Source organism: Algibacter lectus, from assembly GCF_004368925.1.
Classification (GTDB): Bacteria; Bacteroidota; Bacteroidia; order Flavobacteriales; family Flavobacteriaceae; genus Algibacter; species Algibacter lectus.
This window is the reverse complement of record NZ_SORL01000008.1, coordinates 606,697-837,382: the sequence shown is the minus strand read 5'-3', so window position 1 is coordinate 837,382 and position 230,686 is coordinate 606,697. Positions and strand designations below refer to the sequence as shown.

Below are 230,686 nucleotides of genomic sequence, written 5' to 3'. Positions count from 1 at the left end.
AAAAAGCGACACGTTTAAAAGAAGCTGCGGTAGAAATTAAAAATTTGCTAAGTGCTGCTAAAATTGCAGAAATAATATCTAATATACCTGAAGATTGGCTTATAAGCGAATCGGATAGCATGAGTAGCGACGATATGAGAGCAGCTTATATCGAGTTTATAAATTCGAGATATTCTAAGATTGATTTACTAGTTAAAGAAGCTGAAGATGCAAGATAGATATACATTTGAGTACGCCGTTATTAGAGTTGTACCTAAGGTAGAGCGTGAAGAATTCTTTAATGTTGGAGTTATTCTTTTTTCGAAGCGTAAAAAATTTCTTGGTATAAAATATTATATAAACCCAGATAAACTAAAAGCGTTTTCTCCGGAAGTAGAATTGGATTTATTTAATAATTATTTAAAAGCTTGGGAGCTCGTTTGCGCCGGAAACCCAAAAGGAGGCAGAATAGAACAAATGGAACTATCGGATAGGTTTAGGTGGTTAACAGCTTGTAGAAGCACCATTATTCAAAGTTCTAAAACACACTCTGGATTGTGCAATGATCCTGAAAAAATGCTAGAAGATATTTTTAATAGCCATGTGCTATAAATAAGCAAACTCACAAAAACTCATTTAGAAAAACTAGCCTTCGCTAGTGCTCGCGTTAGGGATTGAACGGCCTGTTTGAAATCCTTTTTGTTTTTTCGAAAAAACAAAAAGATTGAGTAGTAAAAGCCCGACCCTTTTCGGGTAACGCCCAAAATATTTTAAAATCCTAGTATAGCTTTCGCGATAAGAAAATAGATAAGTATACCAAAAATATCGTTACTTGTAGTGATAAATGGCCCTGTGGCAATAGCGGGATCGACACCACGTTTATCTAAAATAATAGGCACAAACGTACCGATTAAAGCCGCCATAATAATAACAGTAATTAGCGCGATACCAATAGTCATTGATACAAGATACGAGGTTTTAAAACCAAAGTGACTGATAAGCAAAACAATGAGAGCAATGGCAACACCATTTACTAAACCTAACGAAAACTCTTTAAGCAAACGTTTTAATAATTTACCTTTTATGGTATTGTTTGCTAGACCTTGAACTACAATTGCTGAAGATTGCACACCAACGTTTCCAGCAGTTGCCTGTATAAGCGGTATGAACAACAACAACTCGGTATATTTAAGCATAGCTCCCGTAAAACCACTAATAATACTTGCGGCTCCAAGCCCTCCAAACATACCAATAAGTAGCCAAGGTAGGCGAGCTTTGGTGAGTTCCCAAACACTATCATCGGCCTCTACGTCTTGTGAGATACCGGCAGCTAATTGATAATCTTTTTCTGCTTCTTCTTTTATAACATCTACAATATCATCAATAGTGATACGACCTAAAAGAATTTGTTTTCCATCGACTACAGGAATGGCTTCTAAATCGTACTTTGCCATAACTTGTGCAACAACTTCTACATCGTCGTGCACGTTTACAGAATCTACACTAGAGATATAAATATCGGCGATTTTTTGTTCGTTTTTTGCAACAATAAGGTCTTTTAAAGATAAACGCCCTACAAGTTTACCTTGCTTATTTACAACATAAACGGAGTGTACACGGGTAACCTCTTCGGCCTGACCGCGAATACGACGTAAACACCCTGCAACCGTCCAGGTATCATAAACCTTTACAAGCTCTTTTGCCATAAGTCCACCAGCGGTATCCTCATCGTAGGCTAAAAGTTCATTAATTTCGGCTTTATGCTCTTCGTCTACAATTTGAGAAATTACTTCTTGCTGGCGCGATTCTGGCAGTTCTGCAATAATATCGGCAGCATCATCAGTATCTAGTTCTTCAATTTCTTCGGCAATTTCTTTAGCAGAAAGATTTCTTAGTACTTTTTCTCGATTGTCCTCATCGAGTTCCATTAAAATATCTGAAGTTGTTTCGGAATCTAACAACTTTATAACATACATCGCCTCCTCTAGATCTATTTCATCTAAAATTTCGGCAATATCCGCGTGGTGAAACTCGTCTAAAAGCACCTTAAGTTCCTTATCGTTTTTCTCTGCGATAAGCAGCTCAACTTGTTCGATGAGTTCCTTAGTTAATTGAAACTGTATGTTTTCCGTTTCTTCAGACAAATGAAAAAATTTAAAAGGTTCTACTTGTCGTTTTCCAGCAATTGCGTAAGCTCTAAAAAGGAGGCTACACTTAATTGCTCAGGACGTTGGCCAAATATACTATTTGCTTTTAAATTATCGGACAAATCGAATGTTTTTAAACTGTTACGAAGTGTTTTTCTACGTTGTTGAAAAGCTGTTTTAACAACCTTAAAGAACATTTTTTCGTCGCATGGCAGCGAGTAATCTTCTTTACGCGTTAACCTTAACACACCAGAGTCTACCTTTGGTGGCGGATTAAACACATCTGGTGGTACGGTAAATAAATATTCGGCATGATAAAATGCTTGTACCAAAACAGAAAGAATACCATAAACCTTAGATCCTTCTTTAGAACAGATACGCGCCGCAACTTCTTTTTGGAACATACCAGAAAATTCAGGTATTTGATCTCGCATTTCTAAAGTTTTAAAAACGATCTGTGTTGAAATATTATACGGAAAATTACCAATGATAGCAAAGGGTTCGCCGTTTAAACTTTCATTTAAATCGTATTTTAAAAAATCTTTTTCTATAATTCGAGGCGCCAAGTTTAAGTAATTGGCTTGTAAATACTCTACCGATTCGGTATCGATTTCTACAACATACGTGGTAACTGGCTTTTTAAGCAAGTATTTAGTAAGCACGCCCATTCCTGGCCCTATTTCTAGAACGGTTTTATAATTATTTAGCGTTAAGCTATCGGCTATTTTTTCGGCAACTGTTTCATCATTTAAAAAATGCTGCCCCAGGTGTTTTTTAGCTCTTACTTGATTATTATTTGATTTGTATGCCACGAAATAGAATGTTTTAAGGAAAACACGAAGATATGAAACTTAAAAACAATACTTCTGCCATGATTGAAGTATTGTTTTTACGGGTATAATATTGTTTCTTAGTATCAAGAAATGTAATGTTTCTCAAACCACTTAGACTAAGACCGTATGCAGCAAACATTCACAGAATTTTCGACTAATGCCATTTTAAAAATTGGAGACGAATCGCTTTTAAGTATTTATAAAGAATCTACCCAAGCAGCACTATATACCTTTATTAGAACGCACGATACCAAAGCCGAAATTATTGTAGATAGCATACCTTATACTATAGAAGCTGGAAGTTTGCTTGTACTTACACCTGTACAATACATTCAATTTGTAAAAGGAGAAAACTTAGTAGTTTATCAATTTAACCAGGAGTTTTATTGCATTAAAGATCACGACCAAGAAGTAAGCTGCGCTGGTTTGTTATTTTTTGGCAATGTACATGTGCCTTTAATTGGTCTAAGTACCGAAGAAGCTCACAAATTCTCGATACTTCATGAAGTTTTTATGGATGAATTTGATACTAAAGACAGCATACAAGCCGAAATGTTACGCATGCTTATGGCACGCTTCATTATAATAAGTACGCGTTTACTAAAAGCAAAAGAAGGTTTTGTTGAAACTACAAAAAACACCAAAATAGAATTGCTTCGTGAATTTAACATGCTGGTAGAAACACATTTTAAAGCCGAGCATAGCGTATCTTATTATGCCGATAAACTTTTTAAATCTCCAAAAACATTATCCAACACGTTTTCTAAACTTAATACAAGTCCTTTACAAATTATTCACGATCGTATTATTCTAGAAGCAAAACGCTTATTAATCTATACCGATAAAACGGCTAAGGAAATAGCATACGAAGTTGGCTTTGAAGACGCCTCTCATTTAAGTCGATTATTTAAAAAAAACACCTCTTTTTCTCCTTCAGACTTCAAAAAACAGCTTAAAACTACGGTTTAGGGAAAAATCGACAACTCTTCGGGTAATCTATCCATTCTATAGCACCTCTTATTGCTTCATCTTTGCACTGTATAACAAAAACATCAAAGACATGAAAACTAAAAACACATCCATTTTCAATTTAATTGAAATATTTAGAAGTAACAAGAAAGTAGCGTTAAAGACTATTAGTCCTAAAACACATTGTGAGCAAAATCATTTATCTGATTTTTATTGCGATGCTGAAAAACCATACATCTCTTTCTAATTCAACACAAAAAATAGCAAAGGGCAAAATTGACATGTCAAAAGGAAAAACCTACCTGGTTTAACTCTTAAAACCGTCGCACCTTTGTACCAAGATAATCAAACACAAAAAATAATAATAAAATTTAAAAATATGAGCACATTTAATGTATTAACAAGAGAAGAAGTAAGCGAAAATAACCAAGCTATTTTTGATAACTTAAAAAAAGCAGTTGGTTTTGTACCAAACTTATATGCAGCTTATGCATACAGTGATACTGCATTAGAAAACTACTTAGGCTTCGCCAATGCAAAAACATCTTTATCTGCTAAAGAAAAAGAAGTTGTAAACTTAGCAGTAAGCGAAGTAAACAATTGTATTTATTGCCTATCTGCACATACAGCTATTGGTAAAATGAATGGTTTTACAGACGAGCAAATTTTAGAATTAAGAGCAGGACATTCTTCTGTAAACGATAAACTTAATGCTTTAGCCGCACTAGCTAAAAACATTACAGAAAACCGTGGAAGAACAGACGCGGCAGTTTTAGAAAACTATTTTAACGCTGGTTACACCAAAGCAAACTTAATTGATACTATATCGCTGGTTGGTGATAAAACAATATCTAACTACATACACAGCACAACACAAGTACCAGTAGATTTTCCGGTAGCACAACCACTTGCAGAAACAGTAGCATAATCAAAACTCATAACCTTCGGGTTTCTAACATAAATAATTATTAACAACGCTTTATAAAAATAGAAGCACAATTAAATTTTAAGATGAAAAAAGTAGTAGCAATTTTAGTATTCGTATTAGCATTTGTAGTAAACTCTAATGCACAAGATGTAAAAACAGTATCTCTAGAACAAACTAAAGGAGAATTTACACAAAAGAACTTAACGATTAGTGAAGGTTCTTATATTTTCGAAATCGCAAACAACCATTCTGGTGTAGATGTTGGTTTTGTATTAATTCAAAAAGGAAAAGATGCAGCCAACCCAGAAAACCACATTAAAACAGCTTACGTAACACAAGTAGTTGCAGAAGGAAAAACAGAGAAATCTAATGTAACAACTTTAGAAAAGGGTGAGTACGTATACTTTTGCCCACTAAACAAAACACCTCAGTACACTTTAACTGTGGAGTAATTAATAGTGTTTTTTATTTGTTGTAAAAAGGCAGCCTTATTCCGGCTGCCTTTTTTTGTACTTATATTTTAGCAGAAAAAAAAAACCGTCTAAATATTTCTACCTAAACGATCTCTTGATGCTAAAAAACTAATATTATCTCGATTAAAGAGTGACTAATTCAAATAAATAATTGTTTAGTTTTTGTAGCGTATTAATTTTATCACTAGAGTCTATTAATAGTGAAATATTGTTATTACTACCACCATAAGAAATCATTCTAATTTTTACATCTTGTAAAATCTGAAAAAGCTTAAAAGTATCTTGATGATTAACAACAGTATGCCCAACTAAACAAACAATACTTTGGTTTTTATCGACCTCAATAGATGCTATTTTATCTAGCTCAACCAAAATTTTATCTAAATTTTTATCATCATCAATAGTTAAAGACACAGCCACCTCAGAGGTTGTAATCATATCAATTGATGTTTGATAAGTTTCAAAAATTTCAAATACCTTTTTTAAGAATCCGTGTGCTTGTAACATACGAGCCGATTTAATTTTAATGGCTGTAATATTATCTTTAGCTGCAATAGCTTTTATTCCAGTTTCAGATGTTTTACTAGAAATTAAAGTACCATGCGCCTCTGGATTCATGGTGTTTTTTAATCGTACAGGAATACTATCTGCTCTAACAGGAGTAACAGTTTGTGGGTGTAGAATTTTTGCTCCAAAATAAGCTAACTCTGCAGCCTCATCAAAAGATAAGTCCGAAATAGGATGCGTATTTTCAACATACCTAGGATCGTTATTATGCATTCCATCAATATCGGTCCAAATTTGTACTTCTTCAGCTTTTATAGCCGCACCAATAATGGTTGCAGTATAATCACTTCCGCCACGTTGCAGGTTAGAAATAGCTCCAGAATCATCTAAACAAATAAATCCTTGAGTAATATAAATATCTGCTGGTCCGGCATTATTTAAAACAACCTCTAAATGCTCTTTTATATAATTAATGTCTGGCTCTTTGAAACTATCAATTTTCATAAAATCTAAAGCCGGCAATAACACAGAGCTTACACCTTCTTGCTTTAAAAAACTATTAAACATAAAAGTCGACATTAATTCGCCTTGCGCAACAATTTGATTGTTTAGCAACTCCGAAGACTTCTTATAAGTACACTCTACCAAAAAGTTAAAAACCTCAGATACATATGCTTTTGTTTCTGCATTTAAACTTTCATTTTGAAGTAACGTATCAATAACTTCAAAATAAGTTTCGTGAAGTTTATTTATTTTATCTACAGCTTCATTCGCCGTGTTATTTTCAATATCACTTGCAATAGCAACCAATTGGTTTGTAGTTCCAGACATTGCCGAAAGCACAACAACCTTTTTAGCACCATCGTTGATAATACTTTTAACATTAAGCATATTCTCAACCGACCCGACCGAAGTCCCTCCAAATTTTAAAACTTTCATATGGATAATACTTTTATTTAGTTTATTTCTTAAGCAAAACTAAAACTCTTAAGACCAATAATAGCATTTTTTAAAAAATATGTTTATTTTTGCACAAATTGTTAAATAGTTAACATGAAGACTGTATCTAACTGTGTAGAAGACATTTTAATTTCGCAACCTTATTTGGAGGAAGCGCTTTCTAGAAACATTATTAATTTTAGTGCATTAGCGCTAGAACTTACCGAACCTATTAGTAAAATGCTAAAAAAGGATGTTAAAGCAGGAGCGATTATGATGGCCTTACGCCGTTATAACCCACCAATTACTTTAACAAATTCGGTTAAAATGAAACGCGTAATCCAAAACTTAGGCGATATTACAGTTCGCTCTAATTTAACAGATTACACAGTCAAAAATTCTGAAACCCTTATTGACAATCACGCAAAAATTCTTGCGCGCATCAATCAAGAGTCTAAATTATTTTACACCTTTACTAGAGGTATTCACGAAAGCAACATTATTATCTCTAGCAGTTTAAACGATTTTATAAAAGACTCCCTTAAATTAGAATCTTTTATTGCCGTGCAAGAAGGCCTTTCTGCCATTAGCATTAACTTACCACAAGACAACTCTAAAATCGCAGGGCTTTACTACCACTTCTTCAAACGATTAGCCTGGGAAGGCATTGTACTTTACGAAGTAATTTCTACCACCAACGAGTTTACTATTTTAGTTGAAGATAAATATGTAGACCAAGCCTTTGCCGCCATAAAACGAGTGAAATCTTAATTTTTAAATCTTAAATGATAGAGTATCTTTGCCCGAGATATTGAAATCATGATATTACAACATAAAGGCATTAACATATTTTATACCGACCAAGGTAAAGGCAGCGCAGTAGTTTTACTTCACGGTTTTTTAGAAAACATTTCCATGTGGGATGAACTCACACCTATTCTTTCTAAAAAAAACAGAGTTATTTGTATTGATCTATTAGGGCACGGAAAAACAGACTGTTTAGGCTACGTACACACCATGGAACTTATGGCCGAAGCTGTTACTGCAGTTTTAAAACACTTAAAAATTCGTCGATCTACATTTATTGGTCATTCTATGGGCGGCTATGTAGCGCTCGCTTTCGCGGAAGAAAATCCAGACGCGTTAAAAGGTTTATGCTTAATGAATTCTACAGCCAGTGCCGACACACCAGAAAAACAGCAAAATAGAGATCGTGCTATTTTAGCTGTAAAGCAAAACCATAAAAGCTTTATAAGGATGGCTATTGTAAATTTGTTTAGACCAAAGAACAGAACCTTATATGCTGATAAAATAAAAAAAATAAGAAAAGACGCTCAAGAAACTCCCCTTCAAGGTATTGTAGCCGCTTTAGAAGGCATGAAAATTAGGAACGATCGTGAAGCCCTTCTCCACTTTACTCCGTTTAAGAAAATGTTAGTAGCAGGAAAAAAAGATCCTGTTTTACACTACGATACTCTTGTAGAACAAACACAAAACACAGAGGTTAAATTAGTTACACTCCCGGACGGACACATGTCGCACATCGAGAATAAAGACGAACTTCTGTTAAATTTAACGCATTTCATCGAAAAAATATAGCTTTTCGTCGTGTTTATTTTTTATTTTTACTATATTCACAAAGTAAAAATCAACCCAAATGAATAACACACCCTACAAACCAGCCCTTTTACCTAAAATGTACTGCGGCGTTTTTGGCCACAATTTTAAGGTATCTAAAAAAGTAACCTACCACGTAAGTGAATATACGTGCTCACATTGTAAAAAGCAATTAACCACGAGTAGCAACGGCGCTCTAATAGAGCTAACTCCAAAATTTAAAGAAATAAACAACATTTTGGAACGCATACACACCAGCCGCAAAAACCGCAACAGTAAAAGCGAAATACTGATTGAAAACCTATAACCCCAAAAATCATGTTTTACTACAACCTTCCATCAACATTAATGCGTCCGCACCGCAAAGAAGTGCTTCAATTAATAAAACGCATTGTTTTAGATTACAGCCTAAAGAATAATTAATCGAAGTTTTTCCAACCTTGAGCTATTAAAGGAATTCGAGTGTTTGAGCGCGTTACTAAATGTACACCTTCATTCTCATCCTTCATGTGCCCAATAATACTTAAGTGTGGATTTGCTTTAATTTTAGTAAAATCGTCTTGCGAAATAGTAAAAAGCAATTCGTAATCTTCACCTCCGTTTAAAGCAACGGTTGCGCTATCGATATCAAACTCCTCACAAACTGTAATTACAGTAGGATCTAGCGGAATTTTTTCTTCATATAAATCGCACCCAACCTTACTACTCTTACAAATATGTAAAATTTCTGAAGATAAGCCATCACTAACATCAACCATAGCTGTAGGTTTAACACCTAAATCTTTAAGTAACTTAGCAACATCTTTTCTGGCTTCAGGCTTTAACTGACGCTCAATAATATAAGTATAAGCCTCTAAATCTGGCTGACTATTTGGATTCACTTTATAAACCTCCTTTTCCCGCTCCAAAACTTGCAACCCCATATAAGCCGCTCCTAAATCTCCAGTAACAACTAACAAATCGCCCGGTTTTGCAGTACTTCTATAAACCTCATCACCTTTAACAACCTGCCCTATCGCTGTTACAGAAATTAACAAACCCGTGGTAGACGATGTAGTATCTCCACCAACGACATCAATATTATAAATTTTTGCAGCAGTTTCAATACCAGCATACAACTCCTCTACAGCTTCTAAAGGAAAACGATTAGAAACCGCAATCGACACCGTTATTTGAGTAGCCTCAGCATTCATGGCGTAAACATCAGATAGATTAACAACAACAGCTTTATAACCTAAATGCTTTAAAGGCATATAGCTTAAATCGAAATGCACATTTTCCACCAACAAATCGGTCGTCACTACTATGTTTTTATCGTCAAAATCTAAAACAGCAGCATCGTCCCCAATTCCTTTTACAGTGGAGCTATGTGAAATTTCGAAATTTTTAGTTAAATGCTCAATAAGTGCAAATTCACCTAAAGTGCTTAATGGCGTACGTTGTTGATTTTTATCTTCTATCATGCTGCAAAAATAAGAAGCTAATTTCGTTTTTAATAGAAAAACAAGAGCAAACCTTTTAGAATTACAAATATTAATTCAAGAACCTCTTGCAAAATAAACATTCCATAGTCACCAAAGCTAATCAACTCAATTAGAGCAAAACGCTAAAGCTCAATTGATTTCTTCAAATTAAAAGTACACCAGATTGACCATCCATCGATTTTTTCTCTTTAACGAACTAAATAAAAATGCATTTCATCGATTAATAATAATATTTCATCGATAATTTCGTCAATTTGCTTAAATTCGTAATCCCAAATACTATCAACTTATGGAACATAATTTACCTCTAAATATGTTTTGCGCCTCTTTTGGCCATAACTATTTTCTTATTGAACGTACAAGCTTTGAGATGTCTCAACTTATATGTAAATCTTGCGGTGCACAATTTAATTACAACACCAATGGTGATATTGTAAAAGCAAAAATGAATTACACCAATTTAGACGAGATTATAAAAATTTTACGACCAAGTTAATCTTTAAAATTTTCATTTTTCTTCATACTAAATTCAACTTGCATATTTCAAAAAAACGAATGAATTTCATATCAATTCTGCAATAGATTCATTTAAAAATCAGAACAATATGTAACCAAAAGCTAGTTCATAAAAAAAACCTATCAAGCTATATGCTAATATAATGTTAGGTTCTATGGAAATCCATGACTTATATTGTATATTTGCACTCTATTTAGAGCAAATCTAAATTCAAAAAATATGATAAAAGTTTCTGAAACAGCTAAAAAGAAAGTTATCGAACTTATGACAGACGATGGCTATAATCCTACCGAAGATTTTGTTCGTGTTGGAGTAAAAAGTGGTGGTTGTTCTGGCTTATCCTACGATTTAAAGTTTGATAAAGAAAATCAAGAAGACGATAAAGTTTTTATTGACAATGGTGTAAAAATCATTGTTGACAAAAAGAGTTTCTTGTATTTAATAGGCACTACCCTTGAATATTCAGGAGGATTAAACGGCACAGGCTTCGTTTTTAATAATCCTAACGCAAACCGTACTTGCGGTTGTGGCGAATCGTTTTCATTATAAAAAAATAAGAAAAGAATTATGTCGAAGTATACCGAGGATGATTTACGCGAAGAGCTAAAAACCAAAGAATACGAATACGGATTTTTTACCGATATAGAATCTGAAACATTCCCGATTGGTTTAAATGAAGATATTGTGCGCGCTATTTCTAAAAAGAAAGATGAGCCGCAATGGATGACCGATTGGAGATTAGAAGCATTTAAAGTTTGGAAAGAAATGGCAGAGCCAGAATGGGCGAATGTTAGATATACAAAACCAGATTTTCAAGCTATAGCCTATTATTCGGCTCCAACTTCTGTAGACCCTAACAAAACGTTAGATGATGTAGATCCTGATTTACTTGCTATGTACAAGAAATTAGGTATTTCTGTAGATGAACAGAAAAAAATGAACAATGTTGCTATGGATATTGTTGTAGATTCCGTTTCGGTTGCTACAACTTTCAAGAAAACATTAGGAGAAAAAGGAATTATTTTTATGAGTATTTCTGAGGCTATCAAAGAGCATCCAGAACTTGTAAAAAAACATCTAGGAACCGTTGTTCCTACTAAAGACAATTTTTATGCAGCTTTAAACTCTGCTGTTTTTAGTGATGGCTCTTTCTGCTATATTCCAAAAGGTGTTAGATGTCCAATGGAATTATCTACATACTTTAGAATTAATCAAGCAGGAACAGGACAATTTGAAAGAACTTTAGTAATTGCCGACGAAGGTAGTTATGTAAGTTACCTAGAAGGTTGTACTGCACCTAGCCGTGATGAAAACCAATTGCACGCAGCCGTTGTAGAGCTTATTGCTTTAGACGATGCTGAAATAAAATACTCAACCGTACAAAACTGGTTCCCTGGTAATGCAGAAGGAAAAGGTGGTGTTTACAACTTTGTAACTAAAAGAGGTTTATGCGAGAAAAACGCTAAAATATCTTGGACACAAGTTGAAACCGGTTCGGCTGTAACATGGAAATATCCTTCTTGTATATTAAAAGGAGATAATTCTGTAGGTGAGTTTTACTCTATCGCAGTGACTAATAATTATCAACAAGCCGATACAGGTACGAAGATGATTCATATTGGTAAAAACACAAAATCTACCATTATTTCCAAAGGAATATCTGCAGGTAAATCGCAAAACAGTTACCGTGGTTTAGTACAAATTGGCTCTAGAGCTGATAATGCACGTAACTTTTCGCAATGTGATAGTTTACTAATGGGTAATGAATGTGGAGCACACACCTTCCCATATATTGAAGCTAAAAACAAAACAGCCAAAGTAGAACACGAAGCTACAACAAGTAAAATTGGTGAAGACCAAATTTTTTACTGTAACCAACGTGGTATCGATACCGAAAAAGCAATTGCATTAATTGTAAACGGTTTTAGTAAAGAAGTATTAAACAAGCTACCAATGGAGTTTGCTGTTGAAGCTCAAAAATTATTAGAAATTAGTTTAGAAGGTTCTGTAGGATAACATCTATAAATCGATATAAATGAAAAAATTAGGCATTTTAGTTCTTTGTATTTCACTATTTGTGAGTTGTAAAAACGACAGCAAATCGACTGAAACCATATATCAAGATGATGATTTAACACTATTAAAAGGTGAATTTGTTTATTATGATGGTGCAGCTGTTTTACAAACAAGCACAGAAATTTACGGTGTATTTATTACCGACAAACTAGAAGAACTAAATAAGCAAGCTGAAGCCTTTAAAAAAAACAAAACCGATATGGTTACTGTTGAAATAAGAGGAAAAGTAACGCAAGAACAAGACAAAAAAATTCTTTGGGAAAACAAAGTTGAAGTCGTTAAGATTATTAGCGTAAAACCAGCACATAACGAAAACGAAGGCCTTGTAAAATTAGGCAGTTAAATAATAAAATTAAACACCGAATTCTAATTTGAAAAGAACACTCTTATCAAACAGGATTTAAAATATAAAGTATGTTAAAAATAAATAATTTACACGCAAGCGTAGAAGATAAAGGCATTCTAAAAGGTATTAACCTAGAAGTGAAAGCAGGAGAAGTTCACGCTATTATGGGCCCAAATGGTTCAGGTAAAAGTACACTAGCTTCAGTTATCGCTGGAAAAGAAGAATATGAAGTTACAGATGGTAACATCATTTTTGAAGGTGAAGATATTGAAGAATTAGCAGCCGAAGAGCGCGCACATAAAGGTGTGTTTTTATCGTTTCAATACCCAGTAGAAATCCCTGGAGTATCGGTAACTAACTTTATAAAAACAGCTATTAACGAATCGCGTAAAGCAAAAGGTTTAGGAGATATGCCTGCAAAAGACATGCTTAAACTTATTCGTGAAAAAGCCGATTTATTAGAAATGGATCGTAAATTTTTATCACGCTCGTTAAACGAAGGTTTTTCTGGTGGTGAGAAAAAACGTAACGAGATTTTTCAAATGGCAATGTTAGAGCCAAAATTAGCAATATTAGATGAAACCGATTCTGGTTTAGATATCGATGCATTACGTATTGTTGCAAATGGTGTTAACAAACTTAAAAGTAAAGACAATGCCGTAGTTGTAATTACACACTACCAACGTCTTTTAGATTACATCGTTCCAGATTTTGTACACGTTTTATACAATGGTAAAATTGTAAAATCGGGTGGAAAAGAACTTGCTCACGAGCTTGAAGAAAAAGGATACGATTGGATTAAAGAAGAAGTGAACGCTTAAAAACAGTCTCAGTATTCAGTAACCGTATGCAGTTGCCTACTCAAAACTGATTACTCAAGATTATAAAATATAGTAAACAGTTTAACTCTTAGATTTTCTTTTCCTGAAAAACTGAGACTGCCACTGAAAACTGAAAACAATGGATTTAAAAGAAAAATTAGTATCATCTTTTTTAGCATTTGAGAACAACGTAGATCTTGACACTCAAATACATGATATTAGAAACGAAGCTATAAAAACGTTTGAAGAAAAAGGTTTTCCTTCTAAAAAGGAAGAAGCTTGGAAATACACCTCTTTAAATAGAATTTTAAAAGAAGACTATAGTGTTTTCCCTAAACACGAAAACACAATCGATTATAAAGATGTAAAAAAATACTTTATTCACGATATAGACTCTTATAAAGTTATCTTTATAGATGGAAAATATTCGTCTTACCTATCTGAAACTACTCACGATGGTATAGATGTTTGTTTAATGTCTGCAGCTTTAACTAAGCCAAAATATCGTTTAGTTATAGAAAATTACTTTAACAAAGCTGCTACTAAAGATAGTTTACCATCTTTAAATACAGCATTTTCGCAAGAAGGCGCTTATATCCATATTCCAAAGAATAAATTGGTTTCAAAACCAATTCAAATTATACATTTCTCTACAGGAAGTGAAGCGGCAACTTTATCTCAACCACGTAATTTAATCGTTGTGGACGAGAACAGTCACGTTCAAATTATTGAGCGTCACCAAAGTTTAACCGACAACCCTGTACTTACAAATAGTGTTACCGAAATATTTGCTAACAAGCGTGCGATTGTTGATTATTATAAAATTCAGAATGATAATTCTAACGCATCACTTATTGATAATACATTTATCAAACAAAAAAGAGAAAGTGTAGCGTCTGTACATACATTTTCTTTTGGAGGTAAGTTAATACGTAACAACCTTAACTTTTATCAAAACGGAGAGCGTATTGATTCTATATTGAAAGGCGTTACTATTATTGGAGAAAAACAACACGTAGACCACAACACTTTAGTTCACCATATAGAACCAAACTGTGAAAGCCATCAAGATTACAAAGGTATTTTTGGAGACAGCTCAACAGGTGTTTTTAATGGTAAAATTATTGTAGATAAAGAAGCGCAAAAAACAAACGCTTTTCAATCTAACAATAACATATTAGTAAGCGATAAGGCAACGATAAACAGCAAACCACAATTAGAAATATTTGCAGACGATGTAAAATGTTCTCACGGTTGTACTATTGGGCAATTAGACGAAAGCGCTATGTTCTACATGCAATCTCGTGGTATACCAGAGAAAGAAGCTAAAGCACTTTTAATGTATGCCTTTAGCAACAACGTTTTAAGTTCGGTTAAAATACCTGAAATGAAACAACGTATTACTAAAATTATTGCAAACAAATTGGGTGTAAACATCGGATTCGATTTATAGTCTACATTTTAACCCTTATAATTTAAAAGTAATATTAGGAAAGCTCGTCTTTTGTAATGTTACTTTTTTGTTTAAATCAAACTCGTAGCTAAGCTATAACGTTCGATTTTAAGAAAAAAATAATAAACCCTTTACAGAAGGCACAATAAAGACCTTTTGTATTCAAACGAAAAAAAACATGCTTGACGTATCCAAAATAAGAGCCGACTTCCCTATTCTATCTCGACAAGTAAACAATAAACCCTTGGTGTATTTTGATAATGCAGCAACATCACAAACGCCACAACCCGTTATAGATGTTATTGTAGATTATTATAGCAACTACAACGCAAACATACATAGAGGTGTGCATACATTAAGTCAAGAAGCGACAGATAAATACGAAATAGCGCGCCAAACTATACAAACGCATTTTAATGCGAAGCACGCCCATGAAATCATTTTCACTTCGGGTACAACCCATAGTATAAACTTAGTGGCAAATGGCTTTTCTGCACTTCTTAAAAAAGAAGATGAAATTATTGTTTCTGCCTTAGAGCACCACAGTAATATTGTGCCATGGCAAATGCTTTGTGAACGTACAGGTGCCGTTTTAAAAGTAATCCCGATGAATTTGGAAGGTGAACTTATTATGGAAACTTATGATAATTTACTTTCAGATAAAACAAAACTAGTTTTTGTAAACCACATCTCAAATGCATTAGGTACTATTAACCCTATTGAATATATTATCAAAAAAGCACACGCTGTTGGAGCGGCTGTTTTAATAGATGGCGCTCAATCTTGCCCACATATAAAACCCGACGTGCAAGCTTTAGATGTCGATTTTTATGTAGCATCTGCTCACAAAGTTTGTGGCCCAACAGGTGTTGGTATGCTTTACGGTAAAGAAGAATGGCTAAAAAAACTACCTCCTTATCAAGGTGGTGGTGAAATGATTGCAGAAGTTACATTTGAAAAAACAACTTATGCCGACTTACCACATAAATTTGAAGCAGGAACACCTAACATTTGCGGAGGTATTGCCTTTGGAGCTGCTTTAGATTACATGAACAACATTGGTTTCGATAATATTGCAAGCTACGAAAACGAATTACTAGCCTATGCCACCGAACAATTATCAACCATAGAAGGTTTAAAATTTTACGGTACCGCTAAACATAAAACATCGGTAATCTCTTTTAATTTAGAAGGTATTCACCCGTATGATGTAGGTACTATTCTAGATAAATTAGGTATTGCTGTAAGAACTGGGCACCACTGTGCACAACCTATTATGGATTTTTACTGTATTCCAGGAACCATTCGTGCATCGTTTGCTTTTTATAATACAAAAGAAGAAATTGATGTTTTAGTTGAAGGTGTAAAAAAAGCAAAAATGATGCTGTCTTAAATTAGTTTGGCTTCATTTTTGAAACCAAATTATAAAAAATAAAACATGAAAATATTAAGTACTTTACTTTTCGCGATGCTCGTTATAACATCATGCGGAAACAAACCGAATGCGGAAAAGCTATCAGGTGAATTTCATATTATATCGCTAGATCAAAACTCGGAATTGCCAGAAAACCTAACCATCACTTTTGATGCCGAAGCTAAAAAGATATCGGGTTTTTCAGGATGTAATAATTTCTTTGGTAGCTTTACCGTAACAGATGGTGTTTTACAATTTGGCCAAATGGGATCTACTAGAAAAATGTGTGCTGGAGATGCTAATAAAATTGAAACTGAAATACTACAGATGCTTTCTAAAGTTAATACGTTTTCATTTGAAAATGATACATTGAACTTAAAAGCAGACGACGCTATTTTACTAAAAGCAAAAAAATAATTCAACTTAAGTTTTCTTTTCAGTAATAAAAACCTGAAAGCCCTTTGCACCACTCTAGACCACGTTGTTCTTCTTCCGAAGAAAAAAAATCAACACAGAAAGAGCAACCTATCTTTTAGGAAAACATTGAAAAGCAACTTCTATTATTGTATTTTTGTATAAAAATTTGTTATTGTGACTATTGAAGCTATTCAAAACGAAATAATTGACGAATTCTCAATGTTTGAAGATTGGGAAGAACGTTACCAATACATGATTGATTTAGGTAAAGATTTACCTATAATTAACGATCAATATAAAACTGAAAGCAACATTATTAAAGGTTGCCAAAGTAAAGTTTGGGTACATGCCGAATTAAACGACGATAAAATAGAATTTACCGCAGATAGTGACGCTATTATTACTAAAGGTATTATTGCTATTTTAATTCGTGTTTTTAACGATCAGCACCCAAAAGATATTATTGATGCCAACACTGATTTTATTGATAAAATTGGATTAAAAGAACATTTGTCTCCAACCAGAGCAAATGGTTTAGTAAGCATGATAAAGCAATTAAAATTGTATGCTATAGCTTACCAAACGCAAATAAAATAATAAGATTTCCGTTTTCACGGAAATAAAAACAATTAAAAAATGAGCGAAACAACCATAGATACAGCCGAATTAGGCGAAAAAATAGTTAACGTCCTAAAAACTATTTACGATCCAGAAATACCTGTTGACATTTACGAACTTGGTTTAATTTACGATGTATTTGTAAATGAAGATTACGACGTAAAAATATTAATGACTCTAACAACTCCAAACTGCCCAGTAGCAGAAACATTGCCTTTAGAGGTTGAAGAAAAAGTAAAATCTTTAAACGAAGTAAAGGGTGCCGAAGTTGAAATTACTTTCGACCCACCATGGACACAAGATTTAATGAGCGAAGAAGCAAAATTAGAGCTTGGAATGCTTTAAAATTAGTATTAAGTTTCTACTACATTTTCTAAATAATTATGGCAGACGAAATAATTAATCGCGTTGCGAATAGTAAATTAATCACGGTTAATCTTGAAGATTATTATCCTCAGGGCAACCGTGTTCTTTTTGATATCAAAGATTGGCTTTTTGAAGGCTTTGTTTTGCGTGAAAAAGATTTTAGAGCTCACGCATTAGAATTTAATTGGGAACAATACCAAGGTGCATATATAGCCTTAACATGCAGTACAGATGCAATTGTACCAGGCTGGGCCTACATGCTTTTAAGTATTCACTTAGAGCCTTTTGCTAAAAAAATTATTATTGGTAACTTAGACAATCTAGAAACAGCTATCTATCAAGATGTTATTAACGCTCTAGATGTTAGCGAGTTTAAAGACAAACCCATTATTATAAAAGGCTGTTCTAAAAAACCAGTGCCACAAAATGCTTATATTATGTTGGCCAATAAGTTGCAACCTTTTGCAAAATCTATTATGTACGGCGAAGCTTGCTCTTCGGTACCGCTTTATAAAAAGAAATAATTCCCAAATTTATTGTGACTTTCATATAAAATCTGCGTCTAATTTACGGATGCATTTTGTATAGCCTCCTTATAAACACAGTTTAAATTTAACTTATATTTGCACGAAAATTAAAACAAACTAAAAAATGAAAAAAACGTTATTATTACTTGCACTATCTATCGGAATGTTTTCGGTAAATGCACAAACTAAAGAAGAATTACACGCACAAAAAGCAGAAAAACAAGCTATTGCAGATGCTGCTCAAGGTGAAGCAAATGCTTTACAAGCTCAAATTGATGCACTTCCAGGTTGGAGAAAAGGTGCTTTTGGTACTATTGGTGGTAACTTATCTAACTTTAGCAACTGGTATTCTCAAGGCACACCAAACAACTCTTCGGGAACTATAGGTTTTACTTTAAATGCTTATGCGAACTTAATTGAAGATGATTTTTTCTGGAGAAACTCGTTAAACACAAATTTAAACTGGGTAAAACTAGACGACAAAGATAACGCTACTGATGATGACAGCTTTAACCCAACAACTGATGTTTTTAACATCTCTTCTTTATACGGTAGAAATGTTACTAAAACATTAGCTATTTCTGGTTTAGCAGAGTATAGAACAACTATATTAGATAACTTTAATGACCCTGGATATTTAGACCTTGGTGTTGGTGCTACATGGACACCTATTCAAAACTTAATCGTGGTGATCCACCCATTAAACTACAACTTTGTATTTGCTGATGGTGACTCAGTTTTCGAATCGTCTTTAGGCGCTAAAATAGTTGCAGATTACACAAGACAAATTGGAGCAATAAACTTTAAAACTAATTTATCTACTTTCCAAAGTTATAAATCTGGAGACCTATCTAACATTACCTGGACAAACTCTTTTAGCTACACACTATGGAAAATGATTGGTGTTGGTTTCGATTTTGGTTTAAGAAGCAACAAACAAGAAGCGCTTAACTATTCTATCGAAACGTTAGGTAACACTACTGAAACTTTTGATTCTGTAGATAACAAATTACAATCTTACTATACTGTTGGTTTAAGTTATAAATTCTAATAACTTTTTCCTTAACGGAAGAAACGAAAAACGCACATCGATTGATGTGCGTTTTTTTTGTTTTAACTATTCTTTATTCCCCTTAAATTTCCGTTGTTTCTTTTTACTACTGAAAATTCTTTTTAAGAACCCATCTCGTTTTTCTTCATTACAATCGAGATCGGAAACCACCTGATCGGTAGGTGTTTCAAAACGACTTTTTGTTATACCGTCGTATTTAGAGTCTTTATTCAATTTAGAATAAAACCTAGCAAATATAGGAAGTGCGGAATTTGCGCCTTGCCCTAGTCCTGTTGTTCTAAAACCAATGGCCTGGTTATCATTTCCAACCCAAGTTACCGTTACTAATTTTGGAGTAATACCGACAAACCAACCATCTTTATTATCTTGTGTTGTTCCGGTTTTTCCAGCAATATCATTATTTAATCCATAAGTAGATCTTAATCGAGACGCTGTACCTTTATTAACTGTAGATTGCATGATCTCTAACATAACCTGCCTTGTATAGTCCTTAAAAGCAGGCTCCGCTAATTCTGGCTTAAACTCTGCTATAATTCTACCGTTTCTATCTGTAACTTTAGTAATAGCGTAAGGCGTTACTGGTTTGCTATCGTTTACATAACTAGCATAAGCTCCCGTAAGTTCCTTTAAGTTAATTTCCGCAACACCAAGTGCTATAGAAGGTAAATTGGGTAACTCTTTTTTAATACCTATTCGTTTTGCTTGTTCTAATACCTTCGGAATTCCAACTTCATTTAAAACCTTTACAGCAATGGTATTAACAGAATTACTCAACGCCATTTCTAGATTATAGTTAATGTAGGGATCTTCGTTTTCACCTCCAGAATTTGAAGGCGTCCAATTATTAAAATTACTATAAGTAACCTCAGCTAAAGAAAAATAAGTACAAGGTTTCATTCCATTCTCGATAGCAGCTGTGTAAACAAAAGGCTTAAACGTTGAGCCTACTTGGCGTTCACTCTGCGACACATGATCGTATTTAAAATAACGATAATCAATACCCCCAATATAACTTCTTATCGCTCCTGTTTTTGGCTCAACGCTTAACATACCCGTATTCAAAAACTTTAGATAATGCTGTAAACTATCTATAACACTTGTTTTTTTAATAGTATCTCCTTCCCACTGAAACAATTCAGTATCCTGCTTAATAGAGAGTGAGTCTATAATTTGAGCTTCAGTTAAACCAGCTTCTTTATACAATTTATATTGCGGTGTTCTTTTTAGAGCTGCATCTATTAATTGCTTATTCTTTTGCCATGGCGCTACATTTCCGTAAGAACGCTCAAAACTACTTTGCAACGCTATAAGGTGCTCTTTCATGGCTTCTTCTGCCATTTTTTGCATACCCATATCCAAAGTGGTGTGCACTATAAGTCCGTCCCGATATAAATCGTAAGACTCTCCATTAGGCTTTTTTATACTATCTAAAATAACCGCTAATTCCTTTTTAACCTGCGCTCTAAAATAAGGTGCAACACCCACATCATGGTTAAACGATTTATAATCTAATCCCAAAGGTTTATCGGCATAAAACGCAGCAGTATCTTGAGGCATATTTCCGTATTTAACCATTTGGTTAAGTACAACATTACGTCTATCTACACTTCGTTCTGGATGTAATCTTGGATTGTAATAATTATTAGCTTTTAAAGAACCGACCAAAGCAGCAGCTTCATCTATAGAAAGTTCAAACGCTGGTTTATTAAAAAATTTACGTGAGGCACTTTCAATACCATAAGTATTATCAGGAAAAGGCACCGTATTGAAATACATAGTAAGAATCTCATGTTTAGAGTAAATAGTTTCAATACGTTTCGCTATAATAGATTCTCGAAACTTATTAATCACCATACTAAAAAAGCGATAATTATTTCTACCGTATAGATTTTTTGCTAACTGTAAAGTTATGGTACTTCCGCCTCCAGCAGATTTATCTTGAAGTAAAATGCTTTTTACAAAAACCCGCATTAAACTCACGTTATCAATACCGTCGTGTTCAAAAAAACGAACATCTTCGGTATTAACTAAGGCATCAATAAGATGTTTTGGTAAATCTTCAAAATGCAGCGGTTGCCTATCATAAACATAATATTTACCAATAAGTTTCCCTTCTTGATCTAAAACCTGAGTAGCTTCTTCCTGCTTAATAAAACTTAATTCTGCAGATGTTGGCATTTTACCAAAAGCCCCTAAATAAATACTGATGTAGAGGCCTATAAAAAATACTAAAATGGAAATGAAACCAACAAGAGCCAGTTTCACCCATTTATTTCTAAATAAACTTTTAAGTAATGCCATATGTGGTTTTCTCTATTCCATATCTTCATAATCGTAATCCGGATACAAAAATTGATTGTATGGAAAACGAGTTACATGGATTTCACGAACCTCATCGTAAACGCGCTTTTTAAAATCTTCTAAGTTCTTTTTGTTGAGTGCAGAGATAAAAAGTGCATTGTTACCAACTTTACTCATCCAAGTACTCTTCCACTCATCTAAACTATAGTGTCTTGCACCACGTTCTGTTTCTAAATCATCATCGTCTAAATGTTCTGCACTATAAGCATCAATTTTATTGAAAACCATAATAGTTGGTTTATCGCCACTTTTAATTTCACCTAAAATTTTCTCTACAGAAGCAATATGTTCCTCAAAATTTGGATGAGAAATATCTACAACATGCAACAGTAAATCGGCTTCACGAACCTCATCTAGTGTACTTTTAAAACTATCGACCAGTTGTGTCGGTAATTTTCTAATAAACCCAACAGTATCAGATAAAAGAAATGGTAAATTCTGAATAACCACTTTACGCACCGTAGTATCTAGGGTTGCAAAAAGTTTGTTTTCAGCAAAAACATCACTTTTACTAATCACGTTCATTAAAGTAGACTTACCAACGTTGGTGTACCCCACAAGCGCAACACGAACCATTTTACCACGGTTACCACGTTGCACAGCCATTTGCTTATCTATAATTTTAATACGGTCTTTAAGCAATGCTATTTTGTCGCGAACAATACGTCTATCCGTTTCTATTTCTGTTTCACCAGGTCCGCGCATACCAATACCACCTTTTTGGCGCTCAAGGTGAGTCCACATACCACGTAAACGCGGTAGTAAATATTGGCATTGTGCCAATTCTACTTGCGTACGAGCATAACTCGTTTGTGCACGTTGTGCAAAAATATCGAGTATTAAATTCGTTCTATCTAAAACTTTCACATTTAAGATTTTACTAATATTTCGCTCTTGTGCCGACGATAATTCGTCATCAAAAATAGCTGTGGTTATATCGTTTTCTTCAATAAATACGCGTACATCTTCTATTTTACCTGTACCAATAAAAGTTTTAGGATTAGGCATATCCATTTTTTGCGTAAAACGCTTTATGGCATACCCACCTGCGGTATAGGTTAAAAACTCTAACTCATCTAAATATTCTTTAGATTTTTCTTCGTCTTGTTCTTTAGTAATCACGCCTATTAACACTGCGCGTTCTAAAGAAATATCTTTCTCTTCTATCATAATACAAAGTTACACAATTGCGTTGATTTTATTTTTAATATTTTTAAGCCTATTTTTTAATTTTCAATACTTTTTTAAGTGTTCATTTTAAAGATATCTAGACCAATGGAAGTGCTAAAAAAACTACTGTTCCAGCCGCTTCATTATTTACAGAAACAACATCTCGATACGATAAAGTATAATTGTGCTTTTTGTATTTTACAAAACGATCTAATCGCTCTTTTGTTAATTGTATGCCAACAGACTTTCTTTTGATTGATTTTTCTGCCTTAATTTTAGCTGAAGCTTTTCTACCTATGCCATTATCTTCAATCTTAATTGAAACAAAATGTGTGTTGTATTTTGAAATATCTATTGTTATTTTTTTATCATTTTTTTTAGACGACAAACCATGCCATATAGCATTTTCTAAAAAGGGTTGTAAAATTAAAGGAGGTAATTTCACTTGCTCTAAATTAATAGTATTATCTACAGAAACCAATACTTCTATTTGATTTTTAAAACGAATATTTTCTATATTTAAATATAAATCTATTGTCTCCAACTCTTCTTTTAGAGTAACCTCATTTTTGTTTGAAGCTTCTAAAATTTTCCGAATAAGTTTGGAAAACCTAGTTAAATAATGAGCAGCTCTATCTCTATCGTTATTTATAATGTAAAGCTTAATGGAATTTAAGGCATTAAAAATAAAATGCGGATTCATTTGGCTATGTAAACTAGCTAGCTTTAACTCGTTTATTTCATTCTCAAAAGCATTTTTCAATTGTTCTAATTTAAAAGATTCTTCTCTAAATAGAAAGAACTTATATCCCAAACCTACCGATAGCGCAATAGCCTCTATTAGCACACCAAATATAAAAACATCTATCGGGCTAAAACCCTTAAAGAAAAACCTAGGAAAATAAGAGAATATTATCGCCAACAAGGAAAACCCAACAAAAAAGACCACACCAACAACAAAATAGGTGTTTAATACATCTTTAAATTTACTAATAGTTTTAAGAAAAACAAAAACAATCAATAAGGACACAGGCATAAAAACAGTTATAAAATACCAAACAAAATAGTAATTATCAAAAGCAAATAAATCGATTACATAAACCATTGTAGATATTACAAAAGCACTTTTTATATACCATTTTATAATAGAACTTAGTATTTTGCTCTTTTTACTTATAGATAAAAAGAGTAAGCTAAACCAAGCGTACAAGAGCCAATAATACACCTGAATAATCCAGTTGGCTCTTCTAAAAAACGAGCTATAATAATTAGCCAAAAGCATAGAACTCTCATTATTAGTTTTAGGTATTAGGTACAAAAAAACCAAAAACAAATAAGCCGCATAAACCCCAAGACTTTTATCTTTTGTTATAAAAAAAGCACTTGTATGGTAGACTATTAAAATAAATAAAACGCCTTGAACCCAAGTATTAAAATTTAGAAAAAAAGTAGACATCTATCGCTATAGTTTCCTTAAAAGATCTGTTTTTCGTTGTCTAGACACTGGTATTTTAGCGTTATTTTCTAAAACAATGTATCCATCAACCTTTATAAACTCTTTAACTTTATTTAAGTTAACGATATAGGAGTTATGAATTCTAAAAAATTGTTCGTCGGGTAAGATCTCGCAAAAAGACTTAAGTTTTTTAGTAACAACTAATTTCTTTTGGTTTTTGCAATATATGGTACAATAATTCCCGTCAGATTCTACATAAAAAATATCATCTGGCTCTAAAAAAACTAACTTTCCATCAGTACTAATGGTTATTTTTTTTCTACTCTGGCGGTTATTAAATTTTAATAGCATGATTTCAAAACTCTCCAGACTGTAAAGTTCTGTAACTTGCTTTTCAATCTTATGTATAGCTACTTTTAAATCGTCGGAGTCAATTGGTTTTAATAAATAATCTATCGCTTCCTTTTTCAAAGCTTTTAGAGCATATTCATTATAGGCTGTTGTAATTACTACCGAAAAACTTCTATTAGGTACTTTTTCTAAAAATGTAAAACCATCCATAATTGGCATTTCAATATCGAGAAATACACAATCTATTTGCGCTTCCTTTAAATATTCTAAGGCAAGTTCAGGGTCTGTAAAGGTTGTTACAACTTGTACTTTGTCGCTAAACTTAGAGAGTTCCCATAACAATCCTTCAATAGCATTAGATTCATCATCTACAATAATGGCTTTTATCATTTTAGAAGTTTTCTCAAAGTTAAAGTTAATTAAACATTTTACAACCCACTATGTATGAATCGTTTAAAAACTAATATAACCTGCTGAAAAGTAAACATAACTGGTTAAAAAACTTAAAAACACCATTTATACAGTTTTTATTACAATCTACACAAAAATGTTACAACCTCTTTATTTAAAAATAAATCTTTGTGTTAGCTATAAAAACAATACTTATGAAAACAAAACTACTTTTATTGTGTACGCTTTTAAGCTTCTACACCCATGCACAACTTAGATTAATAAAACAAACAGAAAATAATATTTATAGAAGAGGAGTAACAGGTGTCACAACATTGAATAACGACATATTATTTACTATGACGGAGTCTGGAAGCCCCTATAAAATTGGTGCCTATATAAGCAATGGCTCTAACGAAACTACAAACCAAATCCAAGGCTTAGAAAATAACACATACAGTTTTGAAGGCTTAGACAAAGAAAATTACGCAATAGATAACGATATTTTTTTGTTTAGTAGTCGTTTATTTAACTCACAAAGTGAAGACAAAGCCTACAGAATAAATGATGGTAGAACTAGTGCTACACTAGTAACATCCTCTACTTCGGCCGAAAGTATAACCCGAACAAGCAATAATAAAATTATTAAACAAAGAAGGGAATATTACCCACCATACACATTAAGTGGTAATAGATATGCTGGTGGTTATAATTTTTTTATAAATATATTTAATGGCGATGGTATTTTAGAAAACAGTTATGAATTTGATGGTAATACAGGTATAGGAAACTCCGTAGATGATTTTAATAGTTTAACTCTAATAACAAATATATTTTACTGGAAAGGCACTTATTATTTTATTGGTAACACTACACAAAACAGATCAGACCTATATAAATTTGATAGTCTTAGCAACTATAGAATTACGAAATTATATGTTAATGGAAACTCTAAGACCGATGTTAGTCCAAGTGACATATTATTAGAAGACTCTTATATTTATTTTCAAGGATTATACAGAACTTGGGGTGTTAGTGATGATCCTGATGACTTTATAGATGAAGGACGAGAACTTTGTTATACCAATGGCGACATAATATTTGGGGCTAATCAAACTCAAATTCCACTTTTTATTTTAAATGAAAACAAAGAAAATTATGATGGTACTCGAGGGTATATGGCTAAAAACACTTCTGAAGGCTTTGCAATGTCTAAACCAATTAAAGAATTAAATGGGTCTGTTATTTATATAGATGAAAATAATGATACTTTAAATATAGTAAACCCTGATGGCACTTATTATAATTTAGTAAATTACACTAAAGATACTGATGCTTATTTTACATATAACAATAAATTCTACTATATAGCTAGCGAACTTAACTCAGATTATTCAAGTACATATTATATGTATGAAATAAACGGACATCCTTTAAAAACAATAAGATATGAATTTCCAAAAAGTACAAATGGTGATGATTTTTCACTTGCTTTAAATAATAATTTGGATATTTCTCAAGAGGAAGGAAAAGTATATCTTATCGGAGGATATCATTCCTCTTCCGGCGTAAATGCAGCTATTTTATCTTTCGATTTCTCTACCTTGCAATTCACACAAGAACATGTTTTTGATAATAACGAAATCTCAGGGTATGTAACCAACCTTAACCGATTTAACAACGGTTTTGTTTTCTCAGATTTCGATAAAGTTTACAGTTATAATGTTGAAATAAGAGCAAAATATTTTACACCAAACCAAAGTGGTAAAGGTGCTAACATAGAAAAACTTAATTCTGAAGAAGATATTAGCTACAATAACACCTCTTATAATGTCAGTTTAAAATCAACAAATTTAGCACCAAACGAGACTTTAAAAATAGAATTGCTCGACACTACAGCCATTGCTTTTAAAACCAAAATAGAAAGTCTGCCAAACAATAGCTATGCTAAAACCTATTATAAATTAGTAACACTAAATGAATCTAGTCACCAAAGCACCATAAATTTAACTTACAACAATCTAGATTTTAAAAATGGTATTCTAGATCCCGCACAACTATCTGCGCAAACTTATCAAGATGGAAATTGGATAGACTTAGAAATTACATCTATTAATACTAATGATAAAACAGTTGAAATAACACACAATTTCAATTCAAATACATTAGTTTTTTTTAGAAATAATGCAACGTTAAGTAATAAAAAGTTTAGCACAGAAAATTTATCTGTATACCCAAACCCGACGACTTCTATTTTAAATTTTAAATTAAAAAATAAAGCCACAATTTTAAAAACTACGGTTTACACTTTAGTTGGTCAAGAAGTTTTACAAAGTACCACTGGTAAAAACAAAATAGATCTTAAAAACTTATCTCAAGGCATCTATATTTTAAAAGTAGTGAGTAGCAACGGCACTTACACTAAAAATATTATAAAGGAATAAACAAACAACTTATCAGCTAAACTTATACTATGTTGCCAAATTTTGAAAGTCAAAATCTAGGTTAAATAATTTTAGTATATTTTTGGGATATGATAGAACCTTTTGATGATATTCCTGTTCGTAACGATTTACAAACTGTTGCCTTTTACAATACAGAAAACTTATTTGATACTTTTAATGATAAACTAAAGTACGATAATGATTTTACTCCTAAATCCATTAAAAAATGGACTCCAAAACGATACGATAATAAACTCAGAAAATTAGGTTACGTTATTTCTAATATAGGCAGACGAGAAACAGGTAAACAACCTGCTATTATAGGTCTTGCAGAGGTTGAAAATGCTAAAGTGATAAAAGATTTAATTGCATCCAAACATTTAGAACCTTACAATTACGGCTATGTTCATTATGATTCTCCGGACGAGCGTGGTATTGATGTGGCTTTAATTTATGATAAAGATGTTTTTGAAGTTTTACACTCAGAGCCATTTCTAGTGGAATTAAAAAATGACAAAGGTCTACCTGATTATACGCGCGATGTGCTATTGGTTTCGGGTATTTTAGATGGCGAGAAAATACATGTTATTGTAAACCATTGGTCGTCTAGACGTGAAGGTGAAAAAGAAACGGAACACAAACGCATAGCTTCATCTGATAAAGTAGGTGAAATTATTTCTAGTATAACCTTAGAAGATCCCGAAGCTAAAATTATTACAATTGGCGATTTTAATGATGATCCGCACAATAACAGTATTAAACGTTTGGTTGATAATTACAGCTTGTTTAACCCTATGGAAACGCTACGCTCTTTTAATCGCGGTACCACCAAACATAATAGGCAGTGGAATTTATTCGATCAAATTTTAATTTCAACTAACTTTTTCAAAACCTCCGAGAATTTATACGAGTATAGCCTGTCTAATATTTTTGATGAAGATTTTCTAAAAATATTTGAAGGTAGATACAAAGGCGCTCCATACAGAACCTATGCTGGCAAACGCTACAAAGGCGGTTATAGCGACCATTTTCCGGTATATGCTATTTTCAAAAAATAATAGTAGCCTTTATACAGCTTGCAATAAAACCAATGTTAATGCTAAAATAACTACAGGTAAAAACCATAGCATATAGATATTATAGGTTAGTTTTTTATTTTTAATCATTTTGGCATTTAGCACTTTACGTTTTCGTCCGCCATAATACATCCAGTTTTTAAAGAAGATAAATATTACTACCAAAACAAATAAAGTCCATGCTTTATCTGCCGACATGGTATCCATGTGCATTTTTCTAAAAAACTTAGCAAAAAACACACCTAAAAGTAATAGTAAACTACATTGTAAAAAAGAAACATAAAAAGTAGCAATGCTATTAGCCTTCTTATTTTTCTTTAGTTTGAAGTGATTAAAAAAATGATAAAATAGAATATCGAATGTGCCCATGCGGCGAAATTAGACTTTTTATTTAAAACTTGTTACGTCTAAATAACAAATTATTATTCCACAAAATCCACACTAATTTCATCTAACTCATAAATACCATCAAAGGTATCTTGGCCGCTTCCTGTAAACTTAAAAGCGATATACATGGTTCCACTTTCGCAAGATAAATCTACAGCACCCGAATTAAACCACGGCACAAACGAGTCAGTATCTTTCACCACATACGCATCAGATATTGTACCCCAAGTGGCAGTAGTAATATTAGCTTCATCACCATCCCAATCTAAAGAATACAAAATTTCTAAAAAGCTACTATTTGCTAAACTATTAGACGTTTTAAAACGAAGTGTTTCACCATCCTGCACGTCTAAATTAATAGCCGGTGTAATTAACCAACCTATATTAGAGTCGTCTCCAGAACTAGAACATTGAAACCGTGCCGAACGCCCTAAAGATGCATTTGACGAAGTGGAAGAATAACCTTCCCACGCTTCTGTACCTGCTTCAATATAATTAGTCCAACCTTCAATCTCTATAGGTCTATTATTTCGTTGTGGTTCAAAATCTTCATAAAACAAATTACCTGTTCCCAATGTTTCGGCAATACCACAACCTAGTTCTATGGGGTCGCAACGGGTTTCAGAAGTAAAACTCATATCTGCCGAACTATTTAAAACAAGCACATTAAAATCGTCTCCAAAATCTCTAGCAAAAACTCCTGTAACGCTACCTTGTCCTTGCGGAATAAGTAACGATTTAAAATCGGAAAATGTACTAGTTTGCATACGTATAGAAACACCGGTTTCACAACTTACTAAAGTTCTAATACCATCATACTCATCTATAGATTCGCTAGCAAATGTGGCTCCCAACTCAAAACGGTTTAATTGCATGTTTTCTAACTGAACTAGTGTATTGTGATCCCAACTTGTTAAATCTGTAATATGTGCAACTTTAGGCTGAATATCCACCACTTCGTTACTTCTGATAATAATATTTTTATATTCTGAAGGTTGAATTTGTTCCACACGCGCTCCATCACCTTTTCCTATGGAAATGCCTCCACTACTTTCTCCAATAGTTAATCCTGCCATTTTTAGATATACTTTTTGTCCAAATTGATAAGTATCCGACAAACTAGACACATTGATAGCGACTTGAAATCCCATTCTAGGGTCATTATCTGGGCTAGAGTCATCTATTTTATTCTGAATAATTAACTCTTCAAAAAAGTTTCCCGATTTATCGGAAGACACCACGTAACCTTCAATATATAATTCTGAATCTTCATCAATTCTAGCCGTCGAATTCCCACTATTTATAGCCTGATCGTAAAGCGACCTGATGGTTTTAAAAGTTGTTATTTTATCTTGAGGAATATCGGGTTCTATAATTGATATATCGGGAACGCTATAATCATCATCTTTCACACAAGATATTATAAGTGTTTGCATCAGAAAAATGACAATTAGTATTTTAAAATTTTTCATGATTAATATTTTTATATTATTTGTTGCCGTAAAAAGCTCAGCATGGTACTACACTATCTTTTTTAACCTAGCAGTTTTTTATTTAAAATCTCACATTCAAATTCAAAAAGTAAGTGGTACCACGACCATACCAATATTTCGATCCAAAAACAGGAGTATCTAAAGCTTTATCATCTCTAAGTTCTCTAAAGTTTGCATTTCTTCCTTGCTCAAATCCACCAGATTTATAAACTTGATCTAATAAATTATTAATGCTAGCAAAAAAACCGATGTAATACTCACTAACCTTCCATGATTTTCCACCAATTAAATTCACCACCATATAATCATCAAAACGTTCTTGTTTTAGAAGCTCTCTCGCCAAAACCTCATCGTAATCATTAAAAACATTGCCATCAAAATCGGTTGAAAAATTTGAAGAACGCGTTAACGGGCTCACATCTATATAGGTATTTGCAAAAAAGTTTGCCGTAGCTCCAAACCACCAATAATCGGGATCGCTATATTCAAAACCTACTGAATAAGCATTTTGTGGTCCGGCAGCGAGTTTATAATCTTTTAATTTCGATTGTCCAAAATCTTTAAACCCATCTATAAAACCCGCAGCTAAAGCCTCGTCATCCGGCTCTGTAGACAAAAATAAATTAGGATTATTGTTATACGTAAACTGCCCAATAGCAGCAGCACCTTTTAATTTTATAGTTGGTGTTACTTGGGCTTCAACACCAAACTCAGCACCTATATGTTGCTTTTCAATACCTTGAAGAATTTCTTGTACAAAAGCCAAATTATCGCCACCAATACCATCGGCAAAAAAGAATGAAATTTCATTAGCATCAGTAACCTTTGTGTAATAACCTGTAAGTTTAGCTTTAACCACAGACGACCGGAATACATAACTTGCATCTGCAGACGTTATTTTTTCTTCTGTAATATCTGGTACAACATTATGGTTTTCTCTAGAATTTGAAAACGTGTTTTGCAATGTTGGCGCTCTAGAAATATAACCACCGTTAATATTAAACACATGCTTACCAGATAGCTTATAAGTAAACCCGGCTTTTGCACCAAAGCCCATAAAACTTAACTTATCGCCTTTACCAAATGAGTTCTCTGGAAATCCACCATTTTGATAAATACCTTCACGCTGATATTGTGTGTTTTTCAAACTAGCCGCTACATAGAAATCCGTTTTATTATAAGAAAATTGTGTTTGCGCATATCCTCCAATTTCGTTTGCAAAAATATTATAGTCATATTTAAACTTATCGCCCACTCCAACTATGCGGTTAGGGTTTAATAAATCGTTTTGAGCTTCGTTAATATTTGTTGCAAAACCGTCGATATCCAAATAAGTTTCGGCACCTAAAAGATCTAAAACTTGAGCAAAATTTTCGGAGATTAAACTTTTAAAATTAATACCCGCATTGAAGTTAACATGGTCGTTTATTTCTTTATTTAAAATAGAGTTTACAGTAAGTTGTTTATCATCTACACGATCTTCATACAAGGCATAAGTTGCATTACCTCCATTTTTGGCATTAGCAATATTTGTGCTATACATGGCATTCCAATCAATTTGACCACCATCTTGAAACGTTTGTAAGGCCTGATATGCAAAACCTAATTGATCGGGAAAGTTCCGTTCAAAATAACTTGGTAATTTTTGATAATAGCTTGCACTCGGGTTTGCTCCACCTCCTTGAGGAAAACCATCTATTAAATCTTTTCCGTTATAATCTAATCGGCTATTTCCCATTTTACCAAATTGATAGCCTATGTTGGTATTTAACTTCGTTTTACTATTTAAATTCCAGTAATGATTAAGCATCACAATTGGTTCGCTAACTTCTTTTATTCTAGAATTTCGTTTTTCGCCATCTTGCCAACCCCAATATTCGTTGTATTTAATGCCTTTTAAATCGAAAACCTCTTGTGTGTTTGGTGACGATTTACCTCGTCGATTTGGTGTGTAAATCGCAGAAAAGCTTAAACTATGGGCTTTGTTAATTATTTTTTCCACGGAAGTAAAAAAGGAATTTGAATTATAACTCGTCGCTTCTTGATATCCTTCATTTCCCCATCGGCGACCTAACGTTACTGTATATGCCCAATTGTTTTTTAATAAACCTGAAGCATACGTTGCCATAAGGCGATTGCTATAACTTCGGTTAGACGATGAATAGGTAATGCGTCCACCTGCTCTAGTTTGCGACGCCCTAATATTTATATTATTTGTACCTAAAACACCACCAAAACTATAGTTTGAGGGTGCTAAACCTGTCGATAATTCTTGATTACGTAACACATCATTAATACCTCCCCAATTACTCCATTGTGGCCTACCGTTATAGGTTTTGTTCATTTCTATACCATTAATTAAAAGGGTGCTATTTTTAGAATCTAATCCGCGAAGACGGAAAAAGGATGGACTAAATTCGAATGCTGCTGTACGCTGAAAAACATCGAGAGATGAAGCCAACAGACCTGAAATATTATCCGCACCACTAGAATCATCGTTTAATTCATCATCAGATAATGTGATTGTAAACAAATTGCTAGTAGCCGTAGTATCTAGATCTAAGGTAATACCAGCAATATCAACAGTTTCATTTTCATTTATTATAATCGGGAAACGCTTTGATATATATCCAACTTTTGAAACTCTCAACATTTGCTCTCCTAGCGGTAACTTTTTATCGAATAAAAACTCACCAAGTATATTTGTCTCCATCGATAAATTGCTATTTTCGATAGTTACCGATACGTTTTCTAAAGACTCAAAAGTAAGTGCATCTAGCACGCTACCCTTCACTAAAGTTTGTTGAGAATGGAGGCTAATTGAAAAAATTCCGAATAAAAAAATAAGGGTTATTTTATTCATGCTTATCTTTATTACTTCAATTATAATAAAAAACAATCAATTGACAGTTAAATACTTAAAAGAATTTCAAGCAGTTACATTTCAATTTAGCTACAAAACCCATGTAGTTTCATTCTTATTTAAAAGTAAAAATTGTTTAAAATTCGCGCTTACATCATTGCTTTTATTAGCTTTTTTAAATACAAATGCTCAGGATAAAAAATTTAAAATCCACACAGTTGCTTTCTATAATCTAGAGAATTTATTTGATACTATAAATGACCCGAACAAATTAGATGAATACAGCCCAATGATGGAATTAAAAACTAACAGAGGTCCTGTTTATAAGAAAAAAATAAGGAATATGGCACGAGTTCTTGCCGATATTGGAAAAGGTGTTACAAATACCGCACCAAGTATTATTGGTGTTTGTGAAGTTGAAAATAAAGCCGTTTTAGAAGATTTAGTAAACGATTCGCTATTAGTTGATATAGATTATGGTATTGTGCATTATAACTCTACAGACGTACGCGGAATTGATGTTGCACTACTTTACAAGAAGAATGCATTTACGCCGATAAGCACGAGTTCTCATGAGTTGAAAATTTACGATCCAGAAACTAGTAAACGCGTTTATACCCGAGAACAATTATTGGTTAGTGGGAATCTGGAAGGAGAAACCATCCACCTTATTGTAAATCATTGGCCATCCCGACGTGGTGGTGAAGCTAAAAGTAGACCAAAACGTGTGGCTGCAGCTAAATTAAATAAACGTTTATTAGATTCTTTACAAACTATAGATCCGTATGCAAAAGTACTTATTATGGGCGATTTAAATGATAACCCAAACAATGCTAGCGTTAAAAAAGTTTTAAAAGCTAAGCCAACGAAAAAAGTGGGATTAAAAGGTATTTACAATCCATATATAAATTTCTTTAAAGATGGTATGGGCACAACAGCTTATAGAGATTCTTGGAGTTTATTCGATCAAATTATGGTAACCAAACCATTTTTAGAGAAAGATTACACTTCATTTCAATTTTATAAAGCTGGTATTTATAACAAAAATTACATTATTACTAAACTTGGCGCTTATAAAGGTTACCCGTTAAGAAGCTTTGGATATCATGGCTTTAATAACGGCTTTAGCGATCACTTCCCGGTTTATGTTTATTTGATTAAGGAAGTTAATGAAGAATGAAAATCAAGTTATGAGAAAACAGACTTCTATTGCTTAGCTCGACCCAAGTGATTTCACAAATTCAAAAAAAAAAGACCTTTCAAATTAAATAACTTGAAAGGTCTGACTATATTTTATTTTGGATATACTTTTAATCTACATCCAAGTACTCCAAGGAATTCTTGATAAAAACAATAATAACGCAATACTATAAAAGATTGCTATTGTTTTTAACTTCCCTTTTGAAGTTAATTTCTTTTTATGTTTTGAATAACCAATTGTAATTAAAGCCACTGCGATAATATTAATAAACGGGTGCTCAACAAGGTATAATCTCGCCATAGAGTTACTCATTACTTTTCCGCCTAACTCTCCCCATAACAAAAATTTTGGTGATACAAAGTACAACACAAGACCAATTAATAATTGAATATGAGATACTATTAATGTGAATAATGATCTTCTAAAATCGTTGTTTTCATATTCTTTATCTCCTATTGTTTTTATAACAGCACTTACTGCAGCTATTAATAATACAATAAGCACTAAATATGCCCAATAGGAATGGAGTGATAATACAATGTTGTACATGAATGTTTTGTTTTAATTATAGATGCAAAAATAGTAATTATAATTCACAAAAAAACCGCTTCGATTGAAGCGGTTTAAAAGTTTTTCTAAATTAGAATAATTCTTATTCCCATTTATTTTCTGCAGTCGTACCGCCCCAAATTAAAGTGGCTATGTATGGATTATCAATAAAAGGGTTTCTATTGCCTTGTGCGGCATAAATTACGTTGTTACGTTGTTCTTCAAAGGCTGATACTGGATCGGCAACGTTCCATGCTTTAAAAAGCTCTAAACCACCAACTTTATCAAAATCCTCTCCGTAGCGAATGTTTAAATACATTACCATTCGGGCAACATCACCACGCCAGTCATCACCAGGATACCAAGCTTCTCCAATTAATTTATTAGTTCCGCTTCCATCGATATATGGATAGTTACTTCTATCACTGTTAACAGTTGCATCGGCAGATCTTAAATGGTGTAAATCTGAAACAGCTATGTCTGAACTTAACCTAGACTGTGGAAAAATATGTTCTGTGTTATAAGTTTGTGTTGCATATGGATTATTTCCAGAAGTATACTCCTCCCAATATCTACTTTCACCTGTATACATTAAAATCACATTATCTTGATTTGATAAATCGGCATCGGCATTATATAAATAATCATGACGTTGGGTATATGTTAATATTACGGTATGCATAACTTGAGTATGATTGGATATTTCATCAAACATTAAATCTGAATCCTCGGCAAAAATAACACCATCGTAATAATCTCCAAGACTTGCAGGCATATTAAAGTTAATAGCTTGTAGCACACTAATAGTTACTGTTGCTGTAGAGCATTCTGGAGTAGGCACATCGTCGTCACAAATAGTGTAAGTAAACGTATCATCACCTATATAACCCGATTGAGCCGTGTAAGTCACGGTGCCATCATCATTTAAAGCTACAGTTCCCAATGTCCCAGCATTATCGACAGAAGTAATAACAGCGTTGTCGATAGCCGAATCATTTTCAAGCAAGGTAGATATAACTTTAGAACTATTCGATAATACATTAACAGCATCATTTTCTGCAATTGGATTTCCTTCATCAGTTACTGTAATAGTTACTGTGGCTGTAGAACAATCGGCTGGTGTATCACTATCACATAGTGTATAAGTAAATGTATCATCACCTATAAAACCATCGGTTGGTGTATAAGTATACGTGCCATTTCTATTATCTTCAATAGTTCCTCCGTTTGCACTTGCTGTATCAAACGATGTAATTCTAGCATTGTCTAATACCACATCATTGGCTAAGGGATTTTGGATAACTACAGCTTTATCTTCCGTTGTAACAGCTACATCGTTAACAGCGATTGAAACACCATTTTCGGTATCAGGATCAACTGGAGAATCGTCTCCTCCAGAACTACTACAGCCAAAACATGCCATAATAGATAAATAAATAATACTTTTTTTCATAATTTTTCGATTTTCTTAAAAAGAATAAAACCTCTTGTCGATTATGACAAGAGGTTTTATATTACTTAGATGCTAGCTTTTATTGTAAAACCCAAACACCTCCAATTTTAATAACTGAAATATTTTCTGTTGTATTTGATCCATTATAGATATCAAAAGTTACAGTATATTTTTGATTTTCTTCAGCCGAAGGAGCAACATTGTCCAAAACAACATTAACAGCCTCAACAAGCATATCTGTACTCCAATATGCAGCATTACCAGATCTTCTATCAAAATTTGAATAATTACCAACACTAGCTGTTTCAGAAGGATAAGTTCCCTCTAACGCAGATACAACAGCTGCATAATCGGCAGCTCCCATAATGTAAGTAATAGTATTATCTGGCACCCAATTAGTTCCATCATGACCAAACTGAAGTCTTTTAGATTGAACATTATTATACTCTACCCATTCTGTATCATTAAACATAAAAGCAGTTGTGTAACTTGTAGTTACTCCGCTAGAATATAATTCATACATTACAGATTTAACAGTTCCGAACTCTACATCTTCAGTACTTAAAGCTAAAGGAATTTTAGTTTCTGCTTCTGATTCACTAGAGAAATTAGGGAAAGATTCACCCATAGCCTCGTATTCAGCCTCTGAAAACCCACTAATTTGCATCCAAACACTATCTCCTTGATAAACAAATCCGTTAGCTACTGTACTATTTACTCCATCGCTATAATAATCATATCTTAACGATACAAAATCATCATCTTCCGCATCAGGATACTCTTGATTCAAATAATCTTGAAGGTGACTATTTTCATCAAAGTTACCATAAGTATTTCCCGTTATTGGACTATATTCAGCATATTCCACTTCGCGTATCTCGGCACTATAAGAATTGATTTTATTATAAAGCGCATACGTTACGATAGCTGAAGAAGCCTCATCAATAGTTCCGTCTGCTTTGAAGGCAACACCAAAATAAGGATATTTAGCATTCAAAAAACTAGAAATTAATTCTTTTGCTTCATCATCTGAACTAAAATTAGGATAATTTAATCCTAAACCACCGTCTTCAATTTCATCAGTATAATCCGCTTCCGTTAAAGTGTAATCAAAATCTTTAGCAACAATACCTTCTTTTGCTAAATTTGCATCGATATCAGCATAGATATCTTCCATTGGATTACATGATGTAAACACCAACCCAATTGCCATTAATAAATAAATAAATTTTTTCATCTTTTTCTTTTTTAAAAATTAACTTTAAGAGATACACTATACGTTCTACCGGTACCGTAGTAAACTGCGGCGTCAGATTCCAACCCACCATTATCTTGCGCATCAGAAATATACTCTGTGTTAAATAAGTTATTAATTTTAGTATTTAAAACTGCTTCAAAATCACCAATATCAAAAGTATGGCTTACCCCAACATCAAAAAGACCAAAACCTGGTGCTTCCCATACATCTGGTAAATCTGCAGAACTTCTACTTGTTACATCGAAATCAGCAAACATGTTAGTTGCATAATTATAATCGATATAAGCTTTAGATTTTGGAGCAAAATCGTAGGCTGTACCTAAAGCAAAAGTAGTTTGCGCCGAGTTTCCAACTTTAATACCATCTGCAAAAACCTCAACAGTATCAAATAACTCACCATCTTGTGAAAAGATATCCGCACTTACATCACTTTTCCACTGCCAATCTCCAAGAGAAGCCATACCTGTAACAGTTAACTCATTAGTCGGTCTGTATTTAAAGTCTATCTCTAAACCTTGGTGCAATGCATCAATACCTAAAATATTAGCATAAAACCTCTCACCTGATGTTGTAGACGGTAACTCTCTAGATTCTGCTTTATCCATCCATTTTGTATAGTAAAGATTTACGTTAGCAGAGAATTTTTCACTTCTGTACCCGTAACCTAATTCTGCACTAAACACTTTTTCGTTTACTGCGTCTTCATTATAAGTCAACTCATCTTCTTGTTGGAAAACATTTGTTAAAAAAGGAGCTTTAGAGAAATATCCGATATTTACAAACACATTATTCGTGTCATCTAAATTATAGTTACCTCCACCTTTAATACCGTAACCTACGAAGTTTACGTTATCTGACTTTCTATCAGCAGGAAAAGAAGCATCACTACTCATAAATTCTTTTTTCCAATAGTTGGTATTAGAAACATCAGCAGCCATGAATAAGTTCAACTTCTCATCAACTTGATATTCTGCTTGACCAAAAAAACCTGTTCTAACAACATAACCATCATAATCCTTATTATAACGATCGCCAACTTGTAATGCTTGTCCGAAAGCTTTAGTATCGTCTTCATTATCCAAAAAGAATTGACCACCCAATAAATCATCTACTTGATACCAGTGAGACCCAACATAATAACGACCATCAAATCCTCCTGAAAGCACTAACTTATCAGAAATATCATTTTTGTAAGTAGTTAACAAACCATACCATTTGTGAGAGTTTCTTGAAGAAGAGATAATATCTGAAGAACCAGAAACACCATTTGCAATGTTTTCTTCTATAATAGTATCAAAATCAATTGGTTGATCCACTCCACCAATTCTATAATCATCTGAACCAATTTTAGACCCTTCATCTCTACGACCTCCACCTTGACCGAATGATGCATATAACGCTGTTGATAATACTGAGTTATCATCAATTGTCCATAAGTGATTTAAAGACATTTGAGGTTTGTGATAAAAGTTAAAAGCTGAATTATAAACTTCCCCATTTTTATAACCCCAATCTTTGTTAGATTTTAAAGGTCCAGATTCAGTTTGACGTAATTCTGCAATTGTAGAACGATTAAATCTTTGTCCGTGTTCTTGTTGTGCACCAAATGCAGAAAAAGAGATTGTATGTGCATCATTGATTTCTTGTGTTAAATTAATGAAATAGTTATACCCTTCAAATTCGGTACCATCTACATAACCATCACCAGAAATTTTAGAAGCACTTACTGTTGCAGCAAAACCTTTATCAGACAAACCTGTAGAATAAGTCATTCCATATTTTAAATAACCATTATTACCAATGCCTGTAAAAAAGTTACCTCCTTCTTCAACATCAGTTGTTTTTGTGATAATATTAATTGTACCACCAGTAGAAGGCACAGCCACTTTAGAAGCACCTAAACCTCTTTGCACTTGCATAGTTGAAGTAACATCACCTAAACCCGCCCAGTTAGACCAGTAAACAGCACCATTTTCCATATCGTTAACAGGAACACCGTTTATCATTACAGCTACGTTTTCTGAAGAAAACCCACGAATATTAACCCTAGCATCACCGTAACCACCACCTTGTTTTGTAGCGTAAATACCTGGTGTAGATTTTAAAATCTCAGGAAATTCTTGTGTGCTTAATTTTAAAGCAATATCTGCTGCTTTTACTGTAGATACAGCAACAGGCGTTTTTCTATCAACCGCCACAGATGCAATAATTTGAACTGTTTCTAAACCTACTTGACTAGGCTCTAACACTACTTTACCTAAAGACGAGTCTCCAGAAAAAGAAACTGTTTTAGATGTGTAACCTACGTAAGTAATGACAATTTCACCTGAACCCGATTTTGTGTTAAGAGTGAAATTTCCATCAAAGTCTGTTACAACTCCGTTGGTCGTACCTTTCTCGACAACATTAGCACCAGGAAGAGGCATATTGATACCTTGTTCCAAAACCGTACCTGTAATAGTACTTTGTGCCATAATAACTGTACTGAACAACAGTGCCACAGTTAGTAATAAATAATTTGTTGTTTTTTTCATAATTTTAATTATGTATTAATTATTTGAAATTAGTCGGTGCAAAAATACGTATAAATTGCGGGCCAATATTAAGTAAATGTTAAGAAATTTAACAACTTTAACAAAAAACAAGGCCTTAGTATTTAAAATACTAAGGCCTTTTTACGTTTTCTATAAGAATATTCTATCGTTTTACTCAGATTGGTTATAATAATTCAATAAATTTTGAGTTGAAGAGTCATGTTCATTTGTAACGCTTCCGTTAAATTCTTGTAAAATTTTAGATGCTAGCTGTTTCCCTAACTCTACCCCAAATTGATCGTAACTAAAAATGTTCCAAATAATTCCTTGTACAAATATTTTATGTTCGTACATCGCAATAAGTTTCCCTAAACTTTCTGGCGACAATTTATTTATAAAAATAGTGTTCGTTGGCTTATTACCTTTAAACACTTTAAACGGTGTTATGGCTTCGTTTGTTCCTTCTGCAACAACCTCTGCTTCTGTTTTACCATTTAGCAACGCCTCCGTTTGCGCTAAAAAGTTAGACATTAATTTATCTTGATGATCTTTATTACCATGTAACGACTTAGTAAAACCAATAAAATCTGCCGGTATTAATTTAGTACCTTGATGTATTAATTGAAAAAAGGCGTGTTGCGAGTTGGTTCCAGGTTCACCCCAAATAATAGTACCTGTTTGGTAGTCTATAGCATTTCCGTTTCTATCTACACTTTTCCCGTTGCTTTCCATAATACCTTGTTGTAAATAGGTAGCAAACTGGTTTAAATATTGAGAATATGGAATAACGGCTTCACTTTCTGCCTCAAAGAAATTATTGTACCATATAGTTAACAATGCTAGAACAACAGGAATGTTAGATTCGAAATCTTCATTTTTAAAATGCTCGTCCATTTTATTAGCTCCTTTTAATAAGCTATCAAAATTATCATAACCCACAGCTAAACTAACAGTTAATCCAACGGCACTCCAAAGAGAGAAACGACCTCCAACCCAATCCCACATTGGGAAAATATTATTAGCATCTATACCAAAACCTTGTACTTTTTCAATATTGGTAGATACGGCAACAAAATGTTTTGCAATAGCATCACTATTTGCAGATTTTAAAAACCAATCTTTTAAAGTATTGGCGTTAGATAATGTTTCTTGTGTTGTAAATGTTTTAGAAACAATTACAAATAAAGTTGTTTCTGGATCTAATTTTTTAATAACCTCATTAACATGATCACCATCTACGTTACTCACAAAATGAGTTGTTAAATGATTTTTATAATACTGAAGAGAATCTACCACCATAGCTGGTCCAAGATCCGAACCTCCAATACCAATATTTACAACATCGGTGAATGCTTTTCCGGTGTAACCTTTTCTTTGTCCGCTTACAACTTCATTTGTAAAACCTTCAATTTTTTGCTTTACTTGATATATTTCTGGCATTACATTAACACCATCAACTTTAAAATCGGCATCTTTAGGTGCTCTTAACGCTGTGTGCAAGACTGCTCTACCTTCTGTTTCGTTTATTATTTCACCAGAGAACTGACTCTTAATGGCATCTTTCAGCTTAACATCATCAGCTAATTCTAATAAATACTTTAACGTTTCTTCAGTAATTCTATTTTTAGAGAAATCTACATAAAAATCGTCCCATTTAATAGTGAACTTATTTGCTCTAGTTTTATCTTCAGCAAATAAATCTTTCATATGAACATCTTTTACTGCTTCAAAATGAGCTTGTAATTTCTTCCAAGATTTAGTTGTTGTGGGGTTTATGTTTGGTAATGCCATAGGATTATTAATTGTTAAATGATATTGCGTTAGTGTTTTGTTTTATAGTTGGTTGATCTAGTTTATCATCTTCAAAAACATCTTCTAAGAAATCAATAGCGTCCAATTTCTTTTTTATAGGTGAAATAAATTCTAGATACTCTATTTTAAGTGAATCGGAAATTCCTTTTGCTTCAGGCAGTTTTTGCTTAAACGGATCGACCTGCTTACCATTTTTCCAAAAACGATAGCAGACGTGTGGCCCACCTGTATTCCCCGTCATACCAACCCAACCAATAACATCACCTTGTTTTACAAATTGCCCCGGTTTTACATTACGACTTTTCATGTGTAGGTATTGCGTTTCGTATGTAGCATTATGGCGTATTTTCACATAATTACCATTACCTCCGCGTTTTTCAGATTTCGTTACCGTACCATTTGCTGTAGCCATAATAGGTGTGCCAATTGGTGCAGCAAAATCAGTCCCCTTATGCGGACGCAATTTAAAACCATAAACCGCAATACGGCGTTTTAAATTATATCGCGATGAAATTCTACTAAATTGAACAGGTGCTTTTAAAAAGGCACGACGTAAATTTTTTGCTTCATCATTAAAATAATCTTTAATACCATTTACAGTGTCTGAAACAAACTCAAAAGCATAAAAAGGCTCACTATTATGTTCAAAGTATGCTGCTTTTACATCTTGCACACCAGCATAAATAGTATCATCGATATATTTATCGGTATAAATAACCTTAAAGCGATCGCCTTTTTGTAAACGCCTAAAATCTATGGTCCATGCATAAATTTCATCGGCCATTTTATAAGCTAAACGCTGGCTTAACCCTTGTTCTTCTAAAGTTTGTGAAATATTATTAGTAATAATACCTGTTGCTGTTTTTTCAACATACTTTATAGGTTTTCTACTTGTATATGCATGAATAGAGTCTTGAAAATTAACCACAATATACTCTTCTACATTTGGTTGGTAAACAAAACATTTTGGTGTTTCTAAAGAGTCTTTAGCACACAAAAGCGTGTAAGGTTTACCCGGGCGCAAGCTTCTAACATTAAAACTATCTTTAGCTTTTTCTACTATATTGTAAATCTCTGGGTAAGTTACATGGTTACGATCTAGAATTTTACCAAAAGTATCACCACTTTTAATAGTATCGCGCTTCACAATAAAATCGTCTAGATTAAACCCGAATTCAAAGTTTTCTTCAGGCATTTCTATTACAGCTAAATCCTGCTCCTCTAAATCACTTTGCTTCGCATCGTCTTTACAGCTTGCAAAAAACACAGCGCATGCTAATAGAATTATATATTTGTTCCCCACTCTTGTATCTCTTTCTCTGTCCATAAATCTGGAAAAAATATTCTTTTTTGATATTTAGGGTGCATGTATTTCACCCATTCACTTCCTCCGGTTGCCTCGGCAGTTTTTCCGTTAATATTTAAATAGTGATTTGCGGTATTATAATGTGCCATAACCCATTTAATATTCACCGTATAATCGTAATGCCTCATGGCATTTATTAAATCTTTATTTTCTTGCGATGCTTTAGGCAATCCTTTAAACTTGCTCCACAAGTTATTATGCTGATAGAATTTTGTAAATCTAATAAACTCGTCCTTATATCGACCTTCAAAATCAGATAATGTGTACGTTTTTTTCCCGGTTTTGTAATCCTTACCAGCAGCTTGCCAATACAGGTGTTCAAAAGCGTTTTCGTAAGATGAGTTTTTATCAAACGTATCTCTAAAACGTTTATCAATTAAGTTGATTAACTCTGTAGATGCAAATTCTATTTTACGGTATTGCGCACTCTGAAAACCACTAGCAGGCGTTAACGTAGTTCTAAACTTATTGTATTGCTCCACATCCATACCATCTTTCATGATACTAAAGGAAGACGTTAACACATCAAAATAACGACTAATACGCATTATTTTAGTGGTAAATGTTTCGGTATCAATGGTATCATTTTTGGCAATTTGATCCATTTCAGAAAGCACCATTTTAAACAACAACTCGTTTACTTGGTGGTACATAATAAAAACCAACTCGTCCGGAAACACAGTACGCTGTACTTGCAAATTTAATAAAGCATCGGTTTGTATATAATCCCAATAATTAATGGGTTTACTATGCAACAAGCCTTCTAAATGCGCATCAACATCTTGGTCAATAGCATCAAACTTAGCTTTAATTTGATCCGTAATTTTAGAGTTCAAAATTTATTAGTTTTTAACAACAACATTAAAAGGGTGTTTAAGCCCTCTAAAAGCGTCTAAATCTGCTCTAAGCGAACCCACAGCCAAATCTGCCTTTATACGCAAAGGTAATTTATTTTTATCTTTCGAAACCCATAGGGTTAAACTTTCTTCCTCTTTAAAAACGCGACCTGCCATAACATAAGGCCTAAATTTTAACGCTTCAACATCTCCAAAATCGGTCTCAATAGTTTCTTCACCTAAATACTGTAATTTAAAACCATAATTTTCTTCATCAAAAAACATATCAATCTTTACCTCGCTACCCACTTTTAAATTTTCGGTATCTAAGTGATTACGCAAATAGTAAAACGTAGACACCATATCCTGAATATTCGGCTTAGTATCAACCACTATTTTTTTATTATGCTTTTTATCGTTAATGTGCGCCTTGTGGTTTTTCTGATCAAAATCTATCTCTAAATCCTTAGTATGCCCACCTTCATCAATATTACGTATAAACTTGTATGGCAAAATAGTCTCTTTATCAAAATAAGTTTCATACCTATCCTTCACCTTAAAGAACCACTTAATCATGCCAGTCGTCCAACCTTTACCAACAACATGGTAAACAGGTTTCCCGTTTAAAACCTCGTCATGCACCGCCAACGTGGCATTACCAGCCTTTAACCAATTGCTATAACTCATCCTAAACTTAAACCATTCGCCATCTTCAAAAGCCGATTCAGTTTGCGAAAACCCAGTTTGCGCAACAAAAACCAACGATAATATAAGTAGTATTTTTTTCATCTCTATGTAGGTCATATCATGTAACTTATTAAATGTACAATTATTGTAACAAGCAATAAATTACAATTACTATTCCAAAAATAGAAAAATAATAATTACCGCCCTTATATATTAGAAGCTCTTAACAATAATTTGTTACATAAGCCTACAAATTTCACATATTCACAAAATCTAATAAATCTTTGGGCGTTCCCCGAAAAGGGTCGGGCTTTCCGCAGTCTCTTTTTTGTGTTGCAATAGGTGCAACAACACAAAAAGACCTCCAACAAAGCTACAATCCCTAACGCACGCAACCGCCAAATTCCGTTACAAAAACAACTTTTAAGTTACCTCGTGCATCCTTTGGTGCGATTATTGTTATATTTAGACCACTACAAATGCATTAATGAAAATAAAAAAACCATCACTTCGTACCCGCATATTCCTCTCCATGATTCTCTTGGTTTTACTAGCCTCTGTACTTATTACAGGCATCGCTATTTACCAATACAAAGAAGAAACTAAAGATTACCATACCGAGCGTTTAGAGCGAAAAGAGCTCAACACAAAAACACACATAAAACGCGTACTAAACGGTAGGCAAAACACCTGGGAAGTAAAAACAGAAAACATCCCAATAATATTTAAAGAAGAAATTTATAACATTGCAGACATACACAAACTACAAATAATTCTTTACGATTTAGATGGTGGATTACTCATAGCATCTAGTGCTGGTTTGCAAAAATCGGCCGTAGAAAAATGTTTAAGCGCCGAAGTTTTAAACGCCATATCCAACACGCCAGACCATCGATATGTAGATAAACATATAGAAAATGGACAAACCTTTCAATCCTCTTTTACTTACGTAACCGACAATAAATCGAAACCTATTGCCATTTTAAATATTCCGTATCTAGAAAATGATGATTTTCTAGCTAAAGAACTCGATGAGTTCTTATCTAGAATTATCTATGCTTACCTATTCGTATTACTTATGGCCGTTGGTATTGCTTTTCTATTATCGAAATACATTACTAAATCTCTTAAAAAAATTAGTGATAAAATAAATACCACCCGTTTAGAAAAACAGAATAAACGTATTGAAATAAGCGACACCAGCGAAGAAATTTCAACTCTAGTAAACTCTTACAACAGCATGATTGATGAGCTAGAAGAAAGTGCCGTCCAGTTAGCAAAAAGTGAGCGTGAACAAGCTTGGCGAGAAATGGCGAAACAAGTAGCACATGAAATTAAAAATCCATTAACCCCAATGCGATTAACTGTGCAAAGTTTTCAGCGTAAGTTTAACCCAGAAGATGAAAACATCCACTCTAAATTAGATGAATACAGTAAAACTCTTATTCAGCAAATAGATACCATGAGTTCTATTGCCTCGGCATTTTCAAATTTTGCAAAAATGCCAGCACAACAAAATGAAACTTTAAACGTCGTAGAAATTGTAAAACTCGCTTTAGATATTTTTAATGAGCATTACATTTATTTTACAACCGAAAAAGAAGAAATTATTGCCATTTTCGACAGAACGCAACTTATTCGTGTAATTACCAATTTGGTTAAAAATGCTATACAGGCTATGCCAATTAAAGACGATCCAAAAATAAACGTACACGTTGCCACCAATAACAATAATGTTATTTTAACCGTATCCGACAACGGATCTGGTGTTTTAGAGGAAAACAAAAAGAAACTATTCGAGCCAAAATTCACTACAAAAACAAGCGGCATGGGACTTGGTTTAGCCATGGTTAAAAACATTGTAGAAACCTACAATGGCACAATCTCTTTTGAATCTGAACAAGACAGAGGCGCTGTTTTCAAAGTTGTTTTTCCACAAAAAGCAGAACACTCCAAAAACTTTAGAAATAATCTTTCTTAAAAAACGTAAATTAGCAAGAGTTTAAAAACCATAAAAATATTATGAATTTCGAAAACATATTAACCGAAACCAACAACGGTATTACTCAAGTCACAATTAATCGCCCAACAAAACTAAACGCGCTTAATAAAGATACCATACAAGAATTACATGAGGCTTTTAAAGCAGCCGATAAAGATAAAAACACCAAAGTAATTATTTTAACTGGTAGCGGAGAAAAAGCATTTGTTGCAGGTGCAGACATTAGCGAGTTTGCTAATTTCTCTGAAGAAAAAGGGGGCAAACTAGCTGCTAAAGGTCAAAAAATACTATTTGATTATGTAGAAAATTTAGGCACTCCAGTTATTGCAGCCGTTAATGGTTTTGCTTTAGGAGGCGGACTAGAGTTAGCCATGGCTTGCCATATTAGGCTTGCTAGCGATAATGCAAAAATGGGATTACCAGAAGTATCTCTTGGCGTTATACCTGGTTATGGAGGCACACAACGTTTACCCCAACTTGTAGGGAAAGGTCGAGCTTTAGAAATGATAATGACTGCCGGAATGATTGATGCTGAAACTGCAAAAAACTACGGTTTAGTAAACCACGTAGTAGCACAAGCCGAACTTATGCCGTTAGCCGAAAAAATGGCAAATAAAATGATGAGAAACTCATCTGTAGCCATCGCAAAAGCTATTAAAGCGGTAAACGCAGGTTTAGAAGAAGGTAAAAATGGTTACAAAACCGAAATTAAACAATTCGGAAAAAGTTTTGGAACAGCAGATTTTAAAGAAGGAACTACTGCTTTTTTACAGAAACGCACTGCTGAATTTCCGGGGGAATAATTCTTCTCGAAATAATTTTCAACTAAAAATATTAAGGATAGCTTTTACCAAAAGAGCTGTCCTTTTTTTATTACACTCATCAACAACCTAATCTATTAGATTTTTTTCCAAAAAAAAAGGTGAACCTTACGGCTCACCCTTATCAAGTTGAGTTAGAACTTAATTAATTGTTTTCGTGAAGATTCTACCTTCTGAATGACAAACTATTTCGAATTTACCATCTTTAATATCCTCTAATTTGTAAACTCTTTCAATGATTTTAGAGTTCTCAATTTTTTCTGAATAAACAGATTCAGAGCTTCCATTCACTTCATCAGATTCAAAATAGATATCAATTTCTAAAGGAGCTTCATCTAAAGAAAGCTTAGTTACATAAAGTAAATCTCCTACAACTCTTGTTACAGGCTTGTAAATTACTTTTTCGCCAGCTTCATCAAAAGTCACGCTGTCAGCTTCAACTGTAAACGGTATTATGCTAATTTCCACATCTTTATCTACTTCAAATAAATATGCTCCATTTGGCAATTCCGTCAAATCGAAACCTTTTGTATAGCTTCCAGATCTCTGTATGAATTCTTTATATAATACAATGCCATTTTCATCCTTAATAGATAAAAGATTCCCCTTTTTAACATCTGTTAAAGTTAGTGAGGTTTTGTCGGCTTCATTTTTAATTGTAAAAACTGAAACTTCATTCGCGAAACTTAATGTAGTAGCAAAAATTGTTACCATTAAGATTCCTTTTCTAAGGTGTTTAATTACGTTTTTCATGATTTGGTGTTTTTAACGTTCAACATGTCAAAAATACAACCAAACGAGCCAACCCAAAACATTGATTTTGACGTATTTATATACTATTTTAACCGTTATTATTACATCAAGATAATGTTAAATTAATATACCATATATCGAGGTTAAAACCCCATATAAACACCTAATATTGGAGTATTGCAAATACATGTAAATTAAATGGTTTACACTATGGAGCCATTGTGTTTTAATAAAACCATGTACCAAAGTGAACCACAATATAATTGGCAGATATTTAATAAAACTATTAGGCAAAAAAAACCGACTATATAAAGCCGGCGAGCTTTTATAATTAACTCGTTAAGTTTTAAGCAAAAAAAAGTGGGCTACCACGGCCCACTTTATCAACTAAACTAAATTAAGACATTAACTAATTGTTAATGTAACTTGTATACTCATTATTATCTGAGTTAATCACAATTTTATAACTTCCTTTTTCAAGTTTATAAGCTTTTTCGATAGTTTGTAAGTTTTCAAACTTATCCGATTGAAGCAACTCATAAGTTCCATTGTAGTTACCATAGATGCTCACTTTTAAACTTGCATAATCTGGAGCAAGTTTAGAAATTAACACATAACCATCTTTTTCTGTAACAAAAGGCTTAAAAACAGTAACTTCTTCGTCTTTTTTAAAGACAACTTTATTAGACTTTACTGTAAAAGGAATAGTTTTAACTTCTATTTCTTTATCAACCTGAAATACATAATCACCGTCTGGCAAAGCTGTTAAATCAAAGCCTTTTCTGTAAGTTCCAGACTCTACAATAAATTCCTTATATAAAGTAACACCGTCCTGATCTTTGATCGATAACAAATTACCTTCCTTAACATTGTAAATTGTTAAAGCTGTTTTTATAAGTCCTTTCTTTAAGGCTGAAGATTTTTCTTTTGCATTACCTACTAATACAGTTAACATAGCTACTGCTAGTAGGATTTTTTTGGAATGTTTAATTACGTTTTTCATAATATTGGTTTTAATAACGTTCAACATGTCAAAAATACAACAGACCAACCAAACACAAAGCATTGATTTTGACTACATTATATGTTATTTTAACCAATATAACTGTATTAAATTAACATGAATTAAAATACTACATATCGAGCTTAAACACGCATATATGCCTCTTTTAAAAATTATAAAACCTTAACCTAATTATGCTTAAAACAAATAATTATTGAGAAGTAAAAGAGGCTGAATTTTTAAAAACTAAAACACACCTCATAAAAAAGAAAACTAAACAGGAAATAAACAAAACCTAGAACACCCTAACTATAATCCAGTTAAATTTAGAGCAAAAAAAAGTGGGCTACCACGGCCCACTTTGTCAACTAAACTAAACTAAATAAGACATTAAACTAATTATTAATGAATTTTATATACTCGTTATTATCCGAGCTCATAACTATTTTGTAGCTACCTTTTTCAAGTTTATAAGCTTTTTCAATAGTTTGTAAATTTTCGTACTTATCAGATTGAAGCAATTGATACTCACCTTTATAGTTAGCATAAATATTCACCTTTAAAGCTCCGTAATTTGGAGAAAGTTTAGAGATAAATACAACTCCATCTTTTTCTCTTACAAATGGTTTAAAAACAGTAACTTCTTCACTCTTTTTAAATACCACTGTGTTAGCTTTTACAGTAAAAGGTATTGTTTTAATTTCAACATCTTTATCTACTTCAAAGAAATAATCACCATTTGGCAAAGCTGTTAAATCGAATCCTTTTTTGTAAGTTCCAGATTCTACAATTAACTCCTTATATAAAGTGATACCGTTCTGATCTTTGATTGATAACAAATTACCTTCCTTTACATTGTTAAGTGTTAAGGCAGTTTTTATAAGTCCTTTCTTTAAGGCTGAAGATTTTTCTTTTGCATTACCTACTAATACAGTTAACATAGCAACCGCTAATAGGATTTTTTTGGAATGTTTAATTACGTTTTTCATAATATTGGTTTTAGTAACGTTCAACAGGTCAAAAATACAACAGACCAACCAAACGCAAAGCATTGATTTTGATGACTTTCTGTGCTATTTTAACCATTATTATTACATCAACAAAATGTTAATTAAAATAGCATACATTGAGGGTAAAAAAGCACAAAACAGTATATACAAGTATTATGAAATTAATCACTTATTAAGAGAAACTATTTAAATTCAAAATATGCTGAAAATAAAAAAAGACCATTTAGGTCTTAAAAAATATATTGAAGATAATTTTTGCAAAATATAGATTCTCTGGTTTTAATAAGAAGACAACTTGAGATCTAGTAGTTTAAATTTAAAGCAAAAAAAAGTGGGCCACCACAGCCCACTTTACCAACTAAACTAAACTAAATAAGACATTAAACTAATTAATGAATTTTGTATACTCTCTATTATTAGAGTTTATTATTATTTTGTAACTTCCTTTTTCAAGTCTGTATGCTTTTTGAATTAACTGAGAGTTTTCTATTTTATCTGCATGTAGCAATTCTAACTCCCCGTTATAATTCGCATATATTTCAATTTTTGCTTTTGAAAAATCTGGCAAAAACTGAGAGATATAAATAGCATCATTTTCTTGTCTAACAAATGGTTTATAAATAGTAACCTCAGCGTCTCTATTAAAAACAACCTTATTATTACTAACTGTAAAAGGAATCATTTCTACTTCAAGATCTTTATCAACTTCAAAAATATAATTTCCGTTTGATAAAGCCGTTAAGTCAAATCCTTTTCTGTAAACTCCAGACTCTTCAATGAACTCTTTATATAATGTTATGCCGTTTACATCTTTAATAGATAATAAATTTCCAGCTTTTACATTATTAATAGTTAGCGCCGTTTTAACTAAATCCTTATCTACAAGCATATTATTACTTGCACTAGCATTACTTGCACTAGCATTACTTAAAAGCGTTGTGCAAAACACAGCTGATAAGATAATTTTTTTCGATATGGTAATAGCGTTTTTCATGATTTGGGCGTTCATTCTAACTAACGGTACAAAGATACATGGGTAATACGCTTAAGAAAACATCAATTTTGACCTATTTGTGTGCTAAATTATCTGTTAATACTGTGTTAACAGTGGGTTAAGTTAATTTAACACATATTAAAGGTAATTAAATATACAATGTATGCATAATATGTCGTAATTTTGCAGCAAATATTCCCCTATGATTATTAAAAAACCTACCTTAGAAAAAATTAGCCCAAGTTTCGGGAGCTCTATATTAGTTAGGCAACACGGTGAAAAAGCTGATAAAAACAACGCTTTTTGGCACTTTCACCCTGAATTAGAACTTGTGTATGTAAACAAGGGACAAGGAAAAACACATATTGGTAATCACCTATCTTACTTTAATAATAGTCAACTTATATTAATTGGTGCTAATTTACCACACAATGGGTTTACCGATAGGCTAACAGCCAACGGAACAGAAACTACAGTGCAATTTGCTTCTAATTTTTTAGGTGACGATTTTTTAACAGTGCCAGAAATGGCAAATATTGTTGCTTTATTCGAACGCGCTAAGAAAGGTATCCGTTTTCAAATAGATACTAAAAAGAAAATTGGGCTTAAAATTGAAAAACTTTTAGAGCATGACGGTTTAAAGCGCATGATTAAGTTTTTAGAAATTTTAAACCACTTATCTAAGACAGATGATTATACCTTATTAAATGCCGACGGAATTGCCTTAGAAACCAATCCGCAGGACAGTAATAAGATTAATACTATATATAAGTATATCAATGCCAATTTTAATGAGCATATCGCTTTAGATGATATTGCAAATGAAGTAAGCATGACGGTTCCTGCTTTTTGTCGTTATTTTAAAAAAACTACAGGAAAAACATTTACACAGCTAGTAAACGAATATAGAGTTGTGCACGCCACGAAGCTTTTAAACGAAAGCCAAATGAGTATTGCTGATGTTTGTTTTGAGTGTGGATTTAATAACTTCTCACATTTTAATAAGCAGTTTAATGAAATTACCGGAAAAAGTGCTTCACAATACCGAAAGGAAATTAAGCATATTATTCAGTAGAAATAAATACATCGTTTTATATACAAATAATTATTACTATATAAAACGATGAAAACTTCAACATATATAGCATTAGCAAATTTCTAAAGCTAAAAAACCTTCTATTTTAGAAAAGACTTTATCTTACAAAGAGCGTATACTTCTTTGTTATGGTATCTTTTCCGTCGAGCATAAAATCAAATACACAATAAAGCACTTGCGGCTTTATGTGATCCATACTTACTTTAAGCTTATTATTTCCCGTTTTAAAATTATATCGCTCTTGTTGAGCCGCTACTTTCTGCCCCAAAGCATTAAAAAAGTTTACTTCTAATACCCCAGCATTTAACACACGAAAATTAAGATTTAAATCACCTTCTATTAAAGGGTTCGGATACAATTTAAGTGATAAATTTTCTCCAACTATACTATTATCATTAAGCGTGCTAGTTAAACATGTGAGATCATCAATATTTTTATCCATCACTTTATTTAATAAAATACTATGTCCTGCATCGTTAACATGTGTACCATCTCCACTATCTAAATTTGGCAAAATAGTGCCATCGACTGCCGCTATATCTATCCAAAAATCAAGAGACTTATCTGTATAAGTACTCAAAATAGCATCTCGAACATCTCTTTGTGTTTGAACATCCGCAGGATCAGAAAAATACCTGGGCTGCGTTGTTGTTATCCAAATAGGAACAGCACTATTTGTTGCTTCGGAATTGATCTCTGAAAAATTAGCTAGTTGCGTTGACGTTGAATATCCATTAGATGTATCATTAGACGGTAAATTTAAAATGATTGCTACAGGATTGTACGATAATGCTTTTGTAATATTTCTATCTGTTTTAATAGTTACTCCAGGAGGTAGCACAGTGGAAGATTCAGTTGGTAACAAATCGTAAGTTGTAAGCCCTCCTAAACCCAAATTAACAACATTTAGCATTGTATTCTTTTGAAACAAAGCCTCATTATATTTATACACCCACGAGTTTTCTATTGTAGACGCTCCTAACCCTTCCGCAGTAGAAGATCCGATAACAACAATATTACAGGTTGAATCATCATCTGAAATTTCGAAGACACTATCACTAGCATCTGTTAAAGTTCCCGATGTAACACGCACTAAACCAGCTTTAGACACATCGTTAGGTACGCTCCAGGCGTAACTACTAGTTACATTTGACACAGTTGCTATATTAGTCCATGTACTCCCATCATCAATTGAATATTCTAAAGTAACATCGTTACTCAAATTATTGCTTTCCCAAGAAATACTCGGTATTTTTCCTACTTGCCAAAACTCACCACCGTTAGGAGAAGTTAGAGTTAAATCCGAAAACGTAGAAGGATTTACGAAATCCTTTAGTACAGATTCAGTTTGAGAGTATGCCTTTGGATTAAAACACAAGACAAGTATTATAAAATATAAATAACTTTTCATAAGAGAACACATTACACCCTACAAACATTAAAAGTCATACAGATTAAAGTATAAAAAGCAATATTAGCAAGTTAACTTACAAAACACCTTCCCATTCTTTATCAAACTGATTTAAAAACTGAAGCATAAACTCATGTCTTTCTCCAGCAACCAATTTTCCTGTTTCTGTATTCATTCTATCTTTTAAAAGCAATAACTTTTCGTAGAAATGATTTATTGTTGGAGCAGTCGATTTTTTATATGCTTCCTTACTCATATTTAGATCTGGTTTTATTTCCGGATCGTAAAGTGCTCTATTTTTAAAACCACCATAATTAAAGCAACGTGCAATACCAATAGCTCCAATAGCATCTAAACGATCGGCATCTTGCACCACATTTAATTCTGGAGAAGTAAACTTCTGCTCTATATTTCCGCCTTTAAACGATATGTTTTCGATAATATTAACCACATGCTGAATTGTTTCGTTATCAACATTTAACCTCGATAGAAAATCACGAGCTACTTTTGGCCCCACAGTTTCATCTCCATTATGAAATTTACTATCTGCAATGTCATGAAGCAAAGCACCAAGAGCAACAACAAACCCATTTACTTTTTCTGTTTTCGAAATTAAAAGCGCATTTTTATAAACTCGTTCTATATGAAACCAATCGTGACCTCCCTCGGCTCCTTCAAGTTTTTCTTTTACAAAAACAATTGTTTTATTTATGATGTTTTCTTGATTTGTCATGGTACCTTAAAATAAATTAGACATCTTTTTTCTTAGAATCAATCAACTCAATTAACTTAACCAAAGACAATTTGATTTTTTCGTGATCACTTTTTTTAAGCATTAATTCCGCTTTATTTTTCACTCCTGAATAATTAGCATCTGGGTAAAGTTGTATTAATTGTGAGAAATAAACATCGATACCTTTTGCAAATTTAGATTTACCTGCTTCCGTAAATGCATCTTCATTATTAACCTCATCTAAATAAATTGTATAATTACTTATTAAAGTTTTTTTATTTAGATTCACACTATTTTTAACCCTTATAGAATTAGGATCATCTGCACTTTCAATAATTTCCTCATTACCTAACTTAAAATAATCAAGTTGCAAACCTAAACCAAACTGCCAAACAGCCAACATTTCTATATCATAAACATATTTATCCTTTCGATCGGTTGCTTGATAAATTTGATTCATGTCTTTCCAATGATTGAAAAAATTAGTTGCAACTCTATTTCTATGTTTCATACCTAATTCCTCATCTTTAAGAACAATCTTAAAATTTCCCTCATCTGTTAATTTTTCTACAATCAACATTTGTTCAGGGTTATCAAATGTAGGTTTCTTTTCATCATCCTTGTAACCAAACCTTAACTCGAGAATAGCTTTATCATAATCACTCGTGTCCCAATATCTTTTTTCTAAAGGAAACTCATGTGCTGCTTCTGTTTTACATCCTGTTAGCAATAAACAAATAAATGCTAAAATGAAATACTTAATTCTTATCATTAATTATAATTTTTGGTTTTCGATATTTGGCTAGCGAAGTTAATAAACTATCGACTTCTTTCTCATATCTTTTTTGTTCACTTAAAACATAACTATGAAATGTATCATAATCATATTTTTTCTGAAAAGTCCACTCTTCAGTTCTAACATTGTCTAGAATCTCTTCAATTTCGTCTTTATTAAAAGTGTTTAAATGAGAAATTTTCTTCTTAGCCTTACGAACAAATAATTCTGTTATTTTAATATGGTACTTTTCATGAGTCAAAAGCTCTTCACTATATGCGTTCTTCTTATAAACAAAAGAACGTGAAGGATGGAACAAAGACTGAATAGTAACAGCATTTCTATCAATATTACTTTCTATAGAAGTTACAACATAAGCAAACCTAGTACTCCCATAAAGAGACTTTTTAAAAAACTCAAAGCCTCTAAAATTCTGAAAAGTAATTTGATTATACTTATCATAAGTTAGAGGTTTTTCATAATCCAAAAAATTTGTATGACTTAAAGTAGCAAAAACAACAGAAATAAAAAACAAAATCGAAACACTATACTTTATAAATTTAATAATTCTTTTTAACAGCCTTTTATTTTCAACATTACGCTCTTTTAAAAGAAAAAACAATTGATAAAATACAGGTGAAAAATATAAAATTAAAACTATTCCAATAATTAAATTATCACTCATTCTTAAATATCTGCTTTAACTTAAATCACTTTTAAATTACCGGAATATAAAAATCTACAATAGCTTTACCTTCTGGATGTTCTCGCATATCGTTTTGATATATTTCAAAAGGATTACTATCTGCTTTTGCATAGCCATTATCGTGCATCCAAATAAAGAGACCGCTCCACGATTTTTCAAAATCTTGAGGAGTGATTTCAAATCGGCCAACAATATACTTCCCTGCTTTGGTAGATAAATTATGAATATCACCTTCAACTAAAACGGGTTCTTTTGTTAACACCGAAATACTCATACGTACTTTATTAGCATCTGTAATTTTAAAACTATCATGAAAAACTCTAGCTAATCTCGTTTCAGAATTTTGCATTAACCCCTTAGAAATAGCCCATTTTATAATCCTTTCAAAAGCTTTATCAATATTTTCAACGCCAATATGCGTTAGGCTTGCAAAATGTAATTCGGGTATTTGTTTTACTTCAATGTTTGCATTCATTTCAATCCAATTTAAATGATTATTAATATTGCAAAAATAGCTTTCGAGCATAAAATTCTCTTGTCCAATCTTGCTTTCAACTATACCAATCTTGCTAAATTTATACGGATGTTGATTTTTAAATTCAGAAGGACTAAGGTTGTAAAATTTCTTAAAAGCTCGCGTAAAAGCAGAGTTTGTACTAAAACCAACATGTAAAGCAATTTCTGTAATGGTAAATTCTTTTTTATGAATTAACATAGCAGCAGCACGCTCTAGACGTTTTCTACCAATATAACTATTTAAAGTTTCGCCAACAATACTTTTAAAAATACGATGAAAATGAAAGGGAGAAAACAAAGCTATTTCCGAAACGCTTTCTAAGGATAACACATTGGAGTCTAAATGTGCATCAATAAAAGATAGCGCTAAGTTTACACGCTTTATATAATCTTTATCCTGGTTAAATAATGTCATAGATATAAAAAACCCCTAAAAAACGGAATTCATTTTTTAGAGGTTCATAGAATTTTATTAGTTTTTATTCGGTCTAAATATTTAACCTAAATAAACTATTTAATAATAGCCGGTTGTACCCATTTAAACTCAAAAGAGTTTTCTGGAACTTTCATACGCTCGGCAACACGCGTCATTCTAGACGGAAGTTTCATGAGGTAATCTCTAGCTTTTTCAGCTTCATCATTCAGGTTGGTTATTTTATCAATCTCCCAACGCTTGGTTAATTTCTCTAAAATATCAATATAATCCATAGAAGTATAAACCCCAATACGTTGTGCTGTATTAGAAAACTCTTCGAATGCCGAACCAATTTTACCGCCAGTTTCACGTAAAAAGTGAGCAGGCATGGTAATTTTTTGTTTCATCATGTAATGGAAAGCCATCATCATTTGGTTTGGATCCACTTCAAAAATACGCTCTACAAACTCCGAGTACGCATGGTGGTGTCTCATTTCATCACCAGCAATAATCTTACACATTTTAGCTAAACGCTTGTTACCAAAATCTTTTGCAATTTTAGCCACACGGTTGTGAGATACGTAAGTTGCTAACTCTTGGAAACTTGTATAAACAAAGTTTTTATAAGGATCTCTATCGGTTCCAATATCAAACCCATCAGCAATTAAATGCTGCGTAGTTACTTCTATTTCGCGCATATTTACACGACCAGAAAGATAAAGATATTTGTTAAGCACATCACCATGGCGGTTTTCTTCACCTGTCCATTGGCTTACCCATTTAGACCAACCATTTTTACCATTAACTTGGTCTACGCCTTCTACATCCATTAACCAAGACTCGTAAGTTGGCAGTGCTTCTTCAGTAATCATATCACCAACTAAAACCACCCAGAAATCGTAAGGCAACTCTTTGGCTAACTCTCTAATTTCTTTTACCTCTTCAAAAAATTCTTCATCATTACCTTCTGTATTTGGTAAAAAGTCGGTAGGTTGCCATATTTTTTCAATCGGAATTAAATATTTCTGAACCAAGGCATCAATATCCTTCTCCAAAAAGTTCATTACTTCAATTCGTTTGTTTTTTAACGCCATCGGAATGTGTTTTTAATTTTTTATATGTTCTACAATAGTGGTTTCCACACTATTTATCAAATCTTGTCTATTAGCAAAGGTACTAACTTTTATAGGCTTATGCACGGTAAATTTTATGTGAGTGCCCAAACCCATTGGGAATTTGCCATAACGCAATGTTTTCCAAGAGTTATTTATGGTAATAGGGACAACTAATGCAGAGGGTATTTTTTTAAGTAAAATTTCCAATCCTTTTGTTTGAAAAGGCTTTGGTTTACCATCTACACTACGCGTGCCTTCCGGAAAAATTACCGCGGCACGTTTAGTTTCTTCTATATACTCACCAAACTTCATAATAGCAGGTAAAGATTGTCTTGGATTTTTACGATCTATTAAACAAGAGCCACCGTGTCGCAAGTTGTAAGATACACTTGGTATGCCTTTTCCTAATTCAATTTTACTAATAAATTTAGGATGATGCTTACGCATATACCACATAAGTGGTGATATATCGTACATACTTTGGTGATTAGAAACAATAATTATGGGTTGATCGGTAGGAATATCGTGTGGGTTATCAAAAGTAAAACGTGTACCCAAAATATTTAAGCAGCGCATTAAAAAAAACTGCAAGGCATCCACACTTTTTTTAAGCGCTTGATACCCAAAAACCCTATAGCAAAATGCTTGAATAGGGTGAAATATAACAATGGTTAATAAAAACGCAAAGGCATATATAATAGTTAGCGGATAAGATATCAGTTTTACCATGCCTCAAAAATAAGTAAAAACTTAGTCTTAAAAAACAGGCACGCACTTGTTATTTTCGCAAATTATGTCGCTTGGTGGATTTGGCACAGAACAATCTGATAAAATATTCCATTTTGTATTAAATTCAGCTTCAACCCGATTATAGTTTTCTACCAAAGTCTTTAAGTTTTCTACGTTAATAGAAGTAGAATAAACCAAGTACCCTTGCGGTCCGCCACAGGCTTTACTACCATAAGCCATAAACTCGCAACTGTGAGTACCATCACAAACAGATGCATAAATAATTTCATCAATTTCAATCTTTAACTGAGCGAGTTCTAATCGATCACTCTCTATATCGCCATAATCATCTTCCTCACACTGAAAAGCCATAAACAGCATACTAAACAAAAATAAGCTTGGCAATAAAATAGATTTCCGCATAAAACAGTTTTTATTTTATAGATGCAGAACACAAGAAATGGTTGCGTAAAAATGCAAAAAACCACGATAAATCGTGGTTTTTATATAAATTAAATCAAGTTTTTATAAACTCGACTAGCAATTTGCATTGTAAGCATCAACAAGGTTTTCAGCAATTAATTCTGCTGGACGACCTTCAATGTGGTGACGCTCTAACATGTGTACTAATTCGCCATCTTTAAACAAAGCCATACAAGGTGAACTTGGAGGAAACGGAACCATAAATCCACGAGCCGCATCAACAGCCTCCTTATCAACACCTGCAAAAACCGTAGTAATATGGTCTGGACGTTTTGCGTTTTGCAAACTCATTCTCGCACCTGGACGCGCATTAGCTGCTGCACAACCACAAACCGAATTTACAACTACAAGTGTAGTTCCCGGTTTTGCAATAGCCGCCTCAACCGCCTCGGCAGTGTGTAATTCTTCAAAACCAACGTTGGTTAAATCCTCACGCATAGGTTTTACTAATTCTGCTGGATACATATCTTTTAAATTTTTATGTTTTATAATTAATCTCTGTTACAAAGTTAGTCAAAAATCATGCGATTTAAGACAACTGTCATGTTTAAGTCGTTCATAACCACCAAAACCTGACAAATTTACGTGTAATTCTTTGGGCGTTTCCCTACGGGTCAGGCTATCCGCTATATCTTTTTTGTTCAAACCAAGTTTCATCCTTCATACTAAACCTAAGCGCACAAGTAAAGTTCGAGCTAAAATTAAACCATAGGCAAATCACAAAAAAGGATGCCGCTACTATCCTTAACGCACATATCCGCCAAAATAAATCATAAGTTAAAAGCATCACAAATTCGCCAATGTTGTAACAAAACCCATAAAAATTCAACTAACAATAGTATATTTGAACCATAAAAAACAAACAGTACATGAGTTTTACAAAATGGATAGGCGCCTCTTTAGGTTGGTCGTTTGGCGGACCAATAGGTGCCATAATAGGCTTAGCATTAGGTAGCGTTATAGACGCCATGTCCGACGGAAAAGGAAGTCCTTTTTTAAACCAAGGACAACCTCAACAAGGCCAAAGAACCACATATAGCACACGCACACAACAACGCCCACAAACACAATCGGGAGATTTTGAGGTAAGCTTACTTATTCTAGCTTCTATTGTTATAAAAGCCGATGGCAAACAAGACCAACGCGAACTAGATTACGTACGTCAACAATTTGTAAATATGTACGGTAAAGAGCGTGCAAATACTGCTTTTGCCCTTTTTAAAAACATAAACAAACAAAACAATATTTCTACACGCCAAGTTTGTTTGCAAATTAAACAAATGATGGATCACCCATCCCGTTTACAACTTATGCACTTTCTTTTTGGTATAGCCAAAGCCGATGGTGTTGTAACTGAAGACGAGGTAAAACAAATTTATACCATAGCTGGCTATTTAGGCATAAGCTCTCGAGATTACGAAAGTATAAAAGCCATGTTTTACGATAGTAGTGACAACGCTTATAAGGTTTTGGAAATCACTAAAAGTGCTAGTGTAGACGAAATTAAAAAAGCCTACCGTACTATGGCTAAAAAATATCATCCAGATAAAGTTATTCATCTAGGAAAAGAACACCAACAAGGTGCCGAAGAAAAATTCAGACAAGTACAAGCTGCTTACGAGCAAATACAAAAGGAACGTAGATTTTAATTAGACAGATTAAGCGCTACTTTAAAAAAAGCATTTTTCACCTCAAAAATAATTGGTAATAAGAACTTTAAGTAATAAATTTAGTGCACAACACTACATTAATCCTTCTTTCTTATGAAAAACATGTTCAATTCCAAAGACACACAAGCTATTGTTGAAAGAATTAAAAACTTAGACAATCAAGCCCAACCGCTTTGGGGCAAAATGAGCGTAGACCAAATGCTAGCGCATTGCAACGTAACTTACGAAATGGTTTATGACAATAAGCACCCAAAACCAAACGCTTTTAAACGTTGGATGCTAAAAACCATTGTAAAACCAATAGTTGTAGGAGACAAACCTTATAAAAAGAATAGTCGTACCGCTCCAGAATTTGTAATTACCGATACCAAAAACTTTGATTTAGAAAAAAGCAGACTCGTTGATTTTATTAACAGAACGCAACAGTTAGGCGCAAATCATTTCGAAAATAAAGCATCGCATTCCTTTGGCAACCTAAATAATAAAGAATGGAATACCATGTTTTACAAACACTTAGACCATCACTTAAATCAATTTGGAGTTTAAACCCATAAAAAAAGCCAACTATTAAATAGTTGGCTTTTTAATTTTAATAATATCAATAAGTATTATTTATCGATATAAGTTTTAGTTTCAGTTCCTTTTCCAAAAACCATAACTAATTTATCTTGTTCATCTGTATAAACAGCTTCTAGTTTCCATCCTTCACTTTCAGATGCTTCAATTAAGCACTTACGCACATCAGGATTAAAAAGGTTTAAATTTGTTTTTACTGTATCTGCATTAATATTAACAGAAAATAAAAGCATTGCTGCTACGCTTAATAATTGTAATTTTTTCATTGAGAGAAATTTGTTGGTTAAACATAAAAATTATGTCTGCAAAACTACAATGTATCACACAATTACAACAAAATATTAGTTGACTGTACTTTATTAACGTCAAACTAAATCATGTAACTAAAAACGAAAAACGGGCACTATTATTCGCAATAAAAAACCTTGATAAACTAGAGTGATTTTACTTAAAAACTATAGTAGATTTTTCCTTAGAAACGTTCAAATCAATTGTTCGCCCTAAAATTAAAGCACGATTATCTTTTTCATGTCCTGCAGGCACATTAAAAGCTATTGGAAAATTATAATCTGAAAGGGCATCTATAAACAATTGCTCTATAGAAGTTCCCCAAGGTGTGGTGTTTTTTCTAACTCGGCTAATACCGCCAATAATAACACCTTTACAGTTATCAAAATATCCTGCACGTTTTAAACTTTGTAACATGCGATCTATATGGTATTTGTACTCACCTACTTCTTCTATAAAAAGAATTTTCCCATTGGTATCAATACTTGTTTTAGAACCTAACATGGTATGTAATAAAGTTAAATTACCACCAACTAAAGGTGCCGAAACAGAACCTGCTCGGTTATAAGCTGAACTTTCGAGCGTATAACTTAATGGCTTCCCAAAAATAGCTGCCTTAAAAGTCGCTATAGGTTTCTCTATAGTACTCAAATCATTAGGCAAGCTAACACACATAATACCGTGTATACTTTCTATGCCTTCATTGTTAAATTGATTGTGCAACGCCGTAATATCACTATAGCCTATTAACCATTTTGGATGTTGCTTAAACTTAGTATAATCTAGCTTATCCAAAATTCTAACCGTACCATAACCACCTCTAGCACACCAAATAGCACTAACGGTTGGGTTATCTAAAGCGCTTTGAAAATCGGCACAACGCTCATCATCGGTACCAGCAAAATGATCGGCTTGACTAAATACATGTTCGCCAACAATAGTATGCAAGCCCCAACTTTTAAGCAACACTTTAGCTGCTTCAATTTCTTTAAAGCCGTTTTTTATAACACCAGATGGTGCAACAATAGCAACCGTATCGCCTGCTTTTAAATATGGAGGTTGTATCAATTTAGTAGAGTTTTTTAATGTTGTTTCTTGTGCCAATAGTGTTGTTTTTCCGAAGAAAAAAAAGGAACAAAATAAAATTGTAATAAATGTAATTCGTGTCATAATGTAAATGTACATTTTTTTTCTAAATAGGGCTTAAATTGATTACTTTTACGGCTTGAAAAACACTTATGTTTACGAGTAAAATAGATGTATTTTTCAACACAAACAGTTGATTGTAGTACAGCTAAACCTCAAAAACACACTCATAATATAATTTTAAATTGATGAACACACCAAAACGATATACCATTACAACCGCTTTACCATACACCAACGGTCCAATACACATCGGCCATTTAGCTGGTGTTTATGTGCCTGCAGATATTTATGTACGCTATTTACGATTAACCGGAAACGATGTTGCATTTATTGGCGGAAGTGATGAACATGGTGTGCCCATTACAATTAAAGCTAAAAACGAAGGTGTAACACCACAAGATATTGTTGATAAATATCATGCCATTATTAAAAAATCGTTTGTAGATTTTGGAATTACTTATGATAATTACTCACGTACATCTGCTCCAATTCATCATGAAACAGCTTCGGAGTTTTTCAAAACTTTAGATGCAAAAGGTGAATTTATTGAGGAAACATCGGAACAATTATACGATGCCGCTGCAAATCAATTTTTAGCAGATAGATTCGTGATTGGAACGTGTCCAAAATGTGGTAATGAAGAAAGTTATGGCGACCAATGTGAAAACTGTGGAACAAGCCACAATGCTACCGATTTAATTAATCCTAAATCGGCTATAACTGGTAATGTGCCAACGTTAAAACAAACAAAACACTGGTATTTACCACTAGATAAACATGAAGATTTTTTAAGAGAATGGATTCTTGAAGGTCATAAAAAAGACTGGAAACCTAATGTTTACGGACAATGTAAATCTTGGATAGACGATGGTTTACGCCCAAGAGCTGTAACCCGTGATTTAGATTGGGGAATTCCTGTACCTGCCGAAGGTGGAGAAGGCAAAGTACTTTACGTTTGGTTTGATGCACCAATTGGTTATATTTCGTCTACCAAAGAATGGGCTGCTCGCGAAGGAAAAGATTGGGAACCATACTGGAAAGATAAAGACACAAAATTAGTACACTTTATAGGAAAAGATAATATTGTATTTCACTGTATTATTTTCCCAGCGATGTTAAAAGCTGAAGGCTCTTATATTTTACCAGAAAATGTACCCGCAAACGAGTTTTTAAACTTAGAAGGCAACAAATTATCAACCTCTAAAAACTGGGCTGTTTGGTTGCCAGAATATTTAGAAGATTTCCCTGGGCAACAAGATGTTTTACGTTACGTATTAACGGCAAATGCTCCAGAAACTAAGGATAATGATTTTACTTGGAAAGATTTTCAGGCAAGAAATAACAACGAGTTAGTTGCCATTTTCGGAAACTTTATAAACCGTGTTGTTGTTTTAACTAACAAATATTACGAAGGTGTTGTACCTACCCCTTCAGCATTTGAACAAGTAGACGAAGAAACTTTAGCCACTGTTAAAGCATATCCAGATGTTATTGCCAGCTCGATAGAGCGTTACCGTTTTAGAGAAGCTAGCCAAGAAATGATGAATTTAGCACGTTTAGGAAATAAATATTTAGCCGATGCTGAACCTTGGAAAGTAATTAAAGTAGATACAGAGCGCACAAAAACTATTATGTATGTGGCGTTGCAAATAGCATCGGCATTAGCAACTTTAAGTGAGCCATTTTTACCGTTTACTTCAACTAAATTAAAAAACATATTAAACCATACTGCTCTAGGTACAGAAACCACTTGGAAAGAAGTTGCCATAAAAGAGGTGTTACTTCCTGCAGGTCATAAAATTGGTGAAGCTGAATTATTATTTTCTAAAGTAGAAGATGAAACAATTCAAAAACAACTAGATAAATTAGAAGCTAGTAAAAAAGCTAACGAAGCAGCAAATAAAGTAGTAGAACCACAAAAGGATACTATAAACTTTGATGATTTTACTAAACTCGATATGCGTGTTGGTACTATTATAGAGGCTGAGAAAATGCCAAAAGCTAAAAAACTTTTAGTTTTAAAAGTAGATACAGGTATTGATGTTAGAACTATTGTTTCTGGTATTGCAGAAAGCTTTACGCCAGAAGAGGTTGTTGGTAAAAAAGTTACGGTTTTAGTAAACCTAGCACCAAGAGCTTTACGCGGCGTAGAAAGTGAAGGCATGATTTTAATGACAGAAAGTGAAGATGGAAAACTTGTATTTGTAAATCCGGACACAGATAATGTTGCTAACGGATTAACAATAAGTTAAACAGAATTTACTAACTTTATAAAAAACAAAACCTATGTTATCAAAAGCTATAGAAACCGCATTAAACAATCAAATAAAAATAGAAGCAGAATCTTCTCAAATATATTTAGCAATGGCTTGTTGGGCCGAAGTTAAAGGTTTAGAAGGGGTTGCAAACTTTATGTATGCACAATCTGATGAAGAGCGTGAACACATGCTAAAACTTGTAAAGTTTGTTAACGAGCGCGGTGGTCATGCAAAAATTTCAGAATTATCGGCGCCTAACGTAACTTTTACTTCATTTAAAGAAATGTTTGAGAAATTGTTTGAACACGAAGTATTTGTATCTCAAAGTATAAACGATTTAGTCCATATTAGTTTAGAAGAAAGAGATTATGCATCACACAACTTTTTACAGTGGTATGTTGCTGAACAAATAGAAGAAGAAGCTGTAGCGCGCACCATTTTAGATAAAATAAATCTTATTGGAGATGATAAAGGTGGATTGTACCTTTTTGATCGCGATATAGAAAACCTAACTGTAACTTCCGCATCTGCAGATGGTTTGCAATAATTTTAACATTTAATCTTATTTAGATTTAATAAAAATAGTTATTTTTGCCCAAGATAAATTTGATATCTCTTAAATTTCAGATTCTGTTTTGGGCAAAAAAAAGAAAAAAAAGGCAATTAAAATGTTACGTGAATTAGGAGTAGAACTTCCTGATAAAGTAAAAAGTAGTTGTTGTAAAAAATTTAAAAAAGGAGAAAATAAGCGTTGTAAAAAATGCCCTTGTTTCGACTTGCTTAAAAAAGTGGCATAATCACTCTTAATACCTAAAAATATTCGTTCCGAAAACCATCTGTGTTTTTGGTGTTTACTCAAGTTCAATTCCCGATAACGTTAAAAAAATAATTTATAGTGACTACCTATATCACATAGGGGTCTTAACTTGCGTACATCAAATTGTTTCTTTTTTTTAAGAAGCAATAAATAGTGATAATTTTTAAACCCAAATAGAAACCTAATTAATACATGTAAATGAAAAGAATAGCAATTTTATTAGTGTTAGCATTAACTTTAGCTTCATGCGGCACATCAAAAGTAGTGCGAACTTCAAAAAAAGTAATGAAAGGGAATTGGACGCTAAGTACTATTTCTTATAGTGAAAAAGGCACCTATAATGTATCTCTTTTAGATGATGCTCCAAAAGCATGTTTTGAAGGTAGTGATTGGCAGTTTATCCCGAATAATAATTCAGGAATATATACTATTAACGATACTAATTGTAGCATTGGTGCTCGTAACTTCATTTTTACCATTCAAGAAGTTGATCCTGCTACCGATCTGTATGATTTCTTATTAAAACCTACAGACGAAAAAGGAAAATCGCCAACCAACTACGGTTACAGAATGCAACTTACCCAACTTACAGAAGCTACAATGCAGTGGCAACAAACGCTTAACGTGGAGGGTAAACCATTTACAATTACAATGAATTTTACAAAACAATAAAACATACAGATGAAAACAATATTTAATAAAATCGGATTAATTCTATTAGCACTCGTACTTACAGTAAATATAACAAGCTGTAAATCGGTACAAAATGCAAACAACAAACAAAAAGGTGGCGCTATTGGTGCTGCAGGTGGCGCACTTTTAGGAGCCATTATTGGTAACAACGTTGGTAAAGGTGGTAATGGAGAACTTGGAGCTGTTATTGGTGGTGTTATTGGCGGTGGCGCTGGTGTACTTATTGGTAACAAAATGGACAAACAAGCTCAACAAATTGAAAACGAAATTCCTGGCGCTAAAGTGGAACGTGTAGACGATGGTATTGTAGTAACTTTTGATGAGAATAGTGGTGTATATTTTAAAACAGCAAAGTATAATGTTAACGAAGCTTCTCAAGAAACTTTAAATAAGTTAATTGCAGTTTTTCAAGAATATCCAGATACTAACGTGTTAGTTGTAGGTCATACAGATAGTGTTGGTAGTGAAGAATTAAACATGACGCTTTCTAAAAACAGAGCAAATGCTGTTACCGATTATTTTTTAAGTAAAGGTTTAAGTCGTAGTCGTTTTACAACCAACTGGTTTGGAGAAGCACAACCAACACATGATAATACTACAGCAGAAGGTCGTGCAAAAAACAGAAGAGTAAATATCGCAATTTTACCGAATGAAAAAATGATTGATGATGCTAAAACTGAAGCTGGACAATAAGCTGATTTTTTAGATTAATTAATAATATTAAGGCTATTCTTAAAAAGAATAGCCTTTTTTTATTTTATACACTAACCTATCCGTCGGTTAGTATTTGTTATAAACTTAGGAGGCGGATCGCTATAACGTGGGTCTTGAATAACAGCAAGTTTTTCCATAGTAACAACTTCAATAGTTATACAATCGAATTCCTCTATTACCTTACCTGTAATGGTATAAATACCTTTGCCTCTAAAAGGATATTTACTTGCCACTGGCGGAAAATGAACGGTGTCAATAAAATTCCCATCGTAATCTAAAAACGTTCCAAAATGCATGTATTTGCCACTAGATGTTACCGTGTTTTTTGTGGTTACCAAATAACCCTCAATAGAAATATTACGATTTTTAAATTTTGGGAGTTGCAATGCTCTTAAAGGTTGTACAACTGTTTGCTCCAATAAACTAAACGGGTTGCAAAGCGTAAAGCCTAAAAGCTCTAAAGCATCAAAAGCATCTTCCAAAGCTGAACTTGGCAATTCTGGCGTTTTGTAATCTATACGTTTAGTTTCAAATAAATTAATAACATGGTCTTGAATTACTGTTTTGCTGGTTTTTAAATGGGCTTCCCAAAGTAATTCGCGCTTATTAACCCCCGTAAATCGAAACGCATTTATTTTAATCAGAATGGCGATTTGCTCTACAGATATACTTAGCCGCTCAATACAATCGTCTAGACTTTTAAACGCACCATGCTCCTCTCGGTCTAAAAGTAATTTCTTAATAGTTTTTACTTCCAAACCATGCAAAAACATAAAACCTAAATAAATATGTTTACCAATAATAATAGTTTCATTAAAACTTTTGTTAACACAAGGTGCCTCAATAATACCACCATGCATTCTAGCCTCGTGCACATAAAGTTCTGTACTATAAAAACCACCAAAATTATTAATAGTAGCCACCATATATTCCAACGGGAAATAGGCTTTTAAAAACAAACTTTGGTAACTTTCTACCGCATAAGATGCCGAGTGTCCCTTTGCAAATGCATAACCAGCAAAGCTTTCAATTTGCTTCCAAATTTCTTCAATTAAATGTTCTGGCTCCCCTTTTTGCCTACAATTATTAAAAAAAAGATTTTTCACAGATAGAAATTCATCACGAGACCTAAACTTACCCGACATGCCGCGTCGTAATTTATCAGCTTCAGCTAAAGTTAAACCTCCAAAGTAATGCGCCACTTTAATGACATCTTCTTGATACACCATAACACCATAGGTTTCGGGCATAATACTAAGTAAAACTGGGTGCGCTTGCTTACAACGTTCCGGATCGCGATACCGCAATATATATTCGCGCATCATACCCGATTTAGCAACTCCAGGGCGAATAATAGAACTCGCAGCCACCAACCCTAAATAGTTATCAACCTGAAGTTTTTTAAGCAACATGCGCATAGCAGGCGATTCTACATAAAAACAACCAATAGCCTGAGCGTGTCGCAAAATATGCTTAATCTTTTCATCTGTTTTAAAACCTTTAATATCATGAATATCGATAGATGCCTTTTCTGGATGATTATATTTTACAATATCTACGGTGTCTTTAATTTTTCCTAAACCACGCTGACTCAATATATCGAATTTATAAAGCCCAATATCTTCGGCAACTACCATATCAAAATGTGTGGTAGCAAAGCCTTTCGGTGGAAAAAATGTTGCTGTATAACAATGAATAGGCTTTTCTGAAATAATAATTCCACTAGCATGAATACCCAAATAATTAGGAAACCCCTGAATATACTCACTGTAAATAAGCACTAATTTTGATAGTTTATCTAAGGCATCAATATTGTAGCGGCCTTTGCTGAGCATATCTATTTCTGATTTTGGTAAGCCGAAAACCTTACCCAATTCGCGTACCGACGCTTTAAACTTAAACGTATTATAAACTGCTAAAAGCGCGGTGTTTTTAAATGTTTTAAAAATAAATTGTGTAATATCATCCCGATCGGTCCAAGAAAAATCAATGTCAAAATCCGGCGGATTCTTTCGGTATAGATTTATAAAACGTTCGAAGTACAAATCGAGTTCTACGGGATCAACATCGGTAATTCGTAATAAATACGCAACAATACTATTGGCGCCACTACCTCTACCTACATAATAATAATTTTTACTTCTAGCGTATTTTAAAATTTTCCAATTCATTAAAAAATAAGACACAAACTGCTTCTCTTTAATAATACTTAACTCTTTTTTTATTCGATTAAAGATAACATCATCCGGGTTTTGATAACGATACACCAAACCACTATAGGCAAGTCTTTCGAGCAATTTATAATCTAACTCCTCACTTTTAGTATACGATTTTTGATTATTAGGTGTACTTTTCGAGAAATCGAAATTTATAGAACATCGGCTTAAAATAGCTTTAGTGTTTTTTATAATCTCGGGGAATTCACTATAAACATTGGACAATTTATTAGCAGAAAGCATAACATCTGTTTCTAGACCTTCCTCACTTTTTAACAACTTACTTAATAACGTATTATTATCGATTGCACGCAACAAACGATGGGTGTTAAATCCTTTTTTATTTTCAAAAGAAACCGATTGTAAAACCACTAATTTAGAGACGTCTTTTTTCTGTTTAGAAAACTTAAGTTTATTTAAATCTTGTGGCTTTACACCTAAAAACTCATGTTTTTTTAAGTTAAAACTTCTATCTTGTTTATAAGGATAAATAACAAATGTATCGTCTAATTGAGGAGCACAATCTGGAATTACTAAACTAGCATCATGCAAAAAAGTAGATAAATAGTTATTAATATTATGAAACCCTTTATTGTTTCTAGCTAATAGTATAAATTTTTGTTCTGCGCCATTTCTAAAATCGACACCTAACACTGGTTTTATTTTATATTTTTTGGATAGCCGAACAAAATCTAAGCAAGCCGATGTATTATTAATATCGGTTAGCGCCATCGTTTTAAAGCCATTTTCCGCAGAAATGGCAAGTAGTTTTTCCGGGCTTATTGTCCCGTAACGCAGGCTGAAATATGAATGACAATTTAAATACATAAGTTTTACAAAATTAGCTACATTTAAAAGTAATTGTTGCTTACATTTGTAGTAAACCAAATTAAATATTAAAACGAGTAATGAAATTCATTCAATCCAACATTAAACATTTACGCACTTTGAAAAGTTTTTCTCAGGAACGTTTTGCGGACGAATTAGGTTGGACACGCTCCATTGTGGGTTCTTATGAAGAAGGCCGCTCAGAACCTCCTATAGATCGTTTAATAGAGCTTTCTACCTATTTCAATATACCAATAGATATTTTAGTTAAAAACGATTTAAGGCGCACTAAAAACACTTCTTTCATTGAAGTAGGAAACAAGCGTGTACTGTTTCCGGTAACGGTAAACGACATGGACGAAGATTTAATAGAAATTGTACCTACCAAAGCTTCAGCAGGATATTTACAAGGCTATGCAGATCCGGAATATATTGAACAACTTCAAAAAATAAAACTCCCCTTTTTACCAACAGGAACGCATCGTGCATTTCCGATAAGTGGAGATTCTATGTTGCCAGTAAAAAGCGGTTCGTTTATTGTTGCAAAATTTATCGATACAATAACCGATGTAAAAAACGGACGCACTTATATTATACTCACCAAAGACGATGGTTTAGTATATAAAAGAGTCTATAATAAAATTGAAGAAAAAGACTCTTTAGAGTTACATTCTGATAATAAACTATACGCACCTTACGATGTGAAAACTACCGATATTATGGAAATTTGGGAGTTTACGTGTTGTATTAACACGCAAGAATATAGTGAAGAAGAATTAAAACTAAGCAGCATTGTAAACATGTTTCAGGAACTTAAAGTCGAGCTAAAATCGATTAAAGGCTTGGAAAACTATGATTTTTAATATTACATTAACCAACCGAAATAATGATAAGGGCCTCTATTTTTTAAAAGACCAACGTATCATTAAAAATAAAACCCAAACCCTATGGCTATACAGTTAAAACAATCTGCTCCTTTAACGCTTTTTAATCCTGAAGAAACAGACAATGCAGGTGCGCTTTATTTCGATACAGGTATTTCGGCAGGTTACCCTGCTCCTACCGAGGATTTTAGCCAGCAGCATCTTTCTCTAGATGCTGAGCTAGTTAAAAATAAAGAAACCACATTCTATGCACGTGTAAGCGGGCAATCTATGATTGGTGCAGGACTAGATGATAACGATTTATTGGTAATAGATAGAAGCATAGAGCCCACAAATAATAAAATTGCGGTTTGCTTTTTAGATGGTGAGTTTACTGTAAAGCGTTTAAAAGTGGATAAAGATGAAATGTGGTTAAAACCGGAAAACCCAAACTACCCTATTATTAAAATTACTAGTGATAATAAGTTTCTTATTTGGGGGATTGTAACTAATGTGATTAAAAAGGTGTAAATATTAAGCCACATTATACTTAAATTTAAAGCATAAAAAAATGCGAAGCTAAAGCCTCGCATTTTTTATATAATATAAAATTGATGTTTTAGTCTGCTAAAACAATCAACTTATTGTTTTTTAATTCTAACGTTCCAGAGTTAATTTTTAACAATGTAGCTCCTTTATCGTTTTTGGTAAATTTATCTTGAACCGCTTCATCTAATTCTACGTTCCCTGAAATTTTCACAAAACCTTCTTTTAAAATAGATATAATTGGCACGTGATTATTTAACATTTCAAATTCGCCATTTACTCCTGGAACCGCAACGCTAGTTACTTCTCCACTAAATAAAGTTGCTTCTGGTGATACAATTTCTAAATACATAATTTTCAAGTATTCAGTAATCAGTATTCAGTATTCAGTCGCGTAATGCTGACTGTTGACCTATAACTGCTTACTAGGTTTACGCTTCAGCTAACATTTTATCTCCAGCTTCGATAGCTTCTTCAATAGTTCCTTTAAGGTTAAACGCTGCTTCTGGTAAGTGATCTAATTCACCGTCCATAATCATGTTAAATCCTTTAATAGTTTCTTTAATATCTACTAAAACACCTTTAAGACCTGTAAATTGCTCTGCTACGTGGAAAGGTTGAGATAAGAAACGTTGTACACGTCTTGCTCTACCTACAGCTAGTTTATCTTCTTCAGATAATTCCTCCATACCAAGGATAGCAATAATATCTTGTAATTCTTTGTAACGTTGTAATAACTCTTTAACACGTTGTGCACAGTTATAGTGATCGTCACCTAAAATTTCAGCAGTTAAAATTCTTGAAGTAGAATCTAATGGATCTACCGCAGGATAAATACCTAACTCAGCAATTTTACGAGATAATACTGTTGTTGCATCTAAGTGAGCAAAGGTTGTAGCCGGTGCAGGATCCGTTAAATCATCCGCAGGTACATATACCGCTTGTACAGATGTAATAGAACCTCTTTTAGTTGAAGTAATACGCTCTTGCATAGCACCCATTTCTGTTGCTAACGTTGGTTGATAACCTACCGCAGAAGGCATACGACCTAATAATGCAGACACCTCAGAACCAGCTTGTGTAAAACGGAAGATATTATCTACGAAGAATAATACATCTTTTCCTTGTCCTTCACCAGCACCATCACGGAAATACTCAGCAATAGTTAAACCAGATAATGCTACACGAGCACGAGCTCCAGGAGGCTCATTCATTTGTCCAAATACGAAAGTCGCTTTAGATTCTTTCATTCCAGATTTATCAACTTTAGATAAATCCCATCCACCTTCTTCCATAGAATGCATAAAGTCATCACCATACTTTATAATTCCTGACTCTAACATCTCACGTAATAAATCATTTCCTTCACGAGTTCTTTCACCCACTCCAGCAAATACAGATAAACCACCGTGTCCTTTTGCTATATTGTTAATCAACTCCTGAATTAATACTGTTTTACCTACTCCAGCACCACCAAATAAACCAATTTTACCACCTTTTGCATAAGGCTCAATTAAATCGATTACTTTAATACCTGTAAATAAAACTTCAGTAGAAGTTGATAAATCTTCAAATTTTGGTGCTTGACGGTGAATTGGTAACCCAGCTTCTCCAGCTTTAGGTAAATCTCCAAGACCATCGATAGCATCTCCAATTACGTTGAATAAACGTCCGTAAACATCATCACCAACCGGCATTTGTATAGGTGCACCAGTAGCAGTAACCTCTGTACCTCTGCTTAATCCATCAGAAGAATCCATAGCGATAGTACGCACAGTATCTTCACCAATGTGAGATTGTACTTCTAGTACTAAAAGCGATCCATCTGCTTTTTTAATTTCTAATGAATCATAAATTTTTGGAAGTTCAGCACCAGCTCCGAATTCAACATCGATAACTGGACCTACTATTTGTGCAACTTTACCTGTAACTTTAGACATTACTTATGTGTTTAATATTATGCGTTTTAATTCAGTGAAAACACTTTGAGTTTTCGCGTGCAAATATAGTGGTTTTAATTTAAAATGAAAGTCGTTTTTATAATAAAAAAACGCATTCCATTGGAACACGTTTTTTATATTTTTAATAATTGCGCTTTTATTGTAATGTAGGCGCATAATTTGTTGGGTAATCTCCCGGATTTGGAACATTACCAGAGTCAATAAAATTAGCACCAAAAGAGGTGTCTATAGCTTCTAAAAACTTGTATGCCATATATGAATACCCTCTTGCTGTTAAATGAATTCCGTCTAGACTAACAGCTCCACCAGTTACTAAACTAGCATTTAATGTGTAATCGCCATAAAGAATTCCTGTTGTAGCTAATTCTGATAAAATAGTATTTAAATCTACTAAAGCAATATTATCATTAGCATCTGACACGGCTTTAATTGTTACATTATACGCATCTGTTGCTTCTTTAATAGCTAATTGTTCTTCTGGTGTTAAAACCCATTGATCTGCTAATGGTACGGCAACACCGTTTATACTTTGTGCGTTTCCAGGGATAGCTTCTGTTCCTATAAAAGAAGATGAACTAAGTACAAGTAAATCATCTGCAGTAGCTTGTCTATACTTTGGAATTTCAGCGAAAGCAGAATTAATCGCCCCTAAATCGGTTAAATCCTCATCTATGATAACAACTGCGTTTTGTCCTTCAACAAATTTTATAGTTCTTTTTGCAACTTCTTCAGCTGTAAACAAACCAGAACCCTGCAATGCAGCGTAAGCTTGTTGTAAACCACCATTATATGTGCCATACGCAGCCACACTGTTTAAAAAACTAGCAGTACCAGCATCTAATGGAATTGGATTATAAGGCACTGTTGTAAAATGTGGTAAATCTGTAATATATGGTACATTTGTAACCACACCTTTAGCACCACCACTTGTTAGTGTTGTAACTAAATTACTAAAAACACTAGCAAAAACATTAGGGTCTGTAATATCATTACTTCCGTATGTAGAAGGATCTAAATTCTCTTTTTGATCTACACCACTTCCACCAGAAACCGCAAAACTTAAAACATCATTCGCTCCCATTTCTGATAAAGTAAAAAACGTAGGACTTTGCGCCATAGCGTCTCCTAACATAGTTGCGCTTGGACTTGATGCCATTCTTACAAAGTAAGGATTAGCATAAGAACCTACTCCTGCAAGACTACCGTAAGAATCTGATAATAAATGAAAACTTTTTGCTCCTGGAACACCTAAATTACTAAAAGGCCCGGTTGGGTTGTTTAAAACAATATCTGTAGACACCGTTACTGGGCCAACCACAGACTCTAAAGGCACTGGAGTAGAACCGCCAAAAACAAGTCTTGGTTCTGCTATTCTTGTACCTCCTGCTGCCAAGCCACCAAAATTATCATTGGTTAATGGTTGTGTAAAATCTCCACCGCCTACACCAGCAAATTGATTTGCCAATATATTTGGAAAAGAATTATTTTGCCCCGCCATAAAAAGCGCGCCATCTGTATATCCTGCCGTAAAAGATGCCCCAAGAGACACGTATGTTGTAAAATCTGCCGAGCCAGAAGTTAGTTCTGGCAAAACCTCAGCGGCTTCATCTCTATTAACGTCTTCAATTTCGTTACAACTTGTAAAACCAATTAAAGCTGATAATACTAATATATATTTTGTGTTTTTCATCTTATAAATTATTAATTGTCCATGAAACATAATACATTGATCCAATATGACCTGTACCCACTGCTGTGAAATATTCATCTCCTAAAAGATTAGTTGCACCTGCCTTAAAAATAGATTTCATAGATGGAACCTTTAAGTTAATTTGCGCATCTACAACATGGAATTCTGGAACAACACCATTTGCAAAAGTTGCTTCCCAATAATAATCGTCACTAAATCTATAAGCTATGTTAAATCCGAAGTTTTCAAATAAATCCGTATTACCAAAAGACGCTTTAAATTTATGTTCTGGCGTATTAAAGTTTGTTGCAAAATCTGGATATGCTTCGCTATCAAAATCTAATTTAGCATAAGTATAACTTCCGCTTAAATCGAAATCACCAAATACTTTAGTAGATACTCCAACAGATGTACCGTACGAGTTTACATTAGCTTCAGAGTTTGTATATGTACTATATGCTTGGCTATCTCCATTTGCCAAAGCAGCTATAGATGCACCACCATCACCAACTGTTCCATAAAAAGGAGCAACCACAACTTCTTGAGATATAAAATCTTTATAGCTATTGTAATAAGCACTAACATCTACAGTAATTTTATTAAACTTACCTCTATACCCAACTTCTCCAGATGTTACTTGTTCTGGTTTTACTAAATCTGGGTTTGCAATTTCTAATACCGCAGGGTTTCCTGTAGCAGCTAGTTCTAAAGCAGAACTTGCAGTATATGAATTATTATAAGCCGCAGCTCCTGTTTGAGTAACGCTAGGCGATTGCACAATAGCAGCACCTCCAGGTGATAAATCGTAATTTCTAGTCCATCTATCTAAATTACTAGGAGCAGAACCTACTAAAATTGCTCTACCTGCATTTAGGCCGATAAATAAATCTTGAGTTGTAGGGTTTCTAAATCCTGTTTGCACAGAAGCTCTAACATTATGGTTTTGATTAAGTGTAAGTGCTGCAGAAATTCTTGGAGACACAAAACCATCAAAAAACTCAGACTTATCATAACGAGCAGACCCCGTTAATTTTAATTCCATTTCATCGTTAAGCTCAAGGTTTTTCTGAATTTGAGTATAAATTCCATATTCAGAATATGTAATAGGACCATCAATATCTGTATAAATAGTACCTGAAGAATTTAAACTATATTCTCTAAAAGAACCACCAACTTGAATATCGGCAAAATCGATAAGATGACTAAAATTATAATTAGCATCCGCATGATAATATTTAGAAGCATCTTGAAATTTAGAACCCGTAGTTAAATCCGGATCTGCTATACTTTTGTTAAATGCAGCAACGAACTCATCAGACCCTGGAAGAAATCTTCCTGTATCAGCAACATTTCTTGCTGCAGCGTGTGCTTGAGTTTCATCTGCACCACCAAGGGTTGCAGAAATAAAGGCTCCAGTATACTCACCAAACCATGTATTATTATCTTTCCAAGCACTATTAATATTAATACCTGTAAAAACCATATCATAAGAATCTCCAGCTTTATCTGATACTACGTAGCCTCTAACAAAGAAGTTATCGTTTCTAATTTCAATTTTATGTTGTTCTTGAAAAAAGTTATTAATGTTATATCTGTTTGTGCCTTGGTAAATTGTTGAACCTGTTCCAACCTTACCAACATAAGATATTTCGAAATCATTTTCCCATGGACGGTAGTATAGCCCCCAATCAGATTTAATACTACTAGCATCGTAATTCGTTAAATCTCTTTCATCGTAACCTGTTCTACTTACATCAACAAGTGGCACTAAATTTACTAAAGCTGGATTTGGTAACTGTGCTAAAAAAGTTTCACTTTCTATTACGTTTTTTAAATTCGTAGAAACTTCATCTCCATAAACATTAACACCATCGTAATCTATATTTGCTCTTGTTCCACCTATATTCGTTTTATCGTCTTCATTAACTGCAGCCCAATCGGTTCCTTTTAAGTAACCGAAATTTACTTTAGCTGCAAATTTATTACTGAATTTATAAGCTGCACGAATACTAACATCTGTATACTCATTATCTCCAGAAGCTTCTTGTGACGTAAGACCTCTTTTTACAGACGCACTAATACCTTGGTGATCGAAAGGGTTTTTACTTCGCATAAATAAAATACCATTAAAGGCATTTGCTCCGTATAATGCAGAAGATGCTCCAGGAAGTAATTCCACACTTAAAACATCTGTTTCTGTCATACCTACCAAGTTTCCGATAGGGAAATTTAATGCAGGTGTTGAATTATCCATACCATCAACCAATTGCATGAATCTATTATTAGCAAATGTTGCAAAACCTCTTGTATTTACCGACTTAAAAGTTAAACTATTGGTATTAACATCTACACCTTTTAAGTTCTCTAAACCGTCGTAAAAATCGGCAGATGCAGTGTTTTTAATTTCTTTTAATCCAAAGCGCTCTACTGTAACAGGAGATTCAAATATTCTTTCTGGAGTTCTTGAAGCAGAAATTACAACTTCATCTAAAGAAGTTCCTTCTTTTAAAATAAAATCTACTTTTTGATTCCTTTTGGTTATTTCTACTGTAACCGTTTCAAAGCCTACACTACTGGCTTGAACTGAGAAGGGTGGATTTTGATTGTAGGTTAAAGAAAAGTTACCATCAAAATCTGTAACGTTTCCTGTAGAGGTGCCAACTACAATAATATTGGCTCCAGGAATGGGTTGGCTATTGTCATCGACAACAGTACCAGTAATAGTTGTTTGGGAAAAAGTTATTCCGCAAAAAAACAACATAAAAAATAGGAGAATTGCTTTCATTTATATGAACGAATTTAGATTTAGAATAGCAATATATGTATATTAAGTATTATTTACACATAAAAAAGCAAAAAAATTATGCGCGCATAGCACTTATTGATAAAAAACCATGGTTAAAATTGTGATTTTGACAAAAAAAGAGTGCTATAAATGCAAATCAGCCTGATTTCAAGTTTTGAAATCAGGCTGATTTAATTTTAATTTTAATTTTTATATAAAATATTACTCTACCGTAACAGATTTTGCTAAGTTACGTGGTTGGTCGACATTTTTGTCTAACAACACAGCAATATGATAAGATAATAATTGAAGTGGAATAGTTGTTAACAAAGGAGTAAGCGACTCTAAAGTTTCTGGAACTTCAATAACATGATCGGCTAACTCTTTAACTTGCACATCGCCTTCGGTAACTATACCAATAATTTTACCTTTTCTAGATTTAATTTCTTGAATATTACTTACTACTTTTTCGTAGTGGCCTTTTTTAGTTGCAATAACTACAATTGGCATATTCTCATCAATTAAAGCAATAGGTCCGTGCTTCATTTCTGCAGCAGGATATCCTTCAGCATGAATATATGAAATCTCCTTTAATTTTAGCGCACCTTCTAAAGCTACAGGGAAATTAAAGCCTCTACCTAAATAAAGAATATTTCTAACATCTTTATAAATATCGGCAATCATTTTAATATGTGCATCAGACTTTAACGCCTCTTCAACTTTACTAGGAATCATTTCTAATTCTAATAAGTGCTGACGAAAATCTGAACTACTGATGGTGCCTTTTGCTCTTGCAAGTCTTAAAGCCATAAGCGTTAAAACTGTAATTTGAGTTGTAAAAGCTTTTGTAGATGCTACTCCAATTTCTGGACCAGCATGCGTATAAGCTCCTGCATCAGACTCTCTAGCGATAGATGAACCAACTACATTACAAACTCCAAAAACAAATGCTCCTTTAGATTTTGCTAATTTAATAGCAGCTAAAGTATCTGCAGTTTCACCAGATTGTGAAATAGCGATAACAATATCGTTTTCTGTAATTATAGGATTTCTATATCTAAATTCTGAAGCGTATTCAACCTCTACAGGTATTCTAGCTAAATCTTCAAAAATATATTCTGCAACTAATCCGGCATGCCAAGACGTTCCACAAGCAACAATGATAATACGATTGGCATTTAAAAACCTTTTCATGTTATCTTCAACACCAGCCATTTTAATAATAGCTTCGTTACGTAACAATCTACCTCTGTAAGTATCGGTAATTGCTTTTGGTTGTTCGTGAATTTCTTTAAGCATGAAATGATCGTATCCCCCCTTTTCAATTTGCTCTAAATTTAATTGAAGCTCTTGAACGTATGTGTCAACAATAGAATCATCTTTTATTTTTCTTACTTTAATTCCTTTATGGAATCTAATAACTGCCATTTCTTCATCTTCTAAATAAACAGCGTTTTTAGTATACTCTAAAAAAGGAGAAGCATCACTAGCGATAAAGAATTCATCTTCATTTTCACCAATACCGATAGCTAACGGACTTCCTAAACGAGCCACAACAACTTCTTCTGGCTTATTTTTATCGAAAACAGCAATAGCATAGGCTCCAATAACTTGGTTTAATGCAATTTGAACTGCTTTTCCTAACTTTACTTTTTCCTTCTTTTTTACATCTTCAATTAAATTAATAAGAACTTCTGTATCTGTATCTGATTGAAATGTATATCCTCTTGTAATTAATTCTTGCTTAAGTGAATCGTAGTTTTCAATAATTCCGTTATGGATTATTACTAATTCTCCAGAGTTTGAAAGGTGAGGGTGAGAGTTAACATCGTTTGGCACACCATGTGTTGCCCAACGTGTATGCCCTATACCAACACTACCTGTTTTAGTTATTTCTGCAGTGGCGCATTCTTCTAAATCGGCTACTTTACCTTTTGTTTTAGATACTTTTAGGTCTTTACCATCAAAAAGAGCAATTCCAGCACTATCGTACCCTCTATATTCTAATCGTTTTAAGCCTTCAATTACTATTGGATACGCTTCTCTATACCCAATATAACCTACAATTCCGCACATAAGTTGATGTTTTTAATTATTTGGTTCTGTGTAAAACACTTTAAATTTCATTCTTTTCTCATCATCAACATTTGCATTTGAACCATACAATACTGTTCCTCTTGGCGTAATAACCGATGCTGCTGGTAACCCCGTAACATCCTCATCATCACTATCCGCAATTGCAGAAATATTTGTATAATTCACATTGGTAGATAAAACTAAACCAATTTTTGTATTTGTTGAATCGTTGACCAAGATATTATTTAAATGTTCGGTTAAACGAATTTTATATTTATAAACACCATTTTCATCGACAACACGTTGACCTAAACTAATTATCTTAGAATTAAATGGATCCGTACTGGATTCCACTGGATCAATTTGATAGTCGTAAGTAGACATAATATTATTGATGTCGTAAGCATAAACCCTATTGAAATGACTATAATTATTACCATTAGAATCGTCTGGAAGTGCTTGCATTACCTCATCTTCAGAGATAACAAGTTGCGCATCGTTAACTAACCTACTTAAAATATAATTACCATCTTCATCTTTTTCGTAATCATCATCTCCACTAGGTATTCTAAAACTATCTAAGAAATCCTTTTTAGCTTCATCATTTTCAAACAAATCAACCACAGCCATAGAATTACCAGAACCTTTTAAATACAAAGATTGATCTCCATTAGTTTCATCTCCGTCTGCTAGTGCAACTTCTGTAATTTTATTTACAAAAGTATTTAATGTATTTCCTGTAAAAGATAACGTGTATGTACCCTCAACTGTTTCCCCGGCAGTGGTAGAATCGTAACTATAGTTAATAACTATATTAGCATCTGTAGATGCCATATCGAGTAAAACCATACTTCCGTCATCACCAATTGCTTCAGCTTTAAAAAATAAACCTCTAAAATAGTTAGCAAAATTATTGGCATTACTTAATTCAGCTCCACCCTCTTTATCTATGATAAGCGATTTCCAAAAAGCAGCATCTAATTCTGCGGTAAAAGCAGGTGCGCTTCTAGTTGTTACCTCATCATCAGTTCCCGCATCTGTAACCGTTACTATAGCAGCACTACTAGGGGTTACACTTTCTTGTTCAAAAACCAACTGCTCCTTTAAGTTATCAAAATTAATAACAGAAGTTCCATTATAAGCCATATTATCAGAGCTTCCATCTGAATATGAATAATACTTTTGCGCTGTATCATCAGCATCTGCAAACGGATCAAAGTCTCTTAAAAAATATTCGTTTTTGTAAATAGATAATTTAAAAGGCTTTATAGCGCCTGTATAGTCACCGTATAGAGAATCTTGAATAGTATATTCCGCATTACCTTCCTCATCAAAATCAATAACACGACTGAAGTAAGGAATTGTAAGCACAACTGATGTTATCTCCGGATTATCTCCAAAATCTGGATCATAACTAGACGGTGTTACCTGTGTAACAATACTAGCCGTTGTTTGTCCATAAACTGGATCGTTAAACACACCTAACAAATAAGATGCTAAACCATTGACCTGTACAGATTCTGTTGTTTTATTATAAGCTACAATAGGAATTTCGTAAGAATCTGTGCTAAAGTTAGCATTATCTTTTCCTAAAACTGCACTTTCTAATTCCGTAAATTCTTTATCGCAACCAACAAAACCGGTTAATACAAATAGAAATGCTGCAGATAATTTAAGGGCTTTAAATGTCTTTTTCATAAGTTGTTTTAAATGAATTTTGAGAAGGCTAGCCTAAAACTTCGTTATTAAAGAAGTTTGTATAAGCTTCACCAAATTCATCTTTGCTTTTATACTCTAAAATAGGTTTATTAGATGCTTTTATATAAGCATCTACTTCTTCTGTGATATCTTCAGACCCTACTATTAGCGCATCGGAGTAATCAATAGCAACTTTCATTAAGTTGTTGTACGTTGGTTCTTCGAGCACCTTTATAGCATCTTCATTAATATTGTCAAATTTAACTTTATTAATCATATCTTTATTTAACGTATTGTTAAAACTTTGATTGTATATCGAAGTCACAATTTTACTTTGGTTAAATAAAGGCTCGTCTTTGTAATATTCTTTTAAATAAACTGGTAGTAAAGAAGCTAACCAACCATGTACATGTATAATATCTGGAGACCAGTTAAGTTTTTTAACGGTTTCTATAACACCTTTTGCAAAGAAAATAGCACGTTCATCATTATCAGAGAATAACTTTCCAGCTTCATCTGTTAAGGTTGCCTTCCTTTTAAAATACTCATCATTATCAATAAAATAAACCTGAATACGTTCTTTTGGAATAGAAGCCACTTTAATAATTAACGGCATATCTAAATCGTTAATCACTAAATTGATACCTGATAACCTGATAACTTCGTGTAACTGATGTCTTCTTTCATTAATATTCCCGTATCGAGGCATGAAGATTCTTATTTGCCCTCCTTGTTGATTTACTAATCTTGGCGCTTCGAACGACATTGACGAAATCTCTGTTTCCGGTAAATAAGGAACTACTTCAGATGATACGTATAATACCCTCTTATCTTTCATATGTTTATTTTTGATGACTTTTAACTTATTTTTTAACAAAAAATAGTAGCAAAAACCCTTAGTTTGTTGCAAATTCTCGTTAAAAAACACGCAAAAGTACAAAATTTTATGCAGATTGCTCGTAAAATCTTAAGTTTGCAAGCGTTAAATTTTAAATAAAAGGTGGAAGTTTACTCGGAAAAACAACAAATTACGGCTGCAATCGATGCCGCAAAAGCTAAAAAACTAACTTTAGGATTAGTACCTACCATGGGTGCTTTACACGAAGGACATTTACAATTAGTAATAAAGGCTTTAGAAGAAAACGATCTAGTTGCGGTTAGCATTTTTGTTAATCCAACTCAGTTTGATAACCCTGACGATCTCGATAAATACCCGAGAACTTTAGAAAACGACATCGCATTATTAAAAACAGTAAGCGCAACCAAAATTATGGTCTACGCCCCTACTGTAGATGATGTTTATGAAGGTAATACCGTTTCAGAAACCTTCGATTTCGATGGTTTAGAACATGAAATGGAAGGCAAGTTTAGAGATGGTCATTTCGATGGTGTAGGCACCATTGTAAAACGCCTTTTCGAGATAGTTAAACCACACAAAGCATATTTTGGTGAGAAAGATTTTCAACAACTTCAAATTATTAAAAAATTAGTTGAAAAACATCATATGCCTTTAGAAATAGTAGGTTGCAAAATTCATCGTGAAGCTAACGGCTTAGCAATGAGTTCAAGAAACACGAGGTTAAAACCAGAATTTAGCATCGCTGCCCCCTTCATATATGAAACACTAAAAACTGCCAAAATAAAATTTGGCACAAAAAGTGCTAATGAAGTAAAGGAATGGGTTGAGAAACAATTTAAAAATCATGATTTATTAGAATTAGAATATTTCATAATTTCTGAGGTTGAAACCTTAAAACCTTTAAAACGAAAATCAAACAACAAAGCATATAGAGCATTTATAGCAGTATATGCAGACGATATTAGACTTATTGATAATATCGCACTAAATTAATTATCTTTGTCGCATGCAAATTCAAGTAGTAAAATCTAAAATACACAGAGTAAAAGTAACGGGTGCCGACTTAAATTATATTGGTAGTATCACTATTGATGAAGATTTAATGGAAGCCGCTAATATTATTCAAGGTGAAAAGGTTCAAATTGTAAACAACAATAACGGAGCTAGACTAGAAACCTATGCCATTCCCGGACCAAGAAACAGTGGTGAGATCACCCTTAACGGTGCAGCAGCACGTTTAGTTGCTCCTGGCGATGTACTTATTTTAATAACTTATGCTTTTATGGATATAGAAGAAGCTAAAGTTTTTAAACCGTCGTTAGTTTTCCCTGATGAAGCGACCAACTTACTTAAATAAGCCGTTTGAATAAACAAGAAAAAAATATACTTAAAATTACACTCCCATTATTACTGGGAGTTTTTTTGGTCTGGTATTCACTATCGAAAGTATCGATTAGCAAAATTGTTGAATACGCCCAAAATGCCGATTACACCTATATTATTCTAGGTGTTTTTTTAGGACTTTTAAGTCATTTATCACGCTCTTACCGCTGGATTTTTATGTTAGAACCTATGGGCTATAAAATAAAATTCGGCAATAGCGTTATGGCTGTTTTTGCAACCTACTTAATAAACTACACCATACCTCGCGCAGGCGAAGTTGCCAGAGCCTCTATATTAACAAACTATGAGGGTGTCCCGTTCGAAAAAGGTTTCGGAACCATTGTTGCCGAGCGTATTGCAGATATGCTCGTTATGCTAGGCATTATTGCGATTACGCTTTTTCTACAATTCGATTTTATATATAGTTTTTTAGCTGAAAAGTTTAATCCTGTAAAAATCGGAATTGCCCTAGCTCTATGTGTTTTTCTTGGTTTATTATTTCTAAGATTAATAAAACGAAGTAAATCCAAACTTGCTTTAAAAATTAGAAATTTCGCCAACGGACTTATTGAAGGCGCCTTAAGTATTTTTAAAATGAAGAAAAAATGGGCGTTTATTTTTCACACCCTTTTCATTTGGGGCATGTACCTACTCATGTTCTACGTCACTTCGTTTTCCATAACAGAATTACATGGCATTTCTGCTGGAGCTATTTTAATAGGGTTTATATCAGCTAGTTTTAGCATTGCCGCAACCAACGGTGGTATCGGCTCCTACCCTTTGGCTATTTTTGCGGCCTTTTCAATTTTCGGTATCGCAGAAGAACCAAGTATCGCTTTTGGCTGGATTATGTGGGCATCTCAAACATTAATGGTTATTATTTTCGGAGGTATTTCTCTAATTTATTTACCAATTTATAACAGGAAGAAAACCGAAGAAACGAAACAACCAGCAAATTAAGATTTCGTTTCTCAAAGCCCAACACTTTTCTTTTTTGAATTGTAATCTCTTATTTCATACCTTGCCATAATTAAATCTCAAATCGTTTTTTAAAATGAAGAAACTCATCCTTTTCGTTTTCCTGTTTAGCCTTACTTTTGTAAACATTGAAGCTCAAGTAAAATATGAAACTTTCGAATCTTCTAAACTAGGAGAAACACGGCAAATAAAAATTCAATTACCCCGTGGCTACGACTCTAACAACGATAAAAGCTATCCTATTTTTATAGTTTTAGATGGCGACTATTTATTTGAAGCCGTTGCCGGAAATGTAGATTATTATTCATATTGGGAAGATATGCCAGAATCTATTGTAGTTGGCGTAAACCAAATGGATACAAGATATGATGATTGCTTATACTCTGAACAAAACTCGCTACCCGTTGAAACTGGCGCTGCTTTTTTTGAATTTATAGGTCAAGAACTTGTTCCGTATATAGAAAAAACCTTTAGAACAGTAAACTTTAGGGTAGCCGTTGGCCATGGACTAACAGCAAACTTAATAAACTACTACTTACTAAAACCTCAACCACTATTTCAGGGCTACATAGCGGTGAGTCCAGAATTAGCCCCAGGTATGTTAGATTATATTCCAGAAGGTTTATCTAAAGCAGAATCTAAAATTTTCTACTATTTAGCCAACACAGACAACGATGGATCTTCCATAAAAAAAATGACCAATACTTTAAATACCGATATTGCCGCACTAGATAATAAAAACCTAGTATATAATTTTGATAGTTTTGAAGGACCATCTCATTATTCTGTACCAACACATGCTATTCCAAATGCAATTGAAAAGATGTTTCATGTTTTCCAGCCCATATCAAAAAAAGAATACAAAGAAACCATACTCGAATTGCAAATTTCACCTGTTTTATATCTTCAAGAAAAATATGAAAGTATTAATCAACTATTCGGAATTGATAAAAAAATTCTGATTAATGACTTTAAAGCTATCTCTGCCGCTATTGAAAAAAATGAGCTTTACGAATATTATGAAGACCTAGGAAAATTAGCCCGAAAAGCATATCCTGAAACGCTTTTAGGCACATATTACATGGCACGTTTTTACGAAGAAACAGGCGAACCTAAAAAAGCAATGCGCACCTACCAATCGGCTTACACCTTAAAAGAAATTGCAGGTGTTACTAAAGATGAAATGCTAGAAAAAGCCAACTTAATTAAAGAGGATTTCGGTTACTAAAATCTAAACACAATACTAAATTCCAAATTTGAAAAAATGGCCAAAGTAAAAACCACTTTTTTTTGCCAAAACTGTGGCACGCAATATGCCAAATGGCAAGGGCAATGTAATGCTTGTAAAAATTGGAACACTATAGTTGAAGAGGTGATACAGAAACCAGAAAAAAGCGATTGGAAAACCCCAAGCAATAATGCCAAACGAGTTTCTAAACCTCTACGATTAAAAGAAATTGACTCATCGAAAGAAGCTCGCTTAGACACTTCAGATGCTGAATTTAATCGCGTTTTAGGAGGTGGCATTGTCCCTGGCTCTTTAACACTTTTAGGAGGAGAACCTGGTATTGGCAAAAGTACACTACTACTTCAAATATCATTAAAACTACCATACAGAACACTATATGTTTCTGGTGAAGAAAGTCAAAAACAAATAAAAATGCGTGCGGAACGCATTAACCCAAACAACGAGAGCTGTTACATTCTAACAGAAACAAAAACGCAAAATATTTTTAAGCAAATTGAAGCCTTAGAACCAGACATCGTTATTATAGATTCTATACAAACGCTACATTCCGATTATATAGAATCATCAAGCGGGAGCATCTCTCAAGTAAAAGAATGCACAACCGAGCTTATCAAATTCGCAAAAGAAACCAACACACCAGTTATTTTAATTGGGCACATTACTAAAGACGGAAACATTGCAGGACCAAAAATACTAGAGCATATGGTGGATACCGTGCTCCAATTTGAAGGCGACCGTAACCATGTATTTAGAATTTTACGCGCACAAAAAAACCGTTTTGGTTCAACTCACGAACTTGGTATTTACGAAATGTTAGGTTCAGGATTAAGAGAAGTCTCTAACCCTAGCGAAATTTTAATTTCAAAAAAAGACGAAGAACTTTCGGGTAACGCCATTGCGGCAACACTAGAAGGTATGCGACCTTTAATGATAGAAGTTCAAGCCTTAGTAAGCACAGCTGTATATGGCACACCACAACGTAGCGCCACAGGCTTTAACGCTAAACGTCTTAACATGTTATTAGCCGTTTTAGAAAAACGCGCAGGATTTAGACTAGGTGCAAAAGATGTCTTTTTAAATATTACGGGAGGCATAAATGTTGATGATCCAGCTATAGATTTAGCTGTTGTTGCGGCTATTTTATCTTCAAATGAAGATGAAGCTCTCCCTGCAAATTATTGTTTTGCTGCAGAGGTTGGGTTATCAGGAGAAATCCGCCCTGTGCAACGTGTAGAGCAACGCATACTTGAAGCCGAAAAACTTGGCTTCTCAACAATTTTTGTGTCTAAATACAATAAAATCTCTTTGAGAGATACTAACATTAAAATTCAATTAATTTCTAAAATTGAAGATCTAGTATCAAGCTTAACCTAAAAACCACTAATCTACAGAAAACTGCAATTGAACGACACTAGCTCACTACCCGAACGATTCTCTTTATAATCTGACAATGATTTGTATAGTTTTGTATAACAAATTACGTGAAATAATTGAATTTTGTTCCCTCAGCACAATTCGACTTACTAAAATTCGTTTAGAAAATAAAAAAAAACATATCACAGCGATGTATTTTAACGGTTTTTTAAGCATTAATTATAAAAAAGATGTCTTTAAACGAGTTTTTTAGTTGTTTTAACGATAAAAAAACATTAATATTACCACCAATTTAAATCTCATTTCAGTTTTAAACACCGAAATAAAATTTAAATTGGTGCACGTTTACTTCCCTCGTAAATACATTTTAATATATCCATTAATCAAAAAAATAGTTATAGACAAAAATTTAATAGTCCCAAACTAATTAAAATTTTAATCTATGAGTATAAATTACGCCAACCTATACCCTGTTATAGCACTTTGCTTAACACATACATTTTATACATTCTTAAAGTTATTACATGCACTTAATTTAGCCTCGCTAAACTTAAGCACAAGAAATCCATACGGCACCAATGTAAAAATTCAGGAATAGAAATACTGATTTTTCATTATCCAATAATTCACAACATTTATACAAATTAGCTTTAATACGCTTTTCTCCCTAAAATATAATCTCTCAAATTAATTAAACAATGCGCCTCAATAATTTCAAGTTTAAATTCATTCTGTTTTTTTGTTTTATTTTTTTCAATATGGCAAATGCCCAGTTAAGCGACTTGCATTTCCTACCTCCATTAAAACAAGATGCTAACAACCAAGCTATACAGCAACAAACCATTTATCTATCAACACCTACCGTAAATACTTTTACTGTAAATGTTTATCAAGGCACAAGTACAACACCCCTAACCAGTTTTGCTTTATCTAAAGCAACCCCTGTAACTTATAGTTTAAGTAATGGAGACAACAACATTACCTTGGTAAGCAACAATAATACTGGCGTTGTTTTAAGCACCGCAGGCTTAAGGTTTGAGGCTCCTTCGGGCGATAATTTTTATGTAAACTACAGAGGTAGATCAGGATCACAAGCAGCTTCAATAACAACAAAAGGAAGGGCTGCTTTGGGACAAAAATTTAAATGGGGAGGTGCACCCATTGAGGCTAACCATAATACAATGAGTGCAACTTTAGGTATTATGGCTTCAGAAGACGATACCAATATTACTATCTCAGGTTACAATCCTAATTGCGAGTTTAGACTTCAAAACGATTTAGACGGACTTACGGCCAATACAATTAATATCACCTTGCAAAAAGGACAGTCTTATGTTTTGGAAGCTGCCAAAGATGCTGCATCGGCAAACGTAGATGGCTGGATAGGCGCTTCAATAAATTCAGACAAAGATATTGCTATTAGTAATGGTATGTTAAATTTCGGAGTAAACCCTTCTAGCGCTAGTAGAGATGCCGGAGCCGACCAGCCCGTTCCAGAAGATAAGTTAGGTAAAGATTATGTTTTTGTAAGAGGTCGCGGAGGCAGCTCGAATGAGTTTGTAATCATCATAGGAACTCAAGCAAATACAAACGTCTATGTTAACGGTAATACAACACCTTTTGCAAATATAGATGAAGGAGAGTACGCAGAAATACCTAGTTCATATTTTTCAGGAAATTCAGTTGGAGATAACATGTTAATCACCACTTCTAAAGACACCTATGCTTATCAAGTTATTTCAGGAGATACCGGCATACATACCGTAAGTCTTAATTTTGTAGCACCAGTAAGCTGCCTATTACCAGACACCATGGATTTTATTCCTAATATTAAGGATATATCAGGAGTCACTGCTAATGGCGGAGTTTTCATCATAGCCTCTACCTCTACAGACGACTCAAACATTAAAGTTAAAGATGGTGCCACTGAAGTCGCGCTTCCTGCAGCAAAAGCTGTAGCAGGTTCTTCAGACTGGAAAACATTTTATATTTCAGGGCTTACAGGAGATATTTCTGTTCAATCTTCTGGTCCTATTGCTGTTGGATACTTAGGATACAATGGCGCGCGTGGTATTGCTGGATATTTTTCTGGATTTGATACTGTTCCCGAAGTAACTTTACAAGTTGCAGGTGGAGGCTGTTTGCCAGGAGCTATAGTAGAAGTTATAGATGAAACATTCGATTCCTACCAATGGTTTGAAGATGGAGTCTTAATAGCAGGAGCAACACACGCAACCTATTCACCAACAACATCTGCAGATTATTATGTAAGAGTTGTAAAAGGCGGATGTACTTATGATTCTCAACCACTTTCCGCATACTATTGCAACCCAGATATTGTGCTAACCAAAACGGTTGATAAAGACCAAGTTATTGAAGGTGAAACAGCAATATTTACAATTGAAGTAGAAAACTCTGGTTTAAACCCTGTTACAAACTTAAAAGTTGAAGATAACATCCCTAACGGGTTAACTTTAATAAGCTCTAATACTTCTGTAGGAACTTGGAGTGGTAACACTTGGACAATAGGTACTTTAAATAGCGGAGACAAGGAAACTATTGAGTTAGAAGTAATGGCCGATGACATAAATACCATGGCTACAGCTCTCACAAATACAGCATTTAATTATCAAGATCAAACAGATGATAACATCACTCCCGATAGTCCTTCTGCTGATATTTACATTTACAATTTTGTAAGCAAGGCTTCTATAGATTTTGATGGAGCTGATGATTATTTAGATGGCACACCATTTATAACTGATTGGGACAATGCTACAATAATGGGTTGGATAAAAATTGATCATGATAATGACGGTAATTTACCTGATTCTTACAGTATTGCTGGGCAAGAAAATATGCGAATTTTTGTAACTAACGGTCGCACACCTGCCTTTTCGGTAACTATGCAAGGCGAGGTCACGGCATCATCAAACTATCCAAATAATATTCAAGTACAACCAGATCCATCTTCAGGTGTTAAACTAGAAAATAACCTATGGTATCATGTGGCCGGAGTGTTTGACTCAAGTAATGAATCCATCAAACTGTATCTAAACGGCGAATTAGTAGGCACAACAACAAACTCAAAATTAAATTCAGAATTAATAACTAAAAATTATAATGGTACTCCACATATTTACTCTACAAGAAACTTTACAATAGGTAGATACCCGACCAACACTGGTCCTTCGAAACATTTTAACGGAGACATAGATGAGGTGCGTGTATTCAATACCGCATTAAGCGATGTACAAGTACAACAAATGGTTTACCAAGAAATAGAAGAAAACACCGGTGTTATACGCGGTAGTGTTATACCAAAAAATATTGAAGATCCTAATTTATCAACAGTACCTTGGTCTACTTTACAAGGATATTACCCTATGACGGATATCTATTACGCTACAAATACTGTAACAGATTACTCAGCAAGCGGTCACGATTTAACATTACATAACATTTCAACAATACTCGAGCAAACAGCTCCAATGCCTTTTGTTACAAATAGTGATGGAGATTGGACCAACGAAACAAACTGGCTACACGGTGATGTTTGGGATATAACAGACACCAACGGAAATAGCCCGTGGAGTATTATAAAAATTGAACACAATATTGAAGGAAACCTTTCAACTGAAAATCTTGGGTTAATAATTGACACAGACAAAACGTTAACTATAAATGGCGATAATCTTGTAAAAAACAATTGGTACCTAGAATTAAATGGAGCATTAGATTTAATGAATGATTCCCAATTAATACAAACCGAAATTAGTGACTTAGTAACATCAGAAAACGGTAGAATATTAAGGAGACAAGAAGGTACATCAAATGTATACTGGTACAACTATTGGTCTTCTCCTGTAGGAGCTACAAGTATCACCCCTTTAACCAATAATAACGCCTCAGAAAATAACAGTAATAATTCAACCTTTAATCTAGACATGATTAAATTTAATCCTGGATTAGAAGGAAGATTTACATCAAGTTACAGCGGATCAGGAAGCATTAGCACCTTCTGGCTTTACACTTTCACAAACGCATTAACTTATTGGGATTGGAGAAAACTATCACTATCAACCCCTATACAACCCGGTGTAGGATATACCCAAAAAGGAACAGGTACACCAGAAGATAAGCAAGAATATACGTTTGAAGGAAAACCCAATAATGGCACTATTTTAATTGATGTTATTGATAAAGGAGGAGAAGGGTCCGTAGCAACGGTATCCAAGACAGAATATCTTCTTGGAAATCCTTACCCATCAGCAATTGATATTCATAAATTTATTGATGACAATGTAGGATTAATAGATGGCACTTTGCAAATTTGGCAGCAATGGAGCGGATCTTCCCATAACCTAGCAGATTACAATGGCGGTTACGCACAAGTAAACAAATTAGGATCAACTAGAGCGCGCCAGTTTGTAGGTCTTGCTGATGAAACTACAGGAGGAGAAGCCGGCACACTTTTACCAACAAGATACTTGCCTGTTGGACAAGGATTTATCACAGAAATTACATCAACCGGCCAAGTGGAGTTTAATAATAGCCAGCGTATTTTTATTAAAGAAGCTGATGCAGACGGAACAGAGGCTAGTGGCTCTGTATTCTTTAAAGGTGTTCAAGGAAAAAATTACACAACAAACGAAACCCCTTCCGAAGAAAACAGCATTCAAAAAATCAGATTAGAATTCAACTCTATAACAGGTCCTCAAGCCAAACGCGAACTTTTATTAGGCTTTAGCGAACAAACTTCAGATGCTTATGATTATGGTTACGATGCTGAATCTGACGACACAAACAACAATGATTTAAACCTTGATTTGGATGGTAAAAATATGAATTTACAAGCCTACGGTGAAATTACCGATGATAAGGTTGTATCATTAAATTTTAGATCGTCTGGAGATAATGCTTTCGAAATTAAAATCACTGAAGAAGTTAACTTAGATGAAAACCAAAACGTTTATTTACGCGATAATTTATTAGGAACCTATTTCGATTTAAAACAAGATGCTGCCTACAACTTCACGTCTACACAAGGTATCTTTAATAAAAGGTTCGAAATTGTATTTCAAAATGAAGTACAAACCCTAAGCAACGAAGAGGTTACAGCTACCGAAAACTTTATGTATTTCCAAAACAAGGTAAATACATTTTATGCAAAAAAATTAAATAGCGACGTTAATAAATTAGCATTGATAAACATGAGAGGACAAACCGTTTTAGAACAACAAAACCTGTCGTCTTCAGAATTAAGCAACGGTATCCAATTTAATAATTTAGCAACCGGAACCTATATTGTATGTTTAAGAACAGACATAAATGAAGTGCTTACTAAAAAGATAGTAATCAACTAAAAATTAAACACATACACGATTTTTAAAAAGACCACAACTCTAGTGGTCTTTTTTTATTTCAAAAAATTAATGTTTTAAGTATTATTCCTTAAATTCGCAACCTTACTAGAATTGATGATACATGAGCGCTAAATTTCCTGAATACAAAGGACTTGACTTACCAAATGTTGCAGACCAGATCTTAAACTATTGGCAAGAAAATAACATATTTGAAAAAAGTGTAACCACAAGAGAAGGCAAAAAACCTTTTGTGTTTTTTGAAGGTCCACCTTCAGCAAACGGATTACCTGGTGTACACCATGTTTTAGCACGTGCTATTAAAGATATTTTTCCACGATATAAAACCATGAAAGGTTACCAAGTTAAGCGTAAAGCTGGTTGGGACACACATGGTTTACCTATTGAATTAGGTGTAGAAAAAGAATTAGGAATTACCAAAGAAGATATTGGTAAAACTATTTCTGTAGAAGATTATAATGCAGCCTGTAGAAAAGCAGTAATGCGCTATACAGATGTTTGGAACGACCTCACTCAAAAAATGGGGTATTGGGTAGATATGGACGATCCATACGTAACCTACGAACCAAAATACATGGAAACAGTTTGGTGGCTATTGAAAGAAATATATACCAAAAATTTAATGTACAAAGGCTACACTATTCAGCCTTATTCGCCTAAAGCAGGCACAGGTTTAAGCTCGCACGAGGTTAACCAACCGGGCGCTTACCAAGATGTAACAGACACAACTATTGTCGCTCAGTTTAAAGCCGTAGAAAGTACATTGCCAGATTTTTTACAAAACGAAGGTGATATCCATTTTACAGCATGGACTACAACACCTTGGACTTTACCGTCTAATACAGCGTTAACAGTTGGTCCAAAAATAGATTACGTTTTAGTTGAAACGTATAACCAATATACATTCAAACCTATGAATGTTATTTTGGCAAAAGCTTTAGTTAACAAACAATTTGACGGCAAATTTAAAAGAGTTGAAGAAAAACCAGCACTTTTAGAATATAAAGATGGCGACAAAAAAATACCATACTTCGTTGTAAAAGAGTTTAAAGGAAAAGATCTTGTTGGTATTAAATACGAACAATTATTACCATATACTTTACCAAACGATAACCCAGAAAATGCTTTTAGAGTTATTGCTGGAGATTTTGTAACCACAGAAGACGGTACAGGAATAGTACATACAGCACCTACTTTTGGTGCAGACGATGCCTTGGTTGCAAAGCAAGCCGTACCTGAAATTCCGCCAATGTTGGTAAAAGATGAAAACGACAACTTAGTACCACTTGTAGATTTACAAGGTCGTTTTAGGCCAGAGATGAAAGAGTTTGGCGGCAAGTATGTTAAGAACGAATATTATGCAGATGGTGAAGCACCAGAACGCTCAATAGACGTTGAATTAGCTATTAAATTAAAAGAAGAAAACAAGGCCTTTAAGGTTGAAAAATATAAGCACAGTTACCCACATTGTTGGCGTACCGATAAACCAATTCTATATTACCCATTAGATTCTTGGTTTATCAAAGTAACCGATATTAAAGGGCGCATGCACGAGTTAAACACAGGCATTAATTGGAAACCAAAAGCAACCGGAACAGGCCGTTTTGGAAACTGGTTAGCAAATGCAAACGACTGGAATTTATCGCGTTCTCGCTACTGGGGAATTCCGTTACCAATCTGGAGAACAGAAGATGGTAAAGAAGAAACCTGTATAGGTTCTGTTGAAGAACTTAAAGTAGAAATGCAAAAAGCAGTTGCGGCAGGCGTACTAGCAAAAGATATTTTTGAAGAGTTTGAAGTTGGAAACAATTCCGAAGAAAACTACGCGAAAATAGATTTACATAAAAATATAGTTGACGAAATTACTTTAGTTTCAGCAAACGGCCAACCAATGAAACGCGAAAGCGATTTAATCGATGTTTGGTTCGATTCTGGTTCTATGCCATATGCACAATGGCACTACCCTTTTGAAAACAAAGATAAAATTGACGAAAACAAATCGTTTCCAGCAGATTTTATAGCAGAAGGTGTCGATCAAACTCGTGGATGGTTTTATACGCTTCACGCTATAGCCACTATGGTTTTCGATTCTGTAGCCTATAAAAATGTAGTATCTAATGGATTGGTATTAGACAAAAACGGTCAAAAAATGTCTAAACGTTTAGGTAACGCCGTAGATCCATTTGAAACTTTAGGAAAATATGGTGCTGATGCTACGCGTTGGTATATGATTGCTAATGCAAACCCTTGGGATAATTTAAAATTCGATTTAGAAGGTATAGAAGAAGTAAAACGTAAATTCTTCGGAACACTTTACAACACCTATTCTTTCTTTCAACTTTATGCTAATCTTGATAACTTTAACTACAGCGAAGACGATATTCCGTTAAACGAACGTCCGGAAATAGACAGGTGGATTCTTTCAGAATTACACACTTTAATTCAGAAAGTAGATGCTTTTTATGCCGATTACGAACCAACAAAAGCAGCTAGGGCAATTTCAGATTTTACTCAAGATTACGTAAGTAACTGGTTTGTACGTTTAAGTAGAAGACGCTACTGGAAAGGTGATTACCAACAAGATAAAATTTCGGCATACCAAACACTTTACACCTGCATGGAAACTATCGCGAAACTAGGAGCACCAATTGCACCGTTCTTTATGGATAAATTGTATTTAGATTTAAATTCAGTTACTAAAAAAGAATCTTTTGAGAGTGTACACCTATCAAACTTCCCGGTATTCGATGAGAACTTTGTTGATAAGTCTCTAGAGAACAAGATGGAAAGCGCTCAAATTATTTCATCATTAGTACTTTCATTACGTGCAAAAGAAAAAATAAAAGTAAGACAACCATTACAAAAAATAATGATTCCTATTGATAGTGAATCTCAAAAAAATGAAATACTAGCCGTTGCAGACCTTATAAAATCTGAGGTTAATGTAAAAGAGGTTGAAGTTCTTGAAGATGCTTCGGATATTTTGGTAAAACAAATAAAACCAAACTTTAAAGTACTTGGCCCTCGTTTTGGAAAAGACATGAAAGCCATTGCACAAATAGTTAATAACTTCACTGCTAGCGACATAAAAAACATTGAGCAAAATGGTATTTTGGAAGTCGAAGTAAACGGAAAAAATATTACCTTAGAACGCACAGATGTTGAAATAACATCTCAAGATATCGAAGGGTGGCTAGTTGCAAACGACGGTGCCTTAACGGTAGCTTTAGATGTAACCATTACTGAAGAATTACGTAAAGAAGGTATTGCGAGAGAGTTAATCAATCGTATACAAAATTTACGAAAAGATTCAGGTTTTGAAGTAACCGACCGTATAGATGTTACTTTTCAAAAAGACGAAAATATCGTAAAGGCTGTGGAAGCAAATCTTGCGTATATTAAGTCTGAAACACTAACTAACGAATTAAAAATTATTGATAAATTAGAAGATGGTATAGAAATTGCTTTTGATGAAGTAAATACCAAATTGTCTATCCAAAAAAACTAAAACTATGGCAGAAAATACTGTAAGATATTCGGATGCTGATTTAGCAGAGTTTAAAGTGCTAATAGCCGAAAAAATAAAAAAAGCACAACACGACTTAGCACTTATACAAAGTGCGTATATGAACGACCATAGCAACGGAACTGAAGATACATCGCCTCAATTTAAAGCCTTTGATGAAGGTAGTGCTGTAATGAGTAAGGAATCTAACTCACAATTAGCTATCCGTCAAGAAAAATTTATACGCGATTTAAAAAATGCTTTAATCCGTATTGAAAACAAAACTTACGGTATTTGCAGAGTTACAGGAAAACTGATAAACAAAAAACGTTTAGAGCTTGTGCCACACGCTACATTAAGTATCGAGGCTAAAAACATGCAATAATCGCAATTAAAATTTTATATTTGAAACGTCTCATACTTTTATGAGGCGTTTTTAGTTTTTAATATGTCTTTAAAAAAATCTATTCTACTTATTGTTATCTTATTATTAATCGACCAGATTAGTAAAATATACATTAAAACCAATTTCGCACTTCATGAAAATGTTGAGGTATTTAGTTGGTTCAAAATATATTTTATAGAAAATGATGGCATGGCTTGGGGTACAAAAATTAGTGATTTTATTTCCTTTATAGACGATAGATCTGCAAAAATCGCTTTAACCCTATTTAGAGTTTTTGCTATTTTTGGTATTGGTTATTGGCTTGTAGATGCAACTAAAAAGCAAAGTTCTAAAATATTAATTACAGCTATTGCTTTAATATTTTCCGGTGCTTTAGGTAATATTATAGATTCAGTATTTTATGGAGTTTTATTTGAAGATAGCATGAACCAAGTAGCAAGCTTTTTACCGGAAGCAGGAGGATATGATAGCTTATTACATGGCAAAGTAGTAGACATGCTTTATTTTCCTTTATTTCAAATAAATTTACCGCAATGGCTACCTTTATATGGCGGACAACGCTTTAACTTCTTCGAACCTGTATTCAATGTAGCCGATATGGCTATAAGCACAGGTTTTCTAATGTTAATTGTATTTAATAAGAAAGCGTTCAGTAAAGATTAAGTTTATAATGCTTTACGAAAACTCATAAACACGCTCTGGCGTTACGCAATAATCTAGGCGCACATCACTTTCAAAAACATCGGTAATTTCGGCGGAAGCTTCAAAAAAAGACAAGCCTATTTTAATAGTTTCAGGTTTACATTTGACTAAAAACCGATCGTAAAAACCTTTACCATAACCAACACGGTTACCAAGTGTATCAAAGGCTAAGAGCGGAATAAACACTACTTCAACCTTATCATCTAAAATCTCGATACCATCAATAGGTTCAGGAATATTATAGTTGTTTTTTTTAATAACCATATTATCGGTTAATAAAAAATGCTGCATCCCACCCGTTTTAAAATCGCTTTTAGAAATTAAAATATTTTTATCCTTTCCTGATAAAATGTTCAGAATATAATCGGTGTTTACCTCCTTATGTTCTTCAATAGCTAGAAAAACATGATAAAAAGAAGCATTCCAAACTGGCAATTTTAAAAGCTGATTAGCAATAGCCAAGCTAAAATCGTCTATTTGATTTACAGATAATTCGCTTCTAAGTTTTTTATATGTTTTTCGCAATTCGTTTTTAGTCATTCTAAAATCATATTATCAAAACTTAATGTTTCAAGGTTGTAGAGATGTGAAATAAGGCATCCCCCTGATATACAATAGGCGATTCGTTTACATTAATAATATATCCAGAATTTGGTGCTTTCACAACATATTCAAACTTGCCATAAGGATCTGTAATATTACCCAATACATCACGCCTATCAACATAAGAACCTATGGTAACCTCAGGTTTAAACATACCTGAATATTTAGCACGTTGCCATTTACTATCATCTATAAAAATGGTGCTTTTTCTAGGTGTTGCACTTTTAAAATTAACCCCAAGCATACCTAAATATTTCAATACACGTTTAGATCCATTTACTCCAGAACTGGTTACAGCATCATCAATATGGTTAGATTTTCCACCTTCAAAAAGCAAAAGAGGCTTCCCTAATTTATAGCAAGTTGTTCTAAACGATTTCGATAAGTTTTTAGAATACAAAACAAAAGGTGCTCCAAAAGCTTTCGCTAAATTATTAAGTTCAACATCTTCCTTTGTATAACGCAGTTGCGGTGCATTAAAACGACCAGACCCACCCGTATGAAAATCTAAAATAATATCTACATGTGGTAAAATTTCGTTTACCAACTTAAAAGCAACGCGAGCCGCCAACGAACCTGTTGGACTACCAGGGAATACTCGGTTTAAATCGCGACCATCAGGAAATTCTCGTTTTAAGTTTATAAACCCAAAAACATTAATAACCGGAATACAAATTATGGTTCCTATTTTAGGTTTATTAATACCTTTAGCAATAAGTTGCCTAACAATTTCAACACCATTAACTTCATCTCCATGAATTCCTGCTGTAAAAAGCACAATTGGACCAGGCTTTTTAGCACGCGAAATTATAACCGGTACATTTACTGGTGTTGAGGTATGTAAATTAGCCACATCAAAATTAACCTCTCTACTCTCTCCCGGACCTATATCTTCTCCTAAAATAGTTAAAATGTTGTTGCGTAATTCTGGCATTTATTTCGTGTTTTTTTCAATATAAACAATAATATTCTTTGCAATATTTCGTCCTGTAGCAGCTTCAATACCCTCTAAACCAGGTGTAGAATTCACCTCTAACAATAACGGGCCACGTTCCGACTGTAACATATCTACACCGCAAACAGGCAGCTTTAAAGCTGTAGCGGCATTCATAGCCACCTTTAACTCATCATGATTAAGTTTTACAATTTCGGCCGATCCGCCACGGTGTAAATTAGATCTAAACTCCCCCTCTTTTCCTTGGCGTTTCATAGCACCAACCACTTGGCCATCTACAACCAAGGCACGTAAATCTGCACCTTTAGCTTCCGATATATATTCTTGCACCAATGCACGAGCCTGTAAACCATTAAAAGCCTCTAAAACAGATTCTGCAGCATTTTTAGTTTCAGCTAAAACCACTCCTAAACCTTGAGTACCTTCTAAAAGTTTAATAATAACCGGTGTACCACCAACATGCTCAATAACACGTTCTACATCGCGAGAATAATTAGTAAACACCGTTTTAGGCATACCAATTCCTGCTTTAGACAAACGCTGAAAACTACGCAGTTTATCACGAGAACGAATAATCGCATCCGATGTTACTGTGGTAAAAACCCCCATCATTTCAAACTGGCGCACTACAGCACAACCAAAAAAGGTAACCGAAGTTCCAATTCTAGGTATAATAGCATCAACATAGTCTAAATATCGATCTTTATAAAAAATCGTTGGGTTTTCCTTTTCAATAATAAGGTCACACTTCAACGGGTCTATAACCTCGATTTTATGACCTCTTTTTTTCCCTTCTTCCACCAAGCGATCAGTCGAATACAGTTCCGCATTACGCGATAAAATTACTATGTTCATTGTTATTGTTTTTTCATTTTAAAAGAAACTTGTTCCAAATCCACATCGATCAAAAATTTTTGTTTTAAAAATTGTCTTCCAATCAACACCGGATATTTCATATCGCTTCTCGTGCTTAAAGTTAAGTTAATCTTGTATGTTTTACCAAAGATTACCACCTCAGATTTTACTTTATATCTATTTTCCTTAAAACCGTTACTACTTTTCACATTAGTTCGTGAAAATTCGGTAAACACAATTTCCGTATCACCAAAATTTTGATGTACATCACTACTAAAACCACATTTTAGCACATTATTTTCTTCAATTATTTCCGTACAATGTATTGCCGATGTATAAGCACCAGTATCCATTTTTACATCAATATTAAACAAACCTAATGCAGGAAAATCTAAAACATCGGTTCTACCTAAAATCTTTTTACTCATTTTTCAATTATTTCTTTGGGCGTTACCACAAGGGTCGGGCTTTCCGCAGTCGCTTTTTTGTGTTGCATAGGTGCAACCACACAAAAAGAGCTCCAACAATGCTGCAATCCCTAACGCAAGCCCATCTGCAAACATCAATTTTCGTCAATAAACAAAACACATCCTAGCAAACTAGAAGCGTTTTTAAAAGTGGCGAAAATATACAATTAGTCAATTCAAAAAACATTTTTAAAAAATAATTTCTACCTATAAATTAACAAGCATAAGTTATAACATCTATTCGTATAAATTCGTGAGATTACTATCTAAAAAACATCAATAAAATAATTACCTTTGAAACAATGGATACCCCTGATTTAGACATACAATTAAAGACCCTGCCAAATCAACCTGGTGTTTATCAATATTTTGATAAAGATGATACCATAATTTACGTTGGTAAAGCCAAAAACCTTAAAAAAAGGGTCACCTCCTATTTCACTAAAACCCACGATAACGGTAAAACTCGCGTGTTGGTAAAAAAAATAGCCAACATAAAGCACATTGTGGTCGATACCGAAACCGATGCACTTCTACTGGAAAACAACCTGATAAAAAAGTACAAGCCGCGATACAATGTTTTATTAAAAGATGATAAATCGTACCCATGGATTTGCATAAAAAACGAACGTTTCCCACGCGTGTTTTCTACACGACGTGTTTTTAAAGACGGTAGCGATTATTTTGGACCATACACCAGTGGTAAAACCGTTTATACGCTTTTAGATTTAATAAAAGGCTTGTACAGTTTACGTACCTGTAACTTTAACTTATCTCAAGATAAAGTAAATTCAGGCAAATATAAAGTCTGCTTAGAATACCATTTAGGCAACTGCAAAGGCCCTTGTGAAAACCGCGAAACCGAAGCAGAATACAACAAAAACATAGTAGCAATAAAAGAAATTTTAAAAGGAAATTTTAAAGACTCCTTACAGCAATTTAAACAGCAAATGCGCGATTTAGCAGACAACATGCAGTTTGAAGAAGCCCATAAAATGAAGGAGAAAATTCAGGTTTTAGAAAATTACCAAGCTAAATCTACCATTGTAAATCCAAAAATTAGTAATGTAGATGTATTCTCTATCATGAGCGACGAAGGCTATGGTTACATCAATTTTTTACAATTATCCTACGGCTCCATAATTCGTTCGCATACTTTAGAAATTAAAAAGAAGCTAGACGAAACCGACCAAGAATTACTAGAACTCGCGATTACAGAAATCAGACAACGTTTCGATTCTAATTCTAAAGAAATTTACGTTCCCTTTAAAGTTAATATAGGCGAAAACTTAAAAGTTACAGTACCACAATTGGGCGATAAAAAACATATTTTAGATCTATCACTTCGGAATGCTAAGTATTTCCGTATGGAACGTTTTAAACAAATAAAAATAGTAGATCCAGATAGGCATGCCAACAGAGTTATGGCACAAATGAAAGCCGATTTACGCCTTTCTGAAGAACCTCGCCACATTGAATGTTTCGATAACTCGAATATCCAAGGCACAAACCCTGTAGCCGCTTGCGTTGTATTTAAAAATGGCAAACCCAGTAAAAAAGACTATCGCCACTTTAATATAAAAACCGTAGTTGGTCCAGACGATTTTGCTTCTATGGAAGAGGTTGTATACCGTCGTTACAAACGTTTAGTTGAAGAAGAACAACCTTTACCACAACTAATAATAATAGATGGTGGAAAAGGACAACTATCTTCAGCATTAAAAAGTTTAGACGCATTAGGCTTACGAAATACTATTGCTATTATAGGAATCGCAAAACGTTTAGAAGAATTATTCTATCCAGACGATCCAATTCCCTTATATTTAGATAAAAAAAGTGAAACTCTAAAGATAATTCAGCAATTACGAAATGAAGCCCACCGTTTTGGTATTGAGCATCACCGTAATAAACGTAGTAAGTCAGCTTTAAATACCGAGCTTGAAACCATTCCGGGTATTGGCGATAAAACCATTGTAGAATTATTGAAACATTTTAAATCGGCAAAACGTGTAGCAAATGCTAAACTAGACGAACTAGAAGATGTTGTTGGCGTATCGAGAGCCTCAAAAATTTACACCTTTTATCACGAAAAGGAGACTTAAATAGAATACCAATTATCAGTAAAATATTATTATTAAACATACACCCGTTAAAATAAAAAACATTGATAAAAAAAACCACCATATTACTCCTAATTCTGTTCGTTGGCCTTTCCGCGAAAGCGCAAAACAAAACAGAAAAAAAGACTCCAAAAGTAGGCTTGGTATTAAGTGGTGGTGGAGCAAAAGGGCTTGCCCACATTGGTGTTTTAAAAGTTATAGACAGTTTAGGTATTAAGATAGATTATATTGCAGGCACAAGTATGGGCGCCGTAATTGGCGGACTTTATGCCTCGGGATATTCGGGTAATCAACTAGATTCTATTTTTCATCAAGTAAATTTTGATAAACTTATAAACGATGATTTGCCAAGAGCTTCTAAGGCCTTTTACGAACGTGATAATGCCGAAAGATATGCGGTAAGATTACCCTTCGACGATTTTAAAATTAAATTACCATCTGCACTTTCTCGTGGTCAAAACACTTATAATTTATTTTCAACCTTAACGCTATCTATAAACGAAACTAGCGATTTTAGCAAATTACCTATTCCGTTTTTTTGTATTGGCACAAACGTAGAAACGGGTAACCAAGTGGTTTTAGAATCGGGCGATTTAACACAATCTATTATGGCGAGTAGCGCGCTTCCATCACTTTACCAGCCGGTTATAATTAATGGCGATGTACTTGTAGATGGTGGTGTAATTAACAACTACCCTATTGGAGAATTACGTGCTAAAGGCATGGATAAAATTATTGGTGTAGATGTACAAGACGATCTTTTAAAACGCGACGAACTCACCTCGGCTCCCGATGTTTTGCTTCAAATAAATAATTTCAGAACGGTAAACGACATGAAATTAAAAGCCAAGCTTACCGATATTTACATAAAACCAAATATTAAAGAATACAACGTGGTATCTTTTAATGAAGGTCGAGAAATTATTGAAAGTGGAAAAATAGCCACATTAGCAAACCTAGAAGACTTTAAAAACTTACCTCTAAGAAAAAAAGAACAAAAACTTAAAGAAAGAGTACCAGATAGTATTACCATAAACAACCTATCAATAAAAGGCAATAAAAGCTACACACGCGCCTATGTTTTAGGAAAGTTAAAATTAAAGCAAAGCGGAAAAATAAGCTACACAGATTTTATAGAAGGAGTGAACAATTTAGTAGCAACCAATAACTTCGATTCCTTTCAATATAAATTAAAACATACAGGAGCTTCTGAAACTTACGATTTAGAAACGCATTTAACCGAAACTAAAAACACAACGTTTTTAAAACTTGGTATCCATTTTGATGATTTATACAAAAGCGCCATTCTAGTAAACATCACTAAAAAACGATTACTATTTAAAAATGATATCGCTTCTTTCGATTTTATTCTAGGCGATAATGTGCGTTATAATTTCGATTATTTAATAGACAAAGGTTTTTACTGGAGTGTTGGTTTCCGTTCTAGTTTCAATACATTTAATAAAAACGTAAGCGCAAGTTTATTATTGGAAGACAGTGAAATAGACGCCACCGGGTTAAACAAAATAGCAACAGAATTGGATGATCAAACCAATCAATTTTATCTACAAACATTGTTCAGAAAAGATTTTGCATTCAGTATAGGAGCAGAACACAAGCGTTTAGAACTAAGCTCAGAAACTTTTTTAACAGATAGTCCAGACGAAGAATATGTATTCGAAAAAACAGATTATCTAAGTGTTTTCGGAAACCTTAAATTAGACACCTACGATAACAAATATTTCCCTAAAAAAGGCGTGTATTTTAATGGCGATTTACACACCTACTTATTTGCCTCTAACTTCAATAAAGATTTCGATAACTTCTCTATTGCTAAAGCAGATTTAGGCTATGCCTTTAGCGCATCACACAATTTAGCATTCAATATAAAAACAAGTGGTGGTTTTAAAACCGGTAACAAATCGACCAAAACCTTAGATTTCGCACTTGGAGGATACGGTAACAACCTAATAAACAACTTCATACCATTTATTGGTCACGATTTTATTTCCCTTACGGGGAATAGCTACGTAAAGGCATCTTTTATTGCCGATTATGAAATTTTCAAAAAACATCACATTACGCTAGAAGGCAACTGGGCCAACATAGACGACGATATTTTCGACTCTGGCGAATGGTTCTCACTTCCAGACAATCGCGGTTACGGCTTAGGTTACGCCATGGAAACCCTTATAGGTCCGCTACAAGTAAAATACAGTTATGCGCCCGAGTTAGGCCAAAGCATCTGGTTCTTTAATTTAGGTTTTTGGTTCTAAACCAACGATTACGATTTATTCAAAATAAATTCTATTTTACGAGTTATAATTTAAAATTTTACGATATTTGTGGTAATATGACACTGTTTTGGGCAAATTTACTTCAGCACCTTAATTTTATTATCAAGAGAAATCCTGAATAAGCAGGCATTATTGTATATTTAAATCACTTTTTTAAAGTTTAAAGCCACACGCTTTAAAACGTTTAATTATTAACTTATAATTCTAAAAAGTATGCCTATTTATCATAAACTAGGAAACATTCCTCCTAAACGACACACACAATTTAGAAAACCAGACGGCAGTTTGTACGCCGAACAACTTTTTGGCACCATTGGTTTCGATGGTATGGCAACCAATAGCTACCACGAACAACGACCAACACAAGTAAAAGCAATAAAAAACCAATACAGTGTTGCTCCAAAAATTGCATTAAAAAACAATATAAAATCTTATAGATTAAAAGGCTTTCAAGTAAAACCAGAAAACGATTATCTAGAAAGTCGTAAAACCGTTTTAATAAATAGCGATTGCGCTATTATTCTAGCAGCACCAAAACAATCTACAGAAAACTATTTTTATAAAAATACCGATGCCGACGAGCTTATTTTTGTGCACAAAGGCACCGGAAAACTGCGCACACACTTAGGAAACCTGGATTTTAAATACGGTGATTATCTTTTAATTCCGCGTGGTATTATTTATAAAATAGATTTCGACACCGAAGACAACAGGCTTTTTATAGTAGAATCGCGTCGCCCAATTTACACACCAAAACGTTACCGCAATTGGTTTGGGCAACTTTTGGAACACGCTCCATTTTGTGAACGTGATATTCGCCGTCCGGTAGAATTAGAAACCCATAACGAAAATGGAGATTTTTTAATAAAAGTAAAAAAACAAGACGATATTATAGAAATGGTTTACGCCTCTCATCCTTTTGATGTTGTGGGCTACGACGGCTACAATTATCCGTACGCCTTTTCCATACACGATTTCGAACCCATAACAGGCCGCATACACCAACCGCCACCGGTGCACCAAACTTTTGAAACCGATGCCTTTGTAATATGCAGTTTTGTGCCGCGACTTTACGACTACCATCCGCAATCTATTCCGGCGCCATACAACCATAGCAACATCGATTCCGATGAAGTTTTATATTACGTAGACGGCGATTTTATGAGTCGTAACGATATCGATCAAGGTCATATTTCTCTGCATCCTGCAGGTATTCCACACGGTCCACACCCAGGAGCCACCGAGCGTAGTATTGGCAAAACCAAAACCAACGAACTCGCTGTAATGGTAGACACCTTTAAACCACTCATGCTAACCGAAGAAGCCATGAAAATTGCCGACGAGAACTATTATAAATCCTGGTTAGAATAAAATAATAAGAAGCTAATCCTGCTTTCCGCTATATCTTTTAACAAAGCCACTTGTCTATTATTTAAGTTTTATTACTTTCATTAAAAATTTAGTAAAACACAAAGTTTAGAACATTATAATGCTTTGTAAAAAGGATGTCGCTGCAATCAGGGCTAACCTAACCGCCAATAAAAAGGCTTAACCTAAAAACACTCAAATCCCCTGTTTGAGCACCTTCTAAACAAGAAGTTTAATTATGGGTAAATTATTATGAATTACAGTAAATTACCAGCCGATCCAAGTTCATTAGTATTAGGTATTGTAGCCTTAGTATTAGGTTTTGCAGGCTGTTGTTGTTATGGCATTTTTGCCATTATCCCATTAATAATAGCCATTATTGGTTTAATGAGCGCCAATAGAAGTTTAAAAGAATTTGGCAACAATCCAGATGTCTATACACCACAAACTAGAAGTAACGTCTCAACGGCACGCGTGCTAAACATAATTGCCATTGTTTTTAACGGTATTATAGTGCTTATGTTTATAGGTGCACTTATATTCTACGGCACCATGTGGTCTACAGGTGTTTTTGATGAATTTAAAAACTTTGACAACTTCGAGACAGAGGAAATTTACGAATATGAATCGGATACTATTTTTAGTGATACCGAATACTACGAATCTGAAACTACTATAGACAGCATAGAGGTTGAAGAACTCATAGAACCCAACGATAGCGGTGAATAAAACACAAATCCACAACTAATAAATAAGATATCATGAGTAAAGATATAGAATCAGTAAACTACGGATTAGAAAAAATATTTGAAGGCGCACAAGATTTCTTACCACTTCTTGGTACCGATTATGTAGAATTCTACGTTGGTAACGCGAAACAATCAGCTCATTTTTATAAAACAGCATTCGGTTTTCAATCGCATGCTTATAAAGGTTTAGAAACCGGATCTACAGATTCCGTAAGCTACGTGCTTACCCAAGATAAAATCAAACTAGTTCTAACCACACCTTTAAACAGTAAATCGCCAATAAACGAACACATTGTTAAACATGGCGATGGCGTAAAAGTAGTTGCTCTTTGGGTAGAAGATGCCCGAAAAGCTTACCAAGAAACTACCAGTCGAGGAGCAAAATCGTATATGGAACCAACCGTTGAAACCGACGAACATGGCGAAGTTGTTAGGGCCGGTATTTATACTTACGGAGAAACGGTACACATGTTTGTAGAACGCAAAAACTATAACGGTACTTTTTTACCAGGATTTAAAGCATGGAATTCTGACTACAACCCAAAACCTGCCGGACTTAAATACATAGACCACATGGTGGGCAATGTAGGCTGGAACCAAATGGATACTTGGGTTAAATTTTACGAAGATGTTATGGGCTTTGTAAACTTTTTATCGTTTGATGATAAGCAAATTCATACCGAATATTCGGCCTTAATGAGTAAGGTAATGAGTAACGGTAACGGCCGTATAAAATTCCCGATAAACGAACCTGCGGAAGGTAAAAAACGCTCGCAAATTGAGGAATATCTAGATTTTTATGAAGGTGCAGGCGTGCAGCACATTGCCGTTGCTACAGATGATATTATAAAAACAGTAAGCCAACTAAAAGCTAATGGTGTGGAATTTTTATCGATTCCGCCAGAGGAATATTATAGAGCCGTACCAGGTAGATTAGAGGCTTACAGCCACGAACTTCGTGAAGATATTGAAGGCCTAAAAAAACTAGGTATCATGATTGATGCTGATGAAGAAGGGTATTTGCTTCAAATTTTTACAAAACCCGTGGAAGATAGACCGACCTTATTTTTTGAAATTATACAACGTATGGGAGCTAAAGGCTTTGGTGCTGGTAATTTTAAAGCACTTTTTGAATCTATTGAGCGTGAACAAGCTAAAAGAGGCACACTTTAATTTTAACCTCAACCATACAACGTTTGTTATTATTTAATATTTTTAAAACCCGTCTCTTTCTAGAAAAACAAGACGGGTTTTCTTTTGCGTTAGCGATTGAACGGCCTGTTTGAGCTCCCGACCTTAGGAGGAGCGAGTAGTGAAAGCGCGACCCTTTTCGGGTAACGCCCAAATTAGTATTTTTAAATTGGTAACGTTTTGTTAACTTTGACCCCGAATACAAACAAGCTTTGACGTTGAACTTACAGGATATTCCGCGCGTAAAACATATTACGAAATCGGATTTTATAAAACACTATTTTACACCGCAAAAGCCTGTGGTTATCGAGCATTTTATCGATGACTGGCCTGCGTATTCTAAATGGAGTTTGGAGTACATGAAGCAAGTGGGTGGCAATATTACCGTGCCACTTTACGATGATAGGCCTGTGGATTTTAAAGATGGTTTTAATGAGCCACATGCCAAAATGAAACTTGCCGATTACATTGATTTATTGAAGCGCGAGCCCACTAAATTCAGGATATTCTTGTGGAATGCCTTAAAGGAGATTCCTGTTTTACAGAAAGATTTTACGTTTCCTGATTTTGGTTTACGTTTAATGAAAGGTATACCGATGTTGTTTTTTGGCGGTGAGAACTCGCATACGTTTATGCACTATGATATTGATTTGGCTAACATTTTTCACTTTCATTTTGAGGGTAAAAAGCAGTGTATTTTGTTTGACCAAAAGCAGAATAAGTTTTTATACAAAGTGCCTCACGCTTTAATTACTCGCGAGGATATAGACTTTAATAATCCGGATTTTGAAAAATGGCCTGCGTTAAAAAAAGCAAATGGTTACAAAACGGAACTTAACCATGGCGAAGTACTCTATATGCCCGAAGGTTATTGGCATTATATGCGCTACATAACCCCTGGTTTTTCTATGAGTTTGCGTGCTATTGCTAGAAACCCAAAACACTTTGGCAAAGCGATTTACAATGTATTTATTATGCGTAATTACGATAATTTAATGCGTAGAATTAAAGGGCAAAAATGGATTGATTGGAAAAATGAACAGGCCATACTACGCACAAACAAGCATTTGTAAATTAAACCTTTGATTTTAAAAAAGTTGTAATATCTTTGCCGACTTAAATAAAACTCAAATCATGAATAAAAATTTAATTTTATTAGTATTAGTTGTACTTAGCGTATCGTTTGCACATTCGCAAGCATTTGAAGGTAAAGGTGATAATAAATTCCAAGTTGGTGCTAACTTACAAGATAATGGCACTGGACTTAATTTAAGTTACGATTTTGGTGTTGGCGAAAACATTTCAGTTGGTTTTTCTACTTCATACCTTTTAAGCGTTAACGATGTTATTTTGGATGATGCTTTTGATACACGTTTTGACTTAAGAGCTCGTTTTAATGCTAACCTTGGTAATGTTATTAATGTTGATGAAAACTTTGATGTTTATCCTGGTTTAAGTCTTGGACTTAAAAACTTTGGTGGTCACTTAGGTGCTCGTTATTTTTTCTCTGATGGCTTTGGTGTTTATACAGAATTTAATGCGCCTTTCGCTAAATATAAATCTGGAACGTTAACAGCTTCTGAAACTTTACACAATCAATTTACAGTTAACTTAGGTGCTGTTTTCAACTTATAATATATAGTTTACCCTTACTTTTTTAAGGATAACTTTTATAAAAAAAGCTGATAGAAATAATTTCTATCAGCTTTTTTTTATGCTTTTATTTAATGATTTCGTGTGCTTTCTCGTAAACCAAATGAGACTCCCAACCACGATAAAGAAAATAATCGACAAACTTTTTACGCTTTTTGTAAACGTCGCTCTCTTTTAGAGTTTCTACTTTTTTTTCGGCTAACTCATTGAAAGTCTCAATGTAATCCTCGTTTTCAATTTCTAAAAGTGCTCTATTTATATTTACTTTACTAATATGCTTTTTCTTGAGTTCCATAGATATGCGCACTCTACCCCAACGCTTAATACGGAACTTTCCGCGTGCAAAAGCCATTGCAAATCGTTCTTCGTTAAGGAAGTTGTGTTCTATAAGGTGTACGGCAACCACATCGATAACTTCAGGAATCATATTCATGCTAATTAGCTTTTGCCTAACCTCGTAATGACTACGTTCTTGGTATGCGCAATAATGCTCCATTTTTCTGGTAGCTTCTTCTAAAGTATAAGATTTTGTGGAACGTTGCATAGGTAACAAAAATAACAATTAGATTAAATAAACGTGGCTTTTAGAACAGTTTTAATAATCGCCACACCCAGCTTTAAACTTTCTAGCCTTAAGGAAAACAAGCAACTAAATTTTTATTTTTATCAAAAACATCAAATCACTCATCGACAGCTATTTGCAAATCAACCTAAAAAACAGCTGTTACATCTAGATAAAAAACCTTATTAACTAATAATTCTTTATTTTAGTTCGATTTAATTGCCTAAAAAGCAATGAAGAGAACCTTTTAATCCCTAAGAATTTTGAAAAAATTATTCCTTTTAATATTAATGCTTTTAGCCTTTGATTTTGGCTTTGGGCAAACAACATTAAGTGCTGGCGATATTGTAATTACTGGTTTTAATTCTGATACGCCAGATGAATTTACATTTGTTTTACTCACAGATATTACGAATACAACAACTATTAAATTTACTGATAACGGATGGGACACTTCTGCTTTTCCAGCCCCTGCATTTCGCTCCAATGAGGGCACAATTACTTGGGTAGCAAATACCGATTTACCTTGCGGAACCACAGTAACCATAATTAATAATGGAAGCCTTACACCTTCCACTGGATCATTAACAACATCCGGCAGCTTTGCTTTAGCGACAGCCGGAGATCAAATTTTAGCATATCAAGGTGTTGATTCAAGCCCAACTTTCATCTATGCCATTATATCTGATTCAACTGGTTGGTCTAACTCCACTAGCTCTAACACTTCGGCATTACCACCAGGCTTAAGTAATGGTGTAAATGCAGTCGCTCTGGGAGAAACCAGAAATGCAAAATATGATTGCTCAATAGAATCTAATCCTGCTCTTATTTTATCAGCCGTATCGGATAACTTAAACTGGAATACCTCGAATAGTTTATTAACGTTAGGAGATTGTACTTTCTCTTGTTCGCCATGTGCTTCAACTGTAACATGGAATGGAAGTAGCTGGAGTTCCACACCAGACCTAACCACTGAAGTTATTTTAAACGACGATTATGACACAAATAGTTTACCAAGCTTTCAAGCCTGCAGTTTAACTGTTAGTTCTGGAAATACTTTAACTATTGGTGATGGTACTTTTGTTGAAGTAGAAAACGACTTAACAGTAGAAGCAACAGCATTTATATATGTGGCTTCTCAAGGTGCCTTTGTTCAAAATAGCGATGCCGGTTTAGTCGATGTTTTGGGTACGGTTGAAGTCACTAAAACAACAGCACCATTAAACAATTGGTACGAATACACGTACTGGAGTTCGCCTGTAGCCAATGCCGATATTGATAATGGTTTGAGTGAGGCTAAATCGAACAGACGCTACTCATTCAATGCGCAAAATTTTCTGGATGCTACTGCAGAAACAAACAACAACAATGCAACTGTTGCCGGACAAGATGATATTGACGACAATGGAGACGATTGGTTTAACGTAAATGGGACAACCGTTATGCAACCCGGCGTTGGATACGCAGCAATGCACGACCCTGCTGGTTTTGCGGGTCCAGGAGGGCCTTCTTATCAATTTGATTATATTTTTAGTGGGCCATTTAACAATGGTGTAATATCTGTGCCTATTCACAGAAACGACTCCGAAACTAACGATATTAACTGGAACTTTATTGGGAACCCATACCCATCAGCGATTGATGCCGATTTGTTTTTAGCAGCCAATAGTAATATTTCTACTAGTGTTGCCGGATCAGGATACATAAATGGCGCTATATTTTTATGGTCTCAAAACACACTACCTTCGGCTACCACTAATGGCAACGAACCATTAAACTTTTCTAATGATGATTACTCTATTATAAATGCATCTGGCGAAACTACAGGTGGCGATGGCACAACTGCTGCTACATTATCTAATTCAAACAGAGCAATTTCTTCGGGGCAAGGTTTCTTTGTAGCTTTTTCAGATGGGGCGATACCCATTTCTACTACTGGAGATATATCGGAAGGCGTTATCACATTCAATAACTCAATGCGCGTAACCGATGTAGCAGCTAATAGTGTCTTTTTCAAAGGAACATCATCTAAAAACACAAATATTGCAGATAAGCTATGGATTAACTTAACATCAGAAGTTGGAGTATATAATCAAATTTTAATAGCCTATGTAAATGGAGCAACTAATGAAGATGATGGGTTAACTTTTGATGCTACCAAATACCCAACCAATTCGGGTGCAGCTTTATATTCTACTATCGGTAACTCTAATAAAAAGTTTGCCATACAAGGTAAAGCTGTTGAAAGTATTAATGAAGAAGAGGTTATAAATCTCGGCTTTACTAATTATATTAATAATGAAATACCATATACCTTATCTATCGATAAACTACAAGGTGATTTTCTAAACAATAACACGGTTTATTTAAAAGATAATTTACTAAACATTACCCATAACCTATCGGATGGCAATTACAACTTCACCTCAGAAACAGGAGCATTTACAGATCGTTTTGAAGTAGTGTTCAAAGAAGAAAACACACTAACAGTTGATGATATTATTAATAACGAAAGTGCTTTCCAAATTATTCAACATGACAGCGACCGTGTTACCTTTAAAACAGGAACGAGTGCTACTTTAAAATCGATTGCTATTTACGACTTGTTTGGTAGAAAAGTATATCAATTTAAAGGCGGAAATAGTTCGGAAACATTTAATATTCCAAATATAAAAACAGGTATTTATCTCGCTAAAGCGGAATTATCTACAGGAGTAATAATCACTAAAAAAGCTATAAAAAGATAATTAGGTTTACACCGAAATTACAAGCTATACTTTAATGCTAAAATAACATTTATTCCAGCGGCTGCAATTCCAGACGAATAGGTTTTGTAACGCTGGTTAGTTATGTTTTCTATACTTGCCGAAATTGATGTTGATTTACGCCATTGATATTGCGTTCTTAAATTAAGCGTATACCAAGCTGGCGAGTAGGGATTGCCATCTGCATCTAAAGCATAGATATAATCTTTTTCAATTTCCGAAGGCGCTAATTGATTAAAAGATAATTCGTTATTATAATTTGCAAAAGCATCAACTTTCAACTTGTTTTTAGCCCATGTAATGTGTGTGTTTCCAAAATATGGTGCAACATGCCTAATTGGAACTTCAATGCCTTCATCTTCTTCTGTACCACCTATAATGTTGTATTGCGAAGTAAGCTCGAGTTGTTTAGATAGTTTATACTTCAACCCAACTTCAAACCCGTAAATCCAAGCTTTAGATGCATTTTGAATAGCTTGTACGTTACTTAACTCACCATCGTACATAATTTCAGTTTCACCATTTAAACTATAATCGCGACGCACTAAGGCGTTATCCAGATACGTGTAATACGTGTTTAAATCTAAAATAAGGCTTTCGTTAAAATTCAACTTCAGTCCCACTTCACCACCATAAGCATATTCAGGCTTTAAATTATCATTAGGCACTACAACAGATCCTGGTTCAGAATCGAAAACCTTACCAATATCATCAATATTTGGAGCTCTAAAAGCAGACGATGCATTTAATTTCCATTGCATCATCTTGTTTGGAGTCCAACTCACTCCAGCGGTTCCGGTAAGTGCACCTGCTTCATTATTAGAAACCGTAAAAGGTAAATTTAAATAGACATTATTTTCGGTGAAATCGGCCTTAGAAACCACATGGTTAAAACGTAAACCTGACTGAAATACAAATTTAGTATTCGGCTTATATTTTATACTAGAATACACAGCAGTAGATTGCCATGTTGCTCCATTTGGATAACGCGAAACAGTTAGTTCTAATGTATTACTATCGATATTTTCATCCTCTCCACTAGAAGTTACTTTATTATAAACGTACTCAAAACCATAAAAAAATTGTGTTTTGGAATCTAAAGTTTTTTCTAAATCTAAATTAAAGGAGTAAGCATCTACAGCTTCTTCTCGAATACTCCTGATAGACGATTGAAAATCACGATCCATTCTGCTTTCTTCAAAATTCTGATAAGCTATGGTTGCTTTAATTTTATCATACAAATTCGAATTACTGCTTAATTTAGTAACCTGTAAATTAGACATAAACCAGTTTTGTGGACCATAATTCCATCCTGCAGAACGCAGCGTACCACTACGATATCTGATTAAACGATCGTATCTTGGAATATTTGATGATGTGGTGTAAAACAAACCTAAATCGAAACTTAAATTTTCTAAAGGCTCATACCTCACTTTTTGCATTAAATTAAGCTGATTGTAACCAGAATATTTTTGAACCAAAGGATCGCTATTTCCTTGAACAATATCTCCTTCTGCAGTTGTAACAACATATTCGGGTCTTAAATAATCATCAGGTCCATTTTTTCCCATTTTTAAATCTCCAAAATCAGTATAACTCGCACTAGTAACAAAACCCCAATTTTTGTAACCTAAATTCAAATCGAAATGCCCTGTTTTTTCGTTACTTGCAGAAGCATACCTCGCTACAACATTCGATTTTACTAAAAGTGAATCTGTATAAGACAATTGCGGTTTTTGCGTATAGAAACTCATAACACCACCTACGGCATCACTACCATAAATTACCGAACCTGCACCAAGTGTTACCTCGGTATTTTGAATTGAAAATGGGTCGATAGCTATTACATTTTGAAGGTTTCCTCCTCTAAAAATGGCATTATTCATGCGCACGCCATCTACCGTGATAAGCAACCTATTGGTTGAAAATCCACGTATCATTGGACTACCACCACCCATTTGACTTTTTTGCACATAAACTTGGCCTGTAGTTTCTAATAAATCGGCACTTGTTTGCGGATTAGTAAACTGTATATTTTTACTGTTTAGACTTACTATTTTTTGAGGAATATCTCTTTTGTTTTGCTGAAATTTTGAAGCTGATATTACAATTTCCTGAAGGCCTTCAGTGTTAGATTCTAGATATATTTTGTTTCTAGAACCAATGATAAACTTAGTGGTTTGTTTTAAAACATGCGATAAGTGTTTAAAATAAATGTCTTCACCTTCATCAAACTCACTTAAGGAAGCTTCGCCTCTAAAGTTTGTAATCTCAGATTTCGATTTATCAACATTATATATAGCGACACCAAAAATTGGTTCTTGCGTAGTTTTGTTAAGCACTTTTACGTTTTGAGCAAAGCTTACACAGGTAAATAGAACGAAAAATATAATGTAAAAAGACTTCATGCTTAACTAAAAACTTGATTAAAAATTTTTAAGGATTTTGGTGTTTTAAAACTCCCCAAATGTAGTTCAAAATATAGCAAAATCATATTTAAAAACGATTGCCTTTGCCTTCCGTTAATTTTCACATTTTGCAAGTCGTTAAAGGTTGTTTCTAATAGTTTTTTAAGGAGATTTAAATCTTCACCTGCAATGGTATTTCGAATATCTTGTCTTACTTGAAATTTACCTTCAATTAAATTAAAATGATCTAACTCTCTATCCAAACTATCAGGATAAAAACCAAGGTACTTTGTGAGATTGAGTAGAAATAACAAATGGAAATTAGCATAGTCACTTTGCTCATCTAACCATAATAGTGCTGTTTCTAAATATCTAAAAAGCGTTTCGTTTTGCTCCTCTTCGCGCAAAGCACTGCTTAAAACCTCGGATAAAAACATCACGATAGCACTTTTTAAAACATTGGTATGCAAACTACTATACAAATGATTTAAACGCACCTCGCTTAAGCTTTGTAACGAACGACTATCTTTATAATTTACTGTAATATGTAACTGAGATAATAATTGAAAGTATGCGATTTTAGCCCCTCCTTTTTTGCTTTTTAAAATACCGCGAAGTAAAAAACTAACCACACCAAGTTCTTCGGTATAACATTTAACTATTAAATCGTTGTCTCTATATTTTAGCTTAGAGAGCACAATGGCATTGGTTTTAACTAACATTACCTAACTACCATTAATTTTACAACCTTAGTTTCGAAGGTATCTAAATCGGAAATCATAATTAAATACACACCAGAAGACACAACATTATTCGCCATATTTCTTCCGTTCCAAAATACAGTCCCTCCATCTATTTCAAGGTTGTAATTATTATATCTTAAATTAATTCGCGATTGCGCCTCGGCTACCAAGTTTCCTTCAATATCAGTGATTTTGATATTTACGTTATCGGAAATGTTTTTAATTTTTACCTTTTTTTCGACGATATCAAAATTTGGTCGCACCGGATTTGGATAAGCATAAACGGTTTCTAAATCTTCTGACGAACCCGAACCTCCAGATTTAAAAGACACTAAACCTCTATCGGTTGCTAAATAAATAATACTATTTGTTTCTTCTATAGATATTTCACTTATAGCATTTGAGGGTAACGGTGAATTATCGGTTGTGAAATGATAAATAGTTTCTTGACCATCGGATGATAAGTAAAACACACCAGCATCAATGGTACCAATCCATTTATTATTTGCGCCATCGACCTTTATATCTGTAATATACTGTTCTGAGAGAAGTTCCCGAGCTATACCATCTTCAAGAATTATAACCTCTTCTGCAGTAGAGTTATCATCTGTAAAAAAACCAGATGTATTATACAAAACCCTTAAACCTTTATCTGTACCAATCCATAATTGATTTCTGTCATCTGCCGCCAAAGCTCTTACCGAATTAACAGGTAGGTTACCATCTACTTCATCTATATTCTTTAACAATGGACTTCCATTATTCTCATTAAAACCAATTACACCTTTAGAATAACTAGCTATCCATTTTGTATTATTTCTATCTATAACCAACTTATCAAACCCTAAATTATCGTTTAAAGCATCTTCAATTAAAGATTCAAAACTATAAGAAACCCATTGATTATTTGTAGGATTATAAGATTTTAATGGCTTTTCGACTCTACTTGTAATAGTCCACAACAAACCTGTATTATCAAATATTGACTCTCCAACTCTTATATCTACATAACTTGGGTTAGTAGGAATAACCAAAGACTCTAGTCCGCTATTAGTTTGATTATATAAAACTGTCGGTTCATTATTATTAAATTCCAATAAACCACTAAAAAAAGAACTAACAAAAGCTTGATTTATATTAGACGGATTTACTGATATTGCATTTAAAGATCTTGCTCCAAATAAATCACTATAATCTGTGTTTATCCAAAATCCCTTAGTTAAATGACTAACTCCACGTGCATTTAAAGGGTAAGGGTTGTAATCTAATGTATAATCACCATAGGTAACCCAAACACCATTTACATCTGCCTGAATTGAAAATGGGGTATTTAACAATGGTCCGTCTGGGTGAATTTCTTCATAATTTAAAGGATTTAAAATTGAAGTCGATAACACACCAAAGTTATCTGTACCAATATAGATATTATCAGCATCTATGGTTGCCGCATTAAAGTTTGTATTAAAATCTGCATTATCCGATGCTTTTGCGAGTAAATTAAAATCTACATCGTAAACAAAAACATCGTTTTTTGTGGTTACTATTAACTTCTCATTTAAACTAGTTGTTTTAAGCGGCGTATCGGCAAACACCAATAAACTGGTTAATACATCGTTATTAATCTCGTATAGTCTTTTACCTGTATTTATTGTATATAATTTGCTTTCGTTTGTTTGCACAGACAAAAAATCTCCATTACTTACTTGCTCCCAGTTTTTATAATCGATTAAATTAGGACTTGCAATAGGTGCTTTTTTAAGTCCACCACCATCAAGACATGCCGCATAAATATAATCACCAAAAATAGTTGTTTGACTTACTTCTATTTGAATCCCTCCATCACCAATAAAATAAGTGTCACCAAACTCCAAACGCTCTAAATCGAATACAGATATACCATAACCCGTAGATAGATATACATTATTTTCATTGGCGTTAATATGATTAATTTTTTTATCACCATCTAGAATTGTTGATTTATTCACAATATCTACAACAGTTAATATATCATCATCTTCATCGAAAACAATTTCAATTAATCCATTTTCATAACCAACAACCAATAGCTCGTAAGCTTCACTATAGTATATAGTTGAAATAGTTTCACCAGACAAACCTTGTATTGTGGTAATTTCTTCTAAAGTTTTGGTTTGACTGTCAAAACTAAAGATAGCATTTTCTGAAGCTGCATAGATTTTGTTTCTTCCGGTGACAACCTCGTTTACCTGATTGTATGAAAAGTAACCCTCCCAGAGATTGGAGAAATCTTGTGCAAACTGCACAAGAGGCAACATATAAATAAAAAAACTTATAACTTTCTTAAACATCATTAACCTGTATCATAAAGAGCTAAGCAACTTACTTAAAACCCATATTTACTTTAAAATTGATCTATAAAAAACAATTTAGAACTCATTTCGATTCAAATATATTTATAACTAACGAATTAAGCTTCAAAAAAATATATTATAGCCGTGATTCTTTCATATTAATAAATAAAAAAGCCTTCTGCAAAACAGAAGGCTCTATATTAATAATTATGCTTTTATATTTTAAACTACACCTTGTGCTAACATAGCATCGGCCACTTTTACAAAGCCAGCAATGTTTGCGCCACGAACGTAATCTACATAACCATCTTCATCTTCGCCAAACTCTAAACAAGATTTATGAATATCAGACATAATATCCTTTAACTTGGTATCCACTTCTTCTCGAGTCCATTTAAAACGCAATGAGTTTTGCGTCATCTCTAAACCTGAAGTTGCTACACCTCCAGCATTAGATGCTTTTCCTGGTGCAAATAATATTTTTGCTTTGTGAAATACAGTTATAGCTTCTTTAGTTGATGGCATATTAGCACCTTCACTAACACAAATACAACCATTTTTAACTAGAGTATTTGCATCATCTTCATTTAATTCATTCTGTGTTGCACATGGTAATGCTATATCACATTTAACACCCCAAGGTGTTTTTCCTTTTACAAAAGTTGCATTCGGGTAGCTTTCTAAATACTCGCTAATTCTACCACGCTTAACGTTTTTCAAATTCATAACGAAAGCTAGTTTTTCTTCATCGATACCTTCTTCATCATAAATATATCCAGAAGAATCAGAAAGCGTAAGCACTTTCCCGCCTAATTGTAAAACTTTTTCGGCTGCATATTGTGCAACATTACCAGAACCTGATATTACAACAGCTTTACCATCAAAACTATCATTTTTAGTTTCAAGCATTTTTTGTGCAAAATACACATTACCATACCCTGTTGCTTCTGGTCTAATTAAAGATCCACCCCAAGACATTCCTTTTCCGGTTAATACACCAGTAAACTCATTTCTAAGTTTTTTGTACATCCCGAATAAAAAGCCAATTTCTCTTGAGCCAACACCAATATCTCCCGCAGGAACATCGGTATTTGGGCCAATATGCCTAAATAACTCACCCATAAAAGCGTGACAGAAACGCATAATTTCGTTATCACTTTTTCCTTTAGGATCAAAATCACTTCCACCTTTTCCACCACCCATTGGTAAAGTGGTTAAACTATTTTTAAAGACTTGCTCGAAAGCTAAAAACTTTAAAATACTCATATTTACCGTTGGATGAAAACGCAATCCGCCTTTATAAGGTCCGATAGCAGAATTCATTTGAATTCTATATCCACGGTTTACTTGAATCTCACCATCATCATCTACCCAACAAACTCTAAACGTGATAACACGTTCAGGCTCAACCATCCTTAATAAAATATTTTTACCGTAGTATATATCGTGTTTAACAATGTACGGAATTACAGTTTCCGCAACTTCTTCTACTGCTTGTAAAAACTCAGGCTCATCACCATTTCGTTCTTTTACCAGGTCTAAAAACGCTTTAATGTTATTTTTCATTTATTATAAAATGTATTAAAAATTATATAATATACAATTATAGAGTACAAATATACGTTATCTTTAAAAATATAGCTTAATTTTTTAAAAATTCGCAATAGAATATTCAATTACGCTAGTCCACATGCTACAAACATTTGCTAGTTCCATCAGATTTTCTATATTTGCTTTTATTAATGCCTCAAAAACAGTATCTTAATTATGCTTAACTTAAAGCGTTTAGCTTGTTTTATTTGCTTGTTTGCTACCTATCAAACAGCATTTTCCCAATTGGGATTTTCACATGAAATTGGCGTTATAGCGGGCCCTGTTCAATTTCGAGCAGATTACGGCCAAAGAGATAACTCTAGTACAAATTTTGAAAATTCAGGTTTTGGAATCGGTATTGTGCACTATTTAAATTTTGCATACCGAGCCGACTGTAATTGCTATACCACAGAATCTTACTTTAACGATCATTTTAAATTAAGAAACGAAATATCATACAACAAAAGTAATCTAGAACATGTTGGCAGATGGGTTGATGTCAATAAAAACTCTGATGATACGAACAGACTTAGAGGACACAAAGGTGTTGCCGAAAATTTTGATATCGGTACACAACTTGAATTTTACCCACTAAGCATTCGCGATTTTCAATCTTTTAGTCCAAGAGTAGCACCTTTTGTTAGTTTAGGAATTCACTACACAGCCTTTACACCAAGCGTGACTACAACTTACGCTAATCCAAATCCAACAGCAGTTGGAGATGTAACCGATGCTAGTAATTTTTACTCTCTTTGGGACCCAGGATCTGTAGATGCAACACCAGGCAGTACTTTTTCTACTGTAATGAGTCTTGGTATGCGTTACAAATTAGATCGCGTTTCAGATTTAATGATTGATTTTAGAGGCCAATTTTACTTTAGTGATTGGGTTGATGGGCTTAATCACCAATTAGACTATAATAAAAATAACGATTGGCTTATGTGGTTTAACGTTGGCTATATTTATTACTTAGATTAATAAAACTCAATTTATAAAATATTAAAAAGGCTTATATTTCACGGAGATATAAGCCTTTTTCAATTTAAATCCTCAACATAAGCTTCACTCATATTACAAAACATTTACCATTATGTTTTTATAAATATTAATAGCTTTTAATATGGTGTATTCAAATGCAATAATTATCTTTAATGTTGCTAAATAATACAATCCATGCTTAAAATAAACACGCTACTTACAATTTGTTGTTTCACTCTATTTTTTAGTTGTAAAGATGATGTAAACACCACTTTTGAAGATATAAATATCACGACCGAAAACAATAGCGTTGTTGAAGTTAACATACCTAAAGCGGTTGGTAACAAAACAGTTTCTAGTGTTATTAATTCTGAAATAGAAAAAGAGGTGATAGCCAATTTACATCTTGGAGAACCTAATGCAATTAATGCTAAATCTATAGAAGAAAGTATTAATAACTTTAATAAAGAATTTGAAACTTTCCAAACCGATTTTCCTGAAATTTCTCAACCATGGGAAGCTCAAATTGATGGCGAAATTATGTTCTCTTCTCCCGAAATTATAAGCTTGGCACTAACATCGTATATGAATACAGGTGGTGCACATGGCATGCTTAAAGTTTCTTTCTTAAACTTTGATGCAACTACCGGAAAAACAATTCCGAATAAAAACTTAATAAATGATACTGAAGTTTTTAAACAAATAGCCTTACCTTATTTTAAAGAAGCCACAAAAGATAAAGACATTTTTGAACCAGAATTAGACGCCTTTAAATTACCCGAAAATATAGGTTATAACGACGAAGGCATTGTTCTACTTTATAACGCATACGAAATTGCCCCATATTCAACAGGTATTATAGAATTTGAAATTCCTTTTAATAAAATTGAGAGCTACCTAGCCTTTAACAGCGCGCGATAAGGCAAGAATATAACCATAATGCATCCCTTCGTGAACTAAATCGAACGGTAATACATCATCAATACTTCTTAATGTATTTCCTGTAGTAGACACCGTATATTCAGTATAATTTTTAAAAACACCTGCTTTATAATCTGCTTCTAATTGCTTTATGGTAGAAATTAATAAACCATTAATTTCATCAACTTCAGCTTGAGTAACATCACCTTCTGGTTTACTATCTTTTTTGTATTTAACAATCATCTCATCACTAACAACCATTGGTAAGCCAGATAACTTATAAGCCAAAACCTGTGTAGTAACTACCATGTGAGCTATATTCCAAATAATATTATTATTGAATCCTTCTGGAATTTTATTTAAATCCTCTAAAGTATTATTTTCAATATGTTTTTGTGCCATGGCACGAATATTAGCTAAAACGTCGAATGTAAATTGCATGTTTTTAATTTTTGCATAAATATACTTCTAAAACCAAAAACAGTCTAAACAATTAAAGCATATTCTCTAATAAATTCTAAAATGAATTGGTTTAAAACTGAAAATTAACGTTATTTTGCTTCAAACAAAAAGTCATGAAAAAAGTATATTATTTAAAAACGTGTAGCACTTGTATTAGAATTTTAAAAGAGCTTAATATTCCTGCCGATTATATACTTCAAGATATTAAAACAGAACCTATAACTGTAGCTCAAATAGAAGAAATGCAAGCTCTTTCGGGCAGTTACGAAGCCCTTTTTAGCAAACGCGCCAAACTTTACAAAGAAATGGATTTAAAAAACCAAGACTTAACAGAGCGTGATTACAAGCAGTACATTTTAGAGCATTATACATTTTTAAGCAGACCTGTAATAATAAATGGCGATGCTATTTTTATTGGAAACTCTAAGAAAACAGTAGAATCTGCTAAAGGAAATCTTTAAGTTTTAATTTGAAACACCTTATTTTCTAATCACAGTTTTAATCATACTATGATCGGAATCTCTTGTGGCTATTTTTTCCGAATTTACCATAGTTAAATCTTTAGACACCCAAATATGGTCTATAGACAACAACGGAAAATTCCATGGCCAAGTTTCTCTAAAACCATTACCTTTTTTTGAAAAGAAGTGATTGTAATTTTGCTCTAAACGATCTAAAAACACAGACTCGTAAGGCGCATTAAAATCACCTAATACAACGGTATTGTTGGTGTTTTTAATAATATCGTTCGCAAATTTAAATTCCCAAGCTTTAGGCACATCAAAACTACCTTGCATATCTACAGCATAAAATTGAATACCTGCAGAACTAAACTTCACTATTGTAGAACTATACTTAGAACGTTGCTCCTCTTCAATATGAAGCGGTGTTTTTGAAAAAATTTCAATTTCGCCATTCGATTTATAAAAGTAATATTGAGGATATTTTGCTTTAATCCTATCGAAACTGCGTTTTTTAGGCTCACTTAAAACCATAATATCCGGAATAGATTCGTTCTCTTTAAAAGCCGACTCAAACCCATCGTCTCTAGAGGCATTCCAAAATACAACTTCAACATCGGTATCTTTTACTTCTTCTGTAAAACTGATACTAAAACTTCTAAAAAACCATACAAATAATAAAATACCAGCAAGAATAAGATTGTATTTTCTACGCTTTCCAAGAAAAACAGAAAACACCAAAACTAAAGTAATTATAATGGGTAAAGGAAATAAATAAAACCAGTAGGCGAATTTAAACGATGCATCTTTTACTAAAAAATGGAGTACTAATAAAGCAAGAACACATATTAGGTTTACTATAAATATGCCCGTACTTAATACCTTAAGTATTATCTTAAACCAACGCCTTTTGCTGCCCACCATGGATGTATTTCTATTTCTAAACGTTCCGCCTCAACCATAGGGTCGGCTTTAGCTAAACTATCGGCCATTTTTAAAGTTGGCACATTATATATGGTTATACCACTAATATCTCCATCGTCACCAAAAGGTCCCGAAATATCTGCATAACCTAACTCGTACATTTTTGATAAATACTCTAAATGTAATTTTTGTAAACGCTCACTCTCTTCTTCGTTTTGCATTTTAATAGCGCTCTTTTTTAAAAAGGCCATAAAATATTGCTGCATTAATACAGTATCCTGTGTTGTTTCATTAACATGTACATAGGTTTTAAACCCCTTAGCCGTTAATTCTTCTTTTATTTCTTTCAATGTTTTTTTAACAGGCTCTGCTGGTACTTCAACTATAATAGTATCTGTAACAGTTTTCCCTGGATCTTCACTGTTAGAATCTCCTTGCTTTGTCTCATTTTTACACGATACTAACAATAAAACACATAAAAACGGTAGTATTATTTTTTTCATAACAAATAAATATTAAGTTATTTAATCCAAGATTTAAAAGGGTGTTTACTTAACTGCGAATTGTAATATTTCACATCTCCAGTAACTTCGTTACCTAACCAGTCCGGTTTTATATACGTTTCGGTTTCGGTATTTAGTTCTATTTCGGCAACAATTAATCCAGAATTATCTCCATAAAACTCATCGACTTCATAAATATGCTGTCCTTGTTTTATTTCATAACGAGTTTTATCAATAATGGAAGGCTCGCATAGCTCCAATAAAGCTTCGGCTTCTTGCTTTGGAATCTCCTTTTCCCATTCAAAACGAGATAGGCCGCTTTTAGAACTTGCGCCTTTAATCGTTATAAAGCCTTGCTCCCCTTTTAACCTCACTCTAACCGTACGTGCTTTATCGGTATTTAAAAACCCTTGGCTAATTCGAGTTTGCTTAAAAGCTTCTTTTTTAAAAGCTTCAGATTTTACTAAAAATTTACGTTCTATTTCTATCATATAAAATTCCGCGAAAGCGAAAATATTTTAAAAATATTAAGTTTAGGAATTGCCCTTAAATATGAATTGATAAATTTACGCTATGTTAACCGATTTACCAATAAGAAAAATTATTCATGTGGATATGGACGCCTTTTATGCGTCTGTTGCGCAATTGGATAATCCTGATTTAATTGGTAAAGCCATTGCTGTTGGCGGAAGCGGAAGGCGTGGCGTAATTAGTGCCGCCAGTTACGAAGCTAGAAAGTTTGGTGTAAAAAGTGCCATGTCTGGAAATCTGGCCGTTAAACTTTGTCCGGAATTAATTTTTGTAAAAACCGATTTTGAACGCTATACCTCTATATCTAAAAAGATTAGAAAAATATTTCTAGATTATACCGATTTGGTAGAACCACTTTCTTTAGATGAAGCTTACCTCGATGTTACGCAAAACAAAAAAGGAAACCCAAGTGCCTCTATGATTGCCGAAGAAATAAGAGCACGCATTTTTAATGAAGTAGGTTTAACAGCTTCCGCAGGAATTTCGATTAATAAATTTATAGCAAAAATTGCCAGCGATTACAATAAACCTAACGGACAAAAAACAGTAAATCCAGAAGAGGTTATTCCGTTTTTAGAAACGCTAGATATTAGGAAGTTTTATGGTGTAGGTAAGGTTACTGCGGAGAAAATGTATCAAAAAGGCATTTTTACAGGCATGGATTTAAAACAGAAATCGATAGAGTTTCTAGATGAACACTTTGGGAAATCGGGTAGCTATTATTACAACGTAGTTCGTGGTATACATACTAGTGAAGTGAAACCAAACCGGATTAGAAAAAGTTTAGCTGCAGAACGTACTTTTAGTGAAAATTTATCTTCGGAAGTTTTTATGATGGAGAAACTAGAACAGATTTCTGAAGAAGTTACCAAACGCTTATTAAAAAGCAAAGTTGCAGGAAAAACAGTAACTTTAAAAATAAAGTACAGCGACTTTAGTTTACAAACGCGCAGCAAAACACTACCCTACTACATAAGTGATAAAGACATTATTCTAGAAACAGCAAAAGATTTACTTTATCAAGAAAAAATGAGTAACTCGGTGAGATTACTAGGCATTTCTCTTTCCAATTTAAATACAGATACTAAAAAAGCACCAGAACCAAAAAGTGTTAGCGCACAGCTAAAATTTGGATTTTAAAAGTTTAAGATATTTATTAAAAATCACTAAAACTTAACTTTATTCAACAACTTCTATCCATTTTTTTGCTTATCCACTCATCTAATTGTATAAATTCAGGACACTTCACTATTTAGAATAATTAAAAATAAATACAAAAAACTTAAATATTCTTAATGAGAGTATCGATTTTTTTGCAAATAAAAAGCAAATCTGCCTTTACCTTAAATTATCATCAAATCCGTTATCTTTATTTGGACTGAATACAAATAAGAGTAATTTTGTAAAAAAATTACTCATGCCATCAGTAAAAATATTTTCAACTTTCTCATTGTTTTTCTTAAGCATTTTGGCTTTTAGTCAAAACGGAGATTTATATGGTAACGTTAAATTTGATACCAAAGAGCCTGTTTTAGGAGCCTATATTATTTTAAAAAGTTCTAGTTTTCAAAAGGAAGCAAACTCTGATATTAATGGTGATTTTTACTTTGAAAATATTCCTTACGGAAATTATACACTCCAGTTGCATTCTTTAAATGCCGAAGTTAAAACTATTGATATTACCATAAATACTTCAGAAAAAAACCTTGATGTTACATTAACTTTTTCCTCGTATCAAGATTTAAAAGAAATACAAATTGCGGGTAAAACCTTAAAAAGACAGATTGAAGATAAAGGCTTTGCTGTAAATGTTATTAAAACAAAAGAAGCCAGTATTAGAAATATTCAAACAAACGATTTACTAAACACTACGGCTGGTGTAAAAATTCGTCAAAATGGTGGTTTAGGTTCTAACGTAGAATATAGCTTAAACGGCTTATCGGGTAGTTCGGTTAGAATTTTTATTGATGGTGTTCCAATCACTATGTATGGTTCTTCTTATAGTTTAAACAGCATTCCGGCTTCAATGATAAAAAACATAGAGGTTTACAAAGGTGTTGTTCCTGGGCATTTAGCAGACGATGCTTTGGGTGGAGCCATTAATATAGTACTTCATAATTCAACTAAAAATTACTTAAACGCTTCAGCTTCTTATGGATCATTTAATACTTTTCAAACCAATGTAAACGGCTTATATAGATTCGAAAAATCTGGTTTTACGGTTAAGGCGTCGATGTTTCATAATTATTCTGATAATGATTATAAAGTTTCAGGACGAAGCGTTGTTGTTACTGGTTTAGGTGGTGCACAAACCCCAATTACTGCAAGACGATTTAATGATGCCTACAGATCTACAGGTGGCATGGCACAAATTGGTTTTACAAACGTAAAATGGGCCGATCAATTTTTTGTTGGAGTTACAAGTTCCGATGACTATAAAGAAGTTCAACACGGCGCTTTTATGACTATTACACCATACAAAGATCGTTTTTTAGAGTCTGATGCTCTACTTGGTAATTTAATCTACAAAAAAAGAGACCTATTTACTGAAGGCTTTGATGTAAATGTAAATGCTTTGTACGGTAAACGAAATAGAATTGTGAATGATACTGTAGCGGCTGCATACAGTTGGAATGGAGAAAGAGCCATAGATTTTAGAGGAGATGAATACGAATATACTTGGGGCTCTCAACAAGAAGGAGGACCAACTCTAGCAAAAATAGAAAGGAACGTCGCTGCTGTTAGAACCGGACTATCTTATACCATAAACGAACATCACAAAGTATTATTCAACCATGCATACTCTAGTATTGAAAGAGAAGATAGCGATGCCTTAAGGACGGTTTTAGAAAACACCTTCATGGGTACTAGAGATTTATATAAAAATATTTTTGCTTTAACCTACGAGTTATCTGCTATTAACAACCAATTAAAAACGAGCATATTTGGTAAATACTATAGCCAAAAAACTTTGAGTATCGATCCTGCCATTGCAACAGATAGTGAAGGAAATGATACCGTAGTTGATGAAACTGTAAAGGCCAACAACAAATACGAAGGTTTTGGTTTTGCAGCCTCTTATGCCATTACACCAACAGTTAGCTTATTAACATCGGCCGAAAAAGCGATTAGATTACCTAACGAAACGGAAGTTTTTGGTAACGATGGTGATAATGTTGTTGCAAACCCAAGCTTAAACCCAGAGGTTAGTAATAATTTCAATATAGGTTTTAGATTTGGTAGATTCAAAATAAAAAAACATGCTTTTACCATTTCAACCAATGCTTTTATAAGAGATATAAAAGATAGAATTGGATTACCTATAGAAACATCTTTAAACGTGGATGACGAATTAATTCTATATGTTAATCAGGGTAATGCAAAATCTAAAGGTATAGACGCACAGCTTAACTATACGTACAATAAAAACTTAGGTTTTAATTTTAATATATCTCGTTTCGATTTAACAAGCGAAACTACCAACGGAACAGAGTTCGATATTCCGAACACACCATTTTTCACAATGAATGGTAGTTTGAGATATTCATTCAAAGAGCTTATTCAGAAAAAATCTTTATTAAACCTTTTCTACTCCGTGTATTTCACAGACGAGTTTTCATACTTAGTGTCTCAAGGCTCTAACACCGTTGGCGACGATTTCTTTAAAGTACCGGAGCAATTAGTTCACGATTTAGGCCTTACCTACTCTTTTCCTAATAGAAGATTAGCGATGAGCTTCGATATTAAAAACATTTTCGACGAACCCGTTTACGACAACCTTTCGGTACAAAAACCAGGACGTGCTTTTTATCTTAAACTGAATTATACAATCAATAAATTTTAATTAACTCTAAAAACATGAAAAAACAAATTTTAAACCTTAAAACCTTAGCCTTGCTATTTAGTGTTTTATTACTAGCCTTTAGTTGTAGTGATGATGATGCTCCAAAAGAAGTTGTAGATGAAGAAACTGAAGACGTTAGCAGATGGATAACTGTTGCTGCCGCAAGAATGGGAGAAAACCCAGGCGATGGAAATGGTGGAACTTTAATTTACTCTATTAGCAGTGAAGATGCTAAAGACCCAACCGTTTCTATTGAAGCTTTTGAAAATGGATTTATTGCACCATCAAATAGAACGGCACGTTTACAATCATCTGAAGATGGTAGTACTATTTTTAACATTAGCTACGCCGGTGACACTGGTGGCAACTATACCAAATACCTTGTAGAAGGCGGACAAACCTTTACACAAACCGGAACAGAAATTAGTATTGCGCCTTACGTAGGAACGGCTCCAAGATGGATTAAATTATTCGATGGCGATCAAACAGGTGCTGCCGTTTACGTTTCTACAGAACATGAAGCTGATGCTGATGGTAACTATACTAGAACTAACGCTACCATTGGTGTGGTAACTTTAGATTTAGAAAACTCTTTAATTAATAACTTCCAAGAGCACGATGTGGCATTAACTGATGAAGAAGAAGCTCTAGGATACTATATTTCTAGAATTGATATGCCAACTTTAAATGCTGCTGGCGATAAATTATATATTGGTGCACGTTTAAGTAAAGTTGACCCTGCCACTACTGAAGGCGATAGCGATTATGAAATTTTAGGATCGAAAACTATTGTCTTAGATTATCCATCACTTTTAAATCCATCAGTTATTACATCGACTGTAGGACACGGTAATACTAACGGATACCGTAGTATTAATGCTTTTCTTTATGACGGAAGTGTTTATCAAGCTAACCAAAGTGACCCAGAAGGTTCTCATATTTTAAAAATTAATTCGGATAATGAATATGATAACTCTTACGATTTTAATTTAGATGATGCTCTTGGTGTTGAAGGCGCTTACATTCTTGCATGGAGACCAGCATCTAACGGAAAAGCTGTAGTAGCCTATCGTCACAACGGTTCTGCCGAAGGTGTTGCTGGAGCTCAAGGATTTTTTGCTCTTGTTGATTTAGATGCTAAAACGGCTCAAAAAATTGAAGACATTCCATATCACGAAGATTTCTACTTATTCCAATACCAAGGTTTTGTAGTGGATGGAACAGAAATATACCTAACTCAAGCCCCTGTTGGACAAAATGGAAACATCTACGTTGTAGATACCGAAACAGGTGTTGTAACAAAAGGTGCAGAATTAGTTAATGTAGAAGGAAGTCACTTTATTGGAACGTTCTAATAAACAAAACACATATTTACAAACAAAAACGGCCAATAGATTTAAATCTATTGGCCGTTTTTAATATATAAAACTTAAGTTTTTAAAGACTACAAGTTGTAATTTCTGAAACTCTTAACGTATTAACCATTCCTTTATCTTGAATTGGCATAGCAGCTAAACTCACTAACATATCTCCAACTTCTAAATAACCTTGCTTACAAGCTATAGCATTAACATCTTCGATAGTTTCGTCGGTGCTAACAAACTTATCATAATAAAAAGCACGAACACCCCAAAGTAAACTTAAACGCGTTAAGATTCGCTTATTTGATGTAAATACTAAAATATGACATGAAGGTCTCCAAGCCGAAATTTGAAACGCTGTATACCCACTATTTGTTAACGTAGAAATAGCACTTGCATCAATTTCGTTTGCCATAAGTGCAGCATGATAACAAATTGATTTAGTAATATATCTATTAGTTCTAATATGCGGAGGTAATTGTGGTACTTGAATTAAATCAGAATCTTCAACATTCTTTAAAATGTTACTCATTTGTCTAATCACTTCCACAGGATATTTACCAACTGAAGTTTCACCAGAAAGCATTACAGCATCGGCACCATCCATAACAGAATTGGCAACATCATTTACTTCAGCTCTTGTTGGTGTTAAACTATCAATCATAGTCTCCATCATTTGCGTCGCAATAATTACCGGAATTCTAGCTTTTTTAGCACGCAAAACCAATTGTTTTTGGATTAACGGAACTTCTTCAGCAGGAACTTCTACACCTAGATCACCACGAGCAACCATAATACCATCACAATGTGTAACAATTTTATCGATATTCTCAACAGCCTCTGGCTTTTCTATTTTAGCTATAATTGGAATTTTATGAGTTCCGTGTTCCGCGATTAAATCACGTAATTGCATTAAATCTTCAGCATGACGCACAAAAGATAAGGCCATCCAATCTACATCTTGCCCAATGGCAAAAATAGCATCTTCGATATCTTTTTCTGTAAGTGCAGGCTGAGATATATTTGTGTTAGGTAAGTTTACCCCTTTTTTAGATTTTAATGGTCCACCTTGAACAACTTTGGCTAAAACCTCGTTTTTTCCATTTGTAGAAACTACTGTAAAAAGTAATTTTCCATCATCTAAAAGAATACGCTCTCCTGGTTTTGCATCTTGTGGAAATCTATCATAAGTCATGTAAACACGTTCCTTATTTCCAACAAAACGTTCGCCTGTAGCAAAAATAATTTCATCACCCGGATTTACAACAACATCTTCCTCCATAACTCCTACACGAAGTTTTGGACCTTGTAAATCTGCTAAAATAGCGGCAGTAAAACCAAACTCTTCGTTTAACTCACGAATCATGGTGATACGCTCGGCTACATCCTTATAATCGGCATGAGAAAAGTTAATTCTAAATACATTAACACCTTCCTCAAGCATGCCTTTTAATACTTCTTTTGTGCTTGTAGCTGGTCCTAGAGTTGCTACTATTTTGGTTTTTTTTCTTGTTGCCATTAGCTAAAAATTAAATTGTCTTTTGATTTTAATTGAAATGTATCAATACTATAAGCTGTTGCAATTTGAGGAATTTCCAATATAGTGTCTAAAATATATTTTTCTTTACTCGAACTGAACTCGTTTTCTATTTTCAAAAAGTAGTTAACACGCTTATATTCTGGTATTAAATGAGTTGTTTTTGTTATTTTTTCTTGATTTTCAAATAAAGACCCAAAACTAATTTCTTGTAAACTCTCTGTTTTACAAGTATTAGAAACTAAACTCCAAGTAGTTAGTTGCTTTTCATCTTCCCATTCAAATATAGAATAGTTAGATTTTCCCTTGTTAAAATCTAAATCTTTAGATCTCCTAGCAAGCTTGATCTTTAAATGTTTATTAAGAAGAAAGACCAATCTGTAGTCCTCAAGTGTACAATGCATTGCTACTAATGTGTATGCCACATCGTCAAAAACATCATCAAGCATCAGTTTATGAACAGCCATAACTTCCTATTATTATTTGTAAATATAGTATTTATAACAATTACTAAATACATGTTTTAACGAATCTTAATAAGAATCGATACTAAAACGTTATAGTTAATTGTTTTTTTCAGTTAAGCTGAAGTTTCGCTAAACTGATTTTGAAATTTTACTCTGAAACACAAAAAAAGCACGTTTAGAAGCTTTCTCTTCTGCTTTTTTCTTTGAAGTCCCTCGTGCTTTCGCAACGACTTTATCGTCTATAGATAGTTTTACCGAGAAATGCCTAACATCATCATTTCCAGTATCTTCATAAACATTATACCCAAAAGTTTTCTTTTCTTTTTGGCACCACTCTATCAGTAAACTTTTATAGCTTATTACTTTCCCTTCTAAGGTTGCAATATCTACATAAGGTAGAATAACTCGAGTGTAGATAAACTTTTCACAATACTTATAACCTCTATCTAAAAAAATAGCGCCAACTAAAGCTTCAAATAAGTTACCATGAATATTATCGCCAAATTGGCCTTTAGGTATTTTACTTTCAACTAAAGTAATTAACCCTAAATCTTTACCCAACTCATTTAAATGCTCTCTACTTACAATTTTAGAGCGCATTTTGGTTAAATATCCTTCATCACCACTTGGAACTTCAAGATATAAATGAGATGCTATAACAGCACTTAGCATAGCGTCTCCCAGAAATTCTAATCGTTCATAATTAATAGCATTGCCTTCGCTATCTTTTATGTTCATAGAACGGTGGGTAAAAGCCTTTCTAAAATATTTTATATCCTTAGGTTTAAAACCAAGGATTTGATTTATTTCCATAAAAAAATTCCCGCTGCGTTTAAAACGGGAATTTAATATGTTACGAATGTATTTCATTCGGGATTTAATCTAATTTTTTGAATACTACACAGGCGTTGTGACCGCCAAATCCAAATGTATTACTCATTCCTACTTTTATGTCCCGCTTTTGTGCCTTGTTTAAGGTTAAATTTAATTCAGGATCTATACTTTCGTCTACAGTAGTATGGTTAATGGTTGGAGGTATAACTCCGTTTTCCATTGCCAAAATAACCGAAATTGCTTCAATAGCACCTGCTGCACCTAATAAGTGCCCAGTCATAGATTTTGTTGAATTAATATTTATGTTTTTAGCGTGACTTCCAAAGATCTCTGAAATTGCTTTTAATTCTGCAACATCACCTAAAGGCGTAGATGTACCATGAGTATTAATATGGTCTATATCTTCCGGTTTAAGTCCTGCATTTTGCAAGCAATTTTTCATAACCGCTACAACACCAATACCATCAGGATGTGGCGCCGTCATGTGGTAAGCATCAGAAGATAAACCTCCTCCAACAAATTCCGCATAAATTTTTGCGCCTCTAGCTTTTGCATGCTCATATTCTTCTAGAATCAGTGCGCCAGCACCTTCTCCCAAAACAAAACCATCACGCGTTCCATCAAATGGACGTGAGGCTGTTTCTGGACTTTCATTTCTAGTCGATAGTGCGTGCATAGCGTTAAACCCGCCCATACCTGCAATAGTAACTGCTGCTTCACTTCCGCCTGTAACAACCACATCACAATGCCCTAAACGAATAATGTTTAAAGCATCAAACATAGCGTTAGCCGAAGATGCACATGCCGAAACCGTTGTATAGTTTGGCCCCATAAAACCATGTTTTATAGAGATGTTTCCTGGTGCAATATCAGCAATCATTTTAGGAATAAAGAAAGGGTTAAAACGTGGCGTTCCATCTCCAGCAGCAAAGTTTAATACTTCGTTCTGGAAGGTTTCCAATCCACCGATGCCTGCTCCCCATATAACGCCTACTCTTAATTTGTCAACTTCATCTAGATTCAATTTAGCATCTTCAATGGCTTCATCTGCAGCTACCATAGCGTATTGTGCAAATCGATCCATTTTTCGAGCTTCCTTTCTATCAAAAAAATCTGTTGCGTTAAAGTTTTTCAATTCGCAAGCGAACTTTGTTTTAAACTTTTCGGCGTCATAATATGTTATAGGCGCAGCACCACTTTTACCACTAATTAAACCTTCCCAAAATTCGTCTTTGGTATTGCCAATTGGTGTTAAAGCCCCTAATCCTGTGACTACAACTCGCTTTAATTCCATAAAATATTTTGCTTATTTTGCTGCTTCGATGTATGATATAGCTTGACCTACTGTTGCAATGTTTTCAGCTTGATCATCTGGAATTTGGATATCGAATTCTTTTTCGAATTCCATTATTAATTCCACAGTGTCTAAAGAGTCTGCTCCTAAATCGTTTGTGAAGCTAGCTTCAGTTACAACTTCATTCTCGTCTACTCCTAATTTATCAACGATAATAGCTTTTACTCTTGATGCAATGTCTGACATAATTTTTAATTTTAAGTTTTAATTAGTTGGCAAAAATAAAAAACTTTATTTTTAAAACACACCTTTACCTTAAAAATGTGTGTGTAATTTACTAAAAATAGTTTTAAGTATTTCTCTTTTACCTTCTAATTGTTAATATTTATTCTTTTTTTTGTTTGAATAATTATTAAACACATTGTCTGTAAATGAAACGAATTGTAATTTTTGCGTCCGGGAGTGGTACTAATGCTGAAAATCTAATTAAGTTTTTTCACAACAGAGAAAATGCTTCTGTTATTCAAGTGTTAACTAACAATCCTCATGCCAAAGTTTTAGATCGTGCAAAAAAGCTAAAGGTTAGCGCACTTTCTTTTAACAAAATAGCAATATCTGAGACCGAAGACGTTTTAAACATATTAAAAGCCGCCAAACCCGACCTAATTGTACTAGCAGGTTATTTATGGAAATTCCCAGACAATATATTAGCAGCCTTCCCTAATAAGGTAATTAACGTGCACCCAGCTTTACTGCCAAATTACGGAGGAAAAGGTATGTACGGCATGCACGTGCACAATGCTGTTATAGCTAATAAAGAGAAAGAAACGGGTATTACCATACATTATGTAAATGAACATTATGATGAAGGCACTGTTATTTTTCAGGCAAAATGTAATATAACGGAAACCGACACAGCCAATGATGTTGCTGCAAAAATTCACCAATTAGAAATGGAGCACTTTCCACAGGTTGTTAACGATATATTATCTAAATAACTTTAAAAACTCAATTTTAAACAATTACCACTTTCGTGAAAAATGCCAAAGTATGTCGAAAAAAAAGAAATTTTACACCGTTTGGAAAGGTCATAAAACAGGGGTTTTCGAAAAATGGAATGCTTGTAAAAAACAAATAACGGACTATCCCGGCGCACAATATAAATCGTTCCCAACCTTAGAAGCCGCTCAAGAAGCTTTGGAAGGCAATTATTTTGATTACATTGGGAAAAGCAAAGCTTTTAAAAGCGAACTCTCGCACGAGCAACTAAAAAAAATAGGCAAACCAAACTATAACTCTATTTCGGTAGATGCTGCCTCTAGCGGAAACCCAGGCATTATGGAATACCGCGGTGTAGACACTAAAACAAAAAAGCAACTCTTTATACAAGGTCCTTTTCCGGAAGGCACCAATAATATAGGCGAATTTTTGGCCCTTGTTCACGGCTTGGCTATTCTTAAAAAAAATAATAGCGATCGTATTTTATATACCGATTCGCGAACAGCAATGAGTTGGGTGCGTAAAAAAACGTGCAACACTAAATTAGAGCGTAATGCTAAAAACAAACCGGTTTTCGATTTGGTAGATCGCGCCGTAGACTGGCTTAAAAACAACAGTTACAACACCGTAATTGTAAAATGGGAAACGAAGGCTTGGGGAGAAATTCCAGCCGATTTTGGACGTAAGTAAAAGCAATTATTCTTCTTTTAAAACATTTATCTTAGCAATTTTCATTCAAATTGAACATTAAAAATAATAAGGATTAAGCATATAAATAACCTATATTTGCAGAAAATTATCAAGAACTTTCATGGGTAAATTAGTAATAGTTGGTACAGTAGCTTATGATGCTATTGAAACACCATTCGGTAAAACCGATAAAATTTTAGGTGGAGCAGGTACTTATATCGGTCTTTCTGCATCTAATTTCGATGTAGACTCTGCCATTGTTTCTATTGTTGGCGGCGATTTTGAACAAAAATATTTAGACTTACTTTCTAGTAAAAACATCGACATTTCAGGTATTGAAATCGTTAAAGAAGGTAAAACGTTTTTTTGGAGCGGAAAATATCATAATGATATGAATTCTCGCGATACCTTAATAACAGAGCTAAATACTTTAGAAGATTTTAACCCAGTTGTACCAGAAAATTATAAAGATGCAGAAGTGGTTATGTTAGGAAACTTACATCCACTCGTCCAATCTAGTGTTTTAGATCAAATGACGGTTAAACCGAAATTAGTAGTTTTAGATACTATGAATTTCTGGATGGATATCGCTTTAGAAGATTTAAAAAACGTTATAAAACGTATTGATGTGATTACCATAAATGATGAAGAAGCAAGACAATTAACCGGCGAATACTCGCTAGTTGTTGCTGCGAAAAAAATTCATGAAATGGGACCAAAGTACGTTGTTATTAAAAAAGGAGAGCACGGCGCATTATTGTTCCATAACGAACAAATGTTTTACGCACCAGCCTTACCTCTAGCAGAAGTTTTTGACCCAACTGGTGCAGGAGACACCTTTGCTGGTGGCTTTGCTGGCTATTTAGCAAAAACAGGCGATGTATCTTTCGAGAACATGAAAAACGCTGTAGTTTACGGTTCTGCTTTAGCATCCTTTTGTGTTGAAAAATTTGGCACCGAGCGCATGGAGAATTTGTCGCACAGCGAAGTGCAACAACGACTGATGCAGTTTAAACACTTAACGCAATTTGAAATAGAATTAACATAAACTAACGCGCCCACAATTTGGGCGCGTTTTTAATTGAATATATTTTCTTGAGACCAAATCTCGAGACCACCATTAAAATATAATTCCTTTGGAAACCAAGGGGTTTAAAAAAAGAAACACCGCAAAGCATAAAATAATTTAGACTATGAGTGATGCCCTAAAACACGAATGTGGAATAGCAGTTATTAGACTATTAAAACCGTTAGAATTTTACAAAGAAAAATACGGTAGCGCATTTTATGGCGTAAACAAAATGTATTTAATGATGGAGAAGCAGCACAATCGTGGTCAAGACGGTGCTGGTCTTGCAAGTATTAAATTAGATACAAAACCTGGAGAACGTTACATTAGTAGAGTACGTTCTATAGCACAACAACCTATTCAGGATATTTTTGCACAAATTAACGACCGCGTTAATAAAGAATTCAAAGAGCATCCAGAATATATGGATGATGTGGCTGCGCAAAAAAAGAACATTCCATACATTGGAGAAGTGTTACTTGGGCACGTACGATATGGAACTTTTGGAAAAAATAGTGTAGAGAGTGTACACCCATTTTTAAGACAAAACAACTGGATGCACCGTAACCTTATTATGGCTGGAAACTTTAACATGACAAACGTTAAAGAACTATTTTCAAACTTAATTGAACTAGGGCAACATCCAAAAGAGTATACAGACACCATTACTATAATGGAAAAAATTGGTCATTTCCTTGACGATGCGGTTAGTAAAATATACCGTGATTTAAAGAAAGAAGGCTACAACAAACAACAAGCTTCTCCATTAATAGCCGAACGTTTAAAAGTTGGTAAAATTTTAAAACGCGCTGCAAAAAACTGGGATGGTGGTTATGCTATGGCAGGCTTAATTGGTCATGGTGATGCTTTTGTTTTACGCGATCCTGCAGGAATTAGACCAGCATACTATTATAAAGATGACGAAATTGTGGTGGTTGCATCAGAACGTCCGGTAATTCAAACTGTTTTCAATGTAAAATTTGAAGATGTTAAAGAATTAGAACCAGGACAAGCTATTATCACTAAAAAATCTGGTGAAGTTCGATTAAAACAAATATTAGAACCTTTAGAACGTAAATCTTGTTCATTCGAGCGTATTTACTTCTCAAGAGGAAGTGATGCAGAAATTTACCAAGAGCGTAAAATGCTTGGTAGATTACTTATGCCAAAAGTTTTAAAAGCTATCAATAACGATACAAAAAATACGGTATTCTCTTTTATTCCAAACACAGCCGAAACTTCGTTTTTTGGTATGATTGAAACTGTAGAAGACTTTATTAACAAAAAGAAAACAGAAGCTATTCTAAACGGACAACGATCAATATCTGCTGAAGATGTTACCGAAATTTTATCGGAACGTGCTCGTGTAGAAAAAATAGCTATTAAAGATGTAAAACTAAGAACGTTTATTACAGAAGATAGTAGTCGTGATGATTTAGTTGCACACGTTTACGATGTTACTTACGGCGTTATTAAACCTACAGATAACTTAGTAATTATTGATGATAGTATTGTAAGAGGTACTACATTGAAGAAAAGTATCTTAAAAATGCTTGATCGTTTAAATCCTAAAAAGATTATAGTTGTATCATCTGCACCGCAAATTCGTTATCCAGATTGCTACGGAATCGATATGGCAAACTTAGAGAGCTTAGTTGCTTTTCAAGCAGCTTTAGCACTATTGAAAGAAAACAACATGTATCATATTATTGATGATGTTTACAAAAAATGTATTGAGCAAACTGAATTAAAAGATAAACATGTACAAAACTTTGTAAAAGAAGTTTACGATCCGTTTACAGACGAGCAAATTTCAGATAAAATTTCAGAATTATTAAGCGATGAAACTATTAAAACTGAGGTTAAGGTTATTTTTCAAGGAGTTGACTGCTTACACAAAGCTTGCCCAGAACATTTAGGTGATTGGTATTTTACAGGAAATTATCCAACTAACGGAGGAAATCGCGTTGTAAATCGTGCTTTCATCAATTTTTATGAAGGCAATAATGAACGTGCATATTAATTTTGAAATTGCTATTTTTCAGGGGTTTAATTAGTAAAAATGTATTTCATCTTAAAAAAATGTATTTCATCTAAAATATAACAACTTTAAAGTAAATACACATAAATTAGTCTCACCATAACATAAGTAGGTTAAGTTCATGGTAGATTTGGGGCAAAAAAAGGTGAACTTCTGTTCGCCTTTTTTTATGCGTATTATTTTCATTTTTCTTTATTAAACAGCAATTAAACCCCACAAATAATCAAGACTCCGCTTAAACCAAGATATAAGTCGTTTAACTAAAAAATTTTAACAAACTGACTAACAAACATATATTTGTCTCACCATAACATAAGTAGGTTAAGTTCATGGTAGATTTGGGGCAAAAAGGTGAACATCTGTTCACCTTTTTCATTTTATAACATTTCGTATTTCCTTAAACAGCTTTTCTTAATTAAGCCTCTCAATAATTCTCATTCATTCACCATAATTAAACCACGTGATATCGTTATCAACATCAGTGCCTAATTAACTTTATTTATATAAATAAAAAAGCCGTTTCTGCTAAACAGAAACGGCTTTTAAAATATTTAATGTTGTCTACTTACTTCGCTTCAGCATAACGTTTTTCAACTTCATTCCAGTTAATTACACTAAAAAATGCTTTAATGTAATCTGGACGACGGTTTTGGTAGTTTAAGTAATATGCGTGTTCCCAAACATCTAAACCTAAAATTGGTGTTCCTCCACAAGTTACACCTGGCATTAATGGGTTATCTTGGTTTGGAGTAGAACAAATTTCTACTTTACCACCTTTATGTACACATAACCATGCCCATCCAGATCCAAAACGAGTTGCTGCTGCTTTAGCAAAAGCATCTTTAAAATCGTCTACAGATCCGTAAGCGGCCTCAATAGCATCTTTTAACTCTCCAGATAAATATCCTTTTCCTTCTGGGTTCATTACGCTCCAAAATAAAGAGTGATTAAAAAATCCTCCTCCATTATTTCTAACAGCGCCATTATCCATATCTAAATTTGCAAGAATATCCTCAATAGATTTCCCTTCTAAATTGGTTCCAGCAATAGCGTTATTCAAATTGTTTGTATATCCTTGGTGGTGCTTTGTATGGTGTATTTCCATAGTACGTGCATCCATATGTGGTTCTAAAGCGTCGTAAGCGTACCCTAATTCTGGTAATTCAAAAGCCATAATTTTTATTTTTATTTAATTAATATTTAATTTAATTCAAATTTACACATAAATCGGGTCAATTAAAAATAATAAATTGTTATCAACTCATTGATAGTTTTTATCTTGTATGCAAATTTAAATTCATGCAAAGCAACCAACCTTTTACTATTTACAATGCCTCAGCGGGCAGCGGAAAAACCTTTACTCTAGTAAAAGCTTATTTAAAAATTTTATTTAGCTCAAACAAACCTTATTTATTTAAGAATATTTTAGCAATTACATTTACCAATAAAGCGGTTGCCGAGATGAAAGGCCGTATTATAGATACTTTAAAGCAATTTTCGGACAAAGACATCCTGAAGTTAGACAACCCGATGTTTTTATCCATTTGTGATGAATTAAACCTTCGCCCAGAGCAACTACATAAAAAAGCCATAACGCTACTAGAAAGTATTATACACAACTATGCAGCCTTTGATATTTCTACTATTGATGGTTTTACACATAAATTAATAAGAACTTTTGCACACGATTTAAAATTACCGTTAAATTTTGAAGTAGAATTAGACCAAGAATCTCTTTTACGCGAAGCTGTAGATAGTTTAATTTCTAAAGCAGGAACCGATGCCGTACTTACCAAAGTATTGGTAGATTTTGCTATTGAAAAAGCAGATGATGATAAGAGTTACGATGTAGCCTTCGATTTTAACAAAATAGCAAAACTCCTTGTTAACGAAAACGATATTCCTTTTTTTGAAAAAATAAAAGACAAAACATTAGACGATTTTAAAGCACTAAAAAGTAAGCTAAAAAAAGATATTAATAACGAAGAGGCCATAATTGCAGAAAAAGCTAAACAACTTTTAACTCAATTTGAAACATCGGGATTAGAATTTAAAGATTTTTCTGGAGCATATTTACCAAAACATTTTGAAAAACTATCTAACAATAATTTTAACGTTGCCTTCGGAAGTAAATGGCAAGACAATATAGAAAATGGCACCTTGTACCCAAAAAGGGTTACCCCAGAAACAGCCGGAACCATTGACAGTTTGCAACCACAAATATTTTTAGTTTTTAATGAAACAAAGCAAGCTATATTTAATCATAAATTTCTAAATGCGTTTTATAAAAACATTACACCTTTATCGGTTTTAAATGCCATTAACACAGAGCTTACTTTACTAAAAGAAGATCAAAACAAAATGTTGATTTCTGAATTTAACAGCATTATAAGTAAGGAAATAAAAAACCAACCTACACCTTTTATTTACGAACGTATTGGAGAAAAATTTAATCATTATTTTATTGATGAATTTCAAGACACATCGGAAAGTCAATGGAATAATTTAATTCCGCTATTAGAAAACTCAGTAGCATCAGAAAACGGAAGCACTATGCTTGTAGGTGATGCTAAACAAGCAATTTATCGCTGGCGCGGAGGTAAAGCAGAGCAATTTATAGATTTATTTAACAAGAAAGATCATCCATTTCCAATAGAGCAATTTGTTGACAATTTACCCGATAATTACCGAAGTTTCCAAGCCATTGTTGATTTTAATAATAGCTTCTTTAAATTTCTTTCTAATCAAATTTTTAAGAAGGAAGATTATAAAGATCTATATGAAAACGCTAGTCAAAACATCAAAAAAGACGAAACTGGCTATGTAGAACTTTCTTTTCTTGATCTCGACAAGGAAGACGATAAAGATGAAGTGTTTCCAGAAAAAGTTCTAGAAAACATAAACAACTGCCTAGATAACGGTTACAAACTAGAGGATATTTGTGTTTTAGTTAGAAAGAAAAAAGAAGGTGTTGCCGTTGCAAACTATTTAAGCCAGCACAACATTCCTATTATTTCTTCGGAAACGTTACTTATTAATAATGCGCCAGAAGTTGTTTTTGTTAATGCAGTTTTAGGCTATTTAATGCAACCTAAAAACGATGAGCTCAAAATTGAAATTTTAGACTATTTGGCCAAGCTTTTTAAAGTTGATGATAAACACGGATTTTTCTCTAAGCACATTAAACTAAGTGTTTCAGATTTCTTTAAAAGTTTTGAAGCCTTTAATATCTTTATAAACGGCGATACCCTATTACAATTACCGCTTTATGATTTAGCAGAAACTATTGTTAGAAATTTCAATTTAGTAAAAACATCTAACGCTTATGTTCAGTTCTATTTAGATATCGTTCTCGACTTTTCACATAAAAAAGGCTCGGACATCCCGGCTTTCTTAGAATATTTCGACAAGAAAAAAGAAAACCTCAGTATTATTTCCCCGAAAGGGCAAGATGCCGTACAGATCATGACTATCCATAAATCTAAAGGTTTAGAATTTCCGGTGGTTATTTTCCCTTATGCCGATTTAGACATCTACAAAGAAATAGAACCTAAAGAATGGCTCGAAATTGACAAGGAAAAATATAACGGCTTCTCGCATACACTTTTAAATTTCAATAAAGATTTTGAGTTTTTTGGAGAACAGGGCCAGCATATATTTGAAAATCATAAAGCGGAACAAGAGTTAGATAATATTAACTTATTGTATGTAGCACTTACACGCCCTGTAGAGCAGCTCTATATTATATCTAAAAATGACAGTGCTTTAAAAGAAGACACCAAATCCAAAAAATATTCTGGGCTACTCATTAACTATTTAGAACACAACAACCTTTGGAGTGATAGCGAATTAACCTATAGTTTTGGAGATAGCAAAAAGACTTCTAAAGAAACTACATCTTTAAAAGAAACCAATATTCAGCATGAATTCATTTCAACTTCAAAGGAACACCATAATATAAAGGTGGTAACAAAATCTGGTTTTTTATGGGATACTACACAAGAAGAAGCTATTGAAAAAGGAAATTTAATTCACGATATTATGTCGCATATTGAAACAAAAAATGATGTTAACGAGGTAATTCAGGATTTTATTTCATCATCAACCATAAACCCCGAGCAAGCCATAGAATTAAAACAACTTGTTTTACAAATAGTAAACCACACGGCGCTAAAAACCTTTTTCACAAAGGAAAACACTATATACAACGAGCGCGATATTATAACCAAAGAAGGTGTGATTTTAAGACCAGATCGAGTTGTAATTACCCCAAATAACGATGCTGTGATTTTAGATTACAAAACTGGTTTGGAAGACAAAAAACACGCACAACAATTACAGGTTTATCAAGACGTATTAAAGAGTATGAATTTTACAGTAAAACAGAAATACCTAATATACATTAATGAAGGAATTGAAGTCCGATCCTTACCTTTTTAAGGTACAAATGTTAAATTAATAAATGGACTATTTATGTTAATTTAACAAGTCCTATTTATTTAGTATAATCAAAACACACTTTAGCATCTTAATACTTATTTTATTCAGATAGAGGAAAATAACAGCATGTTTTAATTGATGTTATGCATCTTGAAAAGACCTCAAACTATCTCATTTTGCTATAAAAAATTAAAATTCACCACTTTTTGCTACTTTTTTTGAGATACCACAAAAAAAAGTATGCATTTATAAAAAATATGAAATTTTAGTTACCAAAACAAGGCGAGACAATGTTAATACAGCAATCGCAAGCGATAGAAAATTGTTAAAATTTAACCAAAACATACCTGTAGTGCCGACGAATTACCCTTCTCCATGTATTTTTTATATATTTGTCTTTGTTAATAACATATAACAACTTACTTTTGTTCACAATTAACACTTAAAATTTAAAATTTTGAATATGAAAAATCTTAGCAGATTATTGTTCGCTATGTTGCTTGTACTTGGTTATAGCAACGCTAATGCGCAAGACAAAAACAATCCTTGGCAAATTACCATTGGTGTAAACGCAGTTGATGCTTATCCTTCTGGAGACGGTAGTCTTTTTGCTGGAGGCGGTTTCGCGAGTGACTCTTTTGGAGATGAATTCGGAAATGCTTCTGATCACTGGAACATTTTACCTTCTTTATCAACTATTTCTGTATCGAAATATTTAAGCGATGGTTTCTCTTTTGGAGTAACTGGATCTTTAAATAAAATCGAGAAATGGGGAGATATTAGCTCTAACCCAGATGTAGAGAACAGCGTTGATGATTTATCATACTACGGTGTTGATGGTACAATTAAGTACAACTTTTTAGATGGAACTACAATTGATCCTTTCGTAGGACTTGGTGGTGGTTACACTTGGATTGATGAAATTGGTGCTGGTACTGTAAATGGTACTGTTGGTTTAAACGTTTGGTTTAACGACAACATCGGTTTAACATTACAAACTTCTTACAAACATGCGTTTGAAGATTACTTAGATACTCACTTCCAACATTCTGCTGGTATTTCTATCAAATTTGGTGGAACTGACACTGACGGTGATGGTATATTTGATAAAGATGATGCTTGTCCAGATGTTGCTGGTTTAGCTGCATTCAACGGTTGTCCTGATACTGATGGTGACGGAATCGAAGATAGCAAAGATACTTGTCCAAACGAAGCTGGTACTGCTGAATTTAACGGTTGTCCTGATTCTGATGGTGATGGTGTAGCTGATAAAGATGATAACTGCCCAACTGTTGCAGGTTTAAAATCTTTAGCTGGTTGTCCTGATGCTGATGGTGACGGTGTAACTGATGCTGATGATAAATGTCCTAATGTTGCAGGTCCTGCTGCTAACAAAGGTTGTCCTTACCCTGATACTGATGGTGATGGTGTTTTAGACAAAGATGACAAATGTCCTAAAGTAAAAGGTACTGTAGCAAACGCTGGTTGTCCAGAAGTTACTGCTGCTGTTCAAAAACAATTAAACGAGTATGCTAAAACTATCTTATTTGATACTGGTAAATCTACAATCAAAGCACAATCTGCTACTGTATTGAGTGATATCATCAATATCTTAAAAGAATACCCAACTTCTAAATTTACAGTTGAAGGGCACACTGATAGTATTGGTAGCGAAAAACTTAACCAAAGATTATCTGATTCAAGAGCTAATTCTGTAAAAGAATACTTAATTGAAAACGGTATTGATGCATTTAGATTATCTGCACTTGGTTACGGTGAATCTAAACCAATCGACTCTAACAAAACTAGAGCTGGTAGAGCAAACAACAGACGTGTTGAAATTAACTTAGCTAAGTAATTAGATAAAGTTAACTTTAAATAAAATAAGTTTACAAAAAACGCTTCGGATATCCGAAGCGTTTTTTATTTTTATAAAATGATAACAACTTTCATTTTAGATGTTTTAAACGATTTAAAAAAGAACAACTACAATCTTTCTAAAGTCACTTTTGTATTACCTAGTAAAAGAGCCGGTCTCTTTTTAAAACATCAATTAGTTCATGTTATTCAAGACACAATCTTTGTTCCCGACATTATAAGTATCGAGGAGTTTGTCGAAGATCTCTCTGGACTTAAAACCACATCGAATACGGAATTAATTTTCGAATTCTACAATAGCTATTTAGCACTTACAAAAAAGGAAGATCAAGATACTTTTGAATCTTTTTCTAAATGGGCCCAAATATTACTTCAAGATTTTAACGAAATTGATCGTTACCTGATTCCTCAGGAAAACATATTTAACTATTTAAGCGACATTCAAGAATTAACACATTGGTCTGTTGAAGCCAACCAAACCGAATTTGTTAAAAAATATTTACAGTTTTGGAATAAGCTTTATACCTACTACAAACACTTTACCAAACAACTGTTAGACAAAAGCATTGGCTACCAAGGTTTAATTTACAGAAAGGCTGCAGAACATTGTGATACTTACATAAACAACCTTACCGACAAGCAACATGTTTTCTTAGGTTTTAACGCCTTAAACACTGCTGAAGAGAACATTATTCAACAATTTTTAAAAAGTGGCTTAGCGAAGGTTTATTGGGATATTGATAGTGTTTTTATAAACAATCCGAAACATGATGCTGCGCTCTTTACAAGGCAGCACAAAAAAAACTGGAAACATTTTGAAAAACACCCATTTGAATGGGTAACCGAAAACTATTCCAAAGAAAAAAACATAAACATTTACGGTGTTCCTAAAAACATCGGACAAGCCAAATATATTGGTACCCTTTTAAAAAATATAGAAGCAGAAACCAAATCACTACAAAGTACTGCTGTGGTTCTAGGTGACGAAAATCTATTGATTCCGGTATTAAACTCCATACCACCCTCGGTAGAAGCACTTAATATCACCATGGGATTTCCATTAAAATCCATTCCATTAGCATCCCTTTTTGAAAGCTTATTTCATATTCATAAAACATCGGGCAATGCCTTTTATTTTAAAGACGTTGTTAAGGTTTTATCACATCAATTTGTTCGTCCGTTATTTTACATAGACGACATTGATTACGCCTCCAAAATTATTGAAACCATAGACAGTAATAACCTAGTATATCTTACTCTAAACCGTTTAAAAGAAATAGACAAACACTCCAACAAGATTTTAGACTTACTATTTTCAAACTGGAATACATCTATAGATTTAGCATTAAAGAATTGCGCTCTAATCATTTCAAAAATAAAAATCCATTTAGACCAAAACAAAGATGCAAATTTACTTTCCTTAGAATACCTGTATCGTTTTAACGAACTGTTCAATGCACTTTCCTTGTTAAACTCACAATACAATCACATCAAAGATATCTCAACCCTATTTGGTGTTTACAAAGAATTACTGAGTTCGGAAACCTTAGATTTCCAAGGTGAACCTTTGCAAGGTTTACAAATTATGGGAATGTTAGAATCCCGTGTTTTAGATTTTGAAACCGTAATTATTTCTTCAGTAAATGAAGGTATTCTTCCTTCAGGAAAAAGCAATAATTCATTCATCCCTTTTGATGTTAAAATAGAAAACAAACTTCCCACTTATAAAGAAAAAGATGCCGTTTACACCTATCACTTCTATAGGTTACTACAACGTGCAAAAAATGTTTACATACTTTATAACACAGAAGCAGATGTGCTAACAGGTGGCGAAAAAAGCCGTTTTATTACACAACTAGAATTAGAAAACATCCATAACATACACCACGAAATTATAGCGCCACATGTACCTGTAATTACTCCCGAATTAAAAGTGGTACAAAAAACTGAAGATTCGCAAACCAGATTAAAAGAGATAGCCTCGAAAGGATTTTCTCCATCGTCCCTTACCAACTATGTTAGAAACCCGATAGATTTTTATTATCAAAAAATTTTAAAAATTAAGGAGCATGATGAAGTTGAAGAAACCGTTGCAGCAAACACTCTAGGAACTGTTGTCCATAATACGCTAGAGGATTTTTACAAACCATTAGAAAACTCTTTTTTATCGGTTGATATTGTTAAAAAGCTTAAAACCCAAATTAACGAAAAAGTTACTTTTCATTTTAAAAATGAATTTAAAGAGGGTGATATTACAAAAGGCAAAAATCTTATTATTTATGAAATTGCAAAACGTTATGTTTCAAACTTTTTAGATTTAGAAATTGAAAATTTAAAGGCCGGGAATGAAATAAAAATAATCAAAATAGAATCAAACAATAATGTTTTAATCGAAATTCCAGAACTAGATTTCCCTGTAAAACTTACAGGAAAAGTAGATCGTGTAGACGAATATAACGGTGTAACTAGAATTGTAGATTACAAAACAGGCCGTGTTGATGCCAATAAAGTTGAAATTGTAAGTTGGGAAGATATCACGACCGACTACACCAAATACAGCAAAAGCTTTCAGGTGTTAACCTATGCTTACATGATGTTATTATCTAATGAAATTACGCTTCCGGTAGAAGCTGGCATTATTTCATTCAAAAACTTAAAAGCAGGATTTTTAAAGTTTTCTAAAAAAGATAAAGCTGGCAATGGCGCTAAAAAAGATGCTCTAATTACTCAAGAAACACTAGATGATTTCTATGTTGAATTAAAAACACTAATTTTAGAAATCTGTAATCCTAACATACCATTCACCGAAAAGGAAGTATAATATGATATCCAAAGAAAGCTATATTATAAACGGAAAGCACAAAAAATCGATTTTAATTGATGTTAGTTTTGTTGCCGAAAAAACAAATCTTCCTATTATTATTTTTTGCCATGGTTACAAAGGCTTTAAAGATTGGGGTGCTTGGAATTTAATGGCAAACACCTTCGCGGAAGCAGGATTTTGCTTTATAAAATTCAATTTTTCGCATAATGGTGGCACTATGGAACACCCCATTGATTTCCCTGATTTAGATGCCTTCGGGAACAATAATTACACAAAAGAATTAGATGATTTAGAATCAGTTATCGATTGGATTTCAGATAATAAAGAACTTAAACCTATAGTAAATTTAAACAGTCTACATTTAATAGGCCACAGTAGAGGGGGTGGTATTGTATTAATTAAAGCTGAAGAAGATGAACGAGTTACAACTGTAATAAGCTTAGCTGGTGTTTGTGATTTTGGAAAAAGAACAGCAACAACTGGCGGTTTGAATGATTGGAAAAATACCGGAGTAAAATATGTTTTAAACGGACGAACAAAACAACAAATGCCACATTTTTATCAGTTTTATGAAGATTTCATTAAAAATGAAGAAAGATTAACCATAAAACGTGCGGTTTCTAACTTAAAAACACCTCACTTAATTATTCATGGTGGTAGCGATACCAGCGTCCTTATTGATGAGGCTAATCAACTTCATGAATGGAATCCGCAAAGCCAACTTGAAATTATACCAGATGCAAATCATGTATTTAATGCCAAACACCCTTGGGATTCATATACACTACCTAAAGAACTTCAAAAGGTTATAGATTGTTCTGTTTCATTTATAAAAAACTAATAGAGCACATAAAGTATACCCTAATCAATTAAAAACTTTTAAATACTTCATTTAGGCTTATTTAGTTAAAGGTATTTTTTAAATTTGTTTTTATGGATCATAATAACTTACCATTAAATGATATTTATGCGCCTGAAAACCGCATCTATGTGGCTACAGATTGTATCATTTTTGGTTTTGATAAAGGTATTTTAAAATTATTAGTTTTTGAAAGACGTGTAGAACCTTTTAAAGGTACTTTATCTTTAATTGGAAGTTTTGTAAAACCTAATGAAGCCGCAAATGAAGCCGCTAGACGGGTTTTAAAAGAAATTACAGGTTTAGAGAACATCTTTATGGAAGAGTTAAAAACCTACTCTAATATCGACCGAGATCCTGGTGCACGATGCATTTCCATAGCCCACTACGCCTTAATTCGTATTGATGATTATGATAAGGAATTGGTTGCAAAACATGATGCCATTTGGTGTGAAGTTGATAAGCTTCCTAAACTTGTTTTAGATCATGATTTAATGATTGAAGATGCATTAAATAGATTACGCAGAAAAGCTAGATTTTACCCTATTGGATTTGAGTTACTTCCTAAAAAATTTACTATCCCACAGTTTCAAAATTTATATGAAGCGATTTTCCAGAAAACTCTTGATACTAGAAATTTCAGAAAAAAATTAATGTCTTTAAAGTTACTTATACCATTAAATGAAAAGGATAAATCGGGCTCTAAAAAAGGTGCTTTCTTATATAAATTCGATTACAAAAAATATAAAAGACTAGAAGAAAAGGGATTTAATTTTTCACTGTTTAAAAACTAACCACTTTAAAATGAAAAAGAGCTAAGTAAAAAACTTAACTCTTTTAAATAATCTAAACTAATGAACACAGTTTTTAGTCTTCGTTATTATAGTTACTATTAATCTAATACCTCAATATCTATAATTTAAATTTAGCTTCTAGCTCAGTAACTGAACTTCCACCTACAAAGACTTTAAAATCGCCCGATTCTACAATAAAATCACCACTATTATTATAGAACCCAAGTTCTTTATCTGTTAATTGAAATGTTATCGTTTTAGCCTCATTAGGTTCTAACTCTACCAACTCAAAACCTTTTAATTCCTTTACTGGGCGTGTAACGCTAGCAAATAAATCACGAATATATAATTGCGCAACTTCTTTACCTTTATACTTTCCAGTGTTTTTTAACTCAACGGAAACCTCAACATGGTTATCTGAAATTTTGTTAACTTTTAAATCACTATAAGAAAACGAGGTATAACTTAATCCGTGTCCAAAAGCATAAAGAGGCGTATTACTTTCGTCTATATAATGCGACCAAAATACGCTGTTTGGCTCGTTTGCCGCTGGACGTCCTGTGTTTTTATAATTGTAATAAATAGGCACTTGTCCAACACTTCTAGGAAATGTCATTGGTAATTTACCACTCGGGTTATAATCACCATACAATACCTGTGCAATTGCATGACCACTTTGCGTACCCAATTGCCATCCTTCTACAATAGCAGGAATATGTGCGTCTGCCCAAGAAATAGTTAACGGCCTTCCATTGTTCAATACTAAAACAATATTTTTATTAACAGCGTAAACAGCTTCTAATAACCCTTGTTGAACGCCAGGTAAACCTATTTTGGATCGGCTTCGAGCTTCTCCACTCTGAAAACCGTGTTCACCTAACACCATTATTACAACATCGGCGTTTTTAGCAACTTCCTTAGCTTCTTCAAAACCACTTTTATCTGTGGTGTTAATTTCTAATTCAAAAGGAAAAGAAGCCTCTCCAAGTGCCACATCGGCTCCTTTTGCATATGTAACCTTGTTACCAGAATATTTAGCTAAGCCTTCTAAAACAGAAACCGCTGTATTATCGTCTGCAGCAATTCTCCAACTTCCGAGCGGACTTGTTTTATCGTTAGCCAAAACACCAATAACAGCAATATTCTGTCCTTTCTTTTTTAAAGGCAATACGTTATTTTCGTTTTTAAGAAGTACAATAGATTTTTTTGCAACATCTAAAACGGCATCATTTATTTTCTGACTTCCAATAATATCTTTCTCCCTTTTTTCATCACAATATTTATAAGGGTTATCGAAAAGCCCTAATTCAAACTTCACTTTTAAAATACGAGAAGCTGCATCATTAATTAGATCTTCATTAACTTTTCCTTCTTTTACCAAATTAGCCAACTCATTGACATACGCATAAGATTCCATATCCATATCCGAACCCGCTTTTACTGAAAGTTCGGCAGAATGTTTTACATTTTCGGCATAACCATGGTTTATCATTTCAGACATAGACCCCCAATCGGATACTACAAACCCATCGAATTTCCATTTATCTTTTAAAACATCACGTTGTAAAAATGCATTCGCTGTAGCAGGAATTCCGTTTAACTCGTTAAAGGAATTCATAAAGGTTTTTACGCCAGCATCTACGGTTGCTTTGAATGGTGGAAAAATAATATTATTTAAGGTTGAAGTTCCAACATCTACCGTATTATAATCTTTTCCAGATTCGGTAAAACCATAACCTGCCCAATGTTTGGCGCAGGCTGCAATGGTATTTGGTTGAGATAAATCTTCACCTTGAAAACCTTGGACTCTAGCTATCGCTATTTTAGAACCTAAATAAGTATCTTCTCCTGCACCTTCCATAACACGCCCCCAACGAGCATCTCTAGAAATATCTACCATAGGAGCGAACGTCCAGTTAATACCGGCTGCAGAAGCTTCTAAAGCTGCAATTTCTGCCGATTTTTTAATAGCTTCTAAATCCCAACTCGCCGCTTCAGCTAATGGAATTGGACTCAATGTTTTATAACCGTGAATAACATCGAAACCAATAATTAACGGAATACCCAAACGCGTTTCTTCAACCGCAATTTTCTGAACGGCACGTACCTCTTCTACTCCACGAACATTAAGCATAGAACCAACATAGCCTTTTCTTAAATGTTCATATTTATGGGCCGCATCGCCAGAAGATGGCGTTGGACCGGTAACATTCCAAAATCCGTTGTACTGATTCATTTGCCCAATTTTTTCTTCCAAAGTCATTTTTAAAAGTAATTCGACAACTTTTTGGTCTACAGTGGTTTCTTTGCTTGTTAACTTTTGCGCCAAAGTTTTATTTTGACCAATGGCGCTACTCGACATAAAAACGACTGAAACTATCGTTAAAAAAATTAATTTATGTGCTCTCATATTATTATTCGTAAACTCTTACATAATCGATTTCCATTGTATCTTCAGTAAATGCCGGATCAATATCGCCACCTAATGTACCGCCCATAGCAACATTTAAGATTAAGAAGAAATCTTTATCGTAAAATGGTAAATCGGCATTGTTATCCATGGCAACAACCACAACGTTATCTAATAAAACAGTGATTTTTGCCTCTGTCCACTCCAAAGTGTATAGATGAAATTCTGAAGACGCATTTTCTACAGAAACTGTTTCTCCGTAACTCGCATTAGCATTTGTGCCCGTATCGAACCAATGGTATGTACCTAAAGATGTGTTCTTATCAGCACCAGTTTGTTCCATAATATCAATTTCTCCACACATTGGCCAACCAACTTCTGGAAAATTAGCACCCAACATCCAAATAGCAGGCCATGTACCTTGTGCTGCTGGAAGTTTAGCTTTTACCTCAACACGACCATATTTAAACTCGTATAAGTCGATAGATTTTAAACGTGCAGATGTGTAATCTGTACCATCTTTTTTGGCAGTAATTTTAAGCATACCATCTTCAACAATGACATTACTAGCATCTTCAGTATATGTTTGTACTTCTTGGTTTCCCCAGCCTCCTGCACCTAAATCATAAGTCCAGTTAGCAGCATCTGGCGCTCCATCAGTATCAAACTCATCAGACCATGCTAGTGTATTAAATTCCGATTCGAAATCGGCTTCTCCTTCTACCGGTTTACTAGATGTAAATACATGATACCATGCTTCACCACCACCTACTTGAATAATTCTAACACGTAACTCATCTTCACTTATAGAAATAATATCGTAAGTACTAGCACCAACATACCATCCCATAAAACCACCATCCGAAATTTCGAAAGCTGATTGTCTATAAGGCTCATCATTATAACTACCTTCTAAAGCTGCTTTTGATGTTGACGGTAAAAATGATACATTTTTGACACCAAACATAGTTGTTGCAACCGTTTCATCGTGACAAGTATCGCCATCTACCCCTAAATCATCGGCATAAGTTCCTGGCACAAAAGCAGGACCAACAGTTTGTTCAAAGGTTAAGCCATTTTCACCACGAGTAAATACAAATTCATTAGCGTACATACAATATTTCTCTTCATCCCAAGGCTGAATTCCATTCCACCAAGCCTCATAAGCAAACTCACCATTTCCATAATCATCTTCAACTGGACCTAAACCAACATGAAGCGGAATATTTGCTGCCCAATACCAAGTTTTAGAATCGCCCACTAATTCGCCTGCTAAAAAGTTTTCAGCTTCTACATCAGAGAATGAACTAAACACTTCAACTTCCATAGACGTACTAGACATTACACCTCCAGTACCAACAGCACTAGCTACAACCGTATATGTATTTATACCTGTTTGTGTAAACCTGTGCACCGTTTCTCCAGATGGAGCAACGCCTGTTTTACCATCACCAAAATTAAATTGGTATGTAATTTCGTTATCTGCAGTAGATGTAAAATTCACAATTCCGCTACCATCTCCGTAAGGATTATCGGCATCTTGCCCAACAATTTCCGCAGATATTGTTACCCCTGTTGGAGCTACAATATTACCTATCGCTGCATCGTCGTCTTGACAACTTGTAAAGAGAAATGTTAGCGACAGAATAAATCCTATATAATATTTTAAGTTTTTCATATATCTTAAGTTTTAAATTCTTTCCAGTTTAAATTGCCAAAATGTTCCTGATCCAGTACCTGTTTCAATACTTACACTTATTGTATTATTATCTATAAAAGATACATTGTATGTAACAAAATCTGGTGCATCTGCAGGATTAGAAAGTTCTCCTGTATTTGTGCCTTTAGGCAAACCAATATAAGCTCCTAAACCGTTTAAGGTTAAAACATTATTATCGTATGTAAATGTTGCAGGATTTGAACCATCGTGAGGCGCAACAGGTGTTGCACAGCCATCGGCTCCATTTTGCCAACTCTCAACCCAAGTTTCTGAACCTAAAACATTTTTAAAAGAACCATCAGCCCCAAAAATATAAGCATCATCATAATAACAAGCTCTGTCGGTAACACAAGCATCATCACAGTTCCACCAAGAAATATCGCCAACTGATGGACCAACACCTAAAGCACCAGCTTCTTGAGCCAATTGCCATGTTCCCGTTAATGGTGACGCTACAACGCCTTCTCTAACTAAAGTAAATTGCCAAAATGTTCCAGAACCTGTTCCTGTCTCTATAACAACTGATATTGTGTTCGGATCTATAAATGTTGCACTATAAACAATTGATTCTGGCGCATCCGCAGGATTTGAAATCTCACCAGTATTTGTACCTTTTGGAAGCCCAATAAAAGCTCCAATACCATTAAGGGTAATTGTATTTTCATCTGCATTATAAACATAAGTAGCAGCATTAGAACCATCATGTGGTGCAACCGGAGCAGCACAACCGTCGGATCCATTCTGCCAGCCTTCTACCCAAGTTTCTGAACCTAAAACGTTTTCAAATGAACCATCTTCATTAAACACATAAGTATCATCATAATAACATGCTCTTTCCGCAACGCAAGCGTCATCACAACTCCACCAAGAAATATCTCCTGCGGCTGGACCTACGCCTAAAGCGCCAGCTGTTGAAGCTACCTTCCATGTACCCACAATTCCTGTTTCAACATCCGAAGGTACTTTGTAGAAATATAGGTTATCTATAAAAATAGTGCCCTCTCCTGAATTTACACCTTCAAATTTAAATTGAATAATATTAGAAAAATCAACTGCTGGATTTTGATCTGTAAAGGTAGATAATGGAATATCAAAAGAAGTCCATTGATCCTGATTCAACTCTAAAGTCACAGCAGTTTCATTAGGCCCTGCGCTAATAGGTGACATTTTAGCATCAAAATCTGCATTTGCTGTCCAAACATCTACATGTATAAATTCCATTGCAGAAGCATCTAAAGGCACACTGCTAAAATCAATTCCTTGGTAAGTAATATCTCCGTATTGAATAATGTTATCACCACCTACTTCAATTTGTGTGTACGTTGTAGTTTGCCCCCAATTAGGATAATAATCTATTGGACTAGGATCTGTATAAGAATCACTAAAAACTGAAAGAACATCGGCTTCTGATCTAATTGGCGTTGGAGCACCTTCTAAAGGCTGTAATATTGCTGTAACCACAAACTCTTCGCTATATTCTGTAGTTTCAATAGCCGCACTTTTTGCAACAACTTTAATAGTATAAGTTCCTGCCTCTGCGTATTGATATGAAATGGTTTCTTCTAAATTTAAAGCCATTGGAGTTTCATCTGTAGACTCTCCAAAATAAACTTCGTACATGGTAGCAAAATCTGCTACAGCAGAAAGGTTTACTTGTTTAGAAATAGCCGCATCGTTTTCAATAGTTACCACTAAATTTTCTGGAGCCTTAAAAGACACCACAACACTTTGTGTAACAATTGTAGTTAATCCGTTTAGACTTACTGCTGTAATTGTAGCCTCGTAAGTTCCTTCTTCGTAAACGTGTTCGATACCATTTCCTGGTGTAATTTCAGTTACTTCTTCCGAACCATCGCCAAAATTAACGTTATAACTTACAGCTCCTTCCGCCAATGGCGTAATAGTTACCATACCCGTGTTATCTTGTGTTACGCTTACTGCTGCCGTAACGTTTGTTGGAGCGGTGATTTTATCGGCATAATCTAAATTATCATCTTCTGCACAACTAATAGCTACTAGTGTAAAAAGACATAAACTGAATGCATATTTTATAAATCTCATCATGTTCTGTTTTTATTAATAATTATCGTTTTGCACCCAGTTTCCGTTTGAAAATTGGATTTCTTCAATAGGAATAGGAAATACTTCGTTTTTACCTGCTGTAAACCCGTCGATTTCTGCACCTCTACCTGTACGCACTAAATCGAAAAAGCGATGACCTTCACCTACCAATTCTACACGACGTTCATGAGCAATAGCATCGGTAAGTGTTGCTCCAGTAGATGTTACATCGTTTGCTGTTCCAAACGCTCTTTCACGCACACGGTTTAAATAACCTTGCGCCTTACTATCACTAATTTCTCCACGGTTATAAGCCTCAGCAGCCATTAATAGCACATCTGCAAAACGAATAGCACGATAATTATTTGGATTTGTTAAGTTTTGATCGCCTGTGTTTAAATCTCCTTTACGTGCAATATATTTTCTATTGAAATATCCAGTATGCTCATTTCCTTCTCCATAAGTTGCATTATTTGCTGTTGCCCAAGCTTCAATATCTAAAATAGCAACATCTTTACGTAAATCTCCAGCTTCAAACTCGTCTACAACTTCTTGTGTTGGCACGTTAAAACTAAAACCAGAATCGAAAGTTGGTCCGGTGTAATTTCTAATACCATTAAATCCAACAGCCACATTACCTTCACTACATTGTAAACACTCAAAACCAGCTCCTTCAGCATCGGAATATTGAACCTCAAAAACAGATTCTATATTATTCTCTCCATCGGTTTCGAAAATTGTATCGTAATCACTAACTAAATCATAAGGACCTTCTGTAATTAATTGATCTAAAACTGTTGTAGCCTCAGTAAATTTATTTTGGTATAAATACGCTTTACCTAACAAAGCTTGTGCAGAACCTTTTGTTGCTCTACCTACTTGTGGAGCTATATAGTTTAAATTATTAACTGCATATTTTAAATCGGCTTCAATTAAAGCATACACATCTGCAGCTGGCGAACGTGGAACACTTGTTTCATCACCTAAAACAAAACGTGTTTCTTTTAACGGCACATCACCAAACCATTTTACTAATTCGAAATAATAGTAAGCTCTTAAAAAGTGAGCTTCACCTAAAATAATTTCTTTGCCTTCAAAATCTGTTTTATCTTGAAACTCCAAAATAAAGTTAGCACGGTTTACACCTGCGTACATCCATTCCCAAAGCTTTTTTAATTCAGCATTAACTGGTGTATGTATCATATCATCAATTTGCTGCCAAGCCACAACATCAGTTGCACTTTCTCCACCACAAAGGGTGTTATCTGAAGCTATTTCACCTAAAACAACATTTAAGTAAGTAGATTGCAATAAATCGTAAGCACCAACAAGGGCGTTGTAATAATCGGTCTCGGAGTTGAAATAGCTTTCAGAATCTATGCTGTATCTATCAACTTCTTCTAAGTAAGAATCTCCACAAGAATTAGCGCCTAACACTAAAACCAACAAGAAGAATCCTTTAAGTTTATTTATATATTTTTTCATCTTTTAAATATTTTATATAGATAGGTTTAAGCCTAAAATGAATTGTCTTGAAATTGGGTAGAAACCATAATCGATACCACCACCAATAGCGTCGCCATTAGTTGCAGCAGGATCGTAACCGCGGTATTTAGTTAACGTAAAAGCGTTGTTTACTTTAGTATAAATACGGAATTTGCTAATCCCTAATTTATCGATAACATCTTGCGGTAACGAGTAGCCTAATTGTATATTTTGCATTCTTAAGAATGAAGAATCTTCGACATAGAAATCTGAAAACAATTTATTAGTTGTTGCCCCAGTAGTAGCTCTTGGCACAGAATTACTTGTTCCTTCGCCAGTCCAGCGGTCTAAATATAAACTTAAGCGGTTTACGTTAGGTTGGTCACGCTCGTAGTTACGCACTGTTTCTTTACCTAGCTCAGCATACATATATGCACTGAAATCGAAATTTTTATAGTTGAAATTAAAGTTTAAACCCATAATATAATCTGCTTGAGGCTTACCTATATAAGTTCGATCGTCTATTGTAATTTCTCCATCTTCATTAACATCTACAAAACGAATATCTCCTGGAGCTGCTGCAGACCCTAAACCAACTTGCGAAGGTGCTGCATCTACTTCTGCTTGATTTTGAAAAATACCGTCAGATTTAAGTCCGTAGAAATAACCAATTGGCTGCCCTACTTCCATTCTAGCAATTGATGGTTGCCCTACACTAAAAGAACCTCCTTCGGAAACAACGCCATTACTAACTGCTGTTACTTCTCCATTAATTTTAGTAACATTATAGCTCACACCATATGAAAAATCATCAGATACAGATTCTTTATAGTTTAAAAATAACTCAACACCTCTATTACGTGTTGTACCAGCATTAACTGTTGGCAAACCTGCTCCTGGCGCACCTCCTCCTAAAATTCCTGAAATAGGGAAGTTTTCTATTAATAAATCATTTCTGTCTTCAATAAAATAATCGGCTACAATTTCAAGCTTGTTATTAAACAAATTCATATCTAAACCAATATCCAGTTTCTCTGCAGTTTCCCAAGAAGCTTCTGGATTAGGTATTCTACCATTAGCCGTACCAGTTACTAAAGTTCCATCCAGAACATAAGTAGCCTCACCACTTAATAAAGCGCGGTATAAATCGTCTCCAACATTATTACCTAATGTACCGTAACTTGCTCTAAGTTTTAAGAAGTTTATAACTTCGGAATCTTTTAAGAAATCTTCATCAGAAATTTTCCAACCACCGGTAGCCGAATAGAAGTAATCAATTCTGTTTTCTGGTGAAAAATCTGAAGAACCATCACGACGTACCATAGCAGATAGTAAATATTTAGAATCATAATCATATTGCAATCTTCCGAAGTAAGATGATAATCTAGAATCGTAAATATAAGAGCTTGTAGATTTTGCTTCACTTAAACCATTGGCTAAAGAAATATCGGCAAATTCCCAAGAATTGTTTGGCACATCGAAACCTGTACCTTGCAAATTATCTCCCCATGCACGTTGCGCACTAGTACCCAATGTAAAAGTTGTATTGTGCTTTTCGTTAAATACTTTATTGTAAGTCGCAAAAGTATCCCAAGTATAAGAGTTGTTGGTGTTTTGAGTTTGTATTACACTACTTCTGTCGTTATTAAAAACCTTACCAGAACCATAACCTACAATTGGAAAAAATTCTTTTTTGTTATCATTATAAGATTTTAAACCAATACGAGATGTTACTTTAAAACCTTCGAAAGCTTCATATTCTAACTGAAATGTACCCTCAATAGAATTTCCAGAATACTTATTAAAAGTATTTGATATTTGAGAAATTGGATTCACAACCTCATTCCCTAAAAATCCAGAAGTATCTTGTTGATCTATGCTATATGTTGGCGCATAATTAAGAGCATTAAATAGTGGTGTACCCAAAGCGTTTTCGCCAATTGTTTTTCTGTTATTATTGAAATAGTTAGCCGACGTGGTGAATTTCAATTTTTCAGTAATATCGAAACCTAATTTAATTTTAGCATTTGCACGACTAAAATTTGATTTATCGCTAGCAATAATACCATCTTGTTCTAAAACCGAACCACCAAAATAATACGTACTCTTTTCTCCTCCACCCGTAACAGATAAATTATGACTTGTTATTGGTGCTTGATCGAAAAGCTCACTTTGCCAGTTAATACCTGTACCTAAACCACTAATATTTGGATAAGGCAATGCTTGGCCATTGGCTGCATAACTTTCGTTTAAAATTAAAGCATATTCTGTAGCATTCAAATAAGGTAATTCGCGCGTGGTTTCTTGAATTCCTGTGTAACCGTTATAGCTAATTTTAGCTGCAGAGTTTTTCTTTCCTTGTTTTGTAGTTACTAAAACCACCCCATTTGCTCCCTGAATACCATAAATGGCGGCTTGAGCATCTTTTAAAATAGAGAACGTTTCAATATCGCTTGGATTAATAGAGTTTAAATCCCCCTTATAACCATCGATAATCACTAATGGACCATTATCTCCGTTAGAACTTACACCACGGATTAAAATATTAAAATTTCCACCTGGTGAGCCAGAAGGTGATGTTACCGAAACCCCGGCCGAAGTGCCTTGTAAAGCTTGTGCAGCATCTACTGGGCGTAAATCTTCTAAAGTGGCAGCGCTTACAATAGAAACTGCTCCCGTTACATCTTTCTTTTTCTGCGTACCATACCCCACAACAACTACCTCATCTAGTTGTGCTAAATCTTCTTTTAATTGAATGGTTAAACTTTTGTTGCTTGTAATTACTAGTTCCTGCGTTATATATCCTATATAACTAACTGAAATAGTTGCTCCGTTTTTCACTCCTGATAATACGAAGTTACCATCAAAATCTGTTGTAGTTCCTTTAGTGGAATTATTAACAATGATGTTCGCTCCAGGAATTGGAAATCCAGATCCGTCCTGTACATTTCCGCTTATATCTATATTCTGTGCACCTGAGTATGCCATGAAGAATAAAGCTAAAATTTTGAATAGCGTGTGTCTCATAAATTTGTTTAGTTTTTGTTTATCATAAAGTTAAGTTAACAAATTAACGTATTAATAAAAATCACCTCAACAAAAAACATACATCGTAAAAAAAGGTCGTTAATTTTACTAAATCACCAATAAACACAAGCTTTTAAAGTTCAACCTCTCTTTTGATATAAACTGTTAAAACCATGCTAAATTCAACGATGTTGTGGTAATGTATAGGTGATAAACTAAAATGTTGTGCTATTTTTAGACTAAAAAAATGAGATTTTCGTGGAATTTAGAGTACAAACGTATTTTTAACTAAAAAGATGTAGCATTTTCTCTTGATATTATATGAATAACACTAGCCAATAACCTTTAATCAACATAAACAAAACACTATAAAACTACAGCTCTAAAATATAATTTGTTAAACTTGTTTCGTGAGCGAGTTCCATTTTCTTTCTTAATCGATATCGCTTTACCTCAACGCTACGCGGTGAGATATTTAATAAAGGAGCAATTTCTTTAGAAGATAAGTTTAGCCTTAAATAAGCACATAAACGTAAATCGTTGGCGGTTAAACTCGGGTGTAGTTGCTTTATTTTTTTTAAGAAATCTTTATCTGCGTTATTAAAAGCTTCTTGGAACAGATTCCAATCGTCAGTATTATTAATGTTTTTATCAATAATTTTTATAACGTGTTTTAGTGCTTTTCCATCTTCAACACTAGTAAGTTCCTTCTTTAAACTGTTTAAAAACTCATTCTTTTTTATTAAATTCATTGTAGACATGCCTAGCTCTCGATTTTTAGCCTCAATATCTTCACGTAATTTATCATTTTTAAAACGCATAAGTTTCTGGTTGTTTTCGAGTTCTTTCAACTCAAATTCTCTCGTCTTTTTTCTCAATAAGCGTTCACGCTGTTTTTTATAATAACGCTTATAAACCATATGCATGAAAAAGGAGAACAACATTATGAGTACAACATAGCCTAATAAAGCCATATTGGAGAGAAACAATGGACGCTCTATCCTAAATGTATACGATGCCGAATTTTGCGTTTCAGATTTCCCCACTCTGCCATTAACCACAAAGGTATAATCGCCATAAGGCAGGTTTTCAAACAACACCTCTCCACTACTACTCCAGTTACTCCATGTATCATAAAACCCATCTAACTTATATTGATATTCGGGCTTTTGTATTTTTAAATACTGAGGAATACTATAGCTAAATTTTAAATTATTATCGTTGTTTAAAAAAGATTGCGAGCTATTTAAATCAACAAACCTAAAGGTGTTTTCATCTTTAGAAGAACTCACTTCAACTTGATTTATGCTTATTTCAGAAGGATAACTTTCAATTTTCTTTAAGTCGAAAATAAAATAACCTGTAGCCGAACCTATTAAAAACTGCTCCTCGGCAATATGGGTAATATTCTCAAAACCTGTAATGTCTTTTCTAACTTCTGAAGGAAATATTATGCTTTCTATTTTCTGCTCTCCAGTTAATTTTGATACTGTTAAATAATCTAACCCTGTGGTTGATAAACTCCATAATTTATTGGTTTCTAAGTCCGGAATTAACTTACCAGAAGAATAACTATCAAAATGAATTAACCGACTTAAAAGCGTGTCTTTTTTAAATGCATTACTCGTATTATGATATTTAAAAACACCATTTTTTGTAGTGTACAACAATTCGTTATTAAACTTTACAAAACTAGAGGTTAATCCTTTTTCGACTAATTCATCCTTCTTAAAACTTAAGGCATTATGTAACGCACTATCAACTTCAACCTTAAAAACACCTTTGTATTCATGACTAACTAAAATATGTTGTAAATCGATAAACTCAAAATAGCGACTAGAAATATCAAAACCTTCGATTTTGTTCCTAAACGTCCAATTTCCATCAACTTTCTCTAAAATATTGAAACCATCATAATTCCCTTGCATCAACAAATCTTTCCGACCTGGTACCGTTTTAATTTGCCAGGTTCCTTGCGCATTAGATATTTTTTCTACCTGCTTATCTTCAACTAGAAACGTACCAGAATTATGACCACAAAACAACTTACCATCAACCACCTCTAAACACCATACTTGTCCTTGCGTTTTAGGGACAAACTCAAATTTATCAATACTATTAACAGGCTTACAAAACAAACCTTGGTTAGAACCGAGGTACAACATACCCTTGTAAACCTTAGAAGCATAAACACTCCCTATCATCCCATCATTATCAAAATATTGCAGGTAAGGCGATTTACTATTTATACAGTTAATGCCATTATCTAAACCCAGCCAAATATTTTGATCTTCATCCTCAAAGAGAGACAATACGGTATTATTACTTAACCCATTAGACTGGTTAATACTATATTTTACATGCCCTTCATTTGTTAAATGTATTAAACCGTTAGAAATAGTACCAAGCACAAAACTTTGATCCCGAAGTTGGATACCACTAAATACACTTACACCATCTAAAACATGTTCCGACGGAATGGTCCATGGTTCTAATTCACCATTACTATATTTGAAAAAACCACGATCTTGTGTAAGAATGAGTAACGCTTCGTCTTGCCTAAAAACATTTACAATTAAATTATCTTGAAGAATAACATCACTAGAAACCAAAACATCAACCCCATTTTCAATTTGATACAAGCCTTTATTTACATTCTGAAAATATAAACGCTTACCAACCTTAAACAACTTGGACATTTTCGATTTAGAGTCGACTACACTATATGTTTTTTTAACTTGATCGTAAATATGAATACGATCTAAAGATTGAAATAGAATCCAATCTTCTAATCTTAAAATATTCCAAACCTCTTCATCTTCTAAAAATTCAACCTGAAGCGCTTCGGAAAGTGAGGTGTATTTCAATAACCCTAAACGATCTCTTTTCCATGAACCAAAACCACGAAAACTACCTGTATAAACTAAAGAATCTATAACTTTCACCGACCGGATAATGGTTTCTTTTGGTGAGTGATACAAATTCCATTTAGCACCATTAAATTCCAACAACCCTTTATTATTGGCAACATAAATATATCGATCTGAAGATTGAGAAATAGACCAGTTTTGGTTTTCTCCACCATAATCTTCGGGGGTGTATGTTTGTATTGGTGGGAATTCTTGGGAATTCGATGTAAAAACGAAGCTTAAGAAGACATAAAATAGGAAATGATAACCCTTTTTCATTTTTAGTACTAGTGTTGGGTTAACAAGGTAATAAATATCTACTAAATAAAGACTTTTAAATAATATTGTATAGGTATCTAAGCACCCTTACCAAGACAACAAAACCGCTTAAACACCTTATAAATAAAACAAAAATTGCTTTTCAATATAAATAAAAAAAAATAAACAATATAACTTTTGGTATAGGTAAAAACTACTAAATCTGCTCTAGAAGCAATACGGAATCACTAGATTTAATAGAAATTTCACCATTAATTACTTCAGATAAAACTCCAGAATAAGCATCACGGATTTTAGCGCCATTTGAAAAAACACCCGAAACATCAATAGTTTTTTCTCCTTCTGGATAGTTTAAACCTACCATAACAACATCTTTAAAATCGCCTTTTTCAAAACTACGAGTAAACAAATAAGGCGTCTCTAATATCATGTTATGCACACCTGCACCAATAGCAGGATGATTAGCTCTAAAGCGACCCAATTTTTGCCAATGCTTTAAAATAGATTGCGTTTCTGTATTGTTTTCATAATCATTCCAATTCATAAAAGAACGCAATGTAGCATCGCCTACTGTGTTTTCTATAACGAGTGGTCTTGCCAATTCATCTCCATAGTAAACCTGCGATGCACCAGGACATAATAATAATTTGGTTGCCGTTTCAAAACATTTTTTACGATTAGCATCAAATGGTTGTCCGTCGTCGTGAGAGGTTAAATAATTTAAAACGCCATAACCTTTTAAATCCCCATTCAACACATCGGAATAACGCTTAAAAACCTGCTCCATTGGTCTTTGACCTAAGTTCCATTTGGCTTCAAAATTAATTAAAGCCTCGAACGCGTTATCAAAATAATTTACTTTTCTATCACCAAAATCAAATGCTTTTCCGTTAGATATACCATAATTATAAACCTCCCCAACTAAGTAAAACCGATTATCATCTAATACTTTTTCTGGATTTTGCTTTTTATATTCCGCAAAAGCGTAATCGCACTCTGCCTTATATTCTTGCCAAACATATTCCTCGGTATGTTTTACGGTATCTACGCGGTAACCATCAATACCATATTCGGTAATATAATCGGTTAGCCATTTCATAATATAAAATCTAGGCGCTCTTGGGTGTCCTGTGCGTTCAAAAAACGCATCTAACTCGGCTATTTCTTCATCATAACGCCCTTCATCTTTCCATTTCTGAGTTAAAAGCGGTGGCAAATCTACACTATTATTATTTTCCGTTTTAAGATCTGGTAAGTTTTTAACGAGCGTGCAAGCCACAGTATGCTCGTAATTATCGTAACTACATTGCGGACCGGTACGCACCCAATCTTCTGGCCAAACCGGATCTTTATCGGTCACAGGCCCTGTATGATTTATTACAGCATCCAATAGAATACGAATTCCGTTTTTATGAGCCGTTTCAACCAACTCATGCAAATCTGCTTTAGTTCCAAAATTAGGATCTATAGCCGTCCAATCACGTGTCCAATACCCATGATATCCATAAGTTAAACCCGTACCCTCATCTGTACCACCATGAATTTGCTCAACAATAGGCGTCATCCAGATGGCATTAATACCTAAATCAGTAAAATAACCATCTTTAATTTTTTGAGTAACACCCTTTAGATCTCCACCTTCGAAACCACGAAGCTTACTCGCTTGCTCCGTCCTTTCAAAATTAACATCATTACTAGCATCTCCGTTATTAAAACGGTCGGTAAGTAAAAAATAAACGTTTGCACCTTCCCATACAAACGGTGCTTTTTCTTTAGATGTAACAGCTTCCATTTTTACAGTTTTATTGCAACTTGTTAAAATAAATAGGACTATAATGCTGGCAAGAATATGTTTCATTTTAGTTGATGTTTTAATTTTAAACCTATTTATTTTATATGAATTACAAATTATTTTCTACTGATATTTATTCCATTTTTAATAAGAAAGACTCTAGCGGTTTCAACTTAATTTCGACAGAACCGGTTCTGTTTTCAACTATTAATTGTGATAAAAACTCATTGTATAATTGATCTTTTAACAGATACGTTCCGTCTTCTAAATCCAAATGCTTCAATATATTCTCTGGAATTTTTAATTGAAATTCAAAACTGTTTTCAGCATCGAAGTTTGAAATCACAATAAGCTTTTCAGAAGTACTCCAACGCACAAAAGAGAAGACTTTATCTGTATAGTTTTCAGTATGCTCACGATTATATTGATGAATATCGCCATAATCGCCCATTAATGCAGAGCTGTGTATTGTAAAATTTAAAAGGCGTTTATAAAAATCTCTTAATTCCCTTTCGGAATCTGTTAATTGTCCACCATCAAATTGCTTGTTATTTACCCAACGTTGATGTGCAGGTACGCCAACATAATCAAAAATAGATGTTCGGGTAGGATCACCAAATCCCGGGTTTTCAGAACCATCTTCACCTACTTCTTGTCCAAAATAAATCATGGTTGGCGCTGTAGTTGATGTTGCAGAAATCACCATTGCAGGTCGTCCCTTTTCAGCATTACCAGCAAAATCCGGACTCGCCAAACGTTGCTCATCATGATTCTCTAAAAAGTGAAGCATATGATGCTCAATATCTTTCAAATCGTCTAAAATTTGTGGGATATAATCCGTTTTGCCATATCCTTGCACCACATGTTTTAAGGTATCATAGAACTGTACTTTATCATACAGATAATCCATTTTTCCTTTTTTAATATAATCGCGATATAAACTCGGGTTATAAACCTCAGCCAATAGAAACGCCTCAGGATTTTTCATTTTTATAGACGAATTCATAAAACTCCAAAATTCCACAGGCACCATTTCGGCCATATCATACCGGAATCCATCGACTCCGAAACCTAACCAATATAAGGCAATATCTCTAAATTTCATCCACGAGTTTGGCACCGTTTTATCTTGCCAAAACTCAAAGTGTTTTTTGTATGTTTCATTCTCGAAACCATTAGGCAATTCATCAAAACCTTTTACGCCTTCTGGCGAAATACCATAATTAACTTTTACAGTCTCGTACCAATCATTCATATTTGGTCTAGATGCACTCGTTCCGTTACCAGTCCATTTTGCAGGAAACTCTAAAAACGCACCATCGACCAATTCCGTACTGCGGCCACCTAAAGGCACATAATGATGCTCCCAATTAGGAACCTCAAAGTTTTCCTTTGGGTTATAATAAAAATTGTTATTTACATCGTAAACTACCGTTTTATTATCGGTTTCCCCAAAATCTTGCACACCTTCTGGTTTAGAAATACTTTTATAATTTCTAGCTACGTGGTTAGGTACTATATCGATAATGACCTTTAAACCTGCAGCGTGGGTGCGCTTAATTAAAGCTTGAAATTCCTCTAATCTATTTTCTACATTTACCGCCAAATCTGGATTAACATTATAATAATCCTTAACAGCGTATGGAGAACCGGCTCTTCCTTTTACAACATCGGGATCGTCGTTAGAAATACCATATTCAGTATAATCGGTAATTACATCATGATGTGGCACACCTGTGTACCAAATATGAGTAACACCCAACTTTTTAATTTCAGATAAAGCTTTATCCGTAAAATCGTTAAACTTACCAACTCCATTTTCTTCAATAGTTCCCCAAGGTTTATTATTTGTATTTGTATTACCAAACAAACGCGTAAACACTTGATAAACCACTTGTTTTCCACTCGTTACAACTTCTTGTGGCTCCATGGTCTCAACATCCATTTTCTCTTCCTTTTTACAACTCATTACGAGTAATAAAAGTACAAATATGATATGTTTTATGGCTTTCATTTCAATGTTTTTTTTTGAATAAAACGGACTATTATACAAGATTTTCTAATGTTATTTTTTCAATAAAAAAGTTAAAGGAATATCTAAACGCTTATTCCATGAATTTTCTGAATGATCTGCTCCTTTAAATTCTAAATTCGCCGAATTATCACTAGTATAACCACGAGCTTTTAAAATTCTATTTATTTCGAGTGTAAATTTAGGGTAATAGGCATCTAATGTTTCTGTTCCATAATCGAAATATATTCGATGAGATTCCGGATTAGGCAAATTCAATTCCATGTAATCTAAAATAGCTTGGGCTATAGGATTGTTTTCTTTTGGCTCAGCACCTTCCCAATGGGTAGATAAACAAGCTGCTCCACCAAAAACATCAGGATACTCACACAACGCATACATACTCATAAGACCACCCATACTCGAGCCTGAAACGACTGTGTTCTCTTGGTTTATATATACTGAAAATTGAGAATCGATTAACGGCTTTAATTCTTCAACTAAAAATTTCAAATAATTATCGCCTTTAAATTTCAAACTAAAATCTCGAGATTCAGCTTCGCTTATAATCGCTTTCTTATCTGCTTCTGATAAATAATTGATTGCTTTTTCAGGAAACAAATCTTGCCAACGAATTTCTGGAATATTATGAATTCCAACCACTATAAAATCTTTGATAATATCTTCCTCTACTAATTTTAACCCCCACTCGTCTACTTTCCATTCTTGTTGGTTCCATGTGGTTGTAGAATCGAATAAATTTTGACCATCGTGCATGTAAAGTACAGCGTATTTTTTATTTTCTGAATAGTTTTCGGGTAACCAAACATCTACAGGTCGTGGTGTAATATATTTTGAAGCCAAGCTATCCATTCTAAGCAATATGCCACCAGCCAACTGTGCATTTTCTAAGGTTCTAATCATAGGTTTAGTAATTAGTTCTTCTTTAACAAAACCATCGGATTCTGCCATTTCTTTACAGGAAATAAATAGTAAAACCGAAACTACAATAATGCTAAACTTCATTTTAAATGTTTTTTAAATTATAATTTCGTGGTATAAACAAGACTTCCTTTTTCTTTTAAAATTATACGATCTCCCCAAACAAATGTTTCGTTAGTGATAATGTTTTTTAAGGTTTTTCCTTTTAAGCCCACTTCCGCATAGCGAGTTAAATCTAATGTTATTGGTGTGTTGTTTTTATTTATAATATGCACAACAACCTCATCATTAAGCGTTCTAAACAAAACATAAGTTCCTTTAAAAGGTGCAAAATGCAACGTTTCTCCGTTATGAATTGCTTCACTGTCTTTCCTGAAATTAAGCAACTTTTTTAAATACAATTGCATATCCTTTTGCTCGTTACTTAGGCCTTTTCCTGTAAAGGCATTCACGGCATCATTTTGCCAACCACCAGGAAAATCGGTACGGATTAAACCATGATCGCCAGGCTTTTGGAAATCATTCATTAAAATCTCGGTACCGTAATAAATTTGCGGAATTCTAGGCATAGTTAAAATATAACTCAGTGCTATTTTTGTGTTTGGAATATCGCCTTTAAGCTGTGTAAAAATGCGGCTCATATCATGATTATCTGGAAACACCATTAAATCTTTAGGTGACGCATAATAGAAATCGTTCGCCAAACCTTCATACATTTTTACTAAACCTTCATCCCAGGTTTCTTCTTCATTTAAAGCCTTCACAATAGAACTCTGCATAGCAAAATCCATTGGTGATTTTAAATTAGAATCGTATCCATCACGATTATTAGCACCATCTTGCCAATAACCTATAAGTAATGGATTTGTACTCCATTCTTCGCCAACTATTGAAAAATTAGGATATTCCGTCATAATACTTCCAGCCCACTCACTCATAAACGCTTTGTCCGGATATGGATAAGTATCTTGACGAATACCGCCCAAACCAACTGTTTCTACCCACCAAATACTATTTTGAATAATGTATTTTGCCATAAATGGATTACGCTGATTAAGATCTGGCATAGCCGACACAAACCAACCATTCGCCATTTCTTCTTTATCAATTTTAGAAGCGTATATATCTTGATTACTAGTACGTCTATGATTAGATGTTTTTAATTTGCCTCCATTTTCAAAATTTTCTTGATAGTTAAGCCAATCTTTAAAAGGTAAATCTTTCATCCACCAATGCGCGCTTCCGCAGTGATTAGCAACTTGGTCCATTATCAACTTTATACCACGCGCTCTACTTTTATCAGCCAATTCTCGATAATCGTCTAAGGTCCCAAATCGCGGATCTATTTGATAAAAATCGGTCATTGCATAACCGTGATACGACGAGTTTGCCATATCATTGGTAAGTAACGGACAAGGCCAAATGGCCGTAAAACCCATATCGCTTATGTAATCTAAACGTTGCGTTATGCCTTTTATATCACCACCGTGGCGCGCATAATTATCTTCTCTATTAATTGTTTTCTCGTTTAGCGTTTCATCAATATCATTGCTCGTATCACCATTTACAAAACGATCTGGCGTTATTAAATAAACCGCATCGCTACTATCAAAACCAACAAAATCTGCCGCTGGAGTTTCACGAGTTTTTAATTGATAGGTTTGAGTTAATTCATTCCCGTCTTTAAACTTAAAAACAATATTAAATTGTCCTGCTTTGGTTTCTTTTGAAATATCTAAATCGATAAAAAGATAGTTTGGACTATCGGCTTTATTTACTTTTTTTATTGAAACTCCTTTATATGAGATTTTTGGAGTAGCAGCCGAAATATTTGGATGTTTAACTAACAATTGCAACTCGGTATTTTTAAAACCGACCCACCAATGCATTGGTTCAACCCGTTCAATTTCGTTTTTAATTTCAATACTAGAAACCACATCTGCTTCTAAAACAGAAGCCTCACTATTTTGTTTACACGATGTATTTAAAACAAAAAAAGAAACCACTAAAAGTGCAAAACACCATTTATTAATATTTAGACAATTCATAATAACATGTATTTTCAAATTATTTAATTTCCATAATACTAATAGCGTAACCACCACCAGGAACAGATAACTGCGATAATTTAGACTTACTTGTTACTGTTTTTGTAGTTATTTTATATGCCTGCGGATTAGTTTTGTAGTGCGCATCTTTAGCATCGGCATAAATAGTAGCTTTATACTTTTTTCCTTTTTCTAAGAAATCGAATTTAATGGTTGAAACTCTAGATTCGTTACCATTTACATTACCAACAAACCAATTGTTTGTTCCTTTTTCTTTTCGAGCAATAGTAACATAATAACCTGGTTCAGCTTCTAAATACGTGCTTTCATCCCAATCTAAAGCGACATCTTTTATAAACTGAAAAGCATCCATAAATTGCTCGTAATGTTCCGGTAAATCTGCCGCCATTTGCAACGGTGAATACATAGTAACATAAAGCGCTAATTGATTAGCAATAGTGCTATTTACATGCGAATTATTATCAGGGTTAAGCTTACTAATATCCATTTCAAAAATACCAGGCGTATAATCCATAGGACCACCAATTAAACGTGTAAACGGTAAAACTGTAACATGGTTTGGCTTAGAGCCTCCAAAGGCCTGAAACTCGGTTCCACGTGCAGACTCGTTTCCTATTAAATTAGGATAAGTTCTACTAATTCCAGTTGGCCTTACAGCTTCATGAGCGTTAACCATAATTTCATAATCTACAGCTTTTTCTACACAATATTGAAAATGATTTACCGTCCATTGTCCGTAATGGTGTTCTCCTCTTGGTAACATATCACCAACATATCCACTTTTAACGGCATCGTAACCATGATCTTTCATAAATTGATAAGCCTGATCAAGATGACGTTCGTAATTTCGTGCCGAGCCAGAAGTTTCATGATGCATTATTATTTTAACTCCTTTAGATTTCGCATAACTATGTATAGCCTCTACATCAAAATCTGGATATGGTGTTACAAAATCAAAGACATAATCTTTCGATTTTCCAAACCAATCTTCCCAACCTTCATTCCAACCTTCAACTAAAACACCATCAAAACCATGTTCCGAAGCAAAATCTATATATCGTTTTACTTTGGTGTTGTTTGCTGCATGCGTTTTATTTGGTTTAACCTGAGTATAATCTGTAATTCCGAGCTCTACACTTGGTAATTCATCGGTGTATTGCCAAGAACTTTTTCCGGTAATCATTTCCCACCAAACACCAATATATTTTACTGGCTTAATCCAAGATGTATCTTCAATGGCACAAGGTTCATTTAAATTTAATGTTATGTTAGACGCTAGTATATCGCGAGCATCATCACTTACCATAACGGTTCTCCAGGGTGAAGTGCATGGCGCCTGCATATAACCTTTATCACCTTTAGCATCGGGTGTTAACCAAGACTCGAAAATCATGTTTTCATCATCTAGATTAAGATTCATACAAGAATAATTAACAAGCGCAGCTTCGTGTAAATTAATATACAAACCATCGGCTGTTTTCATCATTAAAGATGTTTGAACTCCTGTTTTAGAATACTGTTCTTGTGAAGCATTATCGGTTAAAGCCGTATCAAACAAACTTCTAATTTCTGATAATTTAGATTCCGTAAAATCGTATTCCTGAGAATCGTAATCCCCAGGAATCCAAAAGGCTTTATGATCGCCAACCATAGCAAATTGAGTTCGCTCTTCTTTTATTACAAAATAAACCAGATTTTCTTGCGAAGGAAACTCGTAACGAAAACCTAAACCATCATTAAACAACCTAAAACGAATAACTATTTTACGCTTCGTTTCTATTTGAGTTAATTCTACCGCCAATTCGTTATAATGATTGCGAATATCTTTGGTTTCTCCCCAAACAGGCTGCCAAGTCTCATCGAAAGTTACTGTTTCTGTATTCGAAATTTCGAAGCTATTTAATAACGATTTTTCATCATTTTTTAACTCCAATCCTAAGTGGCTTGGCTTTATTACTGCTTTATTTTTGTATGCTAACTTATAAGTTGGCACACCATTTAATTCTAAAGAAAACTGCATCACTAAATCTCCATTTGGCGATTTAAGTTCTTGAGAATTCCCTTCTATTACTGAAAACAAAACAGCATATATCAATATAAATAACTTCATAATTTCTTTATTCAATTAAACTGTTAACAAACTATTTCGAGAAATGGTTACCGGTGAATTATTTACTAAAATTTGTAAATCTGAATCGCCTTCTAATTCGAATTTAGCACCCGATTGATTAACATTCACTTTTAAAATATGGTGTCTAAAATTCACTTTAAATGAATATTCATCCCATTCCTTAGGGATTTTTGGAGTGAAAGAAAGCATGTCATCTTTAACACGCATACCGCCAAAACCTTCTACAATACTCATCCATGTACCAGCCATAGATGTAATATGTAAACCTTCGTGAACTTCATTATTATAATCATCTAAATCCAAACGAGACGTTCTTAAATAAAACGTGTACGCCTGCTCCATACGATCTAACTTTGCGGCTTGAATACTGTGTACACAAGGTGATAATGAACTTTCGTGAACCGTAAAAGGTTCGTAAAAATCGAAATGACGCTCCAACTCTTCGTTAGAAAACTGATCTTCAAAAAAGTAAAAACCTTGTAAGGTATCGGCTTGCTTAATGTATGGTGAACGCAGAATACGATCCCAACTCCATTTTTGATTTATTGGTCGTTGTGCTTTCTCTAAGTGATCTACAGTAATTAATTCTTTATCTAGAAAACCATCTTGCTGTAAGTATATTTGTTTTTCTTCTGAAAAAGGAAAATACATATTTTCAGCAACCGCTTTCCATTTGTTTAATTCCGCTTCTTCTAGTTTTACTTTATTCATTACTCTAGCAAAATCTGAAGGATATTCACTTTCAATTTTTGATATATTTTCTAAAGCATAATTAATACACCATTGCGCTAAATAATTGGTGTAAAAATTATTATTTACGTTGTTTTCGTACTCATTCGGACCTGTTACTCCTAAAATAACATATTTGTTTTTAGCTGAAGAAAACGTAGCGCGTTGCTGCCAAAAACGAGCAATTCCAATTAAAACTTCTAAACCTTTTTCTGGGATATAGCTATAATCGCCCGTGTAACGATGGTAATTAAAAATAGCAAATGCTATGGCACCATTTCTATGTATTTCTTCAAAAGTAATTTCCCATTCATTATGGCATTCTTCACCATTCATGGTTACCATTGGGTATAAAGCCGCCCCGTTTGTAAAACCTAATTTTCCGGCGTTTTCAATCGCTTTTTCCAAATGATTGTAACGGTATTCTAACAAGCTTCTCGCCACGTTTTGATCTTTGGTAGCCATATAAAACGGAATGCAATACGCCTCGGTGTCCCAATACGTGCTACCACCATATTTTTCGCCGGTAAAACCTTTTGGTCCAATATTTAATCGAGAATCTTCACCTAAGTAAGTTTGATTTAGTTGAAAAATATTAAAACGAATACCTTGCTGCGCTTTCACATCTCCGGAGATTGAAATATCAGACATGCTCCAAATACGCTCCCAAGCTTGTTTTTGTTCGTCTAACAAAACATCAAACCCTTTTTCTGTTGCTAAATTCAATACGTTTTTTGCAGCAGAAATAAGTTCATTTTTATCGTGATTAGTATCTACAACATAACCACCAAACTTATTGATAGCGTAGGTTTCACCTTGTTTAACCTGATTAGAATAACTAAAAGAAATACTATTAGAATCACTTTCAATTACTGGTTTTATAGCAACAGCAGTTCCATTAACAAAAACCTCCGATTCCATAAAAGTACAGGTATGAAATTCGGTTTTCATGGTTTTAGCCTCGATAAAAGCCTGATTGTTTTCATTACAAACCTTTAAAGTATCCCAAAATTCATCATCCCAGTTGGTATCTTCATTTGTAATTCCAGAATCTAAATAAGGTTGAAACACCACTTCTGCATCAGTACTTATTGGTTTTACACTATATTCAATTGCTCCAACTTCGTCTAATTCCAAACTTAAAAAACGTTTGGCTTCCACCTCAATTACCACATTATTTTGTAGTGTTGCTGTAAAACTACGCGACAACCAACCAGCTTTCATGTTAAGCTCTCTCCTGAAATTATCAACAACTTTACAAGTATGTAAATCCAATTGTTCTCCATTTACAGAAACATTAATACCAATCCAGTTTGGTGCGTTTAATACTTTTGCGAAATATTCGGGGTATCCATTTTTCCACCAACCCACACGCGTTTTATCTGGATAATACACGCCAGCAATATAACTTCCCTGAAACGTTGGTCCAGAATATTGCTCTTCAAAATTAGCACGTTGCCCCATAGCACCGTTGCCAATGCTGAATAAACTTTCTGAAGATTTTACGCGCTCGGCATTGAAACCTTCTTCTATAACGGACCAATTATCTGGTTTTATATAATCTTGATTCATCTGTTTTATATTTTGAGAGAAAGGCTTAACCGCAATGTATCACCTTTCTGTTTTGTCTTCTTTCTAAATTATATTTTACTACTTATTGCTTATACTTTCAATAAAATCTGCAGGGATTTCCGTAAGATCATTAAAGCTATAATCGGCCTCACTTAACGTGTCTTTATCACCAATACCAACAGAAACCATTTGCGCTCTATTTGCTGCCTCTACTCCTGCAATGGCATCTTCAAAAACAATACATTGCTCTGGCTTTAGGTTTAGTTTTTCGGCTCCAATTAAAAATACTTCAGGATCTGGTTTGGCTTTAGAAACACTATTTCCATCAACAATACCTTTAAAGCGATCAAACAAGCCAACTTGTTTTAAAATTAATGGTGCATTTTTACTTGCAGAACCTAGCACGTATTTAACACCTAGTTCATCTAAACTATCCAATAATTTTTCGGCACCTGGTAAAATTTCATCAGCTCCCATTTTATGGATATACTTGAGATAATGCTCATTCTTACTTAATAAAACTTCTTGTTTTTTTTCTTCGGAAAGCGTAACGTTTCCAAGTCCTAATAAAATTTCTAAAGAACGTACGCGGCTCACACCTTTTAGCAGTTCATTATTTGCTTCTGTAAACTCAAACCCCAAACTATCGGCAAGGCTTTTCCATGCTAAATAGTGATATTTCGCGGTATCTACAATAACACCGTCTAAATCGAATATTACTCCTACTGTATTCATTTTTATATTTAAGATTGATATGAAATGGCCGATTTGTTTGTAATTAGAAAATTACATAAGCCTGCAATTATTAAACTTCCTCCTGCCACAAGCATGGCATTTATGGCTTGATCGCCAATTAAACTCGACACATAATTGATGCCTCCAAGAGCTGCAATTATTTGTGGGATAACAATAAACATATTGAAAATCCCCATGAACACTCCCATTTTTTTTGGATCTACCGAACTAGACAGCATAGCATAAGGCATGGAGAGAATACTACCCCAAGCAATACCTACTAAAGCGAAACAATACTTTAAATTTTCGGGACTCGAAATATAATACATACCAATAAAACCGAGACCTCCCAAGATAAGAGACCCCATGTGCACGTACTTTCGGTTAATATTTCTTTTTGATGTGTAAAACGTTAAAAGCAAAGCAAAAACCATAGAAGTTAATCCGTAAATCCCCATGGCGGAACCTACTAAATTCGATGCTTTTTGAAATGTTGTGTTTGCGACATTAAAAGCTTCTTCTTGAGCAAGAACACTCATATCATAACTCGCTTCAATAGGAGCAGGTGCATTAAAAATATGCTCGGTTAATGCCGGGTTTGCCATACTCCACATGGTAAAAAACGCAAACCAAGAAAAAAACTGGATAACACCCAACTTCTTCATAGTTAATGGCATGTTACCAATATTGTTTACAATGTCTGGAATAAACCGGTTTTTCTTTTGCTTCTCTTTTTCAAAGGCTTCCATGTCTTCAGGAGGATATTCTGAAGTTGTAAAAATGGTATACAAAACACTCAACAAAAAGATAATAGCACCAATAGCAAAAGCAACTTTCACCGACATAGGCACAACACCTTGTGGCGCAGCATCGGAAACTCCTAACTGAGAAACCATCCAAGGTAAATTACTAGCTACCCAAGTACCAATACCTATAACAAGCGTTTGTACTACAAAACCATAAGATCGTTGAGATTCCGGTAATTTATCGGCTACTAAAGCACGAAAGGGTTCCATTGAAATATTAATGGAAGCATCTAAAATCCATAAAAATCCGGCAGCCATCCATAGCGCAGAAGAATGTGGCACAAAAAATAAAGCAATAGAACTTAACACAGCACCTACTAAAAAGTAAGGGCGTCGGCGGCCTAATTTTGAATGCCATGTTCTGTCACTCATATAACCAATAATTGGTTGTACAAGTAAACCCGTTAAAGGTGCAGCAATCCATAACAACGGAATGTCATCATGACTAGCGCCTAATGTTTGAAAAATTCGAGACATAAAGCCTCCCTGAAGTGCAAATCCAAATTGTATCCCTAGAAATCCGAAACTCATGTTCCAAATTTGCCAGAAACTTAATTTACGCTTTTCCATTAAATAGTATATTAAAGTTAATACTATTTGATAAGCGGTTTTATACCAATTTCAATAAAAAAGAATATCGATATAACTTATCAAAACTTAAGTGAGAAGTGAAAATATAAGTTTTGATTTCGGTGTAAAGATATGAAAGATTTTAAATTTTCAAAGAAAAAAAATTATTTAGTAGATTCTCTTTCAATTATTTCGGTCTCAATTACTAGTTTTATAAAGTCCGATTTAGGGTTACTATTTACAATAAACGAGTCTGGTTCTACATCTTCAGATTCCAATCTATCTATCAGTAAATTAGCGGCTTGCTCCCCTATTCTTTGTCCATGTTGACTCACTGTTGTTAAAGTTGGTGTGGCGTGTTTAGAAAGTACACCATCGGTAAAACCAATAACCTGAATATCTTCCGGGATTTTCAATCCTATTTTTTTTGCCACCTTCATGGCTGTAATAGCATACAGTTCGTTTACTGCAAAAACACCATCAATATTAGGGTTTAATTCGAAAAACTTATTAATTTCATTCTCTAAAAACTCCAGATGATCTGCAGAATTCAAACTATCGTTAATTTTTAAAATTAAATCGGAATTCGGCTCAATATTATTACGCTCCAAAGCCTCTAAATATCCTTGTGTTCTAAGTCGGCCAACACTTACATAATCCATAGTTGTTAAAAGCGCTATATTCTCGCAACCTTTATTAATAAGCATGTTTACCGCTTTTACTGCACCGTTAAAATCATCAACAATAACCTTATCACAATCCACCTCACTCACCACCCTATCGAACATAACAATAGGCATGCCTTGGTTAATGGTAGCATGAAAATGGTGATAATCTTGTTTAAGTAATGTTTCTTTAGAAATAGAAAGAATAAACCCATCAATACTACCATTGGCAAGCATTTCCATGTTTATAATTTCTTTGGTAAACGACTCGTTAGATAACCCTACAATTACATTATAACCTCGTTTATTGGCCACACGCTCAATACCAAAAATAACGGTTGAGAAAAAATGATGCACAATCTCAGGTATTAAAATCCCTATGGTTTTTGTTTTTCTATTTTTTAAACTCAGCGCAATATTATTGGGCCGGTAGTTATAAAGTTTAGCAAATGCTTGTATTTTTTGCGTGGTATCTTCACTAATCTCTTTGCTTCCGCTTAAAGCTTTGGACACCGTAGATATGGAGACCTCTAATTCGCGGGCAATTTGCTTAAGGGTTATTTTTCTTTTCATTGAAGTAAATTAACAAAAAATATACTTAACACCATAAAGTTACGACATAATTTATCACGGCTCAATTATGTGAAATTGATAATTTAAGACTTAAATAATGAAAACTTATCAACACGAAAACGTTTTCGTTAAGAATTTCGTAACCCACAATCACTGTTTAACAATTTCTTTTACATAATTTTAACACGAGAAGTGAAAGTATAAACAACTAATTTAGACATTATTTAAACTAATTTGTATGAAGACAACTATTAAAAGATTGTTGTTCTTTTTGCTATTTGCACCTACATTAATATTCGCGCAAAATAGAGTAAAAGGGACAGTAACAGAAAAAGCAACTTCTATTCCGCTTCCCGGAGTAAATGTCGTAATTAAAGGCACTGCAACAGGAACAGCAACAGATTTTGACGGTAATTTTCAAATTGAAGCCAAAAATGGCGACATATTTGTTGTTACTTACATAGGCTTCCAATCACAAGAAATCACCTATTCAGGACAAACAACATTAAATATTCAACTTAATGAAGATGCTGCACTACTTAACGAAATAGTAGTTATTGGGTACGGATCTACAACTAAAAAAGATGCCACAGGTTCCGTAGAAGCTATTACTTCGGAAGGCTTTACAAGAGGAAACATTGTAACTCCAGAAAACTTATTAAGCGGCCGCGTATCAGGTGTAAGTGTTACTACAAGTGGCGCTCCAGGTTCTGGCTCTCAAATTAGAATTCGTGGGGGCTCGTCTATAAACGGATCTAACGACCCACTTATTATTATCGATGGTTTACCAATAGATAACAATAGTGTAAAAGGATCTCGTGGAGTTTTAGCTAGTATTAACCCAAATGATATTGATTCTTTCTCTGTATTGAAGGATGCTTCGGCAACCGCTATTTATGGTTCTAGAGCATCAAACGGGGTTATTATTATTGTAACTAAAAAAGGTAAATCTTCATTTAGCGCTACTTATGATACGCAATACAGTTTTGGTGAAATCGCTAACCGTATTGATGTGTTTTCTGGAGATGAATACAGAAACCTTGTTGCATCGCAACCTCTTAACGGAACCACTTTAGACGAGAGTTTATTAGGCGCAACAAGCACAGATTGGCAAGATGAGATTTTTAGAAACACCGTATCATCTCAACACAACATCTCTATGCAAGGTTCTTTATTTCAAGCCATTCCAACACGTTTCTCTTTTGGATTAACCAACCAAGAAGGCGCTTTAATGACTTCGGAATTTGAACGTAGAAACTTAGGCTTAGCCTTAAACCCTTCACTTTTTAAAGATCATTTAAAAATTAATTTAAATGCAAACATGAGTTTTGAAGATAACCGCTTTGCAGATTCTGGTCAAATAGGCGCTGCATTATCTTACGACCCTACACAACCGGTTTACGATACAACATCTCCTTTTGATGGTTATTACCAACACCGCAACGGTACAACGGTTTTAAACGGAACGACAAACCCAGTAGCATCATTACTTCAAACTAATAATTCAGGAGATTCTAATAGAGTTTATGGTAACTTAAACTTCGATTATAAATTCCATTTTTTACCAGACTTAAGAGCGGTAATAAATATTGGTTACGATGAAACTAAGGCAAAAGAAATTCAATCTACATCGTACAATGTACCAACAAACGACCCAGTAAAAGGAAATACTTTACGTCGTTTTGAAAACAGAACCAACAAATTACTAGATGGTTACTTAAACTATAAAAAAGAATTTGAAAACTTCCGTACCGAATTAATGGCAGGTTACTCTTATCAAAAATTCACCTTTAACGGAAACGATACAGGTAACTTAAGAGATCCACAAACTTTTGCTAACACTTACGCAGATCCAGATGTGGTTTTAATTGGCTTTTTTGGTAGAGCCAACTTAACATTTTCAGAAAAATACTTAGTAACACTAACTTACAGACGCGATGGAACATCTCGTTTTAGCGAAGAAAATCGTTGGGGCAACTTTCCTGCTGCTGCTGTAGCTTGGAATATTAGTGATGAAGATTTTTTGAAAGATTCTAAAACCATTTCAAACTTAAAATTAAGAGCAGGATATGGTATTACAGGTCAACAATCTATTAGCGAAAAAGATATTTTCTTAAACAGGTATAGAGGCGGCGATGCTAACTCTCAATACCAGTTTGGGAACCAAGTGATCCAATCGCTTATTGCTTCAGAAATAAACCCAGATATTAAGTGGGAAGAAACAGCAACTATAGAGTTTGGTATTGATTATGGTGTTTTTGACAATCGCGTTTCTGGTTCGTTAAACTTCTTTCAGAAAAACTCTACCGATTTATTATTCTCTGCTGCTGTTGCCGATGGTACAAACTTTTCAAACAACATCATCCAAAATATTGGCGAATTACAAACTCGTGGTATAGAATTCTCGGTTAATGCCGATGTGGTTAAACAAAAAGACTTCACTATAGACTTCAATTTTAATGCAACATTTTTAGACAGAGAAATTAAAGAACTTGCCCAAGGCCAGGATGTTAAAACCGGTGGTATTTCTGGCGGTACAGGTAACAACATTCAAATCTTAAGCGAAGGATTTTCGCCTAACTCATTTAATGTTTATAAACAACTTTACGACACATCTGGAAATCCAATTGAAGGTGCTTATGTAGATTTAAATGGTGATAACGTAATTAATGAAGACGACCGTTATTTAAAAGAAAACCCAGGTGCAGACGCTATTTTAGGTTTTCAATCTAACGTGAATTATAAAAATTTCGATTTCTCTTTCAATATGAGAGCTAATTTAGGAAACTACGTTTATAATAACGTAAACTCATCGCGATCACAATACCAATTACTTCAAGATAATGCGGTGTTAGGCAACCTACCAACATCGGTTTTAGATAATAACTTTCAACGTACGGCAGATGTTATCATTTCTGATATTTATGTAGAAGATGCTTCATTCTTAAAAATGGATAACATTACTTTAGGTTACACTTTTCCTAATGTTTCTAAAAAATTAAAAAGCATTCGTTTATGGGCCGGAATTCAAAACGTATTCACTATTACAAATTATAGCGGATTAGATCCAGAAGTATCGGTTGGTACAGACCAAGGCATAGACAATAATATATACCCAAGGCCAAGAACTATTTTGGCAGGAGCTAATTTTAAATTTTAAAAAACACAACTATGAAACCAAGATTTAAAATACAAAATACCATTGGGATCGCTCTACTTTTATTCGCTACACTAACTTCGTGTACCGATGATTTAGATATTGTTCCTAATGACGATCAAACAGTATTAAGCGAAGAGCTTTTTACTAACGAAGCAGCTTACAAACAAGTGTTAGCAGGTATTTATGCCAACTTAGCACTTACAGGAACCGACGGAGCAGAGAATTCAAACCTTAAAAACATTGATGCTGGAACTAGCCAATTTGGACGTGTACTTTTATATGTACAAACATTATCGGCAGATCAAATGATTTGGTCTTACGAGAATGATCCTGGAGCTAGAGAAATTCAAAGAAATACATGGACAGCTCAAAACCCATTATTACTTGGTATGTTTAGTAGAGCACACCTTTCTATTGCTTTAGCAAACAATTTTTTAAGAGAAACTACAGACGCTAAACTAGATGCAAGAAACGTATCGACAACTACAAGAACCGACATTGTAGCTTATAGAGCTGAAGCTCGCTTAATGCGCGCCATGGCTTATTACTACATGATGGATATTTTTGGAAAAGCAAATTTCGTTACAGAAAATGATAATCTTAACTCGTTTCCTCCTGTATATGAAAGAGGTCAATTATTCGATTTTATTGAATCGGAATTAATAGCAATCGATACTGATTTAATAGATTCTAGACAAAACGAATATGGTCGTGCCGATAAATCGGTTGCTTATATGGTTTTGGCTAAAATGTATTTAAATGCTGAAGTTTATATTGGTGAGAACCATTACACGGAATGCTTAACCTATTGCGAAAAAATAATGGACGGTGGTTACACATTAGCACCTAATTATTTACACAATTTTATGGCAGACAACAACACAAACTCTGCTGTAAACGAAATTATTTTCCCGATAGTTTCAGATGGTACAACAACGCAAAATTACGGACCAACAACGGTTATGGTTAATGGCCAAGTAGGAAGTTTAGAAGAAAACGGACTAGAACTTGGTGTTAGTAAACCTGGTTGGGGTGGTGCACTTAGAATTAGAAAACAATTAGCTAATCTATTTGATGCTTCTTTTGCTGACGATGATAGAAATACTATTATCTCTGCAGATAGACCAATTGATATTACAGAAATATCCGATAAAGATACTGGATACATTATTGAAAAATATTCAAACGCAACCTCAACAGGAAGCGCTGGTGCCGATCAAACTTTTGTTGATACCGATTTCCCTTTATTTAGATTGGCCGATGTATACTTAATGTATGCAGAAGCACATTTAAGAGGCGGTGGCGGTACTATTAGTGATGCTGTTGGTTATGTAAATGCTTTAAGAACTAGAGCACACAACCCAAATACTATTTCTTCTGGAGATTTAACTTTAGATTTTATTTTAGATGAGCGCGCTCGTGAATTACACTGGGAAGCACACCGAAGACAAGATTTAATTCGTTACAATAAATTTACTGGTGGAAACTACAACTGGGCATGGAAAGGTAATGGAAGCAATGGTATCTCTTTACCATCACACTTTAATGTATATCCAATTCCAACCGGAAGTATTGCAGCAAACCCTAACCTTACTCAAAACACAGGGTACTAAAATTAAAAACAAATTAAGACCATGAAAAAATTTAAAAACATTTCAGTGTTTAGCATTATTGGTTTAGTTTTACTATGCCTGAGTTCTTGCGAAGACACCACTGATATATATTCTGTTTCAGAACCATCGTCACCAATTTTAGCCGATTTAAACTTCAGCCAAATTGAACTCGATGCAAACAATACAAACAACCCAGCTTTATCATTAAACTGGGTAGAATCTAATTACGGACAGCAAACAGCTATTAATTATGCTGTGCAATTTGCGAACGACGATGCTTTTACAACTCCTGTTACAGCATCTACCGTTACAGGCCGTAACAACCTAACATTATCTACTAGTGAAATAAATGCCGCTGCAGGTAGCGCAGGTTTAGACCCTTTTACTTGGGGTACTTTATACGCTAGAGTTGTAGCATCTTTAGGTTCACAAAGCAGTGAATCTATAGCATCAAATACAGTACAATTTGATGTATACCCATATTATAACTATGTATTTGATGATTACTATTTAGTAGGAAACGGTACATCTGCAGGATGGAATAACAACGCGAATAACCCACCATTATTTAGAGACGCTGCCAACCAAAACCTTTACTATTACACAGGATATTTTACAACACCTGGAGGATTTGATGAGGGTCGATTTAAAATTTTAGAAAGTAGAGGTTTATGGCAACCACAATGGGGTGTTACCCCAAATGAAGGTGACGATGTACCAGCAACAGCTGGCGATATTGCCGGAAACCCAACAACACAATCTGGAGACCCAGGACGTTTTGGAGTAGAAACAGCTGGTTACTATCAATTCAGCATAGATTTTTCTACTAAAAAATACACTTTAACACCTTACAGCACTACAGGAGCAACAAGTTTTTCTAGTATTGAAGTTCAAGGCTCAAGTACCACAACTACAGCTTTAACAGCATTAGCTATAGACACACATATGTGGTATGCAGCAGCTTTACATTTAACACCTGGAGACCTTACGTTTGTAACAAACACGGGATCTGCTTGGGGTGGTTCAACAGGATTTTCTGGAGTTGCTACAGATGGTGGCGAATCAATCCCTGTAATTGTAGAAGACGATTACGATGTTTGGTTTAATGACCTTACTGGCCGTTACATTCTTGTGCCTTTAAACTTATAATATTAATCCTTTTAATAGAAAAAATATGAAATTTTATATAACCAAAATAAGCTTTCTGTTGCTTTTGTCAACAATGCTTTTCGCGTCTTGCGAAACAGAAGAAAGCCTAACAATTACAGCTCCAGAAGCTGAGTTTGTTCTAAACACACCAGGTATTAGCACTGTGTTTTTAAATTTTGCATTGCCAGATAACCCTGCATTTACATTGTCATGGGAAGACGAGGTAACCGGAAGCAGTTCTTACACTGTTGAAATGGCGGCCGACGCCGAATTCACGTCGCCGTTCACTCTAGGTACAACCGAAGCGAAAAACTTCTCAATGACTGTTGCTGAGTTCAACAATGCCATTGCAAATTCAGGTGCAACAACATTTAGAGATGTGCCCGTTTACATTAGAGTTTCCGCGGGAAGCGAAATTTCTAATAGTATTTTATTACTAGCAACTAGATATCCAACCGATGCTCCTGTAATTTCTAGCCCTTTGGCTGGCGATACTTTTGTTTTATCTATTGGATCTGTTGACGACACGGTTTTAACTGTAAATTGGACAGACGCTGTTCTAGAATCTTCTTTAGGCACCGACATCAATTACATTATTGAAGCCGCTACAGCAGGAACTGATTTTGCAAGTCCTGTTTCTATTGGAACAACAACTAACGCAAGTACAGTATCATCAACACATTCAGAATTAAACGCAGTTGCTATTGGCATTGGTTTAACTCCTGAAGTTGCTGGCAACATGGATATTAGAATTGTGGCAAAAAACACAAATTCTGGTGGTAGTGAATTAACTAGAATTTCCGATGCTTTAACCATTTCTGTTACACCTTACCTTTCTGCATTCCCTAACTTATATGTTGTTGGAGATGCAACATCACCAGGATGGAGTAACGATAACAATAACACACCATTATTTAGAAACCAAGATGTACCAAACAACTATGTTTATGTTGGGTATTTTGGAGCAGGAGCTTTTAAATTATTAGAAACTAAAGGCGCATGGCAACCACAATGGGGAACAAATGATGGCGCTGCTCTAGCAGTAAATACTGGTAGCGGTTCAGACCCAGCAACATTTAATGTTGCTACTGCAGGATACTACTCGTATAATTTCACTACAGTCGGAGAATCTGGTAGCTTTACAGTAGAAGCATACGATGCTTCTGCAGCACCAACATATACTTCTATGGCTATTATTGGAGATGCTACACCAAACGGTTGGGACGGTGATAACGACACTAATTTTACTCAGGACACTAACAATCCACACTTATGGTACATTAATGGTGTAACATTAACAAATGGAGGTTTCATCTTAATTAGAGCAAATGATGATTGGGCAGATGTTTGGAGATATTCAGGATCTAATCAACTTTATGGTAAAGCTAATTTATCTGGTGACGGAGACAACATTCCGTTCAACGCAGAAACAGGCAGTTACGATTTCTGGTTCAATGACTTAGATGGTAGTTACAACATTATACCAAACTAAAATATTAAATCTATAAAAGAGGCTGATTTATATCAGCCTTTTTTTTCTTAAAAAAGAAGTTATTATAAAAACGACGCGTTCGTATATTTTTAACTAAAACCTTCTTTTACCACACTACAACTTAACTAAACACCAAAACAGATGAAAAAACTGTTACTATTTACGTTCTTGTTATTTAGCCTAACCACTATCTCGCAAGTTACTATTTCACCTAGCGCTTTCGAAGTTACAAGCCAAATAACCATTACGGTAAACCTCAGCAGCACGGCAACAGATTGCAATAGTATATCTGCACCAAGCAAAGTCTACATGCACTCTGGCATAGGTAACGACACCGATGCTTGGGGCATTAAAACCATAGGAAATTGGGGCGCTGATGATGGCATTGGCGAAATGACAAACAATAACGATGGCACTTGGAGCATCACTATAACACCATCCGTTTATTATAGTTTAACAAGCGAGCAACAAAGCGAATCTACCAAAATGGGTATGGTTTTTAGAAATGCATCTGGAAATCAAGAATTAAAAGCATCAGGTTGTGCCGATTTCTTTTTCGATATTGGTTCTTTTCAACTATTTTTAAACATGCCTACAAAAACAACAACTATTTTGAATGCTGGCGAAACGCTTCCTATTAATGCGACTTCTAGTACTGTGGCCAACTTTACACTTCTGGCCAACAATAACACAGTAGATACAGCTATTCAAACTACAACATATACTAACAATTACCCGGTAAACGAAACCACAACATTCGAATTACAAATTACGGATGGCACACAAACAGAATCTAAAACATTCGAAGCTATTGTAATTCCGGCCACTACAGAAGCCACTTTACCAAATGGGCTATTAGATGGTATTAATTATAATGAAACCGACAACACTAAAGCTACTTTAGTGCTTTATGCCCCGCTAAAAGAGTTTGTACATGTTATTGGCGACTTTAATAATTGGACGATAGATGATGCTTTTTTAATGAAGAAAGACAACAGTAAAGATCGTTTTTGGATAGAACTAACAGGGTTAACACCACAAACCAACCACATGTACCAATATATCGTTGATGCTTCTATAAAAATAGCAGATCCATATTCTCCAGTTATTTTAACAGAATCGAACGATCAATATATCAACGCAATAACTTATCCCGATTTACCAGCATATCCAACAGGAAAAACAAACCACAATATTACTTTATTAAGAACAGGTGATGCAGACTATAATTGGCAAGTAACCAATTTTACAGCTCCCGAAAAAACCGATTTAGTAATTTACGAATTACTACTTCGCGACTTTGATGCTCTACACAGTTTTGATGCTTTAAAAAGCAGACTAGATTATATAGAAAACCTAGGTATAAACGCCATAGAACTAATGCCATTAAATGAATTTGATGGTAACGAAAGTTGGGGCTACAACCCTTCATTTCACATGGCGCTCGATAAATATTACGGTACACAAAATGCTTTTAAAGCTTTGGTAGACGAATGCCACCGTCGTGGCATAGCTATTATTGTAGATGTTGTTTTTAATCATGCTTCTGGACAAAATCCATATTACAGACTTTGGAACACCGATAACGGTAATTACGGAGGAACAGCCTCTGCAGATAATCCGTTTTTTAACCAAACAGCAAAACATGCCTATAGTGTTTTTAACGATTTTAACCATAGTAAAACAGCAACTCGTGATTATGTAAAGCGTGTTACTCAATTTTGGATTGACGAATATAAAATTGATGGTTTCCGATGGGATTTAACCAAAGGATTTACTCAAAATTGTACTGAAAACAACGAGAGTTGTACTGGAAGCTATCAGCAAGACCGTGTAGACGTTTTAAAAGAATATGCAGATTACCAATGGGATAAAAAAGATGATTTCTATATTATTTTTGAGCATCTTGGTGGTATTACTGAGGAGAACGAATGGGCGAACTATCGCATAAATGAAGGGAAAGGTATCATGCTTTGGAACAATTTAAACGGAACTTATAGCGATGCAGCTATGGGATTTTTCACTGATGGAAAATCTAACTTCGGAAACGTTTCATATAAACAAAAAGGATTTGCACAAGCCACATCATCCGTAAGCTACATGGAAAGTCATGATGAAGAACGCATGATGTACAGAAACCTTAATTTTGGAGCAACCAACACTAATTACAATGTTAAAGATTTAAACACAGCCTTAAAACGTGTAGAAACCGCTGGCGCATTTTTCTTTACGGTACCAGGACCAAAAATGATTTGGCAATTTGGAGAATTGGGTTATGATATTTCTATAGACCAAAACGGCAGAGTTGGCAACAAACCTATCCTTTGGGAATACTTAAATGATGCTAACCGAAAATCTGTTCATGATACTTGGCGTAATTTAATTCGTTTAAAACTTGAAGAACCTATATTCAAAACCACTAATTTCGAGGTTGACACTAACAAATCTTCAGGATTAAAAACCATCCATTTAACACTGGATAGCGCTACAGAAAACGATATTAAATACATTACCATACTTGGTAACTTTGGTATTACAGCACAAAATATTACGCCTAATTTTCAGCAAACAGGTACTTGGTATAATTTGCTAGACAGAAACATGCCTATGGAAGTTACCAGCACCACGGCATCGATAACATTAAAAGCTGGCGAGTTTATTATTTTTGGAGACAAAACCTTTATTAATCCAGAAGATCTTGATAGCGACGGTGTTTTAAACACAAATGATACGTGTAGCAACACTCCAATTGGAGCTACAGTAGATGCTAACGGTTGTGAAATATTTAGTTTACCGGCCAACAACTTTAAACTACAAATTGGTAACGAAACTTGCAGAAATAGCAATAATGGTTTTATTGATATTTCCGCAGAAAAGAATCTAAACTATAGCGTTAAAATTACGGGCGACAACCTAAATAGTGACGATGCTTTTACAAGTAGTTTTATTAAAAACAATTTAGCTTCTGGTCATTATAATGTTTGTATTACTGTTGAAAATCAACCAGATTACGAGCAATGCTACAACATTACTATAACGGAGCCAGAAAATTTATCGGTACTATCAAAATCTGCAAATGGCAAGAAATTAGTTTCACTTAACATGAGTGGTGGTTCTCTTTATAAAATTACGCTTAATGGTATTACTATGGAAACTTCGAATTCTGAAATTGAACTTACTTTACAAAATGGAGAAAACAAGATTACCGTAGAAACCGATAAAATTTGTCAAGGTAAATTTGAAGAATCTATTTTTTATGGAGACGAATTAACGATGTTTCCTAATCCAATTTCAAACAACGAATTAAATGTTTACTTGGGCGAATTAAACAACGATAAAGCTATAGTAGAACTCTATTCTATTTTAGGAAAACGTGTTTACAACACTGAGACAACCACCAACACACTAAAAATAGATGCAACACCATTAGAAAAAGGCGTTTACTTATTAAAAGTGGTTACAAAAACAGCAAACAAAAGTTTTAAAATAATTAAGAACTAATGAAAAATTCACTTAAATATATCTTCGGAAGTTTCGTTTTATGTCTTTTCATTTTTAACTGTGGAGGCAATAGCGATGACGATGTTGATCCGGATCCAGTCAATGAAGTAAAAACACCAACTGCAGCAACTTTATCATTCCCTGAAGAAAATTCAGAATGCACCGAAGGTTCTAGCCTAACAAGTACAGAAAGTACTATTTTATTCAACTGGAATGATGCTCAAAATGTAACATCATATCAATTATTCGTTAAAAATTTAGACACGCAAACTACAAGCAATTACACAAGTTCGGTTTCAGAAAAAAGTGTTACTATTTTAAGAGGCACGCCATATTCATGGTATGTGGTTTCTAAAAACTCGGGAACAGAAACAGCACAAAGTAATACTTGGAAATTTTATAATGCAGGCGAAGCAACATCATCTTACGCTCCATTTCCAGCGGAATTGGTTAGCCCTGCTCTATCGGCTTCCTTAGCGGCTTCAACAGTAAATTTATCCTTAGAATGGTTAGGCGAAGATGTTGATAATGATATTACAGAATATGAAATCCTTTTCGGAACCGTAAATCCACCAACACAAACAGAATCAACTACTACAGCAAATAATGTTTCAGTAACCGTGACTTCTGGCAATACTTATTTTTGGCGTGTTATTACTAAAGATACTAATAACAATACTTCGGAATCTCAAGTTTTTGAGTTTACCGTTCAATAAATTCACCTAAAAAAAACACTTTGAAACTTGGTGATAATTTATATCAAGCTTCAAAGTGTTTCTTATTAAGTTGACTATTCTGAAAACATGCTTCTTTTGGGAAGTTATTTAATGATTAATTCGGTTAAAACAGGAAAGTGATCCGAAGGGTATTTCAAATCCACCAAACTCGATAAAACACCATATTTTTCAACTTCAATATTAGTTTTAGAAACAAAAATATAATCAATTCTACGAGTAACTAGTTTTTCAGTCTTAAAACCACTAAAAGTACCATTAGAGCCAAAAACTACTTTTGCTAAGCCTTTAGAATCGTCCATACTTTGGCTAAGTTTGGTAATTAACTCAGTGTTAGGTTCGGCATTAAAATCTCCCATTAAAACAACAGGCAAATTATTCGTGTTAAGCGCTTTTATCTTATCCTGAATTAGAGCAACACCCTGCAATTGCGCTTCGTGCCCTTTATGGTCTAAATGGGTATTAAACACCCAAAATTGTTTCTGAGTTTCACGATTTGTAAATAACCCGTAAGTGCAAATTCTTGGATGTGCTGCATCCCAACCTTTAGAAACCTGATCTGGAGTTTCAGAAAGCCAAAAAGTATTTTCATTTTCAACTTTTACTTTTTCTGAATTATAAAATATAGCCGAAAACTCACCTTTATTTAAGCCATAACGCCCAATTCCAATGGTTTTATAGTTTTTTAATGCCTGCTTTAAATCTAACATTTGATTTGGTTTCGCCTCCTGAACACCCATAATATCTGGTGCATTAAACAACACCTGCGAACACAAAAAAGTTTTTCGGTTTGGCCAAGCGTTCTCACCATCCGAAGCCACATCTAGACGGATGTTGTAAGTCATAACCTTAATAGTTTCACTCGTCGTTTTATCTTTAGTTATATTATTACAACTTTGAAAAATTATAAATAAAAGACAAATTCTAAGTGAATAAAGTTTCATGATTCGATATATTTATTAGTTCAAAACGTTAAGCTACAAGTTTTACTAACCAATTTAAAGATGTTTACAAAAACTTAAAACGCCTTTAATATATGGAGTAAAACAGCGTTGAAAAACAAAAAAGCTCCTCATTTCTGAGAAGCTTTTTAATGTGGAGAAGATCGGATTCGAACCGACGACCTCTTGACTGCCAGTCAAGCGCTCTAGCCAACTGAGCTACATCCCCGAAATATTATTTTAATCCGCGTAATACTAAAACAGGTAAGTTACTATGGAAATCTTTTTTAAGAATGGTATTTTTCTCCCATTTTTTAGCAAAGAAACCACGCTTACGGCGCACAACACAAAGCATATCTGGGTTGTGTGAACGGTAATGTTCTAACACCCCTTGAAACGTTGTAGCATTTCCACTTTTAGTAACACTACTAGATAAATCTTCTAGAACTTCGTTAACATCAAAATCACCATCGTTATAATGTGGCGTTTTTACTAATAGCAAATGTACATCTGCTTTAAACGTGTCTTTTATAGATTTTAACGGATTTAAAGCCCTTTTCTTTTTAATAATAGCCGATTTCATAGCTAATAAAACATTGGTAACAGGTTTAAACACATAACCTTCCGGAACAATAAGTGCCGGTATATTGGTTTGTTTTATAATTTTACCCGATGTTTTTCCTAAATAAACTTCATCTTTAATAGAGTTAGTTCTAGGTTCAACTAAAATTAAATCTACCTCGGCCGTTTTACAGGCTAACTCTAAAGTATTAATTAATTTTCCTTTTAAAACCTTTACAATAACTTCAACATTTTTAGTATCAATTTGCGATACCAAGTTATCTAAAAACGCTTTACTTTCACGTTGTATAACATCGTCTACCCTAATCATAGTTCCGGCTTTGGTATACACATTATAAACTTGTACTACAAAAAGTTTGGCGCCTACGGCTTCAGCAAAATCTACAGCGTACTGTAAATGGCTTTGTGCATTTTTAGACGATCCAACAGGAACTAAAATATTCTTCATAATAAACTGATATTATATATTAAATTTGCTGCTTTAAAGAAACAAAAGTAAACATTAAAAATGATTCGTGTAAGTGCAAAAACAAAATTGCATGGTAAATATACGAAAACCAAGATACCTCTCCTCTGTGAATACAAACATTAGTTTTAAGCACATCAACAAGTTAGCCGTACCAGCATTAATTGCAGGTATAGCCGAACCTATTTTATCAATTACCGATACGGCTATTATTGGTAACATCGATGGTAACGCCACAGAGTCTTTGGCTGCCGTTGGTATTGTTGGCACATTTATTTCAATGCTTATTTGGGTTTTAGGACAAACTAGAAGTGCTATTTCCTCCATAGTATCGCAACATTTAGGCGCTAACAAATTAGATAAAATTAAAAATTTACCAGCCCAAGCCATTTTTATAATCACCTTACTAAGTGTGCTTATTATATTTGGCACCTACCCTTTTGCCAGATCTATTTTTAAGCTATATAATGCCACAAACATTATTTTAGATTATAGCGTAGAGTATTACAGAATTCGTGTTTTTGGCTTTCCTTTTACACTATTTACAATGGCCGTTTTTGGTGTTTTCCGAGGTTTACAAAACACATTTTACCCCATGATTATTGCCACTATTGGCGCGTTTCTAAATATTGCTTTAGATTATGCTTTTGTGTTTGGTATAGACAATTACATACCAGCCATGGATATTAAAGGCGCGGCTTACGGTAGTTTAGTTGCTCAAATTACCATGGCCATTTTAGCAACTATTTACCTCGTAAAAAAAACCAATATTCCGTTAATACCCACTTTCCCTTTAAATAAAGAAATCGATAAATTGGTTATCATGATTCTTAACCTATTTGTCCGCACCTTGGCGTTAAATGTTACCTTGTATTTTGCAACACGTTTTGCCACAGGTTACGGACCAGCGCACATAGCAGCTTATACTATTTGTATCAATTTATGGTTTTTTGCCGCCTTTTTTGTCGATGGTTATGCCAGTGCAGGCAATATACTATCGGGTAAATTATATGGAGAAACGGCTTATGCAACGCTATTAAAACTAAGTAACAAACTTATTCGTTACGGTATAATTGTAGGTATTATGCTAGCTGTATTTGGAGCTCTTTTTTATTATCCGTTAGGTCGTCTATTTTCTAAAGACCCTGAGGTTTTATCTTTATTTTACAATAGCTTTTGGCTTGTATTAATTATGCAACCCTTTTGTGCTTTAGCTTTCATTTTTGATGGTATGTTTAAAGGTTTAGGTAAAATGAAATTTTTAAGAAACGTACTTTTATGCGCCACATCACTTGTTTTTCTTCCCGTTTTATTTTGGTTAGATGCACTAGGCTATAAACTTCATGCTATTTTTATTGCGTTAACCTTTTGGATTATAGCTCGAGGGATTCCTTTAATTATAAAATTTCGGAAAATATTTATTCCGCTGTCACAAAAATCTTAACTTTGGTCAAAATTTAAAACGAAGCAAACACCATGGATATTCTCTCATTTATAAGCGGAAACGGATTATTTCTGCTATTAGCCATAGTATTAATCGTTGTTTACGTAGTAAACCGTAGAAAAAGAAGATAATGGGCAATAACATTCGTATTACAAAAAAATTCGCTTTCGAAACTGGTCATGCTTTATATGGTTACGACGGAAAATGCAAAAACGTACACGGCCATAGTTACAAACTATCTGTAACCGTAATTGGCCAACCTATTTCAGATAGCACCAACGTAAAATACGGTATGGTTATCGATTTTGGCGATCTTAAAAAAATTGTAAAAGAAGAAATTGTAGATGTTTTTGATCATGCTACCGTTTTTAATAAAAACACACCACACGTAGAGCTAGCAAAAGAACTTGAAGCTCGCGATCACAACGTTTTATTGGTAGATTACCAACCAACAAGTGAAATGATGGTTCTGGATTTTGCAAAAAAAATCAAGAACCGTTTACCAAAACACATCAGTTTACATTCATTAAAATTACAAGAAACCGATAGCTCTTTTGCGCAATGGTTTGCTTCCGATAATATTTAGGGCGTTACCCAAAAGGGTCGGGCTTTCACTACTCGCTCCTCCTAAGGTCGGGAGCTCAAACACGCCGTTCAATCCCTAACGCGAGTATTTGCTGTACATGCAACTCAAGTTAATCGGGTGTTTTTAGAAATTTAATTTAAACTCATTTTTTTTATAAAACCAAATTCATTTTAATAGATAAAAGGTTTAAATCCAAAAAGATGCTTATTTTTACCTCGCTATATAATAATAGCCTGAGTTTCTTGTTATTATTTTAGACTAAAAACACCAGCATTGAAAACATCTTTTAAAACTATATTATCACTATTAATAGCAACTATTCTCGTAGTAAGCTGCTCGCGAAAAAAAGACAAATTTATTAATCGAAATTTTCACGCAGTTACCGCAGAATTCAACTCGCTTTACAATGGTTATAATGCTTTAGAAGAAGGACGAATAAGTTTAAACGATGCTTATTTTGATAATTACTGGGATGTTTTACCCATAGAGCGCATGCAAATTTCGGAAGAAGTGATGCTGCCTGGCCAATCTAAAAACGAAAATTTTTCGCGTGCCGAAGAAAAAGCTGTTAAAGCGATACAAAAGCATAGCATGAATATTAAGGGGAAAGAAATTAACCCACAAATGGACGAAGCTTATTTGCTACTTGGTAAAGCGCGTTATTTCGATCAACGTTTTGTACCAGCCATAGAAGCTTTTAACTACATACTTTACAAATACCCAGCCAGCGATAAAATAAACCAAGCCAAAGTATGGCGCGAGAAAACCAACATGCGTTTAGACAATAATGAGTTGGCTATAAAAAACCTAAAACGCCTTTTAAAACAAGAGCAACTTGAAGGTCAAGATTTAGCCGATGCTACATCTATGCTAGCGCAGGCTTATTTAAACACAAAATCTGTAGACAGTGCTATTACACAATTACAAATTGCATCGACATCAACAAAAAATAATGACGAGCGTGGCCGTTACCGCTTTATTCAAGGGCAACTCTATAATAAATTAGGTAAAAAAGATAGTGCAAACTTAGCCTTCGATAAGGTGATTGACCTGAATCGCAGAACGCCAAGAATCTACATGATTACCGCTTATCTCGAAAAATTTAAAAATTTCGATTTTGAAAATGGCAATAAATTAGAAGCTCAAGAATTGCTTACTAAACTAGAAGAAAACCGTGAGAATCGTCCGTTTTTAGATAAAATCTATCATCAAATTGGCGAATTTCATTTAAATAATGGTTCCGATTCTTCAGCAATGGCTTATTACAATAAGTCGTTACGTACCAATTCACCAGACAGATTATTAAAGGCAAAAAACTACGAAACCATTGGCGATATGTTTTTCGATAACTCGGAATACGCTACAGCCGGTGCTTATTTCGATAGCACCATGAGTAACTTAAAGCTAAATTCTAAACCATTTAGAGTTATAAAACGTAAGCGCGACAACCTAGAAGATGTTATTTATTATGAAGCTATCGCGAAAACAAACGATAGTATTTTACATTTAGTACACTTACCAGAAGCTGAAAGATTATCCCTGTTTGAAAGCTATGTAAGCAATTTAAAAGAACAAGCCGAAGAAGAAAAAGAACAAGCCGAAGCTGCCGAACGTAATGCAAACACGGGTTTAGTTACCGCTAACAACATACCCAGCGCAACCAATGCTGTTGGCGCTAGAGGCGGTTTACCTGGGCAAGCCGCTTTATTCTATTTTTACAACCCAACTACCGTAGCTTATGGTAAAAATGAATTTGTAAAAGTTTGGGGCAACCGTGCTTTAGAAGATAATTGGAGATGGTCTAGCAAAGGTAGTGTAGCAACTAGTACAAATGCTACTGGATCTACTAACGACCTGTCTGCTTTAGCATCAGATGAAGAACGATTTGATCCACAATTTTATATTTCTAAAATTCCTTCGGAAGAAAAAGAAATTGACAGTATTTCAAAAGAAAGAAACTACGCTTACTATCAACTCGGATTAATCTACAAAGAGAAATTTAAGGAATATCAATTATCAAAAAGTAAGTTTCAAAATTTACTAGAAAGTAACCCTGAAGAACGATTAATTCTTCCTTCTAAATATAATTTATATAAAATATATGAGCTTTTAGGAGAAAATGACGAAGCTTCAATTGCAAAAGCTGAAATTATTAAAAACTATCCAGAATCGCGTTATGCTAATATTTTGGAACACCCAGAATTGGTTTCAGACAAAGACGAAAATAGCCCAGAAAGTTTATACGAAGCGCTATACAACTTACATGAACAACAAAAATATGCCGAGGTTATTTCTAAAAGTGAAGATTATATTAAACGTTTTGATGGCGAACCTATTATCCCGAAGTTAGAACTTTTAAAAGCTACTGCAAACGGTCGTTTAAATGGTTTTGAAGCCTTCAAAACTGGCGTTAACCACTTATCGGTTACCTATGCCAATACCAATGAAGGTAAACAAGCCCAAAAGATAATTAACGAAGTGCTTCCAAAAATTGCAAATACCGATTTTGTTGAAGCCATAGATAGTGTCACTACACACTATAAAGTGGTTTTTCAGTTTAAAGATACGGAACGAAACAATATTCCTACCTTCAAAAAAGAGCTAGACAGTGTTTTAAAAGAGGTTAAATATTACCGATTATCATCGTCTGTAGATTTGTATAATCCACAAACAACCTTTGTTTTAGTGCATGGCATAAAAAACGAAGCCGTTGCCAAAACATTTAAACAATTATTAACCGATAAAAATAAAAAGAAGATTATTAAACCATTCTTCGTAATTTCATCGGCAAATTATCAAACCATTCAAATTCATAAAAATTTAGAGGCCTACTTAAACCCAAATAACCAATAACCCATACCACTATGTTTTCAGATAATAAAAAAAATAAAACCATGGCAGAAGCAACATCCAACCAAAATATAATAGCTAAAGGAACCACTATAGTTGGCGATTTAAAAAGCGAAGGCGATTTTAGAATCGATGGTACCGTAGAAGGTAACATTAAAACTCCAGGTAAAGTAGTTGTTGGAAAATCGGGATCTATAAAAGGATCTTTAGAAGGCACAGATGCTCATTTTGAAGGTGCTTTTTTAGGCAAACTCACTTTATCAGGTACACTAACATTAAAATCTACTGCAAATATTGAAGGTGATGTTGTTGTTGGAAAATTAGCTGTAGAACCTGGTGCAAGCTTTAATGTATCATGTGCTATGCAAGGGCATAAAAAACAATTGAAAGATGCCGGACAACAAAAAGCCATCGGATAAACGACTTAATCCGTTTATCAAGTTTTCATCTATTGCGCTCCAAATGGGTTTAACCATTTATTTAGGTAGCAAATTAGGCGAATGGCTAGATGTAAAATTCAATAACACCAACCAACGCTATTACAAAATAGTGACCTTAATTGCTGTTTTTATTGCCATGTATACGGTTATAAAGCAAGTACTTAATTTAACAAACAGCGATCAAACCAAAAACAAACCTTAATGATTAAGCGTATTTTAATTGTAGCCGCTATTCTTTTAGTTTTATTCCTAATAGCCTTCAATATTCAAAATTACTTAACCACCGAAACACTTTCGTTCTCGTTGCTTTCTGTATATCTCTTTCATTTAATAGCAGCCATTATAGTTTACGCTACTGTAGAATTTGTTGCAGAAAAATTACCGAACCAGGCAGGTTACGCCTACTTAACTTTAATGTTTTTCAAAATTGGGGCTTTTGTATTAATTTTTCAATCATCGGTTTTTGTGAACGATAATTTGACGCAAATGGAACGTATTGGATTAGTCATTCCATTATTTCTGTTTTTAATTACCGAAGCCATAGCTGTTTCAAAGCTCTTAAACAGTAAGTAATTACTAACTTTTTAAGAATTCTTTAAGAATTTTCTATTCTTAGAAAATCTAATAAAAAAAAGGCTTTACTTTTTTAAATTATTACTTACATTTGCACAAAATTTACAGAGCATAAATTTATTAGTTAGAAAAAGTATGGTGGTGGCAAAAAAATCTATCAATTTTATAGCAGTTTTAGTTTTAGCGTTGTTTTCTATATCTTCTTATGGAGATGATGCACAGCATAAACCTGGAAACAAAGTAGATACAGCAGAAGAAATTAATGAATATATTGCACATCACTTAAAGGATTCGCACGATTTTCATTTCTACACGCACAACGAATCTGGAACACATTACAGTTTTCCTTTACCAGTAATTGTTTGGACCAGCAATGGTTTAAAAACATTTATGTCGTCTGAATTTCATCATGATGATGCTGGGAAAGTAATCGTTAACAAAGACGACACTAAACTTGTAAAACTACACAGTAAAATATACGAATTAGAAAGCGGAGCTTCTTCAATTAATTTTGATGAAGATCACCACGCGACTAACGCACACAAGGTTTTAGATTTCTCGATAACAAAATCTGTTTTCGGAATGTTATTAACAGGTATCCTTATGTTATTAGGTTTTGGCGCATTAGCTAGAGGTTATAAAAAAGGAAAAACGATTCCAAAAGGATTTTCTAGAGTATTAGAACCATTAGTAATTTACGTTCGTGACGAAATAGCAAAACCAAATATTGGAGAAAAAAAGTACCGTAAATTTATGGGCTTCTTGCTAACCGTATTCTTCTTTATCTGGATATTAAATTTATTAGGTTTAACGCCACTTGGTTTTAACGTAACAGGGCAAATAGCTGTAACAGCTTGTTTAGCATTATTTACAGTTGTTATCTATATGTTTAGTGGTACTAAAGATTTTTGGGCACACACCTTATGGATGCCAGGAGTTCCTTATATATTACGCCCTATATTAGCAGTTATTGAGCTAGTTGGTTTTGTAATTATTAAGCCATTTTCATTATTAATACGTTTATTCGCAAACATTACTGCGGGTCACTTTGTTGTAATGAGCTTAATTGCATTAACAATTACATTAAAAGCATCTTTCGGACCTGTGGTTTCTACAGGAATGTCGTTAGCATTATCATTATTTATAATGGTAATTGAGATATTAGTAGCGTTTTTACAAGCGTTTATTTTCACGATGTTATCATCGTTATTTATTGGTATGGCTGTCGAAGAACACGACGATCATCACTAATAAGTAAAATGAAATGATTTCAATGAAAGTTGAAATCCAAAACAGAATTTGTTTAATTAATATTTATAAAAATCAAATTAGTATGTACAATTTAATTGGAGCAGGATTAATCGTTATCGGTGGTGGTATCGGATTAGGTCAAATTGGTGGAAAAGCAATGGAAGGTATTGCTCGTCAACCTGAAGCAGCTGGAAAAATCCAAACTGCAATGATCATCATTGGAGCCTTATTAGAAGGTTTAGCATTCGGTGCATTAATCTTAGGGAAATAAGAATTTCCTAAAAAACAAAAAAGAACAGATTCCTGTAACGGTTGGTTACAGGACCTGTTTTTTAAAATTAAACAAAAACAAATAACAACTAATTTATAGTTTTACATGGATCAGTTATTACATGATTTTTCGCCAGGCTTATTTTTTATGCAAGCCATTATCTTATTAATATTAATAGTATTAATGAGAAAATTTGCTTGGAAACCAATTTTAGACTCTTTACAGTCTAGAGAAGATGGTATCCAAAACGCATTAGATTCTGCCGAAAAAGCAAAATTAGAAATGCAAAACCTTCAAGCCGATAACCAAAAATTATTGCAAGAAGCTAGAGCAGAACGCGAAGAGATGCTTAAAGAAGCACGCGAAATGAAAAACAAAATGATTGAGGACGCTAAATCTGAAGCAGAAGGTCAAGCTAACAAAATGATAGCTCAAGCACAAGCTGCTATCGAAGGTGAAAAGAAAGCCGCCTTAGCCGAACTTAAAAATCACGTTGCTGGTATTTCTTTAGAAATTGCCGAAAAAGTAATGCGTACTGAATTATCTAACAAAGACAAGCAATTACAATTGGTTGAAACTATGTTAGCTGAAAAATCATTAAACTAAATTATAATGGCGGGAGCAAGAGCAGCAATACGTTACGCTAAAGCATTATTAAGTTTAGCATCAGATCAAAACACAACAGAAGTTGTTGGTAATGATATGAAGCTAATCGCTAATACTTTGGCAACAAGTAAAGATTTAAGCGAAGCACTTCAAAGCCCTGTAATTCCTTCTTCAATTAAAAAATCGACTTTATTAGAAGTTTTTAAAAACGCTGATAAATCAACAAATAACTTAATTGATACTTTAGTGACTAACAACCGAATTAATATTTTAGGCGATATCGCAGTAAAATATGGTGAGTTATTAGATAAATCTAAAGGTGTTGAAGTTGCTACCGTTACTACAGCAGTAGCGTTAACAGACGATTTAAAGAAGCGTGTTTTAGAAAAAGCTAAAACCCTTACAGGAAAAGATGTTGAAGTAGAAAACATTATAGATGAAGACATTTTAGGTGGTTTCATTTTACGTATTGGAGATTTGCAATACAACGCAAGTGTTGCCAATCAGCTTAACAAATTAAAAAGAGAATTTACATTAAACTAAGGTCTTTAGATCTAAATAAACAATAAGATGGCAGAAGTAAAACCAGCTGAAATATCAGCAATCTTAAAACAACAACTTTCGGGTTTTGAGGCAAGCGCTTCATTAGACGAAGTAGGAACTGTATTAACAGTAGGTGACGGTATTGTTCGTGCTTACGGATTAGCTAATGCACAATATGGTGAATTAGTAGAATTCGAAGGCGGATTAGAAGGTATCGTACTTAACCTTGAAGAGGATAATGTAGGTATTGTACTTTTAGGAACTTCAGTAGGAGTTAGAGAAGGTTCTACAGTAAAACGTACTAATCGTATTGCTTCTATAAACGTAGGAGAAGGTATTGTTGGCCGTGTTGTTGATACTTTAGGTAACCCAATTGATGGTAAAGGACCAATTTCTGGACAAACTTATGAGATGCCTTTAGAGCGTAAAGCGCCAGGTGTTATCTATAGAGAGCCAGTAACAGAACCATTACAAACAGGTATTAAAGCAATTGATGCTATGATCCCAGTTGGTAGAGGTCAACGTGAGTTAGTAATTGGTGACAGACAAACAGGTAAAACTGCAGTTTGTATTGATGCTATCTTAAATCAAAAAGAATTTTACGATGCAGGGGAACCTGTTTATTGTATATATGTTGCTGTAGGTCAAAAGGCTTCAACAGTGGCACTTATTGCTAAAACATTAGAAGAAAAAGGAGCTTTAGCTTATACTACTATAGTAGCTGCAAATGCATCAGATCCTGCTGCAATGCAAGTATATGCACCATTTACTGGAGCATCTATTGGAGAGTATTTTAGAGATACTGGTAGACCAGCTTTAATTGTTTTTGATGATTTATCAAAACAAGCCGTTGCTTACCGTGAGGTATCTTTATTATTAAGACGTCCACCGGGACGTGAGGCATATCCTGGAGATGTATTTTACTTACACTCTCGTTTATTAGAGCGTTCTGCAAAAGTTATTAATAACGATGCTATTGCTAAAGAGATGAATGACTTACCAGAGTCGTTAAAATCAATCGTAAAAGGTGGAGGATCTTTAACAGCATTGCCAATTATTGAAACTCAAGCAGGTGATGTTTCTGCTTATATCCCAACAAACGTAATTTCTATTACTGATGGGCAAATTTTCTTAGATGGAGATTTATTTAACTCTGGTGTTCGTCCAGCAATTAACGTAGGTATCTCTGTATCTCGTGTTGGTGGTAATGCACAAATTAAATCTATGAAAAAAGTATCTGGTACTTTAAAATTAGATCAAGCACAATACCGTGAGTTAGAAGCTTTCGCTAAGTTTGGTTCAGATTTAGATGCTGTTACTTTAAATGTAATTAACAAAGGTAAACGTAACGTAGAGATCTTAAAGCAAGCTCAAAACGATCCTTTTAAAGTAGAAGATCAAGTAGCAATTATCTACGCTGGTTCTAAAAACTTATTAAAAGATGTTCCTGTTGAAAAAGTAAAAGAATTTGAAAGAGATTTCATTGAATTCTTAAACGCTAAACATAGTGATGTATTAGCAACTTTAAAAGCAGGTAAATTAACTGATACTGTTACAGACACATTAATTTCTGTTTGTAAAGAACTTTCAGCTAAATACAAAGCATAAAACAGTTTGAAGTTATAAGCTTACACAAGCTTATAACTTCAAATTTAAATTATAAAATTAATGTCACTCTGAGGGCAATCACAGAGTCTTTATAAAATAAAGAATGGCTAATCTTAAAGAAATACGTAACAGAATATCATCAGTATCTTCAACGATGCAAATTACCAGTGCCATGAAAATGGTATCTGCTGCAAAGTTGAAAAAGGCACAAGATGCTATAACAGCAATGCGTCCTTATTCAGATAAGTTAACCGAACTTTTACAAAGTTTGAGTGCCACTTTAGATGCTGATTCTGGAAGCGCATACGCCACACAACGTGAGGTGAAAAAAGTACTTATTGTAATTATAACCTCTAATAGAGGGTTAGCAGGTGCTTTTAACTCTAACGTTATTAAAGAAGTTACAAGAATGACTTCTGAAACTTATGCAAACCAAGAAGTATCTTATCTTGCTATAGGTAAAAAAGGAAACGATGCTTTTGTTAAAACCAATAATGTTATAGCTAATAACAGTGATATTTACGATAATTTAACTTTCGAGAATGCTGCTGAAATTGCTGAGATGTTAATGGCTAAATTTATTAACGCGGACTTCGATAAAATCGATATTGTGTATAATAAATTTAAAAACGCGGCAACGCAAATCGTTACTAAAGAGCAATTTTTACCAATTGTTCCTGTGGAAGGAGAAGCTGCTAATAATTCCGATTACGTTTTTGAACCTTCGAAGTTAGAGATTGTAGAGGAGTTAATTCCTAAGTCTTTAAAAACACAATTATACAAAGGCATCCGTGATTCTTTTGCAAGTGAACATGGTGCACGTATGACGGCTATGCACAAAGCAACTGATAATGCAACTGAATTAAGAGATCAGCTTAAATTAACTTACAACAAAGCGCGTCAAGCAGCTATTACTAACGAGATTTTAGAAATTGTAGGTGGTGCAGAAGCATTAAATAATTAGACTGAAGCTTTAGCGAAGTTAAATCTCAATAGCAACAGTATTGAACAATTAAACAAGATATTTTAATAAAATTAAAATCCCCTTCAAGTTATAAACTTAAAGGGGATTTTTTTATTCTGCAACTTAAGAGGCCTAAAGCCACCCTCTACGTTTAGAACTAATCAACATCACGTAGTAAAAAGCTATTCCAATTATCAAACATGCCATAACTTATCTTTGCATGGCATTCACTAAAAACGTACTTTTAACACCATAAAACAACTAGTATTGAGCGCACTAAAATCACTTTTCAAGCAAACATTCATTTATGGCTTAGCCACGGTTTTACCAAGAATGATGAGTTTTATGCTTGTACCACTTTACACAAGCGATGGTGTACTTTCATCCGTAAGTGAATATGGAGAAGTATCGGTGATTTTCTCATACTTTGTTCTATTTAACGTTATTTTAGCTTATGGTATGGAAACCGCCTTTTTTAGGTTTTTCAACAAGGACGATGATAAAAATAGCGTTACAGGCACCTCTACCATATCTTTGGTTATATCATCTATTAGCTTTTTTATCATTGCGCTTATTTTTCAAAATCAAATCGCTTCATTTATAGATATAGACGTTAAGTATATTAACATCGTTATTTGGATTTTACTTTGTGACGCTCTTGTTATTATACCCTTCGCTTGGTTACGTGCCACACAACAACCCATGCGTTACGCAATTATCAAAATATTAAATGTCGCCATAAACTTAGGTTTAAACCTCTTCTTTCTTTTAGCTTTGAAAGATTTATCACATAACTTTTCTTTTTTCAATAGCATCTATACAGAAAATTTTGAAATCAGTTATATTTTCATAGCAAATCTTATATCAAGTGGTATAACACTTCTTTTAATGCTTCCGTTTTACACGAAAATTAAATACGTGTTCAACATAGAACTTTGGAAACGTATGATGCGTTACGCCTATCCAGTTTTAATTGCCGGAATAGCATTTTCGATTAACGAAACATTTGATAGAATTCTTCTAAAAGAACTTCTTCCTAAACATATTGCCGATGTAGATATCGGTATGTATTCGGCATGTTACAAACTCGCCTTGTTTATGACACTTTTTGCTACAGCTTACCGATTGGGTATCGAGCCTTATTTTTTTAGCCATGCTAAAAGCCTAAATCCGCAAAAAAATTACGCCAGAATATTAGAATTCTATATTGCGCTAGGATCTATAATTTTATTAGGCGTTGTGGTTTTTGCTGATATATTGAAACCTATAATTGTTAGAAGTGAAGATTATTGGGAGGCTATGTGGGTAGTACCAATAATTTTAATGGCCAACTTCTTCTTAGGTATCTATCATAACCTATCTGTTTGGTATAAAGTCACCGATAAAACAAAATTTGGAGCATACATTTCTATTGTTGGTGCCATAATAACATTAGTAATAAATATTATATTCATCAAAGAATTCAGTTACAAGGCGTCAGCAGTGGCAACGCTATCTGCCTATGCTGTTATGATGATTTTATCTTATTACTTCGGAAGAAAATATTACCCTATACCCTACAATCTAAAAAAAATACTGATGTACCTAATACTCTCCATTGGTCTATCCATATTATCCTTTTATCAATTTAGAGGTGATTATGTTGTAGGCATATCAATGTTAATTGTATTTTTGGGAATCGTTTATTTTTCAGAGAAAGATGACATCAAAAAAATCTTAAGAACGAAGTAAAACGTAAGTAAAACAGATGCAGATAAAAATAATAAATAAATCTAACCACGAGTTACCGCACTATGAAACCATAGCATCGGCCGGTATGGATTTACGCGCAAATATAACAGAAGCTATTACCTTAAAACCATTAGCAAGAACCATTGTTAAAACAGGTTTATTTATTGAATTACCAATAGGTTTTGAAGCTCAAGTTCGTCCACGTAGTGGGTTGGCCGCAAAAAAAGGTGTAACCGTTTTAAACGCTCCAGGTACTATTGATGCAGATTACCGTGGAGAAATTGGAGTTATTTTAGTTAATATTTCTAATGAAGATTTCGTTATCGAAAGCGGTGAACGCATTGCACAACTCGTTATTGCAAAACACGAACGTGCGGAGTGGATATCTGTTGAAGAATTATCTGAAACCTCAAGAGGCGAAGGTGGGTTTGGAAGTACGGGTGTGAAATAAAAAGAACAAAAAATAGATTTCCGCCTTCGCAGAAATGAAAAAATTACTTAATATGAAAATAATAGTACCAATGGCAGGACGCGGATCGCGTTTACGCCCACATAGTTTAACAGTACCAAAACCATTAATTCCAGTTGCCGGACAACCTATTGTACACCGTTTGGTAAAAGATATCGCCAAAGTTTTAAAACAACCCATAGAAGAAATTGCCTTTGTTTTAGGCGATCCTGCTTGGTTTGGAGACGATGTTGTAGAAAGCTTAAAATCCCTTGCCGAAAACTTAGGCGCAAAAGCTTCTATTTACCGTCAAGATAAACCACTAGGTACTGGCCACGCTATTATGTGTGCAGAGCCTTCGCTTTCTGGCCCTGCAGTTATTGCTTATGCCGATACTTTAATTCGTGCTGAATTCGATTTAGATCCGGCTGCCGATAGTGTTATTTGGACCAAGCAAGTAAAAAACCCAGAGGCTTATGGTGTGGTAAAATTAAACGATAACCAAGAGATTGTTGAACTTGTTGAAAAACCAGAATCTTTTGTTAGCGACCAGGCCGTAATTGGTATTTATTACTTTAAAGATGTTGCTGTTTTAAAAGGAAAACTTCAAGAAATTCTTGATGAAAATATTATGAATGGTGGCGAATACCAAATTAACGATGGTATAAAACGCATGATGGCAGACGGTAAAGTATTTAAAACCGGAACTGTTGATGAATGGATGGATTGTGGAAACAAAGCCATTACTATAGAAACTAACCAACGTATGTTAGGCTTTTTAAAAGCTGATGGCGAAGAGCAATTAGTTGCAACATCGGCTAAACTAGAAAACTCTAACATTATAGAACCTTGTTTTATTGGTGAAAATGTTGTGCTAAAAGATGCGACTGTAGGCCCTTTTGTTTCTATCGGAAACAATACGGTTATAGAAAATTCGACTATTAAAAACAGTTTAATTCAAACAAACTCGACTATTAAAAATGCGAATTTGGATAATGCTATGATTGGAAATCACGTAAAATACGATGGGGATTTTACAAGCATTAGTATTGGTGATTATTCAGTATTAGAATAAATTTTAATTCCCTCGAAAGGGGGGAATCTTATCAAATAATGTTCATAGATATTATTTGACTGACGACCAAAGCGTAATTACCGCGGACTAGTTAGCGTTAGGGATTGCAGAGAAAAGCCCACAGCCCGACGTGAGGAGGTGCGAGGACTTGTAACGTAAAGCCCGACCTTTAGGTAACGCCCAAATTAAAAGTAATGAAAAGAAACATCTACATATTATTTTTTCTCTTCGGAATGGTTTTACTTCCGCAGATAAACTATGCGCAAGTAGATTTAAATAAACGTCCCGACGACGATTTAGGAAATAATGAAGATGCTTTTCAGGAGTTATTTTACGAAGCTTTAAAGCAAAAAAGTATTGAGAATTTCGATCGTGCTGCGGAAGGTTTTCAAAAATGTATTGCATTAAACCAATCTATTCCTGTTTTACATTTTGAATTAGGAAAGAGTTATTATAAACTTAAAAATTATAATGCTGCCGAAGAGTCTTTAAAAAAAGCAGTTGACTTAGAACCTGATAATGAGTGGTTTTTAGATGAGCTTTATGGATTTTATGCTGGGCAAAACGATTTGGATAATGCCATTAAAACGGTTAAACAATTAGTTAGTTATCATCCAGATTATAAAGAGGATTTGGCATCGCTTTACGTAAAAACAAAGCGTTATGATGAAGCCCTGCTGCTTTTAGATGAGTTGGATACCGAGTTTGGTGTTTCTATAGATAGAGATCGCATGCGAAATATAGCATATGAAGCTACGGGTAGAAAAAAGGATCAAATAGAAAATTTAGAATCTCGGGTTGAAAACAATCCGAATAAAGAATCCAACTATTTAGCTTTAATTTTCCGCTACAGCGAAAACAATAATAAAGAAAAAGCTTTTGAAACCGCAAAGGAACTTCTTGAAAACAACCCAAAATCGCAACTTGTACATTTGGCTTTGTACAAATTCTATTTAGATGAAAACAATGCGGATAAAGCTATAGAATCGATGAAGGTTGTTGTGCAAAGCACGCAAATAAAGCCCGAAGCTAAGGTAAAAGTATTATCCGACTTTGTTAATTTTGTTAAGCAAAATCCACAATATGAGGCCGATTTACTAGAAGCTACAGCTTTGGTCACCGAAGAAGACAACGAGAAATCGCTGTTAGAAATGGGGCAATATTATTTATCTAAAAATAACAAAACTAAAGCTTTAGAATATTTTGAAAAAGCACTAGAGCAAGACAGTAATAATTTTGCCGTTTTAAAAAATATTTTGTTGCTTAAAATAGATTTGCAGGACTTTAAAGTCGTGGAAGCAGAAAGCAGCATAGCTTTAGAAAAATATCCATCGCAGCCTTTATTATATCTAGTAAATGGTGTGGCTTTAAATAACCTCAACCAACCTAAAGAAGCTATCGAAGCTTTAGAAATTGGATTAGATTATATTATTGATGATGCTAGAATGGAGGCCGATTTTTACAATCAATTAAGCAAAGCTTACACGCTTTTAAACAATACTGCCAAAGCACAAACGTTTAGTGATAAGGCACAAAAATTAAAAAATTAATGAACAAACCTATATATTACGTTCTTGGCATTATTCTGCTTTTAAGTTTTAGCTGTAAATCTGCACGAACGGTTACTGGTGGCGCTGATAATTTAAGCCTATCTACCAAAGCGGTTATAAAAGAAAACAGCAAGCAGAGTCCGGATTTTAAAACATTACAAGCTAAACTTAGAATTAACTTTAATAAAAACGGAAAATCGCAAACCAACAGCGTTAGCTTTAGAGCGAAAAAAGATGAAGTACTGTGGATGAACGCACCGTTTTCTGTTATTAGAGCGATGATAACTCCAGAAAAAGTTGGATTTTATAATAAACTAGACAACACTTATTTTGAATGCGATTTTTCATATTTAAGTAAATTATTGGGTACGGAATTAGATTTTAAAAAGGTGCAAAACTTACTTTTAGGTGATGCTATTTTCGATTTAAAAAATGGAAGTTATACGGCTTCGGTTAACGATGATACTTATATTCTGCAACCTAAGAAACAACAGCTTTTGTTTGAGATTTTCTTTTTAATAGACCCTTCTCTTTTTAAAGTGAAATCGCAACAAATAAGTCAGCCTAAAGAATTGAGACATCTACAAATTGATTATTTATCACATCAGGAAGTAGAGAAACAAATACTGCCAGAAAACATAAAAGTTATTGCTGTAGAAGGCAACGAAGAAACCATTATAAATTTAGAATTTAAAAGTGTTACATTAAACGAAGACTTACGTTTTCCGTTTAAGATACCTTCAGGTTTCAAAAAAATTGAATTGGAATGATTTTAGGAAAATCTTCATATAAAATAATTTTTCTACTAGGCTTTTTGCTTTGTAGCTCTCTTAGTTTTTCTCAAAACAATAAACAAAAAGAGCTAGAAACGCGTCGCCAAGAGCTGCGTCGCGAAATTCAGAAAATAAACGAATTACGTACCGAAAATAAAACGATAGCGAAATCGAAACTTTCTTTAATTGAAGATTTTAATCACAAAATAAATGTGTTGGATAATTTGATAAAAGTAACCAACCGCCAAGCCAACTTATTAACACGTGAAATAAACACGAATCAGAACAAAATAACGAGTTTAAGAGACGAACTCAAACAATTGAAGGCAGAATACGCTGCTATGATTGTTAAGTCGTATAAAAGCAAAAACCAGCAAAGTAGGATTATGTTTTTACTATCGTCTAATAATTTTAAGCAAGCCTACAAGCGTGTGCAGTATATGCAGCAATATGCCGACCATCAAAAAAAACAAGGTGAGACTATAAAGGCAAAAACAAAGGAGCTACAAGACATAAATACCAACTTATTAAAGCAAAAGGAGGAGAAAAATAATTTAATTGCTGAAAATAAGGTTACTCAAAAATCTTTAGAAAGCGAGCGTAAACAGCAACAAGCTTTAATGAAAGAAATTCAGAGTAATATTTCGCGCTACGCCAATCAAATTAAAGATAAAGAAAAAGAAGCCCGACGTATTGACGCCGAAATAAATAAAATTATTAGAGCCGCTATTGCTAAATCTAATAAAAAAGCTGGAAAATCTTCGAGTTCAAAAACATTTGCATTAACACCAGAAGGTTTAGCCCTAGCCAAAAACTTTGAAGCCAACCGTGGTAAATTAGTTTGGCCAGTAAGCAAAGGTGTTGTACAAATGGGCTACGGTAAGCAACCACACCCCGTAATAAAATCGTTAACCATAAACAGTAACGGTGTACGTATTGCAACCGAAAAGGGCGCTAAAGCTAGAGCTGTTTTTAATGGCGAAGTTATTGGTGTAGTGGCCAACAAAAATGTAAATCCGTTTGTAATTATACAGCACGGAAATTACATTACATACTATAAAAACTTATCTAAAATTTACGTAAAAGCAGGAGATAAAGTAACAACCAAGCAAGATATTGGTGAGGTATTTACCAACCCTTCAACAGGAGAAACCATTTTGAGCTTTGTAATTTCGAAAGATACGGACACACAAAATCCATCGAGTTGGATTTATAAAATGTAAACTACACCTCTGCCCCACCCGAAAAATGTAGTTCTAACTCTTTTAAGGTAGCTTCACTGGTTTGTAAATCTTTTACTATCTTTCCTTTTTCTAAAACAACAATGCGCTCGCAAACATCGGTTACGTGCGATAAGTCGTGACTAGAGACTAAAACAGTAACACCCTGTTTTTCGGCAAGGTTTTTAATAATACCTTTTAGCCTAATTTGTGTAGTTGGATCTAGGTTTGCAAAAGGCTCATCTAAAATAATAACCTCAGGGTTGCCAATTAATGCAGCTACAATACCGGCTTTCTTTTGATTCCCCTTACTTAAATCGCGTAAAAACTTCTTTTTCCCTAAAATTTCATCGTGAAAAAAATCTGAAAATTGTGCAACCAACGCATCCACATCGGTCTTATTTTGATTCCGAAGGTCTCCTATAAAATAGAAATACTCTTCGGGTGTTAGATACCCAATTAAAAAAGTTTCGTCTATAAAAGCAGATGTAAACGGTTTCCAATCTTCACTTTTATCCACCTGTACATCGTTACTTTTAATAAAACCTGTAGTCGGTTGAATTAAATCTAAAAGCAAGCTAAAATACGTAGTTTTACCAGCTCCATTATTACCAACCAAACCAAAACTCTGCCCTTTTGGGATATCTAAAGACTGAATGTTTAAAACCTGATTTCCGTTGTATGTTTTCGATAAATTTAATGTTGTTATCATAATATATTTTTAATTATCCTGATCGAAAGCATCAATCATTTTATACTTGGAGTTTACGTATTTATTGGTAATAAATGTCATTATTTTTTGATGAAGCAAAATACCAATCACACCTAATAAGCCCAACACCAAACATGCTATTTCAAAACTACTAATAGCATACGTGATACCGAATATGGCCAAAGGCACAAACATAAGCGGTATACCAATTAACCATTGCACAGCCCCAGTTCCTTGGAAATTAAAAGCCGCTTTTTGATCGAGGTTAATTTTTTTTCTATTGTATGAGCCTCCAATTAAAATAACATGGGTATTTACACCAATGTTATAAATGGCCGCTACAAATTGTGCTAATAAAATTCTCCATCCAAAATACACATACGGAATACTTAGCACGAAGAGGATAATAACACTTAACGTCATTAAGGTAAATTTGGACTTTAAATAATTTTCGTACTTAATATTTTGACTCATTAAGAGTTTGTAATATCCACTATCCCAGGCCGGAATAAATTGTCCGAAATTAATTAAAAAGATACCTGTTACAAAAATGCCAACAAAGGCATACATCCAAGGCATTTCCATATATTTCTGATCTGGATAAAACATCAAACCGTATAATAACCCCATGGCTAGCATCCATAATGAAGATCTGGTACGTTTATTTCGCCATAACAATTTTAAATCTAATTGCATAAAAGGCGCCACATCTCCAAAGTTTCTTGTCCAGTCTAAATTTGAGGTTTGTACTTCCTTAATTTTAGTTTTTAAACCACTATCCAAAAACAGTTTTTGTTTCAGTAATTTAAAATTGAAAAAATAAAGCCCAACTAAAACCGCAATGAGTATTACAATAAAACAAGGCGTGTTATAAATAGCTTGAAACCCACTAGAAACTAAAATGCTTAAAGAAATAATTTGAAAATAGTCTAAGGCATATAAAGCGACAACCAAAGCTATTATTGGTAAAAACGAAAGCTCGTATTGTGTAGAAAAGCTTTCAATAATGAAGTTTAAAAAATTAATTATTAAGGTTGTAATAATCAATGCAAGCATCCAAAACAAAACAGACGTTGTTGGATAGTCGTTGAATATTAAAGTAATTCCGAAAGGAATAATTGCGAAAAGCGGCAATGCATTAAAAAATGAAAACACCGATTTTCGCAATACATAATTTACAATTTGACTTCGTTTAACAGGTAGGGTAAGTAATGGCTTAACACTCATTACTGGTAGTTTCTGCATAAAAAACCGAAACACCAAATCGCCCAACACCCAGTAAAACAAAAAACTATTTACGGTTAAAAATGGATTCTGATCTGGAAATTTATCATTCAAAAAAGGGTAAACAGCAATGCCTATTAACAAAAACATACCCACCAAATACAGTGCAAAAAAGCCCATTAAAACTTTTAAAGCAAGCCCTTTACCAAAATCGGCAGATCTAAAAAATGCTTTCCATTCTAAACTTAAAAATAGTTTAATCATGCTAGCAATTAATTATATTTTGCCGCTATACCTTGCACTTCTATTCCCCAAGATTGCCCCATAGCCATACCGCGTTGTGCTAGGTTTAATTGCTTAGATGCTAGTTTTTTTCCTAAATCTGTATTATAAAATTTAACTAATTCTTGTATTTCTGGTTGTGTAAATTCACCCATGTACAAATCTGCCATTTTATCGTACAAACCATCTAAAGTGCCATTTGCTTCTTTAGTGTAAGCGTCTTTTTTTTCATCTGGAACCATCATACCTAGTTGTGCAATGGCCGTTTCGAAAGCAGAACCTGCACCTGTAATTTTAATAAACTCGATAGTTTCTTTTTTAAAATCGCTTTGTTCTTGAGCTTGTATTGCAAGTGTTAGCATAAATAAGCCAATGCATAGTAGTTTTTTCATTTTAATTGAAGTTTAATAGTTTGTATATATTGAATTATGATTGTTAGTAATAAATTTAGGGAAATTGTTACAAAGAATGCAGAAAAATAATCTTCTAAGTTGTTTGTAAGTGATATTCCGGATAAGTTTCTTCAAGCAATTCTTCAGATTTTTTAGGAATTAATTCTAGACTAATATAGGCCAATAAGCAGGTAACACTCAATAATACAGATATCACAATAACCAAATATTTTGTTTGATGTAATGGTGTTGTACTGTTTAATAAATTAATATTGTAATAAATTAAAACCATTCCAAATCCTCCAGCCTGTTTAAAAATTAAATCTTCTAGCAACCATTTTTGCTTAGAGGCTTTACTTTTCTTTTTAAAATTTCTATTTAACATAAAACTTTTATATGTACACCAAACTGCAAGAATTCCGTAAAAAATATAGATGAAGTATTCAGAAAACTGAGAAACAAGTAAGGTATAAAAGCAAATGCTTAAAGCCAATGTTATAATTATCTTAGGCAATGAAAACCATATTTTTAACTCGCGCCATAAGTATTTAAAATAGCGTTTAGTCATAGCACGTTCTCGATGGATAACCACATCACTAAACCCGTAAACACCAAATTTCTTAAAGGCTTTTTCACGAGCATTTACAAAAGACAGATTAGGTTCCTGCTCCCAAATAGCCTCAATATCATTAGCTAAATGATCTACAAGTTCTGTTTGCAAATCGTAATATTCTACAAAATGGTCTCTTGTAAACTGATACAAATTTTCTATATTCCTTTCGCTAAGTTCCATGACGTCTAAGGTTTTGTTATTAATCAAATCTAAATTCAGGATTTACCAATGCACGCATGGTTTTAATGTAGCGTTCTAGTTCCTCAAGTTTATTAACTGTTTCTTGAGTACCTTGTTCGGTTAATTTGTAATATTTCCGGAGTCTGTTATCGACTTTTAAAACCTCAACCTCTAGTAAACCTTCAGCTTCAAGCTTATGTAAAGATGGGTATAAAGCACCTTCGGTAATTTTAAGTTCTCCTTTTGTTATCTCTTTTACCTTTTGAGTAATTTCATAACCATACATTTTTTCATGCTCGTTTAAAAGCTTTAAAATAATAGTTGAAAGACTGCCTTTATATAATTTTGCGTTTCCCATGATTACATCAAATATACATAAATAAGTTATGCATGTAAAATTTGGTGTTAATTTGTGCCAAAATTTTCGGCAAAAACTTAAAGCTTCACTATTTTTGTTAAAAATTAATATCCATGTCATCATTTCATAAACTTTCAGTTAAAAGCATAAATAGAGAAACAGAAAAATCTATTAGCATTGCTTTCAACTTACCAGAAAATTTAAAAGAAACTTTTTCGTTTTCTGCAGGACAGTACATTACTTTAAAAACCGAAATTAACGGTAATGAAATACGTCGCGATTATTCGTTATGTGTTTCACCTAAAAGTGGAGAACTTAAAGTTGCTGTAAAAGAAGTGAAAGATGGTACTTTTTCGGCTTATGCTAATAACACGTTAAAAGTTGGTGACACTCTAGAAGTTGCACCTCCAAAAGGTCGTTTTACGTTTACGCCTAACGATAGTAAAACTAAAAACATAGCCGTTTTTGCTGCTGGTAGTGGTATAACCCCTATTTTAAGTATTATAAAATGTGCTTTAGAAGAAGAAAAACTAAGCAAAGTAATATTAGTTTACGGTAATAAAACTACCGCAGACACGATGTTTTTTGATGAAATATTAGAACTTCAACATGCTTACAAAGATCGTTTTTCAGTTCAATTTGTATTTAGCCAACAAGATGAAGAGGATGCTATTTTTGGAAGAATAGAAAAAAGCACTGTAAACTACGTTATTAAAAACAAGCATAAACACGTTGAAGTTGACGCTTTTTACCTTTGTGGACCAGAAGCTATGATCCACATGGTGAAAGATGTTTTAACTGAACATGATATTGATGAAAACCGCATTCATTTCGAACTTTTTAAAGCTTCGAAACCTGCTGAAATTGAATTAGATGCTACAGTTTCTAACGGAAAAACGAAAATTACCGTTACTGTTGACGACGAAAGTACAACTTTTGAAATGTCGCAGAAACAAACTATTCTTGAAGCGGCTTTAGATGAAGATCTAGATGCGCCTTACTCTTGCCAAGGCGGAATTTGCAGCAGTTGCTTAGCACGTATTACAGAAGGCGAAGCCACTATGCGCCAAAACAATATTTTAACTGAAAGTGAAGTTGCCGAAGGTTTAATTTTAACGTGCCAAGCCCACCCTACAACAAACTCTATTACGGTAGATTTTGATGACGTTTAAAAACAGAACACATTAATGGTTCACCTAATTGTTGGAAATACAGGATCGGGGAAAACAACCTATGCACAAAATTTAAAAGCAAAAACAAACGCTATTGTTTTTTCTATTGATAAGTGGAACAACACCTTATTTCTTCCTGATAAAAAAGCAACCGATGGATTAGATTGGTTTTTGGAACGTATTGAGCGTTCTGAAATTATGATTTTAGATTTAATACATCAATTAGAACAAGCAGGAATCGACTCCATTTTAGACCTAGGGCTTGCAAAATTTGAACACCGCGAAAAATTCAGAGTTTTTTGTACTGAACATAATTATCAAATAACCACTCATTTTCTAGACATTCCCAAAGCCATAAGACTCGAACGCGTTTTAAAACGCAATACCGAAAAAGGAAATACTTTTGAATTTGAAGTAAGCAAAACTGATTTTGATTTTATGGAAACTTGGTTTGAAACTCCAACCACTATCGAACTGAAAGACAGCATTATAATTCACGAATAGAATCCCCTGTTTTGGTATTTAAACCATTATGAGTAAAACAAAACGCATTGGTCAAAAAATTAAACGTAATGCTCGAATTTCGAAATATATAATCTACAAAGAAACCCTAGTAGATTACAGAGAGAAATTTTGGTCGTTTATTGGTGCTTTTACGGGTATTGGACTTATAGCCTTTATTCAATCGAAATACTTATTAGAAACTGAAAACATGTTTCTTATTGGCTCATTTGGTGCATCGAGCGTATTAGTGTTTGGAGCCATACAAAGCCCGTTAGCACAACCCCGAAACGTTATTGGCGGACAAATAATTTCGGCATTGATTGGTGTTACTATAGCTAAGTTTATACCTGATATTATTTGGCTTACCGCACCGCTAGCCGTAGCAACATCTATAATTGCCATGCAGTTTACAAAAACCTTACATCCTCCAGGTGGAGCCACTGCTCTTATTGCTATTATAGGTACTGAAAACATAAAAAACTTAGGATATTTTTATGTTTTGTCCCCTGTTTTATCAGGTTCACTTACCTCATTAGTTGTTGCACTAATATTTAATAACATGACTAAACATAGGTCTTACCCAACAAACGGTAGCTTAACAAATGCATTTAAAAGTAAAGGATTAAAAGGTTAACGGTAAAAACGGGTTAGATACTATTCTTTATTTTTGTGATTATAGTATCCTAGCTTCTACTTCCTTAATAGTTTTTGTTTTTAATTAACATCAACGCTTGTCTTACAAAAACTATATTCGTTTTATACATATATGCTAATAAACAGATATTTAAAATTATTTTTGAAGGAAATTTCAACTAGACAAATGCTTACATACTTCACTTTTCATTTTAATCAGGAACTTAAAAAACCTCATTAAACATTAAGACGCTCTAAGTTCTTCTACAATATTATACCAAACTCAGGTTCTACAAAAAAGCTTAACATTTCCTCTTCAAGAAAACGGTAAACAACCTAGTTTAACCTAAAAACAGTTATACATACAAAAACATCTGTTTCCAGAAAAAAAACATATGTTATACTCCTAATAGTCAGATATTCTGTACTTGCATAGTATAACTATAGTATCAGTGATATTAAAAAAATAACCACTCATTTTTAAACCAAAATGCACTGAACCAAAAATAGTATAACTAAACTAAACAATTATGAAAAACAAAATTACCAAGTTATTTAAACGAAGCTTCTTACTCGGGGTTTTACTCTTATTTATGGGCTTTCATGAAGCTAAAGCGCAACAAACCATTTCCGGTACTGTTGTAGATCAATCTGGCATAGGTGTTCCAGGAGCAAATGTTCTAGTAAAAGGAACTTCAAAAGGAGCAGTTACCGATTTTGATGGTAATTTCACTATCAATGCAAAAACTACAGATGTATTAGAGATTTCATTTCTTGGGTACATAAAGCAAATGGTTACTGTAGGAAACCAAACGTCTATTAAAGTTACTATGGCCGAAGACTCATCACAACTAGATGAAGTTGTCGTTATAGGTTATGGTACTGCAAGAAAAAGTGATCTAACAGGTGCCGTTTCACAAGTATCTGCAAAATCTTTTGAAAAACAACCACTAACAAGAGTAGAAGACGCCCTGTCTGGTAGAGCTGCTGGGGTAACCGTATCGAAACAAGGTGGAGCTCCTGGAGCCGCCATTAAAGTAAGAGTTCGTGGTGTTAACTCCATAAACCAAGACAATAGCCCTTTGGTTGTTATTGACGGTATTATTGGAGGTGATTTGAGTACAATTAACCCGAATGACATTGCTACCATGGATGTATTAAAAGATGCTTCTGCTACGGCCATATATGGTTCTCGAGGTGCCAACGGTGTTATTATGGTCACTACAAAAAAGGGTAAAGGAAAATCAAAAATAAATGTGGATTATTTCACAACTATTTCAAAAGTACCTGAATACCTGCCTGTTCTTGGAGCTGCAGATTTCGCAAGAATTGAAAACAGTAGAAGAATACGTGTTGGTGGCTCTGGAATCTTTACAGATGCAGACATTAGCAACCTAGAATCTACGGGAGGTACAGACTACCAAAGAGAGATATTCCAAACAGGGATTTCTAACAACATCCAACTTTCTGCTAGTGGTTCTGAAGGAAATATGAACTACTTCCTTTCTGGAAATTATGTTAACCAAGATGGTATAATAAAAAACACAGGCTATGAAAGATATGCTTTACGTGCTAATATAAACACCAATATATCAGACAAACTTAAAGTTGGTTTAAACATTTTCACTACAAGAGCAACAACTACAAATGACATTGTTGACTTAAATAGATTTCAAGGTAGCTTAGTGGTTAAAGCACTTACTTGGGATCCAACAACACCAATATTTGATGCCAACGGTAATTACAATAGGTTCTCGCTAAATGCGTTAGCCTCATTAAATCAAAATCCGGTTGAGGACATAAATACTGCTGATATTCAAAATGTAAATGATAGGCTTAACGCCAATTTCAACTTAACATATGATATAACTGATAATTTAAGCTATACTTTACTCGCAGGTGCTACTACTATTAATTCTGGAACTGAATCTTATAAATTAGATCATCCATTAAATGATGTGTCTTTTGGAAATACTAAAAGAACCATACATCAAATAAGTAATGTGTTTACATGGAGCAAAGTATTTGCTGATAAGCACGATGTGAAAGCAACTGGTGTTTATGAATTTTCAGGTTTTGAAGATAAATGGAATGCCTATAACGGGAATGATTTATCATTACCATTAGGATACTACTTGGGAGAACTTGCCGCAGCAAGAAATTTCAATAATAATTTTACTAAATCATCCATTGAATCTCTAATGGGTAGAGTAGAATATAATTTTGATCAAAAGTTTTTCCTAACAGGTACTGTACGCTCCGATTCATCTTCTAAATTCCGTGAAGGAAAACGAAATGGTATTTTCCCTTCTTTATCTGCTAAATATAGTTTTAACAATATATTAGAAGATGGTAATGTACTAACCGGGTTGAGTCTTCGTGCTGGATGGGGACAAGTAGGTAACGAGAATGTTGCACCTTATACCACATTTCCAACCATAACAATAAATAGCACATATGCTTTTGATGGTGCCAATGTTGTTCCTGGATCTGCTCCTGATGGTTATGGAAATCCAGATTTAACCTGGGAAACTACAACGCAAACCAACGTAGGTGTAGACCTTGGCTTATTTAATGGTGGAGCAAACATATCATTAGATTACTACAATAAAACAACAGAAGACCTACTATTAGATGTCCCTGTACCAGACACCAACGGAGGAGGTTTCATTACTCAAAATATTGGCGAAATTGAAAATAAAGGTTTCGATATCTCTATTACTAGCACTATTATAAACAATGATAATTTTAATTGGAATTCTACCTTAACATTCTCTCACGTTAAAAATAAAATAGTAGACTTAGGTGGTGTTGATGAAATTCAAGGATCTTTTGAAAGTGTAGATGGAAAACAACGCTACTGGAACAGAATACAGGTTGGAGAACCTATTGGACAATTTTGGGGAACTACTTTTCTTGGCACATGGAAATCTACCGATAACATCCCTGTGGATGCCTCATCAGGCAACCCAATTGCTGTTCCAGGTGATGCCAAATATTTATTAGATGAAGATAATAATTTAGTTTTTGGCAATATAGGTAATGGAACACCAGACACTTTTTGGGGATTTAATAATACGCTTACTTACAAAAGTTGGGATTTAAACATACTTTTTCAAGGTGTTAGCGGGTTTGATGTATTAAACGCCGTTCAAGGTATTATTGTTGGTAATACGGGTAACCAAAGAAGTTTCTTAGCCGCTGACCAAGTTAACCAATGGACATCTACAAACGAAACAGATATTCCTGCTGGAGGTTTAAATGAAATTGGATCTACTAGATATGTTGAAAAAGGAGATTTCATTAGATTAAGCAACCTTTCATTAGGTTACACATTCGATAATGTGGTTGATTCTATTGATTATTTAAAACTATACGCTTCTGGTCAAAACTTATTATTAATTACTGATTATTCGGGTTATGACCCTGAACATACATCTAAACCAGCAAGTGCAGACGCAGGAGGTAATGTTGATACTGCTGCAGGTATTAATGTTGGAGCGTATCCAAACCCACGCACCTTCTCTATTGGTGTGAAAATTGGATTTTAAAAATAAATATCAAAAAAATATAAATTACAAATTATGAAAAACATTAAATTTTTCAATCTGACAAATGCAAAGATGCTATCTGCATTTATTCTATTGTCAGTATTATCAATACAAAGTTGCGCAGATTTAGATGAAGACCCAACCCTTTCGAGGTTGGCTCCAGGTCAATACACGCTTCAAGAAGAATTAGAACTTGGTGTAACCGGTATTTATTCTCGTTTAAGAAATGCATCACAATGGTCTACCTTTTTTGTTAACGGTTGGTCCGGCGATGATATTACTACACATCGTGTAAGTAATAAAGAAGATTTTAGAGAGTTCGATCAACGCTCAATAGCTCCTACTAATGGAAGAATTTCTTCAAATTGGAGAGATATCTACGCTATGGTTAGGGCCGCAAATAATGTACTTGAAAGTTCAGAAGGTTTACAATTAACCGATCAAGATGCCCAAAATAGATTACTTGGAGAAATTTATTTTTTAAGAGGAACTATGTTTTTTCACTTAACTAGAATACATGGTGCTATTCCTTTACCATTAACTTCTATTCCCGATTTCGAAATTGGACTATCTACACAAGAGGAAGTTTATGCTCAAATAGAAGCAGATTTATTACAAGCTGAAACACTATTACCAGCTGTTTATCCAAATGTACAGCCTGGTGCTCCTCGTCCAAATTCCGGATCTGCAAGAGCTTTACTAGCACGTTTATACCTTGACTGGGCTGGGTTTCCTGCGAAAGACACATCTAAATATGAACAAGCAGCAACAAGTGCACAAACCGTAATGAATAATGCATCTTCTCATGGTTTTGCTTTAGTTGATGATCTAGAAGACTTATGGTTGCTCTCAAATAGATTTAATAACGAAAGTATTTGGACTATAGCTTATAATAAAGCTAGCGAATTGCATAACCGTAAATATGGTAAATTAGGTAACCCATCAGATGTTGGTGGTTGGCAAGAAACTTTTGCTGAAATTAGATTTTTTGAAGATTTCCCTGAAGGCCCACGTAAAGAAGCAACATATAGAACTGATGGCGTATGGGGCAATTGGGAAAATTTTACAGATCAAGCAACACCTGTATTCAAAAAAATAGCAGGTCCAGAAGGTGATATCCCACTATCTGATTTCAATACGGATAGAAATGATTTTTATATGAGATATGCTGAAGTATTATTAATTTATGCTGAAGCATCAGGTCGTTCTGGAAATGTTACTCCTGCATCTTGGGAAGCCCTTAACAAAATTAGAAGAAGAGCTGCTGGATTACCGTACAACACAGCAAATGCTTCGGTAGATTTAACTAGTGGAGATATCGCAGAATTAGCATTCATGGAACGTAAATGGGAATTTGCAGGCGAATGGATAAGATGGAACGATTTGGTTAGAACGGAACGCGTTCAACAAGCCCTGTCTAACAGAGACCCACAAGTATCCCGTAATTCTAGCGGAGTCCTTTTAGACGTTCAAAATCCTATTTTAGGATCTTTAGGTACCGACAATTATTTTGCTCCTATTCCGCAAAATGAGGTTGATTTAAATCCTAATTTAAAAAAATAGTTTATTTATTTATTTTAGTTTAAAAAGCGGTAAGAAATTAGTACTCCTTATCGCTTTTTTATTTTCTAACTTACCCAATTATGTTTTTATAATTATTAACAAATTTTATTCAAAAAATGAAACATACTATAAATCTCAAAATTATTAGATATTTATTAATATTTCTTTTTGTTAATTTATCGTTCTTTAATTGTAAAAATGTTGAACCAGACGATTCATTAGAAACAAAAAAAAACACTGAAAATCAACTATTTACTAAACTTCTATCAAAAGATACAGGTATAAATTTTATTAACGAACTTAATGAAACCATCGATGCCAATTACTTTCAATATAACTACATGTATATTGGAGGTGGGGTTGCAAGTGGAGATATAAATAATGATGGTTTAATCGATTTATTTTTCACTTCAAATTCTAATGGTAATAAATTATACCTCAACAAAGGCAATTTTCAATTTGAAGATATTTCAAAACAAGCAGGAATTATACACAAAGAAGGTTTTGATACGGGCGTTACCTTTGTAGATGTTAATAGCGATGGCCTTTTAGATATATACGTTTCCCGTGGAGGTTGGATTGATGAAGACAACAAGTTCGCCAACTTACTTTACGTTAACAATGGCGATTTAACGTTTACCGAAAAAGCAGAAGAACTGGGCTTAGCAGATAACAATAGAACCATTCATACTATTTTCTTCGATTATGATAATGATAATGATTTAGATGCTTATGTTTCTAACGCAGCCGATGTTGTAAACCGAAACCAAACTGAAGTTTTAGATTTAAAAACTATTCAAAAAGACCCTAAAACTATTCAACTTAAAGGTAGCGATAGGCTCTATAATAACGATGGTACCGGCCATTTTACAAACGTAACAAAAAAAGCAGGTATACTACCAGAAATAGCCTTTGGGCTTAATCCACAAGTACTTGATTTAAATAATGATGGTTGGCTTGATATCTATGTAAATAACGATTTCAATATGCCAGACTTTGTATATGTAAATAACGGTAATGGCACGTTTACAGAAAACAGAGAACATGTTGTAAAACACATGGCTTTTAATAGTATGGGCGGAGATGTTGCTGATATTAATAATGATGGCTATTTAGATTTGATGACGTTAGACATGAATCCAAAAGACTATATACGCTCTAAAACAACTATGGGAATGACATCTATTAGTCAATTTGAAAAAATGACTAATAGTGGATATCATTACCAATACATGCATAATATGCTGCAACTTAATAATGGTAACGGCACCTTTAGCGAAATTTCTAAAATGGCCGATGTTGGTGATACCGACTGGAGTTGGGCATTATTAATGGCAGATTTTGATTTAGATGGATTAAATGATATTTATGTTACCAACGGTGTTTTTAGAGATGTTATAGATAGAGATTCTAACAATAAAATACTAGAACAATTGAGGGCTAATGGAAGAAAGCCTACTAAAGAAGATTTTCTTAATTATGCAAAAATGCTACCTCAACAAAAATTGGTTAACTACTTTTTTAAAAACAATGGCAATTTAACTTTCGAAGACGCCTCTAATACTTGGGTAGATCAAACCCCTACTTTCTCCAACGGAGCTGTATATGCCGATTTAGATAACGATGGTGATTTAGATATTGTTGTAAATAATATTAACGACGAAGCAACAATTTTAAAAAACAATGCTACCGATTTAAACAAAGGAAACTTCTTAAATATAACTTTTTCTGGTCCAGAAAAAAACAAGTTTGGCATAGGCGTAAAAGCTATTATACACACAGAAAAAGATAAAAAAATAGTTAGACAACTTATAAATACTCGAGGCTTTTTATCTAGTGTTTCTAATAAGTTACACCTTGGCTTAGGGCATTTAAATACTATTGAAAAAGTTGAAATACTTTGGCAAGATGGTAGAAGACAAGAATTGCAAAATGTAGCTTCCAACCAATCCTTAAAAATAAATTATAAGGATGCCAGCTTAAACTTAGAAACAGGGCTAGAAACACAAAAAACACTATTTAAAGCTATGGCATCAAATTACGGCCATAAAGACCCTTATTTTAATGATTATGAGAAACAAGTACTTCTCCCTCATAAATTATCTCAAACAGGACCAGCACTAGCAAAAGGAGACATTAACGGCGATGGTAATGAAGATGTTTTTATAGGTGGTGGCCACAACCAAGCAGGATACATATTAATGGGCCAGAATTCCGGGAGTTTTAAAAATGGGAACAATCACATTTTCACAAAAGACAAACACCAGGAAGATACTAGCGCTACGTTTTTTGATACTGATAATGATGGAGATTTAGACCTTTACGTTGTAAGTGGTAGTTATGAATTTGACAAAAACCCAAAAATGCTGCAAGACCGATTGTATATTAACAATGGCACTGGCAAATTCACCAAATCTACTAATTTACCAGAAATTTACTCTGCGGGCTCTGTAGTAACCCCTTCAGATTATGACAATGATGGTGATATAGATCTCTTTGTCGGAGGCCGTGTTATACCCGGGAAATATCCGTTTTCTCCAGAAAGTTATCTATTAATTAATGATAATGGTACGTTTACAAACGCTACAAAAACTCTTGCTCCAGAATTAGAAGTTATCGGTATGGTTACCGATGCTAATTGGTTTGATATTGATAAAGATGATGATTTAGATTTAATTGTAACTGGGGAATGGATGGGTATTGAAATATTTCTAAATACATCCGGAAAATTAGAAAAATCTGAGGCTTATAAATTACTTAACAACACAAAGGGATGGTGGAATAAACTTCTAATAACTGATATTGATAACGATGGAGATAACGATATTGTAGCTGGCAATTTGGGATTAAATTACAAATTTCATGCTTCCAAAGAAAAACCATTTCATATTTACACTTCAGATTTTGATTATAATGGATCGCAAGACGTCTTTTTAGCAAAATATTATAAAGACAAACAAGTGCCTGTTAGAGGAAAAGGGTGTACAGCTCAACAAGTACCACATTTAAAATCTAAAATAAAAAGCTATCAAGATTTTGCAAATAGAGACCTTGAAGGTATTTTAGGTCCTGGCATAAAATCGGCATTACACTATAAAGCAACTGAATTTAGATCTGGTATTTTTATTAATGAAGGAGATAATAACTTTACATTTTCGCCATTTTCAAACCAGGTACAAACATTCCCAATAAATAGTATTTTATATGAAGATTTTGATAAAGATGGATCTAAAGATTTATTGCTTGCTGGAAATAATTACCAGTCTGAGGTTGAAACAACACGCGCCGATGCAGGAACGGGAGCATTCTTAAAAGGTAATAATAAAGGTGGTTTCAATTATATATCACATCTTAAAACAGGCTTTTTTGTAGATAAAGATATTAGAGATATGATTGTAGTAAAAACTGGAAATGAAAAGATTATTATAGTTGCCAACAATAATGATACACACAATTTATTTAAAGTTAACAACTAAGCTTAATTAAAAAACCTCCGTTACTTTTCTTACCACTGTTTCTGGAGTAATACTTCCCGCAGCTTCTTTGTAGTTTTCTGGATATTTATTACCGAAAATAGAAGTTGGTATTTCGGGAAATTCATCTTTATTAGCGACTAAAGCATAATCGTTAGGTTGATTAAATGGTGCAAAACCAGCAAACGGATGTGTTACACCCCAAATAGTTATTGTTTTTACGCCCATCATGGCTGCCATATGCGCGTTTCCAGAATCCATGGCCAACATACCATCTAAATTAGAAATAAGGTCTAATTCTTCATTTAAATTAAGTTTTCCAGCAGCGTTTACAACATTATCAAAGCTGTTCTCAATAGCAGTAAGCGCTTCAATTTCTTGCTTACCTCCACCAAATAAAACAATTTGATAATCTTTAGAAAGAGCCTCAATAACTTGTTTCATTAAGTTTAGAGGATACATTTTACCTGCATGAGCAGCAAAAGGAGCAATACCTATTATTTTTTTAAAATTATGTCCCAAAAACACTTGCATTTCTGTGCTTAAAACGGCGCGTTCAGGAAAGGTTGGATTAGACAAATCTAAATTATAACCTAGTTTATTAAAAACATCAGCGTAACGTTGATGCGTGGTTTTTAGTTGCTGAAAATTTTCACCAGAAACCAAAGCTTTCTTCTCGGCTCTGCCTTTATCAATCTGTATAGTCTGCTTTCCGAAGAAAAATAATTTTAGAATTTGACTTCGTAAAACATTGTGCAAATCGGCAATGGCATCAATTTTAAAAACTTTTAATTCATTTGAAAGTTTCCAAAGCCCCAAAACACCTTTATGCCTCTTTTTTACTTCAGCCGGAAAAACGGTAACATTAGATAAATCTCGAAAAAATGGCGCAAAAAACTCTCGTGTTAAAACCGTAATTTTTATGTCTGGATAATTTTTAATTAAAGCGCGTAAAACAGGCACCGTCATCGCCACGTCTCCCATAGCAGACAAGCGAATAACTAATATGTGTTGTTTTGGTTTAACCATTTAATTTAAGCACTAAAAAAAACGGACTGAGCCAAAATAAAGCACCGTCCGTTTTATAATTTCACTAATTATTTTTGCCCTCTTAATACAGGGTTTAATTCATCGTCGTTGTACATTTTCATTTGTTTGTACACCTTCATGTATTTATCACCTTTTTCAATATCGGCTAAAAGCGTATCAATTGCTGTAGACAAATCTACACGTTGCTCTAACAAAATATCTAGTTTTGTTTGGCAAGCAGCTCTATGACTATCGGTAGCATCTGTACGTGTTGCCTCCTCATTCATATGGTATACTTTTAAAGCCAAAATCGATAAACGATCGACACCCCAAGCTGGACTTTCTGTATTGATAGTTGCACCTTCCTTAACCTCAACATCCTTGTATTTCTCAAGAAAATAACTGTCGATATATTCTACCATATCCGTTCTATCTTGGTTTGATGCATCAATTTTACGCTTTAAAGTTAACGCTGCTACAGGATCTATTTGTGGGTCACGAATAATATCTTCATAATGCCATTGCACTGTATCAATCCAACATTTTCTATATAGCAAATGCTCTAGTAAATCACTTTCCGCGTAAGCGTTAGTAAAAGGCTGATCGACTGTATTAATAATGTGGTATTTTGCAATAACCTCTTGAAAAATTTTATTAGCTTTAGTTGTAAACATATTGTATAAATTTTAAAGTACAAATATACTTGATATTTACTTAACTTTACTGTTAGAAACTCGAACAACATCATGCATATTCATCATTTATCTGAACAAAACTCCGTACTCAACACGTTTCTTTCTGAAATGAGAAACATTGACATTCAAAAAGACAGTATGCGTTTCCGTAGAAATATTGAGCGTATAGGTGAAATTTTAGGTTATGAAATGAGCAAATCTTTCAATTTTAAAGTCGCTACAATACAAACACCTTTGGGAGATTGTGTTATTAATGAAATTGATAATAACATTGTGCTCTGTTCTATTTTAAGAGCGGGCGTACCTTTACACAACGGCTTGCTAAATTATTTTGACACTGCCGAAAACGCCTTTATTTCAGCTTACCGACACCATAAACATGAGCCGGAAAGTTTTGAAATTATAGTAGAATATTTAGCGTGCCCAAGCTTAGAAAACAAAACACTAATTCTTGCAGATCCCATGTTGGCAACAGGGCAATCTATGCTTGCTACTTTTGAGGCTTTACAACCATTTGGAACACCAAAAGAAGTACATTTAGCTTGTATAATTGGCGCACAAGAAGGTGTCGATTTTGTTGAAAACCATTTTGACAAAAACACTCATTTATGGATTGCTGCAATTGACGAAAAGCTGAATAATAAAGGCTACATTATACCTGGACTTGGTGATGCTGGCGATTTAGCTTTTGGAGAAAAACTACAGCAATAGCAGTACAAAAGGTAAAATAAATAAAACAGCAAGGAATATTTCCCTAAACCATTTGTCTTCTATAATCTCGATGTAATTGGTAATAATTATAGTCAACGGAGCAAAAACAAACAAGAATTCGCTACCATCTTTTACCGGTGCCAATATTACAATTACACCAGCTATTATTGCAGAAACTAAAATAGATTTAAAGGAAACTCTAAATGCTTTTTTCTTTTCTTTAATACTGTTTATGTAATACAGAGACGACCAAATACCAAAAGACAATAGAATGGTTATAGCAACAATATATGCAGCTGAATTATAACTATTAAAGTTTAAACTTATTTCTGGCAAGCTCTTAAACGTATCGAAAAAACTATCGTAAAGCATAATAGAAATGCCCGAAGTAATAATAAAAACCGTTGCTGCTCCAATAAACGGAATTACCCAATGGTTTATTTTTATATCATTGTAAAACGCTAAAGACACTAAAATTAATAGAAAAAACAAGATGGCCCAAAAGTAAAATAAAGCAGCTATAGCAAACCAAAATGAGGCATCAAATAATTTTTTATTCACCTCAATTTGAGAGCGTAAGCTTATAACACGTCGCAAACCCAACAATACAAAAAAGTTAGAAAACAGAATATTAATATTACTTGTAGTTTGTGTTAATGTGAATAAAAACAAGCTAAATAACAAGATTTCGTAGTTACTTTTTCTGCTTAAACTGTTTTTACTAACTATAAAATTAACAAGTAAAATAGAAGCATAACATACACAAAACAGCCCCAGTTCTTCTAAGATAAAAAGCGCTGTGAAGTGTTCGGTTGGCAAACCTAATCTTCCCACAACAAATGCCAATAACGTAATGAAAAATACGATAATGAAATTTATTGGTTGAGATTTACTAAAAATACTTGTAATCATTAACTCTTTTTGTATTTTTGCTACGTAAATATACTAACAATCTAACCAAGTTAGAAAATAATATACCACACATGAAAGATTTCTTTTACGCAATACAGGATTTATTTGTTAATGTTCTTTTAACTCCTATGGATGCTTTAAAAGCTTTAGAACTTGAAAACTGGTTCGCAGCAAGTACTATTTCTTGGATTTTTGTAATCATTGGCTTTGCAGCTATGGTTTACTGGATGTTACAATTAAAAAGCTTTAGCGATAATAATGAGGAAGATAAAAGTATCTCTGCTCATTCTTACCTATAAATCGAATCCAATATCTTTACGATAATTCATCTTATCAAAATGTAGTTTATCTATATTTTGGTAAGATTTTTTTATGGCCTCTTGGTACGTATCTCCATACGATGTAATAGCCATAACACGTCCACCAGAAGTTACAATTTTACCATCTTGAAGTTGTGCCCCTGCATGAAAAGCGATAGAATCTTCAATAGTATCAACACCAATAATTTCCTTACCCTTCTCATAAGCTTCTGGATACCCACCAGATACTAACATAATAGTTGTTGCAGCACGCTCGTCTATTTCAATGTTAATAGTATCTAAAGTACCGTTTGCCATAGCTTGTAGAATTTCAACAAAATCATTCTTTAATCTAGGTAAAACAACTTCCGTTTCCGGATCCCCCATACGCACGTTATATTCAATAACTTTTGGGTCGTCACCAACTTTTATTAAGCCGATAAATACAAAACCTACATATGGTAAGTTATCTTTTTTAAAGCCATCAATTGTTGGTTTTACAATACGTTCCTCTATTTTGCTTAAAAACTCATCGGTAGCAAACGGTACCGGAGACACTGCTCCCATACCACCAGTATTTAAACCAGTATCTCCTTCACCAATACGCTTATAATCTTTAGCCGTTGGTAAAATTTTATAGTTTTCACCATCAGTTAACACAAAACAGCTTAATTCTATACCGTCTAAAAATTCTTCGATAACTACTTTATTACTAGCTTGGCCAAATTTAGCATCAACCAACATGCTTTTTAGCTCGGCTTTAGCTTCATTTAAATCATTAAGAATAACAACACCTTTTCCTGCAGCCAATCCGTCTGCTTTTAATACGTACGGCGCGTTTAACGTTTCTAGAAAATCATAACCTTTTTCAACAGTTTCTTTTGTGAAACTCTCGTAAGCTGCCGTTGGAATGTTGTGGCGGTATAAAAATTCTTTTGCAAATTCTTTACTTCCCTCTAATTCTGCTGCTACTTTTTGCGGCCCAATAACAGAGACATGCTTTATAGCATCATCATTCAAGAAAAAATCGTGAACACCTTGTACTAAAGGATCTTCAGGACCAACAACAACCATATCGATTCCTTTGTCTACCACCAATTCTTTTATAGCTTCAAAATCGGTTACTCCAATATTAACATTGGTTGCCACATTTGCTGTTCCCGAATTCCCAGGAGCAACAAACAGATTATTACATAAAGGACTTTGAGCAATTTTCCAAGCAAATGTATGTTCTCTTCCGCCTGAACCAAGAATTAATATGTTCATTATTTTTAATGTTTTTCTACTTCCGTTTACACGGAAATAACAAATTATTGATTATTGTTTTTTCGTAATTTTCAAAAGACAAAAATAAAACTAATGCCACGAAAACACGAATATTTTTTATTTACTTTACAAAAACTATTTTACTTACTTTTATTTTGAAATTATTCAACTTGTCTTTAAAATTAAAAGGCTTCCCGATAAAGGAAGCTCAAGCCTTTTTGAAAACGATTAAAAAAAAGCAAGAATTAGATTTTGATGCATATCTTGAAA

General features: G+C 33.9%; 188 protein-coding genes and 1 tRNA gene (2 of these 189 running past the window's edge). 101 read left to right on the top strand and 88 right to left on the bottom strand.

Translation table 11 applies throughout. From position 1 onward, the window contains the following. Both DFQ06_RS11960 and DFQ06_RS11955 read left to right on the top strand, forming a co-directional pair. Nucleotides 1-218, top strand: partial view of a HipA family kinase gene (locus DFQ06_RS11960; protein ID WP_042504655.1) — the final stretch only. Its footprint begins 562 nt before the window's first position; the window shows 218 of its 780 coding nt (coding positions 563-780); the start codon falls outside the window, past its left edge; the stop codon is at nt 216-218. Continuing rightward, on the top strand, nt 208-591 hold the full coding sequence (locus DFQ06_RS11955) for a DUF3037 domain-containing protein (protein WP_074937366.1): 384 nt from the start codon (nt 208-210) through the stop codon (nt 589-591). Before DFQ06_RS11960 ends, DFQ06_RS11955 begins: the two co-directional genes overlap by 11 nt. Before the next feature lie 158 nt (nt 592-749). On the opposite strand, the gene mgtE is transcribed toward DFQ06_RS11955, so the two are convergent. Both mgtE and rsmA read right to left on the bottom strand, forming a co-directional pair. Then, a complete protein-coding gene (gene mgtE / locus DFQ06_RS11950; protein WP_081958633.1) occupies nt 750-2,123 on the bottom strand; it encodes a magnesium transporter in 1,374 nt (457 codons plus the stop codon). 20 nt (nt 2,124-2,143) lie between these two features. Continuing rightward, nucleotides 2,144-2,938, bottom strand: a complete 795-nt coding sequence (rsmA, locus tag DFQ06_RS11945) for a 16S rRNA (adenine(1518)-N(6)/adenine(1519)-N(6))-dimethyltransferase RsmA (protein WP_042504653.1) — start codon at nt 2,936-2,938, stop codon at nt 2,144-2,146. A gap of 147 nt (nt 2,939-3,085) precedes the next feature. On the opposite strand from rsmA, the gene DFQ06_RS11940 reads away from it, so the two are divergent. The 4 genes from DFQ06_RS11940 to DFQ06_RS11930 all read left to right on the top strand — a co-directional run bounded on the left by DFQ06_RS11940 (nt 3,086) and on the right by DFQ06_RS11930 (nt 5,308). After that, nucleotides 3,086-3,928, top strand: coding sequence for a helix-turn-helix domain-containing protein (locus DFQ06_RS11940; protein ID WP_042497720.1), 843 nt, complete (start codon nt 3,086-3,088; stop codon nt 3,926-3,928). A gap of 91 nt (nt 3,929-4,019) precedes the next feature. Then, nucleotides 4,020-4,175: a hypothetical protein gene (locus DFQ06_RS19425; protein ID WP_159140061.1), complete on the top strand. Its 156-nt coding sequence runs from the start codon at nt 4,020-4,022 to the stop codon at nt 4,173-4,175. 132 nt (nt 4,176-4,307) lie between these two features. Continuing rightward, nucleotides 4,308-4,856 (top strand): carboxymuconolactone decarboxylase family protein, encoded by a 549-nt coding sequence (locus DFQ06_RS11935; protein ID WP_042504745.1) that lies wholly within the window; start codon nt 4,308-4,310, stop codon nt 4,854-4,856. Nucleotides 4,857-4,939: 83 nt separating this feature from the next. Continuing rightward, nucleotides 4,940-5,308 (top strand): cupredoxin domain-containing protein, encoded by a 369-nt coding sequence (locus DFQ06_RS11930; protein WP_042504651.1) that lies wholly within the window; start codon nt 4,940-4,942, stop codon nt 5,306-5,308. A gap of 144 nt (nt 5,309-5,452) precedes the next feature. Here the strand turns inward: DFQ06_RS11930 and DFQ06_RS11925 are convergent, their stop codons facing one another. After that, nucleotides 5,453-6,775 (bottom strand): aspartate kinase, encoded by a 1,323-nt coding sequence (locus DFQ06_RS11925; protein ID WP_042497724.1) that lies wholly within the window; start codon nt 6,773-6,775, stop codon nt 5,453-5,455. A 114-nt stretch (nt 6,776-6,889) separates the two neighbouring features. Between DFQ06_RS11925 and DFQ06_RS11920 the strand changes: the two genes are divergently transcribed. Genes DFQ06_RS11920 through DFQ06_RS11910 form a run of 3 tightly spaced genes read left to right on the top strand, consistent with a single transcriptional unit; the run spans nt 6,890 to nt 8,699 of the window. After that, nucleotides 6,890-7,546, top strand: a complete 657-nt coding sequence (locus tag DFQ06_RS11920; protein WP_133967882.1) for a hypothetical protein — start codon at nt 6,890-6,892, stop codon at nt 7,544-7,546. 48 nt (nt 7,547-7,594) lie between these two features. After that, a complete protein-coding gene (locus DFQ06_RS11915; RefSeq protein WP_133967880.1) occupies nt 7,595-8,374 on the top strand; it encodes an alpha/beta fold hydrolase in 780 nt (259 codons plus the stop codon). Between the two features lie 58 nt (nt 8,375-8,432). Beyond that, nucleotides 8,433-8,699, top strand: coding sequence for a hypothetical protein (locus DFQ06_RS11910; protein WP_074937375.1), 267 nt, complete (start codon nt 8,433-8,435; stop codon nt 8,697-8,699). Between the two features lie 112 nt (nt 8,700-8,811). On the opposite strand, the gene thiL is transcribed toward DFQ06_RS11910, so the two are convergent. Next, nucleotides 8,812-9,855: a thiamine-phosphate kinase gene (gene thiL / locus DFQ06_RS11905; RefSeq protein ID WP_133967878.1), complete on the bottom strand. Its 1,044-nt coding sequence runs from the start codon at nt 9,853-9,855 to the stop codon at nt 8,812-8,814. A gap of 310 nt (nt 9,856-10,165) precedes the next feature. Here thiL and DFQ06_RS11900 point away from each other — a divergent pair, with 310 nt between their 5' ends. From DFQ06_RS11900 to DFQ06_RS11845, 12 genes are all read left to right on the top strand, one after another. Beyond that, on the top strand, nt 10,166-10,372 hold the full coding sequence (locus tag DFQ06_RS11900) for a hypothetical protein (protein ID WP_042497728.1): 207 nt from the start codon (nt 10,166-10,168) through the stop codon (nt 10,370-10,372). A gap of 240 nt (nt 10,373-10,612) precedes the next feature. Continuing rightward, the gene (locus DFQ06_RS11895; RefSeq protein ID WP_074937377.1) at nt 10,613-10,942 is read left to right on the top strand and encodes a HesB/IscA family protein; all 330 of its coding nucleotides are present in this window, start codon (nt 10,613-10,615) and stop codon (nt 10,940-10,942) included. 18 nt (nt 10,943-10,960) lie between these two features. Further along, a complete protein-coding gene (gene sufB, locus DFQ06_RS11890; RefSeq protein ID WP_074937380.1) occupies nt 10,961-12,409 on the top strand; it encodes a Fe-S cluster assembly protein SufB in 1,449 nt (482 codons plus the stop codon). Between the two features lie 19 nt (nt 12,410-12,428). Next, nucleotides 12,429-12,812: a hypothetical protein gene (locus DFQ06_RS11885; RefSeq protein WP_042497731.1), complete on the top strand. Its 384-nt coding sequence runs from the start codon at nt 12,429-12,431 to the stop codon at nt 12,810-12,812. 71 nt (nt 12,813-12,883) lie between these two features. Then, nucleotides 12,884-13,636, top strand: coding sequence for a Fe-S cluster assembly ATPase SufC (gene sufC, locus DFQ06_RS11880; protein ID WP_042497735.1), 753 nt, complete (start codon nt 12,884-12,886; stop codon nt 13,634-13,636). Nucleotides 13,637-13,775: 139 nt separating this feature from the next. Beyond that, entirely contained in the window at nt 13,776-15,089 is a 1,314-nt protein-coding gene (gene sufD, locus DFQ06_RS11875; protein WP_042504648.1) for a Fe-S cluster assembly protein SufD, read from the top strand. Between the two features lie 178 nt (nt 15,090-15,267). Further along, on the top strand, nt 15,268-16,482 hold the full coding sequence (locus DFQ06_RS11870; protein WP_042504647.1) for an aminotransferase class V-fold PLP-dependent enzyme: 1,215 nt from the start codon (nt 15,268-15,270) through the stop codon (nt 16,480-16,482). A 45-nt stretch (nt 16,483-16,527) separates the two neighbouring features. After that, complete coding sequence (locus DFQ06_RS11865) at nt 16,528-16,920, top strand: META domain-containing protein (protein WP_052415340.1); 393 nt, start codon at nt 16,528-16,530, stop codon at nt 16,918-16,920. Nucleotides 16,921-17,094: 174 nt separating this feature from the next. Continuing rightward, on the top strand, nt 17,095-17,517 hold the full coding sequence (locus DFQ06_RS11860) for a SufE family protein (protein ID WP_042497737.1): 423 nt from the start codon (nt 17,095-17,097) through the stop codon (nt 17,515-17,517). A gap of 39 nt (nt 17,518-17,556) precedes the next feature. Continuing rightward, nucleotides 17,557-17,883, top strand: a complete 327-nt coding sequence (locus DFQ06_RS11855; RefSeq protein WP_042497739.1) for a DUF59 domain-containing protein — start codon at nt 17,557-17,559, stop codon at nt 17,881-17,883. 38 nt (nt 17,884-17,921) lie between these two features. Then, nucleotides 17,922-18,428, top strand: coding sequence for a DUF2480 family protein (locus DFQ06_RS11850; RefSeq protein WP_042504646.1), 507 nt, complete (start codon nt 17,922-17,924; stop codon nt 18,426-18,428). 127 nt (nt 18,429-18,555) lie between these two features. Then, complete coding sequence (locus tag DFQ06_RS11845) at nt 18,556-19,482, top strand: DUF3078 domain-containing protein (protein WP_133967876.1); 927 nt, start codon at nt 18,556-18,558, stop codon at nt 19,480-19,482. Nucleotides 19,483-19,548: 66 nt separating this feature from the next. On the opposite strand, the gene DFQ06_RS11840 is transcribed toward DFQ06_RS11845, so the two are convergent. The 4 genes from DFQ06_RS11840 to DFQ06_RS11825 form a co-directional block, all read right to left on the bottom strand. Then, nucleotides 19,549-21,804, bottom strand: coding sequence for a transglycosylase domain-containing protein (locus tag DFQ06_RS11840; RefSeq protein ID WP_133967874.1), 2,256 nt, complete (start codon nt 21,802-21,804; stop codon nt 19,549-19,551). A gap of 12 nt (nt 21,805-21,816) precedes the next feature. Beyond that, a complete protein-coding gene (hflX, locus tag DFQ06_RS11835) occupies nt 21,817-23,034 on the bottom strand; it encodes a GTPase HflX (protein WP_042504644.1) in 1,218 nt (405 codons plus the stop codon). Between the two features lie 97 nt (nt 23,035-23,131). Next, complete coding sequence (locus tag DFQ06_RS11830; RefSeq protein ID WP_074937387.1) at nt 23,132-24,490, bottom strand: sensor histidine kinase; 1,359 nt, start codon at nt 24,488-24,490, stop codon at nt 23,132-23,134. 6 nt (nt 24,491-24,496) lie between these two features. After that, nucleotides 24,497-25,231: a LytR/AlgR family response regulator transcription factor gene (locus DFQ06_RS11825; protein ID WP_074937389.1), complete on the bottom strand. Its 735-nt coding sequence runs from the start codon at nt 25,229-25,231 to the stop codon at nt 24,497-24,499. Between the two features lie 215 nt (nt 25,232-25,446). Between DFQ06_RS11825 and DFQ06_RS11820 the strand changes: the two genes are divergently transcribed. Together DFQ06_RS11820 and DFQ06_RS11815 are read left to right on the top strand one after the other, a co-directional pair. Continuing rightward, nucleotides 25,447-27,675 (top strand): T9SS type A sorting domain-containing protein, encoded by a 2,229-nt coding sequence (locus DFQ06_RS11820; RefSeq protein ID WP_074937391.1) that lies wholly within the window; start codon nt 25,447-25,449, stop codon nt 27,673-27,675. Nucleotides 27,676-27,764: 89 nt separating this feature from the next. Next, nucleotides 27,765-28,733, top strand: coding sequence for an endonuclease/exonuclease/phosphatase family protein (locus DFQ06_RS11815; protein ID WP_042497749.1), 969 nt, complete (start codon nt 27,765-27,767; stop codon nt 28,731-28,733). Nucleotides 28,734-28,742: 9 nt separating this feature from the next. Here the strand turns inward: DFQ06_RS11815 and DFQ06_RS11810 are convergent, their stop codons facing one another. The 3 genes from DFQ06_RS11810 to DFQ06_RS11800 all read right to left on the bottom strand — a co-directional run bounded on the left by DFQ06_RS11810 (nt 28,743) and on the right by DFQ06_RS11800 (nt 33,494). Then, entirely contained in the window at nt 28,743-29,120 is a 378-nt protein-coding gene (locus DFQ06_RS11810; protein WP_042504642.1) for a hypothetical protein, read from the bottom strand. Nucleotides 29,121-29,173: 53 nt separating this feature from the next. Beyond that, entirely contained in the window at nt 29,174-30,610 is a 1,437-nt protein-coding gene (locus DFQ06_RS11805; RefSeq protein ID WP_133967872.1) for a DUF5689 domain-containing protein, read from the bottom strand. 82 nt (nt 30,611-30,692) lie between these two features. Then, nucleotides 30,693-33,494, bottom strand: a complete 2,802-nt coding sequence (locus tag DFQ06_RS11800) for a TonB-dependent receptor (protein WP_133967870.1) — start codon at nt 33,492-33,494, stop codon at nt 30,693-30,695. Between the two features lie 40 nt (nt 33,495-33,534). On the opposite strand from DFQ06_RS11800, the gene DFQ06_RS11795 reads away from it, so the two are divergent. Further along, nucleotides 33,535-34,674 carry an endonuclease/exonuclease/phosphatase family protein gene (locus DFQ06_RS11795; RefSeq protein WP_235833528.1) on the top strand — a complete coding sequence of 380 codons (1,140 nt, stop codon included), beginning with the start codon at nt 33,535-33,537 and terminating at the stop codon, nt 34,672-34,674. A 135-nt stretch (nt 34,675-34,809) separates the two neighbouring features. Here the strand turns inward: DFQ06_RS11795 and DFQ06_RS11790 are convergent, their stop codons facing one another. The 8 genes from DFQ06_RS11790 to DFQ06_RS11755 all read right to left on the bottom strand — a co-directional run bounded on the left by DFQ06_RS11790 (nt 34,810) and on the right by DFQ06_RS11755 (nt 45,292). Beyond that, nucleotides 34,810-35,244, bottom strand: a complete 435-nt coding sequence (locus tag DFQ06_RS11790; RefSeq protein ID WP_042497757.1) for a hypothetical protein — start codon at nt 35,242-35,244, stop codon at nt 34,810-34,812. A gap of 103 nt (nt 35,245-35,347) precedes the next feature. Then, nucleotides 35,348-36,697 (bottom strand): endonuclease, encoded by a 1,350-nt coding sequence (locus DFQ06_RS11785; RefSeq protein ID WP_042504638.1) that lies wholly within the window; start codon nt 36,695-36,697, stop codon nt 35,348-35,350. Between the two features lie 79 nt (nt 36,698-36,776). Next, nucleotides 36,777-37,934: a hypothetical protein gene (locus tag DFQ06_RS11780; protein WP_042504637.1), complete on the bottom strand. Its 1,158-nt coding sequence runs from the start codon at nt 37,932-37,934 to the stop codon at nt 36,777-36,779. Between the two features lie 11 nt (nt 37,935-37,945). Next, the gene (locus tag DFQ06_RS11775) at nt 37,946-40,489 is read right to left on the bottom strand and encodes a TonB-dependent receptor (protein ID WP_133967868.1); all 2,544 of its coding nucleotides are present in this window, start codon (nt 40,487-40,489) and stop codon (nt 37,946-37,948) included. Between the two features lie 171 nt (nt 40,490-40,660). Next, the gene (gene pgi / locus DFQ06_RS11770) at nt 40,661-42,280 is read right to left on the bottom strand and encodes a glucose-6-phosphate isomerase (protein WP_074937407.1); all 1,620 of its coding nucleotides are present in this window, start codon (nt 42,278-42,280) and stop codon (nt 40,661-40,663) included. 7 nt (nt 42,281-42,287) lie between these two features. Next, the gene (locus DFQ06_RS11765) at nt 42,288-43,628 is read right to left on the bottom strand and encodes a peptidoglycan DD-metalloendopeptidase family protein (protein WP_042497765.1); all 1,341 of its coding nucleotides are present in this window, start codon (nt 43,626-43,628) and stop codon (nt 42,288-42,290) included. Continuing rightward, nucleotides 43,586-44,503, bottom strand: a complete 918-nt coding sequence (locus DFQ06_RS11760) for a tryptophan 2,3-dioxygenase family protein (RefSeq protein ID WP_074937410.1) — start codon at nt 44,501-44,503, stop codon at nt 43,586-43,588. The genes DFQ06_RS11765 and DFQ06_RS11760 overlap by 43 nt, the downstream gene beginning before the upstream one ends. Before the next feature lie 6 nt (nt 44,504-44,509). Next, a complete protein-coding gene (locus tag DFQ06_RS11755; RefSeq protein WP_042503962.1) occupies nt 44,510-45,292 on the bottom strand; it encodes a DUF3108 domain-containing protein in 783 nt (260 codons plus the stop codon). A gap of 385 nt (nt 45,293-45,677) precedes the next feature. On the opposite strand from DFQ06_RS11755, the gene DFQ06_RS11750 reads away from it, so the two are divergent. Both DFQ06_RS11750 and DFQ06_RS11745 read left to right on the top strand, forming a co-directional pair. Next, a complete protein-coding gene (locus tag DFQ06_RS11750; protein WP_042503964.1) occupies nt 45,678-47,171 on the top strand; it encodes a sensor histidine kinase in 1,494 nt (497 codons plus the stop codon). 41 nt (nt 47,172-47,212) lie between these two features. Next, nucleotides 47,213-47,995 (top strand): enoyl-CoA hydratase/isomerase family protein, encoded by a 783-nt coding sequence (locus tag DFQ06_RS11745; RefSeq protein ID WP_133967866.1) that lies wholly within the window; start codon nt 47,213-47,215, stop codon nt 47,993-47,995. A gap of 159 nt (nt 47,996-48,154) precedes the next feature. On the opposite strand, the gene DFQ06_RS11740 is transcribed toward DFQ06_RS11745, so the two are convergent. The 4 genes from DFQ06_RS11740 to DFQ06_RS11725 form a co-directional block, all read right to left on the bottom strand. Continuing rightward, nucleotides 48,155-48,766: a hypothetical protein gene (locus tag DFQ06_RS11740; protein WP_133967864.1), complete on the bottom strand. Its 612-nt coding sequence runs from the start codon at nt 48,764-48,766 to the stop codon at nt 48,155-48,157. A gap of 409 nt (nt 48,767-49,175) precedes the next feature. Continuing rightward, on the bottom strand, nt 49,176-49,769 hold the full coding sequence (locus tag DFQ06_RS11735) for a hypothetical protein (RefSeq protein WP_133967862.1): 594 nt from the start codon (nt 49,767-49,769) through the stop codon (nt 49,176-49,178). Nucleotides 49,770-50,164: 395 nt separating this feature from the next. Continuing rightward, on the bottom strand, nt 50,165-50,758 hold the full coding sequence (locus tag DFQ06_RS11730; RefSeq protein ID WP_042497778.1) for a hypothetical protein: 594 nt from the start codon (nt 50,756-50,758) through the stop codon (nt 50,165-50,167). 406 nt (nt 50,759-51,164) lie between these two features. Next, complete coding sequence (locus tag DFQ06_RS11725; RefSeq protein WP_133967860.1) at nt 51,165-51,773, bottom strand: hypothetical protein; 609 nt, start codon at nt 51,771-51,773, stop codon at nt 51,165-51,167. A gap of 202 nt (nt 51,774-51,975) precedes the next feature. On the opposite strand from DFQ06_RS11725, the gene DFQ06_RS11720 reads away from it, so the two are divergent. After that, complete coding sequence (locus DFQ06_RS11720; protein ID WP_042497782.1) at nt 51,976-52,848, top strand: AraC family transcriptional regulator; 873 nt, start codon at nt 51,976-51,978, stop codon at nt 52,846-52,848. 118 nt (nt 52,849-52,966) lie between these two features. Here the strand turns inward: DFQ06_RS11720 and DFQ06_RS11715 are convergent, their stop codons facing one another. From DFQ06_RS11715 to DFQ06_RS11675, 9 genes are all read right to left on the bottom strand, one after another. Further along, entirely contained in the window at nt 52,967-54,280 is a 1,314-nt protein-coding gene (locus DFQ06_RS11715) for an SGNH/GDSL hydrolase family protein (RefSeq protein WP_159140060.1), read from the bottom strand. 76 nt (nt 54,281-54,356) lie between these two features. Continuing rightward, a complete protein-coding gene (locus DFQ06_RS11710; protein ID WP_042503969.1) occupies nt 54,357-55,013 on the bottom strand; it encodes an HD domain-containing protein in 657 nt (218 codons plus the stop codon). 16 nt (nt 55,014-55,029) lie between these two features. Next, nucleotides 55,030-55,785: a hypothetical protein gene (locus DFQ06_RS11705; RefSeq protein WP_133967856.1), complete on the bottom strand. Its 756-nt coding sequence runs from the start codon at nt 55,783-55,785 to the stop codon at nt 55,030-55,032. Next, a complete protein-coding gene (locus DFQ06_RS11700; protein WP_133967854.1) occupies nt 55,772-56,473 on the bottom strand; it encodes a hypothetical protein in 702 nt (233 codons plus the stop codon). Before DFQ06_RS11700 ends, DFQ06_RS11705 begins: the two co-directional genes overlap by 14 nt. Nucleotides 56,474-56,504: 31 nt before the next feature. Then, the gene (locus DFQ06_RS11695) at nt 56,505-57,425 is read right to left on the bottom strand and encodes an AraC family transcriptional regulator (protein ID WP_133967852.1); all 921 of its coding nucleotides are present in this window, start codon (nt 57,423-57,425) and stop codon (nt 56,505-56,507) included. A 95-nt stretch (nt 57,426-57,520) separates the two neighbouring features. Beyond that, on the bottom strand, nt 57,521-58,519 hold the full coding sequence (locus tag DFQ06_RS11690; protein WP_042499571.1) for an acyl-ACP desaturase: 999 nt from the start codon (nt 58,517-58,519) through the stop codon (nt 57,521-57,523). A 12-nt stretch (nt 58,520-58,531) separates the two neighbouring features. Further along, a complete protein-coding gene (locus tag DFQ06_RS11685; protein WP_042503971.1) occupies nt 58,532-59,269 on the bottom strand; it encodes a lysophospholipid acyltransferase family protein in 738 nt (245 codons plus the stop codon). A gap of 27 nt (nt 59,270-59,296) precedes the next feature. Then, a complete protein-coding gene (locus DFQ06_RS11680; RefSeq protein ID WP_133967850.1) occupies nt 59,297-59,692 on the bottom strand; it encodes a hypothetical protein in 396 nt (131 codons plus the stop codon). 114 nt (nt 59,693-59,806) lie between these two features. Beyond that, nucleotides 59,807-60,217 (bottom strand): BrxA/BrxB family bacilliredoxin, encoded by a 411-nt coding sequence (locus DFQ06_RS11675; RefSeq protein WP_042503973.1) that lies wholly within the window; start codon nt 60,215-60,217, stop codon nt 59,807-59,809. A 404-nt stretch (nt 60,218-60,621) separates the two neighbouring features. Between DFQ06_RS11675 and DFQ06_RS11670 the strand changes: the two genes are divergently transcribed. Together DFQ06_RS11670 and DFQ06_RS11665 are read left to right on the top strand one after the other, a co-directional pair. Then, nucleotides 60,622-61,401 (top strand): TerB family tellurite resistance protein, encoded by a 780-nt coding sequence (locus tag DFQ06_RS11670; RefSeq protein ID WP_042499565.1) that lies wholly within the window; start codon nt 60,622-60,624, stop codon nt 61,399-61,401. Nucleotides 61,402-61,524: 123 nt separating this feature from the next. After that, nucleotides 61,525-61,968 (top strand): DUF1569 domain-containing protein, encoded by a 444-nt coding sequence (locus DFQ06_RS11665; RefSeq protein WP_317129998.1) that lies wholly within the window; start codon nt 61,525-61,527, stop codon nt 61,966-61,968. 62 nt (nt 61,969-62,030) lie between these two features. Here the strand turns inward: DFQ06_RS11665 and DFQ06_RS11660 are convergent, their stop codons facing one another. Together DFQ06_RS11660 and DFQ06_RS11655 are read right to left on the bottom strand one after the other, a co-directional pair. Then, the gene (locus tag DFQ06_RS11660) at nt 62,031-62,264 is read right to left on the bottom strand and encodes a hypothetical protein (RefSeq protein WP_042499561.1); all 234 of its coding nucleotides are present in this window, start codon (nt 62,262-62,264) and stop codon (nt 62,031-62,033) included. 178 nt (nt 62,265-62,442) lie between these two features. Continuing rightward, nucleotides 62,443-63,471 (bottom strand): S66 peptidase family protein, encoded by a 1,029-nt coding sequence (locus tag DFQ06_RS11655; RefSeq protein WP_235833526.1) that lies wholly within the window; start codon nt 63,469-63,471, stop codon nt 62,443-62,445. 149 nt (nt 63,472-63,620) lie between these two features. Here DFQ06_RS11655 and metG point away from each other — a divergent pair, with 149 nt between their 5' ends. From metG to DFQ06_RS11635, 4 genes are all read left to right on the top strand, one after another. Further along, nucleotides 63,621-65,687, top strand: coding sequence for a methionine--tRNA ligase (gene metG, locus DFQ06_RS11650; RefSeq protein ID WP_133967846.1), 2,067 nt, complete (start codon nt 63,621-63,623; stop codon nt 65,685-65,687). 34 nt (nt 65,688-65,721) lie between these two features. Beyond that, nucleotides 65,722-66,240: a ferritin gene (locus DFQ06_RS11645; RefSeq protein ID WP_042503978.1), complete on the top strand. Its 519-nt coding sequence runs from the start codon at nt 65,722-65,724 to the stop codon at nt 66,238-66,240. A 468-nt stretch (nt 66,241-66,708) separates the two neighbouring features. Then, complete coding sequence (locus DFQ06_RS11640) at nt 66,709-67,182, top strand: lipocalin family protein (RefSeq protein WP_042499557.1); 474 nt, start codon at nt 66,709-66,711, stop codon at nt 67,180-67,182. Between the two features lie 9 nt (nt 67,183-67,191). Next, nucleotides 67,192-67,896: a YiaD family glycine zipper/OmpA-like lipoprotein gene (locus DFQ06_RS11635; RefSeq protein WP_042499555.1), complete on the top strand. Its 705-nt coding sequence runs from the start codon at nt 67,192-67,194 to the stop codon at nt 67,894-67,896. A gap of 71 nt (nt 67,897-67,967) precedes the next feature. Here DFQ06_RS11635 and DFQ06_RS11630 read toward each other — a convergent pair whose 3' ends face one another. Then, on the bottom strand, nt 67,968-70,961 hold the full coding sequence (locus tag DFQ06_RS11630) for a DNA polymerase III subunit alpha (RefSeq protein WP_133967844.1): 2,994 nt from the start codon (nt 70,959-70,961) through the stop codon (nt 67,968-67,970). An 80-nt stretch (nt 70,962-71,041) separates the two neighbouring features. Here DFQ06_RS11630 and DFQ06_RS11625 point away from each other — a divergent pair, with 80 nt between their 5' ends. Then, nucleotides 71,042-71,824: an XRE family transcriptional regulator gene (locus DFQ06_RS11625; protein ID WP_042499553.1), complete on the top strand. Its 783-nt coding sequence runs from the start codon at nt 71,042-71,044 to the stop codon at nt 71,822-71,824. 84 nt (nt 71,825-71,908) lie between these two features. Then, nucleotides 71,909-72,355 (top strand): LexA family protein, encoded by a 447-nt coding sequence (locus DFQ06_RS11620; protein WP_042503984.1) that lies wholly within the window; start codon nt 71,909-71,911, stop codon nt 72,353-72,355. 88 nt (nt 72,356-72,443) lie between these two features. Here DFQ06_RS11620 and DFQ06_RS11615 read toward each other — a convergent pair whose 3' ends face one another. From DFQ06_RS11615 to DFQ06_RS11585, 7 genes are all read right to left on the bottom strand, one after another. After that, nucleotides 72,444-72,722 carry a F0F1 ATP synthase subunit delta/epsilon gene (locus tag DFQ06_RS11615; protein WP_042499551.1) on the bottom strand — a complete coding sequence of 93 codons (279 nt, stop codon included), beginning with the start codon at nt 72,720-72,722 and terminating at the stop codon, nt 72,444-72,446. A 79-nt stretch (nt 72,723-72,801) separates the two neighbouring features. After that, nucleotides 72,802-74,310 carry a F0F1 ATP synthase subunit beta gene (gene atpD, locus DFQ06_RS11610; RefSeq protein WP_042503986.1) on the bottom strand — a complete coding sequence of 503 codons (1,509 nt, stop codon included), beginning with the start codon at nt 74,308-74,310 and terminating at the stop codon, nt 72,802-72,804. Nucleotides 74,311-74,467: 157 nt separating this feature from the next. Next, a complete protein-coding gene (locus tag DFQ06_RS11605) occupies nt 74,468-76,021 on the bottom strand; it encodes a G-D-S-L family lipolytic protein (RefSeq protein WP_133967842.1) in 1,554 nt (517 codons plus the stop codon). A 1-nt stretch (nt 76,022) separates the two neighbouring features. After that, entirely contained in the window at nt 76,023-78,806 is a 2,784-nt protein-coding gene (locus tag DFQ06_RS11600; protein ID WP_133967840.1) for a TonB-dependent receptor, read from the bottom strand. Nucleotides 78,807-79,028: 222 nt separating this feature from the next. Continuing rightward, on the bottom strand, nt 79,029-80,882 hold the full coding sequence (glmS, locus tag DFQ06_RS11595) for a glutamine--fructose-6-phosphate transaminase (isomerizing) (protein ID WP_133967838.1): 1,854 nt from the start codon (nt 80,880-80,882) through the stop codon (nt 79,029-79,031). Between the two features lie 12 nt (nt 80,883-80,894). Next, nucleotides 80,895-82,580 carry a BamH family beta-barrel-assembly machinery protein gene (locus tag DFQ06_RS11590; RefSeq protein ID WP_133967836.1) on the bottom strand — a complete coding sequence of 562 codons (1,686 nt, stop codon included), beginning with the start codon at nt 82,578-82,580 and terminating at the stop codon, nt 80,895-80,897. A gap of 28 nt (nt 82,581-82,608) precedes the next feature. Continuing rightward, nucleotides 82,609-83,418, bottom strand: coding sequence for a glycogen/starch synthase (locus DFQ06_RS11585; protein ID WP_042499589.1), 810 nt, complete (start codon nt 83,416-83,418; stop codon nt 82,609-82,611). 162 nt (nt 83,419-83,580) lie between these two features. On the opposite strand from DFQ06_RS11585, the gene panC reads away from it, so the two are divergent. The 10 genes from panC to DFQ06_RS11540 all read left to right on the top strand — a co-directional run bounded on the left by panC (nt 83,581) and on the right by DFQ06_RS11540 (nt 98,381). After that, on the top strand, nt 83,581-84,432 hold the full coding sequence (panC, locus tag DFQ06_RS11580) for a pantoate--beta-alanine ligase (protein ID WP_042499544.1): 852 nt from the start codon (nt 83,581-83,583) through the stop codon (nt 84,430-84,432). A 13-nt stretch (nt 84,433-84,445) separates the two neighbouring features. Next, nucleotides 84,446-84,796, top strand: a complete 351-nt coding sequence (gene panD / locus DFQ06_RS11575; protein ID WP_042499542.1) for an aspartate 1-decarboxylase — start codon at nt 84,446-84,448, stop codon at nt 84,794-84,796. A gap of 65 nt (nt 84,797-84,861) precedes the next feature. Further along, nucleotides 84,862-85,782 carry a lysylphosphatidylglycerol synthase transmembrane domain-containing protein gene (locus DFQ06_RS11570; RefSeq protein WP_235833525.1) on the top strand — a complete coding sequence of 307 codons (921 nt, stop codon included), beginning with the start codon at nt 84,862-84,864 and terminating at the stop codon, nt 85,780-85,782. Nucleotides 85,783-85,876: 94 nt separating this feature from the next. Beyond that, nucleotides 85,877-87,028, top strand: a complete 1,152-nt coding sequence (locus tag DFQ06_RS11565; protein ID WP_042504000.1) for an alpha/beta hydrolase — start codon at nt 85,877-85,879, stop codon at nt 87,026-87,028. 36 nt (nt 87,029-87,064) lie between these two features. Further along, nucleotides 87,065-88,423 carry a DNA repair protein RadA gene (gene radA, locus DFQ06_RS11560; RefSeq protein WP_042504003.1) on the top strand — a complete coding sequence of 453 codons (1,359 nt, stop codon included), beginning with the start codon at nt 87,065-87,067 and terminating at the stop codon, nt 88,421-88,423. Between the two features lie 442 nt (nt 88,424-88,865). After that, nucleotides 88,866-89,021, top strand: coding sequence for a hypothetical protein (locus DFQ06_RS19420; protein ID WP_159140059.1), 156 nt, complete (start codon nt 88,866-88,868; stop codon nt 89,019-89,021). Between the two features lie 160 nt (nt 89,022-89,181). Next, nucleotides 89,182-93,789, top strand: coding sequence for a LamG-like jellyroll fold domain-containing protein (locus tag DFQ06_RS11555; protein WP_235833524.1), 4,608 nt, complete (start codon nt 89,182-89,184; stop codon nt 93,787-93,789). A 121-nt stretch (nt 93,790-93,910) separates the two neighbouring features. Next, on the top strand, nt 93,911-97,315 hold the full coding sequence (gene ileS / locus DFQ06_RS11550) for an isoleucine--tRNA ligase (RefSeq protein WP_133967830.1): 3,405 nt from the start codon (nt 93,911-93,913) through the stop codon (nt 97,313-97,315). Nucleotides 97,316-97,319: 4 nt separating this feature from the next. Then, nucleotides 97,320-97,697: a TraR/DksA family transcriptional regulator gene (locus DFQ06_RS11545; protein ID WP_042499536.1), complete on the top strand. Its 378-nt coding sequence runs from the start codon at nt 97,320-97,322 to the stop codon at nt 97,695-97,697. A 63-nt stretch (nt 97,698-97,760) separates the two neighbouring features. After that, nucleotides 97,761-98,381, top strand: a complete 621-nt coding sequence (locus DFQ06_RS11540; RefSeq protein WP_042504007.1) for a lipoprotein signal peptidase — start codon at nt 97,761-97,763, stop codon at nt 98,379-98,381. A gap of 12 nt (nt 98,382-98,393) precedes the next feature. On the opposite strand, the gene DFQ06_RS11535 is transcribed toward DFQ06_RS11540, so the two are convergent. The 4 genes from DFQ06_RS11535 to DFQ06_RS11520 are packed head-to-tail and all read right to left on the bottom strand — an operon-like array spanning nt 98,394 to nt 101,261. Then, a complete protein-coding gene (locus DFQ06_RS11535) occupies nt 98,394-98,960 on the bottom strand; it encodes a 5-formyltetrahydrofolate cyclo-ligase (protein WP_074937453.1) in 567 nt (188 codons plus the stop codon). A gap of 22 nt (nt 98,961-98,982) precedes the next feature. After that, the gene (locus DFQ06_RS11530; RefSeq protein ID WP_133967828.1) at nt 98,983-99,957 is read right to left on the bottom strand and encodes a succinylglutamate desuccinylase/aspartoacylase family protein; all 975 of its coding nucleotides are present in this window, start codon (nt 99,955-99,957) and stop codon (nt 98,983-98,985) included. Beyond that, on the bottom strand, nt 99,958-100,833 hold the full coding sequence (rimK, locus tag DFQ06_RS11525) for a 30S ribosomal protein S6--L-glutamate ligase (protein WP_042504010.1): 876 nt from the start codon (nt 100,831-100,833) through the stop codon (nt 99,958-99,960). Nucleotides 100,834-100,835: 2 nt separating this feature from the next. Next, the gene (locus tag DFQ06_RS11520) at nt 100,836-101,261 is read right to left on the bottom strand and encodes an ATP-dependent zinc protease family protein (RefSeq protein ID WP_133967826.1); all 426 of its coding nucleotides are present in this window, start codon (nt 101,259-101,261) and stop codon (nt 100,836-100,838) included. 341 nt (nt 101,262-101,602) lie between these two features. Here DFQ06_RS11520 and uvrC point away from each other — a divergent pair, with 341 nt between their 5' ends. From uvrC to DFQ06_RS11485, 7 genes are all read left to right on the top strand, one after another. Beyond that, on the top strand, nt 101,603-103,402 hold the full coding sequence (gene uvrC, locus DFQ06_RS11515) for an excinuclease ABC subunit UvrC (protein ID WP_133967824.1): 1,800 nt from the start codon (nt 101,603-101,605) through the stop codon (nt 103,400-103,402). A 62-nt stretch (nt 103,403-103,464) separates the two neighbouring features. Continuing rightward, complete coding sequence (locus DFQ06_RS11510) at nt 103,465-105,696, top strand: patatin-like phospholipase family protein (RefSeq protein ID WP_235925873.1); 2,232 nt, start codon at nt 103,465-103,467, stop codon at nt 105,694-105,696. 234 nt (nt 105,697-105,930) lie between these two features. After that, nucleotides 105,931-107,088: a homogentisate 1,2-dioxygenase gene (locus tag DFQ06_RS11505; RefSeq protein WP_133967822.1), complete on the top strand. Its 1,158-nt coding sequence runs from the start codon at nt 105,931-105,933 to the stop codon at nt 107,086-107,088. A gap of 249 nt (nt 107,089-107,337) precedes the next feature. Continuing rightward, nucleotides 107,338-107,814 (top strand): CCC motif membrane protein, encoded by a 477-nt coding sequence (locus DFQ06_RS11500; RefSeq protein ID WP_052416286.1) that lies wholly within the window; start codon nt 107,338-107,340, stop codon nt 107,812-107,814. 32 nt (nt 107,815-107,846) lie between these two features. Next, the gene (gene hppD, locus DFQ06_RS11495) at nt 107,847-109,007 is read left to right on the top strand and encodes a 4-hydroxyphenylpyruvate dioxygenase (protein ID WP_133967820.1); all 1,161 of its coding nucleotides are present in this window, start codon (nt 107,847-107,849) and stop codon (nt 109,005-109,007) included. Between the two features lie 230 nt (nt 109,008-109,237). Further along, entirely contained in the window at nt 109,238-110,098 is an 861-nt protein-coding gene (locus tag DFQ06_RS11490) for a cupin-like domain-containing protein (RefSeq protein WP_074937468.1), read from the top strand. Between the two features lie 61 nt (nt 110,099-110,159). Then, nucleotides 110,160-110,660 (top strand): DUF6646 family protein, encoded by a 501-nt coding sequence (locus DFQ06_RS11485; RefSeq protein WP_042499523.1) that lies wholly within the window; start codon nt 110,160-110,162, stop codon nt 110,658-110,660. An 85-nt stretch (nt 110,661-110,745) separates the two neighbouring features. Here DFQ06_RS11485 and DFQ06_RS11480 read toward each other — a convergent pair whose 3' ends face one another. After that, nucleotides 110,746-111,222 (bottom strand): regulatory protein RecX, encoded by a 477-nt coding sequence (locus DFQ06_RS11480; RefSeq protein WP_042504014.1) that lies wholly within the window; start codon nt 111,220-111,222, stop codon nt 110,746-110,748. Between the two features lie 281 nt (nt 111,223-111,503). On the opposite strand from DFQ06_RS11480, the gene DFQ06_RS11475 reads away from it, so the two are divergent. Beyond that, entirely contained in the window at nt 111,504-113,987 is a 2,484-nt protein-coding gene (locus DFQ06_RS11475; protein ID WP_133967818.1) for a T9SS type A sorting domain-containing protein, read from the top strand. Nucleotides 113,988-114,004: 17 nt separating this feature from the next. On the opposite strand, the gene DFQ06_RS11470 is transcribed toward DFQ06_RS11475, so the two are convergent. From DFQ06_RS11470 to gdhA, 4 genes are all read right to left on the bottom strand, one after another. Further along, nucleotides 114,005-116,413 (bottom strand): TonB-dependent receptor plug domain-containing protein, encoded by a 2,409-nt coding sequence (locus tag DFQ06_RS11470; protein WP_133967816.1) that lies wholly within the window; start codon nt 116,411-116,413, stop codon nt 114,005-114,007. Nucleotides 116,414-116,415: 2 nt separating this feature from the next. After that, nucleotides 116,416-117,135, bottom strand: coding sequence for a DNA repair protein RecO (gene recO / locus DFQ06_RS11465; protein WP_133967814.1), 720 nt, complete (start codon nt 117,133-117,135; stop codon nt 116,416-116,418). Then, the gene (gene porZ / locus DFQ06_RS11460) at nt 117,135-119,486 is read right to left on the bottom strand and encodes a type IX secretion system anionic LPS delivery protein PorZ (protein WP_235833523.1); all 2,352 of its coding nucleotides are present in this window, start codon (nt 119,484-119,486) and stop codon (nt 117,135-117,137) included. Before porZ ends, recO begins: the two co-directional genes overlap by 1 nt. Nucleotides 119,487-119,708: 222 nt before the next feature. Continuing rightward, nucleotides 119,709-121,052: an NADP-specific glutamate dehydrogenase gene (gene gdhA, locus DFQ06_RS11455; RefSeq protein WP_074937475.1), complete on the bottom strand. Its 1,344-nt coding sequence runs from the start codon at nt 121,050-121,052 to the stop codon at nt 119,709-119,711. A 201-nt stretch (nt 121,053-121,253) separates the two neighbouring features. On the opposite strand from gdhA, the gene DFQ06_RS11450 reads away from it, so the two are divergent. Both DFQ06_RS11450 and DFQ06_RS11445 read left to right on the top strand, forming a co-directional pair. Further along, nucleotides 121,254-122,057, top strand: a complete 804-nt coding sequence (locus DFQ06_RS11450) for a THC0290_0291 family protein (RefSeq protein ID WP_133967812.1) — start codon at nt 121,254-121,256, stop codon at nt 122,055-122,057. 195 nt (nt 122,058-122,252) lie between these two features. After that, nucleotides 122,253-122,978, top strand: a complete 726-nt coding sequence (locus tag DFQ06_RS11445; protein ID WP_133967810.1) for a DUF3298 and DUF4163 domain-containing protein — start codon at nt 122,253-122,255, stop codon at nt 122,976-122,978. Here the strand turns inward: DFQ06_RS11445 and DFQ06_RS11440 are convergent. Next, nucleotides 122,955-123,419, bottom strand: a complete 465-nt coding sequence (locus DFQ06_RS11440) for a DinB family protein (protein WP_133967808.1) — start codon at nt 123,417-123,419, stop codon at nt 122,955-122,957. The two genes, DFQ06_RS11445 and DFQ06_RS11440, sit on opposite strands and share 24 nt — an antisense overlap. 134 nt (nt 123,420-123,553) lie before the next feature. Between DFQ06_RS11440 and DFQ06_RS11435 the strand changes: the two genes are divergently transcribed. Then, complete coding sequence (locus DFQ06_RS11435) at nt 123,554-123,901, top strand: arsenate reductase family protein (protein WP_042504029.1); 348 nt, start codon at nt 123,554-123,556, stop codon at nt 123,899-123,901. Between the two features lie 18 nt (nt 123,902-123,919). On the opposite strand, the gene DFQ06_RS11430 is transcribed toward DFQ06_RS11435, so the two are convergent. The 3 genes from DFQ06_RS11430 to DFQ06_RS11420 are packed head-to-tail and all read right to left on the bottom strand — an operon-like array spanning nt 123,920 to nt 125,819. Next, nucleotides 123,920-124,825, bottom strand: a complete 906-nt coding sequence (locus DFQ06_RS11430; protein ID WP_133967806.1) for an endonuclease/exonuclease/phosphatase family protein — start codon at nt 124,823-124,825, stop codon at nt 123,920-123,922. Next, nucleotides 124,792-125,328 (bottom strand): YciI family protein, encoded by a 537-nt coding sequence (locus DFQ06_RS11425; protein ID WP_133967804.1) that lies wholly within the window; start codon nt 125,326-125,328, stop codon nt 124,792-124,794. Before DFQ06_RS11425 ends, DFQ06_RS11430 begins: the two co-directional genes overlap by 34 nt. Nucleotides 125,329-125,345: 17 nt before the next feature. Next, on the bottom strand, nt 125,346-125,819 hold the full coding sequence (locus tag DFQ06_RS11420) for a CYTH domain-containing protein (protein WP_042504034.1): 474 nt from the start codon (nt 125,817-125,819) through the stop codon (nt 125,346-125,348). 82 nt (nt 125,820-125,901) lie between these two features. Between DFQ06_RS11420 and dinB the strand changes: the two genes are divergently transcribed. The 3 genes from dinB (at nt 125,902) to DFQ06_RS11405 (ending at nt 131,058) form a co-directional block, all read left to right on the top strand. Beyond that, nucleotides 125,902-126,999: a DNA polymerase IV gene (gene dinB, locus DFQ06_RS11415; protein WP_042499502.1), complete on the top strand. Its 1,098-nt coding sequence runs from the start codon at nt 125,902-125,904 to the stop codon at nt 126,997-126,999. A gap of 277 nt (nt 127,000-127,276) precedes the next feature. Continuing rightward, nucleotides 127,277-129,703 (top strand): TonB-dependent receptor, encoded by a 2,427-nt coding sequence (locus DFQ06_RS11410; protein WP_133967802.1) that lies wholly within the window; start codon nt 127,277-127,279, stop codon nt 129,701-129,703. A gap of 14 nt (nt 129,704-129,717) precedes the next feature. After that, the gene (locus DFQ06_RS11405; protein WP_133967800.1) at nt 129,718-131,058 is read left to right on the top strand and encodes a hypothetical protein; all 1,341 of its coding nucleotides are present in this window, start codon (nt 129,718-129,720) and stop codon (nt 131,056-131,058) included. Nucleotides 131,059-131,140: 82 nt separating this feature from the next. On the opposite strand, the gene pyk is transcribed toward DFQ06_RS11405, so the two are convergent. From pyk to DFQ06_RS11380, 5 genes are all read right to left on the bottom strand, one after another. Next, a complete protein-coding gene (gene pyk, locus DFQ06_RS11400; RefSeq protein ID WP_074937490.1) occupies nt 131,141-132,583 on the bottom strand; it encodes a pyruvate kinase in 1,443 nt (480 codons plus the stop codon). Further along, nucleotides 132,583-133,068: an IPExxxVDY family protein gene (locus tag DFQ06_RS11395; RefSeq protein ID WP_133967798.1), complete on the bottom strand. Its 486-nt coding sequence runs from the start codon at nt 133,066-133,068 to the stop codon at nt 132,583-132,585. Before DFQ06_RS11395 ends, pyk begins: the two co-directional genes overlap by 1 nt. 129 nt (nt 133,069-133,197) lie before the next feature. Beyond that, nucleotides 133,198-133,938 carry a ribonuclease III gene (gene rnc, locus DFQ06_RS11390; protein WP_042504038.1) on the bottom strand — a complete coding sequence of 247 codons (741 nt, stop codon included), beginning with the start codon at nt 133,936-133,938 and terminating at the stop codon, nt 133,198-133,200. 7 nt (nt 133,939-133,945) lie between these two features. Continuing rightward, entirely contained in the window at nt 133,946-135,196 is a 1,251-nt protein-coding gene (gene fabF, locus DFQ06_RS11385) for a beta-ketoacyl-ACP synthase II (RefSeq protein WP_042504040.1), read from the bottom strand. Between the two features lie 12 nt (nt 135,197-135,208). Continuing rightward, a complete protein-coding gene (locus DFQ06_RS11380) occupies nt 135,209-135,442 on the bottom strand; it encodes an acyl carrier protein (RefSeq protein WP_007647141.1) in 234 nt (77 codons plus the stop codon). Nucleotides 135,443-135,627: 185 nt separating this feature from the next. Between DFQ06_RS11380 and purN the strand changes: the two genes are divergently transcribed. The 4 genes from purN (at nt 135,628) to DFQ06_RS11360 (ending at nt 139,977) form a co-directional block, all read left to right on the top strand. After that, nucleotides 135,628-136,194 (top strand): phosphoribosylglycinamide formyltransferase, encoded by a 567-nt coding sequence (gene purN, locus DFQ06_RS11375; protein WP_133967796.1) that lies wholly within the window; start codon nt 135,628-135,630, stop codon nt 136,192-136,194. 52 nt (nt 136,195-136,246) lie between these two features. After that, complete coding sequence (locus DFQ06_RS11370) at nt 136,247-136,885, top strand: ribonuclease H1 domain-containing protein (protein WP_042504045.1); 639 nt, start codon at nt 136,247-136,249, stop codon at nt 136,883-136,885. A gap of 121 nt (nt 136,886-137,006) precedes the next feature. After that, complete coding sequence (locus tag DFQ06_RS11365; RefSeq protein ID WP_042499491.1) at nt 137,007-137,933, top strand: PfkB family carbohydrate kinase; 927 nt, start codon at nt 137,007-137,009, stop codon at nt 137,931-137,933. A gap of 145 nt (nt 137,934-138,078) precedes the next feature. After that, on the top strand, nt 138,079-139,977 hold the full coding sequence (locus DFQ06_RS11360) for an amidophosphoribosyltransferase (RefSeq protein WP_042499489.1): 1,899 nt from the start codon (nt 138,079-138,081) through the stop codon (nt 139,975-139,977). Nucleotides 139,978-140,560: 583 nt separating this feature from the next. Here DFQ06_RS11360 and DFQ06_RS11355 read toward each other — a convergent pair. Beyond that, complete coding sequence (locus DFQ06_RS11355) at nt 140,561-141,169, bottom strand: superoxide dismutase (RefSeq protein WP_042499487.1); 609 nt, start codon at nt 141,167-141,169, stop codon at nt 140,561-140,563. A 125-nt stretch (nt 141,170-141,294) separates the two neighbouring features. Between DFQ06_RS11355 and DFQ06_RS11350 the strand changes: the two genes are divergently transcribed. The 5 genes from DFQ06_RS11350 to DFQ06_RS11330 all read left to right on the top strand — a co-directional run bounded on the left by DFQ06_RS11350 (nt 141,295) and on the right by DFQ06_RS11330 (nt 150,790). Then, nucleotides 141,295-144,435 (top strand): UvrD-helicase domain-containing protein, encoded by a 3,141-nt coding sequence (locus DFQ06_RS11350; protein ID WP_133967794.1) that lies wholly within the window; start codon nt 141,295-141,297, stop codon nt 144,433-144,435. A 463-nt stretch (nt 144,436-144,898) separates the two neighbouring features. Then, complete coding sequence (locus DFQ06_RS11345; RefSeq protein ID WP_042504051.1) at nt 144,899-146,293, top strand: OmpA family protein; 1,395 nt, start codon at nt 144,899-144,901, stop codon at nt 146,291-146,293. 81 nt (nt 146,294-146,374) lie between these two features. After that, a complete protein-coding gene (locus tag DFQ06_RS11340; RefSeq protein ID WP_133968025.1) occupies nt 146,375-149,134 on the top strand; it encodes a PD-(D/E)XK nuclease family protein in 2,760 nt (919 codons plus the stop codon). 1 nt (nt 149,135) lies between these two features. Beyond that, on the top strand, nt 149,136-149,978 hold the full coding sequence (locus tag DFQ06_RS11335) for an alpha/beta hydrolase family protein (protein WP_133967792.1): 843 nt from the start codon (nt 149,136-149,138) through the stop codon (nt 149,976-149,978). A 92-nt stretch (nt 149,979-150,070) separates the two neighbouring features. Beyond that, entirely contained in the window at nt 150,071-150,790 is a 720-nt protein-coding gene (locus tag DFQ06_RS11330) for an NUDIX hydrolase (RefSeq protein ID WP_042499481.1), read from the top strand. Between the two features lie 118 nt (nt 150,791-150,908). Here DFQ06_RS11330 and bglX read toward each other — a convergent pair whose 3' ends face one another. From bglX to DFQ06_RS11255, 15 genes are all read right to left on the bottom strand, one after another. Beyond that, nucleotides 150,909-153,200, bottom strand: a complete 2,292-nt coding sequence (bglX, locus tag DFQ06_RS11325) for a beta-glucosidase BglX (protein WP_133967790.1) — start codon at nt 153,198-153,200, stop codon at nt 150,909-150,911. 4 nt (nt 153,201-153,204) lie between these two features. Beyond that, nucleotides 153,205-154,878: a family 16 glycosylhydrolase gene (locus DFQ06_RS11320; RefSeq protein WP_042504056.1), complete on the bottom strand. Its 1,674-nt coding sequence runs from the start codon at nt 154,876-154,878 to the stop codon at nt 153,205-153,207. 12 nt (nt 154,879-154,890) lie between these two features. Next, nucleotides 154,891-156,984 (bottom strand): hypothetical protein, encoded by a 2,094-nt coding sequence (locus DFQ06_RS11315; protein ID WP_133967788.1) that lies wholly within the window; start codon nt 156,982-156,984, stop codon nt 154,891-154,893. A gap of 12 nt (nt 156,985-156,996) precedes the next feature. Beyond that, nucleotides 156,997-158,466 (bottom strand): RagB/SusD family nutrient uptake outer membrane protein, encoded by a 1,470-nt coding sequence (locus tag DFQ06_RS11310; RefSeq protein ID WP_133967786.1) that lies wholly within the window; start codon nt 158,464-158,466, stop codon nt 156,997-156,999. Nucleotides 158,467-158,478: 12 nt separating this feature from the next. Next, nucleotides 158,479-161,493, bottom strand: coding sequence for a SusC/RagA family TonB-linked outer membrane protein (locus DFQ06_RS11305; protein ID WP_133967784.1), 3,015 nt, complete (start codon nt 161,491-161,493; stop codon nt 158,479-158,481). A gap of 374 nt (nt 161,494-161,867) precedes the next feature. After that, entirely contained in the window at nt 161,868-164,681 is a 2,814-nt protein-coding gene (locus DFQ06_RS11300; protein ID WP_133967782.1) for a helix-turn-helix and ligand-binding sensor domain-containing protein, read from the bottom strand. Nucleotides 164,682-164,877: 196 nt separating this feature from the next. Further along, on the bottom strand, nt 164,878-166,539 hold the full coding sequence (locus DFQ06_RS11295) for an alpha-amylase family glycosyl hydrolase (protein WP_133967780.1): 1,662 nt from the start codon (nt 166,537-166,539) through the stop codon (nt 164,878-164,880). 67 nt (nt 166,540-166,606) lie between these two features. Further along, a complete protein-coding gene (locus DFQ06_RS11290; protein ID WP_133967778.1) occupies nt 166,607-168,487 on the bottom strand; it encodes an alpha-amylase family glycosyl hydrolase in 1,881 nt (626 codons plus the stop codon). Between the two features lie 51 nt (nt 168,488-168,538). Continuing rightward, entirely contained in the window at nt 168,539-169,510 is a 972-nt protein-coding gene (locus DFQ06_RS11285; protein WP_133967776.1) for an alpha/beta hydrolase, read from the bottom strand. A gap of 17 nt (nt 169,511-169,527) precedes the next feature. Next, complete coding sequence (locus DFQ06_RS11280) at nt 169,528-171,474, bottom strand: glycoside hydrolase family 13 protein (protein ID WP_133967774.1); 1,947 nt, start codon at nt 171,472-171,474, stop codon at nt 169,528-169,530. A 19-nt stretch (nt 171,475-171,493) separates the two neighbouring features. Beyond that, nucleotides 171,494-173,605: a glycoside hydrolase family 97 protein gene (locus DFQ06_RS11275; protein ID WP_133967772.1), complete on the bottom strand. Its 2,112-nt coding sequence runs from the start codon at nt 173,603-173,605 to the stop codon at nt 171,494-171,496. Between the two features lie 15 nt (nt 173,606-173,620). Continuing rightward, the gene (locus DFQ06_RS11270; RefSeq protein ID WP_133967770.1) at nt 173,621-175,927 is read right to left on the bottom strand and encodes a glycoside hydrolase family 65 protein; all 2,307 of its coding nucleotides are present in this window, start codon (nt 175,925-175,927) and stop codon (nt 173,621-173,623) included. Nucleotides 175,928-176,005: 78 nt separating this feature from the next. Beyond that, nucleotides 176,006-176,662: a beta-phosphoglucomutase gene (gene pgmB / locus DFQ06_RS11265; protein WP_133967768.1), complete on the bottom strand. Its 657-nt coding sequence runs from the start codon at nt 176,660-176,662 to the stop codon at nt 176,006-176,008. Between the two features lie 8 nt (nt 176,663-176,670). Then, nucleotides 176,671-178,038, bottom strand: coding sequence for an MFS transporter (locus DFQ06_RS11260; protein WP_133967766.1), 1,368 nt, complete (start codon nt 178,036-178,038; stop codon nt 176,671-176,673). Nucleotides 178,039-178,202: 164 nt separating this feature from the next. Beyond that, nucleotides 178,203-179,276, bottom strand: a complete 1,074-nt coding sequence (locus DFQ06_RS11255) for a LacI family DNA-binding transcriptional regulator (protein WP_042499472.1) — start codon at nt 179,274-179,276, stop codon at nt 178,203-178,205. A 238-nt stretch (nt 179,277-179,514) separates the two neighbouring features. Here DFQ06_RS11255 and DFQ06_RS11250 point away from each other — a divergent pair, with 238 nt between their 5' ends. From DFQ06_RS11250 to DFQ06_RS11225, 6 genes are all read left to right on the top strand, one after another. Then, nucleotides 179,515-182,436: a SusC/RagA family TonB-linked outer membrane protein gene (locus DFQ06_RS11250; RefSeq protein WP_133967764.1), complete on the top strand. Its 2,922-nt coding sequence runs from the start codon at nt 179,515-179,517 to the stop codon at nt 182,434-182,436. An 11-nt stretch (nt 182,437-182,447) separates the two neighbouring features. Further along, nucleotides 182,448-184,049 (top strand): RagB/SusD family nutrient uptake outer membrane protein, encoded by a 1,602-nt coding sequence (locus DFQ06_RS11245; RefSeq protein WP_133967762.1) that lies wholly within the window; start codon nt 182,448-182,450, stop codon nt 184,047-184,049. A gap of 21 nt (nt 184,050-184,070) precedes the next feature. Next, on the top strand, nt 184,071-185,198 hold the full coding sequence (locus tag DFQ06_RS11240) for a SusE domain-containing protein (RefSeq protein ID WP_133967760.1): 1,128 nt from the start codon (nt 184,071-184,073) through the stop codon (nt 185,196-185,198). Between the two features lie 25 nt (nt 185,199-185,223). Further along, nucleotides 185,224-186,690 (top strand): SusE domain-containing protein, encoded by a 1,467-nt coding sequence (locus tag DFQ06_RS11235; protein WP_133967758.1) that lies wholly within the window; start codon nt 185,224-185,226, stop codon nt 186,688-186,690. 141 nt (nt 186,691-186,831) lie between these two features. Further along, nucleotides 186,832-190,191, top strand: coding sequence for an alpha-amylase family glycosyl hydrolase (locus DFQ06_RS11230; protein ID WP_133967756.1), 3,360 nt, complete (start codon nt 186,832-186,834; stop codon nt 190,189-190,191). Next, on the top strand, nt 190,191-190,907 hold the full coding sequence (locus DFQ06_RS11225) for a hypothetical protein (RefSeq protein WP_133967754.1): 717 nt from the start codon (nt 190,191-190,193) through the stop codon (nt 190,905-190,907). The genes DFQ06_RS11230 and DFQ06_RS11225 overlap by 1 nt, the downstream gene beginning before the upstream one ends. 104 nt (nt 190,908-191,011) lie before the next feature. Here the strand turns inward: DFQ06_RS11225 and DFQ06_RS11220 are convergent, their stop codons facing one another. From DFQ06_RS11220 to DFQ06_RS11210, 3 genes are all read right to left on the bottom strand, one after another. After that, nucleotides 191,012-191,869, bottom strand: a complete 858-nt coding sequence (locus DFQ06_RS11220; protein ID WP_133967752.1) for an endonuclease/exonuclease/phosphatase family protein — start codon at nt 191,867-191,869, stop codon at nt 191,012-191,014. A 152-nt stretch (nt 191,870-192,021) separates the two neighbouring features. Continuing rightward, nucleotides 192,022-192,095: transfer RNA gene (locus tag DFQ06_RS11215), tRNA-Ala, on the bottom strand. Between the two features lie 6 nt (nt 192,096-192,101). Then, nucleotides 192,102-192,896, bottom strand: a complete 795-nt coding sequence (locus DFQ06_RS11210; protein WP_133967750.1) for a universal stress protein — start codon at nt 192,894-192,896, stop codon at nt 192,102-192,104. A gap of 127 nt (nt 192,897-193,023) precedes the next feature. Between DFQ06_RS11210 and DFQ06_RS11205 the strand changes: the two genes are divergently transcribed. The 18 genes from DFQ06_RS11205 (at nt 193,024) to DFQ06_RS11120 (ending at nt 210,850) form a co-directional block, all read left to right on the top strand. Then, on the top strand, nt 193,024-194,358 hold the full coding sequence (locus tag DFQ06_RS11205) for an MATE family efflux transporter (protein ID WP_133968023.1): 1,335 nt from the start codon (nt 193,024-193,026) through the stop codon (nt 194,356-194,358). A gap of 130 nt (nt 194,359-194,488) precedes the next feature. Continuing rightward, entirely contained in the window at nt 194,489-194,944 is a 456-nt protein-coding gene (locus DFQ06_RS11200; protein WP_133967748.1) for a 6-pyruvoyl trahydropterin synthase family protein, read from the top strand. A gap of 273 nt (nt 194,945-195,217) precedes the next feature. Beyond that, a complete protein-coding gene (gene porW / locus DFQ06_RS11195; protein ID WP_133967746.1) occupies nt 195,218-197,797 on the top strand; it encodes a type IX secretion system periplasmic lipoprotein PorW/SprE in 2,580 nt (859 codons plus the stop codon). Nucleotides 197,798-197,808: 11 nt separating this feature from the next. After that, complete coding sequence (locus DFQ06_RS11190; RefSeq protein WP_074936463.1) at nt 197,809-198,213, top strand: bactofilin family protein; 405 nt, start codon at nt 197,809-197,811, stop codon at nt 198,211-198,213. Continuing rightward, nucleotides 198,185-198,436: an AtpZ/AtpI family protein gene (locus DFQ06_RS11185; protein WP_042500736.1), complete on the top strand. Its 252-nt coding sequence runs from the start codon at nt 198,185-198,187 to the stop codon at nt 198,434-198,436. Before DFQ06_RS11190 ends, DFQ06_RS11185 begins: the two co-directional genes overlap by 29 nt. Then, nucleotides 198,436-198,807, top strand: a complete 372-nt coding sequence (locus DFQ06_RS11180) for a DUF6168 family protein (RefSeq protein ID WP_042500732.1) — start codon at nt 198,436-198,438, stop codon at nt 198,805-198,807. Before DFQ06_RS11185 ends, DFQ06_RS11180 begins: the two co-directional genes overlap by 1 nt. A 135-nt stretch (nt 198,808-198,942) precedes the next feature. Then, nucleotides 198,943-200,058: a F0F1 ATP synthase subunit A gene (gene atpB, locus DFQ06_RS11175; protein WP_074936466.1), complete on the top strand. Its 1,116-nt coding sequence runs from the start codon at nt 198,943-198,945 to the stop codon at nt 200,056-200,058. 82 nt (nt 200,059-200,140) lie between these two features. Beyond that, on the top strand, nt 200,141-200,329 hold the full coding sequence (atpE, locus tag DFQ06_RS11170) for an ATP synthase F0 subunit C (protein ID WP_004569351.1): 189 nt from the start codon (nt 200,141-200,143) through the stop codon (nt 200,327-200,329). A 105-nt stretch (nt 200,330-200,434) separates the two neighbouring features. Next, a complete protein-coding gene (locus DFQ06_RS11165) occupies nt 200,435-200,935 on the top strand; it encodes a F0F1 ATP synthase subunit B (RefSeq protein ID WP_042500727.1) in 501 nt (166 codons plus the stop codon). Between the two features lie 6 nt (nt 200,936-200,941). Further along, nucleotides 200,942-201,478, top strand: coding sequence for an ATP synthase F1 subunit delta (atpH, locus tag DFQ06_RS11160; protein WP_042504077.1), 537 nt, complete (start codon nt 200,942-200,944; stop codon nt 201,476-201,478). A gap of 27 nt (nt 201,479-201,505) precedes the next feature. Next, nucleotides 201,506-203,086, top strand: a complete 1,581-nt coding sequence (atpA, locus tag DFQ06_RS11155; protein WP_133967744.1) for a F0F1 ATP synthase subunit alpha — start codon at nt 201,506-201,508, stop codon at nt 203,084-203,086. 103 nt (nt 203,087-203,189) lie between these two features. Beyond that, nucleotides 203,190-204,050 (top strand): ATP synthase F1 subunit gamma, encoded by an 861-nt coding sequence (gene atpG / locus DFQ06_RS11150; RefSeq protein WP_042500721.1) that lies wholly within the window; start codon nt 203,190-203,192, stop codon nt 204,048-204,050. Nucleotides 204,051-204,317: 267 nt separating this feature from the next. Beyond that, a complete protein-coding gene (locus tag DFQ06_RS11145; RefSeq protein ID WP_133967742.1) occupies nt 204,318-205,781 on the top strand; it encodes an oligosaccharide flippase family protein in 1,464 nt (487 codons plus the stop codon). Between the two features lie 16 nt (nt 205,782-205,797). Further along, nucleotides 205,798-206,232 carry a dUTP diphosphatase gene (gene dut, locus DFQ06_RS11140; RefSeq protein ID WP_042504080.1) on the top strand — a complete coding sequence of 145 codons (435 nt, stop codon included), beginning with the start codon at nt 205,798-205,800 and terminating at the stop codon, nt 206,230-206,232. Nucleotides 206,233-206,284: 52 nt separating this feature from the next. Then, nucleotides 206,285-207,304: a sugar phosphate nucleotidyltransferase gene (locus tag DFQ06_RS11135; protein WP_042504082.1), complete on the top strand. Its 1,020-nt coding sequence runs from the start codon at nt 206,285-206,287 to the stop codon at nt 207,302-207,304. A 194-nt stretch (nt 207,305-207,498) separates the two neighbouring features. Next, nucleotides 207,499-208,854, top strand: a complete 1,356-nt coding sequence (locus tag DFQ06_RS11130) for a tetratricopeptide repeat protein (protein ID WP_133967740.1) — start codon at nt 207,499-207,501, stop codon at nt 208,852-208,854. After that, nucleotides 208,854-209,624 carry a lipoprotein insertase outer membrane protein LolB1 gene (locus DFQ06_RS11125; RefSeq protein WP_133967738.1) on the top strand — a complete coding sequence of 257 codons (771 nt, stop codon included), beginning with the start codon at nt 208,854-208,856 and terminating at the stop codon, nt 209,622-209,624. The genes DFQ06_RS11130 and DFQ06_RS11125 overlap by 1 nt, the downstream gene beginning before the upstream one ends. Then, a complete protein-coding gene (locus DFQ06_RS11120) occupies nt 209,621-210,850 on the top strand; it encodes a murein hydrolase activator EnvC family protein (RefSeq protein ID WP_042504087.1) in 1,230 nt (409 codons plus the stop codon). Before DFQ06_RS11125 ends, DFQ06_RS11120 begins: the two co-directional genes overlap by 4 nt. A gap of 1 nt (nt 210,851) precedes the next feature. On the opposite strand, the gene DFQ06_RS11115 is transcribed toward DFQ06_RS11120, so the two are convergent. The 5 genes from DFQ06_RS11115 to DFQ06_RS11095 all read right to left on the bottom strand — a co-directional run bounded on the left by DFQ06_RS11115 (nt 210,852) and on the right by DFQ06_RS11095 (nt 214,608). After that, nucleotides 210,852-211,559, bottom strand: a complete 708-nt coding sequence (locus DFQ06_RS11115) for an ABC transporter ATP-binding protein (RefSeq protein WP_133967736.1) — start codon at nt 211,557-211,559, stop codon at nt 210,852-210,854. Between the two features lie 9 nt (nt 211,560-211,568). Beyond that, entirely contained in the window at nt 211,569-213,047 is a 1,479-nt protein-coding gene (locus tag DFQ06_RS11110; RefSeq protein ID WP_042504090.1) for a DUF5687 family protein, read from the bottom strand. 8 nt (nt 213,048-213,055) lie between these two features. Continuing rightward, entirely contained in the window at nt 213,056-213,457 is a 402-nt protein-coding gene (locus DFQ06_RS11105) for a DUF2059 domain-containing protein (RefSeq protein ID WP_074936476.1), read from the bottom strand. A 94-nt stretch (nt 213,458-213,551) separates the two neighbouring features. After that, a complete protein-coding gene (locus DFQ06_RS11100; RefSeq protein ID WP_074936478.1) occupies nt 213,552-214,250 on the bottom strand; it encodes a hypothetical protein in 699 nt (232 codons plus the stop codon). A 19-nt stretch (nt 214,251-214,269) separates the two neighbouring features. Next, a complete protein-coding gene (locus tag DFQ06_RS11095) occupies nt 214,270-214,608 on the bottom strand; it encodes a PadR family transcriptional regulator (protein WP_074936480.1) in 339 nt (112 codons plus the stop codon). A 113-nt stretch (nt 214,609-214,721) separates the two neighbouring features. Between DFQ06_RS11095 and DFQ06_RS11090 the strand changes: the two genes are divergently transcribed. The 6 genes from DFQ06_RS11090 to DFQ06_RS11065 all read left to right on the top strand — a co-directional run bounded on the left by DFQ06_RS11090 (nt 214,722) and on the right by DFQ06_RS11065 (nt 225,507). Next, nucleotides 214,722-215,780, top strand: coding sequence for a ferredoxin--NADP reductase (locus DFQ06_RS11090; protein ID WP_074936483.1), 1,059 nt, complete (start codon nt 214,722-214,724; stop codon nt 215,778-215,780). Nucleotides 215,781-215,795: 15 nt separating this feature from the next. Continuing rightward, nucleotides 215,796-216,284, top strand: coding sequence for a P-loop nucleotide/nucleoside kinase family protein (locus tag DFQ06_RS11085; protein WP_042500705.1), 489 nt, complete (start codon nt 215,796-215,798; stop codon nt 216,282-216,284). Nucleotides 216,285-216,312: 28 nt separating this feature from the next. Next, nucleotides 216,313-216,918: an HPP family protein gene (locus tag DFQ06_RS11080; RefSeq protein WP_133967734.1), complete on the top strand. Its 606-nt coding sequence runs from the start codon at nt 216,313-216,315 to the stop codon at nt 216,916-216,918. A 529-nt stretch (nt 216,919-217,447) separates the two neighbouring features. Further along, nucleotides 217,448-220,468 (top strand): SusC/RagA family TonB-linked outer membrane protein, encoded by a 3,021-nt coding sequence (locus tag DFQ06_RS11075; protein ID WP_081959129.1) that lies wholly within the window; start codon nt 217,448-217,450, stop codon nt 220,466-220,468. Nucleotides 220,469-220,501: 33 nt separating this feature from the next. Beyond that, complete coding sequence (locus DFQ06_RS11070; RefSeq protein WP_083415723.1) at nt 220,502-222,031, top strand: RagB/SusD family nutrient uptake outer membrane protein; 1,530 nt, start codon at nt 220,502-220,504, stop codon at nt 222,029-222,031. A 116-nt stretch (nt 222,032-222,147) separates the two neighbouring features. Then, nucleotides 222,148-225,507, top strand: a complete 3,360-nt coding sequence (locus DFQ06_RS11065; protein WP_133967732.1) for a VCBS repeat-containing protein — start codon at nt 222,148-222,150, stop codon at nt 225,505-225,507. 6 nt (nt 225,508-225,513) lie between these two features. On the opposite strand, the gene DFQ06_RS11060 is transcribed toward DFQ06_RS11065, so the two are convergent. Continuing rightward, on the bottom strand, nt 225,514-226,533 hold the full coding sequence (locus tag DFQ06_RS11060) for a glycosyltransferase family 9 protein (protein WP_235833522.1): 1,020 nt from the start codon (nt 226,531-226,533) through the stop codon (nt 225,514-225,516). Between the two features lie 68 nt (nt 226,534-226,601). After that, complete coding sequence (locus DFQ06_RS11055) at nt 226,602-227,207, bottom strand: DUF4254 domain-containing protein (RefSeq protein WP_074936489.1); 606 nt, start codon at nt 227,205-227,207, stop codon at nt 226,602-226,604. 72 nt (nt 227,208-227,279) lie between these two features. Between DFQ06_RS11055 and upp the strand changes: the two genes are divergently transcribed. Next, nucleotides 227,280-227,939: a uracil phosphoribosyltransferase gene (upp, locus tag DFQ06_RS11050; RefSeq protein WP_042500692.1), complete on the top strand. Its 660-nt coding sequence runs from the start codon at nt 227,280-227,282 to the stop codon at nt 227,937-227,939. Here upp and DFQ06_RS11045 read toward each other — a convergent pair. After that, nucleotides 227,928-228,851: a DUF6427 family protein gene (locus tag DFQ06_RS11045; RefSeq protein WP_042500689.1), complete on the bottom strand. Its 924-nt coding sequence runs from the start codon at nt 228,849-228,851 to the stop codon at nt 227,928-227,930. The two genes, upp and DFQ06_RS11045, sit on opposite strands and share 12 nt — an antisense overlap. Before the next feature lie 71 nt (nt 228,852-228,922). Between DFQ06_RS11045 and DFQ06_RS11040 the strand changes: the two genes are divergently transcribed. Then, nucleotides 228,923-229,150, top strand: coding sequence for a DUF6341 family protein (locus DFQ06_RS11040; RefSeq protein WP_042500807.1), 228 nt, complete (start codon nt 228,923-228,925; stop codon nt 229,148-229,150). Here DFQ06_RS11040 and purD read toward each other — a convergent pair. Continuing rightward, a complete protein-coding gene (gene purD / locus DFQ06_RS11035; protein WP_133967730.1) occupies nt 229,145-230,416 on the bottom strand; it encodes a phosphoribosylamine--glycine ligase in 1,272 nt (423 codons plus the stop codon). The two genes, DFQ06_RS11040 and purD, sit on opposite strands and share 6 nt — an antisense overlap. 152 nt (nt 230,417-230,568) lie before the next feature. Here purD and DFQ06_RS11030 point away from each other — a divergent pair, with 152 nt between their 5' ends. After that, on the top strand, nt 230,569-230,686 hold the start of the coding sequence (locus DFQ06_RS11030; RefSeq protein ID WP_394345343.1) for a phenylacetate--CoA ligase family protein. It continues 1,196 nt past the right edge of the window; only the first 118 of its 1,314 coding nucleotides appear in the window; it begins with the start codon at nt 230,569-230,571; its stop codon lies beyond the right edge, outside the window.

Excerpts from the sequence above, each read along its gene's own strand:
- uvrC (WP_133967824.1), top strand. The coding sequence starts at position 101,603 with ATGGATACCCCTGATTTAGACATACAATTAAAGACCCTGCCAAATCAA.
- DFQ06_RS11885 (WP_042497731.1), top strand. The coding sequence starts at position 12,429 with ATGAAAAAATTAGGCATTTTAGTTCTTTGTATTTCACTATTTGTGAGT.
- DFQ06_RS11270 (WP_133967770.1), bottom strand. The coding sequence starts at position 175,927 with ATGAATCAAGATTATATAAAACCAGATAATTGGTCCGTTATAGAAGAA.
- DFQ06_RS11185 (WP_042500736.1), top strand. The coding sequence starts at position 198,185 with ATGCCGGACAACAAAAAGCCATCGGATAAACGACTTAATCCGTTTATC.
- DFQ06_RS11825 (WP_074937389.1), bottom strand. The coding sequence starts at position 25,231 with ATGATAAAAGCCATTATTGTAGATGATGAATCTAATGCTATTGAAGGA.
- DFQ06_RS11820 (WP_074937391.1), top strand. The coding sequence starts at position 25,447 with ATGAAAACAAAACTACTTTTATTGTGTACGCTTTTAAGCTTCTACACC.
- DFQ06_RS11730 (WP_042497778.1), bottom strand. The coding sequence starts at position 50,758 with ATGAAAAACGTAATTAAACATTCCAAAAAAATCCTATTAGCGGTTGCT.
- DFQ06_RS11625 (WP_042499553.1), top strand. The coding sequence starts at position 71,042 with ATGAAATTCATTCAATCCAACATTAAACATTTACGCACTTTGAAAAGT.
- hppD (WP_133967820.1), top strand. The coding sequence starts at position 107,847 with ATGAGTAAAGATATAGAATCAGTAAACTACGGATTAGAAAAAATATTT.
- DFQ06_RS11865 (WP_052415340.1), top strand. The coding sequence starts at position 16,528 with ATGAAAATATTAAGTACTTTACTTTTCGCGATGCTCGTTATAACATCA.
- DFQ06_RS11565 (WP_042504000.1), top strand. The coding sequence starts at position 85,877 with ATGAAGAAACTCATCCTTTTCGTTTTCCTGTTTAGCCTTACTTTTGTA.
- pyk (WP_074937490.1), bottom strand. The coding sequence starts at position 132,583 with ATGGCAACAAGAAAAAAAACCAAAATAGTAGCAACTCTAGGACCAGCT.
- DFQ06_RS11410 (WP_133967802.1), top strand. The coding sequence starts at position 127,277 with ATGCCATCAGTAAAAATATTTTCAACTTTCTCATTGTTTTTCTTAAGC.
- DFQ06_RS11230 (WP_133967756.1), top strand. The coding sequence starts at position 186,832 with ATGAAAAAACTGTTACTATTTACGTTCTTGTTATTTAGCCTAACCACT.
- DFQ06_RS11675 (WP_042503973.1), bottom strand. The coding sequence starts at position 60,217 with ATGTATCCAGCAGAATTAGTAAAACCTATGCGTGAGGATTTAACCAAC.
- dut (WP_042504080.1), top strand. The coding sequence starts at position 205,798 with ATGCAGATAAAAATAATAAATAAATCTAACCACGAGTTACCGCACTAT.
- DFQ06_RS11355 (WP_042499487.1), bottom strand. The coding sequence starts at position 141,169 with ATGGCTTTTGAATTACCAGAATTAGGGTACGCTTACGACGCTTTAGAA.
- DFQ06_RS11090 (WP_074936483.1), top strand. The coding sequence starts at position 214,722 with ATGTCATCATTTCATAAACTTTCAGTTAAAAGCATAAATAGAGAAACA.
- DFQ06_RS11710 (WP_042503969.1), bottom strand. The coding sequence starts at position 55,013 with ATGACAAATCAAGAAAACATCATAAATAAAACAATTGTTTTTGTAAAA.
- atpA (WP_133967744.1), top strand. The coding sequence starts at position 201,506 with ATGGCAGAAGTAAAACCAGCTGAAATATCAGCAATCTTAAAACAACAA.
- DFQ06_RS11670 (WP_042499565.1), top strand. The coding sequence starts at position 60,622 with ATGAGTTTTACAAAATGGATAGGCGCCTCTTTAGGTTGGTCGTTTGGC.
- rimK (WP_042504010.1), bottom strand. The coding sequence starts at position 100,833 with ATGAACATAGTAATTTTATCGCGTAATGCGGAACTGTATTCGACTGAT.
- DFQ06_RS11775 (WP_133967868.1), bottom strand. The coding sequence starts at position 40,489 with ATGAAAAAAACAACAAATTATTTATTACTAACTGTGGCACTGTTGTTC.
- DFQ06_RS11705 (WP_133967856.1), bottom strand. The coding sequence starts at position 55,785 with ATGATAAGAATTAAGTATTTCATTTTAGCATTTATTTGTTTATTGCTA.
- DFQ06_RS11080 (WP_133967734.1), top strand. The coding sequence starts at position 216,313 with ATGAGTAAAACAAAACGCATTGGTCAAAAAATTAAACGTAATGCTCGA.
- DFQ06_RS11250 (WP_133967764.1), top strand. The coding sequence starts at position 179,515 with ATGAAGACAACTATTAAAAGATTGTTGTTCTTTTTGCTATTTGCACCT.
- DFQ06_RS11100 (WP_074936478.1), bottom strand. The coding sequence starts at position 214,250 with ATGGAACTTAGCGAAAGGAATATAGAAAATTTGTATCAGTTTACAAGA.
- atpD (WP_042503986.1), bottom strand. The coding sequence starts at position 74,310 with ATGTCTAAAGTTACAGGTAAAGTTGCACAAATAGTAGGTCCAGTTATC.
- DFQ06_RS11365 (WP_042499491.1), top strand. The coding sequence starts at position 137,007 with ATGGGTAAATTAGTAATAGTTGGTACAGTAGCTTATGATGCTATTGAA.
- DFQ06_RS11895 (WP_074937377.1), top strand. The coding sequence starts at position 10,613 with ATGATAAAAGTTTCTGAAACAGCTAAAAAGAAAGTTATCGAACTTATG.
- fabF (WP_042504040.1), bottom strand. The coding sequence starts at position 135,196 with ATGGAATTAAAGCGAGTTGTAGTCACAGGATTAGGGGCTTTAACACCA.
- DFQ06_RS11435 (WP_042504029.1), top strand. The coding sequence starts at position 123,554 with ATGAAAAAAGTATATTATTTAAAAACGTGTAGCACTTGTATTAGAATT.
- DFQ06_RS11735 (WP_133967862.1), bottom strand. The coding sequence starts at position 49,769 with ATGAAAAACGTAATTAAACATTCCAAAAAAATCCTACTAGCAGTAGCT.
- DFQ06_RS11045 (WP_042500689.1), bottom strand. The coding sequence starts at position 228,851 with ATGATTACAAGTATTTTTAGTAAATCTCAACCAATAAATTTCATTATC.
- DFQ06_RS11485 (WP_042499523.1), top strand. The coding sequence starts at position 110,160 with ATGAATAAAAATTTAATTTTATTAGTATTAGTTGTACTTAGCGTATCG.
- DFQ06_RS11330 (WP_042499481.1), top strand. The coding sequence starts at position 150,071 with ATGGATCATAATAACTTACCATTAAATGATATTTATGCGCCTGAAAAC.
- recO (WP_133967814.1), bottom strand. The coding sequence starts at position 117,135 with ATGTTAGTTAAAACCAATGCCATTGTGCTCTCTAAGCTAAAATATAGA.
- DFQ06_RS11590 (WP_133967836.1), bottom strand. The coding sequence starts at position 82,580 with ATGAAAAAGACATTTAAAGCCCTTAAATTATCTGCAGCATTTCTATTT.
- DFQ06_RS11110 (WP_042504090.1), bottom strand. The coding sequence starts at position 213,047 with ATGATTAAACTATTTTTAAGTTTAGAATGGAAAGCATTTTTTAGATCT.
- DFQ06_RS11815 (WP_042497749.1), top strand. The coding sequence starts at position 27,765 with ATGATAGAACCTTTTGATGATATTCCTGTTCGTAACGATTTACAAACT.
- DFQ06_RS11500 (WP_052416286.1), top strand. The coding sequence starts at position 107,338 with ATGAATTACAGTAAATTACCAGCCGATCCAAGTTCATTAGTATTAGGT.
- DFQ06_RS11395 (WP_133967798.1), bottom strand. The coding sequence starts at position 133,068 with ATGGCTGTTCATAAACTGATGCTTGATGATGTTTTTGACGATGTGGCA.
- atpB (WP_074936466.1), top strand. The coding sequence starts at position 198,943 with ATGGTGGTGGCAAAAAAATCTATCAATTTTATAGCAGTTTTAGTTTTA.
- DFQ06_RS11780 (WP_042504637.1), bottom strand. The coding sequence starts at position 37,934 with ATGAAAAAATTTATTTATTTATTAATGGCAATTGGGTTGGTGTTTACA.
- DFQ06_RS11800 (WP_133967870.1), bottom strand. The coding sequence starts at position 33,494 with ATGAATAAAATAACCCTTATTTTTTTATTCGGAATTTTTTCAATTAGC.
- DFQ06_RS11380 (WP_007647141.1), bottom strand. The coding sequence starts at position 135,442 with ATGTCAGACATTGCATCAAGAGTAAAAGCTATTATCGTTGATAAATTA.
- DFQ06_RS11315 (WP_133967788.1), bottom strand. The coding sequence starts at position 156,984 with ATGATGAGATTTATAAAATATGCATTCAGTTTATGTCTTTTTACACTA.
- DFQ06_RS11700 (WP_133967854.1), bottom strand. The coding sequence starts at position 56,473 with ATGAGTGATAATTTAATTATTGGAATAGTTTTAATTTTATATTTTTCA.
- DFQ06_RS11040 (WP_042500807.1), top strand. The coding sequence starts at position 228,923 with ATGAAAGATTTCTTTTACGCAATACAGGATTTATTTGTTAATGTTCTT.
- DFQ06_RS11255 (WP_042499472.1), bottom strand. The coding sequence starts at position 179,276 with ATGAAAAGAAAAATAACCCTTAAGCAAATTGCCCGCGAATTAGAGGTC.
- DFQ06_RS11855 (WP_042497739.1), top strand. The coding sequence starts at position 17,557 with ATGAGCGAAACAACCATAGATACAGCCGAATTAGGCGAAAAAATAGTT.
- metG (WP_133967846.1), top strand. The coding sequence starts at position 63,621 with ATGAACACACCAAAACGATATACCATTACAACCGCTTTACCATACACC.
- hflX (WP_042504644.1), bottom strand. The coding sequence starts at position 23,034 with ATGATAGAAGAGAAAGATATTTCTTTAGAACGCGCAGTGTTAATAGGC.
- glmS (WP_133967838.1), bottom strand. The coding sequence starts at position 80,882 with ATGTGCGGAATTGTAGGTTATATTGGGTATAGAGAAGCGTATCCAATA.
- DFQ06_RS11180 (WP_042500732.1), top strand. The coding sequence starts at position 198,436 with ATGATTAAGCGTATTTTAATTGTAGCCGCTATTCTTTTAGTTTTATTC.
- DFQ06_RS11635 (WP_042499555.1), top strand. The coding sequence starts at position 67,192 with ATGAAAACAATATTTAATAAAATCGGATTAATTCTATTAGCACTCGTA.
- DFQ06_RS11120 (WP_042504087.1), top strand. The coding sequence starts at position 209,621 with ATGATTTTAGGAAAATCTTCATATAAAATAATTTTTCTACTAGGCTTT.
- porZ (WP_235833523.1), bottom strand. The coding sequence starts at position 119,486 with ATGATGTTTAAGAAAGTTATAAGTTTTTTTATTTATATGTTGCCTCTT.
- DFQ06_RS11535 (WP_074937453.1), bottom strand. The coding sequence starts at position 98,960 with ATGACTAAAAACGAATTGCGAAAAACATATAAAAAACTTAGAAGCGAA.
- DFQ06_RS11505 (WP_133967822.1), top strand. The coding sequence starts at position 105,931 with ATGCCTATTTATCATAAACTAGGAAACATTCCTCCTAAACGACACACA.
- DFQ06_RS11210 (WP_133967750.1), bottom strand. The coding sequence starts at position 192,896 with ATGAAGAATATTTTAGTTCCTGTTGGATCGTCTAAAAATGCACAAAGC.
- DFQ06_RS11685 (WP_042503971.1), bottom strand. The coding sequence starts at position 59,269 with ATGGTAAAACTGATATCTTATCCGCTAACTATTATATATGCCTTTGCG.
- DFQ06_RS11360 (WP_042499489.1), top strand. The coding sequence starts at position 138,079 with ATGAGTGATGCCCTAAAACACGAATGTGGAATAGCAGTTATTAGACTA.
- DFQ06_RS11605 (WP_133967842.1), bottom strand. The coding sequence starts at position 76,021 with ATGAAAAACACAAAATATATATTAGTATTATCAGCTTTAATTGGTTTT.
- DFQ06_RS11280 (WP_133967774.1), bottom strand. The coding sequence starts at position 171,474 with ATGAATTGTCTAAATATTAATAAATGGTGTTTTGCACTTTTAGTGGTT.
- DFQ06_RS11870 (WP_042504647.1), top strand. The coding sequence starts at position 15,268 with ATGCTTGACGTATCCAAAATAAGAGCCGACTTCCCTATTCTATCTCGA.
- DFQ06_RS11290 (WP_133967778.1), bottom strand. The coding sequence starts at position 168,487 with ATGAAAGCCATAAAACATATCATATTTGTACTTTTATTACTCGTAATG.
- DFQ06_RS11740 (WP_133967864.1), bottom strand. The coding sequence starts at position 48,766 with ATGAAAAACGTAATTAAACACCTTAGAAAAGGAATCTTAATGGTAACA.
- DFQ06_RS11335 (WP_133967792.1), top strand. The coding sequence starts at position 149,136 with ATGATATCCAAAGAAAGCTATATTATAAACGGAAAGCACAAAAAATCG.
- DFQ06_RS11305 (WP_133967784.1), bottom strand. The coding sequence starts at position 161,493 with ATGAGACACACGCTATTCAAAATTTTAGCTTTATTCTTCATGGCATAC.
- DFQ06_RS11755 (WP_042503962.1), bottom strand. The coding sequence starts at position 45,292 with ATGAAAAAAATACTACTTATATTATCGTTGGTTTTTGTTGCGCAAACT.
- DFQ06_RS11805 (WP_133967872.1), bottom strand. The coding sequence starts at position 30,610 with ATGAAAAATTTTAAAATACTAATTGTCATTTTTCTGATGCAAACACTT.
- DFQ06_RS11200 (WP_133967748.1), top strand. The coding sequence starts at position 194,489 with ATGGGCAATAACATTCGTATTACAAAAAAATTCGCTTTCGAAACTGGT.
- purD (WP_133967730.1), bottom strand. The coding sequence starts at position 230,416 with ATGAACATATTAATTCTTGGTTCAGGCGGAAGAGAACATACATTTGCT.
- DFQ06_RS11600 (WP_133967840.1), bottom strand. The coding sequence starts at position 78,806 with ATGAAAGCAATTCTCCTATTTTTTATGTTGTTTTTTTGCGGAATAACT.
- DFQ06_RS11370 (WP_042504045.1), top strand. The coding sequence starts at position 136,247 with ATGTCGAAAAAAAAGAAATTTTACACCGTTTGGAAAGGTCATAAAACA.
- DFQ06_RS11585 (WP_042499589.1), bottom strand. The coding sequence starts at position 83,418 with ATGAAAGATAAGAGGGTATTATACGTATCATCTGAAGTAGTTCCTTAT.
- DFQ06_RS11725 (WP_133967860.1), bottom strand. The coding sequence starts at position 51,773 with ATGAAAAACGCTATTACCATATCGAAAAAAATTATCTTATCAGCTGTG.
- atpG (WP_042500721.1), top strand. The coding sequence starts at position 203,190 with ATGGCTAATCTTAAAGAAATACGTAACAGAATATCATCAGTATCTTCA.
- DFQ06_RS11695 (WP_133967852.1), bottom strand. The coding sequence starts at position 57,425 with ATGACATTATTTAACCAGGATAAAGATTATATAAAGCGTGTAAACTTA.
- DFQ06_RS11830 (WP_074937387.1), bottom strand. The coding sequence starts at position 24,490 with ATGTCTACTTTTTTTCTAAATTTTAATACTTGGGTTCAAGGCGTTTTA.
- DFQ06_RS11085 (WP_042500705.1), top strand. The coding sequence starts at position 215,796 with ATGGTTCACCTAATTGTTGGAAATACAGGATCGGGGAAAACAACCTAT.
- DFQ06_RS11065 (WP_133967732.1), top strand. The coding sequence starts at position 222,148 with ATGAAACATACTATAAATCTCAAAATTATTAGATATTTATTAATATTT.
- DFQ06_RS11055 (WP_074936489.1), bottom strand. The coding sequence starts at position 227,207 with ATGTTTACAACTAAAGCTAATAAAATTTTTCAAGAGGTTATTGCAAAA.
- DFQ06_RS11555 (WP_235833524.1), top strand. The coding sequence starts at position 89,182 with ATGGCAAATGCCCAGTTAAGCGACTTGCATTTCCTACCTCCATTAAAA.
- DFQ06_RS11935 (WP_042504745.1), top strand. The coding sequence starts at position 4,308 with ATGAGCACATTTAATGTATTAACAAGAGAAGAAGTAAGCGAAAATAAC.
- DFQ06_RS11630 (WP_133967844.1), bottom strand. The coding sequence starts at position 70,961 with ATGTATTTAAATTGTCATTCATATTTCAGCCTGCGTTACGGGACAATA.
- DFQ06_RS11690 (WP_042499571.1), bottom strand. The coding sequence starts at position 58,519 with ATGGCGTTAAAAAACAAACGAATTGAAGTAATGAACTTTTTGGAGAAG.
- bglX (WP_133967790.1), bottom strand. The coding sequence starts at position 153,200 with ATGAGAGCACATAAATTAATTTTTTTAACGATAGTTTCAGTCGTTTTT.
- DFQ06_RS11225 (WP_133967754.1), top strand. The coding sequence starts at position 190,191 with ATGAAAAATTCACTTAAATATATCTTCGGAAGTTTCGTTTTATGTCTT.
- DFQ06_RS11060 (WP_235833522.1), bottom strand. The coding sequence starts at position 226,533 with ATGGTTAAACCAAAACAACACATATTAGTTATTCGCTTGTCTGCTATG.
- DFQ06_RS11615 (WP_042499551.1), bottom strand. The coding sequence starts at position 72,722 with ATGTATTTAGAAATTGTATCACCAGAAGCAACTTTATTTAGTGGAGAA.
- DFQ06_RS11850 (WP_042504646.1), top strand. The coding sequence starts at position 17,922 with ATGGCAGACGAAATAATTAATCGCGTTGCGAATAGTAAATTAATCACG.
- gdhA (WP_074937475.1), bottom strand. The coding sequence starts at position 121,052 with ATGAAAAATAACATTAAAGCGTTTTTAGACCTGGTAAAAGAACGAAAT.
- DFQ06_RS11680 (WP_133967850.1), bottom strand. The coding sequence starts at position 59,692 with ATGCGGAAATCTATTTTATTGCCAAGCTTATTTTTGTTTAGTATGCTG.
- DFQ06_RS11135 (WP_042504082.1), top strand. The coding sequence starts at position 206,285 with ATGAAAATAATAGTACCAATGGCAGGACGCGGATCGCGTTTACGCCCA.
- DFQ06_RS11900 (WP_042497728.1), top strand. The coding sequence starts at position 10,166 with ATGGAACATAATTTACCTCTAAATATGTTTTGCGCCTCTTTTGGCCAT.
- DFQ06_RS11425 (WP_133967804.1), bottom strand. The coding sequence starts at position 125,328 with ATGAAAAAAATAATACTACCGTTTTTATGTGTTTTATTGTTAGTATCG.
- DFQ06_RS19420 (WP_159140059.1), top strand. The coding sequence starts at position 88,866 with ATGAGTATAAATTACGCCAACCTATACCCTGTTATAGCACTTTGCTTA.
- DFQ06_RS11620 (WP_042503984.1), top strand. The coding sequence starts at position 71,909 with ATGGCTATACAGTTAAAACAATCTGCTCCTTTAACGCTTTTTAATCCT.
- DFQ06_RS11765 (WP_042497765.1), bottom strand. The coding sequence starts at position 43,628 with ATGGACAGAGAAAGAGATACAAGAGTGGGGAACAAATATATAATTCTA.
- DFQ06_RS11540 (WP_042504007.1), top strand. The coding sequence starts at position 97,761 with ATGTCTTTAAAAAAATCTATTCTACTTATTGTTATCTTATTATTAATC.
- DFQ06_RS11420 (WP_042504034.1), bottom strand. The coding sequence starts at position 125,819 with ATGATAGAAATAGAACGTAAATTTTTAGTAAAATCTGAAGCTTTTAAA.
- DFQ06_RS11790 (WP_042497757.1), bottom strand. The coding sequence starts at position 35,244 with ATGTACAACATTGTATTATCACTCCATTCCTATTGGGCATATTTAGTG.
- DFQ06_RS11840 (WP_133967874.1), bottom strand. The coding sequence starts at position 21,804 with ATGGCATTACTTAAAAGTTTATTTAGAAATAAATGGGTGAAACTGGCT.
- DFQ06_RS11350 (WP_133967794.1), top strand. The coding sequence starts at position 141,295 with ATGCAAAGCAACCAACCTTTTACTATTTACAATGCCTCAGCGGGCAGC.
- DFQ06_RS11405 (WP_133967800.1), top strand. The coding sequence starts at position 129,718 with ATGAAAAAACAAATTTTAAACCTTAAAACCTTAGCCTTGCTATTTAGT.
- DFQ06_RS11220 (WP_133967752.1), bottom strand. The coding sequence starts at position 191,869 with ATGAAACTTTATTCACTTAGAATTTGTCTTTTATTTATAATTTTTCAA.
- DFQ06_RS11660 (WP_042499561.1), bottom strand. The coding sequence starts at position 62,264 with ATGAAAAAATTACAATTATTAAGCGTAGCAGCAATGCTTTTATTTTCT.
- DFQ06_RS11240 (WP_133967760.1), top strand. The coding sequence starts at position 184,071 with ATGAAAAAATTTAAAAACATTTCAGTGTTTAGCATTATTGGTTTAGTT.
- DFQ06_RS11450 (WP_133967812.1), top strand. The coding sequence starts at position 121,254 with ATGCTTAACTTAAAGCGTTTAGCTTGTTTTATTTGCTTGTTTGCTACC.
- DFQ06_RS11430 (WP_133967806.1), bottom strand. The coding sequence starts at position 124,825 with ATGGTGGGCAGCAAAAGGCGTTGGTTTAAGATAATACTTAAGGTATTA.
- DFQ06_RS11915 (WP_133967880.1), top strand. The coding sequence starts at position 7,595 with ATGATATTACAACATAAAGGCATTAACATATTTTATACCGACCAAGGT.
- DFQ06_RS11235 (WP_133967758.1), top strand. The coding sequence starts at position 185,224 with ATGAAATTTTATATAACCAAAATAAGCTTTCTGTTGCTTTTGTCAACA.
- radA (WP_042504003.1), top strand. The coding sequence starts at position 87,065 with ATGGCCAAAGTAAAAACCACTTTTTTTTGCCAAAACTGTGGCACGCAA.
- DFQ06_RS11310 (WP_133967786.1), bottom strand. The coding sequence starts at position 158,466 with ATGAAAAAATATATAAATAAACTTAAAGGATTCTTCTTGTTGGTTTTA.
- sufD (WP_042504648.1), top strand. The coding sequence starts at position 13,776 with ATGGATTTAAAAGAAAAATTAGTATCATCTTTTTTAGCATTTGAGAAC.
- DFQ06_RS11955 (WP_074937366.1), top strand. The coding sequence starts at position 208 with ATGCAAGATAGATATACATTTGAGTACGCCGTTATTAGAGTTGTACCT.
- DFQ06_RS11075 (WP_081959129.1), top strand. The coding sequence starts at position 217,448 with ATGAAAAACAAAATTACCAAGTTATTTAAACGAAGCTTCTTACTCGGG.
- atpE (WP_004569351.1), top strand. The coding sequence starts at position 200,141 with ATGTACAATTTAATTGGAGCAGGATTAATCGTTATCGGTGGTGGTATC.
- DFQ06_RS11115 (WP_133967736.1), bottom strand. The coding sequence starts at position 211,559 with ATGATAACAACATTAAATTTATCGAAAACATACAACGGAAATCAGGTT.
- DFQ06_RS11645 (WP_042503978.1), top strand. The coding sequence starts at position 65,722 with ATGTTATCAAAAGCTATAGAAACCGCATTAAACAATCAAATAAAAATA.
- DFQ06_RS11845 (WP_133967876.1), top strand. The coding sequence starts at position 18,556 with ATGAAAAAAACGTTATTATTACTTGCACTATCTATCGGAATGTTTTCG.
- DFQ06_RS11720 (WP_042497782.1), top strand. The coding sequence starts at position 51,976 with ATGATTATTAAAAAACCTACCTTAGAAAAAATTAGCCCAAGTTTCGGG.
- DFQ06_RS11275 (WP_133967772.1), bottom strand. The coding sequence starts at position 173,605 with ATGAAGTTATTTATATTGATATATGCTGTTTTGTTTTCAGTAATAGAA.
- DFQ06_RS11925 (WP_042497724.1), bottom strand. The coding sequence starts at position 6,775 with ATGAAAGTTTTAAAATTTGGAGGGACTTCGGTCGGGTCGGTTGAGAAT.
- DFQ06_RS11260 (WP_133967766.1), bottom strand. The coding sequence starts at position 178,038 with ATGGAAAAGCGTAAATTAAGTTTCTGGCAAATTTGGAACATGAGTTTC.
- DFQ06_RS11345 (WP_042504051.1), top strand. The coding sequence starts at position 144,899 with ATGAAAAATCTTAGCAGATTATTGTTCGCTATGTTGCTTGTACTTGGT.
- DFQ06_RS11930 (WP_042504651.1), top strand. The coding sequence starts at position 4,940 with ATGAAAAAAGTAGTAGCAATTTTAGTATTCGTATTAGCATTTGTAGTA.
- dinB (WP_042499502.1), top strand. The coding sequence starts at position 125,902 with ATGTTAACCGATTTACCAATAAGAAAAATTATTCATGTGGATATGGAC.
- DFQ06_RS11470 (WP_133967816.1), bottom strand. The coding sequence starts at position 116,413 with ATGAAGTCTTTTTACATTATATTTTTCGTTCTATTTACCTGTGTAAGC.
- thiL (WP_133967878.1), bottom strand. The coding sequence starts at position 9,855 with ATGATAGAAGATAAAAATCAACAACGTACGCCATTAAGCACTTTAGGT.
- DFQ06_RS11545 (WP_042499536.1), top strand. The coding sequence starts at position 97,320 with ATGGCAGAAAATACTGTAAGATATTCGGATGCTGATTTAGCAGAGTTT.
- DFQ06_RS11300 (WP_133967782.1), bottom strand. The coding sequence starts at position 164,681 with ATGAAAAAGGGTTATCATTTCCTATTTTATGTCTTCTTAAGCTTCGTT.
- DFQ06_RS11480 (WP_042504014.1), bottom strand. The coding sequence starts at position 111,222 with ATGCAACGTTCCACAAAATCTTATACTTTAGAAGAAGCTACCAGAAAA.
- DFQ06_RS11125 (WP_133967738.1), top strand. The coding sequence starts at position 208,854 with ATGAACAAACCTATATATTACGTTCTTGGCATTATTCTGCTTTTAAGT.
- DFQ06_RS11745 (WP_133967866.1), top strand. The coding sequence starts at position 47,213 with ATGAATTTCGAAAACATATTAACCGAAACCAACAACGGTATTACTCAA.
- DFQ06_RS11320 (WP_042504056.1), bottom strand. The coding sequence starts at position 154,878 with ATGAAAAACTTAAAATATTATATAGGATTTATTCTGTCGCTAACATTT.
- panD (WP_042499542.1), top strand. The coding sequence starts at position 84,446 with ATGCAAATTCAAGTAGTAAAATCTAAAATACACAGAGTAAAAGTAACG.
- DFQ06_RS11665 (WP_317129998.1), top strand. The coding sequence starts at position 61,525 with ATGTTCAATTCCAAAGACACACAAGCTATTGTTGAAAGAATTAAAAAC.
- DFQ06_RS11715 (WP_159140060.1), bottom strand. The coding sequence starts at position 54,280 with ATGAAAAGTTATTTATATTTTATAATACTTGTCTTGTGTTTTAATCCA.
- DFQ06_RS11190 (WP_074936463.1), top strand. The coding sequence starts at position 197,809 with ATGTTTTCAGATAATAAAAAAAATAAAACCATGGCAGAAGCAACATCC.
- DFQ06_RS11295 (WP_133967780.1), bottom strand. The coding sequence starts at position 166,539 with ATGAAACATATTCTTGCCAGCATTATAGTCCTATTTATTTTAACAAGT.
- upp (WP_042500692.1), top strand. The coding sequence starts at position 227,280 with ATGCATATTCATCATTTATCTGAACAAAACTCCGTACTCAACACGTTT.
- DFQ06_RS11130 (WP_133967740.1), top strand. The coding sequence starts at position 207,499 with ATGAAAAGAAACATCTACATATTATTTTTTCTCTTCGGAATGGTTTTA.
- pgi (WP_074937407.1), bottom strand. The coding sequence starts at position 42,280 with ATGGCATTACCAAACATAAACCCCACAACAACTAAATCTTGGAAGAAA.
- DFQ06_RS11165 (WP_042500727.1), top strand. The coding sequence starts at position 200,435 with ATGGATCAGTTATTACATGATTTTTCGCCAGGCTTATTTTTTATGCAA.
- DFQ06_RS11810 (WP_042504642.1), bottom strand. The coding sequence starts at position 29,120 with ATGGGCACATTCGATATTCTATTTTATCATTTTTTTAATCACTTCAAA.
- DFQ06_RS11285 (WP_133967776.1), bottom strand. The coding sequence starts at position 169,510 with ATGAAGTTTAGCATTATTGTAGTTTCGGTTTTACTATTTATTTCCTGT.
- DFQ06_RS11750 (WP_042503964.1), top strand. The coding sequence starts at position 45,678 with ATGAAAATAAAAAAACCATCACTTCGTACCCGCATATTCCTCTCCATG.
- sufB (WP_074937380.1), top strand. The coding sequence starts at position 10,961 with ATGTCGAAGTATACCGAGGATGATTTACGCGAAGAGCTAAAAACCAAA.
- ileS (WP_133967830.1), top strand. The coding sequence starts at position 93,911 with ATGAGCGCTAAATTTCCTGAATACAAAGGACTTGACTTACCAAATGTT.
- DFQ06_RS11105 (WP_074936476.1), bottom strand. The coding sequence starts at position 213,457 with ATGAAAAAACTACTATGCATTGGCTTATTTATGCTAACACTTGCAATA.
- DFQ06_RS11445 (WP_133967810.1), top strand. The coding sequence starts at position 122,253 with ATGCTTAAAATAAACACGCTACTTACAATTTGTTGTTTCACTCTATTT.
- atpH (WP_042504077.1), top strand. The coding sequence starts at position 200,942 with ATGGCGGGAGCAAGAGCAGCAATACGTTACGCTAAAGCATTATTAAGT.
- DFQ06_RS11440 (WP_133967808.1), bottom strand. The coding sequence starts at position 123,419 with ATGCAATTTACATTCGACGTTTTAGCTAATATTCGTGCCATGGCACAA.
- DFQ06_RS11640 (WP_042499557.1), top strand. The coding sequence starts at position 66,709 with ATGAAAAGAATAGCAATTTTATTAGTGTTAGCATTAACTTTAGCTTCA.
- DFQ06_RS11095 (WP_074936480.1), bottom strand. The coding sequence starts at position 214,608 with ATGGGAAACGCAAAATTATATAAAGGCAGTCTTTCAACTATTATTTTA.
- DFQ06_RS11940 (WP_042497720.1), top strand. The coding sequence starts at position 3,086 with ATGCAGCAAACATTCACAGAATTTTCGACTAATGCCATTTTAAAAATT.
- DFQ06_RS19425 (WP_159140061.1), top strand. The coding sequence starts at position 4,020 with ATGAAAACTAAAAACACATCCATTTTCAATTTAATTGAAATATTTAGA.
- sufC (WP_042497735.1), top strand. The coding sequence starts at position 12,884 with ATGTTAAAAATAAATAATTTACACGCAAGCGTAGAAGATAAAGGCATT.
- pgmB (WP_133967768.1), bottom strand. The coding sequence starts at position 176,662 with ATGAATACAGTAGGAGTAATATTCGATTTAGACGGTGTTATTGTAGAT.
- rnc (WP_042504038.1), bottom strand. The coding sequence starts at position 133,938 with ATGAAATACATTCGTAACATATTAAATTCCCGTTTTAAACGCAGCGGG.
- DFQ06_RS11520 (WP_133967826.1), bottom strand. The coding sequence starts at position 101,261 with ATGAGTAAAAAGATTTTAGGTAGAACCGATGTTTTAGATTTTCCTGCA.
- DFQ06_RS11070 (WP_083415723.1), top strand. The coding sequence starts at position 220,502 with ATGAAAAACATTAAATTTTTCAATCTGACAAATGCAAAGATGCTATCT.
- DFQ06_RS11785 (WP_042504638.1), bottom strand. The coding sequence starts at position 36,697 with ATGAAAAAAAGTATTATTTATTTATCTATTATGGCATGTTTTGGCTGT.
- DFQ06_RS11910 (WP_074937375.1), top strand. The coding sequence starts at position 8,433 with ATGAATAACACACCCTACAAACCAGCCCTTTTACCTAAAATGTACTGC.
- DFQ06_RS11920 (WP_133967882.1), top strand. The coding sequence starts at position 6,890 with ATGAAGACTGTATCTAACTGTGTAGAAGACATTTTAATTTCGCAACCT.
- purN (WP_133967796.1), top strand. The coding sequence starts at position 135,628 with ATGAAACGAATTGTAATTTTTGCGTCCGGGAGTGGTACTAATGCTGAA.
- DFQ06_RS11245 (WP_133967762.1), top strand. The coding sequence starts at position 182,448 with ATGAAACCAAGATTTAAAATACAAAATACCATTGGGATCGCTCTACTT.
- DFQ06_RS11530 (WP_133967828.1), bottom strand. The coding sequence starts at position 99,957 with ATGCCAGAATTACGCAACAACATTTTAACTATTTTAGGAGAAGATATA.
- DFQ06_RS11655 (WP_235833526.1), bottom strand. The coding sequence starts at position 63,471 with ATGTACATTTACATTATGACACGAATTACATTTATTACAATTTTATTT.